The sequence below is a fragment of the Serratia sp. SCBI genome (assembly GCF_000747565.1).
Taxonomy (GTDB): domain Bacteria; phylum Pseudomonadota; class Gammaproteobacteria; order Enterobacterales; family Enterobacteriaceae; genus Serratia; species Serratia ureilytica.
Genome location: NZ_CP003424.1, coordinates 4,361,522 through 4,589,573 on the forward strand (window position 1 = coordinate 4,361,522; position 228,052 = coordinate 4,589,573).

General features: G+C 60.9%; 202 protein-coding genes, 1 tRNA gene, 1 other RNA gene, 6 pseudogenes and 1 riboswitch (2 of these 211 cut by a window edge). Of the genes and pseudogenes, 100 read left to right on the forward strand and 110 right to left on the reverse strand.

The features are described from left to right. Window positions 1–767 carry the 3' portion of a LysR family transcriptional regulator gene (locus SERRSCBI_RS20350; protein WP_042785390.1) on the forward strand. It extends 145 nt beyond the left edge of the window, so only the last 767 of its 912 coding nucleotides appear in the window; the start codon falls outside the window, past its left edge; the stop codon is at window positions 765–767. A gap of 17 nt (window positions 768–784) precedes the next feature. On the opposite strand, the gene ftsP is transcribed toward SERRSCBI_RS20350, so the two are convergent. From ftsP to parC, 3 genes are all read right to left on the reverse strand, one after another. Beyond that, window positions 785–2,200: a cell division protein FtsP gene (ftsP, locus tag SERRSCBI_RS20355; protein WP_033644615.1), complete on the reverse strand. Its 1,416-nt coding sequence runs from the start codon at window positions 2,198–2,200 to the stop codon at window positions 785–787. Between the two features lie 132 nt (window positions 2,201–2,332). Then, window positions 2,333–3,067, reverse strand: coding sequence for a 1-acylglycerol-3-phosphate O-acyltransferase (locus tag SERRSCBI_RS20360; protein WP_004937266.1), 735 nt, complete (start codon window positions 3,065–3,067; stop codon window positions 2,333–2,335). Window positions 3,068–3,313: 246 nt separating this feature from the next. Further along, entirely contained in the window at window positions 3,314–5,587 is a 2,274-nt protein-coding gene (parC, locus tag SERRSCBI_RS20365; RefSeq protein ID WP_004937261.1) for a DNA topoisomerase IV subunit A, read from the reverse strand. Between the two features lie 325 nt (window positions 5,588–5,912). On the opposite strand from parC, the gene SERRSCBI_RS20370 reads away from it, so the two are divergent. Both SERRSCBI_RS20370 and SERRSCBI_RS20375 read left to right on the forward strand, forming a co-directional pair. After that, on the forward strand, window positions 5,913–6,494 hold the full coding sequence (locus SERRSCBI_RS20370) for an NAD(P)H-dependent oxidoreductase (protein WP_042785391.1): 582 nt from the start codon (window positions 5,913–5,915) through the stop codon (window positions 6,492–6,494). 33 nt (window positions 6,495–6,527) lie between these two features. Continuing rightward, entirely contained in the window at window positions 6,528–6,836 is a 309-nt protein-coding gene (locus tag SERRSCBI_RS20375; protein ID WP_033644613.1) for a putative quinol monooxygenase, read from the forward strand. Window positions 6,837–6,844: 8 nt separating this feature from the next. Here SERRSCBI_RS20375 and SERRSCBI_RS20380 read toward each other — a convergent pair whose 3' ends face one another. The 6 genes from SERRSCBI_RS20380 to nudF all read right to left on the reverse strand — a co-directional run bounded on the left by SERRSCBI_RS20380 (window position 6,845) and on the right by nudF (window position 12,262). Then, window positions 6,845–7,741 (reverse strand): LysR substrate-binding domain-containing protein, encoded by an 897-nt coding sequence (locus SERRSCBI_RS20380; RefSeq protein WP_042785392.1) that lies wholly within the window; start codon window positions 7,739–7,741, stop codon window positions 6,845–6,847. Window positions 7,742–7,823: 82 nt separating this feature from the next. Beyond that, window positions 7,824–9,719, reverse strand: coding sequence for a DNA topoisomerase IV subunit B (parE, locus tag SERRSCBI_RS20385; protein ID WP_025304305.1), 1,896 nt, complete (start codon window positions 9,717–9,719; stop codon window positions 7,824–7,826). 46 nt (window positions 9,720–9,765) lie between these two features. Further along, window positions 9,766–10,350 (reverse strand): esterase YqiA, encoded by a 585-nt coding sequence (yqiA, locus tag SERRSCBI_RS20390; protein WP_004937252.1) that lies wholly within the window; start codon window positions 10,348–10,350, stop codon window positions 9,766–9,768. Then, window positions 10,350–11,177 carry a 3',5'-cyclic-AMP phosphodiesterase gene (gene cpdA, locus SERRSCBI_RS20395; protein WP_042785393.1) on the reverse strand — a complete coding sequence of 276 codons (828 nt, stop codon included), beginning with the start codon at window positions 11,175–11,177 and terminating at the stop codon, window positions 10,350–10,352. The genes yqiA and cpdA overlap by 1 nt, the downstream gene beginning before the upstream one ends. Window positions 11,178–11,204: 27 nt before the next feature. After that, window positions 11,205–11,630: a DUF1249 family protein gene (locus tag SERRSCBI_RS20400; protein ID WP_033651295.1), complete on the reverse strand. Its 426-nt coding sequence runs from the start codon at window positions 11,628–11,630 to the stop codon at window positions 11,205–11,207. After that, a complete protein-coding gene (gene nudF, locus SERRSCBI_RS20405; protein WP_004937242.1) occupies window positions 11,630–12,262 on the reverse strand; it encodes an ADP-ribose diphosphatase in 633 nt (210 codons plus the stop codon). Before nudF ends, SERRSCBI_RS20400 begins: the two co-directional genes overlap by 1 nt. Window positions 12,263–12,609: 347 nt before the next feature. Here nudF and hasF point away from each other — a divergent pair, with 347 nt between their 5' ends. Together hasF and dhaR are read left to right on the forward strand one after the other, a co-directional pair. After that, complete coding sequence (gene hasF, locus SERRSCBI_RS20410) at window positions 12,610–14,109, forward strand: multidrug efflux transporter outer membrane subunit HasF (protein ID WP_042785394.1); 1,500 nt, start codon at window positions 12,610–12,612, stop codon at window positions 14,107–14,109. Between the two features lie 149 nt (window positions 14,110–14,258). Beyond that, on the forward strand, window positions 14,259–16,208 hold the full coding sequence (gene dhaR / locus SERRSCBI_RS20415) for a dihydroxyacetone kinase operon transcriptional regulator DhaR (RefSeq protein ID WP_042785395.1): 1,950 nt from the start codon (window positions 14,259–14,261) through the stop codon (window positions 16,206–16,208). Here the strand turns inward: dhaR and dhaM are convergent. Genes dhaM through SERRSCBI_RS20435 form a run of 4 tightly spaced genes read right to left on the reverse strand, consistent with a single transcriptional unit; the run spans window position 16,205 to window position 20,510 of the window. Then, window positions 16,205–17,635, reverse strand: a complete 1,431-nt coding sequence (gene dhaM, locus SERRSCBI_RS20420) for a dihydroxyacetone kinase phosphoryl donor subunit DhaM (protein WP_042785396.1) — start codon at window positions 17,633–17,635, stop codon at window positions 16,205–16,207. The genes dhaR and dhaM overlap by 4 nt on opposite strands. Before the next feature lie 11 nt (window positions 17,636–17,646). Continuing rightward, window positions 17,647–18,279: a dihydroxyacetone kinase subunit DhaL gene (gene dhaL, locus SERRSCBI_RS20425; RefSeq protein WP_033644604.1), complete on the reverse strand. Its 633-nt coding sequence runs from the start codon at window positions 18,277–18,279 to the stop codon at window positions 17,647–17,649. A gap of 9 nt (window positions 18,280–18,288) precedes the next feature. Beyond that, window positions 18,289–19,359, reverse strand: coding sequence for a dihydroxyacetone kinase subunit DhaK (dhaK, locus tag SERRSCBI_RS20430; protein WP_042785397.1), 1,071 nt, complete (start codon window positions 19,357–19,359; stop codon window positions 18,289–18,291). Window positions 19,360–19,409: 50 nt separating this feature from the next. Then, a complete protein-coding gene (locus SERRSCBI_RS20435; RefSeq protein WP_042785398.1) occupies window positions 19,410–20,510 on the reverse strand; it encodes a glycerol dehydrogenase in 1,101 nt (366 codons plus the stop codon). 353 nt (window positions 20,511–20,863) lie between these two features. On the opposite strand from SERRSCBI_RS20435, the gene SERRSCBI_RS20440 reads away from it, so the two are divergent. Together SERRSCBI_RS20440 and SERRSCBI_RS20445 are read left to right on the forward strand one after the other, a co-directional pair. Next, window positions 20,864–21,532, forward strand: a complete 669-nt coding sequence (locus tag SERRSCBI_RS20440; protein ID WP_042785399.1) for a DUF1190 family protein — start codon at window positions 20,864–20,866, stop codon at window positions 21,530–21,532. 3 nt (window positions 21,533–21,535) lie between these two features. Next, window positions 21,536–22,696 (forward strand): glutathionylspermidine synthase family protein, encoded by a 1,161-nt coding sequence (locus tag SERRSCBI_RS20445; protein WP_033644600.1) that lies wholly within the window; start codon window positions 21,536–21,538, stop codon window positions 22,694–22,696. Between the two features lie 47 nt (window positions 22,697–22,743). Here SERRSCBI_RS20445 and ygiD read toward each other — a convergent pair whose 3' ends face one another. Continuing rightward, window positions 22,744–23,526 carry a 4,5-DOPA dioxygenase extradiol gene (gene ygiD, locus SERRSCBI_RS20450; RefSeq protein WP_033644599.1) on the reverse strand — a complete coding sequence of 261 codons (783 nt, stop codon included), beginning with the start codon at window positions 23,524–23,526 and terminating at the stop codon, window positions 22,744–22,746. 326 nt (window positions 23,527–23,852) lie between these two features. On the opposite strand from ygiD, the gene SERRSCBI_RS20455 reads away from it, so the two are divergent. Further along, entirely contained in the window at window positions 23,853–25,385 is a 1,533-nt protein-coding gene (locus tag SERRSCBI_RS20455) for an alkaline phosphatase (RefSeq protein ID WP_042785400.1), read from the forward strand. A 52-nt stretch (window positions 25,386–25,437) separates the two neighbouring features. On the opposite strand, the gene ribB is transcribed toward SERRSCBI_RS20455, so the two are convergent. Beyond that, window positions 25,438–26,091 carry a 3,4-dihydroxy-2-butanone-4-phosphate synthase gene (gene ribB / locus SERRSCBI_RS20460; RefSeq protein WP_033636071.1) on the reverse strand — a complete coding sequence of 218 codons (654 nt, stop codon included), beginning with the start codon at window positions 26,089–26,091 and terminating at the stop codon, window positions 25,438–25,440. 109 nt (window positions 26,092–26,200) lie between these two features. Continuing rightward, window positions 26,201–26,361: riboswitch (FMN riboswitch) on the reverse strand. 147 nt (window positions 26,362–26,508) lie between these two features. On the opposite strand from ribB, the gene SERRSCBI_RS20465 reads away from it, so the two are divergent. Beyond that, the gene (locus SERRSCBI_RS20465) at window positions 26,509–26,784 is read left to right on the forward strand and encodes an accessory factor UbiK family protein (RefSeq protein WP_004937216.1); all 276 of its coding nucleotides are present in this window, start codon (window positions 26,509–26,511) and stop codon (window positions 26,782–26,784) included. 51 nt (window positions 26,785–26,835) lie between these two features. Here the strand turns inward: SERRSCBI_RS20465 and hldE are convergent, their stop codons facing one another. The 3 genes from hldE to SERRSCBI_RS20480 all read right to left on the reverse strand — a co-directional run bounded on the left by hldE (window position 26,836) and on the right by SERRSCBI_RS20480 (window position 32,535). Then, window positions 26,836–28,266: a bifunctional D-glycero-beta-D-manno-heptose-7-phosphate kinase/D-glycero-beta-D-manno-heptose 1-phosphate adenylyltransferase HldE gene (gene hldE / locus SERRSCBI_RS20470; RefSeq protein WP_033644597.1), complete on the reverse strand. Its 1,431-nt coding sequence runs from the start codon at window positions 28,264–28,266 to the stop codon at window positions 26,836–26,838. Between the two features lie 78 nt (window positions 28,267–28,344). Continuing rightward, a complete protein-coding gene (gene glnE / locus SERRSCBI_RS20475; protein ID WP_042785401.1) occupies window positions 28,345–31,182 on the reverse strand; it encodes a bifunctional [glutamate--ammonia ligase]-adenylyl-L-tyrosine phosphorylase/[glutamate--ammonia-ligase] adenylyltransferase in 2,838 nt (945 codons plus the stop codon). Between the two features lie 45 nt (window positions 31,183–31,227). Then, window positions 31,228–32,535, reverse strand: a complete 1,308-nt coding sequence (locus tag SERRSCBI_RS20480) for an inorganic triphosphatase (protein ID WP_042785402.1) — start codon at window positions 32,533–32,535, stop codon at window positions 31,228–31,230. A gap of 277 nt (window positions 32,536–32,812) precedes the next feature. Between SERRSCBI_RS20480 and SERRSCBI_RS20485 the strand changes: the two genes are divergently transcribed. Further along, window positions 32,813–33,433, forward strand: coding sequence for a TIGR04211 family SH3 domain-containing protein (locus SERRSCBI_RS20485; RefSeq protein ID WP_033644594.1), 621 nt, complete (start codon window positions 32,813–32,815; stop codon window positions 33,431–33,433). Window positions 33,434–33,555: 122 nt separating this feature from the next. Then, window positions 33,556–34,800, forward strand: coding sequence for a multifunctional CCA addition/repair protein (locus SERRSCBI_RS20490; protein ID WP_033644593.1), 1,245 nt, complete (start codon window positions 33,556–33,558; stop codon window positions 34,798–34,800). Window positions 34,801–34,840: 40 nt separating this feature from the next. Here the strand turns inward: SERRSCBI_RS20490 and bacA are convergent, their stop codons facing one another. Together bacA and folB are read right to left on the reverse strand one after the other, a co-directional pair. Next, a complete protein-coding gene (gene bacA / locus SERRSCBI_RS20495; protein ID WP_042785403.1) occupies window positions 34,841–35,665 on the reverse strand; it encodes an undecaprenyl-diphosphate phosphatase in 825 nt (274 codons plus the stop codon). A 132-nt stretch (window positions 35,666–35,797) separates the two neighbouring features. After that, window positions 35,798–36,157, reverse strand: a complete 360-nt coding sequence (gene folB / locus SERRSCBI_RS20500) for a bifunctional dihydroneopterin aldolase/7,8-dihydroneopterin epimerase (RefSeq protein WP_015379095.1) — start codon at window positions 36,155–36,157, stop codon at window positions 35,798–35,800. 107 nt (window positions 36,158–36,264) lie between these two features. On the opposite strand from folB, the gene plsY reads away from it, so the two are divergent. Continuing rightward, window positions 36,265–36,909: a glycerol-3-phosphate 1-O-acyltransferase PlsY gene (plsY, locus tag SERRSCBI_RS20505; protein ID WP_033644590.1), complete on the forward strand. Its 645-nt coding sequence runs from the start codon at window positions 36,265–36,267 to the stop codon at window positions 36,907–36,909. A 30-nt stretch (window positions 36,910–36,939) separates the two neighbouring features. Here the strand turns inward: plsY and tsaD are convergent, their stop codons facing one another. Further along, window positions 36,940–37,953 (reverse strand): tRNA (adenosine(37)-N6)-threonylcarbamoyltransferase complex transferase subunit TsaD, encoded by a 1,014-nt coding sequence (gene tsaD / locus SERRSCBI_RS20510; RefSeq protein WP_004937199.1) that lies wholly within the window; start codon window positions 37,951–37,953, stop codon window positions 36,940–36,942. A gap of 324 nt (window positions 37,954–38,277) precedes the next feature. Here tsaD and rpsU point away from each other — a divergent pair, with 324 nt between their 5' ends. The 3 genes from rpsU (at window position 38,278) to rpoD (ending at window position 42,377) form a co-directional block, all read left to right on the forward strand. Beyond that, window positions 38,278–38,493, forward strand: coding sequence for a 30S ribosomal protein S21 (rpsU, locus tag SERRSCBI_RS24360; RefSeq protein WP_001144069.1), 216 nt, complete (start codon window positions 38,278–38,280; stop codon window positions 38,491–38,493). A 136-nt stretch (window positions 38,494–38,629) separates the two neighbouring features. After that, complete coding sequence (gene dnaG, locus SERRSCBI_RS20515) at window positions 38,630–40,378, forward strand: DNA primase (RefSeq protein ID WP_033651286.1); 1,749 nt, start codon at window positions 38,630–38,632, stop codon at window positions 40,376–40,378. A 157-nt stretch (window positions 40,379–40,535) separates the two neighbouring features. Next, on the forward strand, window positions 40,536–42,377 hold the full coding sequence (rpoD, locus tag SERRSCBI_RS20520) for an RNA polymerase sigma factor RpoD (RefSeq protein ID WP_025304326.1): 1,842 nt from the start codon (window positions 40,536–40,538) through the stop codon (window positions 42,375–42,377). Between the two features lie 56 nt (window positions 42,378–42,433). Here rpoD and SERRSCBI_RS20525 read toward each other — a convergent pair whose 3' ends face one another. Together SERRSCBI_RS20525 and mug are read right to left on the reverse strand one after the other, a co-directional pair. Next, window positions 42,434–42,901: an ester cyclase gene (locus SERRSCBI_RS20525; protein ID WP_042785405.1), complete on the reverse strand. Its 468-nt coding sequence runs from the start codon at window positions 42,899–42,901 to the stop codon at window positions 42,434–42,436. Between the two features lie 16 nt (window positions 42,902–42,917). Beyond that, complete coding sequence (gene mug, locus SERRSCBI_RS20530; protein WP_033644588.1) at window positions 42,918–43,406, reverse strand: G/U mismatch-specific DNA glycosylase; 489 nt, start codon at window positions 43,404–43,406, stop codon at window positions 42,918–42,920. Window positions 43,407–43,552: 146 nt separating this feature from the next. Here mug and SERRSCBI_RS20535 point away from each other — a divergent pair. Together SERRSCBI_RS20535 and aac(6') are read left to right on the forward strand one after the other, a co-directional pair. Continuing rightward, window positions 43,553–43,628 (forward strand) — tRNA-Ile (locus SERRSCBI_RS20535). Between the two features lie 122 nt (window positions 43,629–43,750). Continuing rightward, window positions 43,751–44,191 carry an aminoglycoside 6'-N-acetyltransferase gene (aac(6'), locus tag SERRSCBI_RS20540; protein ID WP_042785406.1) on the forward strand — a complete coding sequence of 147 codons (441 nt, stop codon included), beginning with the start codon at window positions 43,751–43,753 and terminating at the stop codon, window positions 44,189–44,191. On the opposite strand, the gene SERRSCBI_RS20545 is transcribed toward aac(6'), so the two are convergent. Further along, on the reverse strand, window positions 44,192–44,908 hold the full coding sequence (locus tag SERRSCBI_RS20545; protein WP_042785407.1) for an HPP family protein: 717 nt from the start codon (window positions 44,906–44,908) through the stop codon (window positions 44,192–44,194). It abuts the gene before it with no gap. Window positions 44,909–45,071: 163 nt separating this feature from the next. Between SERRSCBI_RS20545 and yfcF the strand changes: the two genes are divergently transcribed. Beyond that, complete coding sequence (yfcF, locus tag SERRSCBI_RS20550; protein WP_004937171.1) at window positions 45,072–45,707, forward strand: glutathione transferase; 636 nt, start codon at window positions 45,072–45,074, stop codon at window positions 45,705–45,707. Window positions 45,708–45,780: 73 nt separating this feature from the next. On the opposite strand, the gene SERRSCBI_RS20555 is transcribed toward yfcF, so the two are convergent. The 3 genes from SERRSCBI_RS20555 to SERRSCBI_RS20565 are packed head-to-tail and all read right to left on the reverse strand — an operon-like array spanning window position 45,781 to window position 49,813. Further along, window positions 45,781–47,022: an amino acid permease gene (locus SERRSCBI_RS20555; RefSeq protein WP_042785408.1), complete on the reverse strand. Its 1,242-nt coding sequence runs from the start codon at window positions 47,020–47,022 to the stop codon at window positions 45,781–45,783. A 58-nt stretch (window positions 47,023–47,080) separates the two neighbouring features. Beyond that, window positions 47,081–48,535, reverse strand: a complete 1,455-nt coding sequence (locus SERRSCBI_RS20560; protein ID WP_042785409.1) for an NAD-dependent succinate-semialdehyde dehydrogenase — start codon at window positions 48,533–48,535, stop codon at window positions 47,081–47,083. 12 nt (window positions 48,536–48,547) lie between these two features. Further along, the gene (locus tag SERRSCBI_RS20565) at window positions 48,548–49,813 is read right to left on the reverse strand and encodes a 4-aminobutyrate--2-oxoglutarate transaminase (RefSeq protein ID WP_042785410.1); all 1,266 of its coding nucleotides are present in this window, start codon (window positions 49,811–49,813) and stop codon (window positions 48,548–48,550) included. 121 nt (window positions 49,814–49,934) lie between these two features. Between SERRSCBI_RS20565 and SERRSCBI_RS20570 the strand changes: the two genes are divergently transcribed. Then, the gene (locus SERRSCBI_RS20570; protein WP_042785411.1) at window positions 49,935–51,407 is read left to right on the forward strand and encodes a PLP-dependent aminotransferase family protein; all 1,473 of its coding nucleotides are present in this window, start codon (window positions 49,935–49,937) and stop codon (window positions 51,405–51,407) included. A 22-nt stretch (window positions 51,408–51,429) separates the two neighbouring features. On the opposite strand, the gene SERRSCBI_RS20575 is transcribed toward SERRSCBI_RS20570, so the two are convergent. Then, a complete protein-coding gene (locus SERRSCBI_RS20575) occupies window positions 51,430–53,049 on the reverse strand; it encodes an ABC-F family ATP-binding cassette domain-containing protein (RefSeq protein WP_042785412.1) in 1,620 nt (539 codons plus the stop codon). Window positions 53,050–53,356: 307 nt separating this feature from the next. Here SERRSCBI_RS20575 and SERRSCBI_RS20580 point away from each other — a divergent pair, with 307 nt between their 5' ends. Further along, the gene (locus SERRSCBI_RS20580) at window positions 53,357–55,378 is read left to right on the forward strand and encodes an FAD-dependent oxidoreductase (RefSeq protein WP_042785413.1); all 2,022 of its coding nucleotides are present in this window, start codon (window positions 53,357–53,359) and stop codon (window positions 55,376–55,378) included. Between the two features lie 194 nt (window positions 55,379–55,572). Here SERRSCBI_RS20580 and rlmG read toward each other — a convergent pair whose 3' ends face one another. Next, window positions 55,573–56,712 carry a 23S rRNA (guanine(1835)-N(2))-methyltransferase RlmG gene (gene rlmG, locus SERRSCBI_RS20585; protein WP_042785414.1) on the reverse strand — a complete coding sequence of 380 codons (1,140 nt, stop codon included), beginning with the start codon at window positions 56,710–56,712 and terminating at the stop codon, window positions 55,573–55,575. Between the two features lie 230 nt (window positions 56,713–56,942). Here rlmG and SERRSCBI_RS20590 point away from each other — a divergent pair, with 230 nt between their 5' ends. From SERRSCBI_RS20590 to sstT, 7 genes are all read left to right on the forward strand, one after another. Continuing rightward, window positions 56,943–57,233 (forward strand): type II toxin-antitoxin system RelE/ParE family toxin, encoded by a 291-nt coding sequence (locus SERRSCBI_RS20590; protein ID WP_042785415.1) that lies wholly within the window; start codon window positions 56,943–56,945, stop codon window positions 57,231–57,233. Between the two features lie 14 nt (window positions 57,234–57,247). Continuing rightward, window positions 57,248–57,571, forward strand: a complete 324-nt coding sequence (locus SERRSCBI_RS20595) for a HigA family addiction module antitoxin (RefSeq protein ID WP_042785416.1) — start codon at window positions 57,248–57,250, stop codon at window positions 57,569–57,571. Further along, window positions 57,564–58,076 (forward strand): M48 family metallopeptidase, encoded by a 513-nt coding sequence (locus tag SERRSCBI_RS20600; protein WP_042785417.1) that lies wholly within the window; start codon window positions 57,564–57,566, stop codon window positions 58,074–58,076. The genes SERRSCBI_RS20595 and SERRSCBI_RS20600 overlap by 8 nt, the downstream gene beginning before the upstream one ends. A gap of 50 nt (window positions 58,077–58,126) precedes the next feature. Then, window positions 58,127–59,107, forward strand: coding sequence for a Gfo/Idh/MocA family protein (locus SERRSCBI_RS20605; RefSeq protein WP_042785418.1), 981 nt, complete (start codon window positions 58,127–58,129; stop codon window positions 59,105–59,107). 1 nt (window position 59,108) lies between these two features. After that, a complete protein-coding gene (locus tag SERRSCBI_RS20610; RefSeq protein ID WP_042785419.1) occupies window positions 59,109–59,840 on the forward strand; it encodes a glutamine amidotransferase in 732 nt (243 codons plus the stop codon). Between the two features lie 252 nt (window positions 59,841–60,092). Next, window positions 60,093–61,061: a TerC family protein gene (locus tag SERRSCBI_RS20615; RefSeq protein WP_042785420.1), complete on the forward strand. Its 969-nt coding sequence runs from the start codon at window positions 60,093–60,095 to the stop codon at window positions 61,059–61,061. A gap of 263 nt (window positions 61,062–61,324) precedes the next feature. Further along, on the forward strand, window positions 61,325–62,560 hold the full coding sequence (gene sstT, locus SERRSCBI_RS20620; protein ID WP_028128305.1) for a serine/threonine transporter SstT: 1,236 nt from the start codon (window positions 61,325–61,327) through the stop codon (window positions 62,558–62,560). A gap of 52 nt (window positions 62,561–62,612) precedes the next feature. Here the strand turns inward: sstT and SERRSCBI_RS20625 are convergent, their stop codons facing one another. Then, on the reverse strand, window positions 62,613–64,100 hold the full coding sequence (locus tag SERRSCBI_RS20625; RefSeq protein ID WP_042785422.1) for a UxaA family hydrolase: 1,488 nt from the start codon (window positions 64,098–64,100) through the stop codon (window positions 62,613–62,615). Window positions 64,101–64,120: 20 nt separating this feature from the next. Next, entirely contained in the window at window positions 64,121–65,533 is a 1,413-nt protein-coding gene (gene uxaC, locus SERRSCBI_RS20630) for a glucuronate isomerase (protein ID WP_033644528.1), read from the reverse strand. Window positions 65,534–65,817: 284 nt separating this feature from the next. Here uxaC and SERRSCBI_RS20635 point away from each other — a divergent pair, with 284 nt between their 5' ends. The 11 genes from SERRSCBI_RS20635 to SERRSCBI_RS20685 all read left to right on the forward strand — a co-directional run bounded on the left by SERRSCBI_RS20635 (window position 65,818) and on the right by SERRSCBI_RS20685 (window position 73,350). Beyond that, a complete protein-coding gene (locus tag SERRSCBI_RS20635; RefSeq protein ID WP_025304349.1) occupies window positions 65,818–67,116 on the forward strand; it encodes an MFS transporter in 1,299 nt (432 codons plus the stop codon). Between the two features lie 118 nt (window positions 67,117–67,234). Further along, on the forward strand, window positions 67,235–68,011 hold the full coding sequence (exuR, locus tag SERRSCBI_RS20640) for a transcriptional regulator ExuR (RefSeq protein ID WP_033636102.1): 777 nt from the start codon (window positions 67,235–67,237) through the stop codon (window positions 68,009–68,011). A gap of 26 nt (window positions 68,012–68,037) precedes the next feature. Continuing rightward, window positions 68,038–68,643 (forward strand): hypothetical protein, encoded by a 606-nt coding sequence (locus SERRSCBI_RS20645; protein WP_232230727.1) that lies wholly within the window; start codon window positions 68,038–68,040, stop codon window positions 68,641–68,643. A 136-nt stretch (window positions 68,644–68,779) separates the two neighbouring features. Beyond that, window positions 68,780–69,460 (forward strand): DedA family protein, encoded by a 681-nt coding sequence (locus SERRSCBI_RS20650; RefSeq protein ID WP_033644523.1) that lies wholly within the window; start codon window positions 68,780–68,782, stop codon window positions 69,458–69,460. Beyond that, a complete protein-coding gene (gene mzrA / locus SERRSCBI_RS20655) occupies window positions 69,457–69,831 on the forward strand; it encodes an EnvZ/OmpR regulon moderator MzrA (protein WP_071845111.1) in 375 nt (124 codons plus the stop codon). The genes SERRSCBI_RS20650 and mzrA overlap by 4 nt, the downstream gene beginning before the upstream one ends. 240 nt (window positions 69,832–70,071) lie before the next feature. Continuing rightward, complete coding sequence (locus SERRSCBI_RS20660) at window positions 70,072–70,443, forward strand: DUF1090 domain-containing protein (protein WP_033644521.1); 372 nt, start codon at window positions 70,072–70,074, stop codon at window positions 70,441–70,443. A gap of 164 nt (window positions 70,444–70,607) precedes the next feature. Next, window positions 70,608–70,913 (forward strand): YqjD family protein, encoded by a 306-nt coding sequence (locus tag SERRSCBI_RS20665; RefSeq protein WP_004937125.1) that lies wholly within the window; start codon window positions 70,608–70,610, stop codon window positions 70,911–70,913. Between the two features lie 2 nt (window positions 70,914–70,915). Continuing rightward, on the forward strand, window positions 70,916–71,317 hold the full coding sequence (locus SERRSCBI_RS20670; RefSeq protein ID WP_015379160.1) for a phage holin family protein: 402 nt from the start codon (window positions 70,916–70,918) through the stop codon (window positions 71,315–71,317). Further along, window positions 71,314–71,601, forward strand: a complete 288-nt coding sequence (locus SERRSCBI_RS20675) for a YqjK-like family protein (RefSeq protein WP_033644520.1) — start codon at window positions 71,314–71,316, stop codon at window positions 71,599–71,601. The genes SERRSCBI_RS20670 and SERRSCBI_RS20675 overlap by 4 nt, the downstream gene beginning before the upstream one ends. A 295-nt stretch (window positions 71,602–71,896) precedes the next feature. After that, a complete protein-coding gene (locus SERRSCBI_RS20680) occupies window positions 71,897–72,292 on the forward strand; it encodes a DoxX family protein (RefSeq protein ID WP_033644519.1) in 396 nt (131 codons plus the stop codon). A gap of 71 nt (window positions 72,293–72,363) precedes the next feature. After that, window positions 72,364–73,350 carry a glutathione S-transferase family protein gene (locus SERRSCBI_RS20685; RefSeq protein ID WP_033651262.1) on the forward strand — a complete coding sequence of 329 codons (987 nt, stop codon included), beginning with the start codon at window positions 72,364–72,366 and terminating at the stop codon, window positions 73,348–73,350. A 51-nt stretch (window positions 73,351–73,401) separates the two neighbouring features. Here the strand turns inward: SERRSCBI_RS20685 and SERRSCBI_RS20690 are convergent, their stop codons facing one another. Continuing rightward, complete coding sequence (locus tag SERRSCBI_RS20690; protein ID WP_025304355.1) at window positions 73,402–74,298, reverse strand: LysR family transcriptional regulator; 897 nt, start codon at window positions 74,296–74,298, stop codon at window positions 73,402–73,404. A gap of 107 nt (window positions 74,299–74,405) precedes the next feature. Between SERRSCBI_RS20690 and SERRSCBI_RS20695 the strand changes: the two genes are divergently transcribed. After that, entirely contained in the window at window positions 74,406–75,107 is a 702-nt protein-coding gene (locus SERRSCBI_RS20695; RefSeq protein ID WP_042785423.1) for a pirin family protein, read from the forward strand. A 57-nt stretch (window positions 75,108–75,164) separates the two neighbouring features. Here the strand turns inward: SERRSCBI_RS20695 and rnpB are convergent. Further along, window positions 75,165–75,542, reverse strand: an RNA gene (gene rnpB / locus SERRSCBI_RS23815) — RNase P RNA component class A. Between the two features lie 41 nt (window positions 75,543–75,583). Next, the gene (rsmI, locus tag SERRSCBI_RS20700; RefSeq protein WP_004937108.1) at window positions 75,584–76,447 is read right to left on the reverse strand and encodes a 16S rRNA (cytidine(1402)-2'-O)-methyltransferase; all 864 of its coding nucleotides are present in this window, start codon (window positions 76,445–76,447) and stop codon (window positions 75,584–75,586) included. Between the two features lie 62 nt (window positions 76,448–76,509). Here rsmI and SERRSCBI_RS20705 point away from each other — a divergent pair, with 62 nt between their 5' ends. From SERRSCBI_RS20705 to SERRSCBI_RS20725, 5 genes are all read left to right on the forward strand, one after another. Beyond that, a complete protein-coding gene (locus SERRSCBI_RS20705; protein ID WP_042785424.1) occupies window positions 76,510–78,549 on the forward strand; it encodes a penicillin-binding protein activator in 2,040 nt (679 codons plus the stop codon). Next, a complete protein-coding gene (locus SERRSCBI_RS20710; protein ID WP_089192279.1) occupies window positions 78,546–78,899 on the forward strand; it encodes a YraN family protein in 354 nt (117 codons plus the stop codon). The genes SERRSCBI_RS20705 and SERRSCBI_RS20710 overlap by 4 nt, the downstream gene beginning before the upstream one ends. 51 nt (window positions 78,900–78,950) lie before the next feature. Beyond that, a complete protein-coding gene (gene diaA / locus SERRSCBI_RS20715) occupies window positions 78,951–79,541 on the forward strand; it encodes a DnaA initiator-associating protein DiaA (RefSeq protein WP_004937103.1) in 591 nt (196 codons plus the stop codon). 9 nt (window positions 79,542–79,550) lie between these two features. Next, window positions 79,551–80,126 (forward strand): division/outer membrane stress-associated lipid-binding lipoprotein, encoded by a 576-nt coding sequence (gene dolP / locus SERRSCBI_RS20720; protein ID WP_021505102.1) that lies wholly within the window; start codon window positions 79,551–79,553, stop codon window positions 80,124–80,126. Window positions 80,127–80,242: 116 nt separating this feature from the next. Beyond that, entirely contained in the window at window positions 80,243–81,805 is a 1,563-nt protein-coding gene (locus SERRSCBI_RS20725) for a S10 family peptidase (protein WP_042785425.1), read from the forward strand. Window positions 81,806–81,862: 57 nt separating this feature from the next. Here the strand turns inward: SERRSCBI_RS20725 and mtgA are convergent. From mtgA to SERRSCBI_RS20745, 4 genes and pseudogenes are all read right to left on the reverse strand, one after another. After that, window positions 81,863–82,595, reverse strand: a pseudogene (gene mtgA / locus SERRSCBI_RS20730) (monofunctional biosynthetic peptidoglycan transglycosylase). Next, a complete protein-coding gene (gene elbB / locus SERRSCBI_RS20735) occupies window positions 82,592–83,245 on the reverse strand; it encodes an isoprenoid biosynthesis glyoxalase ElbB (protein WP_033644510.1) in 654 nt (217 codons plus the stop codon). The pseudogene mtgA and the gene elbB overlap by 4 nt, the downstream one beginning before the upstream one ends. 237 nt (window positions 83,246–83,482) lie before the next feature. Then, complete coding sequence (gene arcB / locus SERRSCBI_RS20740; RefSeq protein ID WP_033644509.1) at window positions 83,483–85,822, reverse strand: aerobic respiration two-component sensor histidine kinase ArcB; 2,340 nt, start codon at window positions 85,820–85,822, stop codon at window positions 83,483–83,485. Between the two features lie 92 nt (window positions 85,823–85,914). After that, window positions 85,915–86,853 (reverse strand): TIGR01212 family radical SAM protein, encoded by a 939-nt coding sequence (locus SERRSCBI_RS20745; RefSeq protein ID WP_042785426.1) that lies wholly within the window; start codon window positions 86,851–86,853, stop codon window positions 85,915–85,917. 692 nt (window positions 86,854–87,545) lie between these two features. Here SERRSCBI_RS20745 and gltB point away from each other — a divergent pair. The 3 genes from gltB to SERRSCBI_RS20760 all read left to right on the forward strand — a co-directional run bounded on the left by gltB (window position 87,546) and on the right by SERRSCBI_RS20760 (window position 94,082). Beyond that, window positions 87,546–92,006 carry a glutamate synthase large subunit gene (gltB, locus tag SERRSCBI_RS20750; RefSeq protein WP_042785427.1) on the forward strand — a complete coding sequence of 1,487 codons (4,461 nt, stop codon included), beginning with the start codon at window positions 87,546–87,548 and terminating at the stop codon, window positions 92,004–92,006. 14 nt (window positions 92,007–92,020) lie between these two features. After that, on the forward strand, window positions 92,021–93,439 hold the full coding sequence (locus SERRSCBI_RS20755) for a glutamate synthase small subunit (protein WP_042785428.1): 1,419 nt from the start codon (window positions 92,021–92,023) through the stop codon (window positions 93,437–93,439). Between the two features lie 163 nt (window positions 93,440–93,602). Further along, entirely contained in the window at window positions 93,603–94,082 is a 480-nt protein-coding gene (locus tag SERRSCBI_RS20760; protein WP_025304364.1) for a hypothetical protein, read from the forward strand. Between the two features lie 61 nt (window positions 94,083–94,143). Here the strand turns inward: SERRSCBI_RS20760 and sspB are convergent, their stop codons facing one another. From sspB to zapE, 5 genes are all read right to left on the reverse strand, one after another. Continuing rightward, complete coding sequence (gene sspB, locus SERRSCBI_RS20765; protein WP_025304365.1) at window positions 94,144–94,644, reverse strand: ClpXP protease specificity-enhancing factor; 501 nt, start codon at window positions 94,642–94,644, stop codon at window positions 94,144–94,146. A gap of 5 nt (window positions 94,645–94,649) precedes the next feature. Then, window positions 94,650–95,291, reverse strand: a complete 642-nt coding sequence (sspA, locus tag SERRSCBI_RS20770; protein WP_004937082.1) for a stringent starvation protein SspA — start codon at window positions 95,289–95,291, stop codon at window positions 94,650–94,652. 325 nt (window positions 95,292–95,616) lie between these two features. After that, entirely contained in the window at window positions 95,617–96,009 is a 393-nt protein-coding gene (gene rpsI, locus SERRSCBI_RS20775; protein ID WP_004937080.1) for a 30S ribosomal protein S9, read from the reverse strand. 15 nt (window positions 96,010–96,024) lie between these two features. After that, complete coding sequence (rplM, locus tag SERRSCBI_RS20780) at window positions 96,025–96,453, reverse strand: 50S ribosomal protein L13 (RefSeq protein WP_004937079.1); 429 nt, start codon at window positions 96,451–96,453, stop codon at window positions 96,025–96,027. Between the two features lie 274 nt (window positions 96,454–96,727). Beyond that, on the reverse strand, window positions 96,728–97,855 hold the full coding sequence (gene zapE / locus SERRSCBI_RS20785; protein ID WP_042785429.1) for a cell division protein ZapE: 1,128 nt from the start codon (window positions 97,853–97,855) through the stop codon (window positions 96,728–96,730). Window positions 97,856–98,086: 231 nt separating this feature from the next. Between zapE and zapG the strand changes: the two genes are divergently transcribed. From zapG to degS, 3 genes are all read left to right on the forward strand, one after another. Next, entirely contained in the window at window positions 98,087–98,488 is a 402-nt protein-coding gene (gene zapG / locus SERRSCBI_RS20790; RefSeq protein WP_004937074.1) for a Z-ring associated protein ZapG, read from the forward strand. Window positions 98,489–98,661: 173 nt separating this feature from the next. After that, window positions 98,662–100,032: a serine endoprotease DegQ gene (gene degQ, locus SERRSCBI_RS20795; protein WP_042785431.1), complete on the forward strand. Its 1,371-nt coding sequence runs from the start codon at window positions 98,662–98,664 to the stop codon at window positions 100,030–100,032. An 88-nt stretch (window positions 100,033–100,120) separates the two neighbouring features. Continuing rightward, window positions 100,121–101,179 carry an outer membrane-stress sensor serine endopeptidase DegS gene (gene degS / locus SERRSCBI_RS20800; protein WP_042785432.1) on the forward strand — a complete coding sequence of 353 codons (1,059 nt, stop codon included), beginning with the start codon at window positions 100,121–100,123 and terminating at the stop codon, window positions 101,177–101,179. A 70-nt stretch (window positions 101,180–101,249) separates the two neighbouring features. Here degS and murA read toward each other — a convergent pair whose 3' ends face one another. The 7 genes from murA to mlaF all read right to left on the reverse strand — a co-directional run bounded on the left by murA (window position 101,250) and on the right by mlaF (window position 106,061). Next, window positions 101,250–102,509 (reverse strand): UDP-N-acetylglucosamine 1-carboxyvinyltransferase, encoded by a 1,260-nt coding sequence (murA, locus tag SERRSCBI_RS20805; RefSeq protein ID WP_019453131.1) that lies wholly within the window; start codon window positions 102,507–102,509, stop codon window positions 101,250–101,252. Between the two features lie 55 nt (window positions 102,510–102,564). Next, window positions 102,565–102,819 carry a BolA family iron metabolism protein IbaG gene (gene ibaG, locus SERRSCBI_RS20810; protein WP_025304370.1) on the reverse strand — a complete coding sequence of 85 codons (255 nt, stop codon included), beginning with the start codon at window positions 102,817–102,819 and terminating at the stop codon, window positions 102,565–102,567. 140 nt (window positions 102,820–102,959) lie between these two features. Continuing rightward, the gene (gene mlaB, locus SERRSCBI_RS20815) at window positions 102,960–103,262 is read right to left on the reverse strand and encodes a lipid asymmetry maintenance protein MlaB (protein WP_033644499.1); all 303 of its coding nucleotides are present in this window, start codon (window positions 103,260–103,262) and stop codon (window positions 102,960–102,962) included. Further along, window positions 103,262–103,891: a phospholipid-binding protein MlaC gene (mlaC, locus tag SERRSCBI_RS20820; RefSeq protein ID WP_033644498.1), complete on the reverse strand. Its 630-nt coding sequence runs from the start codon at window positions 103,889–103,891 to the stop codon at window positions 103,262–103,264. The genes mlaB and mlaC overlap by 1 nt, the downstream gene beginning before the upstream one ends. Window positions 103,892–103,905: 14 nt before the next feature. Further along, entirely contained in the window at window positions 103,906–104,454 is a 549-nt protein-coding gene (mlaD, locus tag SERRSCBI_RS20825) for an outer membrane lipid asymmetry maintenance protein MlaD (protein ID WP_042785433.1), read from the reverse strand. Between the two features lie 4 nt (window positions 104,455–104,458). Continuing rightward, on the reverse strand, window positions 104,459–105,241 hold the full coding sequence (mlaE, locus tag SERRSCBI_RS20830) for a lipid asymmetry maintenance ABC transporter permease subunit MlaE (RefSeq protein ID WP_042785434.1): 783 nt from the start codon (window positions 105,239–105,241) through the stop codon (window positions 104,459–104,461). Window positions 105,242–105,245: 4 nt separating this feature from the next. After that, on the reverse strand, window positions 105,246–106,061 hold the full coding sequence (gene mlaF / locus SERRSCBI_RS20835) for a phospholipid ABC transporter ATP-binding protein MlaF (RefSeq protein ID WP_033644494.1): 816 nt from the start codon (window positions 106,059–106,061) through the stop codon (window positions 105,246–105,248). A gap of 301 nt (window positions 106,062–106,362) precedes the next feature. Between mlaF and SERRSCBI_RS20840 the strand changes: the two genes are divergently transcribed. From SERRSCBI_RS20840 to SERRSCBI_RS20900, 13 genes are all read left to right on the forward strand, one after another. Beyond that, window positions 106,363–107,340: a calcium/sodium antiporter gene (locus SERRSCBI_RS20840; protein WP_033644493.1), complete on the forward strand. Its 978-nt coding sequence runs from the start codon at window positions 106,363–106,365 to the stop codon at window positions 107,338–107,340. 16 nt (window positions 107,341–107,356) lie between these two features. After that, window positions 107,357–108,343 carry an arabinose-5-phosphate isomerase KdsD gene (kdsD, locus tag SERRSCBI_RS20845; protein WP_033651252.1) on the forward strand — a complete coding sequence of 329 codons (987 nt, stop codon included), beginning with the start codon at window positions 107,357–107,359 and terminating at the stop codon, window positions 108,341–108,343. A gap of 17 nt (window positions 108,344–108,360) precedes the next feature. Further along, window positions 108,361–108,915 (forward strand): 3-deoxy-manno-octulosonate-8-phosphatase KdsC, encoded by a 555-nt coding sequence (kdsC, locus tag SERRSCBI_RS20850; RefSeq protein WP_004937049.1) that lies wholly within the window; start codon window positions 108,361–108,363, stop codon window positions 108,913–108,915. Next, the gene (lptC, locus tag SERRSCBI_RS20855; protein ID WP_042785435.1) at window positions 108,912–109,490 is read left to right on the forward strand and encodes an LPS export ABC transporter periplasmic protein LptC; all 579 of its coding nucleotides are present in this window, start codon (window positions 108,912–108,914) and stop codon (window positions 109,488–109,490) included. Before kdsC ends, lptC begins: the two co-directional genes overlap by 4 nt. Next, complete coding sequence (gene lptA, locus SERRSCBI_RS20860; RefSeq protein ID WP_042785436.1) at window positions 109,459–109,995, forward strand: lipopolysaccharide ABC transporter substrate-binding protein LptA; 537 nt, start codon at window positions 109,459–109,461, stop codon at window positions 109,993–109,995. The genes lptC and lptA overlap by 32 nt, the downstream gene beginning before the upstream one ends. A 10-nt stretch (window positions 109,996–110,005) precedes the next feature. Beyond that, window positions 110,006–110,731 (forward strand): LPS export ABC transporter ATP-binding protein, encoded by a 726-nt coding sequence (gene lptB / locus SERRSCBI_RS20865; protein ID WP_042785437.1) that lies wholly within the window; start codon window positions 110,006–110,008, stop codon window positions 110,729–110,731. Window positions 110,732–110,783: 52 nt separating this feature from the next. Then, the gene (gene rpoN, locus SERRSCBI_RS20870) at window positions 110,784–112,217 is read left to right on the forward strand and encodes an RNA polymerase factor sigma-54 (RefSeq protein ID WP_004937039.1); all 1,434 of its coding nucleotides are present in this window, start codon (window positions 110,784–110,786) and stop codon (window positions 112,215–112,217) included. Between the two features lie 23 nt (window positions 112,218–112,240). Next, complete coding sequence (hpf, locus tag SERRSCBI_RS20875) at window positions 112,241–112,528, forward strand: ribosome hibernation promoting factor (RefSeq protein ID WP_004937038.1); 288 nt, start codon at window positions 112,241–112,243, stop codon at window positions 112,526–112,528. A 155-nt stretch (window positions 112,529–112,683) separates the two neighbouring features. Then, the gene (gene ptsN / locus SERRSCBI_RS20880) at window positions 112,684–113,145 is read left to right on the forward strand and encodes a PTS IIA-like nitrogen regulatory protein PtsN (RefSeq protein ID WP_016930212.1); all 462 of its coding nucleotides are present in this window, start codon (window positions 112,684–112,686) and stop codon (window positions 113,143–113,145) included. Between the two features lie 127 nt (window positions 113,146–113,272). Then, entirely contained in the window at window positions 113,273–114,127 is an 855-nt protein-coding gene (rapZ, locus tag SERRSCBI_RS20885) for an RNase adapter RapZ (protein ID WP_015379177.1), read from the forward strand. Beyond that, entirely contained in the window at window positions 114,124–114,396 is a 273-nt protein-coding gene (gene npr / locus SERRSCBI_RS20890) for a PTS phosphocarrier protein NPr (RefSeq protein ID WP_004937034.1), read from the forward strand. Before rapZ ends, npr begins: the two co-directional genes overlap by 4 nt. Window positions 114,397–114,690: 294 nt before the next feature. Further along, window positions 114,691–115,002, forward strand: a complete 312-nt coding sequence (locus tag SERRSCBI_RS20895) for a type II toxin-antitoxin system HigB family toxin (protein WP_004937033.1) — start codon at window positions 114,691–114,693, stop codon at window positions 115,000–115,002. Next, the gene (locus SERRSCBI_RS20900; protein ID WP_033644489.1) at window positions 114,999–115,421 is read left to right on the forward strand and encodes a type II toxin-antitoxin system HigA family antitoxin; all 423 of its coding nucleotides are present in this window, start codon (window positions 114,999–115,001) and stop codon (window positions 115,419–115,421) included. Before SERRSCBI_RS20895 ends, SERRSCBI_RS20900 begins: the two co-directional genes overlap by 4 nt. Before the next feature lie 4 nt (window positions 115,422–115,425). Here the strand turns inward: SERRSCBI_RS20900 and SERRSCBI_RS20905 are convergent. The 10 genes and pseudogenes from SERRSCBI_RS20905 to SERRSCBI_RS20950 form a co-directional block, all read right to left on the reverse strand. Then, window positions 115,426–117,341 (reverse strand): annotated as a pseudogene (locus tag SERRSCBI_RS20905) (transcription antiterminator). A gap of 51 nt (window positions 117,342–117,392) precedes the next feature. Beyond that, window positions 117,393–118,607 (reverse strand): lactonase family protein, encoded by a 1,215-nt coding sequence (locus tag SERRSCBI_RS20910; RefSeq protein ID WP_042785438.1) that lies wholly within the window; start codon window positions 118,605–118,607, stop codon window positions 117,393–117,395. Window positions 118,608–118,892: 285 nt separating this feature from the next. After that, entirely contained in the window at window positions 118,893–119,633 is a 741-nt protein-coding gene (locus tag SERRSCBI_RS20915; RefSeq protein WP_042785439.1) for a KDGP aldolase family protein, read from the reverse strand. Continuing rightward, window positions 119,630–120,748, reverse strand: coding sequence for a DgaE family pyridoxal phosphate-dependent ammonia lyase (locus SERRSCBI_RS20920; protein WP_042785440.1), 1,119 nt, complete (start codon window positions 120,746–120,748; stop codon window positions 119,630–119,632). Before SERRSCBI_RS20920 ends, SERRSCBI_RS20915 begins: the two co-directional genes overlap by 4 nt. Then, a complete protein-coding gene (locus tag SERRSCBI_RS20925; protein ID WP_042785442.1) occupies window positions 120,732–121,871 on the reverse strand; it encodes an amidohydrolase/deacetylase family metallohydrolase in 1,140 nt (379 codons plus the stop codon). The genes SERRSCBI_RS20920 and SERRSCBI_RS20925 overlap by 17 nt, the downstream gene beginning before the upstream one ends. A 63-nt stretch (window positions 121,872–121,934) precedes the next feature. Next, on the reverse strand, window positions 121,935–122,585 hold the full coding sequence (locus tag SERRSCBI_RS20930; protein WP_004937013.1) for a DUF4310 family protein: 651 nt from the start codon (window positions 122,583–122,585) through the stop codon (window positions 121,935–121,937). 11 nt (window positions 122,586–122,596) lie between these two features. Next, window positions 122,597–123,373: a DUF4311 domain-containing protein gene (locus SERRSCBI_RS20935; RefSeq protein WP_042785443.1), complete on the reverse strand. Its 777-nt coding sequence runs from the start codon at window positions 123,371–123,373 to the stop codon at window positions 122,597–122,599. Between the two features lie 30 nt (window positions 123,374–123,403). Continuing rightward, window positions 123,404–123,700, reverse strand: a complete 297-nt coding sequence (locus SERRSCBI_RS20940; protein ID WP_004937003.1) for a DUF4312 family protein — start codon at window positions 123,698–123,700, stop codon at window positions 123,404–123,406. Then, window positions 123,700–124,065, reverse strand: coding sequence for a glycine-rich SFCGS family protein (locus SERRSCBI_RS20945; RefSeq protein WP_004937000.1), 366 nt, complete (start codon window positions 124,063–124,065; stop codon window positions 123,700–123,702). Before SERRSCBI_RS20945 ends, SERRSCBI_RS20940 begins: the two co-directional genes overlap by 1 nt. A 36-nt stretch (window positions 124,066–124,101) precedes the next feature. Continuing rightward, a complete protein-coding gene (locus SERRSCBI_RS20950; protein WP_089192640.1) occupies window positions 124,102–124,428 on the reverse strand; it encodes a glycine dehydrogenase in 327 nt (108 codons plus the stop codon). A gap of 444 nt (window positions 124,429–124,872) precedes the next feature. On the opposite strand from SERRSCBI_RS20950, the gene rnk reads away from it, so the two are divergent. Continuing rightward, the gene (gene rnk, locus SERRSCBI_RS20955; RefSeq protein WP_004936993.1) at window positions 124,873–125,283 is read left to right on the forward strand and encodes a nucleoside diphosphate kinase regulator; all 411 of its coding nucleotides are present in this window, start codon (window positions 124,873–124,875) and stop codon (window positions 125,281–125,283) included. Window positions 125,284–125,320: 37 nt separating this feature from the next. On the opposite strand, the gene SERRSCBI_RS20960 is transcribed toward rnk, so the two are convergent. From SERRSCBI_RS20960 to SERRSCBI_RS20970, 3 genes are read right to left on the reverse strand one after another with little or no spacing between them, the layout of a single operon-like run. Next, on the reverse strand, window positions 125,321–126,109 hold the full coding sequence (locus tag SERRSCBI_RS20960; protein ID WP_033644477.1) for a sulfite exporter TauE/SafE family protein: 789 nt from the start codon (window positions 126,107–126,109) through the stop codon (window positions 125,321–125,323). Further along, window positions 126,102–126,983, reverse strand: coding sequence for a formyltransferase family protein (locus tag SERRSCBI_RS20965; protein WP_033644476.1), 882 nt, complete (start codon window positions 126,981–126,983; stop codon window positions 126,102–126,104). The genes SERRSCBI_RS20960 and SERRSCBI_RS20965 overlap by 8 nt, the downstream gene beginning before the upstream one ends. Then, window positions 126,980–128,434 (reverse strand): FAD/NAD(P)-binding protein, encoded by a 1,455-nt coding sequence (locus tag SERRSCBI_RS20970; RefSeq protein WP_033651245.1) that lies wholly within the window; start codon window positions 128,432–128,434, stop codon window positions 126,980–126,982. Before SERRSCBI_RS20970 ends, SERRSCBI_RS20965 begins: the two co-directional genes overlap by 4 nt. Window positions 128,435–128,716: 282 nt before the next feature. On the opposite strand from SERRSCBI_RS20970, the gene SERRSCBI_RS20975 reads away from it, so the two are divergent. Then, window positions 128,717–129,499, forward strand: a complete 783-nt coding sequence (locus SERRSCBI_RS20975; protein WP_033644472.1) for a helix-turn-helix domain-containing protein — start codon at window positions 128,717–128,719, stop codon at window positions 129,497–129,499. A gap of 4 nt (window positions 129,500–129,503) precedes the next feature. Here SERRSCBI_RS20975 and cybC read toward each other — a convergent pair whose 3' ends face one another. The 4 genes from cybC to SERRSCBI_RS20995 all read right to left on the reverse strand — a co-directional run bounded on the left by cybC (window position 129,504) and on the right by SERRSCBI_RS20995 (window position 132,229). Next, on the reverse strand, window positions 129,504–129,890 hold the full coding sequence (gene cybC / locus SERRSCBI_RS20980) for a cytochrome b562 (RefSeq protein ID WP_033644470.1): 387 nt from the start codon (window positions 129,888–129,890) through the stop codon (window positions 129,504–129,506). 138 nt (window positions 129,891–130,028) lie between these two features. Next, window positions 130,029–131,369: a metalloprotease PmbA gene (pmbA, locus tag SERRSCBI_RS20985; protein ID WP_042785444.1), complete on the reverse strand. Its 1,341-nt coding sequence runs from the start codon at window positions 131,367–131,369 to the stop codon at window positions 130,029–130,031. Window positions 131,370–131,544: 175 nt separating this feature from the next. Further along, window positions 131,545–131,883 (reverse strand): helix-turn-helix domain-containing protein, encoded by a 339-nt coding sequence (locus SERRSCBI_RS20990; protein WP_033651243.1) that lies wholly within the window; start codon window positions 131,881–131,883, stop codon window positions 131,545–131,547. Continuing rightward, window positions 131,867–132,229 carry a type II toxin-antitoxin system RelE/ParE family toxin gene (locus tag SERRSCBI_RS20995; protein ID WP_033651242.1) on the reverse strand — a complete coding sequence of 121 codons (363 nt, stop codon included), beginning with the start codon at window positions 132,227–132,229 and terminating at the stop codon, window positions 131,867–131,869. The genes SERRSCBI_RS20990 and SERRSCBI_RS20995 overlap by 17 nt, the downstream gene beginning before the upstream one ends. Window positions 132,230–132,419: 190 nt before the next feature. Here SERRSCBI_RS20995 and yjgA point away from each other — a divergent pair, with 190 nt between their 5' ends. Continuing rightward, a complete protein-coding gene (gene yjgA / locus SERRSCBI_RS21000) occupies window positions 132,420–132,968 on the forward strand; it encodes a ribosome biogenesis factor YjgA (RefSeq protein ID WP_004936968.1) in 549 nt (182 codons plus the stop codon). 30 nt (window positions 132,969–132,998) lie between these two features. On the opposite strand, the gene SERRSCBI_RS21005 is transcribed toward yjgA, so the two are convergent. The 5 genes from SERRSCBI_RS21005 to aaeX all read right to left on the reverse strand — a co-directional run bounded on the left by SERRSCBI_RS21005 (window position 132,999) and on the right by aaeX (window position 137,164). After that, the gene (locus SERRSCBI_RS21005) at window positions 132,999–133,298 is read right to left on the reverse strand and encodes a barstar family protein (RefSeq protein WP_033644909.1); all 300 of its coding nucleotides are present in this window, start codon (window positions 133,296–133,298) and stop codon (window positions 132,999–133,001) included. A 5-nt stretch (window positions 133,299–133,303) separates the two neighbouring features. After that, window positions 133,304–133,771 (reverse strand): ribonuclease, encoded by a 468-nt coding sequence (locus tag SERRSCBI_RS21010; protein WP_033644465.1) that lies wholly within the window; start codon window positions 133,769–133,771, stop codon window positions 133,304–133,306. Window positions 133,772–134,050: 279 nt separating this feature from the next. Further along, window positions 134,051–136,018, reverse strand: a complete 1,968-nt coding sequence (gene aaeB, locus SERRSCBI_RS21015; RefSeq protein ID WP_042785445.1) for a p-hydroxybenzoic acid efflux pump subunit AaeB — start codon at window positions 136,016–136,018, stop codon at window positions 134,051–134,053. Next, window positions 136,018–136,953, reverse strand: coding sequence for a p-hydroxybenzoic acid efflux pump subunit AaeA (gene aaeA / locus SERRSCBI_RS21020; RefSeq protein WP_033644462.1), 936 nt, complete (start codon window positions 136,951–136,953; stop codon window positions 136,018–136,020). The genes aaeB and aaeA overlap by 1 nt, the downstream gene beginning before the upstream one ends. Window positions 136,954–136,960: 7 nt before the next feature. Further along, the gene (gene aaeX, locus SERRSCBI_RS21025; RefSeq protein ID WP_004936952.1) at window positions 136,961–137,164 is read right to left on the reverse strand and encodes a p-hydroxybenzoic acid efflux pump operon protein AaeX; all 204 of its coding nucleotides are present in this window, start codon (window positions 137,162–137,164) and stop codon (window positions 136,961–136,963) included. A gap of 314 nt (window positions 137,165–137,478) precedes the next feature. On the opposite strand from aaeX, the gene aaeR reads away from it, so the two are divergent. Continuing rightward, on the forward strand, window positions 137,479–138,390 hold the full coding sequence (gene aaeR, locus SERRSCBI_RS21030) for an HTH-type transcriptional activator AaeR (RefSeq protein ID WP_004936950.1): 912 nt from the start codon (window positions 137,479–137,481) through the stop codon (window positions 138,388–138,390). Here the strand turns inward: aaeR and SERRSCBI_RS21035 are convergent. Beyond that, a complete protein-coding gene (locus SERRSCBI_RS21035; RefSeq protein ID WP_042785446.1) occupies window positions 138,381–138,725 on the reverse strand; it encodes a hypothetical protein in 345 nt (114 codons plus the stop codon). The two genes, aaeR and SERRSCBI_RS21035, sit on opposite strands and share 10 nt — an antisense overlap. Beyond that, window positions 138,722–138,997, reverse strand: coding sequence for a zinc ribbon domain-containing protein (locus SERRSCBI_RS21040; RefSeq protein WP_042785447.1), 276 nt, complete (start codon window positions 138,995–138,997; stop codon window positions 138,722–138,724). Before SERRSCBI_RS21040 ends, SERRSCBI_RS21035 begins: the two co-directional genes overlap by 4 nt. 275 nt (window positions 138,998–139,272) lie before the next feature. On the opposite strand from SERRSCBI_RS21040, the gene SERRSCBI_RS21045 reads away from it, so the two are divergent. After that, on the forward strand, window positions 139,273–140,214 hold the full coding sequence (locus SERRSCBI_RS21045; RefSeq protein ID WP_042785449.1) for a nucleoside hydrolase: 942 nt from the start codon (window positions 139,273–139,275) through the stop codon (window positions 140,212–140,214). 690 nt (window positions 140,215–140,904) lie between these two features. Next, window positions 140,905–142,584, forward strand: a complete 1,680-nt coding sequence (locus SERRSCBI_RS21050) for a PglL family O-oligosaccharyltransferase (RefSeq protein WP_042785450.1) — start codon at window positions 140,905–140,907, stop codon at window positions 142,582–142,584. Between the two features lie 60 nt (window positions 142,585–142,644). On the opposite strand, the gene SERRSCBI_RS21055 is transcribed toward SERRSCBI_RS21050, so the two are convergent. The 10 genes and pseudogenes from SERRSCBI_RS21055 to csrD form a co-directional block, all read right to left on the reverse strand. Beyond that, a complete protein-coding gene (locus SERRSCBI_RS21055; protein WP_042785797.1) occupies window positions 142,645–143,409 on the reverse strand; it encodes a CDP-diacylglycerol diphosphatase in 765 nt (254 codons plus the stop codon). A 151-nt stretch (window positions 143,410–143,560) separates the two neighbouring features. Next, a complete protein-coding gene (tldD, locus tag SERRSCBI_RS21060; protein ID WP_033644456.1) occupies window positions 143,561–145,006 on the reverse strand; it encodes a metalloprotease TldD in 1,446 nt (481 codons plus the stop codon). A 7-nt stretch (window positions 145,007–145,013) separates the two neighbouring features. Beyond that, complete coding sequence (gene nit1, locus SERRSCBI_RS21065) at window positions 145,014–145,874, reverse strand: deaminated glutathione amidase (protein ID WP_033644455.1); 861 nt, start codon at window positions 145,872–145,874, stop codon at window positions 145,014–145,016. Next, a pseudogene (gene yhdP, locus SERRSCBI_RS21070) lies at window positions 145,871–149,675 on the reverse strand (AsmA2 domain-containing protein YhdP). The gene nit1 and the pseudogene yhdP overlap by 4 nt, the downstream one beginning before the upstream one ends. 88 nt (window positions 149,676–149,763) lie before the next feature. After that, window positions 149,764–151,233, reverse strand: coding sequence for a ribonuclease G (gene rng / locus SERRSCBI_RS21075; protein ID WP_019453170.1), 1,470 nt, complete (start codon window positions 151,231–151,233; stop codon window positions 149,764–149,766). Window positions 151,234–151,271: 38 nt separating this feature from the next. After that, entirely contained in the window at window positions 151,272–151,856 is a 585-nt protein-coding gene (locus tag SERRSCBI_RS21080; RefSeq protein WP_033644452.1) for a nucleoside triphosphate pyrophosphatase, read from the reverse strand. A 10-nt stretch (window positions 151,857–151,866) separates the two neighbouring features. Beyond that, on the reverse strand, window positions 151,867–152,355 hold the full coding sequence (gene mreD, locus SERRSCBI_RS21085; RefSeq protein WP_004936918.1) for a rod shape-determining protein MreD: 489 nt from the start codon (window positions 152,353–152,355) through the stop codon (window positions 151,867–151,869). Further along, complete coding sequence (gene mreC, locus SERRSCBI_RS21090; protein WP_042785451.1) at window positions 152,352–153,377, reverse strand: rod shape-determining protein MreC; 1,026 nt, start codon at window positions 153,375–153,377, stop codon at window positions 152,352–152,354. The genes mreD and mreC overlap by 4 nt, the downstream gene beginning before the upstream one ends. 94 nt (window positions 153,378–153,471) lie before the next feature. Further along, window positions 153,472–154,514: pseudogene (gene mreB, locus SERRSCBI_RS21095) on the reverse strand (rod shape-determining protein MreB). 412 nt (window positions 154,515–154,926) lie between these two features. Beyond that, window positions 154,927–156,861, reverse strand: coding sequence for an RNase E specificity factor CsrD (csrD, locus tag SERRSCBI_RS21100; RefSeq protein ID WP_033644450.1), 1,935 nt, complete (start codon window positions 156,859–156,861; stop codon window positions 154,927–154,929). 204 nt (window positions 156,862–157,065) lie between these two features. Between csrD and SERRSCBI_RS21105 the strand changes: the two genes are divergently transcribed. The 11 genes from SERRSCBI_RS21105 to fis all read left to right on the forward strand — a co-directional run bounded on the left by SERRSCBI_RS21105 (window position 157,066) and on the right by fis (window position 166,800). After that, window positions 157,066–158,043 carry an MDR family oxidoreductase gene (locus SERRSCBI_RS21105; RefSeq protein ID WP_033644448.1) on the forward strand — a complete coding sequence of 326 codons (978 nt, stop codon included), beginning with the start codon at window positions 157,066–157,068 and terminating at the stop codon, window positions 158,041–158,043. A 154-nt stretch (window positions 158,044–158,197) separates the two neighbouring features. After that, window positions 158,198–159,199: a protein-methionine-sulfoxide reductase catalytic subunit MsrP gene (msrP, locus tag SERRSCBI_RS21110; protein WP_033651234.1), complete on the forward strand. Its 1,002-nt coding sequence runs from the start codon at window positions 158,198–158,200 to the stop codon at window positions 159,197–159,199. Next, on the forward strand, window positions 159,200–159,799 hold the full coding sequence (msrQ, locus tag SERRSCBI_RS21115; protein WP_016930241.1) for a protein-methionine-sulfoxide reductase heme-binding subunit MsrQ: 600 nt from the start codon (window positions 159,200–159,202) through the stop codon (window positions 159,797–159,799). A 287-nt stretch (window positions 159,800–160,086) separates the two neighbouring features. Continuing rightward, a complete protein-coding gene (gene aroQ, locus SERRSCBI_RS21120; protein WP_004936891.1) occupies window positions 160,087–160,539 on the forward strand; it encodes a type II 3-dehydroquinate dehydratase in 453 nt (150 codons plus the stop codon). A gap of 32 nt (window positions 160,540–160,571) precedes the next feature. Then, complete coding sequence (gene accB / locus SERRSCBI_RS21125; protein ID WP_033636178.1) at window positions 160,572–161,039, forward strand: acetyl-CoA carboxylase biotin carboxyl carrier protein; 468 nt, start codon at window positions 160,572–160,574, stop codon at window positions 161,037–161,039. Between the two features lie 12 nt (window positions 161,040–161,051). After that, the gene (accC, locus tag SERRSCBI_RS21130; protein ID WP_019453177.1) at window positions 161,052–162,401 is read left to right on the forward strand and encodes an acetyl-CoA carboxylase biotin carboxylase subunit; all 1,350 of its coding nucleotides are present in this window, start codon (window positions 161,052–161,054) and stop codon (window positions 162,399–162,401) included. 152 nt (window positions 162,402–162,553) lie between these two features. Continuing rightward, window positions 162,554–162,796, forward strand: a complete 243-nt coding sequence (locus tag SERRSCBI_RS21135; protein ID WP_025304424.1) for a YhdT family protein — start codon at window positions 162,554–162,556, stop codon at window positions 162,794–162,796. Next, window positions 162,786–164,231 (forward strand): sodium/pantothenate symporter, encoded by a 1,446-nt coding sequence (gene panF, locus SERRSCBI_RS21140; protein ID WP_042785452.1) that lies wholly within the window; start codon window positions 162,786–162,788, stop codon window positions 164,229–164,231. The genes SERRSCBI_RS21135 and panF overlap by 11 nt, the downstream gene beginning before the upstream one ends. 11 nt (window positions 164,232–164,242) lie before the next feature. Then, entirely contained in the window at window positions 164,243–165,124 is an 882-nt protein-coding gene (gene prmA / locus SERRSCBI_RS21145) for a 50S ribosomal protein L11 methyltransferase (protein WP_042785453.1), read from the forward strand. A gap of 393 nt (window positions 165,125–165,517) precedes the next feature. Beyond that, entirely contained in the window at window positions 165,518–166,522 is a 1,005-nt protein-coding gene (dusB, locus tag SERRSCBI_RS21150; RefSeq protein WP_033644443.1) for a tRNA dihydrouridine synthase DusB, read from the forward strand. Then, the gene (fis, locus tag SERRSCBI_RS21155; RefSeq protein WP_000462905.1) at window positions 166,504–166,800 is read left to right on the forward strand and encodes a DNA-binding transcriptional regulator Fis; all 297 of its coding nucleotides are present in this window, start codon (window positions 166,504–166,506) and stop codon (window positions 166,798–166,800) included. Before dusB ends, fis begins: the two co-directional genes overlap by 19 nt. Window positions 166,801–166,929: 129 nt before the next feature. Here the strand turns inward: fis and SERRSCBI_RS21160 are convergent, their stop codons facing one another. Beyond that, a complete protein-coding gene (locus SERRSCBI_RS21160) occupies window positions 166,930–167,271 on the reverse strand; it encodes a hypothetical protein (RefSeq protein ID WP_016930249.1) in 342 nt (113 codons plus the stop codon). A 247-nt stretch (window positions 167,272–167,518) separates the two neighbouring features. Between SERRSCBI_RS21160 and lpxO the strand changes: the two are divergent. The 3 genes and pseudogenes from lpxO (at window position 167,519) to SERRSCBI_RS21175 (ending at window position 170,461) form a co-directional block, all read left to right on the forward strand. Beyond that, a pseudogene (gene lpxO, locus SERRSCBI_RS21165) lies at window positions 167,519–168,425 on the forward strand (lipid A hydroxylase LpxO). 300 nt (window positions 168,426–168,725) lie between these two features. Beyond that, window positions 168,726–169,646: a kdo(2)-lipid IV(A) palmitoleoyltransferase gene (gene lpxP, locus SERRSCBI_RS21170; RefSeq protein WP_033651230.1), complete on the forward strand. Its 921-nt coding sequence runs from the start codon at window positions 168,726–168,728 to the stop codon at window positions 169,644–169,646. 119 nt (window positions 169,647–169,765) lie between these two features. After that, window positions 169,766–170,461: a CTP synthase gene (locus SERRSCBI_RS21175; protein WP_042785799.1), complete on the forward strand. Its 696-nt coding sequence runs from the start codon at window positions 169,766–169,768 to the stop codon at window positions 170,459–170,461. A gap of 57 nt (window positions 170,462–170,518) precedes the next feature. Here SERRSCBI_RS21175 and SERRSCBI_RS21180 read toward each other — a convergent pair whose 3' ends face one another. From SERRSCBI_RS21180 to SERRSCBI_RS21190, 3 genes are all read right to left on the reverse strand, one after another. Beyond that, on the reverse strand, window positions 170,519–188,293 hold the full coding sequence (locus tag SERRSCBI_RS21180) for a non-ribosomal peptide synthetase (RefSeq protein WP_049866712.1): 17,775 nt from the start codon (window positions 188,291–188,293) through the stop codon (window positions 170,519–170,521). Between the two features lie 609 nt (window positions 188,294–188,902). Beyond that, window positions 188,903–189,592, reverse strand: coding sequence for an LrgB family protein (locus SERRSCBI_RS21185; RefSeq protein WP_004936833.1), 690 nt, complete (start codon window positions 189,590–189,592; stop codon window positions 188,903–188,905). Next, window positions 189,585–190,007 carry a CidA/LrgA family protein gene (locus tag SERRSCBI_RS21190; protein WP_004936830.1) on the reverse strand — a complete coding sequence of 141 codons (423 nt, stop codon included), beginning with the start codon at window positions 190,005–190,007 and terminating at the stop codon, window positions 189,585–189,587. The genes SERRSCBI_RS21185 and SERRSCBI_RS21190 overlap by 8 nt, the downstream gene beginning before the upstream one ends. Window positions 190,008–190,146: 139 nt before the next feature. Here SERRSCBI_RS21190 and SERRSCBI_RS21195 point away from each other — a divergent pair, with 139 nt between their 5' ends. Further along, the gene (locus SERRSCBI_RS21195) at window positions 190,147–191,034 is read left to right on the forward strand and encodes a LysR family transcriptional regulator (protein WP_033651228.1); all 888 of its coding nucleotides are present in this window, start codon (window positions 190,147–190,149) and stop codon (window positions 191,032–191,034) included. A 76-nt stretch (window positions 191,035–191,110) separates the two neighbouring features. On the opposite strand, the gene SERRSCBI_RS21200 is transcribed toward SERRSCBI_RS21195, so the two are convergent. The 5 genes from SERRSCBI_RS21200 to SERRSCBI_RS21220 form a co-directional block, all read right to left on the reverse strand. Next, window positions 191,111–192,760, reverse strand: coding sequence for a Na+/H+ antiporter (locus tag SERRSCBI_RS21200; protein ID WP_004936822.1), 1,650 nt, complete (start codon window positions 192,758–192,760; stop codon window positions 191,111–191,113). A 197-nt stretch (window positions 192,761–192,957) separates the two neighbouring features. Beyond that, window positions 192,958–194,319, reverse strand: coding sequence for an NCS2 family permease (locus SERRSCBI_RS21205; RefSeq protein WP_042785454.1), 1,362 nt, complete (start codon window positions 194,317–194,319; stop codon window positions 192,958–192,960). Window positions 194,320–194,652: 333 nt separating this feature from the next. Further along, entirely contained in the window at window positions 194,653–195,060 is a 408-nt protein-coding gene (locus SERRSCBI_RS21210; RefSeq protein ID WP_015379207.1) for a VOC family protein, read from the reverse strand. Between the two features lie 47 nt (window positions 195,061–195,107). Beyond that, window positions 195,108–195,776 (reverse strand): glutathione S-transferase family protein, encoded by a 669-nt coding sequence (locus tag SERRSCBI_RS21215; RefSeq protein WP_042785455.1) that lies wholly within the window; start codon window positions 195,774–195,776, stop codon window positions 195,108–195,110. Beyond that, window positions 195,773–196,216 (reverse strand): lipocalin-like domain-containing protein, encoded by a 444-nt coding sequence (locus SERRSCBI_RS21220; protein ID WP_033644432.1) that lies wholly within the window; start codon window positions 196,214–196,216, stop codon window positions 195,773–195,775. Before SERRSCBI_RS21220 ends, SERRSCBI_RS21215 begins: the two co-directional genes overlap by 4 nt. A 196-nt stretch (window positions 196,217–196,412) precedes the next feature. Between SERRSCBI_RS21220 and SERRSCBI_RS21225 the strand changes: the two genes are divergently transcribed. The 4 genes from SERRSCBI_RS21225 (at window position 196,413) to SERRSCBI_RS21240 (ending at window position 199,231) form a co-directional block, all read left to right on the forward strand. Beyond that, a complete protein-coding gene (locus tag SERRSCBI_RS21225; RefSeq protein WP_042785456.1) occupies window positions 196,413–196,673 on the forward strand; it encodes a YdgH/BhsA/McbA-like domain containing protein in 261 nt (86 codons plus the stop codon). A gap of 150 nt (window positions 196,674–196,823) precedes the next feature. After that, entirely contained in the window at window positions 196,824–197,573 is a 750-nt protein-coding gene (locus tag SERRSCBI_RS21230) for a 3-oxoacyl-ACP reductase family protein (protein ID WP_042785457.1), read from the forward strand. Window positions 197,574–197,836: 263 nt separating this feature from the next. Beyond that, on the forward strand, window positions 197,837–198,049 hold the full coding sequence (locus SERRSCBI_RS21235) for a DUF1471 domain-containing protein (protein WP_033644427.1): 213 nt from the start codon (window positions 197,837–197,839) through the stop codon (window positions 198,047–198,049). A gap of 225 nt (window positions 198,050–198,274) precedes the next feature. Continuing rightward, on the forward strand, window positions 198,275–199,231 hold the full coding sequence (locus SERRSCBI_RS21240; RefSeq protein WP_033651224.1) for a cyclase family protein: 957 nt from the start codon (window positions 198,275–198,277) through the stop codon (window positions 199,229–199,231). A gap of 85 nt (window positions 199,232–199,316) precedes the next feature. Here SERRSCBI_RS21240 and ssb1 read toward each other — a convergent pair whose 3' ends face one another. Continuing rightward, window positions 199,317–199,847, reverse strand: coding sequence for a single-stranded DNA-binding protein SSB1 (ssb1, locus tag SERRSCBI_RS21245; protein WP_042785458.1), 531 nt, complete (start codon window positions 199,845–199,847; stop codon window positions 199,317–199,319). Between the two features lie 277 nt (window positions 199,848–200,124). On the opposite strand from ssb1, the gene uvrA reads away from it, so the two are divergent. The 3 genes from uvrA (at window position 200,125) to SERRSCBI_RS21260 (ending at window position 205,105) form a co-directional block, all read left to right on the forward strand. Further along, a complete protein-coding gene (gene uvrA / locus SERRSCBI_RS21250; RefSeq protein WP_033644422.1) occupies window positions 200,125–202,953 on the forward strand; it encodes an excinuclease ABC subunit UvrA in 2,829 nt (942 codons plus the stop codon). 328 nt (window positions 202,954–203,281) lie between these two features. Continuing rightward, window positions 203,282–204,088, forward strand: coding sequence for a MipA/OmpV family protein (locus SERRSCBI_RS21255; RefSeq protein ID WP_042785801.1), 807 nt, complete (start codon window positions 203,282–203,284; stop codon window positions 204,086–204,088). Window positions 204,089–204,307: 219 nt separating this feature from the next. Beyond that, window positions 204,308–205,105 carry a M48 family metallopeptidase gene (locus SERRSCBI_RS21260; RefSeq protein ID WP_158524121.1) on the forward strand — a complete coding sequence of 266 codons (798 nt, stop codon included), beginning with the start codon at window positions 204,308–204,310 and terminating at the stop codon, window positions 205,103–205,105. 13 nt (window positions 205,106–205,118) lie between these two features. Here the strand turns inward: SERRSCBI_RS21260 and maa are convergent, their stop codons facing one another. The 5 genes from maa to SERRSCBI_RS21285 form a co-directional block, all read right to left on the reverse strand. Beyond that, window positions 205,119–205,676, reverse strand: a complete 558-nt coding sequence (maa, locus tag SERRSCBI_RS21265) for a maltose O-acetyltransferase (RefSeq protein ID WP_042785802.1) — start codon at window positions 205,674–205,676, stop codon at window positions 205,119–205,121. A 146-nt stretch (window positions 205,677–205,822) separates the two neighbouring features. Continuing rightward, entirely contained in the window at window positions 205,823–206,176 is a 354-nt protein-coding gene (locus tag SERRSCBI_RS21270; RefSeq protein ID WP_042785460.1) for an MmcQ/YjbR family DNA-binding protein, read from the reverse strand. Window positions 206,177–206,180: 4 nt separating this feature from the next. Further along, a complete protein-coding gene (locus SERRSCBI_RS21275) occupies window positions 206,181–206,597 on the reverse strand; it encodes a secondary thiamine-phosphate synthase enzyme YjbQ (RefSeq protein WP_042785461.1) in 417 nt (138 codons plus the stop codon). 125 nt (window positions 206,598–206,722) lie between these two features. Then, window positions 206,723–207,916 (reverse strand): amino acid aminotransferase, encoded by a 1,194-nt coding sequence (locus tag SERRSCBI_RS21280; RefSeq protein ID WP_033644416.1) that lies wholly within the window; start codon window positions 207,914–207,916, stop codon window positions 206,723–206,725. A gap of 79 nt (window positions 207,917–207,995) precedes the next feature. After that, window positions 207,996–208,469 (reverse strand): Lrp/AsnC family transcriptional regulator, encoded by a 474-nt coding sequence (locus SERRSCBI_RS21285; RefSeq protein ID WP_025304444.1) that lies wholly within the window; start codon window positions 208,467–208,469, stop codon window positions 207,996–207,998. 214 nt (window positions 208,470–208,683) lie between these two features. Here SERRSCBI_RS21285 and SERRSCBI_RS21290 point away from each other — a divergent pair, with 214 nt between their 5' ends. Continuing rightward, window positions 208,684–209,451: a transporter substrate-binding domain-containing protein gene (locus SERRSCBI_RS21290; protein WP_033651220.1), complete on the forward strand. Its 768-nt coding sequence runs from the start codon at window positions 208,684–208,686 to the stop codon at window positions 209,449–209,451. 44 nt (window positions 209,452–209,495) lie between these two features. On the opposite strand, the gene alr is transcribed toward SERRSCBI_RS21290, so the two are convergent. Further along, the gene (gene alr / locus SERRSCBI_RS21295; RefSeq protein ID WP_042785462.1) at window positions 209,496–210,575 is read right to left on the reverse strand and encodes an alanine racemase; all 1,080 of its coding nucleotides are present in this window, start codon (window positions 210,573–210,575) and stop codon (window positions 209,496–209,498) included. Between the two features lie 17 nt (window positions 210,576–210,592). Next, window positions 210,593–212,017, reverse strand: a complete 1,425-nt coding sequence (gene dnaB / locus SERRSCBI_RS21300) for a replicative DNA helicase (protein ID WP_025160134.1) — start codon at window positions 212,015–212,017, stop codon at window positions 210,593–210,595. A gap of 167 nt (window positions 212,018–212,184) precedes the next feature. Here dnaB and SERRSCBI_RS21305 point away from each other — a divergent pair, with 167 nt between their 5' ends. Further along, a complete protein-coding gene (locus tag SERRSCBI_RS21305) occupies window positions 212,185–213,168 on the forward strand; it encodes a quinone oxidoreductase (protein ID WP_042785463.1) in 984 nt (327 codons plus the stop codon). Between the two features lie 299 nt (window positions 213,169–213,467). Here SERRSCBI_RS21305 and pspG read toward each other — a convergent pair whose 3' ends face one another. Together pspG and dusA are read right to left on the reverse strand one after the other, a co-directional pair. Beyond that, the gene (pspG, locus tag SERRSCBI_RS21310; protein WP_033644411.1) at window positions 213,468–213,686 is read right to left on the reverse strand and encodes an envelope stress response protein PspG; all 219 of its coding nucleotides are present in this window, start codon (window positions 213,684–213,686) and stop codon (window positions 213,468–213,470) included. Between the two features lie 157 nt (window positions 213,687–213,843). Then, window positions 213,844–214,854, reverse strand: a complete 1,011-nt coding sequence (gene dusA / locus SERRSCBI_RS21315; protein WP_042785464.1) for a tRNA dihydrouridine(20/20a) synthase DusA — start codon at window positions 214,852–214,854, stop codon at window positions 213,844–213,846. Between the two features lie 202 nt (window positions 214,855–215,056). Here dusA and SERRSCBI_RS21320 point away from each other — a divergent pair, with 202 nt between their 5' ends. Together SERRSCBI_RS21320 and SERRSCBI_RS21325 are read left to right on the forward strand one after the other, a co-directional pair. Then, complete coding sequence (locus SERRSCBI_RS21320; protein ID WP_042785465.1) at window positions 215,057–215,590, forward strand: tetratricopeptide repeat protein; 534 nt, start codon at window positions 215,057–215,059, stop codon at window positions 215,588–215,590. 18 nt (window positions 215,591–215,608) lie between these two features. Beyond that, window positions 215,609–216,153, forward strand: a pseudogene (locus tag SERRSCBI_RS21325) (RNA polymerase sigma factor). Between the two features lie 4 nt (window positions 216,154–216,157). Here SERRSCBI_RS21325 and SERRSCBI_RS21330 read toward each other — a convergent pair. Next, window positions 216,158–216,730, reverse strand: a complete 573-nt coding sequence (locus SERRSCBI_RS21330) for a sugar O-acetyltransferase (RefSeq protein ID WP_042785466.1) — start codon at window positions 216,728–216,730, stop codon at window positions 216,158–216,160. Between the two features lie 245 nt (window positions 216,731–216,975). Between SERRSCBI_RS21330 and zur the strand changes: the two genes are divergently transcribed. Further along, entirely contained in the window at window positions 216,976–217,488 is a 513-nt protein-coding gene (gene zur / locus SERRSCBI_RS21335) for a zinc uptake transcriptional repressor Zur (RefSeq protein WP_015379223.1), read from the forward strand. A gap of 102 nt (window positions 217,489–217,590) precedes the next feature. Here the strand turns inward: zur and SERRSCBI_RS21340 are convergent, their stop codons facing one another. From SERRSCBI_RS21340 to SERRSCBI_RS21355, 4 genes are all read right to left on the reverse strand, one after another. Beyond that, window positions 217,591–217,800, reverse strand: a complete 210-nt coding sequence (locus tag SERRSCBI_RS21340; RefSeq protein WP_004936743.1) for a CsbD family protein — start codon at window positions 217,798–217,800, stop codon at window positions 217,591–217,593. A 315-nt stretch (window positions 217,801–218,115) separates the two neighbouring features. Then, complete coding sequence (gene dinF, locus SERRSCBI_RS21345) at window positions 218,116–219,453, reverse strand: MATE family efflux transporter DinF (protein ID WP_033644406.1); 1,338 nt, start codon at window positions 219,451–219,453, stop codon at window positions 218,116–218,118. Between the two features lie 103 nt (window positions 219,454–219,556). Beyond that, on the reverse strand, window positions 219,557–220,165 hold the full coding sequence (lexA, locus tag SERRSCBI_RS21350) for a transcriptional repressor LexA (protein WP_025160136.1): 609 nt from the start codon (window positions 220,163–220,165) through the stop codon (window positions 219,557–219,559). Between the two features lie 102 nt (window positions 220,166–220,267). Beyond that, window positions 220,268–220,636 (reverse strand): diacylglycerol kinase, encoded by a 369-nt coding sequence (locus tag SERRSCBI_RS21355; RefSeq protein ID WP_015379225.1) that lies wholly within the window; start codon window positions 220,634–220,636, stop codon window positions 220,268–220,270. A gap of 148 nt (window positions 220,637–220,784) precedes the next feature. On the opposite strand from SERRSCBI_RS21355, the gene plsB reads away from it, so the two are divergent. Then, entirely contained in the window at window positions 220,785–223,250 is a 2,466-nt protein-coding gene (gene plsB, locus SERRSCBI_RS21360; RefSeq protein WP_033644405.1) for a glycerol-3-phosphate 1-O-acyltransferase PlsB, read from the forward strand. 66 nt (window positions 223,251–223,316) lie between these two features. Here the strand turns inward: plsB and ubiA are convergent, their stop codons facing one another. Next, window positions 223,317–224,189: a 4-hydroxybenzoate octaprenyltransferase gene (ubiA, locus tag SERRSCBI_RS21365; RefSeq protein WP_025304455.1), complete on the reverse strand. Its 873-nt coding sequence runs from the start codon at window positions 224,187–224,189 to the stop codon at window positions 223,317–223,319. Window positions 224,190–224,206: 17 nt separating this feature from the next. After that, window positions 224,207–224,722: a chorismate lyase gene (ubiC, locus tag SERRSCBI_RS21370; protein WP_033651214.1), complete on the reverse strand. Its 516-nt coding sequence runs from the start codon at window positions 224,720–224,722 to the stop codon at window positions 224,207–224,209. Between the two features lie 392 nt (window positions 224,723–225,114). Here ubiC and SERRSCBI_RS21375 point away from each other — a divergent pair, with 392 nt between their 5' ends. The 3 genes in view from SERRSCBI_RS21375 to SERRSCBI_RS21385 are tightly spaced (at most 24 nt apart) and all read left to right on the forward strand, a layout consistent with a single transcriptional unit that may run on beyond the window. Continuing rightward, a complete protein-coding gene (locus SERRSCBI_RS21375) occupies window positions 225,115–226,497 on the forward strand; it encodes an MFS transporter (RefSeq protein ID WP_033651213.1) in 1,383 nt (460 codons plus the stop codon). Between the two features lie 24 nt (window positions 226,498–226,521). Beyond that, window positions 226,522–227,523: a LacI family DNA-binding transcriptional regulator gene (locus tag SERRSCBI_RS21380; RefSeq protein WP_042785467.1), complete on the forward strand. Its 1,002-nt coding sequence runs from the start codon at window positions 226,522–226,524 to the stop codon at window positions 227,521–227,523. A 21-nt stretch (window positions 227,524–227,544) separates the two neighbouring features. After that, window positions 227,545–228,052: the 5' portion of a nucleoside hydrolase gene (locus tag SERRSCBI_RS21385; RefSeq protein ID WP_042785468.1), read on the forward strand. The gene runs 476 nt beyond the window's last position; 508 of the gene's 984 nt are visible here — the first part of the coding sequence; the start codon lies at window positions 227,545–227,547; its stop codon lies beyond the right edge, outside the window.

A 228,052-nucleotide genomic window follows, 5' to 3' on the forward strand; every position in this document is an offset into this window, starting at 1 on the left:
AAGAGCTGGAGAGCCAGCTCGGCGTGGTGCTGTTCAAACGCACCACCCGCTCCATGACGCTGACGCCGGCCGGCCGCACGCTGCTGCGCAACGTCGAGCGGCTGCTGGATCAGGCCGACAGCGCGCTGCATCAGGTGCAACAAATGGGGCGCGGCGAAGGCGGCCACATGGTGGTCGGCATGGTCGGCACCTCGGCCTGGGGCGGCTTGATTGCGGCGCTGCGGCGGTTCAGCGAGCAGAGCGTCGGCGCTACCTGGTCGTTGAATGAGCTGACGCCTAGCCAGCAAATCGCCGCGCTGCAAAAGCGGCATATCGATATCGGGGTATGGCGAGAGGCGCAGCAGCAGACGCTGCCGGGATTGAGCTGCCAACGGCTGGCGCGCGAAAGCATCGCCGTGGTGCTGCCGCTCGATCATCCGCTGGCGCAGCAGGAGAATATCCCGCTGGCGGCGCTGCAAAACGACAGCTTCATCGTGCTGCCGCCGCATGAGGCCAGCCTGGGGCTGTATCTGCACAATCTGTGTCTGCAGCAGGGATTTTTGCCGGACGTCGCTTATCAGGTCAATGAACCGCAAACCCTGCTGGCGCTGGTGGCGGAAGGCTGCGGCATTACGCTGCTGCCGGACAGCTACGGCCGCATCCCGTGGCCCGGCGTGCGGTTTTGCTCGCTGCAGCAGGCGCCCCCGGCGGATCTGTATGCGGTATACCGTACCGACAGCGTCACGCCGGTGGTGCAGGCTTTTTTGGCGATGCTGCGGGCGCCCTAAGCGGCCCGCAGAGCGGGTTACATCGTCGGCTGCACCATCAGCTGGCCGGCGGTGCCGCGATCGGCCATCTCCAGCGTCTGGCTGTAATACAGGAACGGGAAGTGTTCGGAGGTGGATTGGTTGAAATACACCAGCAGCTCGACGTCGCCATCGACCCAGACGGTATCCTTCCAGCCGCGATCTTCCGCCATCGGCTGCGCGCCGTTGACGCGTTTGATCAGGAACTGCACGCCCTGAATATGGAACGACTGCGGCGTATCCGCATGAATGTTCCAGCGTTCCCAGGTGCCTTGCTGCGCCTGTACGTCGATGCGGTTCATGTCCCAAATTGCGCCGTTGATGCCGACGCCGCCGTCGCCCAGGCGGAAATCGCGGGTGCGGCTGGCGCTGCCGTCCAACAGCTGATCCGCCAGCAGGCGCATCGGCAGGTTGTCGGTTACCAGCGGCAGCAGGCCGGTCGGGCGCAGCGTCAGCACCTGGGTGGACACCAGAATGCTCGACGGCTCGAACAGGCCGCGCAGGCGATCCATGATGCCCGCCGCTTCACCGGCGGTGATGGTCACCTCGTCGCCCTTCGACATGTCGATCAGCACTTCCCGGCGCTCGCCCGGCGCCAGCGACAGCTGCTGCACCGCAACCGGCGCAGGCAGGAAGCCCTGATCGCTGGCGATCACGTTGAACGGCCGCCCGTCGCTGAGCTGCAGGGTATAACGCCGCGCGTTGGAGGCGTTGAGCAAACGCAAACGCACCCAGCCGCGCGACACGTCGACATACGGGTTTTGCACGCCGTTGACCAACAGCGTATCGCCGACGAAGCCGCCCTGCGACGGCGCATCGTATTGCGGCGTGCCGAAGTTATCGAAGCGTTTGTCCTGAATGATCAGCGGGAAATCGTCGACGCCGTAGTGGTTGGGCAGCGGCAGCGCTTTGCTGACGGCATCCTCCACCAGCCACAGCCCGGCCAGCCCGTTGTACACGTGCGGCGCCATGCGGTTTGGCGTGTTGGCGTGGTACCAGCAGGTAGCCGCCGCCTGACGAATGGGCAGCACCGGCGACCAGTCGACGTTGGGCGACATCATGCGCGGCGCGCCGCCCATCAGCGTGCCCGGCACCTGCAAACCGCTGATGGTCATCGCCACCGGCTCCTGCAGGCGGTTGCTGTAGATCAGTTTGACGTCGTCGCCGCTGTAAACCCGCACCGTCGGCCCCAGGTACATGCCGTTGATGCCCCACACCGCCGCTTTGCGGTTATCCATAAACGCCCAGTGGGCGCGCTGCAAGGTCAGGAACAGCGGCTGACCGCGGCGAGACTCCAGCAGCGGGGGAATGGGTAATGGGGTCTGCGTTCCGCTCGCCTCAGCCCTCAGCGGCACGGCGCCCGCGCACAGCGCCAGGCCCGATGCCTGTAAAAACTGACGTCGACTGAGTGACATATTTTCTCCATGAAAAGCAATAACTAAACCGTGTGCAAAACCCAAACGCCCGCCAATCAAGATTAGCAGGCGCTCAGGCGTTAACGGCGCTGAACGCCAATTAAAAAACTCTTCTTTGAAGCCGGTAGACTCTTATTTTTTGGCGGCGTTGCGCTGGGCGACTTCGGCGTCCAATTCGGCGATTTTCGCCTCCATCAGCTCGCGGCAATGGGCCGCCAGCTCGCGCACGTTTTCTTTGCCGTATTTGCTGGTATCCACCGGCGCCAACATCTCGACGATCACATGGCCGTTATTCCAGCGATTAAGATTTATATTACCGCTGGTGGTGGATACGCAGATAGGCACAATCGGCACGCCGGCGGCGATGGCCGCGTGGAACGCGCCGGTTTTAAACGGCATCAGCCCACGGCCGCGGCTGCGGGTCCCTTCCGGGAACATCCAGATCGAAATGTCTTTCTTCTTGAACTGCTCCGCTACCTGGGCGATGGTGCCGTGCGCCTTGGCGCGATTATCACGATCTATCAGCAGATTACCGGTCAGCCAATACAGCGGGCCGAAAAACGGGATCCACACCAGACTTTTTTTACCGACCGTCACGGTGCGCGGCTGCACGATATTAGAGGCCGTCACCATGTCATAGTTATTTTGGTGGTTGGCGATATAGATGCAGTTGCCGTTGTTGGCCGCATCGGCCGGCACGCGGGTTTCAACCTTGATGCCGAACAGCGTCGACAGACGGCCGAAAAGATGGCCGAAGGTCGCCACATGGCGAGGATTACGCGGACTGAACAAGCAATAAACCGAACCGAAAATACACACCAGAATACAGAAAAGAGTGGCGAGAACGGCACGCAAAATCAATAACATAACAACCTCATTAGCACACTGCCAACGCAGTTTACTTCGCTGCGCAGATTCCTTTACTCATTATTTGCCGACCAGGCGGAAAGCACGCCTATGTCGCCTGCATTTCTCGCTATTTTCCCGCCAGGCGGCAGTACGCACAATAATTTTATGCGCAGAAATGTTAACTATTTGGAAAATAAACGCCAGCAAAAATAAATAAGGCGGCCACAGCATGCTGCGACCGCCCGTTAACGCTGGTGCCAACGCTTACTCTTCGCTGTCGCCACCCGACGCCCGCACCGGCGCATCCACTTCGACGCGATCGATGCGCTGCAGGCCGCGCGGCAGTTGGGTGCCCTTGCGGCCGCGTTCCGCACGGAACTTCTGCAGATCTTCCGGACGCAGCGTCAGCTTGCGTTTGCCGACGTGCAGCGTGACGGACGCCTGCGGCGGCAGCACGAACAGCCAGGCCAGCTTGTCTTCACCGGCGGCGGCCTGCGCCGCCGGAATGGAGACGATCTTGTTGCCCTTGCCCTTCGACAGCTGCGGCAGATCGGCGACCGGGAACATCAGCATGCGCCCGGCGGCGGTGATCGACAGCAGCATATCGTCTGCGCCGTGGATCTCCATCGGCGGCAGCGCTCTGGCGTTGTCCGGCAGCGTGATCATCACCTTGCCGGCGCGGTTGCGCGCCACCAGATCGTTAAAGGTGCAGACGAAACCGTAACCGGCGTCAGACGCCATCAGCAGCTTCTGATCGTCGGCCGCCATCAGCACCTGCTCGATGGTGGCGCCCGGCGGCGGCGTCAGCTTGCCGGTCAGCGGCTCGCCCTGCCCGCGCGCCGAAGGCAGCGTCATCGGATCGAGCGCATAGCTGCGCCCGGTAGAGTCGATAAACACCACCGGCTGATTGCTCTTGCCGCGCGCCGCGCCGCGGAAGCTGTCGCCAGCCTTGTAGCTCAACCCGGTCGGATCGATGTCATGGCCCTTGGCACTGCGCACCCAGCCCATTTCAGACAGCACGATGGTCACCGGTTCGGACGGCACGAAGTCGTGCTCGCTCATCGCCTTGGCTTCCGCGCGCTCGGTCAGCGGCGAACGGCGATCGTCGCCGTAGGTCTGCGCATCGGCTTGGATCTCTTTCTTAATCAGCGTATTCAGCTTGCGTTCGGACGCCAGCAGCGCCTGCAGCTGATCGCGCTCTTTCGCCAGTTCGTCCTGCTCGCCGCGGATCTTGACCTCTTCCAGCTTGGCCAGGTGACGCAGTTTCAGCTCGAGGATCGCTTCCGCCTGAGTATCGGAGATGCCGAAACGCTGCATCAGCACCGGCTTCGGCTCATCCTCGCTGCGGATGATGTGGATCACCTCGTCGATGTTGAGGAACGCCACCAGCAAGCCTTCGAGGATATGCAGGCGCTTGAGCACCTTCTCAAGGCGGTAGTTCAGGCGGCGACGCACCGTATCGCGACGGTAGGCCAGCCATTCGGTGAGGATCTCCACCAGCCCTTTCACCTGCGGGCGGTTGTCCAGACCGATCATGTTCATGTTGATGCGGTAGCTGCGCTCCAGATCGGTGGTGGCGAACAGGTGATTCATCACCTGCTCCAGATCGATGCGGTTGGAACGCGGCACGATCACCAGACGCGTCGGGTTCTCGTGATCGGATTCATCGCGCAGGTCTTCGACCATCGGCAGCTTCTTGGCACGCATCTGGCTGGCTATCTGCTCCAGCACCTTGGCGCCGGAAACCTGATGCGGCAAGGCGGTGATCACCGCGCTGCCATCCTCTTTCTTCCACACGGCGCGCATGCGCACCGAGCCGCGGCCGCTCTGGTAAATTTTGCGAATTTCATCACGCGGGGTGATGATCTCGGCTTCGGTCGGGAAGTCCGGCCCCTGCACGAACTCGAGCAGGTCATCGAGCGAGGCGCCCGGCTTGTCGAGCAGCGCCACCGCGGCGGCGGCGACTTCGCGCACGTTGTGCGGCGGAATGTCGGTCGCCATGCCGACCGCGATGCCGGTGGTGCCGTTCAGCAGGATGTTCGGCAGGCGCGCCGGCAGCATCTTCGGCTCTTGCAGCGTGCCGTCAAAGTTCGGGATCCAGTCGACCGTGCCCTGGCCCAGTTCGGCCAGCAAGACCTCGGCGTATTTGGACAGGCGCGATTCGGTATAACGCATCGCCGCGAACGACTTGGGATCGTCCGGCGCCCCCCAGTTCCCCTGGCCGTCCACCAGCGGATAGCGATACGAGAACGGCTGCGCCATCAGCACCATGGCTTCATAACACGCGCTATCGCCGTGCGGGTGATATTTACCCAGCACGTCGCCCACGGTGCGGGCGGACTTCTTGAATTTGGCGCTGTTGGTCAGCCCCAGTTCAGACATGGCGTAGATGATGCGGCGTTGTACCGGCTTCAAACCGTCGCCAATGTACGGCAACGCCCGATCCATGATGACGTACATGGAATAGTTCAGATAGGCGTTTTCAGTGAATGTGTGCAGCGGTAAACGCTCTACACCGTCATGAGTCAGATCACTCATTACTCAATTATCCTCAGACCGTGGCTTGGCAATCCCTTGGACGACAAAAGGCATCGCTTGTCGATTCTGCCCGCGATAGTAACCCATCTGCAGGGTGGCTGTCACAGTTGGCGCAAGGATCGCCGGCGGCGGCCGGTTGCGCGCTGCGGTTTATGCAAAATTTCGCTGCCTGGCGGCCCGTTTATTGACTGGCAGTCAACACTGTTGTGCGCTGGATCGCATTTTTACTTGCCCGCCTAACGATTACACTCGTCGCCAGCGAGCTGGTTTCCGCCTTTTCGGCGGGAAGCATGCCATATCTTAACTCTGACGGGAGCCGCGAAAGATGAGCAATATCCTGATTATCAACGCTAAAAAACAATTCGGCCATTCCAACGGCGAACTCAACCAAACCCTGAGCGACGTGGCGGAAAGCTTCCTGCGCGATCTGCAGCACGATGTGCAGGTCACCGTGGTCGACGACGGTTATGACATCGAAGCAGAGGTAAAGAAATACCTGTGGGCCGACGCGGTCATCTACCAGATGCCGGGCTGGTGGATGGGCGAACCCTGGATCCTGAAAAAATATATCGATGAAGTGTTCACCGCCGGTCACGGCAGCCTGTATGCCAGCGACGGCCGCTCTCGTTCTGACGAAAGCAAAAAATATGGCTCCGGCGGCCTGATCCAGGGCAAAAAATACCTGCTGAGCCTGACCTGGAACGCCCCGCTGGAGGCCTTCACCGATCCCGATCAGTTCTTCCACGGCGTCGGCGTCGACGGCGTTTACCTGCACTTCCACAAGGCCAACCAGTTCCTGGGAATGGAAGCGCTGCCGACCTTTATCTGCAATGACGTGATAAAACAACCGGATATCGAAGCGGACATCGCACGTTATCGCGAGCATCTGGCGAAAATTTTTGCTTAACTGACGCAGAACATACTCATCAACGAGGTAAGCATGATCACCGTAATCGCAGAAATCAAAGTGAAACCCGGCCACCGCGCCACCGTACTGCAAGCCATTGAAAAGCTGGTGCCGCTGGTGCTGGCGGAAGAGGGTTGCGGCGAATACACGCCGATGGTCGACAGCAATACCCAGGCGCCGTGGCAGAAGCGGTCGCCGGATTCGGTGTTCATGCTGGAGAAATGGGAAAGCATGGCGCATCTGGAAAAACATCTGGCCATTGAGCACATGCTCAAACACCGCGACACCCTCAAAGACAGCGTGCTGGACACCGAGATCTACATCCTGGAAAACGCCCTGTAAGCTCCGCCTTATAACGTCTGCGCGTCGATGTGCGCGCTGACGTAGTCAAGAAAACAGGTGATGCGCGCCGCCAATTGCGTATTGCGGTAATACACCGCATTAATCGGCTGGCGCACGTCCAGCGTCTCCTGCTCCAGCAACGTCACCAATTTGCCCGCTTCCCGATCGCGTCGGGTCATAAAGTCTGCCAGCTGTACGATCCCCTCGCCCCGCAGCGCCAATTGCCGCAGCGTTTCACCGCTGGACGCCGAGATCGTCGGCGTGATGGTGAAATGCGGCGCCTGGCGATAGCGCAACGGCCACTGGTTCAGCGATTCCGGCTGGGTAAAACCGAGCAGACAATGCCGGTGCAACGCCTCCACGCTCTGCGGCGTGCCGTGCTTCTGCAGATAAGCCGGGCTGGCGAGGATGCGCAACCGGCTGGCGCCCAGCGCGCGCGCATGAATGGTCGAATCGCGCAACGCGCCGATGCGAATGGCGATATCCGTGCGTTTTTCCAGCAGATCGATGATCAGATTGTCGGTGTTCAGCTCGAGCGAAATTTGCGGATAACGTTCCCTGAACCCCGCCACCAGCGGCACGATGACGTGCTCCATAAAAGGCGCAGCCGCATTGATCCGCAGTCGCCCGGCCGGCATCTGCCGGCGCACCGCCATTTGTTCTTCGGCATTTTCCACCGAACTGATGATCGTACGCGCATGGCTCAGGAAGCTTTGCCCCTCTTCGGTCAGCTCCAGGCGACGCGTAGTGCGGCGCATCAGGGTGGTATCGAGCTTCTTCTCCAGGCGACTGAGCGCGCGGCTGATGCCGGAAGTCGTCTGGCCGAGCTGATCGGCGGCGGCGGTGATGGAACCGCTGTCGACCACCGAAGTGAACGCCAGCAATTCTTCGAGCGTGATCTTCATGCATTCCGGCCCAGGTTATCGGGCGCCGCATGAACGCCCTGCGGGAAAGCCGGCCCGGCGTTTCACCGGGCCAGGGTCAGGCTCAGACCGCCAATTCGGCCATGTCGCCCTTGTCTTGCAGCCAGTTGCGGCGATCTTCCGAACGCTTCTTGGCCAACAGCATGTCCATCACCGCCAGCGTCTGATCGACATCATCTTCCGCGACCGTCAATTGCACCAGACGGCGGGTGTTCGGATCGAGGGTGGTTTCGCGCAGCTGCAGCGGGTTCATCTCGCCCAGCCCTTTAAAGCGCTGGACGTTCGGCTTGCCTTTCTTGCGCTTCAGCTGTTCCAGCACGCCGGCTTTCTCTTCTTCATCCAGCGCGTAGAACACCTCTTTACCGAGATCGATGCGGTACAGCGGCGGCATGGCCACATAAACGTGCCCGCCTTTCACCAGCGAACGGAAGTGGCGCACGAACAGCGCGCACAGCAGCGTAGCGATGTGCAGACCGTCGGAGTCCGCATCCGCCAGGATGCAGATTTTGCCGTAGCGCAACTGGCTGAGATCTTCGCTGTCCGGATCGATGCCGATCGCCACGGAAATGTCATGCACTTCCTGCGAGGCCAGCACTTCGTCCGAGGAGACTTCCCAGGTATTCAGGATCTTGCCCTTCAGCGGCATGATCGCCTGATATTCGCGATCGCGCGCCTGCTTGGCCGATCCGCCCGCCGAGTCCCCTTCCACCAGGAACAGTTCGGTCATGGCCAGATCCTGCGAGGTGCAGTCCGCCAGCTTGCCCGGCAGCGCCGGCCCGCTGGTCAGCTTCTTGCGCACCACTTTCTTGGCGGCGCGCAGACGGCGTTGGGCGCTGGAAATCGCCAGCTCGGCCAGCTGTTCCGCCGCCTGAACGTTCTGGTTCAGCCACAGGCTGAAGGCATCTTTCACCACGCCGGAAACGAAGGCCGCGCACTGACGCGAAGAGAGACGCTCTTTGGTCTGCCCGGCGAACTGCGGATCCTGCATCTTCACCGACAGCACGTAAGCGCAGCGATCCCAGATATCCTCCGCCGACAGCTTCACGCCGCGCGGCAGGATGTTGCGGAATTCGCAGAACTCGCGCATCGCGTCCAGCAGCCCCTGACGCAGGCCGTTGACATGGGTGCCGCCCTGCATGGTCGGGATCAGGTTGACGTAGCTTTCGGTCAGCAGCTCGCCGCCTTCCGGCAGCCACAGCAGCGCCCAGTCCACCGCTTCGGTATCACCGGCGAAATTGCCGACGAACGGCGCTTCCGGCAGGGTGATCAGGCCGTTAACCGCTTCCATCAGGTAGTCGGTCAGGCCGTCCTGGTAGCACCAGCGCTGCTCGGTGTTGTTCACCTTGTCGATGAAATAGATCTCGACGCCGGGGCACAGCACCGCTTTGGCTTTCAGCAGGTGAGTGAGGCGCGATACCGAGAAACGCGGGCTGTCGAAGAACTGTTCGTCCGGCCAGAAGTGCACGCTGGTGCCGGTGTTGCGTTTGCCGCAGGTGCCGGTCACCGTCAGATCTTGCACTTTGTCGCCGTTTTCGAAGGCGATGCCGTAGACGTTGCCGTCGCGGCGCACGTTGACTTCCACCCGCTTCGACAGGGCGTTAACCACCGAGATCCCAACGCCGTGCAGGCCGCCGGAGAACTGGTAGTTTTTATTCGAGAATTTACCGCCGGCGTGCAGTCGGCACAGGATCAACTCAACCGCCGGCACGCCCTCTTCCGGGTGGATGTCCACCGGCATGCCGCGGCCGTCGTCGATCACTTCCAGCGACTGATCGGCGTGCAGGATCACGTCGATACGCTTGGCGTGTCCGGCCAACGCTTCGTCGACGCTGTTATCGATCACCTCTTGGCCGAGGTGGTTTGGGCGCGTCGTGTCGGTATACATGCCGGGACGACGGCGCACTGGTTCTAGACCGCTGAGTACTTCAATGGCATCAGCGTTATAGCTGGATTGAGTCATCGTTGATTATTTTTTCGTGGTTAAAGGGAGGTGCCGGAACGGTCCGTCAGACCGCGTTTAGCCCTAAAAAATCCACAATCTGGGGGAAGTAGTGCTCGAAACCGACGAAGGCGTGGTTTCCACCCGACTCCACCGTTTGCCGACACGCGGTGTAATACGCCACTGCCTGGCCGTAATCGAGAATTTCATCGCCCGTTTGCTGCAGCAGCCAGATTAAATCCGGCGACTCCAAAGGATCGATCTGCATCACTTTCAGATCGTAAACGTGACGAGACTCTAACACATATTGCTGGCCGGTGTAGGGGTTCTCGTTGGCGCCAAGATAGTCGACCAGCAGCTCAAACGGCTTGACCGCCGGGTTGACCACCACCGCCGGCAGCGAAAAACACTGCGACAGCCAGGTGGCGTAATAGCCGCCCAGCGAGGACCCCACCAATCCGAGCGTTTGTCCGGCGCGTTCCAGCACCAGATTTTCCAGCATCTCGGCGGCCTCCGCCGGAAAGGCCGGCAGCTGCGGCACCAGCATCTCGATAGCGGGATGGTGTTCGGCCAGCCAGGCCTTGAAGGCCACCGCCTTGGCCGACTGCGGCGAGCTGTTGAAACCGTGCAGGTAGAGCAGTGTCGAAGGCATCAGTATCCATCCGAGTCCATATCGGGGCGGAAATCGTCGTTTTCCAGGCGGAACACCTGCGTCTCGACGCGGCCGTCCGGCAGCAGATCGAGGTAACGCCAGCCGGGGGAGACGTCGTCGATGGTAAAGTTAGTGCAGTGCGGCTTGAATTGCACGCAGGTGGACGGCGTCGCCAACAAGCGCCGGCCCTGCCATTCCAGATCCAGATCCTGGTGAATATGACCGCACACCACGGTATTCACCTTCGGGTAGCGCAACAGGATCGCGCCCAGCATATGCGGGTTGCGCAGGCTGTGCTGATCGAGCCAGGTGCAGCCGGAAGGCAGCGGATGGTGGTGCAGCAGCAACAGCGTGTAACGCTCGGGGTGCGCCTGCAGGCAGCGCTCCATCCACTCGAGCTGGTATTCGCTCAGCTCGCCGTGCGGTACGCCGAACACCTGGCTGTCCAACATCAGCACCTGCCAGTGATCGCCCAGCAGCACCTGCTTGGAAGGGGCGATGCCGGCGGCGGCCAACGCGTCGACCATCGCCGGTTGGAAATCGTGGTTGCCCGGCAGCCACACGCACGGGGCCGGCAGTTGCGCGATGCCGGCGGCGAAGTGGCGGTACGCCTCCTGCGAATGATCCTGCGCCAAATCTCCCGTGGCGACGATCAAATCGACATCGCGGCGCTGCGCCTGAATGGCGTCCAGCACCGCGTGATAGCTGCGATAGGTATTGATGCCGAGCAACGTCTCGTGTTCGCCGGCAAAAAGGTGGGTATCTGTTATTTGTAGAATCCTGACCGCGGCCCCACTCGCCACGGGCAGTTTAAACAGGCTTTCCAAATGGTGTCCTTTGTTATTTCAGTCTGTCTAACAAACCGGAACCGCCATCGCTCCATGCGCCAAACAGTAGCGCAGCCAATCAGCAAGAAACTGGTTAATTTGATGCTTTTCGTCGCGTTGATGCAACTTTTTATTAGGATAATCATAACGCGCTTTAAAGCGGTAGATCTGCTGACTGGAACACACTTCCGCAACCATGGCGTCATGGTATAACCGCACCGTCATCGCGGGCAGGCTCCAGTAGCTGACCGCCGGAAAGATCTGCTCGATCTCCACCAGTGACGTGTAACGCGTGGACTCAACGATGGTCAAACGATAGCTAGCGCCGTTCACCTGATAAGTCACCGTTTCGCCCGCTTCGTCGTTGCGCGGCAGCAAGCGGCGCAATTGCGCGAAGTTGGTTTCGCACAATCTCATCATTTCGGGGAAATCAGGGGTATAGCGCTGTTTCATTAGTTGGCCCACTCTTTTCTCAACGATTCATGGTGCAACGCCAGCCATTGCAATGCAATCACTGATGCGGCGTTATCGATCGCGCCCTCTTCCACCCAGCGGTAAGCCTGCTCACGGCTGACCACATGGACGCGAATATCTTCATGCTCTTCCGCCAGGCCGTGGATGCCTTCGGCGGTGCCGGCGTCCACCTCGCCGACCATGATCGACAAGCGTTCGCTGGTGCCACCGGGGCTGGCCAGATAGCTCAGCACCGGCTTGCAGCGCCCGACCACCACGCCGGCTTCTTCCTGCGCTTCGCGGCGGCATACGTCTTCGACGCTTTCGCCGGTTTCGATCATACCCGCCACCATTTCCAGCAGCCAGGGCGAATTACTGGTATCGACCGCGGCGATGCGCAGTTGTTCAATCAGCACCACTTCATCGCGCACCGGGTCGTAGGGCAGCAGCACCGCCGCATGGCCGCGCTCGAAAATTTCACGCGTGATTTCAGGACTCATTTCGCCATTGAACAAGCGATGGCGAAACCGGTATAAATTGAGTGAAAAAAAACCACGGTACAGCGTCTCGCGTGCAATAATTTCTACATCTTTTTTATCGAAGGTGACGGGTGACGGCTGCGAACGGTTCATGCGCGAATTCTCCTGCGTGAGTATGCCGATAAAATAAACGGTTTTTATGACAGAAACAGCGGGTCTCACCGCCGCCGCTTTATGTTAGGCTGTTTTTCGCCGCCGGACGCGGCGCGTTTGTGCGCTCGCGGGTAATAGCGGGAAACAATCCTGATTGTCAGCCATAATATCAGCTGCAGTCGGCCCGGGCAGTACGCCAAGGTAAATGGGCGGTCTGAAAGGTAAAAGTTACGTGAGATGGCACATTCAGCCACCTGATGCGTACCGCAGACTCTGCTAGAATCGGCAACTATTTCGTCTATCGTCAGCGCTAACATAGCAATATTGCTGCACAACAAGGAATGCAAATGAAGAAACTGCTCCCCCTTCTTATCGGACTGAGCCTGGGCGGCTTCAGTGCAATGAGCCAGGCAGAGAACCTGCTGCAGGTCTACAAACAGGCCAGGGAAAGTAACCCGGATCTGCGCAAAAGTGCTGCTGACCGCGACGCCGCATTCGAAAAGATCAATGAAGCGCGCAGCCCGCTGCTGCCGCAGCTCGGCCTGACCGCCGGTTATACCCATACCAATGGCTATCGTGACCAGCGCGATCAGAACAGCAACGCAACCAGCGGCTCGCTGGCGCTGACGCAAACTATCTTCGACATGTCGAAATGGCGCCAGCTGACGCTGCAGGAAAAGACCGCCGGCATCTCCGACGTCACCTTCCAGACCGCTGAGCAACAGCTTATTCTCAACACCGCCACCGCCTACTTCAACGTGCTGAAGGCGATCGACACGCTGTCGTATACCCAGGCGCAGAAAGACGCGGTGTACCGCACGCTGGATCAAACCACTCAGCGCTTCAACGTGGGCCTGGTGGCGATCACCGACGTGCAGAACGCCCGCTCGAACTATGACACCGTGCTGGCGGCGGAAGTCTCCGCCCGCAACGATCTGGACAACGCGCTGGAAACGCTGCGTCAGGTCACCGGCAGCTTCTACCCTGAGCTGGCCTCGCTGAACACCGATCGCTTCAGCACCCAGCGCCCGGAAGCGGTGAACAACCTGCTGAAAGAAGCGGAGGCGCGCAACCTGAGCCTGCTGTCCGCCCGCCTGAGCCAGGATCTGGCGCGCGAGCAAATCCGCGCCGCACAGACCGGCTATATGCCGACCATAGATCTCAGCGCGTCCACAGCGATTTCAAATACCAAGAACAATGGCTCGCGCAATACCACTCCTGACGCCGATATCGGTCAGAACAAAGTCGGTCTGAGCTTCAACCTGCCGCTGTACAGCGGCGGCGCGACTAACTCGCAGGTTAAACAAGCGCAGTACGGCTTTGTCGGCGCCAGCGAGCAGCTGGAAAGCGCTCACCGCAGCGTGGTGCAGACCGTGCGTTCATCGTTCAACAACGTTAACGCTTCGATCAGCAGCATCAACGCCTACAAACAGGCGGTGATCTCCGCACAGAGCTCCCTGGACGCGATGGAAGCCGGTTATCAGGTCGGTACCCGCACCATCGTCGATGTGCTGGACGCCACCACCACGCTGTATAACGCCAAACGTCAGCTGTCCGACGCGCGTTATACCTATTTGATCAACCAGCTGAACATCAAGTCGGCGCTCGGCACGCTGAACCAGAACGATCTGCTGCTGCTGAACGGCGCGTTGGGCAAGCCGGTATCAACCGCACCTGACGCCGTCGCACCACAAAACCGCGCGCAGGACGCCTATGCGGACGGTTATCAGGACAATGCGCCGATGCAACAGACTGCGGCGCCGGCACCGGCGGCCACTCGCGCATCCGCGCCGGCCGTTACCACCAGCCAACCGGCTCGCCACAGCGGCAATCCATTCCGCAACTGATGTCCGCACGCTGACAAACACGGGGTCCGGCCTGCGCCGCGCCCCGTTTTTTTGTCCCGATTTTCCCCGCTTCTGCCCGCCGCCTCACAGCCGCCGCTGCGCCAGGTGATATCATCGTCACTCTCGTTTTCGCAGTTGGATGAGGTTCGATGGACAACGATTCACGTTGGCAGCAACTGATTAACGACGGCGAACTGCCGCCGCCGCTGCGCCCGACGCCGGCGGTGTACGCCTCCTGGCTGCGTTGCCGCAGCCTGATGCAGCCCGATGTCTGGCAAGCGCCGCACCGTGCGCAGGGCGCCACCTTCGAATCGATTTGCCGCCGCAAGAACGATCTGCTGACGCTCGGCCAGGCGGCGCTGGAAGACGCCTGTGAATACATGGAGCCGCGGCGTTGCCTGCTGATGATCCTCGACGAGAGCGGCTGCATGCTGTGGCGCTGCGGCGACGCCCAAACCTGGGAGCATCTGCAGCAACTGGGATTCGCCCCCGGCGCTTACTGGGCCGAAGGACAGATAGGCACCAATGCCCCGGCGCTGGCGGCGGCGGAAGGCCACCCGGTGCGGGTGAGCGGTGAAGAACACGTGCGCCGAGCGCTGCACGGCTGGTCGTTCTGCGCCACACCGGTCTACGACAACAGCGGCCGCCAGCGCGGCTCGATCGCGCTGGGCTGCCTGCTGGCCGACTGCACCGCCGGCGATCTGTCGCTGACGCTGGCCATCGCCCGCGAAATCGGTAACTCGCTGAACGCCGACGGCCTGCTGGCGGAATCCAACCGCCATCTGAATCAGCTTTACGGCCTGCTGGATGGCGTGGACGACGGCGTCATGGCCTGGGATCACCGCGGCTACCTGCAATACATCAACCAGCGCGCCGCCGGCCTGCTGAAGCTGGACGAACAGCAGAGCCAGGGCAAGCCGCTGACGCAGCTGTTGACGCTGCCCGCGCTGCTCAAGCGCGCCATCGCCGATCGCCAACCGCTGCAACACGTCGAAGTCACCTTCGAAAGCCAGCGGCAGTTTATCGCCGCCTTGCTGACGCTCAAGCCGATTTTCGACGGCGATCGCTGCAGTTTCATCGCCCTGCTGCACCCGCTCGAACGGCTGCGCCAGTATGTCAGCAGCCAGCTGGGGCGCGTCAGCCACAGCTTCGAACAGATGCCTTCCGCCTCGCTGGAAATGCGGCGACTGATCCGTTACGGGCAGCAGGCGGCCAAAGGCCAGCATCCGATCCTGTTGCGCGGAGAAGAAGGCGTTGGCAAAGAGCTGCTCAGCCAGGCTATCCACAACGCCGGCGAACGCGCCGCCGGGCCGTATATCGCCCTCAACTGCCAACTGCTGCCGCAGGTGCAGGGGCTGCGTGAGCTGCTGGGCAGCGACGCCAGCGAAGAAGAGGCGGGCCAGCTCAGTAAATTCGAATTGGCTAACGGCGGCACGCTGTACCTGGAACAGATCGAATACCTGCCGGCGGAGATGCAGTCGGCGCTGCTGCAGGTGCTGAAAACCGGCGTGGTGATCCGCCTCAATTCCAGCCGGGTGATCCCGGTCGATGTGCGGGTGATCGCCGGCAGCGCCGCCGATCTGCCGCTGCTGGTGCAGCAAAACCGCTTCCGCCGCCAGCTGTTTTACAGCCTGCAGGCGTTCGAGATCCAAATCCCGCCGCTGCGTCAGCGGCTGAGCGATATTCCGCTGCTGGTCAAACACCATCTGCGCACGCTGGAGCAACATTTTCAGTGTCGCTTCCGGGTTGATGACGAGGTGATGGCTCAGCTGGCGCTCTATCTGTGGCCGGGCAACGATTTGGAACTGAAAGGGGTGGTGGAGCGCGCGGCGATGATATGCCACGGCCACCACATCCAGCTAGCGGACCTGCCGGCGCACCTGCTCGGCCACCCGTCGCTGCTGGAAAGCGATCCGCAGCCCGGCGCGCCGCTGTTGACGCTGACGGACATGGAGCGCCAGGCGATCCTGCGGGCGGCGACCGTCAGCCGCGGCCAACTGACGGAAATGGCGCAGTTGCTGGGCATCGGCCGCACCACGCTGTGGCGGAAGATCAAACAGCACGGGATCGACATCCGCCAGTTCAAGCTGCGCGCCTAGTGGCTGAGCTGCAACACCCCGCGCGCGGCGTCCAGCATCGCCTTCTGGCCGCTGCGGGTTTTGCTCAGGCAATCCTGCATGCCGACCACCATCGGAATGCCCATCGCCTTCGCCAGAATGGCGCTGTGCGAGAGGGCATTGCCGCCGCTCAGGCAGATGCCGAGCACCAGTCGGCGATCCAGCATCACTACCTCTGAGGGCATCAGCTCATCCATCACCAGTATTGACGGCTCTGCGAGCGCAATGGTCGGCAGCGGCTGCCCCTGCAGGTGGCACAGCGTGCGGCGCAGCATGTCGCGCACGTCCAGTTCGCGCGCCCGCATGTAGTCGTCATCCAACTCGCGGTACTCTTCGGCGATCGCCTCCAGCACCTGCCGCCAGGCCTGCTCGGCGCTGCACAACTGCTGCGCAATGCGGGTGTAAGCCGCCTGCTGCAGATCCGGATCGTCCAGCAGCATGCTATGGGCGCCGAAGATCGCCGCCTGCGGCTTGCCGATCAGCGTGCCGGTGCGCTCCGCCAGCCGGTTGAGATCGCTCAACGTGTGCTGCAGCGCCTCCCGCAGGCGTTGCTGTTCGCCCAACACCTCGTCCGCGCCGATCCGGCGCTCGGCGGCTGACGGCCAGACACTGCGGGCCTGGAACACCGGCCCGCTGGTGACGCTTTCCGCCACCGGAATGCCGTGCAGCGAATGCTGCTGCCGCTCGGAGACCGTCTCGCCGAAATGCTGCTCCGCCAGCGTTTTGAACGCCGCCAGCGCCTCGTCCGCCTGCGCGCCGTCGGCGATCAAACGGATGGTGTCGCCGTGGCGCACCTGCAGCAGCGCCAGCTGATTGAGGCTGCGCGGATCGACGCACTGCCCCTGTTTTTCCAGCACCAGCTCGGCCTTGAACGGCGCCAGCGCTTCGACCAGCCGCGCCGCCGGGCGCGCGTGCAGTCCGTGCGGGTTCTGCACCGTCCAGGTTGCGCTTTTGCCCTGCACCAGCGGCAAGGCCGCACGCTTCGCGGCCGGTGAAGCCTCGCCCAGCTGCGCTTGCTTGGCCTGCAGCGCCCCCTGCGCCTCCGCCACCACCTGCTCCAGCGAAGCGCCGGAGTTGGCGGCCACCACCGCCGCCAGCGTGCCTTCGATCAGCGGCGCGGCGCACAGCCGCACCTTGGCGGCCAACTCCGGATCCAGCAGATCGAGCGCGGTTTCGGCACTGAGCAGCGCGCTGCCCAGATCCATCAGCACCAGAATGCCATCGCCGTCGGCGACCGCTTCGATCGCCTCCATGACGTTGACCGCGTCGGTACCGATCGGGTGCTCCTCGTCATCCACGCCCGCCGCCAGCGCCAGCTTGCAGCCGTCGCCGCGCATCATCTGCCGCGCCAGTTGCTCAACGCCGCGCGCCAGCAACGCGCTGTGCGACACCACCACGATATTAATCATCTCGCCTCCTGCTAACTGCCAGCGACCTCGGCCAGCGTTTTCATCATCAGCATCACCGAAGTGGCGCCGGGATCCTGGTGGCCGATGCTGCGCTCGCCCAGGTAACTGGCCCGCCCCTTGCGCGCCTGCATGGTGATGGTGCTCTCCACCGCCCGCTCGGCGCTGTCGGCGGCGCGCTGCAGCGCCTCCGCCACGCTCAGGTTCTGCTGCGCGGACTGGCCGAGGCTTTCCACCACCGGCCACCAGGCATCGCACATGGTCTTGTCGCCCGGCTCCGCCTTGCCGCGCATCACCACGCCTTCCACCCCTTCCTGCATCATTTGATGCAGCTCCGCCAGATCCAGGCTTTGCTTGGCGTTCGCCGCCTGCGCCGCGCGGATGAAGAAGGTGCCGAACAGCGGACCGCTGGCGCCGCCTACGCTCGACAGCAGCGTCATGCCGGTGTTTTTCAGGATAAAGCCGATATCCTTGTCCGCCACCGACGGCAGCTTTTCCACCACCTTATTGAAACCGCGATTCATGTTCAGGCCGTGGTCGGCATCGCCGATCTCGGTGTCCAGTTGGGTAAGAAAATCGCGCTCCCGGCTGAACACTTCGCCGCAACGCATCAGCCAATCGACGACCTGTGGTTTGGTCAACGCCATAATTCCTCCTCAGCAACCCCAACGCAGCGCAGGCGTTTTCACCGGCGCATCCCACAAGGACAACAGTTCGTCGTCCACGTTCAACAACGTGATGGACACGCCCTGCATATCGAGCGAAGTGCAATACGCGCCCACCAGGTTGCGTTCGATGATGATGCCCGCTTCGGCGCAGCGCTCCGCCAGCCGATGGTACACGCCGTACAGCTCGGACAGCGGCGTGGCGCCCAGGTTGTTGACCAACGCGATCACCCGATCGCCGCGCGTCAGCGGCTGCTTGGTCTGCATCTCGTCGCGCCACTCGCCCTGTTGGCGATCCCAAACGCGGATCGTGCGCTGATAGTGGCCGTGGTCAATCAGCGTATGGAACATGTCATCCACCGCCGCGTTGAGCGTGGTGAACGGACGGCGCGCAATGCCCGGTTCGCCGTGAATGCCGACGCCGAACTCCATCTCATTCTCCGCCAGGGTGAACGAGGGTTTGCCGGCGGCGGGGACGGTACAGGCGCCCAGCGCGATACCGATCGAATGCCCGTGGTTGTTGATGCGATGCCCCAGCGTCACCACGCTGTCCAGATCGTCGCCGCGCGCCGCGGCGGCGCCCAGCAATTTCTCCATCAGCACGGTGTTGGCCACCCCGCGCCGCCCGGCGGTGAACAGACTGTCCTTGACCGCCACGTCGTCATCCACCAGCACCGTCGCCACCGCGACGCCGCTGTCGTGCAGCAGCTCGGTGGAGGTTTCGAAGTTGAGCACGTCGCCGGTGTAGTTCTTGATCAGCAGCAGCACCCCGGCGCCGCCGTCGATCGCCTGACCGCACTCGTACATTTTATCCGGCGTCGGCGAGGTGAAAATCTCGCCCGGACAGGCGCCGTCGAGCATCCCTTCACCGACGAAACCGCAGTGCATCGGCTCGTGGCCGCTGCCGCCGCCGGACAGGATCGCCACTTTGCCCGCTACCGGCGCGTCGGCGCGGGTGACGAACGCCGGATCCGCATGCACCAGCAACTCGGGATGAGCCTCCGCCAGCCCCTGCAACTGCTCTTCCAACACCGACTCGACCTGATTAATCAGTTTTTTCACGATGGTTTCCTCTGTAAGCCAGGGGCGCGGCGCACCGCGCCCCAACGGTATCAATGACGCAGCAGCCAGGCGGCGCCGAGCCGATCCGCCGTCAGGATCGCCGCCTGCACGCCGGCAGGGGTGACCTTGAACGGCATGTTGTGAATGGTTTCGCCGGCGGCGCAGCTGGCCTCAGCCACCGCCATCGTCTTCGTCGCCGCGTCGCCGGTAACGCCCATCTGCGCCAGCGTGATCGGCAAGCCGATGCCATGACAAAACGCCAGCACGGTTTCAATCTGCGCCATCGGGCTGTTCTGCAGCACCAGCTGCGCCAGGGTGCCGAACGCCACTTTTTCGCCGTGATACAGGTGGTGACACTCCTCCAGCACGGTGAAACCGTTGTGAATGGCGTGCGCCGCCGCCAGCCCGCTGCTCTCGAAGCCGATGCCGCTCAGATACGTATTGGCCTCAATGATGCGTTCCACCGCTTCCGTCACCACGCCGGCCTCGACCGCCAGCTTGGCCTTCACCCCTTCGGCCAGCAGCGTGTCGTAGCACAGCCGCGCCAGACTGAGCGCCGCCAGCGTCGATTTGCCGCCGGCCATGCTGGTGGCCTGAGCGTCGAAGCAGGCCTGGGCTTCGAAATAGGTGGAGAGCGCGTCGCCCATGCCGGCTACCAGCAGGCGCACCGGCGCTTTGGCGATGATGGCGCTGTCCATCACTACCATGTCCGGGTTGCGCGGGTAGATCAGGTATTCGGCGAATTCGCCCTGTTCGGTGTAGATAACCGACAGCGCGCTGGTCGGCGCATCGGTGGAGGCGATGGTGGGAATGAGCACCACCGGCAGCCGTTGGTAGTGGGCGACGGCCTTGGCGGTGTCGAGCGTCTTGCCGCCGCCGACGCCGATTACCCCGCGGCAGCCGTGGGTCTGCAGCTCGTGGCCAAGTCGGTCTATCTCTTTACGGCAGCACTCGCCGTTGAAGCGGGCCGCATGATGTTTCACGCCGTGCTGCTGCAGGCTGCCCATCAGGGTGTCTCCCGCCAACTGCATCACGAAGTCGTCGGCGATCACGAAATAATGGTCGGCGAGGGATTTGGCGTATTCGCCGACGGCGGCCAGCGCATTGGCGCCCTGAATGTATTTGCCTGGTGACTGGATGATTCTCAACATAACCGGATCCTTGTAGGGAGTTGGCGATGGTAACGTTCAGATATCAGGTGATGACGCGCCGACTTCGCCGCCGGCTTGTTGTTGTGCTTCGACTATGAGCGTCTGCCGCCCGCCTGGCGAGCCACGCGATTTTTGTTCCATTATGGAACATCATCATAGCGATAACGTTTCATGATGAAACGCCAATGCGCGTTTTTTCGCCGCGAAAGCGAACTGGCGCACACCCCAACGTATAACTGCGTAAAGAGTGGATTCTGCGGGCGTTTCAGCTTTAATTTTGACCATGTTTCCCCTATCCTTAGCGCCACTACTGGGAAAGGGCGAAAACAGCCCGCATGATGGGATTGATAACGATGAAACGGACAAAAAACATCAACCAAGAGACGTTCCGCAAATCCTGGCGCAGCTACCGTGTCGCGCCCGTGGCCTTGGCGATCAGCGCCGTCTTTATGCTGGCCGGCTGCGAGAAGAGCGATGAAACGGTCTCCCTGTATCAGAATGCCGATGACTGTTCGCGCGCCAACCCTTCGATGAGCGAGCAGTGCACCACCGCCTACAACAACGCCCTGAAAGAAGCGGCGAAAACCGCGCCGAAATACGCCACCCGCGAAGACTGCGTCGCCGAGTTCGGCGAAGCGCAGTGCACCCAGGCGCCGGCTCCGGCGCAGGCTGGCATGGCGGCGGAATCGCAAAACAGCGGCAGCTTCTGGATGCCGCTGATGGCGGGCTACATGATGGGCCGCCTGATGGGCGGTTCCGGCTTCGCGCAGCAGCCGCTGTTCACCTCCAAGAACGCCGCCAGCCCGGCGAACGGCAAGTTTGTCGACGCCAGCGGCAAGAGCTACGGCCCGGCCACCGCCGGCGGCCGCACCATGACGGTGCCGAAAACCGCCATGGCGCCGAAGCCTGCGGTCACCAACACCGTGACCCGCGGCGGTTTCGGCGAGACCGTGGCCAAGCAGACCAGCATGCAGCGCAGCAGCGCCACCTCCAACTCCGGCTCTCGCAGCATGGGCGGTTGATGCATGAAACGTATTGCCATTACCGAGCGCCCGGACTGGCGCGAAAAAGCGACCGAGTTCGGCTTCCGTTTCCACACCATGTACGGCGAGCCGTACTGGTGTGAAGACGCCTATTATCAGTTCACGCTGGCGCAGATTGAAGAGATCGAAAACGCCACCGCCGAGCTGCATCAGATGTGCCTGCAGGTGGTGGAGAAAGTGGTCGCCAGCGACGAGCTGATGGCCAAGTTCTGCATCCCGAAACACACCTGGGAATTCGTGCGCAGCTCCTGGCGCACCAACCAGCCGTCGCTGTATTCGCGTCTCGATCTGGCCTACGACGGCGTCAATCCGCCGAAGCTGCTGGAGAACAACGCCGATACGCCCACCTCACTGTATGAAGCAGCCTTCTTCCAATGGCTGTGGCTGGAAGACCAGATCAACGCCGGCAAGCTGGATCCGGAATCGGATCAGTACAACAGCCTGCAGGAGAAACTGATCGAGCGTTTCGCCGAGCTGAAAGCGCATCACGGCTTCGGCCTGTTGCACCTGGCCTGCTGCCAGGACAGCGAAGAAGATCGCGGCACGGTGCAATACCTGCAGGACTGCGCGCAGGAAGCCGGTCTGCCGACCGAGTTCCTGTTCATGGAAGAGATCGGCCTCGGCGAGAAAGGCCAGTTCACCGATCTGCAGGATCAAGTGATCGGCAACCTGTTCAAGCTCTATCCGTGGGAATTCATGCTGCGCGAGATGTTCTCCACCAAGCTGGAAGACGCCGGCGTGCGCTGGCTGGAGCCGGCCTGGAAAAGCATCATCTCCAACAAGGCGCTACTGCCGCTGCTGTGGGAAATGTTCCCGAATCACCCTAACCTGCTGCCGGCTTATTTCGCGCAAGACGATCATCCGCCGATGGATCATTACGTCACCAAACCGCTGTTCTCACGCGAAGGCGCCAATATCCAGATCGTCGAAAACGGTCAGGAAGTGGCGCGCGTCGATGGGCCGTACGGTGAAGAAGGCATGATCGTGCAGCAGTTCCATCCGCTACCGAAGTTCGAAGACAGCTACACGCTGATCGGCAGCTGGCTGGTGAACGATCAACCCTGCGGCATCGGCCTGCGCGAAGATCGCGAACTGATCACGCAGGATCTGTCGCGCTTCTATCCGCACACCATCCTCGGCTGATCGCCCCGCTGAAGGCAAAAACGCCAGTCTCTGACTGGCGTTTTTCTCTAGCCCACCTGCACCGACAGCATGCTCAGCGCTCCCATTTCGATACCGTCGATCGGCACGCTGATGGCCTCTTTTCCATCCCAGCCGCCGAGCACATACAGCAATGGCAGATAGTGTTCCGGCGTCGGGTTCGACAGCGCCGCGCCCTCATGGCGCATGAAATCCACCAGCGGGTGGTTATCGCCCCGATAACGCAGGTTATCCCGGACAAAGTTATTGAAAGACTCCGCCCACGGATAGGCGCTGGTATCGCCCTGCCATTTCACCATGCGCAGGTTGTGCACCACGTTGCCGCTGGCGACGATCATCACGCCCTCATCCCGCAGCGCCGCGAGTTTGCGGCCCAGCTCATAGTGGTAAGCCGCCGGCTGAGTGCCGTCGACGCTGAGCTGCACCACCGGGATATCGGCATTGGGATACATCTTGATCAATACGCCCCAGGTGCCGTGATCCAACCCCCACTCGCCGAGATCCGCCGTTACCGGCACCGGCGCCAGAATGTGCTGCAGCTGCGCAGCCAGCGCGGGGGAACCCGGCGCAGGGTAGCGGGTATCAAACAACGCCTGCGGGAACCCGCCGAAGTCGTGAATGGTTTTGGGTTTTTCCATCGCGGTGACCGCAGTGCCGCGGGTATACCAATGCGCAGAAACCGCCACGATCGCCTTCGGACGCGGCAATGACTCACCCAACGCACGCCATGCCTGGGTGTAGCGGTTGTCTTCCAGCACGTTCATCGGGCTACCGTGGCCAAGAAATAGTGCCGGCATACGAGAGGTGTTCATAGAGGGATCCTTAGTTCAAATTGTGCTATGGCGTTACATTACGCGCTTTGCCGCAGCAACACAGCCGGATAACCGTGATGAAGATATTCAATAAATTTGAATTAAAAATCACAAAAATGCACCGGCAGACAAAAAAGTTAAAAAATGCATGATTTTCAAATGATTAATAAAAATCATGAATACCATGGCATTACTGCCACACAGATCTAAATTGTGAATAATTTATGTATTTTTTGTTAACACAATCGATACACTCCTCCTGCCGTCGACAGGGTGTTGGCAGCCCGTCGGCGCTACGGGAATCACGTCTCACCAAGGAGGAATTCATGTTCAGACTCACACTGGCAACCCGCCTGGCGCTTTCCATGTCCTTGTTAGCCACCGGGGCGGCAGCCGCCAAAGCGACGGACAACGCGCCTCTGACGCAGCGCGAAGACCCTTACTTCCTTCAGGCGCAAGCTCAGCTGCAACAGCGACTGAAACAGACCCCAAACACCAACCGCGCCAAAAACGTCATTCTGGTGGTCGGTGACGGCATGGGGTTTTCCACCGTGACCGCCGCCCGCATTTTTGAAGGACAGCAGCGCGGCGTGGACGGCGAATCCAACGTGCTGGCCTGGGAAGCCTTCCCCTATCTGGCGGCAGCCAAAACCTATTCCGCCGACGCCCAAATCACCGACTCCGCGCCCAGCGCGGTGGCGATGACCACCGGCGTCAAAACCATCAACGATCTGATGGGTCTCAACCATACGGCCGCCCTCAACAACTGCGAGGATCAGCAAACCAAGGCCGTCACCACGCTGTGGGAGATGGCCGCAACGCTCGGCATGTCCACCGGCGCCGTGACGACCGCGACCATTACCCACGCCACGCCGGGCGCCACCTATGCCCATATCGCCAACCGCGACTGGGAGTCTGACGCCAAAATGCCGGCGGATGCCCTGGCCGCAGGCTGCCGCGACATCGCGCGCCAGCTGGTGGAAATGAAATACGGCAACGGCCTGAACGTGGCGATGGGTGGCGGGCGCGCCAACTTCCTGCCCGACAGCGTGAGCGATCCTGAATATCCCGGCAAGAAAGGCGCCAGAAAGGACGGCCGTGACCTGACGCAGGCCTGGCTGCAACGCTACGGCGAGCGCGGACAATACGTCTGGAATCAGGCCCAGTTCGACAAAATCGAACCGGGCAACGTCGACCATTTGCTGGCCCTGTTCGAGCCGTCGCACATGAACTTCGAGCACGACCGGCGGCAAGACGCAGCGGGAGAGCCTTCGCTGGCGGAAATGACCGGCAAGGCCATCGATATTTTGGCCAGGAATCCCGAAGGCTATCTGCTGCTGGTGGAAGGCGGGCGCGTCGATCACGGCAGCCATAACGGCAACGCCTACCGCACGCTGAGCGACGCGGTCGCCCTGAACGAGGCGGTGAAAACCATTGTCGGCAAGGTCAACCTGGACGAAACGCTGGTGATCGTGACCGGCGATCACAGCCACACGCTGACCATCGCCGGCTATGCCAAGCGCGGCAATCCTATCCTCGGCATTTCCATCGGCGTCGACGGTAAACCTCGGCTGGGCAGCGACGGCAAGCCCTACACCACCCTCGGTTTCGCCAACGGCCCCGGCGGCGCGATCCCGCTGACCGAGCGCCCGGCATTGACCATGGAGCAAACCACCGCGCCCGACTTTATTCAGCCGGCGCTGGTGCCGCTGAAAAGCGAGACGCACGGCGGGGAAGATCTCGGCATCTACGCCATCGGCCCCTGGGCACATCTGTTCCAGGGTACGGTTGAGGAGAACTACACCTTCCACGTGATGAATTACGCCAGCCGCATCAGCGAACGCCTGTCAGAACGGTAGATACAAAAAAGCCGCATTACGCGGCTTTTTTATCGTTGAAAGCGGCCGGCTATCAGCTGGCTTTTTTCTCGTGCGCCTGGCGGTAGGCCACCAGATCTTCGATGGTCAGCACCACCATGTCGTGCTGTTTGGCGAAGGCGATCACTTCCGGCGCATGCGCCATGCTGCCATCGTCGTTGGTCAGTTCACACAGCACGCCGGCAGGTTTGAAACCGGCCATGGAGACCAGATCGATGGTCGCTTCGGTGTGACCGCGACGGCTCAGCACGCCGCCCGGCTGCGCGCGCAGCGGGAACACGTGGCCCGGACGGTTCAGGTCGCTCGGCTTGGCGCTGTCTGCCACCGCCGCACGGATGGTGGTCAGGCGATCGGAAGCGGAAACCCCTGTGGTCACGCCCTGCGCCGCTTCGATGGTCACGGTGAAGGCGGTCTGGAACTGGCTGGAGTTGTTGGTCACCATCATCGGCAGCTCAAGCTGCTGACGACGTTCTTCGGTGATGCACAGGCACACGATGCCGCTGCCGTGGCGAATGGTCAGCGCCATCTGCTCAACGGTCATGGTTTCCGCGGCGAAGATCATGTCACCTTCGTTTTCACGGTTTTCATCATCGAGCACCATCACGCCGCGCCCGTTGCGCAGTGCGTCGATCGCGCGTTCAACGCGTTCTGTCGGCGTGCCGAAGTCTGAAAGTAGCGTCTGATTCATGGTAAAAAACCTCATTAAAAATTATGGATTACCAGAACCAGGGCGATCTTGAGGAGTAGCTAGCAATAGCTAAAAAAATAACGCAAGCGGGCGCATGCCCGGCAGATACCGTTACTCTCTCCCATCCGGACTATAACCGTCGGCCCCGGAATTACACCGGATCTGCTGACCTCTAACCGGCCTTTACAGGCTGGCTGAGCGCTCGCGGGCTTTCACCGTAGAAGGTGATTTACCGCCGGTGGGGACTTTCACCCCGCCCTGAGAATAAGCAAGATGACTATAACGCTAATGGATAGACAGGGCAATTGGCAAAAGCACAATTCGGCCACGCGCGGCGAATGCGCTTAATGGTGTTTATCCGGCGGGCAACTCGCATTACACTAAGCGGCAGCTATTAAACTCTGAAAGGGATACGCCATGATTGACCCGAAAAAAATCGAACAAATCGCACGCCAGGTTCATGAGTCCATGCCTAAAGGCGTTCGTGAATTCGGGGAAGACGTTGAGAAAAAAATCCGTCAGGTGCTGCAGTCGCAGTTGACCCGCCTGGATTTGGTTAACCGCGAAGAGTTCGACGTGCAGACTCAGGTGCTGTTGCGCACCCGCGAAAAGCTGGCGCTGTTGGAACAGCGCATGGCCGAGCTGGAAAGCAAGCTGAGCGCGGCGCCGGCCGCCAAACAGGAAGACGAATAATTCCCGCCAAGGGCGCGCACCGCGCGCCCTTGTTCTTTACGTCGCCCGGCGTTAGCCGCGCCCGTCTTTGATCGCTTTGATGATGTTGGTGGTCGACAGGCCGTCTTCAAAGTTCAGCACTTTGACATCGCCGCCGTTGGCCCACACTTCCGCACTGCCGGCAATCTCTTCCGGCTTGTAATCGCCGCCTTTGACCAGCAGATCCGGCAAGATGTCGGCGATCAAGCGCTGCGGCGTGTCCTCCTCGAACGGCACCACCCAATCCACCGCTTCCAGCGCGCCCAGCACAATCATGCGGTTCTCCAGCGCGTTGACCGGGCGTTTTTCCCCTTTCAGGCGTTTGGTCGACGCATCGCTGTTCACCGCCACGATCAGGCGATCGCCCAGCTTGCGAGCATTGGCCAGATAAGAGACGTGGCCGGCATGCAGAATGTCGAAGATGCCGTTGGTCATCACCACTTTTTCGCCGCGCTGACGCGCCTGCGCGACGGCCTGTTTCAGCTGCGCTTCGGTCATCACGCCAAAACCGGTCTCGGCGCGGCCGCGCACCGCGTTCTCCAGTTCGATCGGCGACACGGTGGAGGTACCGAGCTTGCCCACCACCACGCCGGCGGCGGCATTGGCCAGGAAACAGGACTCTTCCAGCGAGTTGCCGGCGGCCAGCGAGGCGGCCAGCACGCCGATCACGGTGTCGCCGGCGCCGGTCACATCGAACACTTCCTGCGCCTGGGTCGGCAAGTGCAGCGGCTCAACGCCCGGCTGTAGCAGCGTCATGCCGTGTTCGGAACGGGTAACCAGCAGCGCCGACAGCTCGAAATCCGCCACCAGCTTCATGCCGCGTTCCACCAGTTCCGCTTCATCCTTACAGTGGCCCACTACCGCTTCGAACTCGGACAGGTTCGGCGTCAGCAGCGTCGCGCCGCGATAGCGCTCGAAATCGGATCCTTTCGGATCGATCAGCACCGGCACCTTGGCGGCGCGCGCCAGTTGGATCATGCCCTGCACCTGGCTGAGCGCGCCCTTGGCGTAATCGGACAGCACCAGCGCGCCGATCTGCGGCAGCGCCTGCTGAATGCGCTCCAGCATCGGCTGCGGATCAACGTTGGAGAAGCCTTCTTCGAAGTCGAGACGGATCAGTTGCTGGTTGCGCGACAACACGCGCAGCTTGGTAATGGTCGGATGGGTCGGCACCGAGACGAAGTCGCAGCGCACGTTGACTTCATTCAGCTTGGCGCTCAGCGCCCGCGCCGCATCGTCGATGCCGGTCAGGCCCACCAGACGGGAAGTGGCGCCCAGCGAAGCGATGTTCATCGCCACGTTAGCCGCGCCGCCGGGACGCTCTTCGATGGTATCGACCTTGACCACCGGCACCGGGGCTTCCGGTGAAATGCGGCTGGTCGGCCCATACCAATAGCGATCCAACATGACGTCACCGACCACCAGCACACCGGCGCGGCGAAAATCAGGCAGCGTAACTTTCATCCGATAACTCCAAAAAAAGAACAAAATTTTAGTGGCGCAGATATTACCACAGACCGCCGGAATACCCGCAAAAAGGTATTAATCCAGCCATTTGGCCCAGCTGGCGCGCACCTGCTCGCGCTCGGCGGCAAACAGCCCGCTGCCGACCTTGCCGGAATGTTCCTGCAGCGCCAGGTGGTGGATCTCGTCGCGCATGGTGACATAGGCCTGGGTCAGCGCGCGCGCCTCTTCATCCGGCATGATGTCGTAATTGGCCATCAGCTCGAAGATGCGCACGTTGTCCGACCAACGCGTCAGGCGCGGTTCACCCGGCGCATAGCGTAAGACCAGATATTGGGCGATAAATTCGATGTCGGTAATGCCGCCCTCATCGGCCTTGATATCAAACAGATCGCGCTGCTTGTTGCCGAGATGGTTGCGCATCTTTTCGCGCATCTCGCGCACTTCGCGCTTCAGGGTCTGCGCATCGCGCGTTTTGCACAGGATCTCGCGCCGGATCGCGTCGAACTGCTGATGCAGCGCCGGATCGCCGTGCACGATGCGCGCGCGCACCAGGGCCTGATGCTCCCAGGTCCAGGCTTCGTTTTGCTGGTAGTCGGCGAACGCCTCGACGGTGCTGACCAGCATCCCCGCGGCGCCGGAAGGCCGCAGGCGCGCGTCCACCTCATACAGAATGCCCGAGGACGTGCGGGTGCTGAACAGATGCATCACCCGCTGCGCCAGGCGCAGGTAGAACTGGCGGCCGTCGATGCAGCGATCGCCGTCGGTCATCACCTCCGGCGGGCAATCCAACAGGAACACCAGATCGAGATCAGAACTGTACCCCAGCTCCCAGCCGCCCAGTTTGCCATAGCCGATTACCGCAAAGCCGCGCCCCTCCCGCTCCTGCAAATGGGTGGGCTGGCCGTAGCGCGCCACCATGTCGCTCCAGGCCTGTTGCACCACCGCGTCGATGATCGCCTCAGCCAGATAAGTCAGGTGATCGCTCACTTTCATCACCGGCAGCGCGCCGGCGATATCCGCAGCGGCGATGCGCAGCTGCTGCGCCTGTTTGAACTGACGCAGCGCCTCCAGCTTTTGCTCTTCGTCGTCTTCCGGCACCCGCAGCAGATACTGCCGCAGCTCGCTGCGGTAGGCGTCCAGCGCCACCGGCTGATACAGCGTGGCCGGATCCAGCAGCTCGTCCAGCAGCAGCGGGTAACGCGACAGCTGGTTGGCGACCATCGGCGACGCGGCGCACAGGCGGATCAGATGGCTGAGCGCCGCATGGTACTCCACCAACAATTCGAGGTAGGTGGTGCGGGTGACGATGCTCAGCAGCAGCTGCGCCAGCCGCACCAACGCGGTCGGCGCGTCCTGCCGCGGGCATACCTCCGCCAGCAGGCGCGGCATCAGCTGATCGAGCACGTCGCGGCCGCGCGGACCGATGGTGCGCTTGTCGACGTCGTGACGAAAATCGGCGATGGTGCGCAGCATCTGTCGACGCGCCTCTTCGTCCAGGTGCGGCGTCAGCGGCGCCAGCTCGTTCTCCTCCAGTGCGTCCTGCCACAGGCTGTGATAGTGCTGGTAATCGGGATCTTCGCCGACATCCGGGCTATCGTCGCCGATCAGGTCGTCGAACACCGCGCGCACCGCCTGCATGTGCACGTCCAGCGCCGCCATCAGCGCCGGCCAATCCGCCAACCCCATGCCGTAGGCCAACCGGGCCTGATCGAGCGACTCCTGCGGCAGCGTCTGGGTTTGCTGATCGCCGATCGCCTGCAGCAGGTTCTCCAGCCGCCGCAGGAACAGGTAGGCGGCGCTCAGCGCCCGCACCTGCTCGCTTTCCAGCAGCCCCAGCTCGCCCACCGCCTGCAGCGTCGGCAGCAGCGAACGCCCCTGCAGCGCCGGTTCACGGCCGCCGCGGATCAGCTGGAATACCTGGGTGATGAATTCGATTTCGCGAATGCCGCCGGCGCCCAGCTTGATGTTGTCCTTCAGGCCGCGCCGCCGCACTTCACGGGCGATCATGCCCTTCATGTTGCGCAGAGACTGAATGACGCTGAAATCAATGTAACGACGGAACACGAACGGCCGCAGCGTTTTACGCAGCTCCTGGCTGTAGGCGTCTTCCGCCCCGCCCATCAGGCGCGCCTTCACCATCGCATAGCGTTCCCAGTCGCGCCCCTGTTCCTGGTAGTAATCCTCCAGCGCCGCAAAGCTCATCACCAACGGGCCGCTGTCGCCGAACGGCCGCAGCCGCATGTCCACGCGATAGACAAAGCCATCGATGGTCTGTTGATCCAGCGCCTTGATCAGCCGCTGGCCGAGACGGGTGAAGAACTGGGCGTTATCCAGATCGCGCCGCCCGCCCTGGGTTTGACCATTTTCCGGGTAAGCGAAGATCAGATCGATGTCCGACGAGAAGTTCAGTTCGCCGCCGCCCAGCTTGCCCATGCCGAGGACCAGCAGCGGCTGCGGTTCGCCGTCGGCATTGCACGGCGTGCCCCACTCGCGGCAACAGGTTTGGTACAGCCAGTCGCGCGCGCTGACGATCAGCGTCTCCGCCAGCCCGCTCAGCTGCAGCAACGTTTCTTCGGTCGAACACAGCCCCTGCGCCTGCGCCCAGGCGATGCGCACCAGCGTTTCGCGGCGAAACAGACGCAGCGTGCGCATCAGTTGCGCTTCGTCGCGCACCTCTTCCAGCTCGTCCTGCAACCAGGCGGCGTAGTGTTGCCACTCGCCGGGCGCCGGCGGCTGTTCGCGCAGCGTCGCCAGCCAGGCCGGCTGGGCGAGCAGCGCGTCGCTGACGAAGTCGCTCGACGCCAGCACCCACTGCTCTTGCTCGCTAAAGGCGCAGTCCGCGCCGTGAACTTCCTGAAAACGCTGCACAACCTGCTGTGCCTGAGCCTGTAACGCGGCTGAAAGTGGCGACATAGTGTATGACCCGTTCTGCGGCCCACGGCTGGCGGGCCGGCTGGATTAACGAAGCGCGCCGTTTAACCAGAATGGCGCATGCGATAAGGCCTGTTTGCGGCTGGCTTCATACCAGCCCTGGCGGCGCTCGCTCAGCGCCGCCTGCAGCTCGCGCCAGGCGTCGATATAAGGCCCGGTCTGCTCGTCGGGGTAAGCGCCCGACAGCAGGACCAGCGCCGAAATCTGACGCGTCAGGCGCGGCAATTGTTCCTGATATTCATCTTCGTTCAGCGTACGGCTGAAGGCTTCTTTCAGCTCCGCGCCGCTGCGCCCCAGCATGATGTCGCTGAAGCGTTTGAAAGAACCGTCCAGTTTGGCCTGCCCTTTGGCGTCGATAAACGGCCGCCAAGCGCCGCGCACCAGCCATGATGTGAGCGCCAACTTACATTGCAGATAGGCCGCGCTGTAGCACAGGCTTTCCGGTTGCGCGGCTTTGTCCGCCAACAGCGGTTCGAGCTCGGTCAGGCGGGCGCGCAGATCGGCGCTGGCCTTGCGCGGCACCAGGCCGCCGAAGATCACCAGCGCCTGGCGGATGGTGCCGACCGCTTCGAGGACCGCCCCGCGCGCCTGCGCATCGCCGCGCAGCCACAGCTCCTCATGGTACTGCCAATGGTTGAGCGCCAGCTCGAAGGCGGCGATCATCCCCTGCTCCACGGTCGCCTTCGCCGCCGGCTTCAGCACCCGCAGCGGGCGCACCTCGCGCGGCGGATTGCCCTGCGCCAGGTGGTAGCCGCGCGCCGCCTTGCTCAGGCTGCCCTGACGCAGCCCGCCATGGGCCGCCAGCTCGCCGGCCAATGCCAGCAGATCGGCGGTGTTGCCTTTCAGCAGCTCCAGTTCGATCTCGCTCAGGGCTTCGCTGAGGTCACCGGCGCGCACCTCACCCTGATCCAAGCCAATCTCGATCTCGCTTTGGCCGTAAGTGACCACCCACTTTTCACGCGCAAAGTCGGTACGGAACAGCGGCTGCAACGCCTGCTGCAGCGCCGCGATATCACAATCCTGCGGCCAGATGTCGGCAGGAAACTGCGCCAGCGCCAGCTGCGGCTCGGCGATAGCGACGTTGTATTCCGGACGTTGGTGCAGGCCGGCCACCACTTTACCGGCGGTTTTGATGGTCATCTCATAACGATCGTCGAAACCGCGAATGCGCAGCCCCATGTCGTGACTGCGCAGGAAGTTATCGGCCGTTTCGAAGTAAATGTTGGTCAGTTTTTGCGGCGCGGAATGCTGATGCGGCCAGGCGGCAAGCCATTGCGGCAGAGCGGCCACCGCTTGCGGCGCGGCGATGAATTTCAGTTCAATTTCAACGGTCATAATTCTTTAACACCAATAAGTTATGCATTCACGTCTGTTTCAGCGCGGCGCGTTCGGCCGCCGCATACTGCCCAATGACGCACAGTTGCCGTTATCTTACCGCGATTCCCGGCGCCTTAACCCTGCTAACTGTAGAAAAAACCTGTTACGTTATAAAACGCCGCGCAACTCACAGAATCAGCCACAGTAAGATAGTTCTCATTCCGGTTTTGGCGTTGCGTCGTCAGACTGAACGCTCTACTATCGTTCCATAAATTCACCAAGAAACGATGAACTAATGCAGAAATTACGCCTGATTTGCCTTGCCGCGCTGAGCTTCAGCATCACTTGGGGCGCACATGCCGAAGATAAACGCTATATCTCCGATGAGTTAAGCACTTACGTCCATAGCGGCCCAGGTAATCAGTACCGTATTGTCGGCACTCTGAACGCCGGTGAAGAAGTCACCCTGCTGAGCGTCAACGACAGCACCAACTACGGCCAAATCCGCGATCCGAAAGGCCGCACCACCTGGATCCCACTCGATCAGCTCAGCCAGACGCCGAGCCTGCGCACCCGCGTGCCCGAGCTGGAACAGCAGGTGAAAACCCTGACCGACAAGCTGGCCAACATCGATAACACCTGGAACCAGCGCACGGCGGAAATGCAGGAAAAAGTCGCGGGCAGCGACAGCACCATCAGCAGCCTGCAGAAGGAAAACCAGGATCTGAAAAACCAGCTGGTGGTCGCGCAGAAGAAGGTTAACGCCGTTAACCTGCAGCTCGACGACAAACAGCGCACCATTATTCTGCAGTGGTTCATGTACGGCGGCGGCGTCGCCGGCGTCGGCTTGCTGCTGGGCCTGCTGTTGCCGCACCTGATCCCGCGCCGCAAGAACAACAATCGCTGGATGAACTGATCTCAGTATCGTTCAGTTTGAGTATGGGCGCCTGCGGGCGCCCTTTTCATTGGCGCCGACATCCCGCGGCCAATTCATGTAATCTGATAGACAGAGCCTTACACGATATTCAGGAGTCAACAGTGCAGATTTATCTGGTCGGCGGCGCCGTTCGCGACAGCCTGCTCGACATTCCGGTGGTCGATCATGATTGGGTGGTGGTGGGCGCCACGCCGGCCGAGCTGCTGGCGTTGGGCTACCAGCAGGTCGGCAAAGACTTTCCGGTATTCCTCAATCCCGACACCCACGAGGAGTACGCGCTGGCGCGCACCGAGCGCAAATCCGGCCAGGGATACACCGGTTTTACCTGCTATGCCGCGCCGGACGTCACGCTGGAGGAGGATCTGCTGCGGCGCGATCTGACCATCAACGCCATCGCCCGTTCCGCCGAGGGGGAGCTGATTGATCCTTACGGCGGCGTGGCCGATCTGCAGGCGCGCGTGCTGCGCCACGTTTCCGACGCCTTCGGCGAAGATCCGCTGCGCGTACTGCGCGTGGCGCGCTTCACCGCCCGCTTCGCCCATCTGGGTTTTCGCATCGCCGACGAAACGCTCGCCCTGATGCGCCGGATGGCGCACAGCGGTGAACTGGCCGCGCTGACCGCCGAACGCGTCTGGAAAGAAACGGAAAAGGCGCTGCAAAGCCAGAGCCCGCAGGTCTATTTTCAGGTGCTGCGCGACTGCGATGCGCTGGCGGTGCTGTTCCCGGAAATCGACGCGCTGTTCGGCGTGCCGGCTCCCGCCAAGTGGCACCCGGAAATCGACACCGGCGTGCACACGCTGATGGCGTTGGCGATCGCCGCCCGCCTCACGCCGGAGGTGGACGTGCGCTTCGCCACCCTGTGCCATGACCTCGGCAAGGGATTGACGCCAAAAGAGTTCTGGCCGCATCACCACGGCCACGGCCCGGCCGGCGTGCGGCTGGTTGAGGCGCTGTGCCAGCGGCTGCGGGTGCCCAACCCGGTGCGCGATCTGAGCAAGCTGGTGGCCGAGTACCATGATCTGATCCACACCGTGAACAAGCTGCGGCCGGAGACCCTATTGAAGCTGTTCGACGCCATCGACGTCTGGCGCAAGCCGCACCGGCTGGAGCAGATGATCCTGACCAGCGAGGCGGACGCGCGCGGCCGTACCGGCTTTGAGGAGAATCCCTATCCGCAGGGCGACTATCTGCGTCAGGCGTATCAGGTGGCGAACGCGGTATCTATTAAAGAGGTGGTGGCCAGCGGGCTGCAGGGCACCGCGATCCGCGACGAGCTCAAACGCCGCCGCCAGCAGGCGCTGGCCGAGTGGAAGCTCACCCAAACCATCATCAACGATCAGGCATAAAAAAACCCCGCGGAGCGGGGTTTTTTCTTGCCGTGAAGGCTTACAGGAACACCATGTAAACCACGGCCGCCACGATAAAGCGGTAGATAGCGAACGGCACGAACGAGATGCGTTTGATCAGCGACAGGAAGGTCTTGATCGCAACCAGCGCCACCACGAAGGCGGTGACGAAACCGACGGCGAACATCGGCAGGTCGCACCAGGTCAGGAAGTGCAGGCTCTTGTACAGATCCAGGCCGCTGGCGCCAATCATCATCGGCACAGCCAGAATGAAGGAGAACTCGGACGCCGCATAGCGGTTCACGCCCACCAGCATGCCGCCGGCGATAGTGGAACCCGAACGGGAGAAGCCCGGCCACAGCGCCAGACACTGGAAGCAGCCGATCATGAACGCCTGACGGTAAGTGATGTCATCCAGCCCTTCCGCGCTCGGCTTCTTCGGCTTCAGCCATTCCGCCGCCAGCAGCAGCAGGCCGCCGACCACCAACGCGTACATCACGTTTTTCGGCGCAAACAGCGACTTGATGAAATCATGGAAGGCCAGCCCCAGCACCACCGCCGGGATCATCGCCAACAGGATGTGCCCCAGCTTCAGCTGGCCGCTGGTTTTGCCTTCGTGCTCCACCGGCTTGCCGCCGAAATGGATGCCGATCAGACCGAACAACCGGCGCCAGAACATCACGACGACGGCCAGGATCGACCCCAGCTGGATAATGACTTCAAAGGTTTTGGCTTTGTCGCCGGTAAAGCCCAGCCACTCGCCGACGATGATCATATGCCCGGTGGAAGAAACCGGCAAAAATTCGGTTAATCCCTCGACAACCCCAAGAACAAACGCAATAAACAGTGAATGCATGTCTGCCATGTGCTTCGCTCACCCCATAAAATAACGGCTATCACATAAAAAAGCGGCAATGCTTAAAGACAATGCCGCTAAAACAATTCTCAGGATTAAGACCAGGTTAACGGTCTTTCGTTGCAAGCAGATGACATAAAATCATGCGGGACGGGTGCCGCGCTCAATGATCACGCCGACCCGATTGGCATGTGCTACAGCGCCCGGTTTGCTGACCTTAATACGGACCCAGGGGGAATTGAAGCGCTGGAGCAAAATTTCAGATATTTCCTCCGCCACGCGCTCCACCAGCGCGAACCGGTTCGACTCCACGTGTTGGATCACGGCATCGCTGACGTCGGCATAGCTCAGACAGTCATTTACGTCGTCGCTGGCGGCGGCCGGCCGGTTATCCCAGCCCATTTCGATATCGAACACCAGCTTCTGACGAATGCCCTGTTCCCACTCATAAACGCCAATGGTGGTAATTACGGTAAGCTCTTCAATAAATACGATATCCATCACGTCATTCTCTGTTTTTGGCCTTGCCGGATACCACTTCCAGCGGAATGTGCGTATTATCCATAGATGTTGCGAGTAAAACGACCATTATTAAACGGAACCGCGTTATGAGTGCTACCGCGCTTGGCATGATTATCTTCGCGTATCTGTGCGGCTCGATTTCGAGCGCGATCCTGGTTTGCCGGATCGCCAGGCTGCCGGACCCGCGTGAGCATGGCTCAGGAAATCCCGGGGCGACCAACGTCCTGCGCATCGGCGGCCGGCTGGCGGCGGCGGCGGTGCTGGTGTTCGATATTCTGAAAGGGATGTTGCCGGTCTGGCTGGCCTACAAACTCAATGTACCGCCGCTGTATCTGGGCCTGACGGCAATCGCCGCCTGTCTTGGGCACATCTATCCGGTGTTCTTCCACTTCCGCGGCGGTAAAGGCGTGGCGACGGCGTTTGGCGCCATCGCGCCTATCGGCTGGGATCTGACCGGCCTGATGACCGGCACCTGGCTGCTGACGGTGTTGCTCAGCGGCTACTCTTCGCTCGGCGCCATCGTCAGCGCGCTGATCGCCCCGTTCTACGTCTGGTGGTTCAAACCGCAGTTCACCTTCCCAGTGGCGATGCTCTCCTGCCTGATCCTGATGCGGCATCACGACAATATTCAGCGCCTGTGGCGCGGCCAGGAAGGCAAGATTTGGGGCAAGTTCCGCAAGAAGAAAAACGACGCGGATGAGGATAACGGCGACCAGCCGAAAGACGAATAACGTAAGGGCCGGATAATCCGGCCCTTTGTTTTATACCGCAGGCAGTTCCGCCAGCGGCCAGCGCGGCCGCACCGACACGCTCAGCTCCGGGTTGGCGCCGCTCTTCAGCCGCACCATGCCGGCATAGGCGATCATCGCGCCGTTGTCGGTGCAAAATTCCGGGCGGGCATAGAACACTTCCCCGCCGCGTTTCTGCATCATCTCCGCCAGTTTGGCGCGCAACGTGCGGTTGGCGCTCACGCCGCCGGCCATCACCAGGCGTTTGAAGCCGGTTTGCTCCAGCGCGCGTTTGCATTTGATCGCCAGCGTATCCACCACCGCATCCTCGAAAGCGCGGGCGATGTCGGCACGCGTCTGATCGTCGTTGCCGTTGGAGCGTATGGTGTTGGCGGCGAAGGTTTTCAGGCCGGAGAAGCTGAAGTCCAGCCCCGGACGATCGGTCATCGGCCGCGGGAAGGTGAAACGCCCCGCCGTGCCCTGCTGCGCCATCTTCGACAGCATCGGCCCGCCGGGATAATCCAGGCCGAGCAGCTTGGCGGTTTTGTCGAACGCTTCGCCGGCGGCATCGTCGATCGACTCGCCCAGCAGTTCATATTCACCAATGCCGGTGACGCTGATCAGCTGGGTGTGGCCGCCGGAGACCAGCAGCGCGACGAACGGGAACGCCGGCGGGTTATCTTCCAGCATCGGCGCCAGCAGGTGGCCTTCCATGTGGTGCACCGGCACCGCCGGCACGTTCCAGGCGAACGCCAGCGCACGCCCGACGGTAGCGCCGACCAGCAGCGCGCCTACCAGGCCCGGCCCGGCGGTATAAGCCACGCCGTCGATATCGGCCGGGGTCAGGTTGGCCTCTTTCAGCGCCGCCTGAATCAGCGGCACGGTTTTGCGCACGTGATCGCGGGAGGCCAGTTCCGGCACCACGCCGCCGTAGTCGGCGTGCAGCTTCACCTGGCTGTATAATTGGTTGGCCAACAAACCGGTTTGATCGTCATACACTGCAATTCCGGTTTCATCGCAGGACGTTTCTATACCCAGTACTCGCATTACATTTCCCATCATTCACGTGCGGCCGCCAGTCTACCACATTCCGCCGCATTTACCGCCGATGCGGCGCATCTTGTCACCGGCTTGCGCCTATGTCGATGATTCATCCAGAAAATGCCCGAGCGATTAAACACGAGCATTTTTTCTGATTAGTCTATAATCAGCGCCCGGTGCAAAATTGCGCACGTTGCGGCAGAGCGACGCGGGTTTCAATTTGCGGTGATGCTTTACAAAGCAGCATCCATTGGAGTAAAATTCCGCACCATTTTGAAAAGGCTGGCGCTTGGCCAGCAGCAAACCGAATTTTATTGAGGTGAGAGGCACATGCCGGTAATTAAAGTACGTGAAAACGAGCCATTTGACGTTGCTCTGCGTCGTTTCAAACGCTCTTGCGAAAAAGCGGGTGTTTTAGCTGAAGTTCGTCGTCGTGAGTTTTATGAAAAACCAACTACCGAACGTAAACGCGCTAAAGCTTCTGCTGTGAAACGTCACGCGAAGAAACTGGCTCGCGAAAACGCACGCCGCACTCGTCTGTATTAATTCTTCGGGGGCAACCCCACCGCGTGAATTTCTGATTTTCAAAATCGCGCAGACCGAGTAGTTGCATACGAAGGCCGTGCTTTCCGAAAGGAATGCGCGGCTTGTTCTCGTTTATAGGCTAATGAAGTAAGGGCTTATGGCTGGACGAATTCCGCGCGTATTTATCAATGACTTGCTGGCTCGCACCGACATCGTCGATTTGATCGACGCCCGCGTGAAGCTCAAGAAGCAAGGCAAGAACTACCACGCGTGCTGTCCGTTCCACCACGAAAAGACGCCTTCATTTACCGTTAATGGCGAAAAGCAGTTTTATCACTGTTTTGGGTGTGGTGCGCACGGCAACGCCGTCGACTTTTTGATGAATTACGACCGACTCGAGTTTGTCGAAACCATCGAAGAGCTGGCGACCATGCACGGGTTGGAAGTGCCTTACGAAGCGGGCACCGGGCCGACCCAGATCGAACGCCATCAGCGCCAGAGCCTATACCAACTGATGGAACAGCTCAGCGCGTTCTATCAACAGTCACTGCAGCAGTCCTCCGGGGCACCGGCGCGCAGCTATTTGCAGCAGCGCGGATTAAGTGACGACGTTATTCGCCATTTCGCCATCGGCTTCGCGCCGGCGGGATGGGACAACGCCCTGAAGCGTTTCGGCCGCGACACCGACTCGCGCCGCGCATTGAACGATGCCGGCATGCTGGTGACTAACGATCAGGGGCGTTCGTACGACCGTTTCCGCGAACGGGTGATGTTCCCCATCCGCGACAAGCGCGGGCGCGTCATCGCCTTCGGCGGCCGCGTGCTGGGCGACGGCATGCCCAAGTACCTGAACTCGCCGGAAACCGAAGTTTTCCATAAGGGCCGCCAGCTGTATGGCCTGTATGAAGCACAGCAGAATCACCCAACCCTGCAGCGGCTGCTGGTGGTGGAAGGGTATATGGACGTGGTGGCGTTGGCGCAATTCGGCATCGATTATGCCGTCGCCTCGCTCGGAACCTCGACGACGGCTGAACACATTCAGCTGCTGTTCCGCGCCACCGACAACGTCGTCTGCTGTTACGACGGCGACCGCGCCGGCCGCGAAGCGGCCTGGCGGGCGCTGGAAACCGCGCTGCCGTACCTGAACGACGGGCGCCAGCTGCGGTTCATGTTTTTGCCCGACGGCGAAGACCCGGACACCCTGGTGCGCAAGGAAGGCAAAGAAGCCTTCGAACAGCGAATGGAGCAGGCGCAACCGCTGTCCACTTTCCTGTTCGAAAGCCTGCTGCCGCAGGTGGATTTGAGCAGCCCGGACGGGCGCGCCAAGCTGAGCACGCTGGCGCTGCCGCTGATTACTCAGGTGCCGGGCGAAACGTTGCGCTTGTACCTGCGTCAGGAGCTCGGCAACAAGCTGGGGCTGCTGGACGACAGCCAGCTCGACAAGCTGATGCCCAAGCAGGCTGAAAATGCGAATCCTTATCAGGCGCCCCAGCTAAAACGCACAACCATGCGTATACTGATAGGGTTACTGGTGCAAAATCCGCAGTTGGCTACACTTATCCCTTCGCTGGAAGGGTTGGAGCAGACCAAACAGGCGGGATTGCCGCTGTTCGTCGAACTGGTGCAGACCTGTTTGGCGCAGCCGGGCCTGACAACCGGGCAATTGCTGGAGCTGTATCGCGACAACAAATTCAGCCAGCAGCTTGAAACCTTGGCGACCTGGAACCATATGATCGTTGAGGACATGGTCGAACAGACTTTTTTGGATACGTTGGCCAGCCTGTACGACTCGGTGCTCGAGCAACGGCTGGAAACGCTGATCGCGCAGGCCAGAACGCGCGGCCTGAGCCCGGAGGAACGTGAAGAAGTCCGTTCCCTCAACCAGGTTTTAGCGAAGAAAAACTGAATACCAAACGGCTTAAGTGCCGATAATTGCGAGGGCAGAGCCCTGCACAGTGCCGCCATAGTGGGCCGCGGCGATAACGAAAACGCCCCAAATGCTATTGTTGGCGGTTTCGCCGACCGACACCAACCTAAATACTCTGAAGTGTGGATACCGTCTTATGGAGCAAAACCCGCAGTCACAGCTGAAGCTACTTGTCACCCGTGGTAAGGAGCAAGGCTATCTGACCTATGCTGAGGTCAATGACCATCTGCCGGAAGATATCGTCGACTCCGATCAGATCGAAGACATCATCCAGATGATTAACGACATGGGCATCCAGGTGATGGAAGAAGCACCGGACGCCGATGACCTGCTGCTCGCCGAAAACTCGAACAGCACGGACGAAGATGCGGAAGAAGCCGCCGCACAGGTTCTGTCCAGCGTGGAATCCGAAATCGGCCGCACCACCGACCCGGTGCGCATGTACATGCGCGAAATGGGTACCGTCGAACTGCTGACACGCGAAGGCGAAATCGACATCGCCAAGCGCATCGAAGACGGCATCAACCAGGTGCAGTGCTCGGTTGCCGAATACCCGGAAGCCATCACCTACCTGCTTGAGCAGTACGATCGCGTCGAAGCGGGCGAAGCGCGCCTGTCCGATCTGATCACCGGCTTCGTCGATCCTAACGCGGAAGAGGACATCGCCCCAACCGCGACCCACATCGGTTCCGAACTGTCGAGCGAAGAGCAAGACGACGACGAAGAAGATGAGGATGCCGAAGACGACGACACCGAAGACGACAACAGCATCGATCCTGAGCTGGCGCGTCAGAAGTTCGCCGAACTGCGCGATCAGTATGAAGCGACGCGTCTGGTGATCAAAAAGAACGGCCGCAGCCACGCCAGCGCCGCGGACGAGATCCTGAAGCTGTCTGAAGTGTTCAAGCAGTTCCGCCTGGTGCCGAAACAGTTCGACTTCCTGGTCAACAGCATGCGCACCATGATGGACCGCGTTCGCACCCAGGAACGCATCATCATGAAGCTGTGCGTTGAACAGTGCAAAATGCCGAAGAAAAACTTCGTCACCCTGTTCGCCGGCAACGAAACCAGCGACTCCTGGTTCGAAGCGGCGCTGGCGATGGCCAAGCCATGGTCGGAAAAGCTGAAAGACGTGGCTGAAGACGTGCAGCGCAGCCTGCAGAAACTGCGTCAGATCGAAGAAGAAACCGGCCTGACCATCGAGCAGGTCAAAGACATCAACCGTCGCATGTCGATCGGTGAAGCGAAAGCCCGCCGCGCGAAGAAAGAGATGGTTGAGGCCAACCTGCGTCTGGTTATTTCCATCGCCAAGAAATACACCAACCGCGGCCTGCAGTTCCTGGATCTGATCCAGGAAGGCAACATCGGCCTGATGAAAGCGGTAGACAAGTTCGAATACCGCCGCGGCTACAAGTTCTCGACGTACGCCACCTGGTGGATCCGTCAGGCTATCACCCGCTCCATCGCCGACCAGGCGCGCACCATCCGTATTCCGGTGCATATGATTGAGACCATCAACAAGCTCAACCGTATTTCGCGCCAGATGCTGCAAGAGATGGGCCGCGAGCCGACGCCGGAAGAGCTGGCCGAGCGCATGCTGATGCCGGAAGACAAGATCCGCAAGGTGCTGAAGATCGCCAAAGAGCCAATCTCGATGGAAACGCCGATCGGCGACGACGAAGATTCGCATCTGGGCGACTTCATCGAGGATACCACCCTCGAGCTGCCGCTGGATTCCGCGACTTCGGAAAGCCTGCGTTCCGCCACCCACGACGTGCTGGCCGGCCTGACCGCGCGCGAAGCGAAAGTGCTGCGCATGCGTTTCGGCATCGACATGAACACCGACCACACGCTGGAAGAGGTTGGCAAGCAGTTTGACGTTACCCGTGAGCGTATTCGTCAGATCGAAGCCAAGGCGCTGCGCAAGCTGCGTCACCCAAGCCGCTCCGAAGTGCTGCGCAGCTTCCTGGACGACTAAGTCCGGCGGTTGCACTCAAAACAAAAACCCCGGCCTGCCGGGGTTTTTTTTATGCCTCAGAACATGCTGTTGCCGCTGGCGGTTTTCTCCGGCACCGGCTGCGTCACGTCCCAGTGCTCAACGATTTTTCCGGCGCTGTCGAGACGGAAGATATCGATGATCGCCGCGGTTTTACCGGCCTCGCGCCCGCTGACTTCCACATGCAAAATCACATAGTCACCGTCGACGAACGCCTGTTTTACCTCACTGTGCGAGTTGGGATAACGCGTTTTCAGCAGCTCGACAAATTGACGAAAACCCGCCACGCCGTCTTTGGCGTTGGGGTTATGCTGCTTGTACTGTTCGCCCAAAAACGGCCGCGCCGCCGCAAAATCCTTGTTGTTCAGCCCCTGCCGATAAAACTCCAGCACGTTCTGCTTGTTGCGCGCTTCCTGTGGCGAATGTTCCTGTGGCGAATGCCCCGCCTGTGCAGCGCCGGTCACCAATAACAGCGCCATCACACAGCCTTTCATTATCGATGTCATCGCATACTCCCTTATGTCATTGCAGCGCCAGGAACAGCTCGCGATAGCTGGCGGTAAGCTGCTCCAACGTGGCGCGGTTCAAGCCGCTGGGGTTGGGCAATACCCACACCTCGGTTTGCCCCAGCATCATCGCCTGCTTGCCCCAGGGCGCGTTTTTCACCCCGAAGGCGGTGGTGAACGCCTGCTTGCCTAAAATCGCCAGCGCGCGCGGCTGGTAGCGCAGGATCTTCTCTTGCAGCGCCTCACCGCCGCTGCGCAACTCGTCGCGCGACAGCTCGCTGGCCGCCACCGTCGGGCGCGCCACCAGCGCGGTAATGCCGCAGCCGTTATCCTTCAGCTGCTGCCACTGCTCCGGTGCCAACTGGCTCTCGGTAAAGCCTGCCTGATGGATCACCTTCCAGAAGCGGTTGCTGCCGTTGGCGAAAGGGTAGCCCTGATGGGCGGAAGAAAGGCCGGGGTTGATGCCGCAAAACACCACCCGCAGGCCAGGCGCCAGAAGTTCCATGAGTATCGTGAGTCCATTGCAGGGATTTACTGCGGTTATCGCAAAATCCGCCAGCAATTACAACAGGCTAGAACTGTGCAGAAAAGCAACATACGGGCGGGTAACAGTAGACCGCCGCTTAAGGATTCCCTATAATCTCGCGGCTTGGCCCCTTAGCTCAGTGGTTAGAGCAGGCGACTCATAATCGCTTGGTCGTTGGTTCAAACCCAACAGGGGCCACCAAATTTTAGCTGTTTTCACAGCCTTACAAGCCATCCTGTCCGGGATGGCTTTTTTGTTTCCCGCCGCCGTGCCACACTTCCCTCTCGGCATTCCTGATTTATTTCGACTCAAAAGGACCCTGCATGATCGTCAACTGCGACCACGACAACCTCGACGCCTGGCTGGCACTGCGCTCGGCGCTGTGGCCCACCAGCCCGTTGGAAGAACACCGCGCAGAAATGCGCGAGATATTGGCTTCGCCGCACCACACCGCGTTTATGGCGCGGGGGCTGGACGGCGCTTTCGTTGGCTTTGCCGAGATCGCGCTGCGCTACGATTACGTCAACGGCTGCGAATCGTCGCCAGTGGCGTTTTTGGAAGGGATTTACACCGTCGAACGCGCCCGCCGCCAGGGCTGGGCCGCGCGCCTGATCGCGCAGGTGCAGGAGTGGGCGAAGCAGCAGGGGTGCAGCGAGCTGGCGTCGGATACCGACATCGCCAATCTGGACTCCCAGCGCCTGCATGCGGCGCTGGGCTTTGCAGAAACGGAGCGGGTGGTGTTTTACCGCAAAACGCTGGGCTGATCAGGCGGCCTTGCTTTGCCGCTGATGCGCCAGCTGCTCGGCGCGCAGCAGGATCTCCTGCAGGTCGTCCTCGTCGATATCGAACAGATCTCCCTCCATCAGCGCCTCGTGCAGATCGGCGCGGGTGATGGCAACGGCATCGATCGGCAGATTGGCCGGCTTGGCCTCCGCCGGCGCCAGCGCGTGCGGGTAGCGTCGCCCGGCCAGGTTATTGAACAGAATGGCCAGCACCGCCAGCAGCACCGAGTTCAGCAGCACCGGGTAAAGCACAAAGTGATAGCCCATTTGGTGAATGCCGGGGCCGCCGAGGATGGCGGTCAGCGCCACCGCGCCGCCCGGCGGATGCAGGCAGCGCAGCTTGAACATCAGGCCGATGGCCACCGCCGCCGCCGCGCCGCAGGCCAGGCCCGGATCGGGGATCAGCAGACCGACGCTGACGCCCACCGTCGCCGCCAGCGCATTGCCGCCGACGATCGACCAGGGCTGCGCCAGTGGGCTGTTGGGCACGCCGAACAGCAGCACCGCCGAAGCGCCCATCGGCGCGATAAACCACAGGTTCACCTCACCCAAAATAAAGTGGCTGATCCAGCCGGCGAGCATCAGCCCCAAACCGGCGCCGACGCTGGAAATCAGCATCTCTCGCTTGCCCACCGCCAGCGGGTGCGGCCACAGGCGCGCAACTCCCACTCTTACCCGTTCTATCCACTGCGTCTTCATGTTACCCGATACGGCTCAATTCACGTGTTGGCAACAAATATATCACGTCGCGCCAGCGCCGCCGTCCGCCGCGTCATAAAAGAACTTTTAGGCTAACAGATTGATTTTTAGCCTCCCCTCAACAATGATGAATGTTCCCCCCCTTAACCCCGAGGAACCGCCGATGTCTCAACCGATCACCGAGCTTTACACCGACAGTGAATTTTTCAGCCCGTACGCCATGTCCGCCTTTGTCGTGCTGACGGAAAAAGGCATTCCGTTCACCGTGAAGCCGGTGGACCTGGCGAAAGAAGAGAACAAAGAGGCGGCCTACGCGGCGCTGTCGCTCACCCGCCGGGTGCCGACGCTGGCGATCGGCGAGTTCCAGCTCTCGGAGTCTTCGGCGATCGCCGAATACCTGGAAGACATCCACCCGGCCCACGCCGTATACCCGCGCGACGTGAAGCTGCGCGCCAAGGCGCGCGAGATCCAGGCCTGGCTGCGCAGCGATCTGCTGCCGATCCGCGCCGAGCGCTCGACCGAGGTGGTGTTCAACAACGGCAAGTTCCCGCCGCTGTCCGAAGCCGCGCAGGAGGCCGCGCGCAAGCTGATCGCCGCCGTGGAAAAACTGCTGAGCCACGGGCAGGATAATCTGTTCAGGGAGTGGTGCATCGCCGACACCGATCTGGCGCTGATGCTCAACCGGCTGGTGATGCACGGCGATCCGGTGCCGGAGCGCGTGCGCCACTATGCGCACAAGCAGTGGCAGCGCCCGTCGGTGCAGGCCTGGCTGGCATTGTCGGAAAAACGGCGCGCGTGAGAAAAAAATCGGCGGCCACGACGCCGCCGTTCTCAATGCCGAGAAACAACATCACTGCTTGAGGGAAGGCAAATCACCATCCAGAGGGCAGATAGCCTAACAATGAAGCGATGGCGTACACCGCGCTGGCCAGGTACAGCAACACAATGCTGATCTGCAGCAGCGGATGCGTGATCCAGTTACACTGCCAGCGTGGGGTTTGGTCGCCGTGTTTGCGCGCGCCGCGCAGGATCAGCATCGGCATGATCGACAGGATCACCCCGCTGAACACCCCGGCGAAGTAGAGCGCGTTGACGAACGACACCAGCCCGCTGTAGGCCAGCACGAACGGCGGCACCACCACCAGCAGCAGCACGCCGAAACGGCGCAGCGGCAGCTCGTCGTTGCCCAGCCTAAACTTGTCGAAAATATTGGTCAGAAAGCTGCCGCCCAATCCCCAGTACGAGGTCAGCATCGCGCACAGCGCAAAGATGTTGGCGGAGAAGAACGCCCACTGCCCCAGCGCCTGGCCCCAGGAAATGGTGGCCACGTCGGAGATGTCATCCAGCCCGCTGAGCGCAATCACCGACATCGGCACCGCCGCCAGCAAAATGAACGTCACCACCATGCCGACAATGATCGCCTTCGGCAGTTGCTCCGGTTTGTCGGCAAAGCCGCGCGCCATTTCCGGCACGATGTATTGCGCCGAGAAGCAGAACACCACCACGTTGAACACCGGCACCATATAGCGCCAGTCGCCGTCTAACAGGTTGCGCATCTGGGTGGTGTCTTTCAGCAGCGTCGCCGCCACCAGGGCGGTCAACATCACCACCATGCCGATGCTGATGAACTTCTCGCCGCGGCCAATCGCTTTCAAACCGAGGTACAGCACGCCGGCGGCGGGCACGAAGAACAGCAGGCTGCCCAGCGCCGGCGAGATGCCGAACAGCGATTGCAGCAGCTTGCCGCTGCCGGTCATATAGGCGGTGAGCGCCCCAACGCTGTTGACGCACACCGAAGCGAACATCAGCCAGGCGCCCAGGCCGCCGACGTAGCGCTTCGCCAGCCCGCTCAGCTGCAGATGCGCGCGGGTGCGCAGCGTGGATTCGGCAACGTACAGCATGGTGATGGTGGTCAGGCTTCCCACCAGCACCAGCCAGAACAGCAGCGGCAGAAAGCCGGCCTTGCTGGAGGCGTAGGCGATGGAGAGCACCCCGGCGCCGATGTTGGTGCCGACGATCATCGCCACCCCTTCGAGGAAACTTAACGATTTGGCGGGTGCAGGTGCTCGCACCCCGGCGGCAAGCGCCGGAGAAACAGAGATATTATCAGACATGCATCATCCTTTATCGCCCGGCGACGCTGGCCGCCGGGATGGGTTAACGTCCTGACGCTCAACAGCTCACATCGATACACAGGTATTTCAGCTCCAGATATTCTTCTATCCCGTAGCGCGATCCTTCACGCCCGAGCCCTGACTGTTTCACGCCGCCGAACGGCGCCACTTCGTTGGAAATCAGCCCGGTGTTGATGCCGACCATGCCGTACTCCAGCGCCTCCGGCACGCGCCACTGGCGCGCGGCGTTCTGCGTGAACAGGTAGGCGGCCAGGCCGAATTCGGTGTCGTTGGCCATGGCGATGGCTTCTGCCTCGTCATGGAAGCGGAACAGCGGCGCCACCGGCCCGAAGGTCTCTTCTTTGGCGAAGCGCATCTTCTGCGTCACGCCGGTCACCACCGTTGGCTGGAAGAAGGTGCCGCCCAGCGCGTGCGGCTGGCCACCGGTGGCGATCTGCGCCCCTTTGATCAGCGCGTCGTCGATATGGCTCTGCACCTTCGCCACCGCATCGCTGTCGATCAGCGGCCCCTGGGTGGTGCCTTCCTGGCTGCCGTCTCCCACTTTCAACTGCTCGACCGCCGCCACCAGTTTCTCCGCCAGCCGCTCGTAGATGCCGTCCTGCACGTAGATACGGTTGGCGCACACGCAGGTCTGGCCGCTGTTGCGGAATTTGGAGGCCATGATGCCCGCCACCGCCGCGTCCAGATTGGCGTCGTCAAACACGATGACCGGCGCATTGCCGCCCAGCTCCAGCGACAGTTTCTTGATGCTCGGCGCGCACTGCGCCATCAGGATGCGGCCGACCTCGGTCGAACCGGTAAAGCTCAGCTTGCGCACCACCGGGCTGTCGCACAGCACTCTGCCCACCTGCGCCGCTTCGCCGGTCACCACCTGCAACACGCCGGCGGGAATGCCGGCGTCCTGTGCCAGCTTGGCCAGCGCCAGCGCGGTCAGCGGCGTTTGCTCGGCCGGTTTGACGATGATGGCGCAACCGGCCGCCAGCGCCGGCGCCACCTTGCGGGTGATCATCGCCGCCGGGAAATTCCACGGGGTGATGGCCGCGCACACGCCGATCGGCTGCTTCACCACCACCAGACGCTGCGAAGCCTGCGGCGCCTGCAATACCGCGCCGTCCACCCGCTTGGCCTCTTCGGCGAACCAGGTGATGAACGACGCGGCGTACGCCACTTCACCGCGTGCTTCCGCCAGCGATTTGCCCTGCTCGGCAGTCATCAGCTGCGCCAGATCTTCCTGTGCGGCCAGCACCTTGTCGGCCCAGGCCAACAGCAGCGCGGAACGCTGCTTGGCGGTCAGCTGTTTCCAGTCGTTTTGCGCCCGCTGCGCCGCCGCGATCGCCTGCTGGGTTTCCTCTTCGCTGACCAGCGGAATGCTGGCCAGTTCGGCGCCGGTGGCCGGGTTGATCACCGCTTCGCGTTTGCCACTCAGGGCATCGCACCATTCGCCGTTGATCAGACACTGGCTGCGCAACAGCTCGGGATTATTCAATTTCATGCCGATCGCTCCTTAGTGGGCCAGCGCGCGGGACAGAATGCCCATCGCCTTGGTGAACTGATCGTCCGGGATGGTCAGCGGGTAGAGGAAGCGGATCACGTTGCCGTTCACGCCGCAGCTCAGCAGCAGCAGCCCTTCCTCCATCGCCTTCTGCTGCACCTGACGGGTGATCTCCGCCGAAGGCTTGCCGGTAACCGGATCGTTGAACTCCACCGCCACCATCGATCCCTGCGCGCGCACATCGGCGATCGCCGGGCTGGTTTTGTGCGCCTGCTGGAGCACTTCCACCAGGTGCTGACCCAAGCGCTGAGCGCGCTGGCACAGCTGCTCTTCGTCGATCACGTCCAGCACCGCGTGCGCGGCGGCCACCGCCAGCGGGTTACCGGCATAGGTGCCGCCCAGCCCGCCCGGCGCCGGCGCGTCCATCACCTCGGCGCGGCCCGCCACCGCCGACAGCGGCATGCCGCCCGCCAGGCTTTTCGCCATAGTGATCAAATCGGGCTTAACGCTGTAGTGCTCCATGGCGAACAGCTTGCCGGTACGGGCGAAGCCGGTCTGCACTTCGTCGGCGATCAGCAGGATGCCGTGCTGGTCGCACAGCGCGCGCAGCGCCTGCATGAAATCGGCCGGCGCCACGTTGAAACCGCCCTCGCCCTGCACCGGCTCCAGCACAATGGCCGCCACCTGTTTGGGATCGATATCCGCTTTAAACAGGCGATCCAGGCTGTTCATCGCGTCTTCGGTGGTCACGCCGTACAGCGCGTTCGGGTACTGGCCGTGGAACACCGAGCCGGGGAATGGGCCAAAGCCCAGTTTGTAAGGCGCCACTTTGCCGGTCAGCGCCATGGTCATATAGGTGCGGCCGTGGAAGCCGCCGCCGAAGGTGATCAAGCCCGGACGGCCAGTGTAAGCGCGGGCGATCTTCACCGCGTTTTCCACCGCTTCCGCGCCGGTGGTGAAGAAAGCGGTTTTACACGGACCGGCGATCGGCGCGCGCTGGTTGATGCGCTCCGCCAAAGAAACATAGCTTTCGTAAGGAACGATCTGATAGGCGGTGTGGGTGAAGGCCTGCAGCTGCTTTTCAATTGCGGCGATCACCTTCGGGTGACGGTGCCCGGTGTTCAGCACGGCGATCCCCGAAGCAAAGTCGATCACTTCTTTGCCTTCCACATCCCACAGCGTGGCGTTCTCTGCGCGCTCGGCGTAAAAACCACACATCACGCCCACTCCGCGCGGGGTGGCGTCCTGACGGCGTTGGTTCAATTCTGCGTTTTTCATGCTGTTCTCTCCGGTCGGTGCCAGTTACACGTTTCGTTCACATTCGTGAAACAATGCCGTTTATTTACACAGGATGTGGCCCTATAATCGAGTGCCAGTTACGAATAATTGAGGGATCCAATTGCGCTCATTGAGTGGTGATCTGTTGCTGCAGCGCCTCGGCGAACAGCCCGATGACAAGCTGCACAAGCGGCTTTACAACGCGATCCGCACCAGCATTCTCGACGGCAGCCTGCCGCCCTCCAGCCGCCTGCCCGCCTCACGCGATCTGGCGCAGGAGCTCAGCCTGTCCCGCAACACCGTGTTAACCGTTTATGAACAACTGCTGGCGGAAGGCTACGTGTCGGCGCGCGCCGGCAGCGGCACCTTCGTCGCCGACACGGTGCCGGACAGCTGCCTCTCCACCGGCGGCGCCCCGGCGGACGGCAGCGGGCAACCGCGACGCGTCGAACTGTCGGCGCGCGGCGCCACGCTGCTGCACCACGCCAGCGCCAGCCCCAAACAGTGGGGGGCGTTCATTCCCGGCGTCCCTGACGTCAACGCCTTTCCCCATCAGTTGTTCAGCAAGATCCAGGCGCGCCTCAGCCGCCGCCCGACGCCGCAGCGGCTGACCTACAGCAATCAGGGCGGCAGCCCGGAGCTGCAGCATGCGTTGGTGGAGTATTTACGGGTGGCGCGCTCGGTGCGCTGTTCGCCGGAACAGATCCTGATCACCGAGGGCATCCATCAGGCGATCGATCTGGTGACGCGCATGTTGTGCAATCCGGGGGATGACGCCTGGATCGAAGAGCCGGGCTATTGGGGGATCCGCAATATTCTGCGCATCAATGCGCTGAACATCTGCCCGCTGGCGGTGGACGAAGCCGGGCTGGTGCCGCCGGAGCAGCCGACCAACCCGCCGCGGCTGATCTTCGTCACCCCGTCGCACCAGTATCCGCTCGGCTCGGTGATGAGCCTGGCGCGCCGCCAACGGCTGCTGGCGCTGGCGCGCAACGCCGGCGCTTGGATCGTCGAGGACGACTACGACAGCGAATTCCGCTTTTCCGGCCAACCGATCCCGGCGCTGCAGGGGCTGGAAGCCGACGCGCCGGTGATTTACATCGGCACCTTCAGCAAAACACTCTACCCGGCGCTGCGCCTCGGCTATGTGGTGTTGCCGCCGCCACTGGTGCAGGCGCTGAAAACCGCCCACGCCGAGCTGTACCGCGGCGGGCACCTGCTGATCCAGAGCGCGCTGGCGGAGTTCATCCAGGCGGGGCACTACACCGCGCATATCCGCCGCATGCGGCTGCTGTACGCCCGGCGGCGCGCCTTCCTGACCGGCTTGATCGAACGGCACCTCGGCAAACAGGCGCTCAGCGAGTTCAACAGCAACGCCGGATTGCACCTGATCCTCAACCTGCCGGACGAGGCCGACGACGTGGCGATCGCCGCCGCCGCCGGCGCGCAAGGGGTGCTGGTGCGGCCGCTGTCGCGCTACTACATGCTGCCCAATCGGCGGCGCGGCCTGCTGATGGGTTTTGCCTGCGTGCCGGAAGAGCAGATGGCCGCCGCCTTCACCCAACTGCTGGCCTGCATCAACGCCCCGCACTAAGTCAGAGCGCCGCCCACCTGCCTCACCAGGCCTGAAGCCACCAGCCGTCCGCCTGTCGGTGCAGGCGGTGCGTCGGCCGCAGCGCCTGCAGGAAGTCTTCGTCGTGCGACACCACCAGCATCGCGCCGGGGAAATCCGCCAGCGCGGTTTCAATCGCCAACGACGACGCCAGATCCAGGTGGTTGGTCGGCTCGTCGAGCAACAGCAGCTGCGCCGGTTGTCGCCGCCACAGCGCGCAGGCCAACGCCGCCTTGAGCCGTTCACCGCCGCTCAGCGAGCCCAGCGGCAACGCGATGCGATCCGCGCCAAGCTGCAACTGCGCCAGCCGGGTGCGCAGCGCGCCTTCCGCCAACGGCGAATCCTGTAGCCCCAGATGCTCCATCACCGACAGGCCCGGGTCGAGCTGCGACAGGGTTTGATCGAGGTAGGCGGTCGACAGCGGACAATGACAATGGCCGGAAAGCGCCGCCAGCCGGCCGAGAATAGTCTTCAGCAAGGTGGATTTACCGCAGCCGTTGGGGCCGGTCAACGCCACGCGCATCGGGCCGTCGATACGCAGATCGAGCGGCGGCGCGCTGACGAACGGCAGCTGCAGCCGCTCGAGCACCAGCACCTGCTTGTTCGCGTTCACTTCGCTGCCCGGCAGCGCCAGCAACACCGGCTGTTCCTCTTCCACCCGCTGGTAGGCTTCGCGCACCGCCGCATCGAGGCTGTCGCGCCGATCCTGATGCTGTTTGCGCAGCGTGCCGAGGCTCTCTTTCGCCGCCGACTTGTAGGCCACCCGCTCGAAAGAGGCGATATTCAGCGTATCGACGACGCGCAGCGTTTGCGCCGAGCGCCGCTGGCTCATGTCGTGCTCTTTCTGTTGGCGGGCGCGGGTACGGCGGCGCTCCTCGCGCGCATGCTCCAGATCGGAGCGCGCCGCCTGCTGCTCCGTATCGCGCTGGCGACGGTAGTCATCATAGTTGCCGCCGTAGCTGCGCAGCGCGCCGGGCGTCAATTCGACGATGCGCTCCATGCGCGCCAGCAGCTGCCGGTCATGGCTGGCGATCAGCAACCCGCCCCGCCACTGATCCAGCTGCTGATACAGCCAGGCGCGCCCGACGCTGTCGAGGTGGTTGGTCGGTTCGTCCAGCAGCAGAAAATCCGCCTCGCCGAGCAAGGCGCCGCACAGCGCCGCGCGCATCCGCTCGCCACCGCTCAGCGAACCGGCGGATCGCAACGGATCGAAGGCCGGCAGCCCGGCGGCGGCGAAGGCGTTTTGCAGGCGATCGTGGAGATCCCATCGCCCTTCCAGACGATCGATATCGTCCGCCAGCGGCCGCCCCTGCTCGAGACGCGCCAGCGCGGCGAACGCCTCGCCATAGCCCAACAGCTGGGCCAGCGTGGTGTCCGCGGCGATCTCCGGTTGCTGTGCAACGTAAGCTACTGCGGCATGAGATTCGACGTGCCCGTTGCCCGGTTGATCCAGCCCGGCGATCAGGCGAAGCAGCTGGGTTTTGCCGACGCCGTTGCGCCCTACCAGGCCGCAGCGCTGCCGGTCGAAAGCGAGATCCAGCGGGCCGAACAGCGTTTCGCCGTCAGCAAATTGGCAGGTCAGTTGATGTAAAACGAAATAAGGGGACTGCGCTGAATGAGCCATAAGCACTCCTGAATGAGATCAAAACATCCCCACAGGGCGCGAGAGCGCACAGCGTGGGACACGATATCAACAGGTGTGGGTGTTCATTTTCGGTAATGGCTCCGCAGAGAGAAGGAATTTACAACGCGTAAAGGCTAACCGATCTTTTGTTCGTTATGCAAACAGAGTCTGAGATTCATGACATCTATCACATTCGGCGCAACGCAAATTCCCAAGCGGCGCGACAACGGCTAGATTTATCTCATCCGACCACTTGTATTCACATAATTATAACAACGGGCCCCGATTTCACCCGATGGAGAGTGCAATGAGCAATTACCCTCACCTGCTGGCGCCGCTGGATCTCGGCTTCACCACCCTGAAAAATCGGGTGCTGATGGGATCGATGCATACCGGCCTGGAAGAGCTGCCCGACGGCCCGCAGCGCCTGGCCGCGTTCTATGCCGAGCGCGCCGCCGCCGGCGTGGCGCTGATCGTCACCGGCGGCATTGCCCCGAACGAACAGGGCGTGGTGTTTCGCGGCGGTTCGATCCTCAACAGCGAGGAGCAATTGCCTCACCACCGCCCGGTGACTGAAGCCGTCCACCGGGCGGGCGGCAAAATTGCGCTGCAGATCCTGCACACCGGCCGCTACAGCTATCAACCCAAGCTGGTGGCCCCTTCCGCGCTGCAGGCGCCGATCAACCCGTTTACGCCGAGCGCGCTCAGCGCAGCGGAGATCGAGCAGACTATCGCCGACTTCGCCCGCTGCGCGGCGCTGGCGCAGCAGGCCGGCTATGACGGCGTTGAGGTGATGGGATCCGAGGGTTATCTGATCAACCAATTCTTGACGACGCGCACCAATCAGCGCGACGACCAATGGGGCGGCAGCTTCACCAACCGCATGCGCTTCGCCGTCGAAACCGTCAGGGCTGTACGCCAGGCGGTGGGCCCGGAATTCATTCTGATCTACCGGCTGTCGATGCTCGATCTGGTGGAAGACGGCTCCAGCTGGCAGGAGATCGAGCAGCTGGCGCTGGCGATCGAACAGGCGGGCGCCACGATCATCAATACCGGCATCGGCTGGCACGAAGCGCGTATTCCGACCATCGCCACCATGGTGCCGCGCGCCGGATTCAGCTGGGTGACCCGCAAGCTGATGGGCAAGGTCAGCATCCCGCTGATCACCACCAACCGTATCAACGATCCGGCGGTGGCCGAGCAGGTGCTGGCGGACGGCTGCGCCGACATGGTATCGATGGCGCGTCCGTTCCTCGCTGACGCCGCCTTTGTGCAAAAAGCCGCCGAGGGGCGCGCCGACGAGATCAATACCTGCATCGGTTGCAACCAGGCCTGCCTCGACCAGATCTTTGAAGGCAAGCTGACTTCCTGTCTGGTCAACCCGCGCGCCTGCCGTGAAACCGAAATGCCGCTGACAATGGCGGAAAAGCCGAAAAAACTGGCGGTGGTCGGCGCCGGCCCCGCCGGGCTGGCGTTTGCCACCACCGCCGCCAGCCGTGGTCATCAGGTGACGCTGTTCGACGCCGCCGAGCAGATCGGCGGCCAGTTCAACATCGCCAAGCAGATCCCCGGCAAGGAAGAATTCCATGAAACCCTGCGTTACTTCCGCCGTCAGCTGGCGCTGCGTGAAGTGACGGTCAAACTGGGCGCCAAAGTCGAGGCGGCGGATTTAAGCGAATTCGATGAGGTGATCCTCGCCTGCGGCATCGTGCCGCGCACCCCGGATATTCCCGGCATCGGGCACGCCAAGGTGCTGAGCTATCTGGATGTGCTGCGCGATAAAAAACCGGTCGGCCAGCGGGTGGCGATCATCGGCGCCGGCGGCATCGGCTTCGACACCGCCGAGTACCTTAGCCAGCACGGCGTCTCCAGCAGCCTGGATCAGACGGAATTCAACCGCGAATGGGGCATCGACGGCCGCCTTGAGCAACGCGGCGGGCTGGCGGCGCAAGGCCCGCAGGCACCATGCGCCGCCCGGCAGATCTACCTGTTGCAGCGCAAAACCAGCAAGGTGGGCGAAGGCCTGGGGAAAACCACCGGTTGGATCCACCGCGCCAGCCTGGCGATGCGCGGCGTGAAGATGCTCAATAGCGTCAGCTATCGGCTGATCGACGATGAAGGGCTGCACATCACCCGCGCCGAGCAAGACAGCTGCCTGCCGGTGGACACGGTGGTCATTTGCGCCGGGCAGGAACCGCGCCGCGAACTGCAGCAGCCGCTGCTGGCGATGGGGAAAACCGTGCATCTGATCGGCGGCGCCGACGTGGCCGCCGAGCTGGACGCCCGCCGCGCGATCGATCAGGGCACGCGGCTGGCGATGGCGCTGTAAAAAAGGGGCGCACCGCGCCCCTGATATTGATGACAAACCTCATCCCTATGCCGGGGTGGCAGAGAGCAGCGAATAGAAAACAAGGAAAATCAATTTATTGATTTTCGGCTGATAACCACAAAGGGGGAAAAACCACGCTTTTTCCCCCTTTGTCTACAGCCTGAGGGGCGCATCGCGCCCCTTGTTATTCACGCTCAGCGACGCGCGCCGGATTTCACCGCTCTCAAGATCACGAACTTCTTGTTCGAGGCCACCAGCGTGCAGTTGCCGAACAGACGTTTGAGCTTCTGATGGTAGTCGAGGTGACGGTTGCCGACGATGCGCAGTTCGCCGCCCACTTGCAGGCAGCGCTTGGCGTCGCAGAACATCTGCCAGGCGGTGTGATCGGTAATGGCGTGTTGCTGGTGGAACGGCGGGTTGCACAGCACCGCCTGCACGCTTTCGCGCTCGATGCCCGCCAGCGCGTTGTTCACCTCAAACTGGCAGCGGTCCAGCTCTTGCGGCAGGTTGTGCTCCACGTTCAGCTCGCTGGAGGCCACCGCCATGTAGGATTCATCGACGAAAGTCACCTGCGCGTCCGGATTCTGCGCCAGCGCCGTCAGGCCAATCACGCCGTTGCCGCAGCCCAGATCGACGATATGGCCATTCAGGCCGCGCGGCAGATGCTCCAGGAACAGGCGCGCGCCGATATCCAGGCTGCCGCGCGAGAAGACGTTGGCGTGGTTGTGGATCAGCCAATCGGTGCCGTCCAGCGTCCAGTTGGTGGTTTCCGCCGCCGCCGGCGGGACAATGTCCGCCGCCTGGCAGAAGATCAGGCGCGCCTTCTTCCACGCCAGGCTGGTGCGCGTCGGGCCCAGCACCTTTTCAAACAGCTGCATCGTCGAAGTATGCACGTCGCGCGCTTTGGCGCCGGCGACGATCAGCGTGTCTTCGGTCACGACGTGGCGCAGCGCGCGCAGCTGCTGTTCCAGCAGCGCCAGCGCTTTCGGCACGCGAATCAGCACCACCGCCGGCGCCGCCGGCAGCTCGGCCAGACTGTCCAACAGCGTGACCTGCTCAGGATCCAGACCGTTGAGCTTGAGGTTGTGACGCGTCGCCAGCTGGCTCATGTACGAGTCGCTGACGCTGTAAGGACGATGCGCGTGCAGCGCACAGGCCAGGGTGCCGAAGTTATCGTTGAAAATCAGCACCGGGCGGCCGCCGATATCTACGTTTTCAAGCTGTTGCAGCAGATATTCGTCCGCCGCTTCCCACGCCTGCAGTTGGGTGGATTCTTCGTGTTGGGGATAACGCTCCAGCTCAAGTTGCTGTGTTCCCAGATCGAGTTGGCTCATTGCCCCTCCTGACTGATAAAATTTGGGCTGTTTATCCCCTAAAAACGCCCGTCAGTAAAATGTTTTTTCGGATAAATTGCGTATTGCGCCGCGTATCTGAAAACCTGCGCCCCTTTTCTCCTTCAACAACATTAACCTTTCCCTCCCGAGCACCCATGCCGATGTTTTTTTAACCTGACGGGGTGTAACTTTAAATGTTACACTGCCAGTCCCTATGGAAGGGGGAAAGCATGATTAAATCTTTCCGCGATCGCTATCTGGAGCAGTTCTATCTGGAAGGCAGGCGCAGCCGTCTTATCCCCGGCGCGCTCGAGCGGCAGTTGGCCAGAAAGCTCGATATGTTAGCCGCCGCGCAGCAAGAGCGTGATTTGCATCACCCCAAGGGTAACTATTACAAGCGGCTATCCGGGCCATTTCAGGGATGGTCGAGTCTGCGCGTCAATATGCACTGGCGGCTGATGTTCCAGTGGCGGCATGATGCCGCCGAAAAAATTTACCTCGATCCTCACCAAGATACCTGAACGAGGGGGAACCTATGTTGGAAACCACGTCTCGCGAACCCACCACGGTGGGAGAAGTGCTGCAGGAAGAATATTTAACGCCGTTAGGCATCGGCCAAGAAGAACTGGCAAAGGTATTGGGCGTCACCCGCGCCACCGTCAATCGCCTGTGCAACGGGCATCGACGCATGAGCGTTGCCGAGGCCAATCTGTTTGCCGATCTGTTCGAAACGACCGCCGACTTTTGGCTAAACCTGCAGGCGGCACACGATCGCTGGGAAGCCAGACAGGCCGATGCGCAGCGTGTGCGGCTGCGGCCAATTAAAGAAATACTGGGACGCAATATCACTCATGCATGACATCGAACTCGCCTACCTGCAAGGCTACCCGGCGCATCTGCAAAGCCAGGTGCAGCAATTGATCCACCAGAACCGGCTGGGAGACGTGCTGCTGCAGCGCTATCCGCAGGTGCACGACTGCACCACCGACAAATCGCTGTATCAGTTTACCGTCGATCTGAAAAACCAGTATCTGCGCAACGCCCAGCCGCTGAGCAAGGTGGCCTACGACAGCAAGATCCACGTCATGAAGCACGCGCTGGGCCTGCACACCGCCATCTCCCGCGTGCAGGGCGGCAAGCTGAAAGCCAAGGCGGAAATTCGCGTGGCGACGGTGTTCAAGGTCGCGCCCGAACCGTTCCTGCGCATGATCGTGGTGCATGAGCTGGCGCACCTGAAAGAGAAAGATCACAACAAGGCGTTCTACAGCCTGTGTTGCCATATGGAGCCGGATTACCACCAGTTGGAGTTCGATACCCGGCTGTATCTGACGCACCTTTCGCTGTTCGGCGAGCTGTATGCATAGCGAATGAGGGCGTGATAATCTGCGGTTTTAAGCCTGGACCGGAGTTCGCCATGATTCGCTTTGCCGTCGTCGGCACCAACTGGATTACGGAACGTTTTATCGATGCCGCCCATGAAAGCGGCAAACTCAAGCTGAGCGCCGTGTATTCACGCTCCCTGGAACAGGCGCAGGCGTTTGGCGCCAACTATCAGGTCACGCAGTTTTTCGACTCGCTCGAGGCAATGGCCCAGTCCGATGCCATAGACGCGGTGTATATCGCCAGCCCCAACTCCCTGCACTGCCCGCAATCGCTGCTGTTCCTGCGCCATAAAAAGCACGTGATCTGTGAAAAACCGCTGGCCTCCAACCAGCGCGAAGCGGAACAGCTGGCGGCCTGCGCGCGGGAAAATCAGGTGGTGCTGTTCGAAGCGTTCAAAAGCGCCTATCTGCCGAATTTTCTGGCGCTGCAGCAGGCATTGCCGAAAGTCGGCCGGCTGCGCAAAGCCTTCATCAACTACTGCCAATACTCTTCGCGCTACCCGCGCTACCTGGCCGGCGAGAACCCCAACACGTTTAACCCGCAGTTCTCCAACGGCTCCATCATGGATATCGGCTACTACTGCCTGGCCAGCGCGGTGGCGCTGTTCGGCGCGCCGCAGTCGGTGCTCGCCGGCGCCACGCTGTTGGAGACCGGCGTGGACGCCCACGGCACCGTCTGCCTGAACTACGGCGATTTCGACGTCACGCTTTCCCATTCCAAGGTCAGCGACTCGGCGATCCCCAGCGAGATCCAGGGAGAGGAAGGCACGCTGATTATCGACAAGATTTCCGAGTGTCAGGGCGTGGCGCTGACGCCGCGCGGCGGCAACCGCCAGGATCTGAGCCAGCCGCAGCACATCAACACCATGCTGTATGAAGCGCTGGCCTTCGCCGAGCTGGTGGAAAATCACCGGGTGGAACATCCGGGGCTGGAGAATTCGCTGATCGTCGCCCGCCTGCTGACCGATATCCGCCGCCAGACCGGCGTCGTCTTCCCCGCCGACGGAGAATGAGATGAAACCGCTGCTCGTGATGCAAACCGGCGACGCGCCGCAGGCCATTAGTCAGGAATTGGCCAACTTTGATGGCATGTTCCTGCAACAGGGCAATATCGACGCCGAACGCGCGCACATCGTACACTTGCCCGCCGGCGAGCGGCCGTTGCCGCCGGCCGCCTATTGCGGCGTGGTCATCACCGGCTCGCCGGCGATGGTGACCGAACAGCTGCCGTGGAGCGAGGCTGCGGCCGAGTGGCTGCGCCAGGCTATGGCGATCAAACTGCCGCTGTTCGGCGTCTGCTACGGCCACCAGCTGTTGGCCTACGCGCTCGGCGGCGAAGTGGGCTACCACCCGCAGGGCATGGAGGTGGGCACGCTGGAGATCGAACTGCTGCCCGCCGCGGCCGAAGACCGGCGGCTCACCCTGCTGCCGCCGCGCTTCAAAGCCAACCTGATCCACTCGCAGAGCGTGCTGACGCCGCCCGCCGGCGCGCAGACGCTGGCGCGTTCGCAGCAGGACGCGCACCAGATCCTGCGCTATGGCGATCATGCCCTGACCACCCAGTTCCACCCGGAATTCAACGGCGCGGTGATGGGCCAGTATCTGCAGTGGCTCGGCGAGCTGCATCCCGAGCAGCAGGCCCGCTATCAGCAGCAACAACAACAGGTTAGCGACACGCCGTTCAGCCGCCTGCTGCTGCAGGGATTCGTCGTCAGCCTGGGCGCGCAAAAAGCGTTGGCCGGCTAACGCGATTCACGTTGACCGCCGACACATTTTGCATTACTTTCTGCTCTGCAAAGGGGAGTAACTTCATTGCCGGTCAATCGTCATTACGATGCGCAAGCATCCGGTTACCGGGCAACCTGATGTCAAAGGTGTAACCACCTTCATCAACGTTGTAAGTGAGACCTTGCCGGAAGGCGAGGTTTGCTTGCAGCGTTCACAGAGCGGCTGGCGTCTTCCGACGTTGGCCGTTTTTGTTTTTGAAGGATACCTCTGATGATGAATTCCGTTGGCACACCGTGGTTATGGGGCAGCTTCGCCGCCGTCATAGTCGTGATGCTCGCAATCGACCTCCTGTTGCAGGGCCGTAAAGGCGCGCACACCATGACCCTGAAGCAGGCCGCCAGTTGGTCGCTGGTGTGGGTCAGCCTCTCTCTGCTGTTCAATTTCGGTTTCTGGTACTACCTGAATGAAACCGCCGGGCGCGCCGTCGCCGATACCCAGGCGCTGGCCTTCCTGACCGGCTACCTGATCGAAAAAGCGCTGGCGGTGGATAACGTGTTCGTCTGGCTGATGCTGTTCAGCTACTTCGCCGTGCCGGCCAACCTGCAGCGGCGGGTGCTGATCTACGGCGTGTTGGGGGCGATCGTGCTGCGTACCATCATGATCTTCGCCGGCAGTTGGCTGGTCAGCCAGTTCCAGTGGCTGCTGTATCTGTTCGGCGCTTTCCTGCTGTTCACCGGTATCAAGATGGCGTTGGCGAAGGAAGACGACTCGGCAATCGGCGACAAGCCGCTGGTGAAATGGCTGCGCAGCCGCCTGCGCATGACCGACAGCCTGGAAGGCGAGCGTTTCTTCGTGCGCCGCAACGGCATCCTGTTCGCCACCCCGCTGGTGCTGGTGCTGATCCTGGTGGAACTGAGCGACGTGATTTTTGCGGTGGACAGCATCCCGGCGATTTTCGCCGTGACCACCGACCCGTTCATCGTGCTGACCTCTAACCTGTTCGCCATCATGGGCCTGCGCGCCATGTACTTCCTGCTGGCCAACGTGGCGGAACGTTTCTCGATGCTGAAATACGGCCTGTCGGTGATCCTGGTGTTTATCGGTATCAAGATGCTGATAATCGACTTCTTCCACATCCCGATCGGTATCTCGCTCGGCGTGGTGGCGGGCATCCTGACGCTCACCTTGCTGATCAACGCCTGGGTCAATCGCCGCAACGATAGCCTGGCTAAGAAATAACCATAATCTGTTATCCGGGGCGCTAGTCGCCCCGCGATTGTTTGGCAATTCCCCCAAAACGCCAAACGTTATTACGATCACACAAATGTAACCAGTATGTTATCAAGTGTTGATCCGCGCTCAGAATTTCACCCTCGCCTCTTTCCAACATCATTCGATTACTGAATACTGATTCGGCAAACACACTTAGTTACAGAATCATATAAAGCTGTCCGGCGTCGTTCCCGCCGCGGCGGCCAGATAACATCAGGAAGAGAAGCACTATGCAAAAACTACTACAAAGGATGACTCAGGGCAGCCTGGTTAAACAAATCATGGTCGGCCTGGTGGCCGGCATTCTGGTGGCGCTGGTTTCGCCGGCGGCCGCGGCGGCGGTCGGCCTGCTCGGCACCCTGTTCGTCGGCGCGCTGAAAGCGGTAGCGCCACTGCTGGTGCTGATACTGGTGATGGCCTCGATCGCCAACCATAAACAGGGGCAGAAAACCAACATTCGCCCCATCCTGTTCCTCTATCTGCTGGGCACCTTCGCTGCGGCGCTGGTGGCGGTCGTCGTCAGCTTTATCTTCCCTTCCACGCTGGCGCTGACCACCGGCGCAACCGACATCACCCCGCCAGGCGGCATCGTGGACGTGATGAAGGGCCTGTTGATGAGCGTGGTGGCCAACCCGTTCCATGCGCTGATTAACGCCAACTACATCGGCATTCTGGCGTGGGCCGTCGGGCTGGGGCTGGCGCTGCGCCACGCTTCCGAAACCACCAAGGGGCTGATCAACGACATGTCCCATGCGGTCACGCTGGTGGTGCGCGCGGTGATCCGCTGTGCGCCGCTCGGCATCTTCGGCCTGGTGGCCTCCACGCTGGCGGAAACCGGCTTCGGCGCGCTGTGGGGCTATGCGCAACTGCTGATGGTGTTAATCGGCTGCATGCTGCTGGTAGCGCTGGTGCTCAACCCGCTGATCGTGTACTGGAAGATCCGCCGCAACCCGTATCCGCTGGTGTTCGCCTGCCTGCGCGAGAGCGGCGTGACCGCCTTCTTCACCCGCAGCTCCGCCGCCAACATCCCGGTGAACATGGAGCTGTGCAAAAAGCTGAATCTGAATGAGGACACCTACTCGGTTTCCATCCCGCTGGGCGCCACCATCAACATGGCCGGCGCGGCGATCACCATCACCGTGCTGACGCTGGCGGCGGTAAACACGCTGGGCATCGCGGTGGACGTCCCGACCGCCCTGCTGCTGAGCGTGGTGGCCGCCCTGTGCGCCTGCGGCGCCTCCGGCGTGGCCGGCGGCTCGCTGCTGCTGATCCCGCTGGCGTGCAACATGTTCGGCATTCCGAATGACGTGGCGATGCAGGTGGTGGCGGTCGGCTTTATCATCGGCGTGCTGCAGGATTCGGCGGAAACCGCCCTCAACTCCTCCACCGACGTGCTGTTCACCGCCGCCGCCTGCCAGGCGGAAGACCAGCGGCTGGCGAACGAAGACCCGCTGAAGGTGCGTTAATCGCGCTTTGCTTCATAAAAAGGCGCTCCCTCGAGCGCCTTTTTTGTCAGCTTTAGAGCGTCACCCCGCTTTTAAAGATCGCCAGCTCGCGAAAGTCGTTGGTTTCATTACGCGCCGGACGCCCGTTGGCAATCTCGACAATCAGATCGATGAAGCGGCTGAGCAACGTCTCCATCGCCACGCCGTGGATCAGGCTGCCGGCGTCAAAATCGATCCAGTGCGGTTTCTTCGCCGCCAGCTCGCTGTTGGTCGCCAGCTTCACCGTCGGCACAAAGCCGCCGTACGGCGTGCCGCGCCCGGTGCTGAACAGCACCATATGACAGCCGGCGCCGGCCAGCGCGCTGGTCGCCACCGCGTCGTTGCCCGGCGCGCTGAGCAGATTCAGCCCCGGCACGCGCAGCCGCTCGCCGTATTTCAGCACGTCCACCACCTGGCTTAGCCCCGCCTTTTGGGTGCAGCCAAGCGACTTCTCCTCCAGCGTGGTGATGCCGCCGGCCTTGTTGCCCGGCGACGGATTCTCATAAATCGGCTGCTGATGGGCGATGAAATAGCGTTTGAAATCGTTGATCATGTCGACGGTTTTGTCGAAGGTTCCTCCATCGCGGCAGCGGCTCATCAGAATGCGCTCGGCGCCGAACATCTCCGGCACTTCGGTCAGCACCGTGGTGCCGCCGTTGGCGATGGCATAGTCGGAAAAGCGCCCCAGCAGCGGGTTGGCGGTAATGCCCGACAGCCCGTCCGAACCGCCGCATTCCAGGCCGAACTTCAGCTCGCTCAAGCGGCCCGGCTCGCGGCGATCGTGGCGCATCTCCCGGTACAGCTCGTGCAACAGCGCCAGCCCGGCCTCCACTTCGTCGTCCTGCTGTTGGCACACCATAAAGCGCAACCGCCGCTCGTCCCCTATCCCCAGCGTGGCGCGAAAGGCATCCACCTGATTGTTCTCGCAACCCAGCCCGATCACCAGCACTGCGCCGGCGTTGGGATGGCGCGCCAGGTTTTGCAGCATGATGCGGGTGTTGGCATGATCCTGCCCCAGCTGCGAGCAGCCGAACGGGTGGCTGAACAGATGCACGCCGTCGATCCCGTCCGCCTGTGTTTGCTGCAAAAAGCGCTGCTGGATCTGGCGAGCGATACCGTTGACGCAGCCGACGGTCGGCACGATCCACAGCTCGTTGCGGATCCCCACTTCGCCGTTGGCCCGGCGGTACAGCTGCACCTCGCGATCCGCCGCCTGCGGCGGCAGCGCCGGGAACTGCGGCTGGTAACGGTAGCTGTCCAGATCGCTCAGGTTGGTTTTGACGTTTTGCGAATGAATATGCTCCCCAGGCGCAATGGCCGCGAGCGCATGGCCGATCGACTGGCCGTATTTGATGATGTCTTCGCCCTCGGCGATCGGGCCGAGTGCAAACTTGTGCCCACGCGCCACCGGCTGCGCCAGTTTGACGACCGCGCCTTCCAGCTCAACGCGCTCTCCGGCAGCCAGATCGCGCAGCGCCACCGCCACGTTATCCTGCTCGTGAATCTTTATCGTACTTTGCATAAACCGGTCCCGGATAACGGCTACGCCAGTTCAATGGCGAAATAGTTTTTGGCGTTGTCGAAGCAGATGTTTTTCACCATCTCGCCCAGCAGCGCGATATCCGCCGGCGCTTCGCCGTCCGCCACCCAGCGGCCGATCATCTGGCAAAGGATGCGGCGGAAGTATTCATGGCGCGTATAAGACAAGAAGCTGCGGCTGTCGGTCAGCATGCCGACGAAGCGGCTCAGCAGCCCGAGCTGGGCCAGCTGCGTCATTTGGCGCTGCATGCCGTCCTTCTGATCGTTGAACCACCAACCGGAGCCGAACTGCATCTTGCCCGGCGTGCCTTCCCCCTGAAAATTGCCGATCATGGTGCCGATCACTTCGTTATCGCGCGGATTGAGGCAATAGAGAATGGTTTTCGGCAGACCGCCCTGCCGCGCCTGAGCATCCAGCAGCCGCGACAGCGGTTCCGCCAGCGGCCGGTCGTTGATCGAGTCGAAGCCGATATCCGGCCCGACGGCGGCCAACATGCGGCTGTTGTTATTGCGCAGCGCGCCGATGTGATACTGCTGCACCCAGCCGCGACGCCGGTATTCGCCGGCCAAAAACAGCAGCACCGCGCTTTTGAACTGGGCGCTCTGTTCCGGCGTCGGCAGCTCGCCGTTCAGGCGGCGCAGCAGGATCGCATCCAGCGCCGCTTCATCGGCCTCGCCGAACACCACCACGTCCAGCGCATGATCGGCCACCTTGCAGCCGTGGGCGGCAAAGTGATCCATGCGCTTGTACAGGGCGTCGCACAGCGCGCTAAAGCGGCCGATAGCGGTGTCCGCCGCCGCCTCCAGCTGCCGCAGATAGTCGTTGAAGCCGGGCGCATCGATGGTGAAAGCCTTGTCCGGCCGCCAGCTCGGCAGCACTTTGATAGCGAAACTGCGATCGTCGGCGATCGCCCGATGATGACGCAGATCGTCGATCGGATCGTCGGTGGTGCCGACCATTTTCACGTTCATTTGCTGCATGATGCCGCGCGCGCGAAACGCATCCTGCGCCAGCAGCGCATTGCCGCGCTGCCAGATTTCATCCGCCGTGGCCGGCGACAACAGCATATCCGTGATGCCGAACGGGCGGCGCAGCTCCAGATGCGTCCAGTGATAGAGCGGGTTGCCGATGGTGTGCGGCACCGTGGCGGCCCAGGCGTCGAATTTCTCGCGATCGCCCGCATCGCCGGTGCATAACCGCTCCGCCACGCCGTTGGTGCGCATCGCCCGCCATTTGTAGTGATCGCCCCGCAGCCAGATATCGTACAGGTTGCTGAAGCGTGTATTCTCCGCGATCTGCTGCGGCGGCAAATGGCAGTGGTAATCGAAAATCGGCTGCTGCGCCGCGTAGTCGTGATACAAGCGCCGGGCAAATTCGCTGTCCAGCAGGAAATCTTCGCTCAAAAACGTCGCCATCTCGGGCTCCTTACTTGCCGTGCGGCACGGGGTTCGAATCACAAAAGTTATCACACCAATTTTTACTAGCGTCCAGCAAATTTTTCCCGATGTCTGCCGTTCATCCTCTCTCCACGCCCTTTTTCGCTCAATTTACCGGCAAAAATGCCCTGTTTCATCGGCCACAGTATCACTCAGGCGAATAATTCCTTTTGTGATATCACTCAACTTTTAAACCTGTATGACAGGTTATTGTCTCGCCAGCCGCATCGACGGCCACACCTTCAAACGGGGAGACACTTCGGATGCGTAAAATTAAAGGGTTACGCTGGTACATGATCGGACTGGTGACCATCGGCACCGTGCTGGGTTACCTGACCCGCAACGCCATCGCCGTGGCGGCGCCGACGCTGGAAGATACGCTGCACATCACCACCCAACAGTATTCCTATATCGTCGCCGCCTACTCCGCGTGCTACACCGTGATGCAACCGGTGGCGGGCTACGTGCTGGACGTGCTGGGCACCAAGGTCGGCTACGCCATGTTCGCCATTCTGTGGGCGCTGTTCTGCATGGGCACCGCGTTGGCCAACAGTTGGGGCGGGCTGGCGTTGGCGCGCGGCGCGGTCGGCATGGCGGAAGCGGCGATGATCCCCGCCGGGCTGAAGGCCAGCAGCGAATGGTTTCCGGCCAAAGAACGTTCGATCGCCGTCGGCTATTTCAACGTGGGCTCGTCGATCGGCGGCATGATCGCCCCGCCGCTGGTGGTATGGGCCATCGTCGCGCACAGCTGGGAGATGGCGTTCATCATCACCGGCGTGCTGAGCCTGATCTGGGCCATATGCTGGCTGCTGTTCTACAAACACCCGAAAGATCAGAAGAAACTGAGCCAGGAGGAACGCCGTTACATCCTCGAAGGCCAGGAAGCGCAGCACCAGACCTCTAACGCCAAAAAGATGTCCGCCTGGCAGATCGTGCGCAACCGCCAGTTCTGGGGCATCGCGCTGCCGCGCTTTCTGGCGGAACCGGCGTGGGGCACCTTCAACGCCTGGATCCCGCTGTTCATGTTCAAGGCCTACGGTTTTAACCTGAAAGAGATCGCCATGTTCGCCTGGATGCCGATGCTGTTCGCCGATCTCGGCTGCATCGTCGGCGGTTATCTGCCGCCGCTGTTCCAGAAGTATTTCAAGGTCAACCTGATCGTCTCGCGCAAGCTGGTGGTGACGATGGGTGCGGTGTTGATGATCGGCCCCGGCATGATCGGCCTGTTCACCAGCCCTTACGCGGCTATCGCGCTGCTGTGCGTCGGCGGCTTCGCCCATCAGGCGCTGTCCGGCGCGTTGATCACCCTCTCTTCCGACGTGTTCGGCCGCAATGAGGTGGCGACCGCCAACGGGCTGACCGGCATGGCGGCCTGGACCGCCAGCACGCTGTTCGCCCTGGTGGTCGGCGCCCTGGCAGACACCCTCGGCTTCAGTCCGCTGTTCGCCGCGCTGTCGGTCTTCGACATTCTCGGCGCCATCGTCATCTGGACGGTGCTGCAAAACCGCCCGGCCGCCGAACCGCAGCCGGCCGCGCTGCAGCCGACCCCGGCGCGCAGCTGATCCCCCGCCCGGCCGCTGCGCCGGGCCCCTTGCTCCTCTGGCAGCGGTGCCGAATAAGTGGTATAACAAATCCGATGGCCACGCGCCCCTTCCCACCGCACCGTATAGAGCATTCACTATGGAATTCACTGAAACCAGACGCCTGTATCAGCAACTGGCCGCCGAGCTGAAGCAACGCATCGAAAGCGGCCGTTACCCGGTAGGCGACAAGCTGCCGGCCGAGCGATACATCGCCGAAGAGATGAATGTCAGCCGCACCGTGGTGCGCGAGGCGATCATCATGCTGGAAGTGGAAGGCTATGTGGACGTGCGCAAGGGATCCGGGATCCACGTGGTGTCCAACCAGCAAAAGCACCTGGTGGTGCCGGGCGACAGCATCGAGTTCGCCACCGCCGGCCCGTTTGAGCTGCTGCAGGCGCGCCAGCTGATAGAAAGCAACATCGCCGAATTCGCCGCCACCCAGGTGACCAAGCAGGATATCGTGCAACTGATGGAGATCCAGGAGCACGCCCGCAAAGAAGACCGTTTCCGCGACTCGCAGTGGGATCTGAAGTTCCACGTGCAGGTGGCGCTGGCCACCCAGAACACCGCCATGGCCACCATCGTGGAAAAAATGTGGGTGCAGCGGGTCAACAACCCTTACTGGAAGAAACTGCACGAGCATATCGACGAACGCTCGATCGCCAGCTGGTGCGACGATCACGATCAGATCCTCAAGGCGCTGATGCGCAAAGATCCTTACGCCGCCAAACTGGCCATGTGGCAGCACCTGGAGAACACCAAGCAGATGCTGTTCAACGCCACCAGCGACGACTTCGAATACAACGCCGACCGCTATCTGTTCGCCGAGAACCCGGTGGTGCACCTGGACGGCGTGAGCCACGAGCCGAAATAGCCACGGCGGTCAAAAACCGTCGGCTTATGTCAGGTAATGTAAAATCCGCTGAATCGATGCCGGAACCGCCGTTTGCCGTGTACTATTTCACCGTCGGCAACGTAGATTTCCCTGTTGCCAATCGTGCTATTTTGGTAGAGTTAGCCCACTTTTTTACCCATTGCTGCGGGGGCGGGACGCGAATAAATGCGCTGGTTGTTTGCCATGCTGATTGCTCTTTTCTGCTGGACCGGTTCGGTCTCCGGCCAACAGCTATGCGTGGCGTCATCCAAGCCCCCCCCCAGCGCGCTGAGCAGCCTGCCACTGCTGGCGGAGCCGGCGCTTTCCCCTATGATCATGTGTATCGGGCGCCGGCCGAAGCGCGCCGCAAAGCGCCCGGCAAGTTGCCGCTGCTGCTGCCCAGAGCGTACTCTTTCCCCGGTTCGCTGCTCGCGTCCTCCCTGCCGGCGCCGGTCTATACCCTGGCCGCAGAGCCGGGCTACCGAATTCGTTTCCCCCGCCAGGACACCCCGGCCCCCAACCGGCTTGCCCAGGTCGACTGGATGCTGGACGCCTCCAGGCAACAAAGTCGGCAGGCCGGCTGGAAAGAAAGCAACATGCAGTACCGTGGCACGCTGACTTACCACCTATGACCGGTGTCGCACCGCTTAGAAACCTTAAAGCAACGCCGTTTCATCGTTATCAGCATTCAGGATCGCCGCGCGCTTTCAGCCCACGCCCGCTCCGCCGCTGAGATAAAAATAAACAATGACGTTTTAGGAACACCGGATGGACATCATTAAAGAACTGATACATGCCTTATGGCAGCAGGATTTTGAAACGCTGGCGAACCCTTCGTTGGTGTGGACCCTCTACATCCTGCTGTTCATGATCCTGTTTTTGGAAAACGGCCTGCTGCCGGCCGCTTTTCTGCCGGGCGACAGCCTGCTGATCCTGGTCGGCGTGCTGATCGCCAAAGGCACCATGGGCTTCCCATTGACCATCGTTATCCTGACCGTCGCCGCCAGCCTGGGGTGCTGGGTCAGTTACATACAGGGCCGATGGCTCGGCAATACGCGAACGGTGCAAGGCTGGCTTTCGCATCTGCCGGCCCATTACCATCAGCGTGCGCATAACCTGTTCCACCGCCACGGCCTTTCCGCCCTGTTGGTCGGCCGCTTCCTGGCCTTCGTGCGCACCCTGCTGCCAACCATCGCCGGCCTGTCCGGCCTGAGCAACGCACGCTTCCAGTTCTTCAACTGGATGAGCGGCCTGCTGTGGGTCTTGATCCTGACGACGCTGGGCTTCGCCCTCGGAAAAACCCCGGTGTTCCGCAAGTATGAAGATCAGCTGATGTTCTGCCTGATGATGTTGCCGCTGGTGTTGCTGGTGGTCGGCCTGGTCGGCTCGCTGATCGTGCTGTGGCGCAAGAAACGCGCCAGCGGCCAGAACCCGGGGAAAGGGGCGTGACAGCAAAGCGCCCGCGCTGGCAATACGTCCTGATGATCGCGCTCGCCCTGCTGGCGCTGGCGACGCTGTTGGTGCCCTGCATGGTGCGCACCGAGAGCGAGCTGCGCATTCGCGCCAGCCAGCAAGGGCTGTCGCTGCCCGACGGTTTTTATGTCTACCAGCGCCTGGATGAGCGCGGTATCCGCATCAAAAGCATCACGCCGGAAGGCGATGGCTTGGTTATCCGTCTGGATTCGCCGGAGCAGCAGTTGCTGGCGCGCGAAGCGCTGCAAACCATCCTGCCTCCCGGTTACCACATCGCGCTGAGCGAATCTCCCGTGCCAACGCACTGGGTGCGCGAATTTGCGCGCTCCCCACTCAATCTGGGATAATCCCCTTCAAATGAAGGGGATTCCTTTCATTGCCGTTATCTTCATTTTCATTCGCATCATTTAGCTCAAAAAACAATCAGTCGCGCCGAATTTCGGCTGATTCTTTGGGGGCGCGCCGGTTTCATGGCTATGCTGAAGGATAACTTCAGCCGGCGATGAACGCCCTCCTCTCGCGCTGCCGCCTCCGGCAGTCAGGAAAGCGGATGCCTGTTCAGGCATCCCATGAAAAGGAACTGAGAAATGAAATTTCGCCACTCACTGTTACTGCTGCTGCCACTCTGCGCGCTGCCGACGCTGTCCTCGGCCGCTGAGGGCGGCTGCGCCGCCAAAGCGCAAAATATCCAGCAGCAAATCGACTACGCGACTCAGCACGGCAACACCCACCGCGTGGATGGGCTGAAAAAAGCGCTGAGCGAAGTGCAGACCCACTGCACCGAAGCCGGCCTGCAGGCCGAACGCCAGAAAAATATCGCAGAGAAACAGCGCAAGGTGGACGAGCGCCGGGAAGAGCTGAAAGAAGCGCAACAAACCGGCAAGCTGGACAAGGTCGCCAAGAAGCAGCAAAAGCTGGCCGAAGCGCAGGCTGAATTGAAACGCGCCCAAGCGGAATAATTTTTTTACACCAGCGGATTTATCGATGAGAGCCCCATCACACGGGATTTCTTAAGCATATGGAATTGATGTCTGGTGTTATCTGCTGGTAATCACCCCTTTGCTCCGGCGAAAAAATCCGCTATGTTAAAAGTCTGTCGAAATAAACGTTAAGGAATAATCACATGGCACATGATTCAAATGCAGAAAACTTACGCGCTGAACTGAAGTCCTTAGCCGATACGCTGGAGGAAGTGCTGAACTCCTCCACCGACAAGCCGAAAGCCGAGCTGGAGAAGCTGCGCTCGAAGGCGGAAGGCGCGCTGAAAGAGACTCGCGCTCGCCTGAGCGACGCCGGTGACAAGCTGGCCTCGCAAACCAAACAGATCGCCGGCCAGGCCGACGACTATGTGCGCGACAACCCGTGGACCGGCATCGGTATCGGCGCGGCGGTCGGCGTGGTGTTGGGCGTGCTGCTCGCGCGTCGTTAATCATGGCTGAACAACCGCAAGTGCGCGCGCAGGGCCCCGCTAAAGGGGTCCTGGATATCGGTCAGCGCATCATCACGATCCTGGTCGGCATGGTGGAAACCCGTGTCCGGCTGGCGGTAGTCGAGCTGGAAGAGGAGAAAGCCAACCTCATTCAGCTGCTGATCATGGCCGGCATGACGCTGCTGTTCACCGCCTTCGGTTTGATGAGCCTGCTGATCCTGATCTTCTGGGCCATCGATCCGGTCTATCGGCTGGTGGCGCTGGGCGCGACAACCGGCGTGCTGCTGTTCCTCGCCGTAGTCGGCACCATCTGGACGCTGGTCAAGGCCCGTCGCACCACGCTGCTGGGCGCCACGCGCAAGCAACTGGAGCTCGATCGCGCCGAACTGGAGCGAGAGCCATGAGCCGCCGCCGCTATCTGGAATGGAAAAAAGAGAGGCTGATTCGGCAGATCCAGCAACAGCGTCTGGATCTGGCCGAAAACAAGTCTCTGTGGCTGGAAAAGACCGAACGCATCGACCGCGGCTGGCAAACGGTGTTTGGCCTGCGCCGCTATCTGGTGCTCGGTTCCAGCGTCATGGCGCTGTACGGCATCCGCCACCCCAGCAAGATGATCCGCTGGTCGCGTCGTGCTTTCGGCGCCTGGAGCGCTATTCGACTGTTTAAAAAGACGTTTTCCGCCAAGTAAGCCACTTAGACTTTCCTTCAAACCTCCTGTTGCTCTGCCCGCATTTTCTCCCATGATACAACGCGTCCAACCCCGGGGCCGGGCAACCTGCTGATCGGCGGCATTTTATTAGCACGCTAAAGATTCAGATTTTTTGAAAAATTACGACAGTTTTACTTGCTAACAACCTGAGCACTTCCCGCTTAACATTCACTCCATCAATACGATACGAGCCGGACAGGGCGAATGTCCTGATATACCGCTCGTTGACATGGCTTCCGCCGAACAGGCATACAAAAACACTTTGGAGTAGATGATGAAAAAATTAGAAGATACAGGTTTGTTGGTTGCTCGTATTCTGATGCCAATCCTGTTTATCGTGGCAGGCTACGGCAAAATGGGTGACGCCTACGCCGGTACCCAACAGTACATGCAATCGATGGGCGTGCCTGGCTTCTTGCTGCCGCTGACCATCCTGCTGGAATTTGGCGGCGGTCTGGCGATCCTGTTCGGTTTCCTGACCCGCACCGTGGCACTGTTCACCGCCGGTTTCACCATCCTGACCGCGCTGCTGTTCCACACTGATTTTGCGAACGAAGTAAACCAGCTGATGTTCATGAAAAACCTGACCATCGCCGGCGGCTTCATCGTGTTGGCGGTCGCAGGCCCGGGCGGCTTCAGCATCGACCGTCTTCTGAACAAGAAATGGTAATCTAAACTGTCATTCAGGGCCCGGCATGCCGGGCCTTGTCGTTTTTTAACTCGGACACCAAGGAGATTCCCATGGGACAACTCGTCGATGGCGTTTGGCAAGACATCTGGTATGACACCAAATCTACCGGCGGCCGTTTCAAACGTTCAACCGCTCAGTTTCGCAATTGGGTGACCGCCGACGGTCAGCCGGGCGAACACGGCGTGGGCGGCTTCCAGGCCGAAGCGGGCCGTTATCACCTTTATGTTTCTCTCGCCTGCCCCTGGGCGCATCGCACGCTGCTGATGCGCAAACTGAAAGGGCTGGAGCAGATCATTCCGGTCTCGGTGGTGCACCCGCTGATGCTGGAAAACGGCTGGACCTTCGGCCAGGATTTTCCTGAAACCACCGGCGATCCGCTGTATCACGCCGACTTCTTGTACCAGATCTACCTGCGGGCCGATCCGCACTACAGCGGGCGCGTGACCGTACCGGTGCTGTGGGATAAACAGCGGCAAACCATCGTCAGCAACGAGTCCGCCGACATCATCCGCATGTTCAACAGCGCGTTTGACGGCGTCGGCGCTCGGGCAGGCGACTACTACCCGACCGCGCTGCGCGGCAAGATCGATGAGCTGAACGGTTGGATTTACGATCAAGTGAACAACGGCGTGTACAAGGCCGGTTTTGCCACCAGCCAGGAAGCCTATGACGAAGCGGTCAACGGGGTATTCAACGCGCTGGAACGCCTGGAGCAGATCCTGGGGCAGCATCGTTACCTGACCGGCGATCGGCTGACCGAAGCCGATCTGCGTCTGTGGACCACGCTGGTGCGTTTCGATCCGGTGTACGTCACCCACTTCAAGTGCGACAAACACCGCATCAGCGACTACCTCAATCTGTACGGCTTCCTGCGCGACATCTACCAGATGCCAGGCATCGCCGAGACGGTCAGCCTGCCGCACATTCGCAACCACTACTACCGCAGCCACGCCACCATCAACCCGCACGGCATCATTTCCATCGGGCCGGCGCAGGATCTGGACGAGCCGCACGGCCGCGACCAGCGCTTCGGTTAAGGCGAAAAAAATCCCCTTGCCGCCCGGCAAGGGGATCTCATCCAACCGACGTTAACGCTGCGCGAACAGGCGCGGAATCTCACGCAGGAACCAGGCTTTCGCCTCCCCCATGCTGTCGCGCCGCCAGGCCATGATGATGTCGGCTTCGCGGCTGTATTCCGGCCCGACCACGCGCAGCCGCCCGGCTTCGATATCTTTCTCCACCATCGGATACGGCATGGTCGCCACCCCCAACCCGGCCAGCAGCGCCAGGCGCTTGTCTTCAATGGTGCTCACCGTCAGGCGCTGTTGCTTGTCCAGCAGCTGTACGGTCAATACCGGGCGCTCACGGGCGGTGTCGGCCACCGCAATGCCGCGGTACTTCACGCGGGTCACTTCGGAAAGCGGCTCCGGCTCCAGGTGGATCGGGTGATCCGGCGCGGCGACATAAACGCTCATCACCTTATACAGTTTGCGGGTGTTGATCTCCGACGACGCGCGGAAATGCATGTCCGGCGCGATCACGATGTCGGCGCGCCCCTGCTCCAGCCGCTCCCAGGCGCCCGCCAGCACCTCGGTGAAAATGGACACCTGGGTGTTGGCCTTCAGCGCCAGCTTGTCAACCAGCGGGAACAGCAGACTCGGCGGCGACAGCGCTTCACTGACGATAGTCAGGTGAGTTTCCCAACCGCGCGCCAACGCTTCGGCGTCGGTAGTCAGCTTATCGGCCGCCTCCAGCAGCACCCGACCGCGTTCCAGCAACATGCGCCCCACGTTGGTGAACTTGGTGCGGTGGCCCGAACGGTCGAACAGCACCACGTCCAATTCTTCTTCCAATTTTTGCATGGTGTAGCTGAGTGCCGACGGCACCCGGCCCAATTCGTCGGCGGCCGCGGCGAAGCTGCCGCGCCGGTCGATTGCATCCATCACCCTTAGTGCCTCAAGCGTGAGCGCCCGATCTCTGGCCATCGCATCCCTCTGTCAGGAAATTTGAATATGCCGACCAGATTAACTGGCTAACAATCCGACGTCCAGATGCTTACCATTTGGATAATGAATTTAGAGAGCCGATTGCCATGATTACATGCAGAACAGCACAACAATGCGGGCAAGCTGACTTTGGTTGGCTGCAGGCTCGCTACACCTTTTCCTTTGGTCACTACTTCGATCCCAAACTGATGGGCTACGCGTCGCTGCGGGTGCTGAATCAGGAGGTGCTGGCGCCGGGCGCGTCGTTCCAGCCGCGCACCTATCCCAACGTGGATATCCTGAACCTGATCCTGCAGGGCGAGGCGGAATACCGCGACAGCGACGGCAACACCACGCGCGTTAAAGCCGGCGAAGCGTTGCTGTTGGCCACCCACCCGGGCCTGAGCTACAGCGAGCAGAACGTCAGCAGTGATACGCCGCTCACCCGCCTGCAGCTGTGGCTGGACGCCTGCCCGGAACGCAGCAACGAACGGGTGCAGCGCCTGGCGCTGCCGGCGGCGGGCAACCTGCTGTTGGCTTCGCCGGACGGCGCGCAGGGCAGCCTGCAGCTGCGTCAACAGGTCTGGATCCATCATCTCGATCTGCAGCCGGGCGAAGAACAAACGCTGACGATTAACGGGCCGCGCGCTTATCTGCAGTCGATACACGGCACCATCGCCGCCACCGGCGAGCGCCACGAGGAACAACGCCTGACCTGCGGCGACGGCGCCTTCGTGCGCGAGGAGAATCGCCTGACGATCCGCGCCGAGACGCCGCTGCGCGCGCTGCTGATTGATCTGCCGGTGTAAGCCGGCCGGAAAACGAAAAACCCCGCGCAACTGACGTTGCGCGGGGTTTTCTTTTGTCGAGGGAGTTGACCGGTAAGCCGGGTTCTGTCGTGGACAGTCATTCCTCTAGGCCAGCAATCGCTCACTGGCTCAAGCAGCCTACCCGGGTTCAGTACGGGCCGTACCATGTGAACCCCTATTTGGCCTTGCTCCGGGTGGAGTTTACCGTGCCACGAACTGTTGCCAGCCGCGCGGTGCGCTCTTACCGCACCCTTTCACCCTTACCTGATCCCGCTTGCGCGGGCCATCGGCGGTTTGCTCTCTGTTGCACTAGTCGTAGGCTTGCGCCTCCCAGGCGTTACCTGGCACCCTGCCCTATGGAGCCCGGACTTTCCTCCCCTCCATCTGTCTCCCCGAAGAGGACGGCAATGAAGCGGCGACTGTCTGGTCAACTCCGGCGCGGATAGTAGCGTCGCGGCGGCGGCAGGTCAACCGCTTTACGGCTGTTGTTGCTCCAGCGCGTGCTTATACAGCGCATTTTTCTTCACGCCGTGGATTTCCGCCGCCAGCGCCGCCGCCTTTTTCAACGGCAACTCTTTTTGCAGCAGCGCCAGCGTGCGCAGCGCCTCAAGCGGCAGCGCATCCTCCTGCGCCTTGTGGCCTTCGACGATCAGCACCATCTCGCCGCGGCGGCGCACTTCATCTTCCTGCACCCACGCCAGCAGCTCGCCCACCGGCGCGCCGTGGATAGATTCCCAGGTTTTGGTCAGCTCGCGCGCCAGCACGACATAACGCTGCGGGCCCCAAACGGTGACCATGTCCTGCAGACTTTCCAACAGGCGGTGAGTGGATTCGTAGAAAATCAGCGTGCGCGGTTCCTCCGCCAGCGCCATCAGCGTATCCTTGCGCCCCTTGGTTTTCGCCGGCAGAAAACCTTCGTAGCAGAAACGGTCGGAAGCGACGCCCGCGGCGCACAGCGCGGTAGTGGCGGCGCAGGCGCCCGGCAGCGGCACCACGCGAATGCCGGCCTCGCGGCAGCGGCGCACCAGGTGATAACCGGGATCGTTGATCAGCGGCGTGCCGGCGTCGGACACCAGCGCGATGCTCTGGCCTTCCTGCAGTTTCGCCAGCAGCTGATCGGCCTTTTGCTGTTCGTTGTGATCGTGCAGCGCGAACAGACGCGCGTTGATCGCGAAGTGTTGCAGCAGCAATCCGGTATGGCGCGTGTCTTCCGCCGCGATCAGATCAACGCTTTTCAGTACCTCTAACGCGCGGTGGGTAATATCGCCCAGATTGCCGATTGGGGTGGGCACCACATACAGCGTTGATGCAGAAATGACTGATTGTTGGTGTTGATTCATTGTTTCATCCGGGTTGCCGATTTAATATTGAGCATCTTGAAAAAAACATCACTGGATACAGTATGCTTTCCTCAACATTCGTTCGTACCAAAGCAGGGCGTTCCAAGCCTGTCCGACTTACCGCAGTCATCGCGGCCGCCCTTTTCCTGGCAGGCTGTCCGAGTCGGGCCCCGCAAACGCCGCCCGCCAATATACAGGACGAAGCGAGCGCCAGCTCCGATTACTACCTGCAGCAGTTGCAGCAAAGCAGCGATGATAACAAGGCTGACTGGCAATTACTTGCTATTCGCGCCTTGCTGCGTGAAGGAAAACTGCCGCAGGCCGGCGACCAGTTGAATCAGCTGCCGAAAAACCTCAGCGGCGCACAGCAGACCGAACGCCAGTTGCTGGCCGCCGAACTGCAGATCGCCAACAAGAGCTACGTCAGCGCCCGCAGTACGCTGGGCCACCTGGACAGCGGTACGCTGTCGCCGAATCAGAAGGTGCGCTACTACCAGGCGCAGATCGCCGCCAACCAGGGCAAAGCATCGCTGCCGCTGATCCGCGCCTATATCGCTCAGGAGCCGTTGCTGACCGGCAAGGCGCACCAGGACAATCTGGATCAAACCTGGCAGGCCCTGCTGCAGCTGACGCCGCAGGAGATGAACAGCCTGGTGATCAACGCCGACGAGAACGTGCTGCAAGGCTGGCTGGATCTGCTGCGCGTCTATCAGGACAACAAGCAGGATCCCGATCTGCTGAAGGCCGGCATCAAAGACTGGCAGAACCGTTATCCGAAGAACCCGGCGGCCAAAACGCTGCCGGCTCGCCTGAATCAGGTGCTGAACTTCACCCAGGCCTCCACCTCGAAAATCGCCCTGCTGCTGCCGTTGAACGGCCAGGCGAAAGTGTTCGCCGACGCCATCCAACAAGGGTTCGAAGCGGCGAAAAACGGCGGTTCCATGCCGGCGCCGCAGCCTCAAGCCGCGCAACCGGCCGGCGCGCCGGCCCAAACGGCGCCGGCCGATCAGGCCGCTGCCGGTGATATCAACGCCAACGGCGCGGTCAGCCCTTCGGCGCAAGAGAGCCAGCCGGCCGTGACCGCCGCGCAACCCGCTGCGCCGTCCAGCGCGCCGATAACGCCGCTGCAGGCCGCTAATGCGCAGGTCAAAGTGTACGACACCACCAGCCAGCCGCTGGCCGCCTTGCTGAGCCAGGCGCAGCAGGATGGCGCCACTCTGGTGGTCGGGCCGCTGCTGAAAGAGAACGTCGATCAGTTGTCCGCCAGCACCACCACGCTGAACGTGCTGGCGCTCAACCAGCCCGAAACGCCGAAGGACAATCTGAACATCTGTTACTTCGCCCTGTCGCCGGAAGATGAAGCGCGCGACGCCGCCCGCCATATCTGGGAACAACAGAAACGTCAACCGCTGCTGCTGGTGCCGCGCGGCGCCTTCGGCGATCGCGTCGCCAAGGCCTTTAACCAGGAATGGCAGAAGCAAGGCGGGCAAACCGTGCTGCGTCAGGACATCGGCTCCGCCGGTGAACTGCGCCAGATGGTGAACAGCGGCGGCATCCGCATGACCGGCACGCCGATGTCGAGCGCCCCGGCGCCGCAGAGCGTGACCATCGCCGGGCTGACCATTCCGGCGCCGCCGAGCGACGTGCCCGCCGCTACCGGCGGCAGCGTCGACGCGGTGTATATCGTCGCTACCCAGTCCCAACTGACGCTGATCAAACCGATGATCGACATGGCCACCAGCTCGCGCGGCAAACCGGCGATGTACGCCAGCTCGCGCAGCTACCAGGCCGGCGCCGGCCCGGACTTCCGTCTGGAAATGGAAGGTCTGCAGTTCAGCGATATTCCTCTGCTGGCGGGCTCAAACCCTCAGCTGTTGCAGCAGGCCAGCGCGCGTTTCCGCAACGATTACTCGCTGGTGCGCCTGTATGCGATGGGGATGGATGCCTGGACATTGGCCAACCACTTTGCTGAAATGCGCCAGCTGCCGGGCTTCCAGGTTTCCGGCACCACCGGCACGCTGAGCGCGTCGCCGAACTGCGTGATCAACCGCAAGCTGCCTTGGCTGCAATATCGTCAGGGTACGGTCGTGCCGGTCTCTTGAACCCACGCGCCGCCGGGGCGGGCTATGAGTTACTGGCCCGCCGTCATCTGGAACGCGCCGGGCTCACCTTCTGCGCCGCCAACGTTGCGGTGCGCGGCGGCGAGCTCGACCTCATCATGCGCGACGGCGCCACCTGGGTGTTCGTCGAAGTGCGCTACCGCCGCAACGACGCCTTCGGCGGCGCGGCCGCCAGCGTTACCTCTCGCAAACAACAGCGGTTGCTGCACGCCGCCGCCGTCTGGCTGGCGGGGCGCGGCGCCAGTTTTGACACATCATCTTGCCGTTTTGATGTTTTGGCCATTACCGGTAGCCAGTTAGAATGGATACCCAACGCCTTCAATGCGGATTAATTGGGGTTTTGCGGCGCAGACCGGCCCTTTGACTTAGTGGATTAATACAACGTGCTGGATAGAATTAAAGTCTGTTTTACCGAAAGCATCCAAACCCAGATCGCGGCGGCGGAAGCGTTGCCTGACGCCATTTCCCGCGCTGCGATGACGCTGGTTCAATCCTTACTCAACGGCAACAAAATCCTGTGCTGCGGCAACGGCACCTCGGCGGCCAACGCGCAGCACTTCGCCGCCAGCATGATCAACCGTTTTGAAACCGAGCGCCCCAGCCTGCCGGCCATCGCCCTCAACGCCGACAACGTGGTGCTGACGGCGATCAGCAACGATCGCCTGCACGACGAAGTGTACGCCAAACAGGTGCGCGCGCTCGGGCACACCGGCGACGTGCTGCTGGCGATTTCCACCCGTGGCAACAGCCGTGATATTGTGAAAGCGGTCGAAGCGGCCGTGACCCGCGATATGACCATCGTCGCGCTCACCGGCTACGACGGCGGCGAGCTGGCCGGGTTGCTCGGCCAACAGGATGTCGAGATCCGCATCCCGTCGCACCGCAGTTCGCGCATTCAGGAAATGCATATGCTGACCGTAAACTGCCTGTGCGACCTGATAGACAATACGTTATTCCCCCACCAGGACGATTAAGGAACTGAGATGAAGCTAAAAGCCACATTTGCAGTGCTGTCCAGCGCCCTGCTGTTACAAGGCTGTATCGCCGGCGTCGTCGTCGGCAGTGCGGCCGTCGCCACCAAAACCGCCACCGACCCGCGTAGCGTAGGGACCCAGGTGGATGACGGCACGCTGGAAGCCAGGGTAGAAAGCGCCCTGAGCAAAGACCAGCAGTTGAAGAAAGAGGCCCGGGTGGTCGCCACCGCCTATCAGGGCAAGGTGCTGTTGACCGGCCAGTCGCCTAACGCCGATCTCACCGCGCGCGCCAAGCAGATCGCCATGGGCGTGGAAGGCACCACCGAAGTGTATAACGAAATTCGCCAGGGCACGCCGGTCAGCCTGAGCACCGCGTCCTCCGACACCTGGATCACCACCAAAGTGCGTTCGCAGCTGTTGACCAGCGATACGGTGAAATCGTCCAACGTGAAAGTCACCACCGAAAACGGCGAAGTGTTCTTGCTGGGCCTGGTCACTCAGCAGGAAGGGCAGTCGGCGGCGCAGATCGCCAGCCAGGTCAGCGGCGTGAAGCACGTCACCACCGCCTTTACCTATGTGAAATGATCCTTCAGGCAAGGGGGCTTCCCCTTGCCGCTTTTCTGTACGCTTCCCGCTGTTTTACCCTGGTTTAATGAGCCGCGTTTAAAGTAATCTCTCACTTCATTACGGATAAAATTCAAATGGACAGAATTTTAATCGGTTTTCTCACTGCCGTTTCTTTATTCACCGCCGGAGTTTCCGCCGCCAATCCCACTCAGGATACGCCCCGCGCCGAACATGCCCCGCCCCCGATGACCGGTCAAACCGTTGCTACTGAAGGCGCGATCACGGTCGACCAGGTAAAAATCAATTATCAGGCGCAAACCGGGGTGCTGGAATTGAGTAAAGAGGATCCGGAAGATCCCGTGACCGGCATGTTCTATGTTGCGTATTTCAAAAAGAATGAGAATAAGAACGAAAGCAGGCCGATTACCTTTATCTACAACGGCGGGCCGGGCTCCGCCTCGCTGTGGCTGCATATGGGGGCGCTGGGGCCTAAACGGGTTATCGCTACTCAGCCAGAGAAAACACAGCTGGCGCCTTACCAACTCACCGATAACCAATACAGTCTGCTCAACGTCAGCGATCTGGTGTTTATCGATGCCCCCGGAACGGGTTACAGCCGCTTTTCCAGCAGTGCCGCCAGCCAGCCGGAGAGAGCGCAGCAAAAAGCACAGAGTGCCAGCAGCGTCTATGGCGTCAACGGTGATGCTCAGGCTTTTTCTCAATTTATCGTTCAGTTTTTAACGCATTACCAACGCTGGAACTCACCTAAATATTTATTGGGTGAAAGCTACGGCACTACCCGCTCGGTGGTATTGGCCGAGACGCTAAAAAATCAGAATATCGATCTTAACGGTATTATCCTGATGTCGCAGTTTCTGAACTACGACAATAACGTCGACGATCCCAATCAAAACCCCGGCGTCGATCAACCTTACTATCTGGCGCTCCCAACCTACGCAGCCAGCGCATGGTACCACCAGCGGCTGCCGGGCAAACACCAGAGCCTGAAAACCCTGTTAGACCAGGCCGAGCAGTTTGCGCTGGGGACTTATGCCCCAGCCTTGCTGCAAGGTACCAATCTGCCTGAAAAAGATCGCCAAACGCTCGCCGAGCAGCTTTACCAATTTACCGGCATTCCGGCCGATTATTGGCTCAAGGCCAATTTGCGCCTGAGTGGACCGGTCTTCGCCAAGCAACTGTTGCGCAGCCAAGACGAGACCATTGGCAGAATCGATACCCGCTATCGTGGGCCGTCGCTGGATAATATCGCTGAAACGTCCAACTACGATCCCAACGTCAGTGCAATTACTTCCGCCTACGTCGCGCAATTCCACGATTATCTTGGCAAAACGCTGCATTTTAGCGCCGACCAAAACTATCGCGCATTTTCCAATGAGGTCTATGACTGGAACATGTCCAGCAACAGCCGGGACAGATCATTTAACGTGTTGCCGAACCTGTCGCGAGTGATGAAAATGACTCCGACAATGAGAGTGATGGTGATTGGCGGGGTTTACGACCTGGCCACCCCTTACTTCGTCGCCAAATATGAGATGAGCCATCTGCCCGTGTCGCCCAAATTACGCGACAATATCCGTTTCTATTGGTATGACACCGGGCATATGCCGTACGTGGATGAACTATCGCTTAAAAAGATGCACGCGGATTTAACTGCATTTATCAGCGAAAAGCCCTGATGCGGCATTAGCCACCGAAGAGAGGGATACCTTGCCCGAAAGCAGGGTATCGCTTGGTTAATCCAGCTTGTTCTCTTTCAGGAAACCTTCCCCACCCAACTGGCGCATCTGGCGCATAATCCACTGCTGTCGCTGCGCCACATAACCGGACGGCGCATCGGCCCTGAAGCGATGCGGATTCGGCAATACCGCTGCCAGCAGCGCCGCTTCGGCCGCGGTCAGGCGCTTGGCCGGCTTATGGAAAAAGCGCTGTGAAGCCTCTTCCACGCCGAACACCCCGTCGCCGAACTCCACGATGTTCAGATACACCGTCAGAATACGCCGCTTGGTCCACACCAGCTCGATGCCCGACGTCAGCCCGGCCTCCAATCCTTTGCGCAGCCAGCTGCGGCCATCCCACAAAAAACAGGTTCTTGGCGGTCTGCTGCGACAGCGTGGACGCGCCGCGAATGCGCGTCGGGCGCTTCTCGTTGTGGCTGAGCGCCTTTTCAATGGCCGCCACATCGAAGCCCCAATGGTCTGGAAACTTCTGATCTTCCGCCGCCATCACCGCCAGCGCCATCTGCGGCGAAATGTCGTCCATCGACACCCAGTCCGAATGAGCGACGTAGCCGAAGTCGCCGCTCAGCCAGGCGCCGACCTGCCGCTCCACCATCACGGCGGAAAACGGCACCGGCAGGAAGGCGAAGGCCACAATGCCCAACACCCACAGGCCGATAATCGCGATGACGCCGCGTTTCAGCCAATACCACGGACGCAGCCGCCGCCATCCGCCGACCGATTTACTCATTCAGCCAGTTCCAGCACCCGCGCCACCAGTTTATCGATGCCGACGGCCGCCTGCGCGATCGACGGCGCCAGCATATAGGCTGGCGTGGTCACGATCTTGTGCTCGCTGTCCACCACGATGTCGTCCACCGGGCAAATCACCGGCTCGCCGCCCATGGCGTCAATCACTTCTCCCAGGTCGGGATCGTTGCCAATGGTCAGCCGCGCTTGTTGATCGAGCAGCTTCGGCAACAGCGCCGGTGCGATGCACATCAGGCCAATTGGTTTGTTGGCCTTATGCATCTCGCGCGTCAGACGCGCCAACGCTTCATCGACCCAACATTCCGCGCCGGCCTCGGCGAAATTGCTGAGATTCTTGGCGGCGCCAAAGCCGCCGGGCACAATCAGCGCATCCAGCTGCGCGGCCTCGGCCAGCGCCAACGGCTGCACTGCGCCGCGGGCAATGCGCGCCGATTCAATCAGGACGTTGCGCGATTCCGCCATCTCCTCACCAGATAAGTGATTAATAACATGGCGTTGCGGTTTATCAGGCGCAAAACACACCGCCTGCGCGCCGGCACGGTCCAGCGCCAGCAGCGTCAGCACCGCTTCGTGGATCTCCGTACCGTCATAAACGCCGCTGCCGCTGAGGACTACACCCACCTTTTTCATCACTCTTACTCCTGTCGCTGCTGTCAACTGGTTCGTGCTCGGAGTTGACAAACACTAATCTACATCACACATTTTAATGAATCTTCTAACAAGAGCGCTTACATTTGCTATGTTGTTGGCTGTATGATGTTTAGGAATTCGCTACAACCTGCTCGACCAGAACACTGAAACCAATACGCAGGTTCACAATTTCCCTGGTGTTGGCGCAATATTCGCGCACCCCGGCTCACGTCGGGGTCATTTTTTTTCAGCGTTCTCTACCCAAGCCCGCAGTACCTGCACGTCGTTGCGCCACTCTTGCTTCAGCTCATCTACCCAGTCCTGCACGTTATCCCACCAGGCCGGCAGCGTCGGCGTTTGAATCTGTTGCGCCAACTGCTGCAGGTGACGCAGGCCGACCGAACCGGCGGCGCCCTTGATCTTGTGCCCTTCCTCGGTGATGCCTTTCTGATCGCGCGCCGTCATATTGGAATCCAGCACCGCCAGATAACCCGGCATCATCTGTTCGAACATCTCCAGACTTTGATGGATCAACTGCGGGCCAACCAGGTCCATGTACTGCTCCAGCATCGCGGTATCGAGTAACGACTCATTAATCTGCATCGCCTTGTGCTCCGTTTTCTTAGAAGTGTGAGAAGGTTGATGATCCCAATAGTGTTTGATGACCTTGGTCAGCGCCGGCACCGACAGCGGCTTGCTCAGCACATCGTCCATGCCCGCCTCGAGATACTCTTTTTTGTCTTTCAGCACGTTGGCGGTCAGGGCCACCAACGGCGGCAGCGCCTGCCCGGCGTAACGCTCGCGCAGCGCCCGGGCGATATCCAGCCCGGTCATGTCCGGCAGTTGGATGTCCAGCAGCACCAGATCGAACTCGTCCGGATCGAACATCGCCAGCGCGTCGTGGCCGTTCATCGCCACCTCGACGCTGTTGCCCAGCTTCTCCAGCACCGAGCGCGCCACTATCACGTTCAGTTCGATATCTTCCACCAGCAGAATGTGCAGCGCCGGCAACGGCAGCTCCTCTTCCTCCGGCGCCGCGCTGACGGCTTCCTGCACCGCCGGCGCCTTGATGGTCAAAGTGAAGCAAGAACCGTGCCCTTGTTCGCTGCGCACGGTAATGTCGCCGCCCATGCTCTGCGCCAGCCGTTTGGAGACCGCCAGCCCGATGCCGGTGCCGGTGGCCGGACGGCCGCCGCGCTGATCTTTCACCTGATAATACATGGCGAAGATCTTGTCCTGCTCGTCCTGCGGGATGCCCATGCCCGAGTCTTCCACTTCGAACACCAGCTTCTCCTGCGCCTCGCGCCGCACGCGCACCACAATTTGCCCCTGCTGGGTAAATTTCACCGCGTTGCCGATCAGATTCCACAAGATCTGCCGCAGGCGCGTGCCGTCGGTCACGATCTGCTGCGGCAGCGGCGTCTGCGGCTCCATGATGAACTGCAGCCCTTTCGGCTGCGCCAGCAGGCCCGAGAGGTTCTCCAGATCCGCCAGGAAACCGGTGAAGTCCACCGGCTGGTTGTCGAGCTGCACCTTGCGCCGCTCGAGCTTGTCCATTTCGATAATGTCGTTGAAGATATTGCCGAGGGTGATGGCGCTGACGTGAATGGTCTTCAGGTATTTCAGTTGCTCGTCGTTCAGCTCGGTATCAAGCAAAATGCGGCTCAGGCCGACGATGCCGTTAAGCGGCGTACGCAGCTCGTGGCTGATCGTGGAGATAAAGGTGGTCTTCTCCCTGCTGGCGTTCTCCAGCGCGTCCTGGTAGCGCTTACGCTCGGTAATATCGCGGCCGAAGCCCATCAGCCCGTGGCGTTTGCCCACCCGGTCGTAAAACGGAACCTTGCGCAGCTCGAAACAGGCTTTGCGGCCGTCGGGATACACCAGCCACTGTTCGTAGGTCAGCGAGACGTTATGGCGGAACACCTTCTCGTCGGTCTCAATGACCTTTTCGGCGATCTCCTGGCCGTAGACGTCGAACGGCGTCAGGCCGATCAGCTGCTTCTCGCTTTTGCCGGTCAGCAGTTCCATCGCGCGGTTACAGCCGGAAAACTCTTTGTCTTCGTTGCGGTAGTAGACCAAATCCGGCGAGGCATCGAGGAAGGAACGCAGCAGCGCCGATTGCTGGCCCAGCTCAATCTGCGCCTGCTCGCGCTGCTCCATCTCTTCCGTCAGCTTTTCCATCACCTGCAGGCGCTCTTCTTCCGCTTTGATACGGTCGGCGATCTCCTGATTCAGCTGGCTGATATTGTCTTTGAGCTGCTGATTAAGCTCCAGATCGCGGTGGCGCATCTCTTCCAGCTTGTCCACCAGCCGCGCCAGCCGTTGGCGCGACTCTTCCAGCTGTTCCACCACCACCGAGAGAAAGTAGACCGCCCACGGGGTGATCAACAGACCGAAGAAGATTGAACGCACCACGTCGATGCTTTCCACTTCGCCGCGCAGCAGCATGGTCACCGCCATCTGCACCACCATCGCCAGCACCACCAGCGCCGAGGCCAGCAGCAGCGAGAAGCGCACCAACCCCAGTTTCACCATTAAATCAACGTAGTACTGGGCCAACACCCGGATTTGCTTCATAGCGGCTCCCATCAGACACAATCTTTTGAATCATACCGTAAAACCGCGATGAGATAAGGCGGCAAACGCCGAAGTGTGGCAAAGATTGCACTTCAGAGCGGCATTCCGGGACGGTAGCGCCGCTTTTCATCCAGCGCGCTGCCCTGCCCGCCGTATTGCTGCAGATAAGCGCCGACCGCCTGCATGCCGCTCCAGCGGTTTTCGCACCACAGCGGCGCCAGCAGCGTCGGCCGACGGGCGCTGGCGGAAAGACGGTGGTACACCACCTCGCCCGGCGTATGGCGGATCATCTCCCCGGCGCTGGCGGCGTAAGCTTCCAGCGCCAGTTCGGGCAACCTCCCGGCATGCCACGCCCGCACCAGGGTACTGCCGGTGACGACGTGCAGCGGATGCAGTTTGATGCCATCCACGCCGGTCTCCGTCACCCGCTGCAGCGTGAGCAGATGATCGCGCTGAGTTTCTCCCGGCAGCCCGACGATCAGATGGCAGCACACCTTCAGCCCGCGCTGCCGGGCCAGTCGCGCAGTCTGCTGATAACAGCGAAAATCATGGCCGCGGTTGATGCGCTTCAGCGTTTTATCGTGCGCCGTCTGCAGCCCCAGCTCCAGCCACACTTCATAGCCTTGCTCGCGGTATCCCGTCAGCAGATCCAGCGCGGCGGGCGGCACGCAGTCCGGCCGGGTGCCGACGCACAGACCGACCATGGCGCTCTGCGCCAACGCCTGCCGATACATCGTCTCCAGCCGTTCAACCTCCGCATAGGTGCTGGTATAGGCCTGGAAATAGGCCAGATAGCGCCGTGCCCGATCGGCCCGCGCGGCCTGCTGCGCCAGCTGTTCGGCAATGCTTTGGCGTTGCATCGCTTCATCGGCGAACGAGGCGACATTGCAGAACGTACAGCCGCCGCGCCCCAACGTGCCGTCGCGGTTAGGGCAGCTGAATCCGCCGTGCAGCGTGAGTTTATGGATCTTTTCGCCATAGCGGCGCTGGAGATCCGCGCCAAACATATTGACTAATTGCGGCAACTGCATAATCTTGGTGGTTCTCTGTGTTCAAAGCCGCGATGCTAATAAGAAACGGTTTTTCCCGCGATGACAGAGATCAACGCTTTCCCCGCAAGGCGCCATCAGGCATAACTATTCACCATAAACGCAAATCAATTCACTCTAATTCTGATGAATTATTCTAATCGTCACGCAACCGTTAACGGCAATATGACAACACGGTGAAAAATAGTCATAAACATCAGCTAAGCAATATCTTATAGAATAAAATTCTGACATTACCCCCCCGCACTAGCATGGTGCAGAGATTAAGGGGTTGCACTACAGTGAGACAGCTCACACTTCTGCAGGGATCGGCGTTGCCCCACGATAGTGCAAAAATGCATTAAATTACTTATTTATCAAATAAATAAACATCATTAATTCGATAAGAATCTATCTTAAGCCCACATTTGACCTGCGAATTCTTTCTCGCTAAGTTGGAAGTCCGCTGGAAGCTTTCTGGACGGGCAAACGTCTCGTCATATTTATGCAGTAATTGAAGACTCCCTCTTAAAACAAGTCCTATACCACTTGTGAGACCGTCACGAGAGGCCATTGATGGAGGGCGGAAAAGCAGATTGGCGGGGTTAACTTGCTGATTGGACTTCTGCCTGAAATTGGGAAGCCCCCTCGCAGTAGGTTGTGAGAGTCACGCAGAGCCTGGGGAGGTTCACGATATGTTGTACGATAAATCCCAAGAGAGGGACAACTGTGGTTTCGGCCTGATCGCCCATATAGAAGGCGAACCTAGCCACAAGGTGGTGCGCACCGCCATTCACGCGCTGGCCCGCATGCAGCACCGCGGCGCGATCCTCGCCGACGGCAAGACCGGCGACGGCTGCGGCCTGTTGCTGCAAAAACCCGATCGCTTCTTCCGCATGGTGGCGGAAGAGCGCGGCTGGCGTTTGGCCAAGAACTACGCCGTCGGCATGATGTTCCTCAGCCAGAATGAAGAGGAAGCGCGCCTCAGCCGCCGCATCGTGGAAGAAGAGCTGCAAAACGAAACGCTGTCGATCGTCGGCTGGCGCGAAGTGCCGACCAACCCCGACGTGCTGGGTGAAATCGCCCTATATTCCCTGCCGCGCATCGAGCAAATCTTCGTTAACGCCCCGGCCGGCTGGCGCCCGCGTGATATGGAGCGCCGCCTGTTCGTGGCGCGTCGCCGCATCGAGAAACGCGTGCAGGACGACAGTTTCTACGTCTGCAGCTTCTCTAACCTGGTGACGATCTATAAAGGCCTGTGCATGCCTGCGGATCTGCCGCGCTTCTATCTCGATCTGGCGGACCTGCGCCTGGAGTCGGCCATTTGCCTGTTCCACCAGCGCTTCTCCACCAACACCGTGCCGCGCTGGCCGCTGGCGCAGCCGTTCCGCTACCTGGCGCACAACGGCGAAATCAACACCATCACCGGCAACCGCCAGTGGGCGCGTGCCCGTACCTATAAATTCCAAACGCCGCTGATCCCGGATCTGCAGGCCGCCGCGCCGTTCGTCAACGAAACCGGCTCCGACTCCAGTTCGCTGGACAACATGCTGGAGCTGCTGCTGGCGGGCGGGATGGATCTCATCCGCGCCATGCGCCTGCTGGTGCCGCCGGCCTGGCAGAACAACCCGGACATGGACGGCGATCTGCGCGCCTTCTTCGACTTCAACTCGATGCACATGGAGCCGTGGGACGGCCCGGCCGGCATCGTGATGTCCGACGGCCGCTACGCCGCCTGTAACCTCGATCGCAACGGCCTGCGCCCGGCGCGCTACGTGATCACCAAAGACAAGCTGATTACCTGCGCCTCCGAAGTCGGCATCTGGGATTACCAGCCGGATGAAGTGGTGGAAAAAGGCCGCGTCGGCCCCGGCGAGCTGATGGTGATCGACACCCGCAGCGGCCGCATCCTGCACTCGGCGGAAACCGACAACGATCTGAAAAGCCGCCACCCGTATAAAGAGTGGATGGAGAAAAACGTCAAACGCCTGGTGCCGTTCGAAGATCTGCCGGACGATCAGGTCGGCAGCCGCGAGCTCGACGACGCGCAGCTCGAAACCTATCAGAAACAGTTCGGCTACAGCAGTGAAGAGCTGGATCAGGTGATCCGCGTGCTGGGCGAAATTGGCCAGGAAGCCACCGGTTCGATGGGCGACGATACCCCGTTCGCCGTGCTCTCCAGCCGGCCGCGCATCGTTTACGACTATTTCCGCCAGCAGTTCGCGCAGGTCACCAATCCGCCGATCGATCCGCTGCGTGAAGCGCACGTCATGTCGCTGGCCACCAGCATCGGCCGTGAAATGAACGTGTTCTGCGAAGCCGAAGGCCAGGCGCACCGCCTGAGCTTCAAATCGCCGATCCTGCTGTACTCCGATTTCAAACAGCTCACCACGCTGGAAGGCGAATACTATCGCGCCGAGACCCTCGATCTGACCTTCGATCCGCAGCAGCAGGATCTGGAGCAGACCATTCGCGCCCTGTGCGACGAAGCGGAACGTAAGGTGCGCGAAGGCGCGGTGCTGTTGGTGCTGTCCGACCGCGCCATCGCGCCCGGCCGCCTGCCGGTGCCTGCTCCGATGGCAGTCGGCGCCGTGCAAACCCGCCTGGTGGAAAAAAGCCTGCGCTGCGACGCCAACCTGATCGTTGAAACCGCCAGCGCCCGCGATCCGCACCACTTCGCCGTACTGCTCGGCTTCGGCGCGACCGCCATCTATCCGTACCTGGCCTATGAAACCCTGGCCAAGCTGGTGGACAGCCAGGCGATCGACAAGAAATACCGCGACGTGATGCTGAACTACCGCAACGGCATCAATAAAGGTCTGTACAAGATCATGTCCAAGATGGGCATTTCGACCATCGCCTCTTACCGCTGCTCCAAGCTGTTCGAAGCGGTCGGCCTGCACCGCGATCTGGCGGATCTGTGCTTCCAGGGCGTGGTCAGCCGCATCGGCGGCGCCAGCTTCAGCGATTTCCAGCAGGATCTGCAGAACCTTTCCAAGCGCGCCTGGCTGAAACGCAAACCGCTGGAGCAAGGCGGCCTGCTGAAATTCGTGCACGGCGGCGAATACCACGCCTACAACCCGGACGTGGTGAACTCGCTGCAAAAAGCGGTACACAGCGGCGAGTACAGCGACTATCAGGCTTACGCCAAGCTGGTGAACGAGCGGCCGGTCGCCATGCTGCGCGATCTGCTGGCCATCACGCCGAAAGGCGAACCGATCCCGGTCGATCAGGTCGAACCGGCGGAATCGCTGTTCAAACGCTTCGACACGGCGGCGATGTCGATCGGCGCGCTGAGCCCGGAAGCGCACGAATCGCTGGCGATCGCCATGAACGGCCTCGGCGGCTTCTCCAACTCCGGCGAAGGCGGCGAAGATCCGGCGCGCTACCGCACCAACAAGGTGTCGCGCATCAAACAGGTGGCCTCCGGCCGCTTCGGCGTAACGCCGGCCTACCTGGTGAACGCCGACGTGATCCAGATTAAGGTGGCGCAAGGCGCCAAGCCGGGCGAAGGCGGCCAGCTGCCGGGCGACAAAGTCACCCCGTACATCGCCAGACTGCGTTACTCGGTGCCGGGCGTGACGCTGATCTCCCCACCGCCGCACCACGACATCTACTCGATCGAGGATCTGGCGCAGCTGATCTTCGATCTGAAGCAGGTCAACCCGAAGGCGGTGATCTCGGTGAAACTGGTGTCCGAGCCGGGCGTCGGCACCATCGCCACCGGCGTGGCGAAAGCCTATGCCGATCTGATCACCATCGCCGGTTACGACGGCGGCACCGGCGCCAGCCCGCTGTCCTCGGTGAAATATGCCGGCTGCCCATGGGAACTGGGCCTGGTGGAAACCCAGCAGGCGCTGGTGGCCAACGGTCTGCGCCACAAGATCCGCCTGCAGGTGGACGGCGGCCTGAAAACCGGCGTGGACATCGTCAAAGCGGCGATCCTGGGCGCGGAAAGCTTCGGCTTCGGCACCGGGCCGATGGTGGCGCTGGGCTGCAAATACCTGCGCATCTGCCACCTCAACAACTGCGCGACCGGCGTCGCGACGCAGGACGACAAGCTGCGCCGCGATCACTACCACGGCCTGCCGGAACGCGTGACGAATTACTTCCAGTTTATCGCGCGTGAAACCCGCGAGATCATGGCGCAACTGGGCGTGAGCCAGTTGGTGGATCTGATCGGCCGCACCGAGTTCCTGACCGAGCTGGACGGCATTTCCGCCAAGCAGAACAAGCTGGATCTGTCGCCGCTGCTGAAAACCGCCACGCCGCATCCGGGCAAAGCGGTGTACTGCACCGAAAGCAGCAACCCGGCGTTCGACAAGGGCCTGCTGAACAAAGAGCTGCTGGCGCAGGCGCAGCCGCATATCGAAGCGAAACAGGGTAAAACCTTCTACTTCGACATTCGCAACACTGACCGCTCCGTGGGCGCCATGCTGTCCGGCGCTATCGCCAACGTGCACGGCGATCAGGGCATGGCGGCCGATCCGATCAAGGCGCACTTCTCCGGCACCGCCGGGCAGAGCTTCGGCGTCTGGAACGCCGGCGGCGTCGAGCTGACCCTGACCGGCGACGCCAACGACTATGTCGGCAAAGGCATGGCCGGCGGCAGCATCGCGGTGCGTCCGCCGATCGGCTCCGCCTTCCGCAGCCATGAAGCCAGCATCGTCGGCAACACCTGCCTGTACGGCGCCACCGGCGGCAAGCTGTTCGCCGCCGGCCGCGCGGGCGAGCGTTTCGCGGTGCGCAACTCCGGCGCCATCACCGTGGTGGAAGGCATCGGCGACAACGGCTGCGAATACATGACCGGCGGCATCGTCTGCGTGCTGGGTAAAACCGGCATCAACTTCGGCGCCGGCATGACCGGCGGCTTCGCCTACGTGCTGGACGAAGACGGCGAGTTTCGCAAGCGCGTGAACCCGGAGCTGGTGGAAGTGCTGGATGTCGATCAGTTGGCGATCCATGAGGAGCATCTGCGCGGCCTGATCACCGAACACGTGCAGGCGACCGGCTCTTCCCGCGCGGAAGAGATCCTGGCCAACTGGCCGGAGTGGGCGCCGAAGTTCGCCCTGGTCAAACCGAAGTCCAGCGATGTCAAAGCGCTGTTGGGTCACCGTAGCCGTTCCGCAGCCGAGCTGCGGGTGCAGGCGCAGTAAGAGGTAGGTCATTAATGAGCCAGAACGTTTATCAATTTATCGACCTGCAGCGTGTTGATCCGCCTAAGAAACCGCTGAAGATCCGCAAAATCGAGTTCGTCGAGATCTACGAACCGTTTTCGGAAACCCAGGCCAAAGCCCAGGCGGACCGCTGTCTGTCCTGCGGCAACCCGTATTGCGAGTGGAAGTGCCCGGTGCACAACTACATCCCGAACTGGCTGAAGCTGGCCAACGAAGGCCGCATCATGGAAGCGGCGGACCTGGCGCATCAGACCAACAGCCTGCCGGAGGTGTGCGGCCGCGTATGCCCGCAGGATCGCCTGTGCGAGGGGTCTTGCACCCTGAACGACGAGTTCGGCGCGGTCACCATCGGCAATATCGAGCGTTACATCAGCGATAAGGCCATCGAAATGGGCTGGAAGCCGGACATGTCGCACGTGCAGCCGACCGGCAAGCGCGTGGCGATCGTCGGTGCCGGCCCTGCCGGGCTGGCCTGCGCTGACGTGCTGACCCGCAACGGCGTCAAAGCGGTGGTGTATGATCGTCATCCTGAGATCGGCGGTCTGCTGACCTTCGGCATCCCGGCCTTCAAGCTGGAAAAGGAAGTGATGGTCAAACGCCGCGGCATCTTCAGCGAGATGGGCATTGAGTTCCAGCTGAATACCGAAGTGGGCAAAGACGTCAGCATGGAGACTTTGCTGAGCGAGTACGATGCGGTGTTCCTCGGCGTCGGCACCTATCAATCGATGCGTGGCGGGCTGGAGAATGAGGATGCGCAGGGCGTGTACGACGCGCTGCCGTTCCTGATCGCCAACACCAAGCAGTTGATGGGGTATGAAACCGAGCAGCACGAGCCTTATGTCAGCATGGAAGGCAAACGGGTGGTGGTGCTGGGCGGCGGCGATACCGCCATGGACTGCGTGCGCACCTCGGTGCGTCAGGGCGCGACGCAGGTCACCTGCGCCTACCGCCGCGACGAGGCCAACATGCCGGGCTCCAAGCGCGAAGTGAAGAACGCCCGGGAAGAAGGGGTGGACTTCCAGTTCAACCTGCAGCCGCTGAGCATCGAACTGAACAGCGCCGGCCGCGTGGCCGGGGTGAAAATGGTGCGCACTCAGTTGGGTGCGCCGGATGCCAACGGCCGCCAGACGGCGGAGCAGGTGCCGGGTTCCGAGCACGTGATCGACGCCGACGCGGTGGTGATGGCGTTCGGCTTCCGCCCACACCGCATGGACTGGCTGGCGGCGCACGACGTGCAGCTCGATAAACAGGGCCGCATCGTGGCGCCGGAAGGCAGCGACAACGCATTCCAGACCAGCAACCCGAAAATCTTCGCCGGTGGCGACGCGGTGCGTGGCTCCGACCTGGTGGTGACGGCGATCGCCGAAGGCCGCAAAGCGGCAGACGGCATCATGAACTACCTGGAAGTGTAAACCTTCCGTACCGCCAAAGGCCCGGCACATTGCCGGGCCTTTGTTTTAACCGGCCACGCTTTGTAACAACCTCCCCCTCCTCACTGCCTCAACGCGCTATAGTATTGAGTTAGCACCATTGCAGGGCGCGGCTGCGCCTGACACCGAGATAAGGATAGCGAACATGAAATGCTCCATTTCCCTGTTGGCCGGCGCACTACTGGCCGTCAGTTTCAGCGCCTCAGCCCTGGCGCTGGATTCGCAGGAGGTCGGTTACAATATCGAAGCGCGCGGCGCGCGGCCGGTCGTGGCGCAGTTGGGCAAGGCCGGGCAGTTCAGCGCCGTGGAAAACAGTATCCGGTTGGGGGACGACAACTGGATTGCCCTGGCGCCCAAGCTGGCCGGCGGCGGCAATGCCGGATTTACCGCCGGCATTAAATCTGCCCTCTCCGCCGCCCTGATCTACAACCCGGCGGCGGTATTGCAGGCGCTCAACAAAGGCAACGATCTGCCGCTCAATGACATCTGCACCGCGCCGCCGGAAGTGCAAGGCGACACCGCCATCACCAGCTTCCGTGAGCGTGCAGCCCACGCGCTGTCCACCGTGCGCGTAGGCGATCTCAGCGCGCCGCGCGATGCCTGCATTGCCGCCTTGAAAGGCTGATCCGCTTCGTCCGGGCAAAAAAAGCACCCCACGGGGTGCTTTTTCGTTTGTTCACGCGGGCTTATTTCACCACACGCAGCGCCGGTCGGCCACCGCGTGGCGGCTGCGGCGGTTCGTCGTCCGGGCCGTCATCTTCCGCGGTATCCGGGCGATCGCCGTCGATCACCGACATCAACGTTTCCGAAGGGATCGTCTCATTGTCCAAACCTTCGAACACGCCTTCGCTTTCATCGTAGGCGGCTTCCGGTTCAAACATCGTGCCGGCGCCGTTCTCACGCGCATAAATCGCCAGCACGGCGGCCATCGGCACCGAAACCTGGCGCGGCACGCCGCCGAAGCGCGCGTTGAACTGCACGTCTTCGTTGCCCAACGCCAGGTTGCCTACCGCGCGCGGCGCGATATTCAACACGATCTGGCCATCGCGCGCGAACTCCATCGGCACCTGAACATCAGGGCGAGTCACGTCGACCACCAGGTGCGGCGTCAGCTGGTTATCCAGCAGCCAGTCGTAGAACGCCCGCAGCAGATACGGGCGACGCGGCGTCATCTGAGACATGTCCATCGCGCTTAGCCCCGGGTTTGCAGGCGCATTTCACGCTCGGCTTCGGTCAGGGAAGCCAGGAAAGCGTCGCGTTCGAAGACGCGGGTCATGTAGCCTTTCAACTCTTTGGAGCCGGCGCCGCTCAACTCGATGCCCAGCTGCGGCAGACGCCACAACAGCGGTGCCAGGTAGCAATCCACCAGGCTGAACTCTTCGCTCATGAAATACGGCGCCTGGCCGAAAATAGGCGCGATCGCCAGCAGCTCTTCACGCAGCTGGCGGCGGGCGGATTCTGCTTCCTGACCGCTGCTCTTCTCGATCTTGTCCATCAGCGAGTACCAGTTCTTCTCGATGCGCAGCATCATCAGACGGCTCTCACCACGGGCAACCGGGTAAACCGGCATCAGCGGCGGGTGCGGGAAGCGCTCATCCAGGTATTCCATGATGATGCGGGATTCATACAGGGTCAGTTCGCGATCGACCAGCGTAGGCACCGTCTGGTAAGGGTTGAGGTCAATCAGATCTTGCGGCAGGTTATCCATTTCGACCTGCTCGATCTCGACGCTGACACCTTTCTCCGCCAGTACGATGCGTACTTGATGGCTAAAAATGTCGGTCGGGCCAGAGAACAGCGTCATTACCGAACGTTTGTTGGCAGCGACAGCCATGAAAACCTCCAAGTTATCTAGAAAATACTGCGAATAGCCAACTGACAGGCTGCTATCCTGAATAATCTTGCCGCAGGCCGGCAGCACGCAGCGCGACCCGAACCCATAAAAAACCGGCCCAGGAGGTCAACTGCACGGCGAACAGGCGCAAAAGTGGGTGATAGTTTACCAGATTTTGCTTGTTTTGTGGGGGCGCTGCGGCGAATTCATGTTGAATTGTCTGATATGCCACAGATTTTAGTCGGGGAAGGCGGATTTCAGGCATAAAAAAACCCGGTGAAGCACCGGGTTTTTTGCGTAAATCGCACTGCCGAAGCAGCGGAAATTAACGCTTGGAGAACTGCGGACGACGACGTGCTTTACGCAGACCGACTTTCTTACGTTCAACCTGACGAGCGTCACGGGTGACGAAGCCAGCTTTACGCAGTTCAGAACGCAGAGTCTCATCGTACTCCATCAGTGCACGGGTGATACCGTGACGGATGGCGCCAGCTTGACCGGAGATACCACCACCTTTAACGGTGATGTACAGATCCAGTTTGCCAACCATGTCGACCAGTTCCAGCGGCTGACGAACTACCATGCGGGCAGTTTCGCGACCGAAGTACTGTTCCAGGCTGCGCTGGTTGATAACGATGTTACCGTTGCCCGGCTTGATGAAGACGCGAGCGGCGGAGCTTTTGCGGCGACCAGTGCCGTAGTATTGATTTTCAGCCATTGCCATTAATCCCGATTAAATGTCCAGAACTTGCGGTTGCTGTGCCGCGTGATTGTGCTCGGTGCCCGCGTAAACTTTCAGTTTACGGAACATAGCACGACCCAGCGGGCCCTTTGGCAGCATGCCTTTAACCGCGATTTCAATCACGCGCTCAGGACGGCGGGCAATCATCTCTTCAAAGGTCGCTTGCTTGATACCACCGATGTGGCCGGTGTGGTGGTAGTACACTTTGTCTGTACGCTTGTTGCCGGTTACAGCAACTTTGTCAGCGTTCAGAACGATGATGTAATCACCGGTATCCACGTGCGGGGTGTATTCCGCTTTATGCTTGCCGCGCAGGCGACGAGCCAGTTCAGTAGCGAGACGGCCTAAAGTTTTACCATCTGCATCAACAACATACCAGTCGCGTTTTACGGTTTCTGGTTTAGCTGTAAAAGTTTTCATTAGAAAGCTTACCCAATAATTAGTTACACGTTGGTGAACACCCAAACGCTCGAAAACAGTTGAGGCTCACACGACCATACAAGTCCAGCAAACCTACCCCTTCGAATAGCCATTGCCGGCACTATAAAGTTTTTGGGAAAAAAACTTTGTTGTAACGTGGGGTCGCAAGATTATAGAGAAGTCGCTCACAAAGATCGAACGGTTTTTGAATGGAAAATAAATTTATCGCCGGCGGCGGACAACCGGCGATACGGCGGCGGCAAGCCCGGCAGACTCAGGGCAAATGCGGCAGCTTGAGGTACTCTTCGCTCTGCATTTCCTGCAGGCGCGACAGGCAGCGCTGGAATTCAAATTTCAGCTGCACCCCCTGATAGATCTCGAACATCGACGCTTCGGCGCCGATCACCAGCTTGATGTGCCGCTCGTAGAATTCGTCCACCAACGCCAGGAAACGGCGCGCGGTATTCTCTTTCAGCGGCCCCATCACCCGCACATTATACAGGATCACGCTGTGATACAGCCGCGACAGCGCGATGTAGTCCAGTTGGCTGCGCGCCTCTTCACACAGCGTGTGGAAATCCACCGCCAGCACGCCGTCCACCGAACGGATAGCCTGCAGCGGCCGATGGTTGATCTGCAGCACCGGCGCGTCCTCCCCCGCCTTGCCCGCCAGCTTGACGAACATCCGATCCAGCGTCTCGCGCGTCTGGTCGCTCAGCGGCGTCAGGTAGAGGTGCGCCTGGGTCAGGGTACGCAGACGATAGTCGATGCCGGCGTCGACGTTCATCACGTCGCAGTACTCGTTGATCAGATCGATGGCCGGCAGGAAACGCGCCCGCTGCAGACCGTTGCGGTACAGATCGTCCGGCGGGATGTTCGACGTGGCCACCAGCGTGATGCCGCGCGCGAACAGCGCCTGCAGCAGCGTGGCCAGCAGCATGGCGTCGGTGATGTCGGACACGAAGAATTCGTCGAAACACAGCACGTCGGTCTCGGCCTTAAAGCCGTCGGCGACGATTTCCAACGGGTTTTCCCGCCCCTGCAACTCGGTCAGCTCTTCATGCACCCGCAGCATGAAGCGGTGAAAGTGCAGACGCATTTTGCGATCGCCCGGCAAACTGTGGAAGAACATATCCATCAACCAGGTTTTGCCGCGCCCGACGCCGCCCCACATATACAGCCCCTGCACCGGGCGCTGCGGTGCCGTGTCGCCGCCCTTGCCCAGCAAGCGGCTGAGCTTACCGCACAGCCCGCCGGCAGGCGCGCTCGCCGCCGGCTTTTGCAACAGAGCCTGATAAATGCGATCCAGTTGAGTGACGGCCCGGCGTTGAACCTCATCGGCCTGATATTCCCCCGCATCCAGCGCCTGCTGGTAGCGAGATAACGGTGATAGTGCCTGCATCTGTTCGATGTTCCCTAAGAACGCTTAGAAATTATTTAGCCAACGTTGGCGGCAAGTTGATGCCGATTCGCACCGTTATCGCCACAAATGCCCGCTGCGGGCGCCGCTGAAAACCCTGTAAAAATTAGGTGGAAGCGCATCAGGATTCCACTCGGACAAGGTTAACGGTTATAGTGGATATTATTAAGTGAAAAATCCCTGCGGAACAACGAAGTCAAAATAGGAGTCATCATGACCTGGGAGTATGCGCTGATTGGTTTGGTCGTCGGTATCGTGATTGGTGCGGTGGCGATGCGTTTTGGCAACCGTAAATTACGTCAACAACAAGTCCTGCAGAACGAGTTGGACAAGAGCAAAACCGAGCTGGAAGAGTACCGTCAGGAGCTGGTCGGCCACTTTGCCCGCAGCGCCGAGCTGCTGGACAACATGGCGCGCGATTATCGTCAGCTGTATCAGCACATGGCGAAAAGCTCGAACAACCTGCTGCCGGATCTGCCGATGCAGGAAAATCCGTTCCGCTATCGCCTGACCGAAGCGGAAGCAGACAACGATCAAGCGCCGGTGGAAATGCCGCGCGACTATTCGGAAGGCGCCTCCGGCCTGCTGCGCGGGCAAAGCGCGCGCCGCGACTGACCCCCTTCGCCCGCGGGGCCACCCGCGGGCTTCCTCCGTTTACCGTCTTGACCTTCCCTCGCATTACCTTTACTGAACTTTGCACGCAAATTCACGGTCTTACCCTTCACTATGACAAGGTGATTGCCTTATCATCAAATTTTCATCGGCAGGTATTGAGAGAGTTATAATCAATGAAGAAAAAGTCTTTAATTCTTAGTGCATTGGCAATGAGCCTCGGCCTGACGCTCAGCTCCGTACAGGTGGCCAACGCGGCCCTGCCCGTCGCCGTTCAGGGGCAGCCGCTGCCGAGCCTGGCGCCGATGCTGGAAAAAGTCTTGCCCGCCGTAGTGAGCGTGCATGTCGCCGGCACTCAGGTGCAGCGTCAACAACTGCCGGAAGAGTTCAGACGCTTCTTCGGCCCTAACTTCCCCGGCCAGCAGCAAAGCTCCCGTCCGTTTGAAGGGCTGGGTTCCGGCGTGATCATCGACGCCGCCAAAGGCTATGTGCTGACCAACAACCACGTCATCAACAATGCCGATAAAATCCGCGTGCAGTTGAACGACGGTCGCGAGCTGGACGCCAAGCTGGTCGGCCGCGATGAGCAATCCGACATCGCCCTGCTGCAGCTCAGCGACACCAAAAACCTGACCGCCATCAAGATGGCCGATTCCGATCAGCTGCGCGTCGGCGACTTTGCCGTCGCGGTCGGCAACCCGTTTGGCCTGGGCCAAACCGCCACTTCCGGCATTATCTCGGCGCTGGGCCGCTCCGGCCTGAATCTGGAAGGGCTGGAAAACTTCATTCAGACCGACGCCTCCATCAACCGCGGCAACTCCGGCGGCGCACTGGTTAACCTGAACGGCGAGCTGATCGGCATCAATACCGCCATTCTGGCGCCGAGCGGCGGCAACGTCGGCATCGGTTTCGCCATTCCGAGCAATATGGCGCAGAACCTGAGCCAGCAGCTGATTGAATTCGGCGAAGTGAAACGCGGCCTGCTGGGCATCAAGGGCAGCGAAATGACCCCGGATATGGCCAAAGCCTTCAACACCGACGCGCAGCGCGGCGCCTTCGTCAGCGAAGTGCTGCCGAAATCCGCCGCCGCCAAGGCGGGCATCAAGGCCGGGGATATCCTGGTCTCCGTCGACGGTAAACCGGTGAGCAGCTTCGCCGAACTGCGCGCCAAAGTCGGCACCACCGCGCCGGGCAAAACCCTCAAGGTGGGCCTGCTGCGCGATGGCAAACCGCAGGAAGTCTCGGTCACGCTGGACAACAGCGAGAGCGCCTCGACCAACGCCGAAACGCTGTCGCCGGCGCTGCAGGGGGTTTCCCTCAGCAATGCCGCGTTGCCGAACGGCGACAAGGGCGTGAAGGTGGAGAACGTGGATAAAGGGTCAACGGCGGCGCAGATCGGCCTGCAGAAAGGCGACGTGATCATCGGCGTCAACCGTCAGCGCGTGGACAACATCACCACGCTGCGTAAAGTGCTGGAGGCCAAGCCACCGGTGATGGCGCTCAATATCGTGCGCGGCAACGAAACCATTTATCTGCTGCTGCGTTAATTTGTGCAAAAACCGGGCTCGGTGACATACTGCGCCCGGTTAACTCATGCTATCCTCCGAACATCGTTCACCACACCACGAAAACTCCATGTTTGCTAAGCTCTTGCGTTCTGTCGTTATCGGTCTCATCGTTGCCGGCCTGCTGTTGGCCGCACTGCCCATGCTGCGTTCTTCCAACGGCCTGTTTGCAGACAAACCTGAGAGCACCAGCGACGAAACGCCAGTGAGCTACAACAAAGCGGTGCGCCGCGCCGCGCCCGCCGTGGTGAACATTTACAACCGCAACCTGAACGGCGCCGCCAACGTGCTGTCGCTCGGTTCCGGCGTGATCATGAATGAACGCGGCTATATCATCACCAACCGCCACGTGATCAAAGACGCTCAGCAGATCACCGTGGTGTTGCAGGATGGCCGCCGCTACGAAGCGCTGTTGGTCGGCTCGGACGGCCTGACCGATTTGGCGGTGCTGAAGATCGATCCCGGCAATTTGCCGGTGATCCCGACCAATAAAAATCGCGTTGCCCATGTCGGCGACGTGGTGCTGGCGATCGGCAACCCCTATAACCTGGGGCAGACCGTCACACAGGGCATCCTCAGCGCCACCGGCCGCATCAGTATGAGCACCACCGGCCGACAGACGTTCCTGCAGACCGACGCCTCCATCAACCGCGGCAACTCCGGCGGCGCGCTGGTCAACTCGCTGGGCGAGCTGATCGGCATAAACACCCTGACCTATGACAAAATTACCGACGGCGAAACGCCGGAGGGCCTCGGCTTCGCCATTCCGATCGAACTGGCCACCAAAATCATGGACAAGCTGATCCGCGACGGCCGCGTCATCCGCGGCTATTTCGGCATTCAGGGCAAAGAGATCATTCCGCTGCGCTCGTCCAATTCCGGCATCGATCGCCTTCAAGGCATCATCGTGACCGAGATTACGCCAAACGGCCCGGCGAGCAACGCCGGCTTCCAGATCAACGACATCATCATCAACGTGGATAACAAACCGGCGGTGTCCGTGCTGGAGACCATGGATCAGGTGGCGGAGATCAGACCGGGCACCGAGATACCGGTTATCGTGCTCCGTGACGGCAAGCGCATTACGTTGAAAATGACGGTGGGTGAATTCCCGGAAGACAGCAATTAAAAAAGGCCGGCATTGATAGCCGGCCCTTTGATTTTCATCCTGCCGACGCAGCCGCGCCGGCGTTAATGCCTTACTCGCCTTTCACACGCTCGATGTTCGCACCCAGCGCGCGCAGCTTGTCTTCAATACGCTCATAGCCGCGATCAATATGGTAGATGCGATCGACGACGGTCACGCCGTCGGCGATGCAGCCGGCGATCACCAGGCTGGCGGAAGCGCGCAGATCGGTCGCCATCACCTGAGCACCGGACAGCTGTTCAACGCCATGGCAGATCACGGTGTTGCTCTCGATTTCCGCGTGCGCCCCCATGCGGATCAATTCCGGCACGTGCATGAAGCGGTTTTCGAAGATGGTCTCGGTGATAACGCCGGTGCCTTCCGCCACCAGGTTCAACAGGCTGAACTGGGCCTGCATGTCGGTCGGGAAGCCCGGGTGCGGCGCGGTGCGCACGGTGACCGCTTTCGGGCGCTTGCCGTGCATGTCCAGGCTGATCCAGTCTTCGCCCACTTCGATATCGGCACCGGCTTCACGCAGTTTGGCCAGCACCGCATCCAGCGTATCCGGACGGGTGTTACGGCACATCACTTTGCCGCCGGAAACCGCGGCGGCGATCAGGAAGGTACCGGTCTCGATACGGTCAGGCAGCACGCGATACACGCCGCCGCCCAGACGCTCGACGCCCTCGATGGTGATCTTGTCGCTGCCTGCGCCGCTGATCTTCGCGCCCAGCGTATTGAGGAAGTTGGCGGTATCGACAATTTCCGGCTCACGCGCGGCGTTCTCGATAACGGTCGTGCCGGTCGCCAGGGTCGCGGCGCTCATGATGGTCACGGTCGCGCCCACGCTCACCTTGTCCATCACGATGTGCGCGCCTTTCAGACGGCCATCGACGGACGCCTTGACGTAACCTTCTTCCAGCTTGATCTCGGCCCCCAACTGCTCCAGGCCGGTGATGTGCAGATCGACCGGACGCGCGCCGATCGCGCAGCCGCCCGGCAGGGAAACCTGACCGCGGCCGAAACGTGCCACCAGCGGCCCCAGCGCCCAGATGGAAGCGCGCATGGTTTTCACCAGATCGTAAGGCGCGCAAAACTCGTTCACGCCGCTGGCGTCCACGAAGACCGAACCGTTGCGCTCAATCTTGGTGCCCAACTGGCTGAGCAGTTTAATGGTGGTATCGATGTCCTTCAGCTTGGGGACATTCTGCAGCTCGACCGGTTCTTCCGCCAACAGGGCGGCGAACAGGATCGGCAGGGCGGCGTTTTTGGCCCCGGAAATAGACACTTCACCGCTCAGGCGGGTCCGACCCTGCACACGAAATTTATCCATCTGACTACTCTCTGTTATCTAATCTGAAGCTGCCCGCCCGGCAGGGCAAACAGCCTTAAAATCCGTTGAGTTTGCGGTCTCGCTGCCACTCTTCAGGGGTGTACGCCTTGATAGACAAGGCATGAATGCGGTTGTCCGCAATGTATTCCATCAGCGGTGCGTAAACCGTCTGCTGTTTTTTGACGCGGCTCATGCCGGCGAACAGTTCGCCGACCACGATCGCTTGAAAATGGCTGCCGTCGCCCGTCACGTGCGCTTCATCCAGTGCCAATGCCTGCATCAGCACGTCTTTAATCTCGTTGGTTTCCATAGTATCCAGTTCTGCCGCTAAAGGATCATAAACAGCCTAGTATCTTAGTGGAATACGATGTTTTCTTAAACTAAAGAAAAAGCCCCTGCATAACAGGGGCTTTGTATCGTTTAACCACGCAAAGGCGGTGTAAAACGCCGCTAACCGGCGGTATCGACAGGCATTATCGCCTGCAGGTTGTAGAGCGCGATCAGCGTTTTCAGACGCTCGGTGACGCCGAAAATTTTTAGCGCGACGCCACGTTGGCGCTGCTCTTCCTGCAGATGCAGCAACAGCGCCAGCCCGGAGGAGTCCACGCGCTGCAGTTGCGCCACGTCGATCGCGGTTTTATCCGCCATCAGCGCGTCGCGCTGCCGCCACAACGGCAGCAGCGTTTCACGGTCCAGTTCACCGCGCAGGATCAGCGTCTGCTGCTCTGATTCGAAGCTGAGCGCTGCCGACATCAGTTTTTCTTGTCCAGCGAGATTGGCTGCGCGGCAGCGGCCTGCAGCTGTTTGGTCAGGCCGTCGATGCCCTGAGTACGCAGCGTAGACGCCCACTCGTTTTGCTTGGTGGTGATCATGCTGACGCCTTCGGCGATCATGTCATACGCCTGCCAGTAGCCGGTTTTGCTGTTCTTGCGCCATTGGAAATCCAGACGCACCGGCGGGCGGCCGCCGTTGTCGATGATGGTGACGCGAATGGCCACGATGTCGGCGTTGCCCAGCGGCTGTTCAGGCGCGATCTGGTAAGTCTGGCCGTGGTACATCGCCAGCGCCTGGCCGTAAGCCTGCTCCAAGTAAGCCTGGAAAGCGGTGAAGTAAGCTTCGCGCTGCGCAGGCGTCGCATCTTTGTAGTAACGGCCCAGCACCAGCGCGCCGGCGTATTTCACCTGCACGAACGGCATCAGTTCCTGATGCACGATGGAGCGCAGGTAGTTCGGGTCCTGCTTGATCTTCGGCTGTTCGTTCTTCAAACGGCTGAAGGTCTTCTGCGCCGCGTCTTGCATCATGCTGTAAGGATTGGTTTGGTCGGCTGCGCTCGCCAGCGGCGCAACCACCAGCAGAGCCACCATCAGTAAACGTTTAAACATGCAGGTATCCTCTCTTAATGATTTGGAACAGCGGGTTGCGGTGCAGCGCCGGCAGCCGGCTCAGCGGCCGCGTCTCCCGGTTTGGCGCTGTCCTGACCGCCGCTTTTATACAGGAACTGGCCGATCAGATCTTCCAGAACCATGGCTGATTTAGTGTCCTGGATGGTGCCGCCATCTTTCAGAATGGTGGTGCCCATATCAGGATCTTCGAAGCCCACGTTAAGCGCCAGATATTGCTCGCCCAGCAGGCCGGAGGTGCGGATCGCCAGCGAGCTGGTATCCGGGATTTCGTCGTACTTTTTCTGGATATCGAGCGCCACGCGCGGCGTGTAGGTTTTCGGATCGAGTTCGATGTCCGCCACGCGGCCGATCACCACGCCGCCGATCTTCACCGGCGAACGCGGTTTCAGGCCGCCGATATTGTCGAACGTCGCGTAAACGCGGTAGGTCGGCTCGCTGCCGAGCGATTTAAGGTTCGCCACCTGCAGGCAGATAAACACGATGGCGCACAGCGCGATCAGCATGAATGCCCCAACCCAGATTTCACTCTTCTTCGTTTGCATCGAATCAATTCCCAAACATCAGTGCGGTCAGCACGAAATCCAATCCCAACACCGCCAGTGACGAATGCACCACGGTACGCGTCGTCGCCCGGCTAATCCCTTCAGAGGTAGGCACGGCGTCATACCCGTTGAAAATGGCAATCCAGGTTACGGTAATGGCGAACACCACGCTCTTGAGCAGGCAGTTAAGCAGATCTTTTTTCCACTCTACGGCGCCTTGCATCGCCGACCAGAAGAAGCCGCTGTCGATGCCCTTCCAATCCACGCCGACCACCGAGCCGCCCCAAATGCCGATCGCCACGAAGATGATGGTCAGCAGCGGCATGCTGATCATCCCCGCCCAGAAACGCGGCGCCACGATGCGCCGCAGCGGATCGACCGCCATCATTTCCAGGCTGGAGATCTGTTCCGTCGCCTTCATCAGGCCGATTTCCGCCGTGAGCGCGGAACCGGCGCGGCCGGCGAACAGCAGCGCCGTCACCACCGGCCCCAGCTCGCGCAGCAGCGACAGCGCCACCATCATGCCGAGGCTGGCTTCAGCGCTGTAGGTGGTAAGCACGATATACCCCTGCAGGCCCAGCACCATGCCGATAAACAGCCCGGAAACCATGATGATCAGCAGCGACTGCACGCCGACGCTGTAAAGCTGTTTCAACAACAGCGGCCACTGCTTGCCGGGTTCCGGCCGGCCAATCAATGCGTTGAACAGCATCAACCCGGCGCGGCCGAAGCTGGCGCTGGTGTTGATGCCACTGCGCCCCAGAGACGCTAACGCTCTTAATAACATGAGCTTATTTACTCCCTAAGCCTAGCAGTTCAGTCTGATAATCCCCGGCCGGATAGCGGAACGGCACCGGTCCATCCGCTATACCATCCAGGAACTGGCGCACGCGCGCATCAGGATTGTTCTGCAATTGCTGCGTGGTGCCTTCGGCAATCACCCGGTGATCGGCCACGATATAGGCGTAGTCGGCGATGCTCAGCACCTCCGGCACGTCGTGCGACACCACGATGCAGGTAATGCCCAGCGCATGGTTCAACTCGTCGATCAGCTTGACCAGCACCCCCATGGTGATCGGATCCTGGCCGACGAAAGGTTCGTCGAACATGATCATTTCCGGATCCAGCGCGATCGCGCGCGCCAACGCCGCCCGGCGCGCCATGCCGCCGGAGAGTTCATTGGGCATCAGCTGCGCCGCGCCGCGCAGCCCGACCGCTTCCAGCTTCATCAGCACCGTGCTGCGCAGCAGGGGCTCAGGCAGGTTGCTGTGCTCACGCAACGGGTAGGCCACGTTTTCGAATACGGTCAAATCGGTGAACAGCGCGCCCGACTGGAACAGCATGCTCATCTTTTTGCGCGCGTCGTACAACTGACGGCGGGACAATGCGGGAATGTTGTCGCCGTCAAACCAAATCTCCCCGCGGTCCGGCGTCAGCTGACCGCCGATCAGACGCAGCAGCGTGGTTTTGCCGATGCCCGACGGCCCCATGATCGCCGTGATCTTACCGCGAGGCACCGTCAGGTTGATGTCTTCAAATATCCGCCGGTCGCCGCGCGAGAAGCTCATGTCGCGCACTTCGACCAAATTATCTGCCTTTTGGAGCATGTTAATGGACCCTTTACGACTCATCTTTTGCTGAATCTACCCGTGATGTTAAAGCAATGGGCGCAATCCGTCTCATCTTTACAAAAACTTACTGCCATTTCGCAACCAATGATGCCATTGGTTTTACTTTTCCGCGCCACCCGGTCAAAATTGGCGCCATAACGAAAAAAACGAAAGTGTTCAACAATTAGCCGGGAAAAACCGTTGCTGCGCTCAAGCGCACGCACCGGAGGGCAAGCAATACCGCCGCATTGACGGCTTTAACCAACGAACCGGGATAATACCCGACAAAGGACCCTGCATGTTTCTCGCAATAGCATTATTAATCGTTGGTTTATTTCTACTGGTGTATGGTGCAGACCGCTTAGTTTATGGTGCTGCCGTGATTTCCCGTTCGCTTGGCGTGCCGCCGTTGATCATCGGCATGACCATCGTCGGCATCGGCACTTCACTGCCGGAGCTGATCGTGTCCACCACCGCCGCGCTGAACGGGCAGATAGATATGGCCGTTGGCAACGTATTAGGTTCCAACATCACCAACATTTTATTGATCCTGGGCGTCGCAGCGCTGATTCACCCGCTGGCTGCACGATCGGAAATACTGCGGCGCGAACTGCCGCTGATGTTAGCGGTCACAGTATTGTGCGGTTTCGTGTTGATGGACGGCACCCTGAGCAGGCTGGACGGCGTGCTGCTGCTGACCGCCGCCGCCGGTTTCATCCTGCTGATGCTGAAAATCGCCCGGCTGGCGCAGCGCGAGGGCAGCGACAGCCTGACCATGGAGCAGATCGCTGAACTGCCGCAGGACAGCAGCAATACCGTAGCGGTGCTGTGGCTGGTGCTGGCGTTTATCATTCTGCCGCTCTCTTCCAGAATGGTGGTCGATAACGCGACGGTGATCGCGCACTATTTCGGCCTGAGCGAACTGGTGGTCGGCTTGACCATTATCGCCATCGGCACCAGCCTGCCCGAGCTGGCCACGTCCATCGCCGGAGCATTAAAGGGCGAAGATGATATGGCGATTGGCAATATCATCGGCTCCAATATTTTCAACACGGTGATCGTGCTGGGCGTCCCCGCCCTGCTGTCGCCGGGCAGCGTGGACGCCGCCGCCTTCCAGCGCGATTACTGGGTGATGCTGGCGGCCAGCGTGCTGCTGAGCGTGCTGTGCATCGGCCGCAAACACCGCATCGGCCACCTGGCCGGCGCGCTGTTATTATGCGGCTTTATTGCGTATCTTGCGGTGCTGTTCTTTAACCCTTTCAGTACTTTCGGCTAAACCGACGGGAATGAGTATGTCGAACATTGAGTTGCAACCGGGCTTCGATTTTCAACAGGCCGGCAAAGAAGTGCTTCAGATAGAGCGTGACGGGCTGGCTCAGCTCGACAGCTACATCAACGCAGACTTCACCCGCGCCTGCGAAACGATCGCCACCTGCGGCGGAAAAGTGGTGGTGATGGGCATGGGTAAATCCGGCCATATCGGCTGCAAGATCGCCGCGACCTTCGCCAGCACCGGCACCCCCTCATTCTTCGTGCACCCGGCGGAAGCCAGCCATGGCGATTTGGGCATGGTCACTGCGCAGGATATCGTGCTCGCCATCTCCAACTCCGGTGAGTCCAGCGAGATCCTGGCGCTGATCCCGGTGTTGAAACGGCAGCGGATCACCCTCATCTGCATGACCAACAATCCGGAAAGTTCGATGGGCAAGGCGGCGGACATCCACCTGTGTATCAAGGTGCCGCAGGAAGCCTGCCCGCTGGGGCTGGCGCCGACCACCAGCACCACCGCCACGCTGGTGATGGGCGATGCGCTGGCCGTCGCGCTGCTGAAGGCGCGCGGTTTCACGCCGGAAGATTTCGCGCTGTCGCATCCGGGCGGCGCACTCGGCCGCAAGCTGCTGCTGCGGGTTAGCGATATCATGCACAGCGGCGACGAAATGCCCCACGTCAGCGCCGACGCCTCATTGCGCGACGCGCTGCTGGAAATCACCCGCAAAAATCTGGGTCTGACGGTGATCTGCGACGATCTGATGAAAATCGCCGGCATCTTTACCGATGGCGACCTGCGCCGGGTGTTCGATATGGGCATCAACCTGCACGAAGCCAAGATCGCCGATGTCATGACGCCGGGCGGCGTGCGGGTGCGTCCCAACCTCCTGGCGGTCGATGCGCTGAATCTGATGCAGCAACGCCACATCACCGCGCTGCTGGTTGCCGATGGCGACCAGTTGCTGGGTGTGGTACATATGCATGACATGCTGCGCGCCGGCGTCGTTTAATTAAGGAATAGAACGGAATGGGTATGGTAGAAACCTGCTACGGGCCGGTAGAACAAGAGGTTATGGCGCGTGCCGGGAACATCCGCCTGTTGATTTGCGATGTTGACGGCGTACTGTCAGACGGCCTGATCTTCATGGGCAACAACGGTGAAGAATTGAAGGCGTTCAACGTGCGCGACGGTTACGGCATCCGCTGTCTGAAAACCTCCGACATCGAGGTGGCGATCATTACCGGTCGCTCCGCCAGGCTGCTGGAAGACCGCGCGCAAACGCTCGGCATCACCCATCTGTATCAGGGGCAATCCGATAAGCTTTTGGCCTTCCGCGAACTGTTGGATAAACTGTCGTTAACGGCGGATCAGGTCGCCTATATCGGCGATGACCTGATCGACTGGCCGGTGATGGCGCAGGTGGGCCTGGCGGTCGCGGTCGCAGACGCTCATCCGCTGCTGACGCCGCGAGCCCACTACGTCACCCGCATTGCCGGCGGCCGCGGCGCGGTGCGCGAACTGTGCGACATCATTCTTTTGGCTCAAAATAAGCTGGAGGACGCCAAAGGGCTGTCGATATGAGTAAAACCAAACTTTGGATCACCATCCTGTTGACGGTGATCGTTCTGGCGCTGATCGGCTGGAACATGACGGACTTCAGCGACGATACGGCTCCTGGCCCGGCTAACGCTCAGGATCCGACCTACCAGAGCCAGCACACGGTCACCGTGGTGTACAATCCGGCCGGTAAACTGAATTATAAGCTGGTGGCGGAAGACGCGAAGTATTACACCGCCGGCGAGCTGAGCTGGTTCACCCAGCCGGTGATGACGCTGTTCGACGAGAATGCGGTGGCCACCTGGTCAGTTCGCGCCGATCGCGCCAAACTGACGAAAGACCGGATGCTGTATCTGTATGGCCACGTCGAGGTAAACAGCCTGACCACCACCTCGCAGCTGGAAAAAATTAAGACGGACAACGCTCAGGTAAACCTGGTCACCCAGGACGTCACCTCCGATGACGAAGTCACGCTTTACGGGACCAATTTTACCTCTAACGGCATGAAAATGCGTGGGAACCTGCGGACCAAAACCGCTGAGCTGATTGATAAGGTTAAGACCAACTATGAAATCCAGAACCAAAAACCAACTCCGTAATCTGTTGATCGGCAGCTTAGTTTTGGCCGCCAGCGCCCCTGCTCTGGCGCTGAAATCCGACTCCAGCCAGCCGGTCAGCATCGACTCGCTCAAGCAGTCGTTGGATATGCAAAGCAACGTCAGCACCTTTACTGACAACGTGGTGATCAAACAGGGCACCATCGATATCCGCGCTGACAAGGTGGTGGTCACCCGTCCGGGCGGAGATCAGAATAAGACCTATATTGAAGCGTTCGGCAACCCGGTAACCTTCTACCAGATGCAGGACAGCGGCAAGCCGGTCAAAGGCCACGCGCAGAAAGTGCGTTACGACGTGGCGACCCAGCTGGTGACCCTGACGGGCAACGCCTATCTGGAGCAGCTCGACAGCAACGTGAAAGGCGATCGCATCACCTATCTGGTGCAACAGCAGCAAATGCAGGCGTTTAGCGACAAAGGCAAACGCGTGACAACGGTTCTGGTACCGTCGCAGTTGCAAGACAAAAACGGGACAAAAAAAGAGTAACTAATCACTTATGGCAACACTCATCGCAGAAAACCTGGCGAAAGCCTACAAGGGCCGTAAAGTTGTCGAAGACGTCAGCCTGAAAGTGAAATCCGGCGAGATCGTCGGCCTGCTCGGCCCGAACGGCGCCGGTAAAACCACCACCTTCTACATGGTGGTCGGCATCGTGCCGCGCGACGCCGGGCGCATCGTGATCGACGAGGAAGACATCAGCCTGTTGCCGCTGCACGCCCGTGCGCGCCGCGGCATCGGTTACCTGCCGCAGGAAGCGTCGATCTTCCGCCGCCTGAGCGTGTACGACAACCTGATGGCGGTGTTGGAGATCCGTCCCGATCTCACCAGCGAACAGCGCGAAGACCGCGCCAAAGAGCTGATGGAAGAGTTCCATATCTCCCATCTGCGCAACAGCCTCGGCCAGGCGCTGTCCGGCGGTGAACGCCGCCGCGTCGAAATCGCCCGCGCGCTGGCGGCCAACCCGAAATTCATTCTGCTGGACGAACCCTTCGCCGGGGTGGATCCGATTTCCGTTATCGATATCAAGAAAATCATCGAGCACCTGCGTGACAGCGGCCTGGGCGTGCTGATCACCGACCACAACGTGCGCGAGACGCTGGACGTATGTGAACGCGCCTACATCGTCAGCCAGGGCAAACTGATTGCCCACGGCACGCCGGATGCTATTCTGGCCGACGAGCAGGTTAAACGCGTTTATCTGGGCGAAGAGTTCCGCCTCTAAGCGCCGGCGCGTCCTGCGGGACGACACCGTTAACGGAAGTAGACAGAAAACTATGAAGCAAGGTTTGCAACTCAGGCTCAGCCAACAGCTGGCCATGACACCTCAGCTCCAGCAGGCGATCCGCCTGCTGCAGTTGTCCACGCTTGAGCTTCAGCAAGAGATCCAGCTGGCGCTGGAGAGCAATCCGCTGCTTGAACAGACCGATCTGCACGACGAAATCGACGCCAAAGAAACCCAGGAGACCGAGGGGCTCGATACCCGCGAGGCCTTGGAGCAGAAAGACATGCCGGAAGAGCTGCCTCTGGACGCCACCTGGGATGAAATCTATACCGCGGGCACGCCGTCCGGCACCGGCACCGACTACAGCGACGACGAGCTGCCGGTCTATCAGGGCGAGACCACCCAAACGCTGCAGGATTATCTTATGTGGCAGGTGGATCTGACGCCGTTTTCCGATACCGACGCCGCCATCGCCACTTCCATCGTCGACGCGGTGGATGACACCGGCTATCTCACCGTCCCGCTGGAAGACATTCTGGAAAGCCTGGGCGACGAGAACGTGACCCTCGAGGAAGTCGAGGCGGTGCTGAAGCGCGTGCAGCGTTTTGATCCGATCGGCGTCGCCGCGCGCGATCTGCGCGATTGCCTGCTGGTGCAGCTCTCCCAATACGCCAAAGATACGCCTTATCTGGCCGAAGCGCGGCTGATCATCAGCGAGCATCTGGATCTGTTGGCCAACCACGACTTTCGCAGCCTGATGCGATCAACCCGGCTAAAAGAAGATACACTGAAAGAAGCGATGCTGCTGATTCAGTCGCTCGATCCGCGCCCGGGGCAGTCGATCAATACCGGCGAATCGGAATACGTCATTCCGGACGTGCTGGTGCGCAAGACGCAGAACAAATGGACGGTCGAGCTCAACGGCGACAGCGTGCCGCGTTTGAAGATCAATCAGCAGTACGCCGCGCTGGGCAACAGCGCCCGCAGCGAAGCCGACGGCCAGTTCATCCGCAGCAACCTGCAGGAAGCCAAGTGGCTGATTAAAAGCCTGGAGAGCCGCAACGAGACGTTGCTGAAGGTCACCCGCTGCATCGTCGATCAGCAGCAGGCGTTCTTCGAGCAAGGCGAAGAGTTTATGAAACCCATGGTGCTGGCGGATATCGCCCAGGCCGTGGAGATGCATGAATCGACGATCTCGCGCGTCACCACGCAGAAGTTTCTGCACAGCCCGCGCGGCATTTTCGAATTGAAATATTTCTTCTCCAGCCACGTGAATACCGACAGCGGCGGCGAAGCCTCCTCGACGGCGATCCGCGCGTTGGTGAAGAAATTGATTGCGGCGGAAAACCCCGCCAAACCGCTCAGCGATAGCAAGCTGGCCACCCTGCTCGCCGATCAGGGGATCATCGTGGCCCGGCGCACCGTCGCCAAGTACCGAGAGTCTTTGTCCATCCCGCCGTCGAACCAGCGCAAACAGTTGGTTTGACCTCTATTGAGAAGGAAGACACTATGCAGCTCAACATTACCGGACACCACATCGAAATCACCGATCCGTTGCGCGAGTTCGTGAACAACAAGTTCGCCAAACTCGAACAGTATTTTGATCGCATCAATCAGGTGTATGTTGTATTAAGTGTGGAAAAAGTGCAGCAAATTGCGGAAGCAACGGTGCACGTGAATGGAGGCGAGTTGCACGCCACCTCGGAAGACGAGAATATGTATGCCGCAATTGATACGCTGATCGACAAATTGGCACGTCAATTGAACAAACATAAAGACAAATTGAAGCAACACTGACACCCTGACCCATTCCGTGAGGCGGCATCCATCGCCGCCTCTCCCTTCGGCGCGTGACCCGCATGGGTGACGCGCCGAACGGTAATCAGGGTCAAAACCGACGAAAAACCGCCTTGCCGGGTTCGCCCGGCGGCGCGGTTTTAAGTGAAGATGAGATGAACAACGAATATATGCAATTAAGCTCGGTGTTAAACATCGAGTGCACCAAAAGCTCGGTACACTGCACCAGCAAGAAGCGGGCTTTGGAAATTATCAGCGAACTGGCCGCCAAACAGCTCAATCTGCCTTCGCAGGTGGTGTTTGACGCGGTTCTCACCCGGGAGCGCATGGGCAGCACCGGTATCGGCAACGGTATCGCCATTCCCCACGGCAAACTGGAAGAGGACACACTGCGGGCCGTTGGCGTGTTTATCCGTCTCGACCAACCCATCGCTTTCGACGCTATCGACAATCAGCCGGTCGATCTGCTGTTTGCGCTGCTGGTGCCTGCCGATCAGTGCAAAACCCATTTGCATACGCTGTCGCTGGTCGCCAAACGCCTGGCAGACAAAACCGTATGCCGCCGCCTGCGCGCCGCGCAGAGCGACGAAGAACTTTACCAAATCATCACCGAGTGATGCCCGGCCGGCGTGACTTCCAGCCCGGATAACGATACTGTTTTACGATGATGGATCCGGCTGCGGCCGGAATAACAAAGTTTAACGGTGGCGATGAACGCCGCCGCGATGCCAGGGGAGTTGCCACATGGTGCTGATGATTGTCAGCGGCCGTTCCGGTTCCGGAAAATCCGTCGCCTTGCGGGCGCTGGAAGACATGGGTTTTTACTGCGTTGACAACCTGCCGGTGGTTCTGCTGCCGCAGCTCGCCAATACGCTGGCGGAACGCAATATCTCCGCGGCGGTCAGCATCGACGTGCGCAACATGCCGGAATCGCCGGAAGTGTTCGAATACGCGATGACTCAGCTGCCGGACAGCTTCTCGCCGCAGCTGCTGTTCCTCGACGCCGATCGCAACACGCTGATCCGCCGTTACAGCGACACCCGCCGCCTGCACCCGCTCTCCAGCAAAAACCTGTCGCTGGAAAGCGCGATCGACGAAGAGAGCGATCTGCTCGAACCGCTGCGCTCGCGGGCTGACCTGATTATCGACACCTCGGAAATGTCGGTGCACGAACTGGCCGAAATGCTGCGCACCCGCCTGCTCGGCAAGCGCGAGCGCGAACTGACGATGGTGTTCGAATCCTTCGGCTTCAAGCACGGCATTCCGATCGACGCCGACTACGTGTTCGACGTGCGCTTCCTGCCTAACCCGCACTGGGATCCGAAGCTGCGGCCGATGACCGGTCTGGACAAGCCGGTAGCGTCGTTCCTCGATCGCCATACCGAAGTGCATAACTTCATTTACCAGACCCGCAGCTATCTGGAACAGTGGCTGCCGATGCTGGAAACCAACAATCGCAGCTACCTGACGGTCGCCATCGGCTGTACCGGCGGCAAACACCGTTCGGTGTACGTGGCGGAACAGCTGGCCGATTACTTCCGCTCGCGCGGCAAGAACGTGCAATCGCGCCACCGCACGCTGGAAAAGCGCAAACAATGACGGTCAAACAGACGGTTGAAATCAAAAACAAGCTGGGCATGCACGCGCGCCCGGCGATGAAACTGTTCGAACTGGTGCAAAGCTTCGACGCCGAAGTGATGCTGCGCAACGAAAGCGGCACCGAAGCCGAAGCCAGCAGCGTCATCGCGCTGCTGATGCTGGACTCCGCCCAGGGTCGGCACATCGAAGTCGAAGCGACCGGCCCCGATGAAGTCAACGCGCTGGCGGCGGTGGTCGAGCTGTTCAACTCCGGGTTTGATGAAGATTAGTCGCTGAGACTCTTCCCATGCGTCGCCTCGGCGCATGTGTTGCCTCCGCCCCTCCCATAGTGTAGCCCTCCCGTTTCTCATTTTGCGAATCCGCTTCCAGAATCAGCCGTAACCGCCTGTAAATTCACGTCATGGATTTACCCCCACCACGGTAATCGCAATAGTGTGTAACGCAAAAACAGACAACAGGCGGATGTTTCCCCACGCTTTGCTTGCGGGACAACAGAAAGTTTACAATTTGTGAACCTCACCGGCAGTCGCTATAATGTTCACCGGGTAGGAATCGAAGGAACGATGCATATCATTTCCAGGGAACCGTTCAATAACGCAACGAAGCAATATCCCAATGAAGCCACTGCTCTCGAGGCCATTTATAAAGCGTTGCGACGGGGCGAGTTCCGCACGCCGGACGAGTTAAAAGCGCTTTTTCCTTCGCTCGATCGTATGAAGTACAAAGAGAAATGGTGGGTCATTGACGTCGGCGGCAACCACCTGCGGATCTTGTTCTTTGCCAGCTTCGAGACACAGAAAGTCTTCATAAAGCATATCGTTAGCCACGCCGAATACGACAAGCTGATGCAGCACTATCGAAGGAGTTCGTCATGATTACAGATGCCATTAAGGCGGCCGATGCGCTACTGCGCGCCGTACCCTTATTGCAGGGCAGCCACGCTCAGCAAGACTACCGAGAAGCGCTCGAATTGGTGGAATATCTGCTGGAAAACGATGAACGCCATCCGCTGATTGACATGTTGGCAAAAAAAATCGCCGAATATGAAGACAACAGCGCCGAATTTACCGCATTCAACCAGCGTATCGCCCAACTCCCACAGGGGGTGGCCGCGCTTCGCGTATTGATGGAACAGCACCAACTCAGCCAAAGTGATTTTGAACATGAGATCGGCAAAAAGTCGTTGGTCAACCAAATCCTGAACGGCAAAAGATCGCTGACCATTCCGCACATTATGGCGCTGGCCAAACGCTTCAATCTGCCCCCAGCCCTATTCCTGCCGGAAGCGGATTAGCCCCTCAACTCCGGCTCAGGCAGTCCAGCGCCACCGCTTTGAAGCTGTCGAAGCTGTCGCTGCCCAGCAGGCGGCTCATTGAGCGTTCACGCACGAAGGTGACGAACAGCTCATAGATCGCCATCGCCTCTTCATAGTCGCTCTTGCTGATCGCCAGCAGGAAAATCACGTGCGCGACTTCGCCTTCGCCCCAGGCGACGCCCTGCGGCGCCAGTAGCGTCACCACCACGGTCTTTTTCGCCAGCAGCCCCAGCGAGTGCGGCAGCGCGATGCCTTCGCCCAGCAGCGTGGAGACGATCGCCTCGCGTTCGACCACCGACGGATAAAAGTCCGCGCCGACATACCCTTCCCGCTCCAGCTGGCCGCACACCCGGCTGAACAGTTCCGCCTGCGTCAGCGGCTCGTTGAGCACCATGAAATGCTCGGCGTCGAAGAACTTCTCCAGCATGTACGGCCTGGTGCGATCCACCAGCACCAGTTTGCCCAGTTGCTCCAGCTGATAATCGGTCGGGAACGGCGACATCACCACTACCGGCTTGTTCTTTTCGCCGATGCGGGCGTTGGAAATCACGAAGTCTTCGTCGATGTGCGCGAGCATCTCGTAATCGCGCAGCGAGACGATGCGCGTCATCACCAGCTGCGGATACTTGCGCGCAATCTGCGCCTGGATCATCCGCACCGTCGAGTTGCCGGTGTCGCACACCAGCATCACCTGCGGGTGGCGTTCATAACCGATGTTGTAATGTCGCTCCAGCCCCACGCCGATGTGCAGCACCAGATAACCGATTTCGTTCTCGCTCAGCGTATAAGGCGTGTACTTGCCCCAGCTGGAGACCGCCGCCAGCGTCACGTCGTAAGCCATCGGATAGTGCTGCTTGATGTTGGCCAACAGCGGATTGGGGATGTTGATCTGGTATTTCACCCGCGTAATCATGGTCTTGATATGGGTAAGCAGATCGGCCCGCAGCTGCTCGTCGCCCTGCAGGTTGTAGTTATAGTGTGCGTTGATGTAGGAAAGAATGTAGTCCACCAGCGCTTCTTCATCGTCGGCGTTGATTTCGGTCGGCTGCACGTCCTGCACGCGCCGCGCGGCGATATTGACCCGCAGATAGGCCTCTTCGGCCATCGAGATCTCTTTGCCGGAAGCCGCACGCAGCTCCGCCGCCAGGCGGGTCGACACCTGGCGCACCGCCTCGTCGCCGTCCTCCACCTCGAAGTCCGACAGCGGATAGCCATCGTTGATGCGCCGCAGCGCCACCGCGCAGTAGAAAATCAGGTACTGTTCGCCCTCGTCGGTCAGGCGAATGGCGTATTGCGACAGCAGCGGGTGCAATAATCCGGCGAACGCCGCCACCTGCGGCTGCAGCAGGATCTCGTTGTTGAGCAGCGGGTTCTCGGCGTCGGCCAGCTGCAGCTGGAACAGCAGGTCGGTCAGGCAGGCGCGGATCGCCATCTCCGCGCCGAACAGCTTCATGCCGTAACGCGGCTTGGTTTCGATCGTTAATTGATAGTGCGCCAGACGCTCTCTCACCTCAGCCATGTCGTTTTGCAGCGTGCCGCGGCTGACGAACCACTCGTCAGCCAAATCCTCCAGTTTGAGGGAGAAGGCTGAGGTCAAAAAACGCACCAGAGATAATGCACCCGCTCCTGCGCGCTGCGCGGGGTGGCGTGTTTGCGGCGCTCCTGATGCTGCAGGGCGCTGAACAGCGCGGCATTATCGACCTGCAAACGATAGCCGGCCCCGCGGCTATGCACGAAGCGCGCGCCGTATTTGTCCAGGATCTCGTTCAGCGCGGTGATATCCGCCCGCACCGTGCGGGTAGACACGGCGAAACGCTTCGCCAGCTCATCCTGCGGCAAAGTCTCGGTTTGCAAAGCATCGAACAAGTAAGCCAAACGCGGGTAAGGAAATCGCACCATTCTGTGTCCGTCAATCAGGCGGTCCGCCCGGTGAACCGGGCGGGCCGCGGGTTACTTCGGCGGCGGCAGGAACGCCATTTGCGAGGGGCTGCCGATCGGCAGATAGCCGCCCACAAAGCTGAGTTTGCCGTCCGTCGGGTTGACGCTGAAGCGGGTGACGTTATCGCTGCGCTGGTTCAACGCATACAGATAGCGGCCATCCGGGCTCAGCGCCAGCGAACGCGGATAATCGCCACGCGTCCAGGTTTCCGCCACCGGTTTCAACTCACCGCCAGCGCCCACGCTGAACTGGGCAATGCTGTTATGCAGCCGGTTGGCGACGTACAGCGTGTCGCCGTTCTTGCTGAGCGCCAGCCCCGAAGCGAAGCTGGTGCCCTGATAGTCGGCGGGCAGCGCGGAAACCGCATGCAGTTGTTTCAGAGTACCTTTTTGGCGATCAAAACGGTAGCTGGTCAACGTCGAGGCCTCTTCGTTCACCAGCAGCACGGTTTCGCCGTCCGGATGGAACACAAAGTGACGCGGCCCCGCGCCGGCGGAAGAGGCGGCGATCCACGGCGGATCGTTCGGCGTCAGCCGGCCGCTCGCCGCGTCAAAGCGCCATTGATAGATGCGATCCAATCCCAGATCGGTGGAGAACACGAACTTGCCGCTCGGATCGCTGGCGATCATATGGGCATGCGGGCCGTTGTGATCGCTGACGGCGAAGCTGCCGTCCACCGCGGCCGCCGGTTTGGCCGCGCCCGCCGGGCCCTGTTGCTGCTGCAGCGAGCTGGCGGCGCCCAGGCTGCCGTCCGCTTCAATCGGGAAGACCGCCACGCTGCCGCTGACGTAGTTCGCCACCAGCAGATGCCGCCCGTCCGGCGTCGGGGTGAGATACACCGGCCCTGCCCCCTGCGAATCCACCTGGTTGAGCTGCGTCAGTGCGCCATCGGCCGGATTGATCCGGTAGGCGGTGATGCCGCCGTGCTTGCCGCCGTTGAAATCGGCCACTTCGCTGGCGACATACAGCGTTTTGCCGCCGACGCCCAGCGTCAGCTGCGCCGGATTCGGCACGTTGCTGACCAGCGTAACCTGGCTCAACGCGCCGCTGGCCGGATCGACCCGCACTCGGTAAACGCCTTCGCCGTTGGGATTGTAGGTGCCGATATAGGCAAAATGAGATGACGTGGAGTTCATTGCATCCTCAGCATGCAGCGCCGGGCCGGTCACGGCCAGCAGCGCCAGGAACAACGCGGTGCGTCGGGTTGGAGCCTGCCAGTTTCGCATAGTAGTCCTCAGTATATACCCGTCATCTTTCAAGCCGCAGCGTTGTTGGCTGCGCAGTTACTCGGCCCATCCATGGGCCTCACCCCTTCGGGGCCGCTGCAAGCAGCGTTTAAATCTGCTCCCGGCAGATTTTTCACCCCAGTCACTTACTTAAGTAAGCTCCTGGGGCTCCTGCGCTTGCCGCCTAGCTGCAACTTGAAAGCTATAGGCTATAGGTAACGGCGCGGCATGCCGCGCCACGGGAAAACCTTCGCCTCCCAGCGTTTACCTCATCCCATTACGCGTTCAGCCCACCAGCTTTTTGGTCATCGCCAGCAGGGCTTTCACGTCCTGCGGACGCGTATCGCCGCTGGTGGCGTCGATGATCGAGCTGTAGATATGCGGGATCACGCGTTTCACGCCGGCCGCCAGCGCGATCTCGACGATCGACTCAAAGTTCTCCAGATCGATACCGCCGGTCGGCTCCAGCATGAAGTCATGCTCGGCGCAGGCCTTGGCTACGTACTGGTACTCGTCCTTGCACTTCAGGCCACCCATCGGGAAATACTTGATGGAGCTGCCGCCCATGTCTTTCAGCAGGGCGATGGCGGTTTCCACCGGCACGATGCCATCCGGCGCCGCGGCGCTCAATGGGCCGGTAGAGATCTTCACCCAACCGACGCGGCCGGTCGGCGACACCAGGCCGTTGACCACGCTGTCGTTCTGGCCCAGCAGCGCGCGGCTGACGCCGACGCCGGTGAACACCTGGTTAACGTGCTGCGGCTGCACCTGCTGAGCGATCAGGCTGACCATCGCCGACTGCTTCGGATCGCCGGCACCCAGGCCGACCGAGAGCGCGTTTTCAATCAGGCGCGCATAGCGCAGCATGTCGGTCACCGCGCTGTCGACGTCCGGGTAGTTCTTGGAGAGCACGCCCACCAGCACATGGCCTTCCGCCGCGGCGTAGATGTCCTGCGCGTTGGCTTTGGAGCCGGCCAACACGTTCAGGCAGACGCGGTCGCGATAGTAGTTAGGCTGCAGCTTCATGCTTGTTTCTCCGTAAACAGATTTTTGATACAGGTAAAGACGGTCATCAGTTGCCGCTCGTCGACGCTGCGCACGTCGACCTCAATCTTGCCCTCGTTGGCCTTGTAGCCGCGGAAGTAGATGGCGATATCGCCGGTTTTCAGCGCCTGGACGATGTCATAAGTCGACCGCCCCAGCACCGCTTCGTCAAAGGCGATCTCGGCGCGGGCGATATCGCGGCCGGCGCTGTCCCAGACGGTCCTGGCGCTGACGCCGGTCAGGGTGTTGAGGCTGTCGAGGAACGGCGTCATCCGCTCCACCATCTGTTGCCCGGTGGTTTTCTCAAGCGTCAGATAGCTTTCAATCGCTTGGGTCAGGCCGAGGATGCCCTCTTTGCCGACCTTCATCGCCCGGCCGATGCCGCCGGATTGCAACTTCACCCACTCGACGTACTGTTTCTTGCCGATCACGAGACCGCTGGTCGGCCCCTCGATAGCTTTGGCGCCGCTGTAAATCACCAGATCGGCCCCCATCTGGTAATAACACATCAGATCTTCTTCCGCCGCGGCGTCGACGATCAGCGGCAGGTTATGCTTGCGCGCCACCACCGCCGCCTGTTCGACGGACAGAATGCTTTTCTGCACGCAGTGGTGCGATTTGACGTACAGGATCGCCGCAGTCTGCGGCGTGATGCAGGCTTCAATCTGCTCCGGCGAACATTCGTTGGCGTACCCCGCCTCCACCACCTTGCCACCGCCCAGCGCCACCATGGTATCCACCGGCGCGCCGAAGTTGACGTTGTGACCGCGCGGCAGCACGATCTCGCGCGGCACGGCGATCGGCGCCGAATGCAGGTTCACCAGCAGATTGGCGTTATCTTTAACGATCACCGCCGCCACCGACTGGGCGATGCCCGCCGAGGCGCAGGAGACGATCACCGCATCTTCCACGTTGAGCAGATCGGCGATGTAGGCGCCGGTCTTGTTGACCAGATCCTTGATTTCGAAATAGTGGTTCAGGCCGTAATCAACGGCGTCGATCACGTCCTGGCGCGGCGTGGAAACGCCGAGAATGGTCATGCGGCCGGAGGTGTTGATCACCTGCTTCAAACCGTATTTTTCATAAATCGAAGACATGGCTTGCCTCCCCTTGTTCGGTTAATAGGATTTCCCCGGCCACCACCGCGGCCAGCGGCACCAGCAGCCGTTCGCCCTCGGCGGTTTGCCCTTCGGCGTCGGCGAATACCTGCGGTTCGCAGCGCAGCTCAAACAGCGTGAAATCGGCGTCATAGCCCGGCTCCAGCCGCCCTTTGCCGCTCAGTTGCAGTGCCGACGCGGCGTTCTCCGTCACGCAGGCGATCACCTGCGGCAGCGTCAGGCCGACGCTGAAGAATTTGGACATCACCGTCGCCAGGCTGTGCACCGGCCCGTTCATGCGGTTGCGGCAGTAAATATCGGAGCTGATGGTGTGCGGCAAAATGCCCAGTTTGATCGCCTGGCGCGCCACCTCGAAGCTGAAGCTGGCGGTGCCGTGCCCTACGTCGAGCAATACGCCGCGCCGCAGCGCGCGCTGGATAGACTCGCGCAGCGTGCCCGCCGGCGTCAGAATGCGGTTCGGTTTGCCGTTGTAGCAGTGGGTGATAATGTCGCCACGGGTCAACAAATCGGCGATATCGTCCAGATCCGGCGGGTTATTACCGATATGCACCATCAGCGGCAGCTGGCGGTTTTCCTGCTGGATCTCTTTGGCCAACACCAGCGGCCGGGTGCCGTTCTTGCCCACCACGCTGCTGCTCATGCGCGCCTTGATGCCGATGATAAAGCCGGGGTGGTTGGCGATGGCCTGGCCGGCCTCGCGCTTGTCGATGTCCGTCAACTCCGCCAGCTCGTTCTGCCGCAGCAGGCCGATGCGCGATATATTGAGGAAGGCGAAAACGTTGGTTTTGGCGCTGCGCGTCAGCTGATAAAAGGCGTCGATATCGTCGGCACCGGCGCTGCCGGCATCGACCACGCTGGTGACGCCGCTGGCGACGCCGACCCGATCCGGCTCGTCATGGTAGATCGGCGATTCGGGATAGCAGTGCACGTGCGCATCGATCCAACCGGCGCTCAGGCGGCAGTTGCCCGCCAGATCCAGCTGGCGAACGGCGCTGACGTCCGCCGCCAACCGCCCCACCGAGGCTATTTTGCCGTCTTTCACCGCCAGATCGATCAGCGTATCGTCCGCCAGTCTGGCGCCTCTGATTACTAAGTCATACATACCGCATTGCTCCTGTTAGCCCGGGCGCCGCCGCAGTTTCGGGCGGCGCCTGGCGCAGGCCTCTTAAGAAATGGCTACCGGGAAGATCGCCCCCAGGATCATCGCGCCGAGGATCGCTCCGCCGGTGATCGGTTTGCCCCAGATATAGAACAGCAGCGCGCCGAGCAGCGAACCGATGCCGATCGGGATCGAGGCGGTCATCGCCGACAGGATGATCAACGGCCCGAGGAAGCGGCCCGAGGAGTTGCCCGCGCCCATCATCACGTCTGCCCCGTAGGTGGAGTTGCTCTGATTGATGGTGAATTTGCGCGCCAGAATGATCACATAACCGATCGCCAGGCCGATGATCAGGCCGGTAGCCAGCGAAGCGGCGAAGTTGGCGACCGGGAACACGATGCCGGCCCCCAAAAGCAGCGCCGGTACGCCCAGCCCGACGCCGGTCTGGATCGCGCCGCCAATGTCGAGGATGCCTACCAGCGAACCTTCGATGATGCGCGCGAACAGGAAGCTGGCGCCGAACGCCGCCACCGCGCCGTACACGCCGGTATCCATCCCCGCCCGCAGCATGGAGACGAAGGCCACTTCGTTAAAGGCACCGATGCCGTACAGGTAGTACATGTGCGTCCCGGCGAACACGCCGGAGGACAGCAGGCCAACAAAAATCGGGAATGACCAGTCGGCGTACCAGAAGCCTTTTTGGGTTTGCTCTTCCATCATCCCGCTCCTTATTTACCGCTCAGGGTGTTGTGAATGGCGTCCAGCCAGCCCGGCACGCCGAGGCTGAAGGACTCGAGAACTTTCATGTCGAAGCCGCGGAAGAAGCCGCTCAGCACGAACAGCAGCACGATCACCGCCATCATGATCTTGGTGATTTTGTTCCAGCCGCTCTCTTCCACGCCTTTGCCGATCAGAATGCCCAGCACCAGGCCCGGTACGGCGTTGCCCATGATCAGCTGCGCCAGGCCGCCGAAAATGGTGCCCCAGAAGCCGGAACGGCGTCCGGCGTCGATCGCCGCCAGCCAGAAGATCACCGGCATCACGGTGTTCACCAGCAGGTTGGCCGCCGGCACCAGCACCTTGATCGCGGTGACCTGCAGCGCGGCAGGCACGGCGGAAGCGGTGGTATTGAGGAAGGCCACCACCAGCATGCCGATGATGCCGCAGGCGATGGCCATTTTTTTCGGATCGTGCAGCGTTTGCGCCAGATTGCGGTTCTTGACCATCAGGGCCGCCGCGCCCCAGTGCGGGATGATGCGGTGATCGACGTCCTGCGTGAAGGAGCCCGCCGCCACGGAAGACGCCCAGGCGTTGAAGAAGAAGCCCAGACCGAATGAGAAGTGGGAAGCCGGATCGCCCTCGCAGGAGTTCAGCTCGCCCAGGGTGCGAAACGCCCCCATGCCCTGTGTTGTCGGCGCGTGGAACATGCGTGCGGCGCCGGCCCCTACGCCGCCCCCCACCAGCCCACCGATAATAATCGATTTAAATAAGATGATTAAAAACATCAGTATACCCTTTCATTTATGCTAACGTTTTTATTTCGTGACGAAGACAACCTTCTCGGTATTGATAATGGTTACGTTCACGGTTATTTCCAGAGAAACGGCATAGCTCTTTCTTTCACGCGGCAAAAAGAAGAAAAGAAATTTCTCTTTTGTTATTTTCTCTTCCGCTTTCACCACGCTGACGTCCTGCGGCTCGATGCGCAGCAGAATATTGTTGGTGGACTTTAATACCGCGCCCTGCACATTAGCCAAGGCGGAAGCAAAAGCTTTCGCTTTGCTGTCGCCTTTACCCTCCACCTTTACCGATGTGGTATATTGCTCTTTCATTATGGGTTGCCATGTTTTTTGACGTAGGCTTCCACCAGTTTCTGGCCCAGCTCTTCTTTATCCATAAAGCCGAACCCCAGCACGTTGCAGCCTTCGTTAATTGCCGTCACGCCCTCTTCCACCGAACGCATGCCGTATTTGGCTTTGTAGCCGTATTTGGTTTGCGCGGTAATCGCGCCGGCGCCGCCGCTGCCGCAAAAAGAGATGCCCAGCTGCGCGTTTTCCGCTTTCATGACGTCGCCCAGCTTCATATCCGCCGCCACGCCGGGGATAACCACCGCTTTTCCGCCTGCGTTTTCAACGCCCTGGCCGACTTTTTGCCCTTTTCCCAAACGATCGCCGATCACTACGGTAATTTGACCCATGGTATATTCTCCTGATTGAAATCGATGCGTTAACCGCTATGCGTTATTATCTTTCGCCACTTCGAAGTGCACTGAAAGCAAATAGGCTTCTTCGATAGGCAATGTGCCAAACTGATCCACCACGCGCTCCGCCATTTGCATGGACTCGGCGGAAATTTCGTCGAACAGTGATTTATCCACCTCCGGCAACGGCTCACCGGTTATTGAGCGCAGCACCATGGCGCGAATATGCGATTCCAGCATCTGTTGCTGCACCGCATTGGTATAAATATTCTCAGCATTCAGCATCGCGGTAATATCCGCCAGCACCCGAGCGGTGATCTCACCGGCTTCGCTGATATCGGATTGTTCAATTTCTTTTATCGAAGCAGATCCATCATTCACTTTTCAGTACCCCTAGATCCCACATTAATCAGTAAGCCGTAAAGCGCATCACCTGAATAACCCGCTTTCTGTGATGTCTTTACCCTACCCCCGGTAAGATTTTCTGTGGAGACCGGTTTTTTCCAGTTCGAAGTGGAAATCGAATGACGCGCGGAGATCCATTTCGCAAAACGGCGTTAAGGCGAAAAAGTAAATGAGATAACAATTACATAACCCGGCTAACGGTTTTTTTTGCCTCGATTGACGATAAAAGCCTTCGTGATCGGGATCTCTTTCTTTTCTCGCCCCAACCGCCTACTATCAATGGGACAAATCGACATTACCCACACCCCCGCTCCTCTGGCGCGGGGGTGTTGCTTTGTGTTGTTTTTCCGAATTTATGGGTGCACAGACTGGCGCCCTTTGATTTGACTGGAGAGTGGAATGACCAAACCCATCATTACTATTAATGAGCTGGATGCGGAACGCCTGGATGCGCTATTGGAACAACCGGCCTTTGCCAACACCGACGTCGCCGCCGCGCTGAACGACGAGTTGGATCGCGCGGAAATCCTGCCGCCGGAGAAAATGCCGGCCAACGTGGTGACCATGAACAGCCGCGTGCGTTTTCGCGATCTGCACACCGATGAAGAGCACGTGCGCACGCTGGTTTACCCGGCCTCGCTGAAAGACAGCCACGATCAGCTGTCGGTGATGGCGCCGCTGGGCGCAGCGCTGCTCGGCATGCACGTCGGCAAGCAGATCTCCTGGCAATTGCCGAACGGTGAAGAAGCGCGGATTGAAGTGCTGGAATTGCTGTACCAGCCGGAAGCGGCGGGCGAATACCACCGTTAAGCGGTTCTCAGGGCGGCATCCGGCCGCCCTTTCTGTTTCAGAGGCAGATAGCGATCAGCACGGCGATCAGCAGCAGCACGTAGATTTTGGCATGCAGCGCATCGCTCACCTTCGGCAAACAGCGCCTGGCAAACACGATCCCCGCAATCCCCGCCACCACCAGCAGCCCCAGAATGTTCAGATTGACGTAGCCCAGATACTGCGGCCCGCTCATCTCGCGCCATCCCAACACGATATACATCAGCGCCCCGATCACCGCCACCGGGATCGACAGCGGGTTGGCGGCGCTGACGCAATACTTCATGTCATAGCCATGGCGGCGCAGCAGCGGCACGGTCATCACGCTGCCGCCCACCCCCAGCAGCGTGGCGATGCCGCCGATCAGCGGCCCGCCGCCCCACAGCGTGGCAGGGGAAAGTTCAGCGCGCGCCGGTTTGGTCAGGAACCCCCGGCGGAACAGACAGTCAGCGATGGTCACCGCCATATAGGCCACGAACAGCACGCGGATCACACCGTCCGCCAGCAGCGAGGAGGCAAACGCGCCCAGCGCCGCGCCGATGCCGATGAAAAAGATCAGCGGCACGATGGTTTCCCGCAGCAGGTTGCCGCTGCGCCAGTTGGTCAGGGTGGCGTACCCCGCGTTGAGGATCATCACCGCCGTCGAGGTCGCCACCGCAATATGCATCGCCTGGCCGGGCTGCTCGCCTGAGGCGGAGATCAAATGGTAAACGAAAGGCACCACCACAAAGCCGCCGCCGAAGCCGAACAGAATGGTGGTGATGCCGGTCAGAAAACCGGCACCCAGAACGATTAACATTTCAATCATGGCCGTGCGCCCGCACGAAGTCGTCGAACCCGGCGCAGAACTGCCCCGCCAGCGGGTGGAAACGATCGCCGACGAACAGCCCCAGATACTGCTCGCGCACGGCGTCGTGATCCACCAGCTCAATGCCCGCCTGTTCCGCCTGCGCCAGCGTCTGCGCATCCGGGAAGCCCCAATAGCGCGAATCGCCCTGCTTTTCCGCCGCTATCGCTTCGCTCCGTTCCGCCCGCATCAGCTGGCGCGCCAGGAAGGTGCCGCTCTGCACGCCCAGCAACATCATGTTTTCCAGGAACGACAGGTCGTGGCGCAGCTCGGCGGGCAGGCGGGCGAGCACCGGGCCGGCATCCCAATGTTCGTCCATTTCATGCAGCGTCACCGCACAGTCCTTGTCACCGTTCATCATCGCGCGGAACAGCGTCATCACCCCGCGATAGCGCGGCAAGTCACCCGGATGCAGGTTCCACAGCAGCTTGCCGCGCCGGCTGAAGGCGCGCACATAGTCGGCGGAAAATTTCTGATAACAGCGCAAAGAAATCACCCCGTCCATATGACCCAGGCTGCTGATAAACGCGGCGTCATTGATGTCGAGAACGCGATGCGCTTTGACCCCGGCGGCGGCCAGGAACAGAGCCGGCGGCTGATAGGCGCCCTCACAGGCGGCGGCGTTGCGGCCAACGAACGGGAACACGAAATCGTTCAGCACCTCGCGCTCATACAGCCCCAGGCGGCGAACCGCCGGCTCCTGGGCGCGGCCGCCGCTTTTCGCCAGAGGGAAATACACCGTAAAAGCACACTCGCCTTTCAGGGCGGCGATCAGATCCTGACACACCAGCCAGGAGAAAATGTCGTTGCCGACAAAGAGCGCTACGTTTTTCATGCTTCAGCCTTCTTTGCGTTGAAAATAGGGTTGTTAAACACGATTTTGCTGATATCTCGCGTGATGGATTCCATCGCCGAGGTGTAAAAAAGGTCGCCCTTGGCGGGCGCGCCGAGCGAGTAGAGATGCTGCTCGCGGCCGCGGCGATCGGCGATTTTCAGCGTGTGCGGGTTGCACTTCACGCCGCCGAACAGGTTCTCCTGCACCACCCCGTCTTGCAGCAGTTGATGGCTCAGACGGTTGGGCGGCAGTTGATAAGAAGGCGTGGTGCAGTTGAACAGATACTGCGCATGCACCCGCGTCTCATGGCAACGAAGGATAAATCCGTCCGCCCCCTTGCTGATATCCGCCAGGCCACCGCAGGCGCGCAGGCGTTGGCTCTCCAACGCCGCCACGATCTTGTAGGCGTTCTTGATCGGCATGGCGTGCCGATTGCGCATCCAGGAGGAGTTGTAAAAGCGCATGAAGATCTGCCGGTTGTTGGCATCCATTTTGACCCAGGCGGCGCACACCGTCGGATGGATCGCCGCCAGGTAGCTGCAGATGTGCTCACGGGCAAAGCGCGCCCGGTCGAGGCTGTCCGCCAGATCGCGGTAGCAATCGCGCCTTTCCCCCAGCGCCGAGAGCACCGTCAATCGTTCCGGCCCCGGATAGTGACGCGCCAGCGCGGCGTTGATCGCATGCACCAACTGATGCGCATCAATAAAATCGTTACCGGCGACAAAGCGCCGCAGCCCCTCAACAAACGCCTCCGGCGGCGGACGCATCAACGCCGGTTGCACGCTGGGGAACAGGCCCGAACGCGACAGGGCGCAGATATCGGTGGCCCCCAGGCGCTCCATCAGTTCAACGATGGCGTCGATCGCCGTCAGGCTGCAGCCGATCACGCCGATGGTTGAGTAAGGGTTGATCGGCGGCAGATCCCGGTGGGCCTGATAAGCGATCACCCCGTCCACCGGATAGAGACATTCCGGCGGGTTATGCCCAGAACATAGCACCAGCGCATTCATCTGTTCGGCGGCGCCGCAGGCGGTGGTCAGCCGATAGCCTGCCTCGTGCGGCGCAATGGCATTCACTTCGGCGGTCACGAAATTCAGCGCCACGTTGCTGTCCGCCGCCATATACATCGTCATGTCGCGAATAAAATCGAGATATTCCCGATACAGCCAACGCGGCGGATAACGATCATGGCAAAACTGCGGGAAATGCATGGCGATCCAATCGACGAAGTGCGCATCGTCGAAAATATCCGCCGACATATTTTCCGGCGTCATATTTAATATATGGCTGTCAAAATCGCTGCTGTATGCCATACCGCCCTTGAAGCCCTGCTTGTCGAACACCGTCAGGGAAAGCGGCCTTTTGCAATGATTAACCGACTTATTTTTTATAAAGTTATACGCAAAAGAGATGCCCGCGGCTCCGCCGCCAATCACACCGAACTTATACATGAAATATCACCTTATAGTCATTGAACTGCGCTAAGAACTATTGCTTCAGGTGTTGGAATAAAATGACGATTTATTCCTTATTAACTTCTTGTATTGCGAGAACGAAAACCTTCTTCTCACCCCGGTGTGAAAACTTGCGCGGGCTTTATGGCCGATAAAATAACGGCGCCCCGGACAAGCGTTATTTTTCTGCCCCGATAGTAGGGCGACCGTCGCTGGCTTGCTTTATATGAAAGGCCAACTATCATTGCGTTTCGGCCAACCTGCCGCCAAAGGGGACACATGCGCAACGTCCGCATTGATGACATCGACCACGTAGCGCGCGCGGTGATCGCCATCGGCACCGATTATCCGCCGGGGCATTTGCTGCCGATGCACAGCCACCGGCGCGCGCAGTTGCTGTACGGCGCCACCGGCGTCATGCACGTTTTCACACAGCAAGGCAATTGGATCGTCCCGCCGCAGCACGCGGTGTGGCTGCCGCCGCAGATGCCGCACGCGGTGAGGATGGTCGGCGTCACTACCCGCAGTCTGTACCTCGAACCGGGCGCGTTGCCCGCCGAACAGCCTCAGGTTTGCCAGGTGGTTAGCGTCACCCCGCTGATGCGCCAACTGTTGATGGCGGCGGTGGACATGCCGCTGGAGTATGAGCGGGAGGGACGCGACGGGGCGCTGGCGACGTTGCTGCTGCACGAACTGGCCCGGCTGCAACCCTTGCCGTTGCACATCCCGCTGCCCGCCGATCCTCGGCTGGGCGAGCTGTGCCGCGCCTTTTTGCAGCACCCCGACGCCCACGACTCCGCGCAGCAATGGGCCCCTCGTCTGTACATGAGCATTCGCACCTTCAGCCGCTTCTTTCGCGCGCAGACCGGCCTGCCTTTTTCGCAATGGCGTCAGCGCGCCTGCGTGGTGCTGGCGTTGGCGCTACTGGCCGAAGGGCGCAGCGTGACGCAGGTGGCCATGGAGATGGGATATGACAGCAGCGCGGCGTTTTCAACCATGTTTCGCCGCGTGCTGGGGCAGGCGCCCTCCTCCTATCTGACGGAAGACGGGCGCGACGGTTGAAGGGTTAGCGGAATTTCTTGTGGTTGGCGTCGCGGGTCTGCTTGAAGCCCTGCGCCAGCTGCTTGGCTTCGGCGACTTTGCCCTGATTGGCCAGCGCCAGCGCCTGATCGATCTGGCCGATCAGGGTATCCAACCCGCTGCGGAAATCTTTCATCTCCGGGCTGTCGGCGGCTTTGCTCTCCAGTTTCGGCGGAGTGCCCTGCTTGGCATCCTGCGCGGCGGCGCGCATGTTCTGCAGGCTCTGTTTGAGGGTGGCGGCGGAGTCGGTATTCAGCACCGTTTTGTAGTTTTCCGCCAGGGTGTCCATATCGTCGCCCAGATCGGCGGCGGCCGCCAGCGAACTGGCCGCCAGCAGCGTCAACGCCGCCAGCGCTTTCAGGGTATTCTGCATGTTTGCTCACCTTCCAGTTATTGTTTTAGTTAACCCACCGCTACCATAGGCAAGGCCGGGCAAAATCGAAACCGGAGATTTGTAAGCAAGGTTGAGACGGGATAACGCGCGGCCGGCGGGCGCCGACCGCACAGAGGATCACTGGCCGGCGATCTTCATTTCCGGCAGCAGCACCGAACCGCACTGGATATTGCTGCGGGTTTCGATATCGCTGCCGACGCTGACGATGTTGCGCAGCATGTCTTTCAGGTTGCCGGCGATGGTGATCTCGCTGACCGGGTACTGGATCTCGCCATTTTCCACCCAAAAACCGGCGGCGCCGCGAGAATAATCGCCGGTGACGCCGCTGACGCCCTGGCCCATCAATTCGGTGACCACCAGGCCGGTGCCAAGCTGTTTCAGCATGCCGGCGAAGTCTGCGCCCTGCCCGGCAATGCGCCAGTTATGGATGCCGCCGGCATGGCCGGTGCTGTGCAGGCCCAGCTTGCGCGCCGAGTAGCTGGTCATCAGCCAGGTTTGCAGCACGCCATCCTTGACGATATCGCGCCGTTGGGTGCGCACGCCCTCGCTGTCGAACGGCGTTGACGCCAGCCCTTTCAGCAGATGGGGATGTTCCTCGACGGTCAGCCACGACGGCAGGATCTGCTTGCCGAGCGCGTCCAGCAGGAAAGTGGATTTGCGGTAGACGCTGCTGCCGCTGATGGCCCCCACCAGATGGCCGAACAGCCCGGTGGCCACTTCGGAGGCGAACAGCACCGGCGCCTTCATGGTCGACAGTTTACGCGGCGCGAGACGCGCCAGCGTGCGGCGGGCGCACTCCTGCCCCACCCACTCGGGGCTGTGCAGATCGCCCATCGCACGGCCGATGGTGTAAGCGTAATCCCGCTCCATGTCACCGTCCTGCTCCGCAATGACGCAGCTGGACAGCGAGTGACGGCTGGAACAGTAGCTTTGCAGCATGCCGTGGCTGTTGCCGAACACCTTGATGCCGTAGTGGCTGTTGAAGCTGCCGCCTTCGGTGTTGGTAATGCGTTTGTCCGCCGCCAGCGAAGCCTGCTCGGCGCGCGCCGCCAGCTCGATGCCGCGCTCGGCGTCCAGCTCGGTCGGGTGGAACAGATCGAGATCCGGCGCCTCAAACGCCAACAAATCTTTCTCCGCCGGGCCGGCGCAGGGATCTTCAGAGGTGTAACGCGCGATGTCCAGCGCCGCCTGTACGGTGCGGGCGATGGCATCCGGGCTGAGATCGGTGGAAGAGGCGCTGCCTTTGCGCTGACGGTGATACACGGTGATGCCCAGCGCGCCATCGCTATTGAACTCGACGTTTTCCACCTCGCCGAAGCGGGTGCTGACGCTGATGCCGGTCGATTTGGTGACCGCGACTTCCGCCGCGTCGGAACCGGCGCGTGCCAGCTCCAGAGCCTGAGAAACGGCCTGTTCCAGCGCCTTGCGCTGTTCTGCAACTTGAGTGACTACTTTCATCAATCTGCCATAATTAATCAGAAAATCGTTGAGAAAAGTGCCGGAGCGGCGTAGTTGTGCACGCGGGGCGGCGCGCAAAAATCCTGAGATCTCTGCCGTTGAGTCTAACAGGAACCGCGTTGAATTTCGCATAAAGCCGAACGGTAAGGCCGGGATAAAATACAAAACTCGCGCGTCACTCGACGATAAGTTTTACCGACTTGCCGATATTCGCCATCATGTTGACCAACGCATCCAACGTAAATTTCTCGGTTTTCTGGTTCACCACGTCGGACACGCGTGGCCGGGAAGTGTGCAGATAACGCGCCGCCTCTTCCTGGCGATAGCCTTCTTCCTCAATCCACGCGCTGATCTCTCCCATCAGCTGTTTTTTTAGTGCGATAAGCTGCGCAATCTCCGCATTGGACTGTGCTTGCAATTGCCGAGCCTCATCGGCGGAAAACCCCAAATCCGCAAACACATTGCCGCCTGCTGGCGTAATGTGGCGCGAACCGGTATCAATCGGCTTGGTCATGACCTTTACTCCGCTCATTAATGACCGCGTCATAACGCGCTTTGATTATCTGAATATCGTGGCGGCTGGTTTTCTCCGCCTTCTTTTGAAAGCTGTGCAGAACGTAGATCGCTTCGCTAAACTTTGCCACATAGACCACCCTGAACGCTCCGCCGATGGCATATAAACGGATTTCGATAACGCCACTTCCACAACTGGTCATCGTTTTCCAATTACCGGGCTCCAAACCTCTTTGCACTTTACTCAGTTCAAATCCTGCCGCTTTTCGCGCATCTATTGGAAAGGCCAACAAATCCTCTAACGATGAACCGCGCCAATCAATGGCTTTCTCGATGCCATCATCCATGAATACCACCTCCTTTTGTATAAAATTTTATACAAATATGATGATAAAAACAACAGCATGAATTCAGAGGACAGGAACCTAGACATGATAATGCCCCAGCGCGGCAGCTATACTCAGTTTGCTCAGGGCACGCAATTGGCGGGTTGCCGGACAACCTGTTAGGATTAGCCTCTTTTTAACGGAGCCTACCATGAACAAACAGCCTGAAGACTGGCTCGACGATGTCCCGGAGAATGAAAACGAGGACGATGACGAGATTATCTGGGTCAGTAAAAGTGAAATTAAACGTGATGCCGAAGCGCTGAAAGACCTGGGGGCCGAAATGGTCGATCTGGGCAAAAACGCGCTGGATCGCATTCCGTTGGACGAAGATTTGCGCGCCGCCATCGAGCTGGCGCAGAAGATCAAGAAAGAAGGCCGTCGCCGTCAGCTGCAGCTGATCGGCAAGATGCTGCGCGCCCGCGATATCGAGCCGATCCAGACCGCGCTCGACAAGCTGAAAAACCGCCACAACCAACAGGTTTCGCTGTTCCATAAGCTGGAAGCGCTGCGCGACCGCCTGGTGGAAGAAGGCGATGACGTCATTCCGTCGATCCTGGATCTGTATCCGGCCGCCGATCGTCAACAGCTGCGTTCACTGGTGCGCAATGCGCAGAAAGAGAAGGCCGCCAACAAGCCGCCTAAGGCTTACCGCCAGATCTTCCAATACCTGCGCGAGCTGGCCGAAGCGGCTGACTAAACGCCGCCGCCATCCCGGGATGAACCCGTTTCATCCCCGGTGATGCGCCGGTTCGCCGCTGCTTTCGCGGATATTGAAACGCAGGCTGCCTTCCAGCTCTTCTTCCGCTTCTTCAAACAGCAGAATGATCGCGCCAAAACGACGTTTACTGCGGGCATTGAGGTGGGTGAACTCGATTTCCACCGGCAGACCGATATCGCCGGTCACCACGTCCCACAGCGCGTCGAGGTTGGCGCCAAACCCCTCGTCCAGCGCAAACTTATGCGCGAAATCGCGGTAGAAGGCCGGCACATCCTGGATCTGCTCAAAATCAAACTCTACTTTTGCCATCAAACTCACTCCACACGAATGAAGTTTTTGTAATGGTCACGCGAGACGAAGATCAGACCGTCGCTCGAATACAGCAGGCGATCGGCGCCGCGCCGGCCACACTGGTAATTGATGTCCGCTTCACGCCAGACCCGGCCGCCGGCGCTCGGCAGTTGCCCTTCACGGTTAGAAAATCGATCGCCGCCAATCGCCTTGCCCGGCAATACCGAACAGAGGTTGCCTGAGCGCGGGTCCCAGCCCTGCTCGCGCGCCTGCTTCTTGGTGATGTAATAATCCGGCAGCCGCTGATGCTGCTGCAGGTAACTCACCACCGTTTGCTGCTGCGTGAGCCGATCGATGCTCTGTTGCTGCCCCGCCGGCGCTTGCACCACCGCCGCATTGCCGCCGATCGCACGGTGCTCGTTGCCGCGCAACGCGCTGAAGACGGCGATGACCACGGCGATGACAATCGCCAACAGAATCCGCTTGTTCATGACATTCCCTGAAATTATGCCGCCGGAGGCGCCGCAGCTCCCCCAGGCTAGTTAGGTATATAGTCGAGCTGGATGAAACTAAGATGACCGACACATTGCGTTTTCGCGGCAGTGAGGGTTTCATCCATTCATGTCAATGATGCCACTTTCCAGCCGTTCTGGCACTCGGAGTCTCTCTGAAAACGAGCCGCCTGCTCTGAGACGGCCCGCCGAACAACGACTGCTTACAGTATAGTCAGGGAAGGCGCCGCACAGCGCGGCGCAACAGGAGGGAACGCATCAATCGATCAAGGCGTGGCGGTAGCGGTGCAACATGTCGGCCAGGCGTTTCACCGGCCCGGTGACGCTGAGCGGCGCCTGATTGTCGACCAGCTTCTGCTGGTACTCGTTCATTTCGCCCAGCAAGCGATCGTAGTAATAGGCGCGCTTGACGTCGTTCTTGGCGGAGACCACCCGATCGGCGGTGCTGCGGATCTGGCGGTGGAAGGCCGACAGCTCTTCGCTGGCCGGAATTTCCGCTCGCTGCATGCGCTGGTGGGCGATGATCAGGTTCAGCGCCAGACGATACTTGGCGATGTCGTTCGGGAACATCATCAGCAGCTGATTAAGCTGCTGATACAGCGCAGGCAGGTGGTTTTGCCGACGGCGCGCCGCCTTGGTGGTCAGCGCCGACACCGCGCTGCTGACGAACTGGTTGAGCAACGTGCGGCCGGTGCGTTCGCGCGAATTATCGCGGATCAGCAGCAGCACCATCAGCCCGACGCAGCTGCCGAGGAACTGGCCCAGCGCCCCGTCGAGAAACTGGGTCACGTTGAACTCCATCGGGTTGCTCAGCACCAGAATGTTGATGGTCCCCGCCAACAGCCCCAGCGAACCGAGCCGCCGCTTCTGCACCTCGATGCCGATGAAAAACGCCAGCAGGCCAAGGCTGAGACACAGCAGCAAAATGCTCTGCTGGGTCGCCGGCAGGATCACCATGAAGAACAGAGAACCGACCGGGATTGCCGCCAGCATGCCCAGCACGAAATCCATCGCCACCATGCGCGGCGCCGGGGTGCGCATCGCCAGCGAGGTGATCACCGCAATGATCACCATAAAACCGCTGCCGGACGTCCAGCCGGTCCACAGCCACAGCAGGCAGCCGAAGGCCGTCGCCACAAAGGTGCGCAGGCCGTTGATCATCGCGTGATGCCCTTCCGCCGAGGTCGGCTTGACCACGGTTTCGTTGCTCAAGACGCCCTCTTCCACCGCGCTGATGCTGCAGTTGGTGTGCACGCCTTTCGACAGCAGCAGGTAGCGCGTCGCCGCGCCGACCCAGCCGGTGATGGTCGGCAGCGTTTCCTCGGAGCGATGCGTGGTCAGCACCTGACGCAACAGCTTTATGCGCTTGTGGATCTCCTGCGGGGTCTCCGCCGGAACCATCAGCTGTTCCCGCAAACTTTCTTTCAGCGCCTGCGGGTGATTCAACAAGATCAGATAGGTTTCACAGGCCTGGGTGATCAGCGTCAGCGACAGGGTATGCAGCGCTTTCACCCGTCGGTTGACCTTCTGCCAGCGCGAGGATTCCATCATCAGGTTGTTGCGCATGCCGTCCAGCGCCGTGGTGCTCTTCACCAGATTGCTCCAGGCGCGGTCGATGTCCTCTTTATCGGCATGGCTGATGCACATCTGCATCAGGCGGTATTGATCCACCAGCAGCTTATCCACCGCCCGATCGATGTCCTGCTTGATCGAACGCGGCGAAAACAGCAGATCGGCCAACACGGCGCTGACGATCCCCAGCACGATCTCGCTGCAACGCTCGATGGCGAACTGCGGCGCTTCCAGCAGGTGGGCCTCGCTGGTGGCGACCGTCACGATGATGATCAGCGCGGTATAGCCGGCCAGCCCCCAGGCGTAGGAGTTCTCCACCTTGATAAGCGAAGAGAGCCAGGTGCAGAAACCGGCCCACATGCAGCACAGCATCAGCATCACTACCGGCGCGCGGGCGGTGGTGATGATGATGAGCAGGCCGACGAAGCAGCCGATAAAGGTGCCGATGATGCGCAGCCAGCCGCGATGACGAATGGCGCCGGAGAAAGGTTCACCGCCGGCGGCAAAGGCTGGGCCGGCGGCGACGATGGCGGCGGTCATCGCCGACCAGCGCGGGGTTTCCAGATTGAGATGGAAGCCGACGAACAGCGCAAACACAATCGCGAAGCTGAGTTTGAAGGCAAATCTCAGCCGGATAAAGGTTGGGCTGCTCATTAGCCGAACTCACGCAGCCGGTGCATCAGGCGCACAAAAGGCGAGCCGCTGTCGGCATTGCGATCGTTCTTGCCGACGATCACCACGGTGGCGGTGGTGCCGGCCGGGTACGGATGCTGTTGGTCCTTGGCGTCCAGCAGGATCTTCACCGGCACGCGCTGCGCCAGGCGCACCCACTCCAGGTTGCTGTCGATCGAAGCCAACCCTTTGTTGTTCACCGTGCTGCTGCTGTTGTTCACCGCCGCCGCCACGCTATCGACGGTGCCGTGCATGATGCGGTTGCTGCCGAGCGGGGTAATCTCCGCGCGATCGCCCTTATTCAGGCCGTTCAGCTTGGTCTCTTCCAGGTACGCCAGGATGTAGAAGGAATCTTTCTTCACCAGCGCCACCGCGACCGACCCGCGGGTGATGTATTCACCGGCGTGTACGTTGAGGTTGGTGATCCAGCCATCGGCCGGGGCGCGCACCGTGGTGCGCTCCAGATCCAACTGCGCCAGCTCGCGAGCCGCAATGGCCTTCGCCAGCTGGTGCTGCACGGTCTGCAGCGAGTTGTTCGACTGGTCAATCTCTTCCTGCGACATCGCCTGCACGCCCAACTTCACGCGGCGGCCGGCCTCACGCCGTTTTTCCGCCGCCAGCGTCTGATAGTAGGCGACGTCGGCGCCGGCTTCCGCCAAGGCCTGCTCATAACGCGGCCGATCGACCACGAACAGCACCTGGCCTTTCTTGACCAGTTGGTTGTCCACTACCGGCACGTCGGTCAGCAGGCCGCTGACGTCCGGCGCGATCGCCACCACGTCAGCGGTGAACTTGGCGTCACGCGTCCACGGCGACTCGGTGTAGAACACCCAGGCCTTGAATACCGCGGCAATGCCCAGCAGCACAAGAATCAAAGTGATCGCGATTCGGGTTATTTTTATCGAAAAATTTTTCACAGCGACCTCAAACAAAAAGACACGAAATCAGATAAAACAAGCAGCAATACAGCGCGGTATTAAACAGCGCCGGATGCCAGACAAAATCGTAAATCCCCGTCGGCTGCAGCAGGCGGCGCAAGAGAAAAAACAGCGCCAGCGACACCAGCAGCTCGAAAAACACCGGCGGAAACGACAGTCCGAAGATGACCATAACCGGAAGCAAACTCATCACTTTTTCCTTATTGTTCACTGCGCCGGGGAAAGACAGGTCTCGCCATTCACATTCTCTTTACATTTTAGCGTGCGCGCGCCACAAATCTTGACCAGGCAGCTTGTCCAGGTCACGAACCCGAAAAAAGGTTAAACTTTGGGGCAGACATCCACGACAGGGATTGCGAGGGTGCCGGAGGAGCGGCAGGATGACGTCGCCGCTCGCTCTCGCACGTTGGTGAGGTCTATTCACCCGACCACGTTATATTAGCCTGCTTACTATCAAGGCATCAACAATCTGTGATCTAAATCACTTTTAAGCCAGAGTGAATAATGGAAAGATTAAAACGCATGTCGGTATTCGCCAAAGTGGTTGAGTTCGGGTCGTTTACCGCGGCCGCGCGTCAACTCGACATGAGCGTTTCATCGATCAGCCAAACCGTCTCGAAACTGGAAAATGAGCTGCAGGTCAAGCTGTTGAACCGCAGCACGCGCAGCATCGGCCTGACCGAGGCCGGCAAGATTTACTATCAGGGCTGCCGACGCATGCTGCAGGAAGTCAGCGAAGTGCATGAGCAGCTGTACGCGTTTAACAATACGCCCGCCGGCACGCTGCGCATCGGCAGCTCGTCCACCATGGCGCAAAACGTGCTGGCGAACATGACCGCCGAGATGATGAAAGAGTATCCGGGCCTGACGGTCAACCTGGTGACCGGCATACCGGCGCCGGATCTCATCACCGACGGGCTGGATCTGGTGATCCGCACCGGCGCGCTGCAAGACTCGAGTCTGTTCTCGCGCCGCCTGGGGCAGATGCCGATGGTGGTGTGCGCCGCCAAAAGCTACCTGAGCCAGCACGGCACGCCGCAGAAGCCGAGCGACATGGTCAACTTTTCCTGGCTGGAGTACAGCGTGCGGCCCGACAGCGAATTCGAACTGATGTCGCCGGAAGGCATCACCACGCGCATTTCCCCGCAGGGGCGCTTCGTCACCAACGACTCCTCCACCATGATCCGTTGGCTGAAAAACGGCGCCGGCATCGCCTACGCCCCGCTGATGTGGGTGATCGAAGAGATCAAACGCGGCGAGATCGAGATCCTGTTCAAAAGCTACCATTCTGATCCGCGGCCGATCTACGCGCTCTATACCGAGAAGGACAAACTGCCGCTGAAGGTACAGGTGTGCATCAACTATTTAACCGACTATTTCGAACGCGTAGCGGCGGTCTATCAGGGCTATCGCTGAGCAGCGCTTAAATAGCGGCGCGCCAGCGCGGCCAGCAGCATCAGCGCCAACATGCCGATGCCCCACAGCAGCCAGACGGCGTAGCCCGCCCAGGCCAGCAACAGAGGAAAATAGCTCGCCAGCCCGCTGCCCAGCTGTTTCAGCCACGGCAGCCAGGCGTCCAACACCGTCTGCGGCACCAGGCTCAGCGCACCGTTCACCGGCAACGTTGCGTTCCCGGCCGCCTCCGCCAACGTCGGCAGCCAGGTCAGCAGGCCGGATACGCCCCAGGCCAGCAACGTCCACAGCGCCATGGCGCCGAGCAGCAGCGCGACCGTCCAGCCGCCCCGATTCACGGCACACCGCCGCCGCACTGCGGACAAAAGCGGCTGCCCGGCGGCAACGGCGCGGCGCACTGTCCGCAGGTGGCGCTCACCGCGGCAAACGGCTGGCCGCAGCGGTGACAATAACGCGCGCCCGGCTTATTCACGGCCTGGCATTCCTGGCACTGCGGCCCCTGTTCGCCATGCTGGCTATAGCGGTTGCCATGGTGGCCACCGCCGTGGCCCGCGCGCCGATGACCGCCGTTAATACCGCCTTGCCCCAACAACCTTTTCAGTAAGCTCATCCCGCCTCTCCTCTGTGCATTAACGCTGAAGCTCACTGTAAACCCTGGAGTAAACTCCAGGGTAAAGCCCGGCGGTGAGGATTTACGTTTCATTACATCGTAATAATGGCAAGGCTTTGATGCCGTTAACAAAAGCATCATCGGCATTATCCCACGCCGCTGCGCTGCGTTATGCTGCGGGCACCTCTCCCTGCATCAGGAATAACCATGAAAAAAATCATACTGGACTGTGACCCGGGGCATGACGACGCCATCGCCCTGCATCAGGAATAACCATGAAAAAAATCATACTGGACTGTGACCCGGGGCATGACGACGCCATCGCCCTGCTGCTAGCCTGGGGCAATCCGCAGATCGACCTGCTGGCGGTCACCACCGTGGTGGGTAACCAAACGCTGGACAAAGTGACGCGCAACGCCCTGGCGGTGGCGCGCATCGCCAACATCACCGGCGTGCCCTTCGCCGCCGGCTGCCCGCGCCCGCTGGTGCGCGATATCGAAGTGGCGCCCGACATTCACGGCGACTCCGGGCTCGATGGCCCGGTGCTGCCGGAACCCAACCTGCAGCTGGACTCGCGCCACGCGGTTGACCTGATCATTGAGACCGTGATGGCTCACCCGCCCGGCAGCGTGACGCTGGTGCCGACCGGCGGCCTGACCAATATCGCCATGGCGGTGCGTAAAGAGCCGCGCATTGCCGAGCGGGTCAAAGAAGTGGTGCTGATGGGCGGCGGCTATCATGTGGGCAACTGGAGCGCGGTGGCGGAGTTCAATATCAAAATCGATCCCGAGGCGGCGCACATCGTGTTCAATGAAAAATGGCCGCTGACCATGGTCGGGCTGGATCTCACCCACCAGGCGCTGGCCACGCCGGCAGTCTGCGAACGTATCGCCGCCCTCGGCACCCGGCCGGCCACCTTCGTCGGCGAACTGCTGGCATTCTTTGGCCGTATGTACCAACAGGCGCAGGGCTTCAGCGCCCCGCCGGTGCACGATCCTTGCGCAGTGGCCTATGTGATCGATCCGAGCGTTATGTCGGTGCGCAAAGTGCCGGTGGATATCGAGCTGACCGGCACCCTGACGTTGGGCATGACGGTCGCGGACTTCCGCGCGCCGCCGCCGCCGGACTGCCACACCCAGGTCGCGGTCAAACTGGATCAGGATAAATTCTGGGATCTGGTGGTGGATGCGCTGGAGCGGATCGGCGACGTGGAGTAAGCGCACAAGAGACGAGATTAACGCGCTTGGGCAGGCGCGTTAGTCCGTATTCTGCCGCGGCAACGGGAGGCTCAAGTCATAACCGCTTTTATTTCCAATGCAGCAGAACAATCCTAATAATAAATTATTTCATGAAAATTTAAAAAAATAGATAAAGACAGGAAGAATCTTAATAAAATTAAAGCCATGAAAATCACATTGAATTTAAAAACCAGCAATGGGAAACGATGAAGTAAATCTCCGCCCTCACGCCGCCACTGACGGCATCAATTAAACAAGCAGATACCTCTTTTATTCTTAACACTGCCTGCCAATATAGACCATTGCCGGGATGCCCCTCGATATCCACACACGCGACAACCACAGACAAAACATTGATTTAAATTAATAAAAATAATATTAAGATTAAAAATTGACTGAATCACAATAGATTTGAGAAAATAGCGCGTCTGTTTTTGCAAACAACAAAAATGCCTTTTGCGAGTGAAAAATACGGCTTAACCTTTCTTTGGGCAAACAGCCTCGCGCATTCTCAGGGCAAACATTATTTATCGCTTTACCATAAAGACGGTTTAAATTTCCCGTGAGACATTTTCGATTTCAACATTACACGCATTTCAACACCAGGATAAAGGATAGGGAATAAAAACATGCATTTAATAAACGCTATCAGGCCTTGGCAGGTTAACCATGGCCGATAAATCTCCCGCTAACGCAGCGACCATCGCCGTGCTGCCCCTGCTGCTGATCTGGATGGCGGCGGTCCTGCCGATTTATTACCCCAACATGGGCGGCGACGGTCTGGCGCTGCCGCAAAACATTCTGGCCTGGGGCGTCATGGCGCTCACTACGCTGATCGTGACGTTTACCGTTTGCCTGGGTCGCATCCGCCTTTCGCTCACGCCCACCGCGCGCCTGTTGCTGCTCGGCATCGCCGTGCTGGCGCTGCCGTTGCTGTATACCCGCCCCGAATGGCGCGAAGACGCCCTGTGGCGCTGCGCCGGTTTGCTCGGCGGTTGGTTGTTCTATGTCGCCTGCCTGCAGCTGCGCGTCACCGCACGGCAGCGCGAGCTGCTGCTGTTCGGCCTGTTGTTTGCCGTCGGCATTCAGGCGTTGTTGGCGGCTTTACAGCTGTTCGCCCCCGCGCTGGCCTGGGTATCCCCTAACGGCGGCCGGGTCTACGGCGTCTTTCAGCAGCCGAACGTGCTGGGCAGCTTTATCGCCACCGGGCTGGCTTTGGCGCTCTGGCTGCTGCTGGCTCCCTTCTCTGCGCCGACACGGCGGCAAATCCCGCTGCTCGCGCTGCTGGCCGCTTTCTCCGCCCTGCTGGTGCTGATCCAGTCGCGCGCCGCCTGGTTGGGGGCCGCATTGGCGGCGGCGCTGCTGCTGTGGCGCTTTGCCCGCCAACGCCCGGCCGCAAGCCGCTGGGCCGGCGGCGCGCTGCTGCTGGGCGCCGCGATCGGTCTGACGGTGCTGTTCACCGGTTTTGGTCTGGATGGCCGCGCTGGCCTGATCGGACGGGAGCTTTCCAACAGCGCGCGCCTGACCATGCTGCACGACGTCGGCGCCATGATCCTGGCCAAGCCGCTGCTGGGCTGGGGCTACGGCGGCTTTGAATACAGCTTCGCGCACTTCCGCCTGCAGACAATGCCCTGGAGAGAAGTGCTGGAAGTCGCCGGGCATCCGCACAATGAAATCCTGCTGTGGTGGGTCGAGGGCGGCCTGACGGCGCTGGCGGGTATCGCTATCGTCCTTGCCGCCGGCGTACGGCTGCTGAAAAGCGCCTGGCAACGGGATCGAGAACAGCAGAACGGTGCGCGCGTCGGCCTGTTCCTGGTGCTGCTGCCGATGCTGATACACACTCAGCTGGAATACCCTTTCTATCTGTCTGCGCCGCACTGGCTGGCGTTTCTGCTGCTGCTGGCGCTGCTGGACGGCCAAACCGGCGAGCCCCGCCCGCTGCCGTTCGCCAAAGCCCTGAGCCTGCCGGTGGCGCTTGCAGCGCTCGGCGTGCTGGTGATGGCGGCCTTCGCCTGGCAAGGGCGCATGGCGCTCACTCAGTCGGAGCGCACTATGCTGGCCAACATCGACAGCATCGAGCAGATGCCGCCGCCGGCCGCCTGGATCTACCGGGAGCGCAAAGCCTTCGATGAGCAATCTCACGCGCTGCTGGTCTATAACCAAACGCGCGATGATGCCCTGTTGACCGGCTATCGGCAGTGGGCCAATGCCTATCTGCAGCGCCGCATCGACGCCAACGTCTACGCCACGCTGATCATGATCTTGCGCTATCAGGGGGATCAGGCACAAGCCGATGCTCGCCAGCGGGAAGCCGCTTTTCTGTTTGCTCGGGATGCGCGGTTCAGGTAGGGACAACGAGGTGAGAGCGATGCTTCGCCGCTCTCACCTGCGTCATTTTATGTCGCAAAATTAACGCGGCAAAATCGCGCACTCTTTATCCAGCAGCGATTCTACCGAAGCGCGGTTGCCGACGTCCCAGCCGCGCTTCGAGGCCAGCAAAATAAACCCCCGTTGGCCGCCAAACGTGGTGGGCACTAACGCCACGCCATATTCCGCCAGCTGCGGCGGCGACAGATGGAAATAATCTGCCAGATCCTTAATCGGGTAAACGCCCATCGCGGTTGGCTGCATCACGCGGCGCGCGTAGTAGGTGTGGCGCAACAGCTTATCCGGCAAGGGCCGCCATTGTTCCTGTATGTAGGGACGTTCCGCCTGCAATTGGCGCCGCACGTCCTCACGCAGACAGGTCAGGTGAATGTGCAATTGGTTTTGGCTGCGGCCATATGCGGAGTTGATCGCCATGCCCAACATATCATCCGGCACCGGCCCGCCATATTCGGCGGCCAGCCGATAACGCATCAGCCAGGCATAGCCAAAATAGTCCGTCCGTTCCCCGGCCAGCAACTGCGGGCTTTCAATGCCGGAGAGCGGCGCCGTCGGAACCAGAATAAAATGATAGGGGTAACGCGGGTTTTGCAGCACGCTGAAGCCCAGGGCCTTCCCCTGCGGCATATAAATCTGCTCACAGGGCGCCGGATCGCGCTTTTGCTGATAATTGGCCATGCAAAGCTTATCGACTACGCCCCACAGCGCATCGGAGCGGGCGCAGCCCGTCAGGGACAGGACGCCCAGCGCCAGCAGCCAACGCCGGGCGGGTATAGCCAGACGCGTCATCATCGTATTGCTCTGTTTTTTCGCCACGTCAATTTTATTCCATTATATCGTGCAGGCTACGGCGTCCTGCCGCGCTTAGCGTTACGAATGCGAGAAAGGCAGCAAAATGGAGCATGATTGAGGGGCCAACGCGTGGCCCCTGGAGGAAAAATTACGCCGTGCCGCCGACGGTGAGCGTGTCCAGTTTCAGCGTCGGTTGGCCGACGCCCACCGGCACGCTCTGGCCTTCTTTGCCGCACACGCCCACGCCTTTATCGAGCGCCAGATCGTTGCCGACCATCGAGATCTGCTGCATCGCCTCGATGCCGGAGCCGATCAGCGTCGCCCCCTTCACCGGTTTAGTGATGCGGCCCTTCTCGATCAGATAGGCTTCGGTGGTAGAGAACACGAACTTGCCGGAGGTGATATCCACCTGGCCGCCGCCAAAGTTCGGCGCGTACAGGCCGTATTCAACGCTGGCGATGATCTCTTCCGGCGTCGATTTACCCGCCAGCATGTAGGTGTTGGTCATGCGCGGCATCGGCAGATGCGCGTAGGACTCGCGGCGGCCGTTGCCGGTCGGCGCGACGCCCATCAGGCGCGCGTTGAGCTTGTCCTGCATGTAGCCTTTCAGCACGCCGTTTTCGATCAGCACGTTGTACTGGCCCGGCACGCCTTCGTCGTCGATCGCCAGCGAACCGCGGCGCCCTTGCAGGGTGCCGTCGTCCACCACGGTACACAGCTCAGACGCCACCAGCTCGCCCATATGGCCGCTGAACACCGAGGTGCCGCGCCGGTTGAAGTCGCCTTCCAGGCCATGGCCCACCGCTTCGTGCAGCAGCACGCCCGGCCAGCCGGCGCCCAACACCACCGGCATATTGCCGGCCGGCGCCGCTACCGCGCCGAGGTTGACCAGCGCCATGCGCACCGCTTCTTTGGCGTAGGCATCGGCACGCACGTCGCCGTCGACGGTTTCCAGGAAGTAGTCATAGCCGAAACGGCCGCCGCCGCCGCTGGAGCCGCGCTCACGCTTGCCGTCCTGCTCCACCAACACGCTGACGGAAAGGCGCACCAGCGGGCGAACGTCCGCCGCCAGCGTGCCGTCGGTGGCGGCCACCAACACCTGCTCGTAAACGCCGGTGATGCTGGCGTTCACTTCCTGCACCCGCGCATCGGCGGCGCGCGCCACCTTGTCGACGCGGTGCAACAGGGCGATTTTCTCTTCGCGCGGCAGGCTTTGCAGCGGATCGAGCAGCGGGTACAGCGCTCGATAACCGATTTCGCCCAGGGTATGCGCCCGCCCGTCGCCCTGCTCGCGCACGATGCTGCGCGCCGCCTGGGCACTCTGCTGCAGCGCATTCAGAGTGATCTGATCGGCATAGGCGAACCCGGTCTTCTCACCGCTGACGGCGCGCACGCCGACGCCTTGGTCGATATTGTAAGAGCCATCCTTGATGATGCCGTCCTCGATCACCCAGGCTTCGTGATAGCTGGACTGAAAATAGAGATCGGCGTAGTCGATACGGCGTTCTGCCAGTTGACCCAGTACCGAGTACAGGTCTTGATGACTCAGCTTGTTGGTAGCGAGTAACTGCTCACTGACAAACGTCAGACTCATAATGGTTTCACTCTTGATTGGAGGATAACTTGTCAGACGGCGCCGTCAGCGACGTCTGGAATCGGTTGTGCTGCAGCACCGGCATCTGCGCACGAATATTTTTCAGGCTTGCGGCGTCCACGCGCACCTTCAGTGCCGCCACGGCGTCCGGGTTCTCGGCAAGTACCTTGCCCCAGCCGTCGACGGCCAGCGTGTGGCCCCAGGTGCGACGGGTCGGCCCGTGGCGCCCCACCTGGGCCGGCGCCAGGATCATGCACTGGTTCTCGATCGCTCGGGCGCGCAGCAGGATTTCCCAATGCGCCTCGCCGGTTACCCGCGTAAAGGCCGCCGGCACCGAAATCAGTTCGGCGCCCTGCGCCCGCAGCGCCTGGAACAGCGCGGGGAAGCGCAGATCGTAGCATATGGTCATGCCCAAACGCCCGACCGGCGTATCCACCACCGTCAGGTGCTGCCCATGCTGGTAGGTATCCGACTCGCGGTAATGGCCGTGCGCGTCGTTGATGTCCACATCGAACATGTGCAGCTTGTCGTAGCGGGCGCGGATCTCGCCCTGCTCGTCGAACAACAGGCTGCTGGTGGTGATAAGCTCCGGGTTCTCACGGCTGACGAGCGGCATCGAGCCCACCAGCAACCACACGCCATAGCGGCGCGCCAGTTCGCGCACCGCATTCTGCAGCGGGCCATCGCCCTGTTTTTCCGCCTGTTGGCGGTAGGCTGCGGAGTTGGCGAACAGCAGCGCGTTCTCCGGCGTCATGACCAGTTTTACCCCGGCATTGAGCTGCTTAATCTGCTGTTCAATCTGGGCCAGGTTATCGCGCACCTGATCGCCACTGCACAACTGCAACAACGCAACGTTAGCATTCCTCATGACGCCTTATCCTCCTTTGACTTACGCTGTACCTCATTGATCTTCGGCTGGTCGAGATCGCCGCCGATATGGTAGCGAATCAGCGAAATCTTGCTCCACAGCGGCCCCAGCACCTGCGAGGCGGCAAACACCGCCGCGCCGACGATCGGGTTAACGACAAACGCCGTGGCCACGCCGACGGTCGCTGAAATCGCCGGCGCCACCACCGCTTCCATATCGATGCGGCGGCGCGCCAAATCGATCTGGCCGCTCATAGCGATATCCGCCGCCAAGCCGTCGATCAATAGATTATCAGTATGCATTATGCCATCTTTCAGCCAGGCGGTACTGCGGATGGAATCAAAGTAGAAGCCTTTGCCGAAGGTATCGCTGAAGTCGAACTGCAGCTTGCGCAGCAAGGCGTCGAAGCTGACCAGCCGCAGCAGCTGACCGGCGCGGCCGCCGCCCATGCTGTCGATCTCGCCCTTGCCCATTTTGACCTGCAACGCGCCGCTCAGCGTATCGACCCGCGGCTGCCACGGCGTGCCATGCCAGTACAGATCGAAATCCACGTCGTAAGGCGCCCCTTTGAGCGGAATGGTGATGCCGAAGAAGGCGGCGGTTTCATCAATCTTGCCGCCGAGCAGCTTGCCTTTCAGCGAGCTGCGCTCTTCCTGCGCGTTTTGTTTCCACAGGCCGGTGGCGGTCATGCGCCCTTGGCCGGTATCAACCAGGCCGTGATCCAGCGTCAGAGTATCGCCCCGATTAGTCAGATCCGCCTCGACCTTGCCGAGGTTCTGCCCCAGCACCCAACACGACTTGCAGCGCAACATCAGCGAAGGCCAGTCGCGGAAGGAAACTTTTTCGGTCGACGGCGGTGGCGTGCCCGCCGCGTTTTTCGTCTCTGCGAACTGCGGGTTGTAATACAGATAATTGATATCGGCGCGCCACGGCCCGCGATCGGCCACCCGCAGGCTACCGTCCACTTCGTCGCTCTTGGCGCTCACGAGGGTAGCGCCAAGCTGTTTCTCGGCCGACAGCGTCAGCTTATGCCAGGCCTGGCCGCCCAACAGCAACTGCGGCGTGGTCAGCGCCACGGTGGTGGGGAAGCTGAAACCTCCCACCTGGCCGCTGCCGCCGCCCTGTTTCAGCGCCGGCGCGAGCAGCGCCAGCCACTGCTCACCGTCCAACGCCGGCAGATTCAGCGTCATCGACTTGCCGGCCGGCAGCGGCGGCGTGCCGCCCCCGTTGGTTTGCCAAGCGGCGCGCGCCAGATTCACCTGTTTTTTTATCGAAGTTCCATTCACTGTTGAAACGGTTCTGTTTGCCCGCGCTACCGGTCAACATGAAGCCGTTCAAACCGCCTTTGACCTTGACGTTCACCGGCAGCGCCTCTCCTGGCGCCTTGTCCAGCGGCGAAGGTAAGTGACTGCTCACTTTCTTCAAATCCGCGTCGAGACCGATATCGTAGCTGGCCGAACCTTGGTGCGGCAGCGTGATGGCCACCTGGCTCTGCCAGGGCGCGCTGCCGCTGAGCGCATCGGCGGCCTCTTTCGGCAGGCCGGGGAACTTGCCCGGCTGCCAGTCTCCTTTCAGACCAACGTTGACCTTGTAGTCACGCTCGCCTTCCTGCGTAGTGAAGTTGACCGCCACCGGTTGCCCGAACCAGTTGGCCGACAGGGTGTCGCTCTCCAGATTGCCGTTGTTGAAACGGAATTTGCCGCTGAGCTTCTGCAGCTCGCTTTCCAGCGGTTTTATCAGCAACGAATTATTGTTCAGCGCCACTTCACCGGTGGCTTTGACCTGCTCGCCGTCCAGCGGGATATCCAGATGTAAGCGCCCACTGACATCGCCGCCAATTTGCAGCTGCTCCAGCGCCGCCCCCAGCGAATCGTGCAACGGCGTCTGCATAAAGTAGTCATGCACATCGCTGCCCGCGCCTGCGACTTCGGCGTCGATCAGCAATCGCTCTTTCAGGTAATCCGGGATCACCGCGCTGATATTTTTACCCGCCACCTTGCCCAACCGGGTTTGCGGCGCATGCATCCACAGCCCCTCGTTGGCGAAATCGAGATCGATCGCCAAATCGGTCAGCGCCGGCCAGCCCGGTTGGAACTGGAAGGTGGCATGGCGCAGCGGTACGAAGACTTCGAACTGTCCTTCGTTTTTGCGATACGGGAAGTGCTGCGGATCGCCGGAATAAATCAGCGTGGCGTTATCTACCTGGCCGCCCTGAATGGCGCCGCTCAGGTAGTCCACCAAATGCTTGCCCATCAACGGTTCCGGGAAATAGCGCCAGGCGTCGGCGCCGTCATACAGGCGGATGCCCGCCAGGATGTTCAGCCACGGATCGCCCTTGGCCGGCTGCTGATAACGGAAATCGCCGTTGACCCACAGCGACTTCGCCTTGACGTCCAGCCCCTGGCTCGCCAGTTCCCAGCCCTGATCGTTGTAACGCCAGGTCAGCGCGCCACGCGCGCTGCTGATTTCAAGCGGCGCGCGGAACATGTCGCCGTAAGGCAGAGTGCTGTCGGTGAGCCCCAGCGTCAGGCGGCCGTTCTCCACCCCGCCGCTCAACGCCCCGGAGAAGTGGTTAACGCCCGGCAGCAGTTCCCAACGCTGCCAGCTGACATCGCGCCACAGCGCCTGGAAACGGCTCTTTTCCGGCTGCTTGAGCGGAATGTCCAGCGCCAGCGCTTCCAATTGCCCCTGCGGCTGCAGATCGTTCCAGCGGTCGAGCACGTCCGGGCTGAGGAAGGAGAAGGTCGGCAACAGCGCCGACAGACGCTCCAGCTGAATATCAGTCGCGCGCACACGCAGTTCTTCATTCTGCGCCGGCCCCATGAATTCAGTGTTTTCCGGCAGCCACAGCGCGGAAAGCCCGCCCTGCGGCCAGGCCTGGCCGTCGGTGCTCAACCGCAGTTGCGGCACGTCGAGCTGCCAACCGGTGCCCTGGCGGCGCAGCGACAGCGCCAGATTATCCACGTCCAGCCGGTGCTGCGCGGCGCCGGTGTCCCAGTTGGCCGCCCCCTGCTTGAGCAACGCATTGCCGCCGGCGATCTGGCCGTTCTGCACCTGCAGCCAGGCCGCCAGGCTGAAGTCGGCGCTTTCCAGCCCGGTGTTGGCGCGCAGCCAGCGGGTAAACCAGGGTTTCATGTCGATGTTATCGGCCTGCAGGTAGACCGTGCCGGTATCCAGCAGGCCCTGATTATCGCGCAGGTCCATGCGCAGCTGCACCACGCCGTGTTGGCCGTTCAGCGTCGACAGGCTGATCTGCCCCTCGGCGCGGTGGCGATCGCGGCCGTTGAGCCAGGTCAGTTGGGGAATGTCAAATTCGGCGCGCGCGCCGGCGGGCGTCAGGAACGAGATACGGCTGTCGCGCAGATCGAAATGATCGAGCTGGCGCAGCATCAGATCGCTGATTTTGCCCGGCTCAAGGCCTTCGCCCTGCTGGTCGCCGCCCAGCGTGGCGTTCAAGTCGAGGCGGAATTGGTAGAAGGTCAGATCGCGGAACTGCCAGCGCCAGTGCAGCAGCGACTGCCACACGTCCAACGCCAGCGTCACGCGCTCGATATGCACATCGCTTTTGGGCAGCGTAGCGCTCAGGTTGCGCATTTCAAGCTGCGGGCCGAACGTTTCCCAGCTGCCCTGCACGAAATCCATCCGCACGGGCACGCCGGACAGCTTCTCCACCTGCGCCAGCAGTTGGGGGCGGTAGTCGTTCAGCTTCGGCAGCATCAGGCGCAGCCCGCTGATCAGCAGCGCCACAATCACAATTAGGGTGGCGCCTGTTGCTAACAGAATCCCAGGCAGTCGCCTCACGCAGTTCTCCTTGCTCCGCTGCCTGGCAACGGGAATATCTATGCACTGACGGGCCCGGCGTGCCGGGCCCCTACCGATGTCGGGCGGGCTACATCATGACGACGTCGAACTGCTCCTGGCTGTACAACGGTTCGATCTGCACCTTCACCTGTTTGCCGACGAAGATCTCCACTTCGGCCAGCGCGTGCGACTCTTCGCTCTTCAGCGCTTCGCCGACCGCCGCGGAGGCGTACACCAGGAAGCGATCGGAATCGTAGGCGTGATGCACGCGCACAATTTCGCGCAGGATCTCGTAGCACACGGTTTCCACCGTTTTCACGGTGCCGCGCCCATTGCAAGTAGGACAATCGTGACAGAGCACATGTTCAATGCTTTCACGCGTTCGTTTACGCGTCATTTCAACTAAGCCTAGCTGAGAGAAGCCGTTGATCGTGGTTTTTACCCGATCTTTACTCAACGCCTGCTCCAGCGAGTGCAGCACCCGGCGGCGATGCTCTTCGTTGTTCATATCGATGAAGTCGATAATGATGATGCCGCCCAGGTTGCGCAGCCGCAGCTGGCGGGCAATGGCCTGCGTCGCCTCGATGTTGGTATTGAAGATGGTTTCATCGAGGTTGCGGTGGCCGACGAAGGCGCCGGTGTTGATGTCGACGGTGGTCATCGCCTCGGTCTGATCGATGATCAGATAGCCGCCGGACTTCAGCTCCACCTTGCGCTCCAGCGCGCGCTGGATCTCGTTTTCCACATCGTACAGATCGAAAATCGGTTGGCTGCCGGTATACAGCTCCAGCTTGCGGGTGATGTCCGGGATATACTCGCCGGTAAACTCCACCAGCAGATCGTGCGTCAACCGCGAATCGACGCGAATGCGATCCAGCGCCGCGCCGGCGAAGTCGCGCAGGATGCGCTGCGCCAGCGCCAGCTCGCCGTACAGCTTGTATTTGGTCTGGTTGCGCTTCTTGCGCTCCATCACCTTGGTCCACAGGCGTTTGAGGAACGCCGCGTCCTGCGCCAGCTCCTCCTCGCCGATGCCCTCCGCCGCGGTGCGGATGATAAAACCGCCCAGCTCGTCGCAGTGCGGCGCAACGATGGACTTCAGGCGTTCACGCTCGGCTTCGCTTTCAATACGCTGCGACACACCGACGTGCGCCGCGCCCGGCATGAAGACCAGATAGCGCGAAGGCAGCGTAATGTCGGTAGTCAGACGCGCGCCCTTGGTGCCGAGCGGATCTTTCACCACCTGCACCATCAGGTCTTGCCCCTGGCGCACCAGCTCGGCGATGTCGCGCACGTGGAAGTTTTTCCGCTCGTCGCCGGCGACGCATTCGGTATGCGGCATGATGTCGGAGGCGTGCAGGAAGGCGGCCTTGTCCAGGCCGATGTCGACGAACGCCGCCTGCATCCCCGGCAGGACGCGGCTGACGCGCCCTTTATAGATATTGCCGACGATGCCGCGTTTTGATTCGCGTTCGATATGAATCTCTTGCAGAATGCCGCCATCGATATAGGCGACCCGCGTTTCAGACGGTGTGATATTAACCAGTAGCTCAGCTGTCATGCCTTCTCCTCAGAGCCGGTCGATAATGGCAGCGCCCATCAACCGGTTCTTACATCACGTAATGCGACAAAATTACTGAGCAGCTCATGTGTTTCGACCAGTGGCAGACCGACCACCGCGTGATAACTCCCGGTTATCGTTCTGACGAAACAACCACCCTTTCCTTGAATGCCGTAGGCGCCCGCTTTATCCATCGGTTCGCCCGTAGCAATATAGTCGCGGATATCCTGTTGCGACAGGCTGCGGAACGTCACGTCGGTCACCACCAGCTGGCAACGCACGTCTTGGCGATCGGCGATCGCCACCGCCGTCATCACCTGATGCTGTTTGCCCGACAGGGCCGCCAGCATCTGTGCCGCATGGGCTTCGTCGCGCGGCTTCTCCAGCACCCGGCCGTTGAGCACCACGATGGTGTCGGCGCCCAGCACCGGCCGATCTTCCTGCGCCAGCGCCACGCCCGCTTTGGCCTTGTCCTGCGCCAGGCGGCGCACATAGGCTTCTGCGGCTTCGCCTTCCCGGCGCTGCTCTTCGGTATGCGTCAACAGGATGTCGAACGATACGCCCAGCAGGGTCAGCAGTTCACGTCGACGTGGGGAGCCGGAGGCCAGATAAAGCGAAGTCATTGAGATACCCTTACTGTACGGCGAACTGACGGCGGATTTTGCGCATCAACAGGAATAACCACGGCCACAAAATGCCGTTTACCACACTACTCCAGAACACCTCTGGGCGGAAAGAGACGTTGATCACTAAAAACTCAGCCCAGAACACCACCACGTCCATCGACAGCGACAGCAGCACGACGATCAGCGCCTGTTGCCACAGCGCCATATTGCGGAACAGTTGGAATTTGAACGCCACCAGGTAGGCGATGATGCCCAGCGCCAGCGCGCGCACGCCCAGCGTGGAGCCGAGGATCAGATCCATGATCAACCCCAGCACGAAACCGGTGCCGACGTTGACGCGGTGCGGCAAGGCCATCACCCAGTAAATGAGGATCAGCACCAGCCACGAAGGCCGGAACATGTAGATCTGTTCCGGCCACGGCATGATTTGCAGCACCAACGCCACCAGGAACGACAGCCAGATGATCCAGCGCCCGTGGCTGCGGTAACTGTTCATTGCACCACTCCCGCCGCGGCAGGCTGGGCTGGAGGCTGGGCAGACGCCGGAGCGACGGTTTGCGGCGCCACGCCGGTGGCCGGCGCCGGCAGCTGCGGCCCGACCGAACCGGCAGGCGGCAGCACCTGCGGCATCATCTGCATCAGGCGCTCATTGGCCACGCGGTGAACTTCGTCCGGCGGCAACGGCATGTCGCCGTTGCGATCGGCGCCCCACAGCAGCAGCAGGTAGCGCAAGCGCTGCAGACCGGCGGTCGGCCGCGCCTGAATCACGGTGTAAGCGCGTTGATTGTCGACCTTGACCGAAGAGACTACCGCCACCGGATACCCTTCCGGGAAACGGCCGCCGAGGCCGGAGGTCACCAGCACGTCGCCAACGCGGATATCGGTATTGTTCGGCAGGTGTTCCAGCTGCAGATCGTCGGCGCAGCCGCTGCCTGCGGCGATCACCCGAATATCGTTGCGCAGCACCTGAATCGGCAACGCGTGCGAGGCATCGCAGATCAGCAGCACGCGGCTGGTCACCTTCGCCACCGCCACGACCTGGCCAACTACGCCCTTGTCGCTGATCACCGGCTGGCCTTCATAGACGCCGTTGTCCGACCCTTTGTCGATAACGACCTGGTCGCTGTACGGATCGGAACCGGTGGAGATCACCTGGGTGACCATCTTGTGTTCGTCCTGGCGCAGCGGGGAACCCAGCAGCTCGCGCAAGCGGGCGTTTTCCTGCTTGAATTGGCCAAGAAGAAGAATATCGCTGTTTTTCAGCAGCAGTTCCTGCCGCAGAGCTCGGTTTTCCAGCTCCAGCTGTTGGCGGGTGGCCAGCGTTTCCGACACGCTGTCCAAAACTTTACGCGGCCCGTTGGCCAGAAAATAGAAAGGGCTGACTGCGGTGTCCATGTAGTTACGTATCTTCACGAACGTGCCGACCCGGCTGTCGGCAACGATCAGGCCAATGGCCGCGATCACCGCCAAAAAAAGTCGCAGTTGCAGGGAAGGCCCCCTGCTAAAAATCGGCTTCATAAATTATGCGAGTTCCTCGACAACAGAAAGAGGAACCGTACCCGATTTTCGCTGTGCGCATTCATCCGATACGATTCCTCCTTCCAGGGGCTGACTATTCTTCGCTGAACAAATCGCCGCCGTGCATGTCGATCATTTCCAACGCTTTGCCGCCGCCGCGCGCCACGCAGGTCAGCGGATCTTCCGCCACCACGACCGGGATGCCGGTTTCTTCCATCAGCAGGCGATCGAGGTTGCGCAGCAACGCGCCGCCGCCGGTCAAGACCATGCCGCGTTCGGAAATGTCGGAGGCCAATTCTGGCGGGCACTGCTCCAGCGCAACCATCACCGCGCTGACGATGCCGGTCAGCGGCTCTTGCAGGGCTTCGAGGATTTCATTGGAGTTCAGGGTAAAGCCGCGCGGTACGCCTTCAGCCAGGTTACGGCCGCGCACTTCGATTTCGCGCACTTCGTCGCCCGGATAGGCAGAACCGATTTCGTGCTTGATGCGCTCTGCGGTGGCTTCGCCGATCAGCGAGCCATAGTTGCGGCGCACATAATTGATGATGGCTTCATCGAAACGGTCACCGCCGATGCGCACGGAAGAGGAGTACACCACGCCGTTCAGCGAGATCACCGCCACTTCAGTGGTACCGCCACCGATATCCACCACCATGGAGCCGGTCGCTTCGGAAACCGGCAAACCTGCACCGATCGCCGCCGCCATCGGCTCTTCAATCAGGAACACTTCACGCGCGCCGGCCCCTTGGGCGGACTCGCGGATAGCGCGGCGTTCAACCTGGGTTGCGCCGACCGGCACACAGACCAGCACGCGCGGGCTTGGGCGCATAAAGCTGTTGCTGTGAACCTGTTTGATAAAGTGCTGCAGCATTTTTTCGGTCACGAAGAAGTCGGCGATCACGCCGTCTTTCATCGGGCGAATAGCCGCGATGTTGCCGGGGTGCGGCCCAGCATCTGTTTGGCGTCATGACCGACGGCCGCTACGCTCTTTGGGGAGCCGGCACGATCCTGGCGAATGGCAACCACCGAAGGTTCATTCAGTACGATGCCTTGCCCTTTAACATAAATCAGGGTATTGGCGGTACCCAAGTCGATGGACAAGTCGTTGGAAAACATGCCACGAAATTTCTTAAACATAACGAAAGGATAATCCTGCAAGCTGGGGGCGGAAAATAAAATCCGCCTACTTTACCAACCACACGAAGCAGCGACAAGGCGCAAAAACGTTCTACTTCGGTGAAAAATAGTCTGTATTGTTTCTGCTCGAATGCACGGAAATTGGATGAGGCCTGAATTCCCTGAACAAAGGCTCAGTTTACCACCCTGTCAACGCACGAAACGGCGTAACACAGCTCATAAAATCTAACATATTCCCTGATTGCCGCCGGTGGTAAGCACCTACCAACGTCAACCAGATAAAGGCAGACAAGAGCCTATCTCAAATAGGCGTTGTTGTCGCAGGCAGTTTGGAAAAAACTCCAAAAAGACGGTAACGAGGCCCAGATGGGTCCGGTCCTCATTCTACGTCAATTTTTGTCCGTCAATCAGCTTAAACACGATAACGACGTGAATATTTTTTACGCCCCACGTCGATCGGTTCCGGCGACGCGAAAAAGTCGCCCTGCCCGCCATGGATCCCACGCTCTTTCAGCGTCTGCCATTCGTTGCGCGTACGTACGCTGGCAGCGAACACCTGAGCGCGCGTGCCCGCGCAGGCGCCGGTCAGGCTCTGCACGAACAGCTGATTTTCGTCCCGCTTATCGATACTCCGCACCAACCCCGGGTGGAGCTTGACGATCTCCACCTGCAACGACTTGATATAGGACGTACTGACCACGGTTAACCCCGCTTTGGACACCGCCAGGCGGCAACCCAGCCCTGACAGCAACCTCAGCACCGGACGCAAACGGTCGATATGTTGACACACATCTGCCTCCGCAAGTTCAATCAGAATTCGTCGACGCTGACTTTTTTCGCACTGCAACAGCGTATCGCGCAGCCAGCGCTGGAAAGAACGCTGCAAAATCGAGTCCACGCACAGCGGGAACGCCAGCGTTTCTTCAGGCCACTGCGCCAGCAACGGGATGATGCGGCTCACCTGTTGGCGATCGTAACTCTCCGCCAACCCCAATTGCTCCACCAGCGGCATATATTCCGCCGGCAGCAATTCCTGGGCGCCGTCATAAATTCGGCTCATGATCTCACGGTGGTGCACCTCGCCTTCCACGGTCACCGCCGGTTTCTGATACAGCCGCGGGCCGCCGCGCGCCAGCACCTGTTCCAGCAGCGTGCGCCACTTGACGCTGCCGCGCCCCTTTTCCGGCACCTGGCTGTCGTACACGTACCAACCGTTTTCGCCCTGCAGCGTGGCGTGCCGCGTCGCCTGCTCCGCGTAATCGATCACCTGCTCCGTGGTCTGGCCGCTGCGATACGCCACGATGCCGATGTGCAGGAAGGCCTCACGGTCGATCATCGCCGTGGAAGGCAAGGCATCGATGGCGTTGACCAGCTGTGAGGCGATGCCGTCGGCCTCCTTCAGCGTGCGATGCGGCAGCAAGACGGTAAAATCGCTGTGAAAATAGCGCGCCAGCAGCGCCGACGGATAGCGCATCACGAAGGTAGACAGCAGATTGACCAGCGAATACATCAGCTCCTGCACCGCCACGCTGCCGTGCGTGTCGCGCAGGGTCTCGAAATCGGGCAGCCGCACCATCATCACGATGCCGTGCGAGCCTTCCTCTTCCAGCTGAGTGGTCAATTGGTTATCGAAGAACAGGCGATTGTTCAGCCCGGTTTTGGCGTCCTGCGCCGCGAAGGCGCGGATCAGCGTATCGACCCGGCTGCGCTCCTCCCGGGCTTCCGCCAGATCGGCCAGCAGGCGGTCGAGCGCCCCGCTGACGTTGGCCGGCCATTCGCGCACGTCGCCCTGCATGACGTTTTCGCGCTCGCCGTTCAGAATGCGCCGCGCGCGGCGCTCCAGACGATCCTCGCCGTCGGCCTGTTCACGCAGCCAGCGCAGGCTGAACAGCAAAATCACCACCATAACGACGATCGACAGCGTGACGGCGGCCGTGGATTGCAACGTGCGCACATCGCTGGCGAAGGGATCGAGGTAGGTGATTTGCAGCGTACTGCCCGGGTGCTGCAACAGCGGCCGCGAGACCTGACGATAGCCGTTCAGCGCATCCCAAGGCTCTTTTTTCGCCGTCGGCAATTTATAGTCGAGGAGCTTGCTGGCGCCGGCCTCTACGCGGATCGACACAATGCCGAGCGGGCGCATGACAATCGGCAACCATTTCTCCTGATCGCGCGGCGACTCGCGCAACATGGCTTGATCGAGAGACGTGACCAGCGAATCAAAGCGACGCTCCTGGCGATCCTGGGTAACGTAAAAGAAGCTGTATGAGCATCCCATCAGCATCAAAAACATCGCCAGCGCGACCAACAGAGTGATCAATGCAGAGAGTTTGGTGGTAAATCGCATCCCTGTGCCTTGTCCGCTATGGTTAAGTGAGTGTTCACCCTTTAGCTAAAAGGGGCCGTCCAACCCTAACAAGCCTTGCTGAGGAATTAAACCTGCAAGCGCCGTTTTTGTCCTTTATCAGGACTTGGGCCGCTTATTATGCATATAGTCAAATAAATGTGATTCAGCCATTGATAGAAAAGTGTAAACGAGAGGAAGAGTGACATGCGTGCACTGTTATTGGAACAACAAGACGACCAAACTCTGGCTCATATCAAAGATATCGGCAGCGATCGGTTGCCGGAAGGCGATGTTACCGTCGACATCAACTGGTCCAGCCTGAACTACAAGGATGCGCTGGCGATCACCGGGAAAGGCAAGATCGTGCGTCATTTCCCGATGGTGCCGGGCATCGACTTCGCCGGCACCGTGCGCCACAGCGGTGACGCTCGCTTTAAAGAGGGGCAAAGCGTGGTGCTCACCGGTTGGGGCGTGGGTGAACACCACTGGGGCGGCCTGGCCGAGCAGGCCCGCGTCTCCGGCGAGTGGCTGGTGCCGCTGCCGAACGGCCTGGATGAGCGCAAAGCGATGATCATCGGCACCGCCGGCTTTACCGCCATGCTGTGCGTGATGGCGCTGGAGGAAGGCGGGGTACACCCGGACGACGGCGATATCCTGGTTACCGGCGCCAGCGGCGGCGTGGGCAGCACCGCCATCGCCCTGCTGGCGGCGCTGGGGTACCGGGTGACCGCCATCAGCGGCCGCGACAGCAATACCGACTACCTGAAAGCGCTCGGCGCCAAAGAGGTGATGTCGCGCGATGGCTATATCGACACGCCGCGTCCGCTGGAGAAACAGCTGTGGGCCGGCGCGGTGGACACCGTCGGCGACAAACTGCTGGCCCGGGTGCTGGCGCAGATGAACTATAACGGCACCGTCGCCGCCTGCGGCCTGGCCGGCGGCTATCAGTTGCCGACCACCGTGATGCCGTTCATTCTGCGCAATGTGCGCCTGCAAGGGGTGGATTCGGTGCATACGCCGCTGCATCGCCGCCAAACCGCCTGGGAACGGCTGGCCGGCATTCTGCCGGACAGTTTCTATCAGCAAGCCACGCACGAAATCACCCTCGAACAGGCGCCGGCCACCGCCGCCGCGCTGCTGAACAACCAAATCACCGGCCGCACTCTGGTGAAAATCCGCTGACGGACTCCCCCGGCGACGGGGGCTCACCGGCGTCTGCGAAATTTCATATTTTCCCGCGTTCCCTCGCTTCCGGCCGGCTTTAGCGCCATGCTTATTTCATGGAGCCCTGTTAACCGCTTGCGGGCGGCGGGCATCAGTCGCGGAGAACATAAGCATGAACAAACACCCCAAATTGACCGAGGCCGACGTCACGCCGGAGAGCGTATTCCATCAGCGGCGCAAAGTGCTGCAGGCGCTCGGCATCACCGCCGCCACGCTGGCGCTGCCTACCGGCGCACAGGCGGACCTGCTGTCGTGGTTCAAAGGCAACGATCGTCCCAAAGCGCCGCCGGGCAAAGCGCTGGAATTCAGCAAACCGGCCGCCTGGCAGGCGCAACTGGCGATGACGCCGGAAGACAAGGTCACCGGCTACAACAACTTCTATGAGTTCGGCCTCGACAAGGCCGATCCGGCCGCCAACGCCGGCGGGCTGAAGACCGAAGGCTGGAAAGTGCGCATCGACGGCGAAGTGGCAAAGCCGATAACGCTGGATATCGACGATCTGATGAAGCGTTTCCCGCTGGAGCAGCGCATTTATCGCATGCGCTGCGTCGAGGCCTGGTCGATGGTGGTGCCATGGATCGGTTTCGAGCTGGGCAAGCTTCTCAAGCTGGCCGAGCCGAACGGCAACGCGCGCTACGTGGCCTTCCAGACGCTGTACGATCCGGAACAGATGCCCGGCCAGAAAGATCGCTTTATCGGCGGCGGCCTGAAATATCCCTACGTCGAAGGGCTGCGGCTGGACGAGGCGATGCATCCGCTGGCGCTGCTGACCGTCGGCGTGTACGGCAAAACCCTGCCGCCGCAAAACGGCGCGCCGCTGCGGTTGATTACGCCGTGGAAATACGGCTTCAAAGGCATCAAGTCGATCGTGCATATCCGTTTGGTACGCGATCAGCCGCCGACCACCTGGAACCAATCTGCGCCGAACGAGTACGGTTTTTACGCCAACGTGAATCCGCACGTCGATCATCCGCGCTGGTCGCAGGCCACCGAGCGTTTCATCGGCGCCGGCGGCATACTCGACGTCAAACGCCAACCGACTCTGCTGTTTAACGGCTATGCCGATCAGGTGGCGTCGCTGTATCACGGCATGGACCTGCGGGAGAATTTCTAAGTGCGCCTGACGCCTGTTCATATCAAATGGCTGAAAGCCGCCCTGCATCTGGCGGCGTTTTTGCCCTTTCTCTGGCTGGTGTTGGCGGTGGATCAGGGCTGGTTCAGCGCCGATCCGTCCAAGGACATTCAGCATTTTACCGGCAGGATGACGCTGAAACTGCTGCTGGCCACGCTGGCTATCGCCCCGCTGGCGCGCTACGCCCGGCAACCGCTGCTGATCCGCTGCCGCCGCCTGGTCGGGCTGTGGTGCTTTGCCTGGGGCACGTTGCACCTGATAAGCTACTCCACGCTGGAACTGGGGCTGAGCAATCTCGGCCTGCTGGGCAGCGAGCTGGTGAATCGCCCGTATCTGACGCTCGGCATCCTCACCTGGCTGATCCTGCTGGCGCTGGCGGCCACCTCGACGCTGTGGGCGATGCGCAAACTGGGCGCCAAATGGCAAACGTTGCACAACTTCGTCTATCTGGCGGCGATCCTCGCGCCCATCCACTATCTGTGGTCGGTCAAAACGTTTTCACCCCAGCCGTTCATTTACGCGCTGTTGGCGGTGGCGCTGTTGGGCCTGCGTTACAAGAAATTCCGCGCCTGGTGGCGCTGAATCGCGCGGCGGCGCGTGGGATTGCCGCTGAAAAACGCGCGCCGCCGGCGGGAACTTTTTTTGTGTTCCAGCGCTCATATTCCTGTCACGGCTCCCCGAGTTCGTCGATTTGGGGTTGAATATCTTCGCTGATAAGACCAGTATTTAGCTGCGAATTGCTACGATATCGTTATAATGCCCGACCTTGTTTCTGTTCTCAGGGTGAATTTGCCCCTTAACAGGTGACAAATCGGTAACATCGGGTTATTTTCTACGATGATGGTTTTATTGCCGGAGATACCAGCACAATGGCGGATAAGTTTCACATTTTGCTTCTGAACGGCCCCAATCTCAATCTGCTGGGGACGCGTGAGCCGGAGAAGTACGGCAGCACGACGCTGACAGAGATTGTTAACGGATTGGAAAACCAGGCATCCGCATTGGATATTACCCTGAGCCATCTGCAGTCCAACGCCGAGCATCAGCTGATCGATCGCATCCATCAGGCGCGCGGCAATACCGATTTCATTCTGATAAATCCGGCGGCGTTCACGCATACCAGCGTGGCGCTGCGCGATGCGTTGCTGGCGGTGCAGATCCCGTTCATCGAGATCCACCTGTCCAACGTGCACGCCCGCGAACCTTTCCGCCATCACTCTTATCTCTCAGACGTAGCGGTAGGCGTGATTTGCGGCCTCGGCGCGGATGGCTACGCTTTCGCTTTACAGGCAGCGGTTAACCGTCTGTCGAAAACCCACTAATTGCTCCACAAAAAGAGTACGGAATCACACTCATGGATATTCGTAAAATCAAGAAACTGATCGAACTGGTTGAAGAATCAGGCATTTCTGAACTGGAAATCTCTGAAGGCGAAGAATCGGTTCGCATCAGCCGTGCCGCACCGGCGCAGGCTTATCCCGTCATGCAGCAGGCCTACGCGATGCCGGCACAGCAGCAGCCAGCCCTGGCTAACGCCGTTGCCACCGCGCCTGCGGCAGAAACCCCTGCAGCACCGGCGGCCGTGAGTGGCCACGTCGTTCGTTCCCCAATGGTAGGCACCTTCTACCGCACCCCAAGCCCGGACGCGAAAGCCTTCGTGGAAGTGGGCCAGAAAGTGAACGCCGGCGATACCCTGTGCATCGTTGAAGCCATGAAAATGATGAACCAGATCGAAGCGGACAAGTCCGGCGTCGTGAAAGCCATCCTGGTGGAAAACGGCCAGCCGGTCGAATATGACGAGCCGCTGGTCGTCATCGAATAACGAGGCGCCCCCATGCTTGATAAAATTGTTATCGCCAACCGCGGCGAGATCGCGCTTCGCATCCTGCGTGCCTGTAAAGAACTGGGCATCAAGACCGTTGCGGTTCACTCCGCGGCCGACCGCGATCTGAAACACGTTCTGCTGGCCGACGAGACCGTCTGCATCGGTCCTGCGCCATCGGTAAAAAGCTACCTGAACATCCCGGCCATCATCTCGGCGGCGGAAATCACCGGCGCCGTGGCGATCCACCCGGGCTACGGCTTCCTGTCGGAGAACGCCGACTTCGCCGAGCAGGTTGAACGCTCCGGCTTCATCTTCATCGGCCCGAGAGCCGAAACCATCCGCCTGATGGGCGACAAGGTTTCCGCGATCAACGCCATGAAAAAAGCCGGCGTGCCCTGCGTACCGGGCTCCGACGGCCCGCTGACCGACGACATGGATAAAAACCGTGCCTTCGCCAAGCGCATCGGTTATCCGGTGATCATCAAGGCCTCCGGCGGCGGCGGCGGTCGCGGCATGCGCGTCGTGCGCAGCGACAAAGACCTTGAGCAGTCCATCAACATGACGAAAGCGGAAGCCAAAGCGGCTTTCAACAACGACATGGTGTATATGGAAAAATACCTGGAGAATCCGCGCCACATCGAGATTCAGGTATTGGCCGACGGCCAGGGCAACGCCATCTATCTGGCCGAGCGCGACTGCTCCATGCAGCGCCGCCACCAGAAAGTGGTCGAAGAAGCGCCGGCGCCGGGCATCACCAGCGAAATGCGCCGCTACATCGGCGAGCGCTGCTCGAAAGCCTGTGTGGAAATCGGCTACCGCGGTGCGGGCACCTTCGAGTTCCTGTATGAAAACGGCGAGTTCTATTTCATCGAAATGAACACCCGTATTCAGGTAGAACACCCGGTTACCGAAATGATCACCGGCGTGGATCTGATCAAAGAGCAGCTGCGCATCGCTGCCGGTCAGCCGCTGTCGATCAAACAGGAAGAAGTGAAGATCCACGGCCACGCGGTAGAATGCCGCATCAACGCCGAAGATCCGAACACCTTCCTGCCGAGCCCGGGCAAGATCACCCGCTTCCACGCGCCAGGCGGTTTCGGCGTGCGTTGGGAATCTCATATCTACGCCGGTTATACCGTACCGCCGTACTATGACTCCATGATCGGCAAACTGATCACCTTCGGCGAAAACCGTGACGTGGCGATTGCCCGCATGAAGAACGCCCTGGCTGAACTGATCATCGATGGCATCAAAACCAACGTTGAGCTGCAGCAGAAGATCATGAACGACGAAAACTTCCAGCACGGTGGCACCAACATCCACTATCTGGAGAAGAAGCTGGGTCTGCAGGAAACCTAAGGCAGCCACGCAGCATCGTCTGACGAAAGGCCGGTTAATCACCGGCCTTTTTCTTTGGCGCTGCCGCCAGTAACGGCTTGGCAAAACGCCGTCATGCCGTAAAATTCCCTACCTTTGATGAATCCATCACCGTAAACCTATGGGAGACACGGATGGACAAACGCTTTATTCAGGCGCACCGCGAAGCGCGCTGGGCGCTGGGGCTGACGCTGCTCTACCTGCTGGCCTGGGGGCTGGCGGCCTACCTGCCGGACAGCGCCATCGGCGTCACCGGCCTGCCGCACTGGTTCGAAATGGCCTGCCTGCTGGTCCCGCTGCTGTTCACCGGCCTGTGCTGGCTGATGGTGCGCACGGTGTTCCGCGACATTTCGCTGGAGGACAGCGATGCAAACTGAAGTGATCCTGCCGCTGGTCGCCTACCTGTTGCTGGTGTTCGGCCTGTCGGTGTATGCCTACAGCCGCCGCCAGAGCGGGAATTTCCTCAGCGAATACTTTCTCGGCAACCGCTCGATGGGCGGCTTTGTGCTGGCGATGACCCTGACCGCCACCTACATCAGCGCCAGTTCGTTTATAGGCGGCCCCGGCGCCGCCTATAAATACGGCCTGGGCTGGGTGCTGCTGGCGATGATCCAACTGCCGGCGGTGTGGCTGTCGCTCGGCGTGCTGGGCAAGAAATTCGCCATCCTGGCGCGGCGCTACAACGCCATCACCCTCAATGACATGCTGTATGGCCGCTACCAGAGCCGCCTGCTGGTGTGGCTGGCCAGCCTCAGTCTGCTGGTGGCGTTCCTCGGCGCCATGACGGTGCAGTTTATCGGTGGCGCCCGCCTGCTGGAGACCGCCGCCGGCATTCCCTACGACACCGGCCTGCTGATCTTCGGCATCAGCATCGCGCTGTACACCGCCTTCGGCGGCTTCCGCGCCAGCGTGCTGAACGACGCCATGCAGGGGCTGGTGATGCTGCTTGGCACCGTGCTGCTGCTGGTGGCGGTGATCCATGCCGCCGGCGGACTGGACAGCGCAGTAAGCAAGCTGCAGCAGATCGATCCGGCGCTGGTGTCGCCGCAGGGCGGCGATCAGATCCTCAGCCTGCCGTTTATGGCGTCATTCTGGATCCTGGTGTGCTTTGGGGTGATCGGCCTGCCCCACACCGCCGTGCGCTGCATCTCCTACAAGGACAGCAAGGCGGTGCATCGCGGCATTCTGCTCGGCACCGTAGTGGTGGCGGTGCTGATGTTCGGCATGCACCTGGCCGGCGCGCTCGGCCGCGCGGTATTGCCCGATCTCAAGATCCCCGATCAGGTGATCCCAACGCTGATGATCACCGTGCTGCCGCCGTACGCCGCCGGGATCTTTTTGGCGGCGCCGATGGCGGCGATCATGTCGACCATCAACGCCCAACTGCTGCAATCCTCCGCCACCATCATCAAGGATCTCTACCTGGGCGTGCGGCCGCAGCAGATCCACAACGAGCGATTGATCAAGCGCTTCTCCAGCCTGACCACGCTGATCCTCGGTCTGCTGGTGCTGCTGGCGGCCTGGCGGCCGCCTGAGATGATCATCTGGCTCAATCTGCTGGCTTTCGGCGGGCTGGAGGCGGTCTTCCTGTGGCCGCTGGTGCTGGGCCTGTATTGGGAACGCGCCAATGCACAGGGAGCGCTTAGCTCAATGGTGTCGGGTGCGGTATGCTATACGCTATTGGCCAGCTTCAACCTGCAACCGGCGGGGCTGCACCCTATCGTGCCTTCGCTGTTGCTCAGCCTGTTGGCGTTTTATCTCGGTAACGTCGTCGGCGAAAAGCGCCGGGCGGCGTCATCATTACCCTCTTGAAGAGAATTGCTATGCCTTGGATCCAACTCAAACTGAACACCACCGGCAGCCAGGCGGAAGACCTGAGCGACGCGCTGGTGGAAAGCGGCGCCGTGTCGGTGACCTTCCAGGACACCCACGACAATCCGGTGTTCGAACCCTTGCCGGGTGAAACCCTGCTGTGGGGCGACACCGATGTGATCGGCCTGTACGACGCCGAAACCGATATGGCCGAGGTGGTGGCGATGCTGGAACAGCACCCGCTGCTGGGCGCCGGTTTCCGCCACAAGATAGAACAGCTGGAAGACAAGGACTGGGAGCGCGAGTGGATGGACAACTTCCATCCGATGCGCTTCGGCGAGCGCTTGTGGATCTGCCCGAGCTGGCGTGACGTGCCCGATCCCGACGCGGTCAACGTGATGCTCGATCCGGGCCTGGCGTTTGGCACCGGCACCCACCCGACCACCGCGCTGTGCCTGCAGTGGCTGGACGGCCTCGATCTGGCCGGCAAAACCGTTATCGACTTCGGTTGCGGCTCCGGCATCCTGGCGATCGCCGCGCTGAAGCTGGGTGCGGCGCGCGCTATCGGCATCGACATCGATCCCCAGGCCATTCAGGCCAGCCGCGACAACGCGCAGCGTAACGGCGTTTCAGAGCGTCTGGAGCTGTATCTGCCGAAAGACCAGCCTGCCTACCTGCTGGCGGACGTGGTGGTCGCCAACATCCTCGCCGGCCCGCTGCGCGAGCTGGCGCCGCTGATCGGCTGTCTGCCGAAGGCCGGTGGCCATCTGGGGCTGTCCGGCGTGCTGGCCAGCCAGGCGAGCAGCGTAGCGGAAGCCTACGCAGAGAAGTTCACGCTCGACCCGGTCGCCGAGCGCGAAGAGTGGTGCCGCATTACCGGCCGCCGCAAGTAAGCGTCACGGTATAGTGCCCCTCTCGTCCACCGGCCCTGCGCCGGTGGATTTTTTTGTCCGGCGATCGGCCCTCGGGCGGCACAAAATTTTATGCAATTTTTCGCCGCTCAACGACGGATCGCCCTGAGAATGCGCCTTCCAGGCAGGCTATCCCGGCAAAAATAGCGGGCGAATGCAGATAATATCCTGCGCAAAGGCGAATATTTTGCCGCACACAAAATAAGCACTTTTCGTCAACTTATTGTAAAATATATATAATATTTTTATGAATCGCCGCGTAGCGTATTTTTCGTCCTAATATCGGGCCAATTGGTTAAAGTTTGGCCTTTCATCTCGACGCAAAAATGCGTAATATACGCGCCCTTGCGGACACAGTATGGTCACTCTTTGTCTATGCGCATTGGACACCACCAGCTTACTAATTGCCTGATTGCGGCCCCGATGGCCGGTATTACAGATCGCCCGTTCAGAACCCTCTGTCATGCAATGGGTGCTGGGATGGCTGTATCCGAAATGCTCTCCTCCAACCCGGAGGTGTGGCGGACGGATAAGTCGCGTCTGCGTATGGTGCATAGCGATGAACCTGGGATCCGCTCCGTGCAAATTGCCGGATGCGATCCTGATGATATGGCCGCCGCCGCGCGTATCAACGTGGCCAGCGGCGCGCAGATCATCGACATCAACATGGGATGCCCGGCCAAAAAAGTGAACCGGAAGCTTGCCGGGTCCGCTTTGTTGCAGTACCCGGATCTGGTTAAACGGATCCTCCACGCGGTGGTCGACGCGGTGGATGTGCCGGTAACGCTGAAGATTCGCACCGGCTGGGCGCCAGAGCACCGTAACTGTGTAGAGATTGCCCAACTGGCCGAAGACTGTGGTATTCAGGCCCTGACGATTCACGGCCGAACCCGCGCCTGTCTGTTTAACGGCAACGCGGAATACGACAGCATTCGGGCAGTTAAGCAGAGTGTTTCCATTCCGATTATCGCGAATGGGGATATTACTGACCCGCATAAAGCCAGAGCAGTGCTCGACTACACCGGGGCCGATGCCCTGATGATAGGCCGCGCTGCTCAGGGGAGACCCTGGATCTTCCGGGAAATCCAGCATTATCTGGACACTGGGGAGTTGCTGCCGCCGATGCCGCTTGGCGAGGTGAAGCGCTTGTTGATTGGGCACATTCGGGAATTGCACGGCTTTTATGGCCAAGGCAAGGGATTCCGGATTGCTCGTAAGCACGTGTCCTGGTATCTCCAGGAACACGCTCCGAATGACCAGTTTCGGCGCACATTCAACGCCATAGAGGATGCCAGCGAACAGCTGGAGGCGTTGGAGGCATATTTCGAAAATCTTAGCGTAAAAAAAGAGCTGACAGAACTATGTTCGAACAACGCGTAAATTCTGACGTACTGACCGTTTCTACCGTTAACTCACAAGATCAGGTGACTCAAAAGCCTCTGCGTGACTCGGTTAAACAAGCACTGAAGAACTATTTTGCTCAACTGAACGGTCAAGACGTAAATGACCTGTATGAGCTGGTACTGGCTGAAGTTGAACAGCCACTGTTGGACATGGTGATGCAATACACCCGTGGCAACCAAACCCGCGCAGCCCTGATGATGGGCATCAACCGCGGCACGCTGCGTAAGAAGCTGAAAAAATACGGCATGAACTGATACTAGTCAGTTAACGTGTTGAAAAGGCGCTTTATCTCATTTGATAAGCGCCTTTTTCTTTGGGGCACGCCCGGTTTGCAGGCAATAAAAAAGGCCGCAACGCGGCCCTTGGGGTAAAAAGCGGAGACCTTACTCGGTCGCTTTGTTTTTGAGGCTTTCCGCCCCTTGCTTGGTCTTGTCCCAAGCCTTCTCCGTACCCTGTTTGGTGGAGTGCCAGGCTTTTTGCGAGCCTTCGCTCACTTTACTGCCAACGCTATCGCTCTTGCCTTCGGCGGCGTGCTTGGCTTTCAGCTTCAGCTCTTCACCCTTGTCCTGAGACTGGTGCAGCTTTTCTTTGGCGGTATCCGCCCCTTTATGCGCCTCAGCGACAACCTCGTTGCTGGCGTGAGCGGCGGTGTCGGTCGCGGTTTCAGCAGCGAACACCGGGGAAGCGAGCAGCAGTGCAGACAAGGCAATGATTGATTTCTTCATAAGTCCCTCTTTTCTCAGATACGTGCCATTCGTCATGAAACAAGATGGCATGAAACGCCCCTTGAACGATTTAAGAATAGGACTAAAACCAAAAAATCGATATAAAATTTTATTACAAACAGTTTTATTGATTTTTTATGCCACTAAGCAGCATGAGCGGGGAAAGCGCACGAAAAAGTTAAATTTTTCCTGTCACAAAACTATAATTTGTACGAATTTTTAACAAGCACTAACAGGGATGGATTCTATGGTTGCCGCGATCATTATCGGCATTTTTATCATCAGCTTCCTCTACGCACACTCCCGCGGCAAAGAGAAACAAAAGCTTACCCGTCAGCTGTTCGATCACTCCACGTTTATGGGGCCGATCAACATGTTTATGACCGGTTTCTCCCGTTTGCCCGCCAAACAGCCCTATTTCGACGAAAAAGGCTTCCCGGAGCTGCAGACGCTGACCGACAACTGGCAGACGATCCGCGAAGAAGCGGTGCGCCTGCAGGATCACATCAAAAAGGCGCAGTCGCACAACGATGCCGGTTTCAACACCTTCTTCAAACGCGGCTGGAAACGTTTCTATCTGAAATGGTACAGCGACAGTCACCCTTCGGCGCAGACGCTGTGTCCAAAAAACCGTCGAGCTGCTCAACCGCATCCCGTCGGTCAAGGCGGCGATGTTCGCCGAGCTGCCGCCCGGCAGCCACCTGGGTAAACACCGCGATCCTTACGCCGGCTCGGTGCGCTATCACCTGGGGCTGATGACGCCCAACGACGATCGCTGCTTCATCGAAGTAGACGGCGAGCAGCACAGCTGGCGCGACGGCGAGGCGGTGATCTTCGATGAGACCTACGTGCACTGGGCGCAGAACGCCACCGATCAGACGCGCATCATTCTGTTTTGCGACGTCGAGCGGCCGATGAAATGGCGCTGGGCGCAGGCAGTCAACCACTGGGTCGGCGCTACGCTGATGTCGGCGGCCAGTTCGCCGAACGACGATCAGGACCGCACCGGCGGCATCAACCGCATCTTCAAATACGTCAACGCGGTGCGCGATGCCGGCCAACGCCTGAAAGCGCGCAACCGCCGCGGTTACTACCTGCTGAAATGGCTGGTGATCGCCGCGATCTTCGCCGCGATTATCATTCCCAGCCTGTAAAACGCGCCAATCCTCAACTCAGGGGCAACGCGAATGAGAATATTCGCATGCCCCTCTTCCGCCACACCCCGTACCCTGTGTTAGCATAAGCATTCCTAGAGCCGCCTCCGCTGGCCAACAGCTATCCCTCCGAAGCCTGATAGCAGCGCAAACCGCCCTTCGAATGTAAATGTTTAGTCAATTATGGAATTCCGACTAAACCCTGGCCGTACCCGGGTGTCTGAGTAGTCGTATCGCTATCGAGTGGAACCTTTATGCGTTACAGCTTGCTGCCCCTTTTAACGTATAAAACGAGTTTCTATGAAATCAGCCAAAGCATTTCAACTGGCCTTGCTGCACCCGCGCTACTGGCTAACCTGGTTCGGCCTCGCTCTGCTGTTCCTGCTGGTACAGCTCCCCTATCCGCTGCTCTACCGTCTGGGGGTGTGGATGGGACGCACCTCGATGCGTTTTCTCAAGCGCCGCGTCACCATCACCCGTCGCAACCTCGAGCTGTGCTTCCCCGAGATGGACGAAGCGCAGCGCGAGCGCAAAGTGGTGGGCAATTTCGAATCCCTCGGCATGGGCCTGCTGGAAACCGGCATGGCCTGGTTCTGGTCAGATAAACGCGTCAAGCGCTGGTTCAACGTCTCCGGCATCAACCACCTCAAAATGGCGCAGCGCGACGATCGCGGCGTGCTGGTGATCGGCGTGCATTTTATGTCGCTGGAGCTGGGCGGCCGGGCGATGGGCCTGTGTCAGCCGATGATGGCGATGTACCGTCCGCATAACAACAAGGCGATGGAATGGGCGCAGACCAAAGGCCGCATGCGTTCCAACAAGGCGATGATCGATCGCAAGGATTTGCGCGGCATGGTGCATGCGCTCAAGCGCGGCGAGGCGGTGTGGTTCGCGCCGGATCAGGACTACGGCCCGCGCGGCAGCGTATTCGCGCCGCTGTTCGCCGTCGATAAGGCCGCCACCACCAGCGGCACCTTCATGCTGGCGCGCATGGCCAACCCGGCGCTGGTGCCGGTGGTACTGATCCGCCGCGAAGGCGGCCGCGGCTACGACCTGCTGATCCAACCGGCTCTGGAAGACTATCCGCTCAGCGATGAACAGGCAGCGGCGGCTTACATGAACAAAGTGATCGAGAAAGAGATCATGCGGGCGCCGGAGCAATACATGTGGCTGCACCGCCGTTTCAAAACCCGACCGGCTGGCGCGCCCTCGCTGTACTGACCCTCTTTTTTTCAGCCCGGCCAACGCCGGGCTTTTTTGTGCGCCGCGTTTAAAAAATCTGCGGCTCGGGATCCCGCTTTCCTGTAATCTCCTTTTTTACCCGCACAGGAAAGGAAATGATGAAAGCTCAAGTCCGCATTGCTCTGGTCGGTGATTACAACCCGCAAGCCGTGGCTCACCAGGCTATCCCCGTGGCACTCCAGCTCACCGCCGCCCACCTCGACATCGACGTTCAGCCCCAGTGGCTCCCGACCGAAACCCTGACCTCCCCCGACGCGCTGCAAGATTTCGACGCCATCTGGGTGGTGCCGGGCAGCCCGTATCGTCACGACGACGGCGCCTTTATGGCGATCCGTCATGCGCGGGAAAACGACGTGCCGTTCCTCGGCTCCTGCGGCGGTTTTCAATACGCCATCGTCGAATACGCCCGCAATGTGATGGGCTGGCACGACGCCGGTCATGCGGAAACCGACAGCGGTGGCCGGCTGGTGATCGCCCCATTGAGCTGCTCGCTGGTGGAAAAAACCGGCGACATCGTTTTTCAGCCTGACACCCGCGTCGCGCAGGCCTACGGCAGCCTGAACGCCCATGAAGGCTACCACTGCAACTTCGGCGTGAATCCGGACTTCGTCGCCGATCTGCAGCGCTTCCCGCTGATCATCAGCGGCCACGATGCCGAAGGCGACGTGCGCGCCATCGAACTGCCGGGCCGGCGTTTTTACGCCGCCACGCTGTTCCAGTCGGAACGCGCCGCGCTGCGCGGCGAGCTTTCACCGCTGGTGGTGGAACTCGTCAAAGCCGCCGCCAACGGGTAAAGCGCGATGAACCAAAAAAAAGCCCTCTTGCGAGGGCTTCACATATAAATAACGCGGTCAGTGCCGGATGAGCGCATTCAGCACGGCGCTGATGCGCTTTCCTAACCCGCGCCGGTTCGCGGCTTCCGACATCATGGTGACATGATCGCCATCGACCAAATTAACCGTTACCGCCGACGCCGGCAAATGCCCCTCCCAGCCGAGTGCCGAGCCGTCACGGCGGTTGTAACCCGCCGGCTTGATGCGCTGCCAGTAGGCTTCCAGATCGTCGTTCAGCAAGCCGGGCATCTCCTCCACCGCTTTAAACAGGTGCAGATTAAGGCCGAGCGGCCGGATGACGCTGGCGCCGACCAGGGTCGCATAGTGATAACGCTTGTGCCATAACGCGGCTTCCTTCAGCGGATCGTCGAGGAAAGTGCTGATGCCCTGGCCGTGCAGCACGGCCAGCGCCTCCTCCACCGACAGCGACTGCAGGCGAGCGAACAGCGCAGTCTCCAGCGTCGGATGTTCCACCTCCAGCCAACTGAGGAACAGCTGCGTCGCATCGCGCATCGCCTGCTGCGGCCGCATGGTGTCGAGCAGGCCCACCAGCGCCACCTCTTCCCCCTCCGCCTGCAGCCGTTCCGCCACCATGTAGGTCAAGATCCCGCCCGAAGAGTAACCGAACAGGTGGTAAGGCCCGCTGGCTTGCGTCTGTCGGATGACACCGGCAACGATCTCCGCCATCGTCTCCATCGTTGCCGGCGGCGCGTCGGTCATCGCTGGCCACGGCACGGCATAAATCGGGAACTCCGCATCGATCTCTTTGGCTATCTCATAAACATAGGAGTGATCGCCATAACCGGTCGGCATGAAGAAGACCGGCAGGCGCTGGCCGCTGCGGCGAGCCGGCAATGCCTTGAGCGGTTTTTCGCCCATGCGCTGCTCGACATGCGCCGCCAGATCCGCCAACACCGGGTGATCAAAGATCGCCTGTACCTGCAGTGCAATTCCCCACTGCTGCGCCAGACTCGCCTGGCGTACCGCCAACAGCGAGTGGCCGCCCAGTTCGAAGAAGTTGTCGTGCCTGCCAATCTGCGGCAGCCCCAGCAGCTCCGCCCACACCTGCGCCAACAGCGTTTCAGTATCGCCGCGCGGCGCTTCGTAGACTTCGCCAGCGGCGGCGGCCATCTCCGGCGCCGGCAGAGCCCGCCGGTCAATCTTGCCGTTTGGCGTCAGCGGCATCGCCGCCAGCCAGACAAAGGCCGCAGGCAGCATATAGTCCGGCAGCTGCGCCGCCAGGTGCTGGCGCAATTCACCGGCCAACCCGTCGCTCGCCACGTCCTCACGCACGCTGATCCAGGCGATCAACCGCGTATCCACACCGACGCAGTGGGCATCGACCACCGCTTCGTTCACCGCAGGGTGCGCCGCCAGGCGCGCCTCGATCTCTCCCATCTCGATGCGGAAGCCGCGAATTTTCACCTGACGATCGTTGCGTCGCTGATACTCGAGATTGCCGTCCGCCCGATAGCGCACCAGGTCGCCGGTGCGATACATTCGCCCACCCGGATTGAACGGATCGTTCAGGAAGCGCTCTGCGGTCAGTTCCGGCCGGTTGAGGTACCCCAGCGCCACGCCGACACCGCCGATATACAGTTCGCCGGTAACGCCCAGCGGCGCCGGTCGGCCGCGCGCATCCAGTACATAGGCGCAGGTGTTGCCGATCGGTTTGCCAATCGGCAAGCGCGTTGCGCCTTGCACATCGACGATCGTCGCCGTCGTCGCGAAGGTGGTCGCCTCCGTCGGGCCATAGGCGTGGATCACCTGTACCGGCCCCGCTTCCTGCAGCAGACGTTCGAAGGCGCGCGGTTCCTCTTTTTCCCCGCCGCAGATCAGATAGCGCAGCTGAGCCAGCGTCGCGCCCATGCTGTACACATACTGATTGAACAACGCGGTCGTCAGGAACAACGTCGTCACGCGATGTTGCGTCAATGCGGCGCTCAAACGCGCTGCATCCATCACGGTTTCCGCCGGGATCACCACCAGTTCGCCGCCGTTCAACAGCGCCGCCCACACCTCCATCGTCGCGGCGTCGAAGGCCGGGTTAGCGGCATAAGCCACCCGTTCGGTCGCATCGAACGCCGCATAACGGTTGTTGATCACCAACCGAGTGATGCCCTGGTGCGGCGTCATCACGCCTTTCGGCAGCCCTGTGGAGCCGGACGTGTACATAATGTACGCCACCTCACCGCTCGATAGCGCCAGCGCCGGGTCGTTCTCGTCACCGCCTGGGACCTCCGGCCGCAGCAGCGGCAAGGTATCCCCATCCATCGCTTCACCGACGATAAGGCGCACGTCGCTGTCCTCCAGGATCCACTGCTGACGTGCCGCCGGCAGTTGCGGGTCGATAGGTACATACACCGCGCCGGCTTTGAAGATCGCCAGTTGCGTCGCCACCAGATCGATGCTGCGCGTCAGACGCGTCGCCACGCGCTCGCCCGGTTGAATGCCGTGAGCGATCAGAGCATGCGCCAACCGATTAGCCTGGGCGTTCAACGCCGCATAGCCGATCCGACGGTCGCCTTGCACGATCGCGACAGCCTGCGGCGCACGCTGCGCCTGGCGTTCAAACAGCTGATGCACGCAAAGCTCTGCCGGATAAGGCGCCGTCGTCTGATTCCATTCCTCCAGCAGCAACCGGCGCTCAGACGGCGGCAGGATCTCCAGCTCGCTCGCCGGCAGGGTCGGCTGACTTTCCAACGCCTGCGCCAATGAGGCCAACGCCTGTTGCATATAGCCGCAGATCCTCGCCGCCGGCACCGGTTCGCTGACCTGCGCCGTCAGCCCCAGAGAGTCGCCGCCATCTTCCACCGACAGGACGAACGGATAGTTGGTGCGCTCCTGCGCGCTCAATAGCGTCATACCTTCCGGCAACACCAGCTCGCTGCCGTTGTTATGGCGATAGTTGAGCAACGCGCTGAACAGCGGCATCCCCGCCGCCACGCCGCTGCAGCGCTGTGCCAGCGCCAGCGGCGCGTGCTCATGATGCAGCAACCCGCTCAGCCGCGCGTGGGTCTGGCGCGCCGCCGTCGCCACATCGTCATCGCCGATGTCGAGGCGCAGCGGCAACGTATTGATAAACAGCCCCATCGCGCGCTCGGCGCCTTCCCCCGCCTGCATCCGCCCCAGCAGCACTGTGCCGAACACCACGCGGTCGTCGCCGCTGGTGCGGGCCAAGACCTGCGCCCAGGCCAAATGGCACAGGCTGGCCAGGCTCACGCCCAGCCGTTTGGCCTGATGCCGCAGACGTTCGTTCAGTGCCTTGTCGATGGGCTGGTGCGCCGTGGTGACGCCCTTGCCGTCGCCGCGCACGTTGCCGAGCCCGAACGGCAGCACCGGCTCTTCGATGTCCGCCAGCATGGTGCGGAAGAAGGTTTCATGCTCTTGCGCGCTGACGCTCAAACGCGCCTGCGCCACCGCATTGCGGAACGGTGGTGCGGCCCTCAGCTCAGCACCTTTGCCGGCGAGGATCGCGGCGATCTCTTCCTCGATCAATGCCGCCGTGGAATGGTCCCCCACCAGATGGTGCCATTGCTGCAGCATCCACCAGCCGCCATCGCTATCTTGCGCCACCACCACGTTCAGCAACGGTGCACGGCTAAGATCCAGGCGCGCATGCTGCGGATCGAAGCGTGCCAGCAGTTGCTCGCCAATCGCCCCCTGCGCCGGATCGAGCGTCAGCTCAGTCCACGGCAGCGCGGCGGCGCGCCAAACGACCTGTACCGGCTCGCGGATCGCCTCACTGATGAACGCCGTGCGCAGAATATCGTGACGATCGATCACCTGTTGCATCGCAGTCCGCCAACGATCCAGACGCTCGCGGTTCTCAAAGCGCAGCAGCGTTGACAACAGGTACGGATCGCCCCGCTCCGCCAACAGGTGGTGGAACAGAATCCCCTCCTGCAACGGCGACAGCGCATAGATATCCTGCACGTTGGCCACGCCGCCCGGCACGCGCGCCACGATGCTGTCGATCTCAACCTGGTCCAGCGAAGCCAGTGGCAACAGCTCAGGCGTAATGCGCTCGCTATCCGGCCGCAGCAGGTTCTCAGGGATCTCGATTTCGCAGCGCGCCTCCAGCGCCTCCGCCAGCGAGGCCAACGTCGGAGCGGTAAACAGCGTCTGCACGTTCGCCGTCAGGCCGCAGCGACGCAGCTCTGCGATCAGTTTCACAGCCAGCAGCGAATGCCCGCCCAGCTCGAAGAAATTGTCGTGTCGGCCGACATTCGGCAGACCGAGCAATTCGCCCCAGATCGCCGCCAACAGGGTTTCCGTCTCTCCCAGAGGCGCTTCATAACCCACGCGCGCAAAGTCGTCGGCCTGCGGCGCCGGCAGCGCGTGGCGATCCACTTTGCCATTCGGGGTCAACGGCAAGTCGGCTAGCATCAGACAGGCCGCCGGCACCATGTAGTCCGGCAGCTGCGCCGCCAAATGCCGCCGCAGCTCGTCTGTCAGCTCGCGGCCCTCGGCCTCGGCTTGCGGAACGATCCAGGCGATCAATGCAGGATGCGCGCCACGCACGTCTACCACCGCTTCGCGCACCGCCGGGTGCGTTTCCAGCAGGACTTCAATCTCGCTGCACTCGATGCGGAAGCCGCGGATCTTCACCTGCTGATCGTTGCGCCCGCAGTAATCGAGGTTGCCGTCCGACAGATAGCGCGCCAAATCGCCGGTGCGATACATGCGGCCCCCCTCGTTGAACGGATCCGCCAGGAAACGCTCGGCCGTGAGATCTTCGCGATTCAGGTACCCCAGCGCCACGCCCACGCCGCCGATATACAGCTCGCCAATCGCGCCCAGCGGCACCGGCTGACGGTGTTCGTCCAGCAGATACACCCGCGTATTGCCGATCGGCCGACCAATCGGCAGACGGTGCCGCCCCGCCGCCACGGTAATGTGCGCCGAGGTGGCGGCAGTGGTGGCTTCCGTCGGGCCGTAGCCATTGATCAGCTGCACCCGGCCGCCCTCCCTCAGCACCCGGGTATAGGCATGAGGATCCGCCGCTTCGCCGCCGCTGATCAAGTATTTCAGCCCCGCCAACGTCGCGGGGATGCTGTGCGCATGCTGATTGAACAGCGAGGTCGGCAGCACCAGCACCGTAATCGCCTGGCGCGTCAGCAAATCGGCGAACGCCGAGGCGTCCAGCAAGACCGCCGGCGGCACCACCACCAGCGCGGCACCGTTCAGCAAAGCACCCCACACTTCCATCGTCGCCGGATCGAACGCCGGGTTGATGGCGAAAGCGATGCGATCCGAGTCGCTGAACTCCGCATAACCGTTATTGATCACCAGTCGGTTGATCCCCTGATGCGGCACCATCACGCCTTTCGGCTTACCGGTTGAGCCGGAGGTGTACATGATGTAGGCCAGATCCAGACTGTCGCTCGCCAATATCGGCGCGCCGGACGGCAGATCCGCGTCGTCGCTGTGAGGCAGACGGGCGACACCGACGCCGATCTGCGCGTCGTCCTCGCCGCCGTTCAGCAGCAGCACCGCGCCGCTGTCGGCGATGATCCAGTTTTGCCGGCCGGCCGGCAGCAGCGGATCAACCGGCACATAGGCCGCGCCGGCTTTTAGGATCGCCAATTGGGCGATCACCAGGGCGGCGCAGCGCTCAAACCGGACCGCCACCCGCTGGCCGGGCTCCACGCCCGCCTTAATCAGGCGCCAGGCCAGCCGATTGGCGCGCTCCGCCAACTGCTCATAGCGGATAAGCTGCTCGCCATCGATCAACGCCGTCGCCTGCGGCGTGCGCCGCGCCTGCTCGTCGAACAGCTGATGCACGCACGCCTGCGCCGGATACGCCCGTTCGGTGCGGTTCCACTCGTGCAGCAGCAGCTGGCGTTCGGCCGCAGGCAACAGATCGACGCGCGCCGCCGGCTGGTCAAGATCCGCCGCCATCGCTCGCAGCGCCTGCTGCAGATACGCGCCGTAGCGCGCCGCCGTGTCGCGATCGAACAAGGCGCTGGCGTAATTCAACGAGCCGACAATGCCGCTGCCGCTTTCCGCCAACTCAAGCGTCATGTCGAATTTCGCGACGTCATAGTTCAGCCCCGCATCCGTCGTTTGCAGGCCCGGCAATGCGATATCGCGCACCGAGCCGTCCTGCCAGGCCAGCATCACCTGGAACAGCGGCGTCGCGTCCAGCTGGCGCGGCGGATTGACCACCTCCACCACCTGTTCAAACGGCAAATCGCCGTTTTCCCGCGCCGCCAATACCGTCTCGCGCACGCGTTCGAGCAAGATTTTCAGCGTCGGCTCACCGCGCAGATCGACATGCATCGCCAGCGTGCTAACGAAGAAGCCGGCCAGCGGTTCGATTTCCAGCCTGCTGCGGTTGGCCTCCGGGGTGCCAATCACCACCTGCGGTTGGCCGGCCATGCGGGACAACACCAAACTCCAGGCGGCCAGCACCGTCATGAACAGCGTGCCGCCGTATTGGCGGCTCAACCGCCGCAGCGCGTCGGTGAGCGCCGCGTCGATAACCAGAGGCACCTCGCCGCCGGCGAACGACTGCATCGCCGGACGTGGCCGATCGGTCGGCAGCGTCAGCAGCGCCGGCACATCGCCCAGCGTCTGGCGCCAGAACGCCGCCTGCTCGGCCAACCGTTCCTGCGTCAGCCACTGGCGCTGCCAAACGGCATAATCGACATAGTGCACCGCCAGCGGCGGCAGCGGAGACGGTTCACCGCGTTGGAAGGCACCATACAGTACGCTCAACTCCCGCATCAGAATCCCGGTAGACCAGCCGTCGGAAACGATATGGTGGCAGGTCAGAAGGAACAGATGCCGCCGCTCGCTCACTTGCAGCAAGCAGGCCCGCACCAGCGGCCCCCGTTCCAGATCGAACGGCGCTTTCATCGCCGTTTCGGCCAACGCGTGCAAACGTTGCTCCGCATGACGCTCGCCGCGCAAGTCGTGATGTGCCAGCGGCATGGCCGCCTCCGGCAAGATCCGCACCTGAGGTTGCCCATCCTGGCAAACAAACACGCTGCGCAAGGCTTCGTGGCGGGCATACAGCGCGTCGAGGCTGCGTTGGAACGCCGGCGCATCCAGGTCGCCGTCAAGGCGCAACGCCAGCGGGATATGGTAAGTCTCGCCGATCCCACCCATTTGGCTCAGGAACCACAGCCGCTGCTGGGCAAACGACAACGGCAATGCGTCGTGACGTGGGGTCGGCACGATGGCCGTCGGCTGCGCCGCCCCCTCCCGTTCCAGCCACTGCGCCAACGCCTGCAACACCGGCGCGGCGAACAGCGCCGACAGCGGCAGCCGCCAGCCGGCCTGCTGCACCCGATTGGCCAACTGTACCGCCAACAGCGAATGTCCGCCCAGGGCGAAGAAATCATCATGACGCCCGACGCGTTCAACATTCAGCAACTGACGCCAGATGGACGCCAGCAGGCGTTCTCGTTCATTGGCCGGCGCTTCATAAACGGCGCGCGCGGCGGCCCCCAGCTCAGGCGCCAGCAGCGCGCGTTTGTCCAGTTTGCCGTTGGTGGTCAGCGGCAACGCGTCCAGCCACACAAAGGCCGTCGGCACCATATAGTCCGGCAGGCGGCCGGCCAGATGCTGGCGCAGCCGCAGCGCCAGCGTTTCCCGATCTCCCCCTTCGCCCGGCACCGCCCAGGCCACCAAACGTTTGTCGCCGCCGTTGTCCTGCCAGGCGTCAACCGTCACGCTGCGGACCTCAGGATGCTCCAGCAGCGCCGCCTCCACCTCACCGCACTCAATGCGGAAACCGCGAATTTTCACCTGCTGGTCGTTGCGCCCCAGATACTCCAGCTCACCGTTCGGCAGATAGCGCGCCAGATCGCCGGCACGATACATCCGTTCTCCCGCCACGAAAGGATCGTCGAGGAAACGTTGCGCATTCAGCTCCGGCCGATTCAGATAGCCGCGCGCCACGCCCAGCCCGCCGACATACAGCTCACCCACTGCGCCCTGCGCCACCGGCTGACCGTGTTCGTCAAGCAGATACAGGCGCAGATCCGGGATGCGGCGGCCGATCGGGCTGCCGCTGCCGGTGATGTCCGCCGGAGACATTTCCCGGTAGGTGACGTGCACCGTCGTTTCCGTTATGCCGTACATATTGATTAACCGCGGCGCGTCCGGCCGATTACGGGCATACCACGGCGCCAGATCGGCCGGATTCAGCATTTCGCCGCCGAAGACGATGTAGCGCAGCCGATGCGGCGTGTCGTCCTGAGCCTGAATGAACGCTTTAAAGGCGCTTGGCGTCTGATTCAGCACTGTCACGCCCTGGTGACAAACCAGCTGATAGAACGCGGGGGCGGAGCGCGCCGTTTCCTGCGGCACGATCACCAACCGGCCGCCGTGGCGCCACGCGCCCCAGATTTCCCATACCGAGAAATCGAAGGCGAACGAGTGGAACAGACACCAGACATCCCCGGCGTCAAAGCCGAACCCGGCGTCGGTCGCGGTAAACAGGCGCTCAACCTGACGGTGTTCCACCATCACGCCTTTCGGCTTACCGGTCGATCCGGAGGTATAGATCACATAGGCCAGATTGGCCGCCGTCAGCCCCGCAACCTGCGGATTGGCGGCCTCAGCACCCCAGTCCTCCTCGAGCGCCATCGTCGGCACATCGGCCCCGCTCAGCGCCGAGCGCCCTGCGGCGTCGGCCAGCAGCAACACCGGCTGGGCATCGTGTAAAATGTACTCCAAACGTTCGCCGGTATAAGCCGGATCGAGCGGCACATAGGCGCCGCCCGCTTTCAGGATCGCCAGCAATCCGACCAGCATCGGCGTGCCGCGCTCCGCACACAGCGCCACCAGACGATCGGGCCCGACGCCGCGCGCGATCAACACCTGCGCCAACGCGTTGGCTCGTTCATTGAGCGCCCGATAGCTGAGGCGTTCTTCTCCGCACACCGCGGCGATCGCCTCTGGCGTGCGCAGCGCCAGCCGCTCCAAGTGATGGTGCGGGCAGAGATCCGCCTGCGGTTCGTCCGGTGTCCGGTTCCAGCCATGCAACAACCGCTGTCGTTCGTTCTGCGGCAACAGCGCAAGCTGCGAAACCGGCTGCGGCGCCGCCAACGCGATGCTTTGCAACACCTGACGCAGATAGATCCCGTAGCGCTCGGCGGTTTCACGATCGAACAGCGCCGTGGCGTAATACAGCGAACCGGCGATCTCTTCGCCGATCTCGGTCAGATCCAGCGTCATGTCATATTTCGCCGCGGCATAGCCGGCATCGATCGCTTCCGCCTGCAGCCCCGGCAGGCCGATGTCGTGCACCGAACCGTCCTGCCAGCTCAGCATCACCTGGAACAGCGGAGTATGGCCGCGATGACGCGGCGGGTTCACCTGTTCAACCACCTGCTCGAAAGGCAGATCGCCATGATCGCGCGCCGCCAGCAGCGTATCGCGCACGCGCAGCGCCAACGTCGGCAAATCCGGATCGTCGGACAGATCGATGCGCAGCGCCAGGGTGCTGACGAAGAAGCCGATCATCGGTTCCGTTTCCAGCCGGCGGCGGTTGGCCTCCGGCGTGCCGATCACCAGATCGCGCTGCCCCGACAAGCGGGACAGCACGACGCTCCACGCCGTCAGCAGCGTGATGAACAGCGTGCACCCCTGACGCAGGCTGAATTGCCTCAGCGCCGCGGTCAGCTCGGCATCGAGCGAGATCGCCACCCGATCCCCGGCGAATGACTGCACCGCCGGGCGCGGGCGGTCGGTCGGCAGCGTCAACAGCGCCGGCGCATCGCCCAGCGTCTGGCGCCAATAATCGGCCTGCTTCGACAACCGCGCCGGCTGCAGCCATTGCCGCTGCCAGTGGGCGTAATCCGCGTACTGCAACGCCAGCGGCGGCAGCGGCGACGGTTCGTCGCGACACAACGCGCCGTACAGCGCGCCCAGCTCCCGCAGCAGGATGCCGTTCGACCAGCCATCGGAAATGATGTGGTGGCAGGTCAGCGCGAACAGCTGTTCATCGTCGCTCAGCCGGATGAGGCAGGTGCGCAGCAGCGGGCCGCCGGCCAGATCGAAGGGCGCCGCGACCTCTTCCCGCATCAACGCGGCGGCGCGCGCCTGCGCATCCGCGACGCCGCGCAGATCGTGGATCGTCAGCGGCAAACCGGCGACCGGCAAAATGAGCGCCTGCGGCTGGCCGTCGCGGCTGATGAAAACAGTGCGCAACGCGTCGTGGCGCGCATAAAGCGCGTCGAGGCTGCTCTGCCAGGCGGCCAGATTCAGCGGTCCACGCAACCGCAGCGCCAGCGGCATGTGGTAAATTTCGCTCATGCCGTCCAGCTGGGTCAGGAACCACAGGCGCTGCTGAGCGAACGACAGCGGTAAGGCCGCATCGCGCGGCGCAGGCAGAATCGGCGGCAGGCTTTCCGCCTGCGTGATCTGGCGCGCCAGCGCCTGCAGAACCGGGTTGGCGAACAGCGCCTGCAGCGACAGCGGCAACCCGCTTTGCTGCAGGCGGTTAGCCAAACGCACCGCCAACAACGAATGGCCACCCAGGGCGAAGAAGCTGTCGTTGCGGCCAACCTGAACCACGCCCAGCAGTTCTTCCCACAGCACCGCCAGACGCTGCTCAACGTCCCCCTGCGGCGCCTCGTAAGCTTCACGACGATAGGCCTCGCCCGACGGGTCGGGCAATGCGCGGCGATCGAGCTTGCCGTTTGGCGACAGGGGCAGCCTCTCCAGCAGCACGCAGGCGGCCGGTACCATGTAATCCGGCAGTTTGTCGGCCAGATGCCGACGCAGCGTCTCCGCCAGCGACGCCTCCTCGGCGCCCTGCTGCGGCACCACCCAGGCGATCAGGCGTTTTTCACCGCCGTCGCCGCCGCGCGCATCCACCACGGCTTCGCGCACCTGAGGATGCGCGGCCAGCGCCGCCTCTATCTCGCCGCATTCGATACGGAAACCGCGGATCTTCACCTGCTGATCGTTGCGGCCCAGATACTCGATATTGCCGTCCGGCAGGTAGCGAGCCACGTCGCCGGTGCGGTACATGCGGCCGCCGTGACCGGCATCGAACGGATCGGCCAGGAAGCGCTCCGCCGTCAGTTCAGGCCGGTTGAAATAGCCGCGCGCTACCTGGATGCCGCCGATATACAGCTCGCCAACCGCCCCCAGCGGCACCGGCTGCCCTTGTTCATCAAGCAAATAGATCCGCGTATTGGCCACCGGCCGCCCAATGGGCACCGACACCAGCCCGGGTTGGCGGGTGCAGTGCCATGCGGTCACGTCCACCGCCGCTTCGGTCGGACCATAGAGGTTATGCAACTCGACATGCGGCATCTGACGGTAGAACTCCGCCACCAGCGAGGCGGGCAGCGCCTCGCCGCTGCACATGACGCGCGCCACCTGCCCACAGCGGCGGCTCGCGCCTCCATACAGCAGAAAGCTTTGCAGCATCGACGGCACAAAGTGCAGCGTTGTCACGCCATACTGTTCAATGGCGCGGCTCAGGTACTCCGGATCCTTGTGGCCTTCCGGGCGCGCCATCGCCAGACGTGCGCCATACATCAACGGCCAGAAGAATTCCCACACCGAGACGTCGAAGCCGAACGGCGTTTTCTGCAGCACCGTATCCGCCGGCGTCAATCCATAAGCCTCCTGCATCCAGATCAGGCGGTTAACGATGCCGCGATGCTCATTCATCGCGCCTTTCGGTTTTCCGGTCGAGCCGGAGGTATAAATCACGTAGGCCAAATGATTGGGCTGCGCGCGCGGCGCCGGGTTATCGGCTTTCAGATCGTCCGGCAACGGTTCTTCCAGCGCCAGTAGCGGCACCGCGTGTTCGCCCAGCGCCGCGCGGCCGGCGGCGTCCGCCAGCAGCAGCACCGGATCGGCGTCCTGCAGGATATATTGCAGACGTTCGCCCGGATAAGCCGGATCCAGCGGTACATAGGCGCCGCCGGCCTTGAGGATACCGAACAATGCCGCCACCATCGCCAGACTGCGCTCGGCGCATACCGCCACGCGGCAATCCGGCCCGACGCCGCGCTGTATCAGCGCGTGCGCCAGGCGATTGGCCTGCGCATTCAGTTGGGCGTAGCTCAGTTCGGCGTCGCCGCAGACCAGCGCCACGGCGTCCGGCGTGCGGCGCACCTGCGCTTCAAACAACGCATGCAGGCAGACATCCTGCGGGTAAGGCTGCGCCGTTGCGTTCCAGCCGTTGATCAGCAAAGCGTACTCGTCGTCCGGCAAAATCGACAGTTCACGCACCGGCATTTCTGGCGTGTGTTCCAGCGCATTCACCAGAGCGGTCAATGCCTGTTGCATATAGCGGCACACCCGCGCGGCTTCGATAGGCTCGATGACCTGCGCCGTCAACGCCAGCGAGTCCATGCCGTCGTCCACCGACAGCACGAACGGATAGTTGGTGCGTTCGTCCGCGCCGATCAGACTGACCCCTTCCGGCAGCGCCAATTCTTCCCCGTCGTTGTGACGGTAGTTCAGCAGCGCACTGAACAGCGGTGCGCCGCTGTTCACGCCGCTGCAGCGCTGCGCCAACGCCAGCGAGGCGTGCTCATGCGCCAGCAAGCCGCTCAGGCGCGCATGCGCCTGCCGCACCGACGCCTCAACGCTGCGCCCGTCCATATCCAGCCGCAGCGGCAGCGTATTGATGAATAGCCCCAGAGCCCGGTCGGCGCCTTCGCCCGACTCCATGCGGCCCAGCAGCACCGTGCCGAACACCACGGCATCACGCCCACTGGTGCGCGCCAGCACCTGCGCCCAGGCCAGATGGCACAGGCTGGCCAGGCTGACGCCCAATCGCTTCGCCTGTCGACGCAGGCCAGCATTCAGCGCAGGCGCCAACGCCAGACGGCCGGTATTGGCGCACTGTCCGTCGCCGTGTACGTTGCCGAGCCCGAACGGCAGCACCGGTTCGTCGATATCCGCCAGCATGCCGCAGAAGAAACGCTCATGTTCCTGTTCGCTGAGCCCCAAACGCGCTTGCGCCACCGCATTGCGGAACGGCTGCGCGCAGGCCAGCGTATCGCCGCGTCCGGCCAGAATGGCGTTAACTTCTTCTCCCATCATCGCCAGCGTCGAGTGGTCGCCAATCAGGTGGTGCCACTGCTGCAAGACGTACCAGCTGCCGTCGCTCTCTTCGGCGATAACGTAATACAGCAGCGGCGCACGCGTCAGATCCTGCCGGATCCGCCGGGGATCGAAACGCGCTTCCAGCTGACGGCCGATCGGCCCCTCGGCCGGATCCAGCGCCAGCTCGATCACCGCTAAACGCGCCCGACGCCAGACAACCTGTACCGGCTCGGACAACCCCGCGCCGACAAAAGCCGTGCGCAAAATGTCATGACGATCCACCACCTGCTGCATCGCCGCCAGCCAGCGATCGAAACGCGCCCGGCTGTCGAAACGCAGCAATGCCGATAACAGGTAGGGATCGCCCTCTTCCGCCAGCATATGGTGGAACAAGATGCCTTCCTGCAACGGGGAGAGGGCGTAGATATCCTGTACGTTGTCGATGCCGCCCTCCACGCCGTCGACGATCTGATCGATCTCCGCCTGAGTCAGATCGGCCAGCGGCAACATCTGCGGCGTGATTGCGCGGCAACCCGGCGCAATCCGATTTTCCGGCACCTTAATCCGCTGCTGCGACACCAGCGTTTGCGCCAGAGCCGACAGCGTTGGCGTGGAGAACAGCGCCTGAACGCTCGCCGACAGCCCGACCTGGCGCAGCTGCGCCATCAGCTTCACCGCCAGCAGCGAATGACCGCCCAACTCGAAGAAGTTGTCATGACGCCCCACGCGTTCAACGCTCAGCAACCCCTGCCAGATCTGAGCCAGCAGCGTTTCGGTTTCCCCCTGCGGCTCGACATAGTTTTCACGCATGGCGGCATCCGGTGCCGGCAGCGCGCGCCGATCCAGTTTGCCGTTCGGCGACAGTGGCAACGCCTCCAGCCACACAAAGGCCGTCGGCACCATATAATCCGGCAGCGCTGCAGCGAGCGCCCGGCGCAGCGTCTGCGCCAGCGCCTCGCGTTCCGCTTCCGGCTGCGGCACGACCCAGGCCACCAGACGTTTGTCGCCTTCGCCATCAGTGAGCGCATCCACCACCGCGTCGCGCACGGCGGCATGCATAGCCAGCTGCGATTCGATTTCACCGCATTCAATGCGGAAGCCGCGAATTTTTACCTGCAGATCGTTGCGGCCCAGATACTCCAGGCTGCCGTCCGGCATATAGCGCGCCAGATCGCCGGTGCGGTACATGCGGCCACCCGGCGCGAAAGGATCGGCCAGGAAACGCTCCGCCGTCAGCGCCGGCAGGTTCAGGTAGCCGCGCGCCACCTGCGCGCCGCCGATATACAGCTCACCCACGGCGCCCAGCGGCACCGGCTGGCCATATTCATCCAGCAAGTACACCCGGCCGTTGGCGATAGGCCGGCCGATTGACGGCATCGCCGCACCGACCGCCGGCTCGCCCGACGTCGCTACCACGGTCGTCTCCGTCGGCCCATAGTTATTCACAATGGTTACGCCAGGCGGCGCCTGCAGCGGCCAGCGGCGAATACTGTCGCCGCCGATCAGCAGCATCCGCAGATCGGCTGGCATTTCGCCCATCAGTGCGATCTCAGCCAGCGGCGTCACCATAAACCCGACCTGCACACCGCTGCCGCGCCACCATTGCAGCAGCGCTTCGCCATTGCCCGCCGCCTCTGCCGGCGGCAGCAGCAGCGTCGCCCCCTGCGTCAACGTCGGCCAGATTTCCCAAACACTGGCGTCAAAACCCAACCCCGCCATGCTGGTCGTTCGCTCGCCAGCCTGCAAACCGGTCGCTTCGCAGTGCCACATGATCAGGTTGATCAGGTGCGCCTGCTCCACCATTACCCCTTTCGGTTTGCCGGTCGAGCCTGAGGTGTAAACCACATACGCCAGGCTGCCTGGCTGCGCGCGCGGCGGCAGGTCGTGATCCTGCTCTGGCAGTGCGTCTTCCAGCGCCAACAACGGCGCTGCCACCGCCCCCAGCGCGGCGCGGCCGATACTATCCGCCAACAGCAGCGCCGGCGCGCAGTCCTGCACGATATAGTGCAGACGCTCAGCGGGATAAGCCGGATCCAGCGGCACATAGGCTCCGCCGGCTTTCAGGATCGCCAGCAGTGCGACGATCATCTCCGGGCTGCGCACGGCGCAGACCGCTACGCGGCTTTCCGGCCCTACGCCGCGTGCCGTCAGGTAATGCGCCAGCCGGTTGGCGCGCGCGTTCAATTCCGCATAGCTCAGCGACATCTCCCCCTGAGACAGCGCCGGCGCCGTTGGTGTACGCCGCACCTGCGCTTCAAACAGGGCCGACACGCTCGACGCCGGCGGGAAAGCCCGGCGGGTGCGGTTGAGCTGGTTGAGCAATAGTTCTCGCTCCGCCTGGTTCAGTAAACGTTCGCCGCGCACCGGCGCATTCGGCGCCGCGGCGGCCTGCCGGAGCAGCAACAGCAGATGCTGCGCGGCACGCAGCATTTGCTCGTCCCCCACCACGGCGCTGTCGTACACCCAACGGAAAGCGCCGTTGCTTTCATTGATTTGCAGCACCGCCCGGGCACCGGAGCGTTTAACCGCCGCTGCGCCCTCCTGGGTTTCGTCGAACCCCGGCGCGGTGTCGCGACCCAATAGCGCCACAACGGTTGACCAGGCGCGCGAACGCGTGTCCAGGCCGAGCAATGCCGGATGGTAGGCCCGGCGCGCGCGCGCCTGCTGCCATTCGCGTCGCATCTGCGCCTGCGCCTCGGCGAAGCCCTGCATCGGATTCAGCGAGATCTGCAGCGGCAGTGTCCAGACCTGGCCCAGTTCGCCGATGACGTCGTCCGTCGCGTTCAGCCAGCCAAGTTGGAAATCACTTTCGCCGCCCATCAATCCCAGATACAACGCCAGCCCGGTCAACACCGCGTCAACCTCGATCTTGCCCGCGTGTTGCCAGGCCGTAGCCTGCCATACCGGCTGGGCTTCGCGCTGCCAGGCTACCGGGAACGCCGCCGGGGCAAACTGCGCCAATCGCGGTTGCCAGAAGGCCGCATGGAGCCCGCCGGCCGCCTGCATCTCCTCCAGCCGTTTCGCCTGCGAAGGGCCAAGCAATGGCAACCGCTCGCCCACCGCCAGGCCGCGCAGCTGCGCCAGCGCTTCCCCCGGCGCCAGCTCGCCCTCGGCGGTGAACCAGCTCCCGATCCGCACCGTCCCTTCCGCCGTGGCGATATTCCAGCCCGCATCGTCGACGCTGAGCAGCGTACCGGGCGCCGCATCGCCGGCGTCATGCAGCATTTCCAGGCGTCCAACGCCCAGCGCCCGGTCGGCCAGCAGGATTTTCAACGCGCAATCGCCCGACGGATGGTCGAGTGACGTCGCGAGGCGCACCAGTTCAGCGGCAGGACGATCCCAGCGGATGAAGCCGGCTGCCGGCGGCAGTCGGCGAAGATCGTAGAAACTGCCGCTGACGTCCGTTTCAGGCTGCGCATGAAGCTGTTGCATCACCTGAGCGATGCTGCCCTCAGGCTGCTCACATAGGCTCCGCAGAATAAACTGGAAACGCCGCTGTAAACTCTCAAGCTGGCTTAATGAATGGGCATGCGGCGCATCGGCAAACATGACGTCCAACTCCTGCGCCTGCTGATCTTCGTAAAACAGAATTTGCATATCGCTGACGGCGATGTTGCCGCCGTAATACCAGCGTGTCTTACATCCCAAAAACGGATCGCCATGATCAAAGGAAACGATATTAATGGCGGGGCCAAACCAGGATGAGCTCATGGTGCTGCGATCGCGACGAATGTCTTCACCACGATATAATTGCCGGCGAATCACTTTGGCTATTTCCGCCGCGACCTGTTGTGCGAAATCAGCCAGATGACTTTCAGGGTTAATGGTTAAAATCAGTGGCACCACATTCGCGGTCATGCCAATACTGTTTCGCTCTCGCGTACCGGTCACCGGCAGGCTGAAATTCAACAAGGTCTGACCAGTAATACTGTGGAAACATAACGCGACGGCCGTCGCCAATATATGAGCGCGATGCACGCCGGCTTTTTCCGCCCCCCGATCAATCGCCGCTATCTCATTTATTTTTAATGTGTGACTGCTGATTTGCATGGACGAATAAGGGACGAGTTTCTCCTGACGCGTCAGGCTATGAGGCGCGGCGAGCGTATAACCCTGCCAGAACTGTTTATCGGTAGTGAAGCGGGAAGAATCGCGGTACTGCAAGTCGTGTTCATAAAGCCGGGTAAAACTGCAATTGCTGAATTCAGGAATGTTTTTTTTCTCAGCTAATGCGTTGTAATACAGCGCGATACGACGCATGAACTCTTCGGCGCTGCGGCCATCCACCAACATATGGTGAAAACGTCGGTAGAGGATATAGTTGCCCGGTGCCAACGTCAGTAAGGCAAAACCGAACAGGTCCTGATCCAGCGCGGAGATCACACGATCGGCATCTTGCCGCATCCAGCGCTGCGCCGCCAGCTCAGGGTATTCCTGGCTGCTGAAGTCATGCACGGAAAGCGGATCATGACTGCGCACCGCACGGTATTGATAAAGCTCGCCGTCTTGTTCGGTGAAATGGGCCTGCATCGCCGGCGTTTCTTCAATGATCGCGTCTATCGCCTGGCGCAGCAGGGCTATCTGCAACGGCCCTTGTATTGTGCCGTATCCCCACATATTGAACGGCAAGCCTTCAGACATGCTGGCGCTCAGCCAAAGCTCGCGCTGAGCGGTGGTAATTTCATGCAGCTCAACTTTCTCCGTTGCGGCCTGAGACCCTGCACGGAATTCCCCACTCTTCACATCAGTTTGTTTGTTCATAATATTCTCTAGCACGTTTTCATTACGTTAATGAAAGGGACCGTCCGGATTTAGGCAAAACCTGGCCGCCCGACAGTTCAAGTCAGAATAAAAAAACCGTAGAAAAGCTGGGTCTCCCCCAACTAAGAAAGGATAAAATGGCTAATCCAGAGGTCCCCCCTGTGCCTCAATTTGCTGAGCTGTGAAGTATAGGAGAGGATATTTTTTTTGGCGAAACGTGCGAAAGGGAATAAATGACCATTTTATTTCCCCGATATTACTCAGGGATGACGAGGGTATTGAACTTGTATTAACCTGAGATGATTAGAGAATAATTAATATTTTTTGTATTATTCATCGATGTTAATATGCAGCAATTCTTACGATAAGAGCCTCTCCATATCAATAAGTTATACTTTATTGTTTGAAAAGCAATAATTAATAATTTAATTAATTCATTGTCATCGAAATTTATGCCCGGTTTTATCGGCAGCGGCTCTATCGCTTTTTGTTATAACAATGGGAAAAATTATGCTGAAAAAATTTTGCGTTTTTTCGTGCGCAAATCAACGGCACCGTTCCCAACCGCAGACAATGTCAATGGGGCGGCAGAGCCCGCCCCAAGAGGTCTTACCACATCAGCCGGCCGATCAATGGCGCGGCCACGACCGTGATGATGCCGGCCAGCATCATCACCAAACTCGACACCACGCCCTCCTGCGGCCCCAGCTCATAGGCGCGGGCAGTGCCGGCGCCGTGCGACGAGGCGCCAAATCCGGCGCCCTTCGCCAGACGGCTGCGCACCGCCAGCCGCAAAAACAAAATATCCCCCACCGCCATGCCGAACACCCCGGTGATCACCACGAACAGCGCCACCAGATCCGGCTGCCCGCCCATCTGTTTGGCGGCCTCCAGCGCGAACGGCGTGGTGATCGACCGCACCGCCAGGCTGCGCTGCACCTCTTCCGGCAGCGTCAACAGGCGCGCCAGCCACACCGAGCTGTACACCGCCACCAGCACCGCGGTCGTTACCCCGGCGGTCAGCGACAGCCAGTGGCGACGGATGATATGCAGATTCTCGTACACCGGCACCGCGAAGGCGATGGTCGCCGGCCCCAGCAGCCACAGCAGCCAGTGGGTTTCACCGATGTAGTCCTGATAGGAGATATGGGTGACCACCAGCAGCAGCACCAGAATCATCGGCGTCAGCACCAGCGGCATCAGCAGCAACGTGCGGCGGCGGCGATAGAGTTTCTTGTTGGCGAAATACAGCGCCAGCGTCGCCAGAAAACAGGCCAGGCTAAGGATAAAATCATTCATGGCGCTGCTTCCGCCGCTGCAGCCAAATCTCCAGCCGATACACCCTGTCCACCACCAGCCCGGTGGCGCCCAGCGTCAGCATGGTGCTGACTGCGATCACCAGAAAGATCTTCCAGCCCTCGACCATCAGCAGCTGGGCATAGTTGACCACCGCCACCACCGCCGGCACGAAAAACAGCAGCATTTCCGCCAGCAGCCAGCGGGAACCGGCCTTGACCCAGCTGAGCGGCAGAATGCGCAGCAGGATCAGCGCCAGCAGCATCAGCATGCCGACGATATTGGCGGGGAGCGGCAGGTGGAATTGTTGCACCAGGCGATCGGCGATCAGGAACAGCGCCGCATACAACGCCACCTGAATCGGCACCTGCAAACGGGTCAGCAGGGAGGGGGCAACGCGGCGTAACGCCAGAGACATGAAAGATGACCTCAAACAATAATTGACGGCCTACAGTATACGCAGCCGGGAAACCACGCCTGAAATGAATTAAAATTATCGACATCATGCCGTCCGGGAATAGTTTCCCGCCGGTAGCGTCCCCAAGGAGAACCCTAACGTGGATGTCCGCACCCTGCGCTACTTCGTTGAAGTGGTGCGCCAGCAAAGCTTCACCCGCGCGGCGGAAAAACTGTTCGTCACCCAGCCCACCATCAGCAAAATGCTGCGGCATCTGGAGGAGGAGCTGGAATGCACGCTGCTGATCCGCGAAGGCCGCAAGCTGCGCCTGACCGACAGCGGCCAGGCGGTGTATCAGCGCGGCCTGACGATCCTCGACGAATTCCGCCAGTTGGAGGCGGAGCTGGAAGACATCAGCTCGGTGAAAAAGGGCGTGTTACGGCTGGGCATTCCGCCGATGGTCGGCAGGCAGATCGCCGATCTGATCCGCCGCTTTCGTCAGACCTACCCCGGCATCGAATTAAAAATTTCCGAGCTGGGCGGGCTGTCGGTCGAACAGGCGGTGATGTCCGGCGAACTGGATCTGGCGATGACGGTGTTGCCCTTCGACTCGGAGCAGCCGCTGACCTTTCTGCCGCTGCTGGGCCACCCGATGTGCGTGGTGGCGCCGCGCACGCCGCAGTGGCTCAACCGCACCAGCATCAATATCGCCGAATTGGCCGACAGCCCGATCCTGATTTATAACGAAGACTTTGCGCTGTACAAGATGCTGATGAAGGCGTTTCGCCTGGCCGGTTTTGAACCGCAAATCGCGGTGCGCAGCGGCCAATGGGACTTCCTCGCCTCGATGGTGCAGGCCGGCGTGGGCATCGCCATGCTGCCGGAGCCGGTTTGCCGCTGGCTGGATAAGGAAAACCTGGTCTGGCTGCCGCTGGAACCGCGCATGGAATGGAAAATCGGCCTGATCTGGCGCCAGGGCAGCTATTTGTCGCACAGCGCGCAGGCCTGGATCGCCTGCTGCCGCGACTACTGGCCGCCGGTCAAGTAGCCAAAAAACAAGGGCCGCACAGGCGGCCCTTCAGGATGGGGATAACGAGGAAAAACGTTTATTCCTCCCTCTGCGTTTACCCCTCGCGCTCGATCAACAGCGCTTCGAGCAAATCGAGATCGTGCAGCAGTTTTTGCAGCGTCTCGTTGCTGATTTTCTGCGTGGCGCGCAGGTGGTACAGCTCGCCGCGCTCGGCGCGCAGCGCCGTCAGGCGGAAACGCCGCTCGAGGTTTTCCATCGCCAGCGCATTCTCGATATCGTCTTTCGACGCGATACGCCGCCGCAGCATGCCCGTCACCCGCGAGCTGACCTCTTTCAACACCTGCGGATCGAGGTTCTCTTCGGTATCGGCGACCAGGCGCTCTTCCATTTTATTCACGCTCTCGATCGCCACCTCGGCCGCCATGGCGATCGCCATGCGCTCTTCCTGCTTGCTGGCGCTCTTGTCGGTCACCTGCACGCCGCGCAACAGCAGCGGCAACGCCAGCACGCCGACAATCAACGACAGCAGGATCACCCCGGCGGCGATAAACACCAGCTGATAGCGCGCCGGGAAGGCGGTGCCGTCGCTCAGCAACAGCGGTATCGACAGCACGCCGGCCAGGGTAATCGCCCCGCGCACCCCGGCGAACGACGCCACCCACAGCTCACGCGTGCTGTAATCGCCGAACTGCAGCGGACGCTTTTTCATAAAGCGGTTGCTGGCCTTCTTCATCACCCACAGCCAGGTGAAACGCAGCACCAGCAGCGCGGCGTAGATGGTGGCCACGTCGGCGAACAGATACCAGGTCTGGATGGTCGGATCCAGTTCCGCCTGCAGGATGGAGGTTTCAAGAATGCCCGGCAGCTGCAGGCCCAGCATGATGAACACCATGCCGTTGAACACGAATTCCAGCATCGCCCACACGCTGTTGGCGCGCAGGCGCATCGCCAGCGGCGCGTTGCGGATCACGCCGGATTGGCTGATGGTCATCCCCGCCGCCACCGCCGCCAGGATGCCGGAAACGCCGATATGTTCGGCGATCAGGTAGGACGCGAACGGCAGCAGCAGCAGGAACACGATCTGGGTCGCCGGATCGTCGCCGCTCCAGCGGCTCATCACCCGCAGCGATTTACTGTAAGTCCAGGTGACCGCCACGCCGGCCAACAGGCCGCCGATCGCCACTTTGAGGAATTCAAGGGTCGCGCCGCCCACGGTGAACACCATCGTGCCCATCGCCACCGCGATGGCGAACTTGAGCGACACCAGGCCAGACGCGTCATTCATCAGCGCCTCGCCCTCGAGCACGCCCATGATCGGCTTGGGAATCCGCCCTTTGCCGACGATGCCGGACAGCGCCACGGCATCGGTCGGCGACAGCACCGCCGCCAGCGCGAAGGCCGCCACCAGCGGAATGCCCGGCACCATGGCGTAGATCAGATAACCGACGCCGACCACGGTGATCAGCACCAGCACCAGCGCCAGGCCGAGAATTTCACGCCCGTGATGCAGGAACTCGCGCGTCGGCGTTTTCCAGCCGTCGGCGAACAGCAGCGGCGGGATGAACAGCACCAGGAACAGTTCGGGATCAAAATCGACGTGCAGCCCGAAATGCGGCCAGGCCAACAGGGCCCCGATGGCGATTTGCATCAGCGGCAGCGGCACCTGGAACGGCAACATGCGCGTCACCACCCCGGACAGGGAGACCACCAGGATCAAAATGAGGATTGTAAAAAAGATTTCCATGCTTTCCTTAGACTCTACGATTCAGACGACATCGGCTCAGGGCCTGCGTTGGTCCCGATAGTAGATCACTTTTTTTACAGCCGTTAAAGCTTGTTGTGCCTTTCAAAACGCGGTGCAGAGCAGAAGAAGACTTATCTTAAGAAGGGAATTGCCGTCACAGGCTCCCCCGCCCGATGGGCGAGGGAAACCCAAGAGGCTTAAATCGCCCAGCCGCCGGCGTAGAACGCCACCAGCGCCACGGCGATCAGCACGGTGCCGATGTTCAGCTTGCGCCATTCGCCGGAGAAGATGCGGCCGATGACCAGCGAGCTGAAGCCCAGCATGATGCCGGTGACGATGTTGCAGGTCAGCACGATGAACACGGCGCACAGCAGGCCGGCCATCGCGTCGACGAAGTCGTTGAAGTCCAGCTTGGTGACGTTGCTCAGCATCAACAGGCCGACGTACATCAGCGCCGGCGCGGTGGCGTAGACCGGCACCAGATAGGCCAGCGGCGACAGGAACAGGATCAGCAGGAACAGAACGCCGACCACGGTGGCGGTCAGGCCGGTCTTGCCGCCCGCGGCGGTGCCGGCGGCGGACTCGATGTAGACCGCGGCGGGCGCGGCGCCCACCAGCCCGGAGAAGATGCTGCTCAGGGAATCCGAGGTCAGCGCCTTGCCGCCGTTGATGATCTGGCCGTCTTTGTCCAGCAGGTTGGCCTGCCCGGCTACCGCGCGGATGGTGCCGGTGGCGTCGAACACCGCGGTCATCACCAGCGCCAGCACGCTCGGCAACACCACCGGCTGCAATGCGCCCATGATATCCAGGCTGAAGATCAACGATTTGCCGTCAGCGTCCGCCAGGCTCGGCATGGCGAACAGCCCCTGATATTTCACCGCCGGGTCGAAGATCAGGCCGATGATGGAAATGACGATGATCACCAGCAGAATGCCGCCGGGCACGCGCAGTTTCTCCAGGCCGAAGATCACCGCCAGGCCGACCAGCGTCATGACGACCGGGAAAGAGGTGAACGCGCCGAGCGCCACCGGCAAGCCATCCAGCGGGTTCTTCACCACCAGGCCGACGCCGTTGGCGGCGATCAGCAGCAGGAACAGCCCGATGCCGATGCCGGTGCCGTGCGCCACGCCCATCGGCAGGTTGCGCAGGATCCAGGCGCGGATGCCGGTGACCGAGATGACGGTAAACAGCACGCCCATCAGGAACACCGCGCCCAGCGCCACCGGAATGCTGATATGTTGGCCGAGCACCAGGCTGAAAGCGGTAAAGGCGGTCAACGAGATCGCACAGCCGATGGCCATCGGCAGGTTAGCCCACAGCCCCATCAGCAGCGAGCCCAGACCGGCCACCAGACAGGTGGAAACGAACACCGCCGCCGGCGGGAAGCCCGCTTTGCCCAGCATGCTCGGCACCACGATCACCGAGTACACCATCGCCAGGAAGGTGGTCAGCCCCGCCACCACCTCCTGACGCACGCTGCTGCCGCGCGCGGAAATTTTAAAATAGCCATCAAGCCCGCCGGTTGGTTTTGCGGCGTGGTTCGCTTGAGAGTTCGACATAGGTTACTTCCCCTGTGTTTCATGAATCGGCCCGTCGCAGCAGGCCTGTAATCTCGCCCGCGCCTGATCGCCACGTAATCGTTTACGTCACGTTCCGCTTCCTTGCCCTTCCGTCGCACCGCCAACGGCGATGCGCACCAAGGCAAACGTTTAACTCGCAGCGCGCGGTACGGGTGATTTATGGTGGTTTATTCAAGGCAAACGATTATCCTGCCTTCCCTAGCGTCTAATCAACTAAAGATCGCGGCAATTTATGCAGAAAGCGGCGGGAAGGGCTTCTGCGCGAAAAGACGGGGCGATCCGGCGCCCCTGCCAGCCTGTTTCACGGCGATCTTATTGCGCCTGCACCGCTGCGGGATCCATATACATCAATTCCCAGATATGGCCGTCCAGGTCCTGAAATCCGTGGCCGTACATCACGCCATAGTCCCGCGGCGGATGATAGGTATTGCCGCCGCCGGCGATCGCCTTGCGCACCAGTTCGTCCACCGCCGCCCGGCTGGGTTGCGACAGGCACACCAACACTTCGGTGGCCTGTTTGGCGTCGCCGATCGGGTTCGGGGTAAACATCCTGAATTTGTCGTGAGTCAGCAGCATCACGTAAATCGTGTCGCTGACCACCATGCAGGCGGCGGTATCGTCGGTAAATTGCGGGTTGAAACTGAAGCCGAGCTGGGTGAAAAACGCCATAGAGGCGGGCAGATCGCGTACGGGCAGATTTACGAAGATTTGCGTAGCCATGGGCTACCTCCGATGAAGAATGACCCCATCGAGTATAGCCCATCCGCTTAACTCAGCAGGTCGTAAGGGCCGCCCTGTTCCAGCGCCCGCTGGTAAGCGGGCCGGGCGTGGATGCGCTGCAGGAAGCCGCGCAGTTTCGGGCAATTGTCCAACGCGCCGCGCGCCGCCATCGCCTCGAGCGGAAAGCTCATCTGTATGTCCGCCGCGCTGAAATCGTTGCCGACGAACCAGCTGCCCTTGTTCAGGTGCTGTTCGAGATACTCGCAGTGCGGCGCGATCTGTTTGTCGAGGTATTCGCGCTGTACGCCCTTGCCGATCGCGCCCGCCACCGGCCGCAGCAGCCAGGGGATCGGCGGCTGGCCGAGACGGCTGAACACCAGCTTCATCACCAACAGCGGCATCAGCGATCCCTCAGCGTAGTGCAACCAGTAGCGGTATTGCTGGCGCGCGTGGAAGTCCGTCGGCATAAACATGCCCTGTGCGTCGTAGGCTTCCTGCAAGTATTCGACAATGGCGCCGGATTCCGCCAGCGTCAGATCGCCATCGACGATCACCGGCGATTTGCCCAGCGGATGGATCTTTTTCAGCGCCGGCGGCGCCAGCAGAGTGTGCGGATCGCGCTCGTAACGTTGCACCTGATAGGGCACGCCCAGCTCTTCCAAAAACCACAGAATGCGCTGCGACCGCGAGTGATTGAGATGATGAACAATGATCATGATGACGCTCCTGTCCGCTGCCACACCAGTTCGCCGATCTGCACGCCGTTGCCGAGCTGCAGCGGCACCGTGCGCAACGTCAGCCGATCGGCGTTAAAGGCGTAAAAGCGCACCTGACGGCTGCCTATCCAATTGGGGAACGAGCAGCCTTCAACCTGATGCACCACCCGTTGCTCGCTTTCTTCCACCTGATAACGGCCGAAATAGCAAATCATATTGATGAAGGCGGCATGGATCTCCCGCTCGGATCCCTGCGCCAAATCGTCGGCGACGAAACGCGGCCGCACGGCGCTGTATAGCTGCGCCGCCATCGTGCCGTTGGCCTCATAGTGGATGCGCCCCAACACCTGCTCGCCCAGCGGGTAATTCAGCTCGCCGTTCTGGTTTTTGAACGCCGACGACACCAACGCCCAACTGCCGATAAACGCGTTTACCGTCATGACGCTTCTCCGATTAAGGATCGTCTGTAAAGGGTAGTGGCAATTTTTGCCGCACGCCAACGGCCGAAAAACCATCAATTTATTTGACAGAGATACTCAAAACTCTCCGATTTTTTTATTCACACCCGGTGCACTAGTATTTAACACATCGAGAGACAACGCGCTCTCACCTAATAAATACTCTGAGGAACACATCATGAAAAACGTCAAAATTTTTGCTACCGCTGCACTGCTGGCTACCGCTTCTTTCGCGACCTTCGCCGCTGACCTGCCAACCAGCCAGCCAGCCGCAGACGCGCAGAAAATCGGCGTAGTCACCGTGAGCGGCGCCGCCAACCTGAGCGCGCTGGAAAGCGAACTGGCCAGCAAGGCCGCCGCGTCGGGCGCCAGTTCCTACCGCATCGTCGCCGCCGGCGGCCAAAACAAACTGTACGGCACCGCAGAAATCTTCAACTGATCGTCGAACAGCCAACCGACGGAAGAAAGAAGCCCCGCAAGGGGCTTTTCTCGTTTCAGGCGGCCAGAGCTCTTTGTGGACAGTGATCGCCATTCATTTCACCCATACTGAATGACAGCGCAATACCCTCACCCACTTTGGAGAAATAGCATGACGACAGCACAACCTCTGCAAGGCAAAGTCGCATTCGTTCAGGGCGGCTCCCGCGGCATCGGCGCCGCCATCGTGAAACGGTTGGCGAACGAAGGCGCCGCCGTCGCCTTTACCTACGCCGCCTCGGCCGATCGCGCCGAAGCGGTGGCGAGCGCCGTGACCGCCGCCGGCGGCAAAGCCCTCGCCATCAAGGCCGACAGCGCCGATGCAGCGGCGCTGCAGCAGGCGGTTCGCCAGGCGGTGAGCCACTTCGGCAACCTGGATATTCTGGTGAACAACGCCGGGGTATTTACATTGGGCGGCACCGAGGAACTGGCGCTGGACGACCTGGATCGCATGCTGGCGGTCAACGTGCGCAGCGTATTCGTCGCCAGCCAGGAGGCAGTGCGCCACATGAACGACGGCGGCCGTATCATCCACATCGGCAGCACCAACGCCGAGCGCGTGCCGTTCGGCGGCGCGGCGGTGTATGCGATGAGCAAATCGGCGCTGGTCGGGTTGACCAAGGGTATGGCGCGCGATCTCGGCCCACGCGGCATCACCGTCAATAACGTGCAGCCCGGCCCGGTGGACACCGAAATGAACCCGGACGCCGGCGAGTTCGCCGATCAGCTCAAGCAGTTGATGGCGATCGGCCGCTACGGCAAAGATGAAGAGATCGCCGGTTTTGTCGCCTACCTGGCGGGCCCGCAGGCGGGTTATATCACCGGCGCCAGCCTGAGCATCGACGGCGGCTTCTCGGCGTAACATCCAAGCCCCGCGAGGGGCTTTTTATTGGCTTGCCGCAGTATGCAAGCCTGACGACGTCGATGCACGCTTGTTTCCCCTGCCCACGCTTTACGCCGCCAATCCCGCGTGAAAGACAACAATCGAATCAGTTTATGTACAAAAACGGAATAGTTTATTGACGATTCTGTTATTTATTCACCTCACTGCCCCCTTTATCCTTCGCTCCATCGTGTCGTACCGGACACCCTTATTTTTCGAATTGTCGAACACAGGATAAAGATATGAAAACCATGACCACCGTTATTTCACTCGCTCTGTTTTCCACGCTGTCGTTTAACGCTGCAGCAGAGAGCGTTACCGCAACCGGCAGTACGCTGGATTCCACCGAAGCCCTCATCGCTAAAAAAGCGCAAGAGGCCGGCGCAAGCGGCTACAAAATCACCAGCGCCTATATGGGTAATTTCGTCACCATGAGTGCTGAGCTGAAAAAATAATATCAATGACGCCGCTCGCCCGGCGTTATTTATTTCCGCATAAGGAAGTCATCGTCGGGTGGTTATTCACCACGCCTTGTTATAAGGCATTACGCTAATACACCCCGCGCACCCAAAAATGAGCTTCTTTCTCCACCGGTTATTATTCGGCGGCCTGATGTCGCCATGTCCGGACGGCTCATTTTCATTCACCCTGCAATACGTTTTTATAAGGATGAGTCACTGATGAAATCATTGTATCGCCTCTCCCTCTTGCTGCCTTTGCTTGCCACAGTGCCTGCACACGCCGCAGAGTCCGCCGCTCAGCCGTCAGACTGGTATCCTTCCGTTTACGGTGCAAAAGACGAAATCGGCGCCGCCAACCTGCTCACGCCAGAAGGGGTATTACAGTCCGTGCAGTTGGTAAAACAAGGCAAGACATTGTCATTGGCGGTGCCCGTCGATAAAGATTTCCCGGCGTTCCGCCACCGCAGCTTCCGCTTATATAATATTCAGCCTGGTCAGCAGGACGGTAAAACGCTTGGCCCAAATAAATTCACCTTTAATGATGAATTGGTGAATGCCTGGACCGGCGTCGGCACTCAGTTGAATGGCATTGGCCATATCGGCATCGACAATGTTTATTATAACGGCAATAAGGCGGCGGATTTCGTCACCGTAGATGGCGTGAAAAAATTGGGCGTGGAAAAAGTGCCGCCCATGGTCACACGTGGCGTCGTACTCGATATGACGGCTTATTATAATAAAGCGATCGTTCCGGGCGGCACCGAATTTTCCGTTGCGGATATTCAAGCGGTGCTTAAAAAGCAGGGCATCAGTTTACGCAAAGGCGACGTTGTCTTGTTCAACACCGGCTGGCTGGAGCTGATTGGCAAAGACAATAAAAAGTTCCTGGAAGTTGAACCGGGTATCGGCATGGAAGCGGCGAAATGGTTGGCTGACCAAGGCATCGTGGCCTTCGGCGGTGATACCTGGGCTTCCGAAGTATACCCTAACCCGAAAAATGACGAAGAGTTCCCGGTCAACCAATACCTGCTGGCCAAACGCGGCGTCTATAACCTGGAACTGATCGACAGCCGCCCACTGGTGCGCACGAAAACCTGGGAATTCCTGTTCGTACTGGGGCAACCGCTGTATGTCGGTTCAACCCAGGTCAACATCAACCCGGTAGCAATTTACTGATTGGCAACACCGCCGCAGAAAATCAGCGGCTAACGAACACAAAAAACCCCGCCTGAGCGGGGTTTTTTTAGCGCTGTTACCAGGCTTAGAACGGAATATCGTCGTCGAAATCCATTGGCGGTTCGTTGCTGGTCGCCGGAGCGCTGTTCTGCGCCGGACGAGACTGCTGCTGGCTGCCGCTGAACTGGTTGCCGCCCTGTGGCTGTTGAGGCTGGCCCCAACCGCCCTGGCCGCCGGCAGATTGACCGGCCGGTGCGCCGCCGCCCTGACGGCCGCCCAGCATCTGCATGGTGCCGCCGACGTTAACCACGATCTCGGTGGTGTAGCGATCCTGGCCGCTCTGATCCTGCCATTTACGGGTCTGCAGGGAGCCTTCGATATAGACCTGAGAGCCTTTGCGCAGGTATTCGCCCGCCACTTCAGCCAGTTTGCCGAACAGCACGACGCGGTGCCACTCGGTCTTCTCTTTCTGTTCGCCGGTCGCTTTGTCACGCCAGCTTTCGGAGGTCGCCAGGGTAATGTTGGCCACTGCGCCGCCGTTCGGCATGTAACGGACTTCTGGATCCTGACCCAGATTCCCGACCAGAATTACTTTGTTTACGCCTCTGCTGGCCATGAGCACTTCTCCCGATGATTGATTTCTACACAGTATAAACGCGTCAGTTTACCACGCTGAGTACGAAACCACACCCGTGTTGATAAGTGCGAATTGCATTCCAGAATTGTCTTTCCAATCGACCTTATTGCATTCGCATACTGGATATCCATTCAGGTTTTTTTGTGTCATAATTATGCGTTTCGACCTGGCTGTGCCGGTTTTTTGCGAGATCCATCACAAAATCCCCCGCAAAAATCGCGACAGGCGCGGTGTATCATCAAGACGGGAAGTGTAAATGGACAATATCGAAGTTCGTGGTGCTCGAACCCATAATCTGAAAAACATCAACCTGATCATCCCGCGTGACAAACTGATCGTCGTCACCGGCCTGTCCGGTTCCGGCAAGTCTTCGCTAGCTTTCGATACGCTGTATGCCGAAGGGCAGCGGCGCTATGTCGAATCACTCTCCGCCTATGCGCGCCAGTTCCTGTCGCTGATGGAAAAACCGGACGTCGACCATATTGAAGGTCTGTCGCCGGCGATCTCCATCGAGCAGAAATCCACCTCGCACAACCCGCGATCCACGGTCGGCACCATCACCGAGATCCACGACTACCTGCGTCTGCTGTTCGCCCGCGTCGGCGAGCCGCGCTGCCCGGATCACCATGTGCCGCTGGCGGCGCAAACCGTCAGCCAGATGGTCGACAACGTGCTGAGCCAGCCGGAAGGCAAGCGCCTGATGCTGCTGGCGCCAGTGGTGAAAGATCGCAAGGGCGAACACACCAAAACGCTGGAAAACCTGGCCGCTCAGGGCTATATCCGCGCGCGCATCGACGGTGAAGTGTGCGATCTGTCCGATCCGCCGAAGCTGGAGCTGCAGAAAAAACACACCATCGAAGTGGTGGTCGACCGTTTCAAGGTGCGCGACGACATGGCGCAGCGCCTGGCCGAATCGTTCGAAACCGCGCTGGAGCTCTCGGGCGGCACCGCGGTGGTGGCGGACATGGACGACGAAAAAGCGGACGAGCTGCTGTTCTCCGCCAACTTCGCCTGCCCGATCTGCGGCTACAGCATGCGCGAACTGGAACCGCGCCTGTTTTCCTTCAACAACCCGGCCGGCGCCTGCCCGACCTGCGACGGCCTGGGCGTGCAACAGTTCTTCGATCCGGATCGCGTGGTGCAAAACCCCGAGCTGTCGCTGGCCGGCGGCGCAATCCGCGGCTGGGATCGCCGCAACTTCTATTACTTCCAGATGCTGCGCTCGCTGGCGGAGCACTATGAGTTCGACGTCGAAGCGCCGTTCAACACCTTGAGCGCCAACGTGCAGAAGGCGGTGCTGAGCGGCTCCGGCAAAGAGTCGATCGAATTCAAATACATCAACGATCGCGGTGACACCACCGTGCGCCGCCACCCGTTCGAAGGCGTGTTGCACAACATGGAGCGCCGCTATAAAGAGACCGAATCCAGCGCGGTGCGCGAAGAGCTGGCGAAGTTCATCAGCAACCGCCCTTGCGCCTCGTGCCACGGCACCCGCCTGCGTGAAGAAGCGCGCAATGTGTTCGTCGAAGACACCACGCTGCCGGAGATCTCCGATCTGAGCATCGGCCATGCGATGACGTTCTTCCAGAACATGAAGCTCAGCGGCCAGCGCGCCAAGATCGCCGAGAAAGTGCTGAAAGAGATCGGCGATCGCCTGAAGTTCCTGGTGAACGTCGGCCTGAACTACCTGTCGCTGTCCCGTTCGGCGGAAACGCTCTCCGGCGGCGAAGCGCAGCGTATCCGCTTGGCCAGCCAGATCGGCGCCGGTTTGGTGGGCGTGATGTACGTGCTGGATGAGCCGTCGATCGGCCTGCACCAGCGCGACAACGAGCGCCTGCTGGAAACGCTGATCCACCTGCGCAACCTCGGCAACACGGTGATCGTGGTGGAGCATGACGAAGACGCCATCCGCGCCGCCGACCACGTGATCGACATCGGCCCCGGCGCCGGCGTGCACGGCGGCCAGGTGGTGGCGGAAGGCACCGTCGATGACATCATGGCGCAGCCGGAATCGCTGACCGGCCAGTTCCTCAGCGGCAAACGCGAGATCGCCATCCCGGCGCAGCGCGTGCAGGCCGATCCGACCAAGGTGCTGAAGCTGAGCGGCGCGCGCGGCAACAACCTGAAGGACGTGACGCTGACGCTGCCGGTCGGTCTGTTTACCTGCATCACCGGCGTGTCCGGCTCCGGCAAGTCGACGCTGATCAACGATACGCTGTTCCCGATCGCCCAGCGCCAGCTTAACGGCGCCACCATCGCCGAGCCCGCGCCATTCCGCGAAGTGACCGGCCTGGAACATTTCGACAAGGTGATCGATATCGATCAGAGCCCGATCGGCCGCACGCCGCGCTCCAACCCGGCCACTTACACCGGCATCTTCACCCCGGTGCGCGAGCTGTTCGCCGGCGTGCCGGAGTCGCGCAGCCGCGGCTATACGCCGGGCCGCTTCAGCTTCAACGTCAAGGGCGGGCGCTGTGAAGCCTGCCAGGGCGACGGGGTGATCAAGGTCGAGATGCACTTCCTGCCGGACATCTACGTCCCGTGCGACCAGTGCAAAGGCAAACGCTATAATCGCGAAACGCTGGAAGTGAAGTACAAAGGCAAGAGCATCCACGAAGTGCTGGAGATGACCATCGAAGAAGCGCGCGATTTCTTCGACGCGGTGCCGGCGCTGGCGCGCAAGCTGCAAACCCTGATGGATGTCGGCCTGTCCTACATCCGCCTCGGCCAGTCGGCCACCACGCTCTCCGGCGGTGAGGCGCAGCGCGTCAAGCTGGCGCGCGAGCTGTCGAAACGCGGCACCGGCCAGACGCTGTATATTCTCGACGAGCCGACCACCGGTCTGCACTTCGCCGATATCCAACAGCTGTTGGCGGTGCTGCATCAGCTGCGCGATCAGGGCAATACCATCGTGGTCATCGAGCATAACCTGGACGTGATCAAAACCGCCGACTGGATCGTCGATCTGGGGCCGGAAGGCGGCAGCGGCGGCGGCGAGATCCTGGTCGCCGGCACGCCGGAAACGGTCGCCGAGTGTGAAAAATCGCACACCGCGCGCTTCCTGAAACCGCTGTTGGAAAAATAACGGCGGATGATACGCTCAACGAGGCGCCCTATTCCGCCTCGTTGAGCAATCAACCTATCCCTCTGCGAGAAACATTAAATACCCTTCGCTGCATCATTCCTTTAAAAACAGGCGCTTTGAACCCAGCCAATAATAAACTCGCCCCATCATGCCATTTGTTTGGCTTTTGTTTATTCCCCATGCGTTTCACTATTGCGGTGAAATAACGCCAATGGCGCGCCGTCGCCTGTCGATTAATCAATATAAACATGGCGTTTATCAATAAGCCGTCATTTAAACGTGGGCCTGCGGGCCGTTTATTCAATGGGATGATATAAAGGTGTTTAACGTGGATAATAAACTGGGTACCTCTGCCGCCGCCCTGCTCTTTCTTTTTCCCCTCGCCGGTCAGGCGCAGGACGGCGAAGCGTCTTTAACGCTCGCCGGCGGCCTCGCCGTCGCTCCCGCCTATGAAGGCTCGTCTTTTTACAGCATTGAACCGCTGTATCAGGTGAATGCCGGCTATCAAAACGCCAGTTGGGGAGAATTCAGCGCGGGCAGCGAAGGGGCGCGCTGGCAATTCCCCATCGCCGGGCCCGTAGGCATCGCGTTATTGCTCAACTATGACGCCGGCCGTGACGAGGAAATCAAAACCTTGCGCGGGCGCAACACCCGGCTCAAAGGCATGGGCAAACTGGGCGGCGCGCTGGAAGCCGGCGCTGAGCTGAGCTACCAACTCGCCCCCTTCCGCGCCTATGTCAAAGGGATGCAGGCGACGCGCAAACGCAGCTACGGCGGGGAAGAACTGGGCCACACCGCCTATGTGGAAAGCGGACTGACCGGGCAATATCCGCTCAGCGAACAGCTGACGCTTATCGGCAATCTCTCCACCACCTGGGCCAACAGCGGCTATCAGCGCGGCTATTTCGGCGTGACGTCGCAGCAGGCGCAGCACAGCGCCTTCAGCGCGTATCGGCCGGGCAGCGGCTTCAAGGACGCGACGCTCACCGCCGCGCTCAACTACCAATGGCGACCGAACGTGGCCTTCCAGGCCGGGGTCGGCGTAACGCGCCTGCTGGGCGACGCGGCCGACAGCCCCATCGTTGAGAAAACCACCTCGGGCATGGCCTTCACCAGCGCCAGCTACAGTTTTTGACGTTTTTGCCTAAGTCTGTGCAGGAAGGGATAAACGCCATGATTAAAAAACGAACTACAGTTTAGCTGAGTGTTAGGTAAACGGATGGATAATTAAACATTCATTATTTACCTGACAATGTCAGGCGTGGCTTTCCCGTATTAAGGATATTTTATGTGTCAACATCATGCGACGGAATGTCGTAATTTCACCGCACTTCGCCACCGCTGGGAAATGCCCATGATCTGGCTATCGGCGATAATTACCTTGTTCGGTTTTTTATTTGGCATCGCCGCCGTCGTGGTAAATACGGATGGAACTGCACTTGGGTTGGGAGACGACGCCAAGGAAACATTGGATACCCTCAGCCTGCTCGCGTTATTACCGCTGATCCCGATCGCTTTCTATATTTACCGTTTCTATCTCGCCGCACAGGCGAAATCCAACGCCTTGCGCATCGGGCCGGCGCAATTTCCGGAACTGTTCGCGCTGTATCAGGATATCGGCCGTCGGCTGGAACTCAAGACGCTGCCCAAGCTTTATCTGACCAACGGCAACGGCGTGGTCAACGCCTTCGCGCTGGAATGCAACCGCCGCCAGCGCTACGTGGTGATCCATGCTGAAATCGCCATGCTGATGCCCACCGCGCCGGAGATCGTGGAGTTCGTGCTGGCCCATGAATTGGCCCATCACAAGCTGCGGCACGTGTCGCTGTGGCGTCTGGCGATCGGCGTTGTGCCGCAGTCGCTGGTGCTGCCCGGCCTGGCGACCACTCGCGCGCAGGAGTATTCCGCCGATCGCGTGGCGCTCGCGGTGTGCCCGAACTACGCCAACACGGTGCGGCTGCTGGCCGTCGGCCCCTGGATGCAGCACGGCGTGAATCCGCAGGCCTGGCTGGAGCAGTGCGAAGAAGAGAACAAGGAGCTGTTTGTTCGCATCAGCAATCTGCTGTCAGACCATGCGGTGATGGTCAAACGCTTCAAGGCGCTCAAAGACATCGAGATGCACGGCTTCGAGCGCCATGGCAGCATGTTTTAATCCGCCCGAGGGCTTACAGCGTTTTCAGCACGCGCGCCGGGTTGCCGCCCACCACGCAGTTGGCCGGCACGTCTTTGGTCACCACCGCGCCGGAGGCCACGACCGCATTATCGCCGATGGTCACGCCCGGATTGATCACCGCGCGCCCGCCGATCCACACGTTGTCGCCAATCTTGACCGGCTTGCCGAACTCCGCGCCGCCGGCGCGGGTCTCGGCGTCCAGCGGATGGGTGGCGGTGTAGATATGCACGCCCGGCGCCAGCAGGCAGTTGTCGCCGATGTGCACCTCGCACACGTCGAGGATCACGCAGTCGAAATTGGCGTAGAAGTTCTTGCCGAGATAGATGTTATAGCCGTAGTCGCAGCGGAACGTCGGTTCGATGGCGCCGCCTTGATAGCCGCCCAGCAGCTCGTCCAGCCACTGTTTGCGCAGCTCGCCCTCTTCCGGCGATGAGTGGTTGTAGCGATGCGTTATCTGGCGCGCGCGCCGACGCTCGCTGCGCAGCAGTTCATCGCCGGCGTCGTACAGTTCCCCGGCGATCATCTTGCGCTTTTCTTCGCTCATGGCCATGTCGGCCTCCTTCATCAGCGTTTCTTGAATGCCCAAGCGTAGCCGCTTTAGCCCGGCAATAAAAAGGGAACGTTCCCAATTTAAAGCCGCGATCACAGTTTAACGCGAGAAAGCAGGAGAAAACGGGCGGCGCCGCCGCCCGGCAATCAGGCGCGCAGTTCCTGGCGCACGTGTTCGGGGAGGCCTTCCACCACCAGCTGATAGGAGCTGTCGATCAACGCATAAAACTGCGAGTTCGGCAGGTTGCCGTCGAGAAATACCGTATTCCAGTGCGCCTTGTTCAGGCCGTCGCAGGCGACGATCTCAGGGTGGTGTTCGCGCAGGCTTTCCGCCAGCTCCGGGCTGGACTTGACCGCCAGCGCCGGCCGCCCTTCCACTTCGCACACCATGGCGAACATCACGTCGCCCACCTTGATCTGGCTGGCCTGCCACTGGTTCTGGTCGCTTTGCTCCGCGCCCGGCTTCGCCATGCAGTACTCCAGCAATGCGCTGTTATTCATTGGGTTATTCCCCCTGTAATGTGGCCACAATACGGCGTGCTCCGCCGTGGATGCGGTGCTCCCCCAGCCAGATGCCCTGCCATGTGCCCAACATCAGCCGCCCGTGCCTGATGGGCAGCGTCAAGGAAGCGCCCAGCAGCGAGGATTTGATGTGCGCCGGCATGTCGTCCGGCCCTTCGTAGTCATGTTGATAGGGGGCGTTTTCCGGCACCTGACGCAGAAAATGCTGCTCCATATCGGCTCGCACCGTGGGATCGCAGTTCTCGTTGAGCGTCAGCGAGGCCGAGGTATGCTGCAGCAACAGATGCAGCAGGCCGGTTTGCAGGCGGTGTAAGTGGGTTAACTGGTTGGTGATCTCGTCGGTAACCAGATGAAAGCCACGCGCTTTTGCGCTGAGGATTAGCGTTTGCTGATGCCACATGAGTGAGCGCCCCTCAATCAGTATATTCTCTCTCCGGTTTGCGGCAACTTCGGCGGCGCGCCGGCAATAAAAAAGGAGCAATATCGCTATCGCTCCCGATGAACGTCCGTTCAGACTAACAGGCGTTACTGCACCGCAGCAAACGCCTCGGCTACCTGACGCACGTTGTCGTGGTTCAGGCCGGCCACGCACATGCGGCCGCTGTGGATCAGGTAGACGCCGAACTCTTCGCGCAGGCGATCGACCTGCGCCGCGCTGAAGCCGGTGTAGCTGAACATGCCGCGCTGCGCCAGCAGGTAATCGAAGTTGCGCTGCGGCAGCGCGCTCTTCAGGGTGTCCACCAACGCGTGGCGCATTTCGAGAATGCGGGTACGCATGCTTTCCACTTCATTGAGCCACTGGGTTTTCAGCTCAGCGTCGTTCAGCACTTTGGCCACCAGCTGCGCGCCGAAGTTCGGCGGGCTCGAGTAGTTGCGGCGCACGGTCGCCTTCAGCTGGCCCAGCACGCGCCCGGCCGCTTCTTCGCTTTCGCACACCACCGACAGGCCGCCGACGCGCTCGCCGTACAGTGAGAAGATCTTCGAGAACGAGTTGCTCACCAGGCACGGCAAGCCGGCCGCCGCAATGGCGCGAATGGCGTAGACGTCCTGCTCCATACCGCCGCCGAAGCCCTGATAGGCGATGTCGAGGAACGGAATGATCTCACGATCGGCGATCACCTTGATCACTTCGTCCCACTGGGCGGGGGTCAGGTCTGAGCCGGTCGGGTTGTGACAGCACGGATGCAGCAGCGCGATGCTGTGCTTCGGCAGCTGTTTCAGCGCAGCCAGCATGGCGTCGAACTTCACGCCCAGGCTTTCGCCGTCAAAATACGGATAGGTATTCACCTTGAAACCGGCGCCGCTGAAGATGGCGACGTGGTTTTCCCAGGTGGGATCGCTGACCCACACCTGCGAATTCGGGAAGTAGCTTTTCAGGAAGTCGGCGCCCACTTTCAGCGCGCCGGAACCGCCGACGGTCTGAATGGTGGCGATGCGCCCCTGCTGCAGCATCGGGTGCTGCTCGCCGAACAGCAAATGCTGGATGGCGGTGCGGTAGGATTGCAGCCCTTCCATCGGCAGGTATACCGAGGCGCCGTGCTCGACGCTGTTCAACTGCGCTTGCGCCGCGGCGACCGCACGCATCTGCGGAATAACGCCCTGCGCATCGTAGTACAGGCCAATGCTCAGGTTCACCTTGTGCGCGCGCGGGTCTTGTTTGAATTTTTCCATCAGCGACAGAATGGGATCGCCGGCATAGGCGTCAACGTTCTGGAACACGTTTTTTTCTCCTGGTTTATTTATTGTGGTTTGGGCACAGCGTTACGCTCCTAATATAGACGGAAAAGCGTATTCGGTTTCAGCTTTCTCGCGTCACCGGCAACAAACCGTTTTCCTTGATGCGATTGAGCACCACCGCCGTTTTGATATGCGCCACGCTTTTGTGCGGCGACAGCGTCTGGCTGATGAACTCGCTCAGCGCCGGCAGGTCCGCCACCGCCACTTTCAGCAGGTAATCGGCGTCGCCGGTGGTCTTGTAAGCGTCCAGGATCGCGTCCACGTCCTCCAGCATCTGATGAAAGCTGTCGATCTGCTCCTGAGCGTGCGTGATCAGGCTGACTTCAATCAGCCCCACCAGCCCCAGGCCGACCGCCTCCGGCGCCAGCCGCGCGTGGTAGCCGCGGATCAGCTGCGCCTGCTCCAGGCTGATGCGCCGCCGTGAACACTGGGAAGCGGAAAGCCCCACCAGTTCGCTCAGCTCCTGATTGGTCAAACGGCCGTTGGCCTGTAACAGCGTCAGGATTTTCATATCAAAATCGTCAATGTTGTACATAGCCACCTGTAAACTGTGTTAATAAATGTTGACGTTACAGCCTACCAGTTTTTTACCGTTGCCGACGTCACACCCTGGCGCTTAAATCGCGTACAGCAGCAACGCCCGGCGTTTTCGCCGGTAAGCGGCATAAAAAACGGCTAACTCATGCAGGCAAACGACAATTAACGGCGAAGTAACGCATAAAACCACGAATGTATAAAAAGGACGCCAGATGAAAAAGTTACTCCCTCTCGCGCTGCTGCTCGCCGCCGGCAGCGCCGGCGCGCAATCCCACCTGGACAAAGTGCTGCAGCAAAAGACCCTGGAGGTCTGCACCACCGGCGACTACAAGCCCTACACCTTCCTCAAGGAAGATGGCAGCTATGAAGGCATCGATATCGACATGGCTGAATCGCTGGCGAAGAGCCTGGGCGCCAAGGTGAAGTGGGTGAAAACCAGCTGGAAAACCCTGACGCCGGACTTCGCCTCCGGCAAGTGCGACATCGCCATGGGCGGCATCTCCGTCACGCTGGAGCGACAAAAACAGGTGTTCTTCGCCGACAAGCTGGATACCGACGGCAAAATTCCGCTGGTGCGCTGCACCGACGTGAAGAAATACCGCACGATAGAACAGATCAACAAACCGTCGGTGCGTCTGCTGGAACCGGCGGGCGGCACCAACGAAGCCTTCGTGCACGCCTATCTGCCAAAAGCCAAGCTGACGCTGACGCACGACAACATGAGCATTTTCCAGCAGCTGGTGGATCGCAAGGCGGACGTGATGATCACCGACGCCTCCGAGGCGCTGTACCAGCAGAAGCGCTATCCGAAGCTGTGCGCGGTGAATCCGACCAAACCGATGCAGTACGGCGAAAAGGCTTACATGCTGCCGCGCGACGATCTGAGCTGGAAACTGTATGTGGATCAGTGGCTGCACCTGGCCAAGGCGACCGGCGAGTATCAGAAGGTTATCGACAAGTGGTTGGCGGTAAAGAAGTAACCCGCTGAGAAACGGGGCCGACGCGCGTCGGCCCCTGCGGCGTATCAGTCGCCAATGTATTCCATCGCCACGCGCTGCGTGAGCTTGGTGATCAGTTCATAAGCGCTGATGCCGGTACAGGCGGCGATGCGCTCGACCGGCAACGCCGGCCCCCACAGCACCGCTTCATCCCCCACCTTATCGGCGGCGTCCGGCCCGAGATCGACCGAAATCATGTCCATCGACACCCGGCCGACGATCGGCACTTCGCGGCCGTTGATCAGGATCGGCGTGCCGGTCGGCGCGCTGCGCGGGTAGCCGTCGCCGTACCCCATCGCCACCACGCCAAGGCGAGTATCGCGCGGGCTGATCCAGGTGCCGCCATAGCCCACCGCTTCACCAGCCTTGTGCTCGCGCACCGCGATCAGGCTGGATTTCAGCGTCATCGCCGGCTGCAGACCATGCTCGGCGCCGCTGCCGTTATCCAGCGGCGACACGCCGTACAGAATGATGCCGGGACGCACCCACTCGTTGTGGGCGTCCGGCCACAGCAGCGTGCCGCCGGAAGCGGCGACCGAGCGCTGGCCCGGTTTGCCGCGCGCGAACTGCTCAAAGCAGGCGATCTGTTTCAGGGTGGCGTCGGACTCCGGCTCGTCGGCGCGGCTGAAGTGGCTCATGATATTGACCGGCTGCGCCACGTTGCGGCAGGCGCACAGACGCTGATAAAACGCCTCCGCCTGTTCGGGACGCACCCCCAGCCGATGCATGCCGGTATCGAGCTTCATCCACACCGGCACCGGGCGCGCCAGCTCGGCCTGTTCCAGCGCCTCGAGCTGTTCGATGCTGTGCACCGCGGTTTCGATGTTGTTCGCCACCAGCACCGGCAGGTCTTCGGCGCTGAAGAAGCCTTCCAGCAGCAGGATCGGCTTGACGATGCCGCCGGAGCGCAGCATCAGCGCCTCGCCGATGCGCGCTACGCCGTAGCAGTCGGCGTCTTGCAGGGTGTGTGCTGTTTCCAGCAGGCCATGTCCATAAGCGTTTGCTTTCACAACGGCAATCAGGCGGCTTTGCGGCGCCTGGCGGCGCACCTGTTGCAGATTATGTCGCAGAGCGCGGCGGTCGATTACAGCGGTTGCCGCTTTCATTTCAGTTCCTTAGCTGATTATTCGTCATCGTATTGTGGCCCCGCGTAGTTATCGAAACGCGACCACTGGCCGTTAAAGGTAAGGCGCACGGTGCCAATTGGGCCGTTACGCTGCTTACCGATAATAATTTCCGCGATCCCTTTCAGATCGCTGTTCTCGTGATACACCTCATCACGATAGATGAACATAATCAGGTCGGCGTCCTGCTCGATGGAGCCGGATTCACGCAGGTCGGAGTTGACCGGGCGTTTGTCGGCGCGCTGCTCCAGGCTTCGGTTCAGCTGCGACAGCGCCACCACCGGCACCTGCAGCTCTTTCGCCAGCGCCTTCAGCGAGCGCGAAATCTCGGCGATCTCCAGCGTACGGTTGTCGGACAAGGCCGGCACGCGCATCAGCTGTAGGTAGTCGATCATGATCAGGCTAAGCCCATCGTGCTCGCGGAAAATGCGCCGCGCGCGCGAGCGCACCTCGGTCGGCGTCAGGCCGGAGGAGTCGTCGATGTACATGTTGCGCTTCTCCAGCAAGATGCCCATGGTGCTGGAAATGCGCGCCCAGTCCTCGTCGTCGAGCTGGCCGGTACGGATGCGCGTCTGATCCACGCGCGACAGTGACGCCAGCATACGCATCATGATCTGCTCGCCGGGCATCTCCAGGCTGAAGATCAGCACCGGTTTCTCCTGGGTCATCGCGGCGTTCTCGCACAGGTTCATGGCGAAGGTGGTTTTCCCCATCGATGGACGGGCGGCGACGATGATCAGATCGGACTTTTGCATGCCCGCGGTTTTCTTGTTGAGGTCCTGATAGCCGGTATCGACCCCGGTCACGCCGTCATGCGGCTGCTGATACAGCTGTTCGATGCGCGAGACGGTGTCTTCCAGGATGCGTTCGATGCCCTTCGGGCCCTCGTCTTTGCTGGCGCGGTTCTCGGCGATTTGGAATACGCGGGATTCCGCCAGATCGAGCAGGTCTTCGCTGCTGCGCCCCTGCGGATCGTAGCCGGCGTCGGCGATTTCGTTAGCCACCGAGATCATTTCGCGCACCACCGCGCGCTCGCGTACGATGTCGGCGTAGGCGCCGATGTTGGCGGCGCTCGGGGTGTTTTTCGACAGCTCGGCCAGGTAGGCGAAGCCCCCCACCGAGTCCAGTTCGCCCTTCTGTTCGAGCGATTCGGACAGGGTGATGAGGTCGATAGGCTTGCTCATCTCCAGCAGACGCTGCATCTCGGTAAAGATCAGGCGATGCGGGCGGCTGAAGAAGTCGTTGGCGACCACGCGTTCCGCCACGTTGTCCCAACGCTCGTTATCCAGCATCAAACCGCCCAACACCGACTGCTCGGCCTCCAGCGAGTGCGGCGGCATCTTCAGCCCTTCCATCTGACGATCTCTGGAACGCTCTCTGGTTTCGTCCGCGTTTGTTTTGTTGGTTGGTTTTTTTCCTGCCATGAAACGTAGTCTTTATCCGGTTGCGAATGAAGGATCCTGACGCGAGAGTATACGTGATTTTTGCGTCATAACCGATGCAAAAAAGGTATTGAATCCCGCACGGGCGAACTGGATCTCCGATACTAAAAAGAATAGGGTGAAATCAGACACTCCAACGAGGTAACCCTATGGCCAAGCGCATTCAATTCTCCGCCGTCGGCGGACCGGAAGTCTTGCAATACGTTGATTTTACACCGCTCGATCCGGCTGCCGGTGAAGTGCAGATCGAGAACAAGGCGATCGGCATCAACTACATCGACACCTATGTGCGCAGCGGGCTGTACGCGCCGGCCAGCCTGCCGAGCGGCCTCGGCACCGAAGCGGCCGGCGTGGTGGTCAAGGTCGGCGCCGGGGTCAGCGCGATCAAACCGGGCGACCGGGTGGTGTATGCGCAGTCGTCGCTCGGCGCCTACAGCGAGATCCACAACCTGCCGGAAGAGAAAGTGGCGCTGCTGCCGCACAACCTGAGCTTTGAGCAAGGCGCCGCTTCTTTCCTGAAAGGGCTGACGGTGCACTATCTGCTGCGCCAGACCCACGAAGTGCAGCCGGGTGAAGTATTTTTGTTCCATGCCGCCGCCGGCGGCGTCGGGCTGATCGCCTGTCAGTGGGCCAAAGCGCTGGGCGCGCGCCTGATCGGCAGCGTCGGTTCCGACGAGAAGGCGGCGCTGGCGAAGCAGGCCGGCGCCTGGGCCACCATCAACTACCATAAAGAGGATATCGCCCAGCGGGTGGCCGAGCTGACGCACGGCGAGAAGGTCGGCGTGGTGTACGATTCGGTGGGGCAAAGCACCTGGCAGGCCTCGCTCAACAGCCTGAAGCGGCGCGGCCTGATGGTCAGCTTCGGCAACGCGTCCGGCCCGGTGACCGGCGTCGATCTGGCGCTGCTGAATCAGAAGGGCTCGCTGTACGTCACCCGCCCTTCCCTCAACGGCTACATCACCAACCGCGCCGAGCTGCAGTACGCCAGCAACGAGCTGTTCTCGCTGATCGGCAGCGGCGCCATTCGGGTGGAGGTGAGAGACGAGCAGAAATTCGCGCTGGCCGACGCCCAGCGTGCGCACCAGGTGCTGGAAAGCCGCAGCACCAGCGGTTCCAGCCTGCTGATCCCCTGATCGCGGCCAAAGAAAAGGGCTCCTTGCGGAGCCCTTTCTGTTACTGCGTTTTGTAGGGGTAGAGCAGAGTCCGCCAGAGACAGGGGTTGCTTTAGCAACACGAATTTTAGGTGTCTCTCACGGTGATGAAATCGGTCGCATCACTGCATCGACCCACATCCTAACAGCCCCGTCCGGCAAAAAACACGCTTTATGTGCCACATCGCCGGGGAAAACTGCCAAGCTGTGATCGCTGCCGCATTCGCGGTGCGGGAAATTGTGCAAGTTTCAGTGTGACTGTCTGATTATTCAGCAAAAAATCAGTAACGCCGGATCTGGGGTTTCTGCATTGAACGGTAAATCCATACCCCAACCACCGCCAAAATCAGCCACGGCAGCAGCTTAATGACCACTGCGAACAGCCCGCCCAACAGCATGAATGCCGCCGCCACCAACAGCGCAGCGAAGATCCCCAGCAGCGAGATGCCGGTCACCATCAGCATCACCACAAAACCAATGAGAAAGAAGATTTCCAACATGATTGCTCCTTTGCAATACAACGTATCTGCAGAGTGGATTACAAGAAGCGTGCCAGAACGGCGGATGGGCTAACCCATTGAAAACAGAGGACAGGCATCCGGTAACGCACCGAACGCCTGGCGAAAAACACTAACTGTTGGTCAAATTTTTTGTGGATTACGCCATTTCGACGCGCGGCTGACGCACCAGCGCCAGCGCCTGCTCCACCACCCGCGCATCGGCGCCCGGCTTGTGGGCGTTCTCGCTCAGATGGCGACGCCACTGGCGCGCGCCCGGCACGCCCTGGAACAGACCGAGAATATGGCGAGTAATGTGGCCAAGATAGGTGCCGTTAGACAGCTCGCGCTCGATATACGGATACAGCGCTTCGACGATCGCCACGCTGTCCGGCACCGCGGTCTGCGCGCCGAACAGTTCGCTGTCGACCCGCGCCAGGATACCCGGATTCTGATACGCCTCGCGCCCCATCATCACGCCGTCCAAGTGCTGCAGGTGCTGCCGCGCCTCTTCCAGCGTTTTCACCCCGCCGTTAATGGCGATGGTCAACGCCGGGAAATCCCGCTTCAACTGATAGACGCGCGGATAGTCCAGCGGCGGCACTTCGCGGTTTTCTTTCGGGCTGAGGCCGGAGAGCCAGGCCTTGCGCGCGTGGATGGTGAACATGTCGCACTCGCCGCGCCCGGCGACGGTCTGGATAAAGTCACACAGGAAGGCGTAGCTGTCCTGATCGTCGATGCCGATGCGGGTCTTCACCGTCACCGGGATCGACACCACGTCGCGCATCGCCTTGATGCAATCGGCGACCAGCGCCGCCTGGCCCATCAGACAGGCGCCGAACATGCCGTTTTGCACCCGATCGGACGGGCAGCCGACGTTGAGGTTAATCTCATCGTAACCGCGCTGCTCCGCCAGCTTGGCGCAATGCGCCAGCGCGGCCGGATCGCTGCCGCCCAGCTGCAGCGCCACCGGATGCTCTTCTTCGCTGTAGGCCAGATAGTCGCCCTTGCCGTGGATGATCGCGCCGGTGGTCACCATCTCGGTGTACAGCAGCGTTTCCTTGGTCAGCAGGCGGTGGAAGTAACGGCAATGACGATCGGTCCAGTCGAGCATCGGCGCGATGGAGAAACGATTGGCGGCGTAGGTTGGGGCGTGGTTGTCTTTCGTCATGCTGAGTTACTGGCTACCTGAGTCTGTCTGGGTTCAACGAACGGCACGCGGCCGCAAACGGCTATTATAACGACAATCGGCGCCGTTGGGAAAACCCGCTTGCCGCCGGCAAAAATAAGCGGAGACAAGGCGAATAAACCCGCTCGTTCAGGTGTTATCTCATTACGGGCGCGCACGGCGCCTCTGCCTTGAGGACATAACCATGAACAGCTTCATTAAACGCCTGCTGGCATCGGCCATTGCCGGCTGCCTGCTGTTGTCCGGCGCGGCGCTGGCGATGGGCGGCGACGGCAGCGGCCAAACCCCGCCAACCTGTCCGAAAGGCCAGGTCTACGACAGCAAAACTCAGACTTGCATGGTAGATAAAAGCGGCAAGGTCGACGACGCCGACCGCACTAACTACGCCTATGCACTGGCGAAAAGCGGCCGTTATCAGGAAGCGCTCGATATGCTCAATACGTTGAAAAATCCCAACACCGCCGTTGCGCTGAACTATCGTGGCTACGCCACGCGCAAACTTGGCCGCACCGATGAAGGGATCGGCTATTATTTAAAATCAGTAGCCCTCGATCCGAAATACCCCAAAGTGCGCGAGTACCTGGGGGAAGCCTATATGCTGAAAGGCCGGCCCGATCTGGCTCGCCAACAGCTGCAGGTGATCCAGTCGCTGTGCGGCACCGGGTGCGAGGAGTACCGCGATTTGGCGGCGGCCATCGACCGCCACCCGGAATCGTGATCCGACGCGCCTGCGGAGGTGACTATCAGCGGCGATGCGATACGCGATGAACTCGGCCACTATCTCTCCCGCCTGTGGCGCTATGCGCTGGTGCTTTCGCACCGGCGGGATGTCGCCGACGATCTGGTGCAGGCCACCTGCCTGCGTGCGCTGGAGCGCGCCGCGCAATTCACCCCGGTTCACACCTGGATCGCTGGCTGTTTTCCATCTTGCACTCCATTTGGCTCAATGAAGTTCGCGCCCAACATCTTCGCCAGGGGCAAGGCTGCATGGCGGCGGAAGAGCTGGGCGATGCGGACAACGGCGAACAGCCGGTCTGGCTCCATGAAGTGATGCGGCGCGTCAGCCGGCTGCCGACGGCCCAGCGCAACGCGCTGTTTCTGGTGTATGTCGAAGGGCTGTCTTACCGGGAGGCCGCAAAAGTGCTGGCGGTGCCGATCGGCACCGTCATGAGCCGTTTGGCGGCCGCACGTCTGGCATTGGCCGATGACCGCCCGTTGGCAAACGACGGCCCGCACCGCAAAGAGCGCCATCCCGCCCCCTTGCCTCCTGCTCGTCGATAACGCCCTATTCCAACGAGCGGATAACCCGGCATGGCTGCCCCAGCGCCAGCACGTTGGCCGGGATGTCGCCGGTAACGATACTGCCCGCGCCGATGGTGGTGCCGTCGCCGATGGTCACTCCCGGCAGGATCACTACGTTGCCGCCGATCCAGACGTTGTTGCCGATGGACACCGGCTGCGCCGAGGTGCGGAAAGGGAAATCCGGATCGCCGGTGAAGCGCTCTGCGGCCTTCAGCGGGTGGCTCGGCGTATAGATTTGCACGTTGGGGCCGATCAGCGTGTTGTCGCCGATGGTGATGGTATTGCAGTCGAGGAACACCGCGTTGACGTTGATAAAACAGTTTTTACCGATGCGGACATGCTGCCCGTAGTCGCACCAGAATGGCGTTTCAATCCAGCTCGCTTCCCCCCAGGCGCCGAACAGCTCGCCGAGCAGGCGGTTTTTCTCGTCCGCCTGATGCGAGTCCAGCGCCCCCAGGCTTTTGATCAACGCCCTCGCCCGATGGTACATCCCGATCAGTTCTTCATCGCGGCTGTTGTACTCCAGGCCGCTTAACAGCTTCTCTCTTTCCGTCATCACACAGGGCTCCTGCTCATCACGCGGGTGAAAGGCGTTATACCGCGCTCGCCCCCCGCTCTCCAGCGCTAAAAACGGCAACGTTGATTTGCCACCCGACGGCGGGGAAAAGTTGTGACGCATCTCTCTTTTAGCGCGTTCGACGCGCCTTTCCCTGCGCTATCATCAGGGGAAAAGGGGGCAACCCTCGGCGATTCGCCGTAATCATGGTAAAATCGGCTTTTTTACGTACCGGGATATTTGCGATGAACTCAACCACCCAGGAAAAGCTGCTGGCGCAGGCTGAACGCCTCTGCCAGCAACGCAATGTGCGATTGACGCCGCAACGGCTGGAAGTGCTGCGTCTGATGACTCAGCAACCCGGTGCAATCAGCGCATATGACCTGCTCGATCTGCTGCGCGTCGCCGAACCGCAGGCCAAGCCGCCGACGGTATACCGCGCGCTGGATTTTCTGCTGGAGCAAGGGTTTATCCATAGAGTGGAATCGGCCAACAGCTACGTGCTGTGCCACCATTTCGAACAGCCGATGCATACGTCCGCGCTGTTTATATGCGACCGCTGCGGCCAGGTGACCGAACGCACCACCGAAGGCGTGGAGGAAACGCTGCAGAAGCTGGCGCAGGAAGCCGGATTTGCACTGCGGCACAGCGTGGTGGAAGCGCACGGTCTGTGCGCCGGTTGCGTTGAAGTTGAAGCTTGTGACAGCAAGCATGACTGCGCCGAACACGATCACAGCATCGCCATCAAGAAGAAGTAAGACGAAGTCAGGTACTTCCCTGTACCTGCGGCCGGGGCGCCAGAGGATGGAGCGACGCCGGCCTGCGCTGTTGCCGGCCGCCGTCAGTGGCGGCCCTGCGTGTTACCAGCGGTGTTTGGTGTGATCTTCCCAGGCCTTCACCTCTTTTTCGGCCGCCTCTTTCTGGTAACCGTAGCGCTCCTGAATTTTGCCGACCAGCTGTTCGCGTTTCCCTTCGATGACCGTCAGATCGTCATCGGTCAGCTTGCCCCATTTCTCTTTCACTTTGCCTTTCAGCTGCTTCCAGTTACCGTCGGCTTGATCTTTATTCATAGTCTCTCCGTTAACCTGTGGTGAATCAGTGATCCCTGTTGCCGGCCGGGGTTAACCAGAAATTTTTCTGGCCGATGCTTCCTTCACCTTAAGAAGCACCGCTCCCCTTCATTTACCAGCCACATGATTCATTCTAGTTAAACATGGAAATAAAAAAGCCAAAACACAGAATAAAAAACCATTAACAAACAAAATAAAAACAAAAGACGCTAACAAACAACGAACTAACGCGAACAGATCAAGGCTGAAAACATGTAAGCAAACATGATCAAAATCATAAGAAAAGCTAACCATTAACCCAACAAAACGTCCGGTTTAATGTGCAGTAAACCAGCTGCCGCGCACCTGGTGACGGTGCCAAATCCAGCCCAATGCCACGCCACGCAACGTCAGAAACACCGCCAGCGCCAGCCAGAGCCCGTGGTTGCCAAGCAGCGGCACACTGAACAGCGTCAGACCGTACCCTGCCGCGGCCACCGCCATGCTGTTACGCATCTCAGCGCCGCGCGTGGCGCCGATAAACATGCCATCCAGCAAATAGCACCACACCCCGACCAGCGGCAAAATGACCTGCCACGGTAAATAGTGGGCGGCCAACGCGCGCAGCTCCGGTAGGGAGGTCAACGCCGCCACGATCTGCTGGCCGGTAACGGCATACGCTAGGCCGAAGGCCAACGCGACCAGCCCCGCCTGCCTGCAGGCCGCGTGCCACACCTTACGCAGTTGGCTGCCGTCCCGGGCGCCGTAGGCGTGGCCGGAATGGGCCTCCACCGCATAAGCGAAGCCGTCGAGCGCATAGGCGGTAAACGTCAGCAGGTTCATCAACACCGCGTTAACCGCCACCACATCGCTCCCCAGGCGAGCGCCGAAAATGGTCAACGACGCAAAGCACAGCTGCAGCAGCAATGAACGCAACATGATGTCGCGATTGAGCGCCAGCAGGCGACGCAGATCGCCACGCCAGGCCTGACGCAACATCGCCAGGGTAATACCACGCAGACGCATCACCCGCCACGCCAGCCACAGGCCGAGCAATAGCGTGGCATATTCGGCGATGGCGGTGGCCGCCGCCGCCCCTCGCACGTTCCAACCCAGGCCCATCACCAGCCAAATATCCAGCACGATGTTCAGCAGGTTGCCGACGATCAGCAGGATCACCGGCGCACGCACGTACTGCACGCCGAGCAGCCAGCCCAGCAGCACCAGGTTGGCCAGCGCCGCTGGCGCACTCAACCAGCGGATCTCAAGAAAACGCCGCGCCTGCTCCAGCACCTCGCCATCGCCGCCGACGATCCGCAGCGCCAGTTCAATAAGCGGGTAGCGCAACAGGACGATCGCCCCCCCGGCCAACAACGCCAGCAGCAGCGGTTGCATAAAGGCGCGCGCCAGCGCCTGCGGGTTCTTCGCTCCCAGCGCCTGCGCCGCGAGGCCGGTGGTGCTCATGCGCAGGAACAGCAGCAGCATGAACAGGAAGCTGGTCGCCACCGCGCCGATCGCCACGCCTCCCAAATAGATCGGGCTGTCGAGGTGGCCGATCACCGCGGTGTCCACCAGCCCGAGCAGCGGCACGGTGATATTGGAGAAAATCATCGGCAGGGCGAGGCGCCACAGGGCTTTATCGGTGTCGCTGGTGAAGGCGGAAATCAGGCGCATGATGGGATGTTCCTGTGACAGAGTGACGAATGGCGAAGTCAGAAACAAAAACGCCCCAAAACAGGGGCGATTGATACAGGGAGCGGCGGTGATGGCGCGGCGATTAAATCCAGTCGCCGTTGCGGATCACGCCGACCGCCAGCCCTTCGATCGTGAAATTCTGCTGGCGCAGATCGACCACGATCGGTTGGAATTCGTTGTTTTCCGGCAGCAGTTCAACCACGTTGCCGTGCTTTTTCAAGCGTTTGACCGTCACTTCGTCTTCGATGCGCGCGACCACGACCTGGCCGTTGCGCACGTCTTGCGTTTTGTGCACCGCCAGCAGATCGCCGTCCAGAATGCCGATGTCGCGCATCGACATGCCGTTCACCCGCAACAGGAAATCGGCGCTCGGTTTGAACAGGGATGGATCCACCTGGTAGTGCCCTTCGATGTGCTGCTGCGCCAGCAGCGGCTCGCCGGCGGCGACGCGGCCGATCAGCGGCAGCCCTTCTTCTTCTTCCATCAGCAGGCGGATACCGCGCGACGCGCCGGAGACGATTTCGATCACGCCTTTGCGTGCCAGCGCCTTCAGGTGCTCTTCGGCGGCGTTAGGCGAACGGAACCCCAGACGCATCGCGATCTCGGCACGCGTCGGCGGCATGCCCGTTTGCGAAATATGATCGCGAATCAGATCGTAGACCTCTTGCTGTCTGGTAGTTAGTGCTTTCATTCCGCCCCCTGTTTGTTTATACAGTCTTGCTGTGAGTATATACAGGTAAGCGCGGATTGGGAACCGAAGAATAAATAAAAATCAGTCAGTAGGCGCTTTGCGTCAGCCGAAATGCTGCCACAAGACCGTGCCCCAAACGAACAGCGCGAGTACGATCGCCAGCGACACCGCCGCCGATCCCATGTCCTTGGCCCGCCCGGACAGCTCATGGTGTTCGCTGCCGATGCGATCCACCACCGCCTCGATCGCGCTGTTCAGGATCTCGACGATCATCACCAGCGCCACCGATCCGATCAATAAAATGCGCGCTATCGCACCCACGTCCAGCCAGACAGCCAGTATGATAGCCAGGAGGGTCACCACCAGTTCCTGGCGGAACGCCGCCTCGTGTTGCCAGGCGGCGGAAAGCCCTTTATAAGAATAGCCGGCGGCCTTGATGATGCGGGTCAATCCGGTTGCTTGGTTTGCCATGTTTTCGTGCCTTTCTCAGAGGTCGGTCATAATAAAAAGAGTCTAGAACAGTCCGCGCTGACGGCTCTCGGTTTTCGAACACCACAGATCTGCTACCCGGTTTCTGGTATGCTTGCGGCGCATTGCTAACAAGAGGCTTCACGTTGTTATGTCAGGTTGGCGTAAAATTTATTATAAAATATTGAATTTACCACTTAAATTGTTGGTAAGAAGTAAGGTCATCCCTTCAGATCCGGTTACCGAGTTAGGGTTGGATCCCTCACGGCCGATTTTGTATGTTTTACCTTACAATTCCAAGGCGGATTTGCTGACGCTGCGCACCCAGTGCCTGGCGCAGGATCTGCCCGATCCGCTCAACGCGCTGGAGATCGACGGCACCGTGCTGCCGAGCTACGTGTTCATTCACGACGGCCCGCGCGTGTTCCGCTACTACACCCCGAAAGAAGAGTCGGTAAAGCTGTTCCACGATTACCTGGATCTGCATCGCAGCAATCCGGATCTCGACATTCAGATGCTGCCGGTTTCGGTCATGTTCGGCCGCTCGCCGGGCCGCGAAGGCCACGGCACGCCGCACCTGCGTCTGTTGAACGGCGTGCAAAAATTCTTCGCCGTGCTGTGGCTCGGCCGCGACAGCTTCGTGCGCTTCTCCAACACCGTTTCGCTGCGCCGCATGGCTACCGAACACGGCACGGATAAAACCATCGCGCAGAAACTGGCGCGCGTGGCGCGCATGCACTTCTCGCGTCAGCGCCTGGCCGCAGTAGGCCCAAGCCTGCCGGCTCGTCAGGATCTGTTCAACAAGCTGTTGGCGTCCAAAGCGATCGAAAAAGCGGTCGAGGACGAAGCGCGCAGCAAGAAGATCTCGCACGAGAAAGCCCAGCAGAACGCCATCGCATTGATGGAAGAGATCGCCGCCGACTTCTCCTACGAAACCGTGCGTCTGTCCGATCGCGTGCTGAGCTGGACCTGGAACCGGCTGTATCAGGGCATCAACGTCACCAACGCCGAGCGCGTGCGCCAGCTGGCGCAGGACGGCCACGAGATCGTCTACGTGCCCTGCCACCGCAGCCACATGGACTATCTGCTGCTGTCCTACGTGCTGTATCACCAGGGCCTGGTGCCGCCGCACATCGCTGCGGGCATCAACCTCAACTTCTGGCCGGCCGGCCCGATCTTCCGTCGTCTGGGCGCGTTCTTCATCCGCCGCACCTTCAAGGGCAACAAGCTTTACTCGACGGTGTTCCGCGAATACCTCGGCGAGCTGTTCACCCGCGGTTACTCGGTGGAATACTTCGTGGAAGGCGGCCGTTCCCGCACCGGGCGTCTGCTGGAACCGAAAACCGGCACCCTGTCGATGACCATCCAGGCGATGCTGCGCGGCGGCGCCCGTCCGATCACGCTGGTGCCTATCTACATCGGCTACGAGCATGTGATGGAAGTGGGCACCTACGCCAAAGAGCTGCGCGGCGCCACCAAGGAAAAAGAGAGCCTGCTGCAGATGCTGCGCGGCCTGCGCAAACTGCGCAATCTGGGCCAGGGTTACGTCAACTTCGGCGAACCGCTGCCGTTGACCGCTTACCTCAACCAGCACGTGCCGCAGTGGCGCGAGTCGATCGATCCGATCGAGGCTCAGCGCCCAAGCTGGTTGACGCCGACGGTCAACGATCTCGCCGGCCAGATCATGGTGCGCATCAACAATGCCGCCGCGGCCAACGCCATGAACCTGTGTTCCACCGCGCTGCTGGCCTCCCGCCAGCGTTCGCTGACCCGCGAACAATTGCTCGAGCAGCTCGAGTGCTACCTGCAGCTGATGCGCAACGCGCCTTACGCGCATGACGTCACCGTACCGACGCAGACGCCGGACGAGCTGCTGGATCACGCGCTGAACATGAACAAGTTCGAGGTGGAAAAGGACAACATCGGCGACATCATCATTCTGCCGCGCGAGCAGGCGGTGCTGATGACCTATTACCGCAACAACATCCACCACCTGCTGGTGTTGCCGTCGCTGATCGCCAGCATCGTCATGCATCATCGCCGGGTATCGCGCGCCGAACTGCTGCGCCAGATTGGCATGATTTACCCGATGCTGAAAGCCGAGCTGTTCCTGCATAACGACAAGGAGCAGCTGCCGGACGTACTGCGGCCGATGATCGACGAGCTGATCCGCCAACAGCTGATCTGCGACAAAGGCGACGAGCTGGTGCTGAACCCGGCGCGCATTCGCCCGCTGCAGCTGCTGGCCGCCGGGGTGCGCGAAACCCTGCAACGCTACGCCATCACTATGTCGATCCTCAGCGCCAACCCGAGCATCAACCGCGGCGCGCTGGAGAAAGAGAGCCGCATCATGGCGCAGCGTCTGTCGGTGCTGCACGGCATCAACGCGCCGGAGTTCTTCGACAAGGCGGTATTCTCCACCCTGGTGGCGACGCTGCGCGAAGAAGGCTACATCAACGACAGCGGCGATGCGATCCGCGAGCACACCCTCGAGGTGTACAACATGCTGAGCGATCTGATCACGCCGGAAATCAAGCTGACCATCGAAAGCGTCAACATGCCGGAAGAGACCAACGCTCTGCCGCAAACCGATGCGCAAGAAGAGAAAGACGAGTGATTTCACCCGGCGCGGAAACACAAAAGGCACCCCTTGGGGTGCCTTTTTTCTTGCTGCAGGAAACCGTTACGCCGGCAGATAGCTGAGCGCGATGCCGATAAACACCACCAGCCCAACATAATTGTTCTGCAGGAAGGCCTTGAAACAGGCCTCGCGCTCGCGCCCGGCGATCTGCTTCTGCTGGTGAATGAACAGCGCGCCCGCCAGCAACAGCGACCAGTAAAACGCGCCGCCGAGCTGCGCCAGATAACCGACCCACACCAGCAACAACAGCGTCGCGAACTGCAACAGCCCGACGATCAGCTTGTCATAACGCCCGAACAGGATGGCGGTGGACTTGATGCCTATTTTCAGATCATCGTCGCGATCGACCATCGCATACAGCGTGTCATAGGCCACCGTCCAGCAGATGTTCGCCAGCAGCAGCAGCCAGCAGCTGAGCGGCAGCGATTCGCTGACCGCCGCATAGCCCATCGGAATGCCCCAGCCGAACGCGGCGCCCAGCACGAACTGCGGCAGGTTGGTCACCCGCTTCATAAAAGGATACACCCAGGCCAGCGCCAGCGCCGCCAGCGACAGCCAGATGGTCATCGCATTCAGCGTCAACACCAGGCAGAACGAGATCAGCACCAGCACCACGAACAGCACCTTGGCCTCTTTCGCGCTCACCCGGCCGCTCGGCATCGGCCGCCCGGCAGTGCGCTTTACGTAGCCGTCCACCGCGCGATCGGCGTAATCATTCACCACGCAGCCGGCGGCGCGCATCAGGAACACGCCGAGCACGAACACCACCAGAATCGACAGCGGCGGCACGCCTTTCCCGGCCAGCCACAGCGCCCACAGCGTCGGCCACAACAGCAACAGCGTGCCGATCGGTTTATCAATGCGCATCAAATGGCTGTAAGCCCGCCATTTACTTTGAGTCACGCTTCCCTCCAACGTCTTGCTCTCCTCTCTTATGCGGGAACCGCTGAATACAGCGGCGAAGCCGGTAAAAACAGTTCGGTCAGCAGCAGCGGCTTGCCCGCCAGCCGCAGCCGTGAACGACGCGCCCACAGCGCGTCCTGCCGGCCGATATGGATATAGTCGCGGGTCAGATCGCCGCTGCTGAACAGATAGCGCCCGAGCGGCAGCGTCCCCAGATCCACCAACGCCTGATCGGGGCCGGTCAGCGTATGTTCCGGGATCACCGTGCGCCCCAGCAGCCAGGGCTGGTCGTCGCCCAGCAGCACCACTTCGCGCAGCCAGTAGCGCGGGCTGTCGGGCAGGTGGTTCGCCTCGTCGCCCAGCGCCTCGCGCGTGACGAAGCATTCGCGCTGCGGTTCAACGCGCACCTGGGCGCAATGGCGTTCAAATCGGCGGGTCATGGAGCCTAACTCCATCAGCCAGTCGCTGACGGCGGCGGGCGCCGGAGGATCCTGTTCGGATAACCACTCCAGCGGCGGCAGGATGGAATCCCTGATGCCAGACATTGCTTTACTCCTCGCCTGAACCGCAGCCGGTACGGCGCGCCAGACGATACAAACTGTTAACAGGCCCCCATTGTAGCGCAGAAATGCGAAAGCGGCAGGCTGATTCGTGGCGAAAACGGCAGGCCTATCGGCCGGAAAAACCGGGGTTCTGTCATCTTTTTGCCATCCGCATTCTCTATCTTCATTTCCCGGCGCGCTGACGATTCTGTGATCGCCCGCAAAGTTTCAGCTTCCTCGCGTTGTGTTATCTACGCGCGTAGATACCCTGATACGGCAGCGTTGAATCGCCATGCGTCCGACATGATTTGTCGGCACACCTTTGTTGCCGGCACCAGGGAAACCATCTTTAACCGCGCCCCTCCAGGCGCAGAACAAAAGAGGATAGCACTGCCATGAGCGAAACAACGCTTGCCCCTTCACAGACCGCCGACGCCGCGCTGGCGGCCGATGAACGCCTGGCGACCAAAGAGGGGCGCAGCCAATTTTGGCGCGCCACCTTCTCCTGCTGGCTCGGCACCGCCATGGAATACGTCGACTTCGCGCTGTACGGCCTGGCGGCCGGCATGGTGTTCGGCGACGTGTTCTTCCCGGAAGCCACGCCGCTGGTGGCGCTGCTGGCCAGTTTCGCCACCTACTCCGTCGGCTTCGTCGCGCGGCCGATCGGCGCGCTGGTGTTCGGCTGGATCGGCGACCGCAAAGGCCGCCGCGTGGTGCTGATCACCACCGTGGCGCTGATGGGCCTCTCCACCACGCTGATCGGCCTGATCCCGTCCTATGCGCAAATCGGCGTCTGGGCGCCCGCCTGCCTGGTGATCCTGCGCTTCGCGCAGGGGTTCGGCGCCGGTGCGGAGCTGTCCGGCGGCGCGGTGATGCTGGCGGAATACGCGCCGGCCAAGCGGCGCGGGCTGGTGGCGTCGATCATCGCCATCGGCTCCAACAGCGGCACCCTGCTGGCGTCGCTGGTATGGCTGCTGGTGCTGCAGCTGGACAAGGAAGATCTGATGAGCTGGGGCTGGCGCATTCCGTTCCTCGCCAGCATTCTGATCGCCGGGGTGGCGCTGTACCTGCGCCGTCACGTGCGGGAAACGCCGGTGTTCGAACGCGAGCTGCAGCAAAACCACCAGCGCATGCTGGACGCCGCCCAGGCCGCGCCGGATACGCGCAGCTACCTGCAACGTACCAAAGCGTTCTGGGTGATGCTCGGCCTGCGCATCGGCGAAAACGGCCCTTCCTACCTGTGCCAGGGCTTTATCGTCGGCTATGTCGCCAAGGTGCTGATGGTCGATAAATCGGTGCCGGCGTTGGCGGTGTTGATCGCCTCGCTGTGCGGGTTCCTAGTGATCCCGCTGGCCGGCTGGCTGTCCGATCGCTTCGGCCGCCGCATTACCTACCGCTGGTTCTGCCTGCTGCTGGTGCTGTACGCCTTCCCGGCGTTCTGGCTGCTCGACAGCCGTGAACCGGCTATCGTCATCTCGGTGATCGTGGTCGGCATGTGCATCGCGTCGCTGGGGATCTTCGGCGTTCAGGCGGCCTACGGCGTCGAACTGTTCGGCGTGAAGAATCGCTACTCCAAGATGGCGTTCGCCAAAGAGCTCGGTTCGATCCTCTCGGGCGGCACCGCGCCGCTGATCGCCACCGCGCTGCTGTCCGGTTTCGGTCACTGGTGGCCTGTCGCCTGCTATTTTGTTGTAATGGCGGCCATCGGCTTAATCACCACCTTCTTTGCTCCCGAAACCCGCGGCCGCGATCTCAACCTGCCGCAGGACGCCGCGTAGCGAGAAGGCGAACAGGATCCCAATTTGGATAATCACTCCGCGCGACGCGTTACCCGCGCCGACGTGGCCCGCGTAGCGGGCACCTCCGTCGCCGTGGTCAGCTATGTGATCAACAACGGCCCGCGCCCGGTGGCGGAAGCCACCCGGCTGCGCGTGCTGGCGGCGATCGAGCAGACCGGCTACCGGCCGAACGACATCGCGCGGGCATTGGCCTCCGGCAGCACGCAAACCTACGGGCTGGTGGTGCCGGATATTTCCAACCCGTTCTTCGCCACGCTGGCGCGGGCGCTGCAGCAGGAGGCCTTTAGCCGCGGCCGCGTGCTGCTGCTGGGCGACGCCGGCGATGACCGGCAGCGCGAGTATGAGCTGATCAATAACCTGCTGCGTCGCCAGGTCGACGGCCTGCTGTACACCAGCGTCGATCGCCATCCGTGGTTCGATCTGATCCGCGCCTCCGGCACGCCCTGCGTAATGATAGACACCATCGACAGCCAGGCCGGCGTCTGCGCCATCCGCGTCGACGAGCGCGACGCCGCCTGCCAGGCGACCCGCCATCTGCTGCAGCACGGCTATCGCGACATCGGCATTTTTATCGGTCCGCTAACCATGCTCAACGCGCAGGATCGCCTGAACGGTTGGCGCGATGCGCTGCTGGAGGCGGGAATTGCGCCGCGCGACGAGTGGATTTTCGAGGCGCCTTACACCCGCCAGGGCGGCTACCAGGCCACCCAGCGCATGGTGCAAGGCCCGCGCCCGCGCGCCGTTTTCACCTCCAACGAGCAGCAGGCGCTCGGCTGCCTGTCGGCGCTGGCGGAGCATGGGTTGCGCGCGCCGGACGATCTGGCGCTGATCTGTTTTAACGGCACGCAGCAATCCGAATTCAGCGTGCCGCCGCTCAGCGCGGTCGAGCAGCCGATCGACGCCATGGCCAAGCGGGCCATCGCCATGCTGGCCGCCGGCGCCGCGCCCGCCGAGCTGCATGAATTCGCTTTTCAACTGCGCATCCGCCGCTCGTGCGGCTGTTAGCGGTTTTTCAGGACACCTTCTATGCGTTTGATCATTGATTGCGATCCCGGCAACGGCGTTCCCGGTGCCAACGTCGACGACGGCCTGGCGCTGGCCCTGGCGCTGGCGGCCAAACCGCAGCTGCAGCTGGAACTGATCAGCATCGTGGCCGGCAACACCCCGCGCGAAGTGGGCTTCGCCGTCGCCAGCGAGCTGCTGGCGCAAAGCGGCTACCAGGTGCCGGTCGCCCTCGGCGCGGCGCGCGCCCTGAGCGAGCCGCCGGAGCCATGGCGCGCGCATCTGGACAGGCCGCTCGCCGATCCCAAGCTGGCGGCGCTGTGGCGCGACTTGCCCGCGCCCTCACTCGCCAACGCGCCCGCACCGGACGCCGCCATCGCCATCGGCGAGCTGATCTGCCGCCATCCCGGCGAGATAACGCTGGCGGCGATCGGCCCGCTGACCAACGTTGCGCACGCCATGCAGCTGTACCCGCAGATGGCGCAGGCGGTGAAAGAGATCGTGATCATGGGCGGCGTGTTCAACGTCGAGG

What these genes read in the sequence shown, in the direction of transcription:
- ftsP (WP_033644615.1), bottom strand. Translation starts at nt 2,200, where the DNA reads ATGTCACTCAGTCGACGTCAGTTTTTACAGGCATCGGGCCTGGCGCTG.
- SERRSCBI_RS20360 (WP_004937266.1), bottom strand. Translation starts at nt 3,067, where the DNA reads ATGTTATTGATTTTGCGTGCCGTTCTCGCCACTCTTTTCTGTATTCTG.
- parC (WP_004937261.1), bottom strand. Translation starts at nt 5,587, where the DNA reads ATGAGTGATCTGACTCATGACGGTGTAGAGCGTTTACCGCTGCACACA.
- SERRSCBI_RS20370 (WP_042785391.1), top strand. Translation starts at nt 5,913, where the DNA reads ATGAGCAATATCCTGATTATCAACGCTAAAAAACAATTCGGCCATTCC.
- SERRSCBI_RS20375 (WP_033644613.1), top strand. Translation starts at nt 6,528, where the DNA reads ATGATCACCGTAATCGCAGAAATCAAAGTGAAACCCGGCCACCGCGCC.
- SERRSCBI_RS20380 (WP_042785392.1), bottom strand. Translation starts at nt 7,741, where the DNA reads ATGAAGATCACGCTCGAAGAATTGCTGGCGTTCACTTCGGTGGTCGAC.
- parE (WP_025304305.1), bottom strand. Translation starts at nt 9,719, where the DNA reads ATGACTCAATCCAGCTATAACGCTGATGCCATTGAAGTACTCAGCGGT.
- yqiA (WP_004937252.1), bottom strand. Translation starts at nt 10,350, where the DNA reads ATGCCTTCGACACTGCTCTACCTGCACGGTTTCAACAGCTCGCCGCAG.
- SERRSCBI_RS20400 (WP_033651295.1), bottom strand. Translation starts at nt 11,630, where the DNA reads ATGAAACAGCGCTATACCCCTGATTTCCCCGAAATGATGAGATTGTGC.
- nudF (WP_004937242.1), bottom strand. Translation starts at nt 12,262, where the DNA reads ATGAACCGTTCGCAGCCGTCACCCGTCACCTTCGATAAAAAAGATGTA.
- hasF (WP_042785394.1), top strand. Translation starts at nt 12,610, where the DNA reads ATGAAGAAACTGCTCCCCCTTCTTATCGGACTGAGCCTGGGCGGCTTC.
- dhaR (WP_042785395.1), top strand. Translation starts at nt 14,259, where the DNA reads ATGGACAACGATTCACGTTGGCAGCAACTGATTAACGACGGCGAACTG.
- dhaM (WP_042785396.1), bottom strand. Translation starts at nt 17,635, where the DNA reads ATGATTAATATCGTGGTGGTGTCGCACAGCGCGTTGCTGGCGCGCGGC.
- dhaL (WP_033644604.1), bottom strand. Translation starts at nt 18,279, where the DNA reads ATGGCGTTGACCAAACCACAGGTCGTCGATTGGCTGATGCGTTGCGGC.
- SERRSCBI_RS20435 (WP_042785398.1), bottom strand. Translation starts at nt 20,510, where the DNA reads ATGTTGAGAATCATCCAGTCACCAGGCAAATACATTCAGGGCGCCAAT.
- SERRSCBI_RS20440 (WP_042785399.1), top strand. Translation starts at nt 20,864, where the DNA reads ATGAAACGGACAAAAAACATCAACCAAGAGACGTTCCGCAAATCCTGG.
- SERRSCBI_RS20445 (WP_033644600.1), top strand. Translation starts at nt 21,536, where the DNA reads ATGAAACGTATTGCCATTACCGAGCGCCCGGACTGGCGCGAAAAAGCG.
- ygiD (WP_033644599.1), bottom strand. Translation starts at nt 23,526, where the DNA reads ATGAACACCTCTCGTATGCCGGCACTATTTCTTGGCCACGGTAGCCCG.
- SERRSCBI_RS20455 (WP_042785400.1), top strand. Translation starts at nt 23,853, where the DNA reads ATGTTCAGACTCACACTGGCAACCCGCCTGGCGCTTTCCATGTCCTTG.
- ribB (WP_033636071.1), bottom strand. Translation starts at nt 26,091, where the DNA reads ATGAATCAGACGCTACTTTCAGACTTCGGCACGCCGACAGAACGCGTT.
- SERRSCBI_RS20465 (WP_004937216.1), top strand. Translation starts at nt 26,509, where the DNA reads ATGATTGACCCGAAAAAAATCGAACAAATCGCACGCCAGGTTCATGAG.
- hldE (WP_033644597.1), bottom strand. Translation starts at nt 28,266, where the DNA reads ATGAAAGTTACGCTGCCTGATTTTCGCCGCGCCGGTGTGCTGGTGGTC.
- glnE (WP_042785401.1), bottom strand. Translation starts at nt 31,182, where the DNA reads ATGTCGCCACTTTCAGCCGCGTTACAGGCTCAGGCACAGCAGGTTGTG.
- SERRSCBI_RS20480 (WP_042785402.1), bottom strand. Translation starts at nt 32,535, where the DNA reads ATGACCGTTGAAATTGAACTGAAATTCATCGCCGCGCCGCAAGCGGTG.
- SERRSCBI_RS20485 (WP_033644594.1), top strand. Translation starts at nt 32,813, where the DNA reads ATGCAGAAATTACGCCTGATTTGCCTTGCCGCGCTGAGCTTCAGCATC.
- bacA (WP_042785403.1), bottom strand. Translation starts at nt 35,665, where the DNA reads ATGGCAGACATGCATTCACTGTTTATTGCGTTTGTTCTTGGGGTTGTC.
- folB (WP_015379095.1), bottom strand. Translation starts at nt 36,157, where the DNA reads ATGGATATCGTATTTATTGAAGAGCTTACCGTAATTACCACCATTGGC.
- plsY (WP_033644590.1), top strand. Translation starts at nt 36,265, where the DNA reads ATGAGTGCTACCGCGCTTGGCATGATTATCTTCGCGTATCTGTGCGGC.
- tsaD (WP_004937199.1), bottom strand. Translation starts at nt 37,953, where the DNA reads ATGCGAGTACTGGGTATAGAAACGTCCTGCGATGAAACCGGAATTGCA.
- rpsU (WP_001144069.1), top strand. Translation starts at nt 38,278, where the DNA reads ATGCCGGTAATTAAAGTACGTGAAAACGAGCCATTTGACGTTGCTCTG.
- dnaG (WP_033651286.1), top strand. Translation starts at nt 38,630, where the DNA reads ATGGCTGGACGAATTCCGCGCGTATTTATCAATGACTTGCTGGCTCGC.
- rpoD (WP_025304326.1), top strand. Translation starts at nt 40,536, where the DNA reads ATGGAGCAAAACCCGCAGTCACAGCTGAAGCTACTTGTCACCCGTGGT.
- SERRSCBI_RS20525 (WP_042785405.1), bottom strand. Translation starts at nt 42,901, where the DNA reads ATGACATCGATAATGAAAGGCTGTGTGATGGCGCTGTTATTGGTGACC.
- mug (WP_033644588.1), bottom strand. Translation starts at nt 43,406, where the DNA reads ATGGAACTTCTGGCGCCTGGCCTGCGGGTGGTGTTTTGCGGCATCAAC.
- SERRSCBI_RS20545 (WP_042785407.1), bottom strand. Translation starts at nt 44,908, where the DNA reads ATGAAGACGCAGTGGATAGAACGGGTAAGAGTGGGAGTTGCGCGCCTG.
- yfcF (WP_004937171.1), top strand. Translation starts at nt 45,072, where the DNA reads ATGTCTCAACCGATCACCGAGCTTTACACCGACAGTGAATTTTTCAGC.
- SERRSCBI_RS20555 (WP_042785408.1), bottom strand. Translation starts at nt 47,022, where the DNA reads ATGTCTGATAATATCTCTGTTTCTCCGGCGCTTGCCGCCGGGGTGCGA.
- SERRSCBI_RS20560 (WP_042785409.1), bottom strand. Translation starts at nt 48,535, where the DNA reads ATGAAATTGAATAATCCCGAGCTGTTGCGCAGCCAGTGTCTGATCAAC.
- SERRSCBI_RS20565 (WP_042785410.1), bottom strand. Translation starts at nt 49,813, where the DNA reads ATGAAAAACGCAGAATTGAACCAACGCCGTCAGGACGCCACCCCGCGC.
- SERRSCBI_RS20575 (WP_042785412.1), bottom strand. Translation starts at nt 53,049, where the DNA reads ATGGCTCATTCAGCGCAGTCCCCTTATTTCGTTTTACATCAACTGACC.
- SERRSCBI_RS20580 (WP_042785413.1), top strand. Translation starts at nt 53,357, where the DNA reads ATGAGCAATTACCCTCACCTGCTGGCGCCGCTGGATCTCGGCTTCACC.
- rlmG (WP_042785414.1), bottom strand. Translation starts at nt 56,712, where the DNA reads ATGAGCCAACTCGATCTGGGAACACAGCAACTTGAGCTGGAGCGTTAT.
- SERRSCBI_RS20590 (WP_042785415.1), top strand. Translation starts at nt 56,943, where the DNA reads ATGATTAAATCTTTCCGCGATCGCTATCTGGAGCAGTTCTATCTGGAA.
- SERRSCBI_RS20595 (WP_042785416.1), top strand. Translation starts at nt 57,248, where the DNA reads ATGTTGGAAACCACGTCTCGCGAACCCACCACGGTGGGAGAAGTGCTG.
- SERRSCBI_RS20600 (WP_042785417.1), top strand. Translation starts at nt 57,564, where the DNA reads ATGCATGACATCGAACTCGCCTACCTGCAAGGCTACCCGGCGCATCTG.
- SERRSCBI_RS20605 (WP_042785418.1), top strand. Translation starts at nt 58,127, where the DNA reads ATGATTCGCTTTGCCGTCGTCGGCACCAACTGGATTACGGAACGTTTT.
- SERRSCBI_RS20610 (WP_042785419.1), top strand. Translation starts at nt 59,109, where the DNA reads ATGAAACCGCTGCTCGTGATGCAAACCGGCGACGCGCCGCAGGCCATT.
- SERRSCBI_RS20615 (WP_042785420.1), top strand. Translation starts at nt 60,093, where the DNA reads ATGATGAATTCCGTTGGCACACCGTGGTTATGGGGCAGCTTCGCCGCC.
- sstT (WP_028128305.1), top strand. Translation starts at nt 61,325, where the DNA reads ATGCAAAAACTACTACAAAGGATGACTCAGGGCAGCCTGGTTAAACAA.
- SERRSCBI_RS20625 (WP_042785422.1), bottom strand. Translation starts at nt 64,100, where the DNA reads ATGCAAAGTACGATAAAGATTCACGAGCAGGATAACGTGGCGGTGGCG.
- uxaC (WP_033644528.1), bottom strand. Translation starts at nt 65,533, where the DNA reads ATGGCGACGTTTTTGAGCGAAGATTTCCTGCTGGACAGCGAATTTGCC.
- SERRSCBI_RS20635 (WP_025304349.1), top strand. Translation starts at nt 65,818, where the DNA reads ATGCGTAAAATTAAAGGGTTACGCTGGTACATGATCGGACTGGTGACC.
- exuR (WP_033636102.1), top strand. Translation starts at nt 67,235, where the DNA reads ATGGAATTCACTGAAACCAGACGCCTGTATCAGCAACTGGCCGCCGAG.
- SERRSCBI_RS20645 (WP_232230727.1), top strand. Translation starts at nt 68,038, where the DNA reads ATGTCAGGTAATGTAAAATCCGCTGAATCGATGCCGGAACCGCCGTTT.
- SERRSCBI_RS20650 (WP_033644523.1), top strand. Translation starts at nt 68,780, where the DNA reads ATGGACATCATTAAAGAACTGATACATGCCTTATGGCAGCAGGATTTT.
- SERRSCBI_RS20660 (WP_033644521.1), top strand. Translation starts at nt 70,072, where the DNA reads ATGAAATTTCGCCACTCACTGTTACTGCTGCTGCCACTCTGCGCGCTG.
- SERRSCBI_RS20665 (WP_004937125.1), top strand. Translation starts at nt 70,608, where the DNA reads ATGGCACATGATTCAAATGCAGAAAACTTACGCGCTGAACTGAAGTCC.
- SERRSCBI_RS20670 (WP_015379160.1), top strand. Translation starts at nt 70,916, where the DNA reads ATGGCTGAACAACCGCAAGTGCGCGCGCAGGGCCCCGCTAAAGGGGTC.
- SERRSCBI_RS20675 (WP_033644520.1), top strand. Translation starts at nt 71,314, where the DNA reads ATGAGCCGCCGCCGCTATCTGGAATGGAAAAAAGAGAGGCTGATTCGG.
- SERRSCBI_RS20680 (WP_033644519.1), top strand. Translation starts at nt 71,897, where the DNA reads ATGAAAAAATTAGAAGATACAGGTTTGTTGGTTGCTCGTATTCTGATG.
- SERRSCBI_RS20685 (WP_033651262.1), top strand. Translation starts at nt 72,364, where the DNA reads ATGGGACAACTCGTCGATGGCGTTTGGCAAGACATCTGGTATGACACC.
- SERRSCBI_RS20690 (WP_025304355.1), bottom strand. Translation starts at nt 74,298, where the DNA reads ATGGCCAGAGATCGGGCGCTCACGCTTGAGGCACTAAGGGTGATGGAT.
- SERRSCBI_RS20695 (WP_042785423.1), top strand. Translation starts at nt 74,406, where the DNA reads ATGATTACATGCAGAACAGCACAACAATGCGGGCAAGCTGACTTTGGT.
- rsmI (WP_004937108.1), bottom strand. Translation starts at nt 76,447, where the DNA reads ATGAATCAACACCAACAATCAGTCATTTCTGCATCAACGCTGTATGTG.
- SERRSCBI_RS20705 (WP_042785424.1), top strand. Translation starts at nt 76,510, where the DNA reads ATGCTTTCCTCAACATTCGTTCGTACCAAAGCAGGGCGTTCCAAGCCT.
- dolP (WP_021505102.1), top strand. Translation starts at nt 79,551, where the DNA reads ATGAAGCTAAAAGCCACATTTGCAGTGCTGTCCAGCGCCCTGCTGTTA.
- SERRSCBI_RS20725 (WP_042785425.1), top strand. Translation starts at nt 80,243, where the DNA reads ATGGACAGAATTTTAATCGGTTTTCTCACTGCCGTTTCTTTATTCACC.
- elbB (WP_033644510.1), bottom strand. Translation starts at nt 83,245, where the DNA reads ATGAAAAAGGTGGGTGTAGTCCTCAGCGGCAGCGGCGTTTATGACGGT.
- arcB (WP_033644509.1), bottom strand. Translation starts at nt 85,822, where the DNA reads ATGAAGCAAATCCGGGTGTTGGCCCAGTACTACGTTGATTTAATGGTG.
- SERRSCBI_RS20745 (WP_042785426.1), bottom strand. Translation starts at nt 86,853, where the DNA reads ATGCAGTTGCCGCAATTAGTCAATATGTTTGGCGCGGATCTCCAGCGC.
- gltB (WP_042785427.1), top strand. Translation starts at nt 87,546, where the DNA reads ATGTTGTACGATAAATCCCAAGAGAGGGACAACTGTGGTTTCGGCCTG.
- SERRSCBI_RS20755 (WP_042785428.1), top strand. Translation starts at nt 92,021, where the DNA reads ATGAGCCAGAACGTTTATCAATTTATCGACCTGCAGCGTGTTGATCCG.
- SERRSCBI_RS20760 (WP_025304364.1), top strand. Translation starts at nt 93,603, where the DNA reads ATGAAATGCTCCATTTCCCTGTTGGCCGGCGCACTACTGGCCGTCAGT.
- sspB (WP_025304365.1), bottom strand. Translation starts at nt 94,644, where the DNA reads ATGGACATGTCTCAGATGACGCCGCGTCGCCCGTATCTGCTGCGGGCG.
- sspA (WP_004937082.1), bottom strand. Translation starts at nt 95,291, where the DNA reads ATGGCTGTCGCTGCCAACAAACGTTCGGTAATGACGCTGTTCTCTGGC.
- rpsI (WP_004937080.1), bottom strand. Translation starts at nt 96,009, where the DNA reads ATGGCTGAAAATCAATACTACGGCACTGGTCGCCGCAAAAGCTCCGCC.
- rplM (WP_004937079.1), bottom strand. Translation starts at nt 96,453, where the DNA reads ATGAAAACTTTTACAGCTAAACCAGAAACCGTAAAACGCGACTGGTAT.
- zapE (WP_042785429.1), bottom strand. Translation starts at nt 97,855, where the DNA reads ATGCAGGCACTATCACCGTTATCTCGCTACCAGCAGGCGCTGGATGCG.
- zapG (WP_004937074.1), top strand. Translation starts at nt 98,087, where the DNA reads ATGACCTGGGAGTATGCGCTGATTGGTTTGGTCGTCGGTATCGTGATT.
- degQ (WP_042785431.1), top strand. Translation starts at nt 98,662, where the DNA reads ATGAAGAAAAAGTCTTTAATTCTTAGTGCATTGGCAATGAGCCTCGGC.
- degS (WP_042785432.1), top strand. Translation starts at nt 100,121, where the DNA reads ATGTTTGCTAAGCTCTTGCGTTCTGTCGTTATCGGTCTCATCGTTGCC.
- murA (WP_019453131.1), bottom strand. Translation starts at nt 102,509, where the DNA reads ATGGATAAATTTCGTGTGCAGGGTCGGACCCGCCTGAGCGGTGAAGTG.
- ibaG (WP_025304370.1), bottom strand. Translation starts at nt 102,819, where the DNA reads ATGGAAACCAACGAGATTAAAGACGTGCTGATGCAGGCATTGGCACTG.
- mlaB (WP_033644499.1), bottom strand. Translation starts at nt 103,262, where the DNA reads ATGTCGGCAGCGCTCAGCTTCGAATCAGAGCAGCAGACGCTGATCCTG.
- mlaC (WP_033644498.1), bottom strand. Translation starts at nt 103,891, where the DNA reads ATGTTTAAACGTTTACTGATGGTGGCTCTGCTGGTGGTTGCGCCGCTG.
- mlaD (WP_042785433.1), bottom strand. Translation starts at nt 104,454, where the DNA reads ATGCAAACGAAGAAGAGTGAAATCTGGGTTGGGGCATTCATGCTGATC.
- mlaE (WP_042785434.1), bottom strand. Translation starts at nt 105,241, where the DNA reads ATGTTATTAAGAGCGTTAGCGTCTCTGGGGCGCAGTGGCATCAACACC.
- mlaF (WP_033644494.1), bottom strand. Translation starts at nt 106,061, where the DNA reads ATGCTCCAAAAGGCAGATAATTTGGTCGAAGTGCGCGACATGAGCTTC.
- SERRSCBI_RS20840 (WP_033644493.1), top strand. Translation starts at nt 106,363, where the DNA reads ATGTTTCTCGCAATAGCATTATTAATCGTTGGTTTATTTCTACTGGTG.
- kdsD (WP_033651252.1), top strand. Translation starts at nt 107,357, where the DNA reads ATGTCGAACATTGAGTTGCAACCGGGCTTCGATTTTCAACAGGCCGGC.
- kdsC (WP_004937049.1), top strand. Translation starts at nt 108,361, where the DNA reads ATGGGTATGGTAGAAACCTGCTACGGGCCGGTAGAACAAGAGGTTATG.
- lptC (WP_042785435.1), top strand. Translation starts at nt 108,912, where the DNA reads ATGAGTAAAACCAAACTTTGGATCACCATCCTGTTGACGGTGATCGTT.
- lptA (WP_042785436.1), top strand. Translation starts at nt 109,459, where the DNA reads ATGAAATCCAGAACCAAAAACCAACTCCGTAATCTGTTGATCGGCAGC.
- lptB (WP_042785437.1), top strand. Translation starts at nt 110,006, where the DNA reads ATGGCAACACTCATCGCAGAAAACCTGGCGAAAGCCTACAAGGGCCGT.
- rpoN (WP_004937039.1), top strand. Translation starts at nt 110,784, where the DNA reads ATGAAGCAAGGTTTGCAACTCAGGCTCAGCCAACAGCTGGCCATGACA.
- hpf (WP_004937038.1), top strand. Translation starts at nt 112,241, where the DNA reads ATGCAGCTCAACATTACCGGACACCACATCGAAATCACCGATCCGTTG.
- ptsN (WP_016930212.1), top strand. Translation starts at nt 112,684, where the DNA reads ATGAACAACGAATATATGCAATTAAGCTCGGTGTTAAACATCGAGTGC.
- rapZ (WP_015379177.1), top strand. Translation starts at nt 113,273, where the DNA reads ATGGTGCTGATGATTGTCAGCGGCCGTTCCGGTTCCGGAAAATCCGTC.
- npr (WP_004937034.1), top strand. Translation starts at nt 114,124, where the DNA reads ATGACGGTCAAACAGACGGTTGAAATCAAAAACAAGCTGGGCATGCAC.
- SERRSCBI_RS20895 (WP_004937033.1), top strand. Translation starts at nt 114,691, where the DNA reads ATGCATATCATTTCCAGGGAACCGTTCAATAACGCAACGAAGCAATAT.
- SERRSCBI_RS20900 (WP_033644489.1), top strand. Translation starts at nt 114,999, where the DNA reads ATGATTACAGATGCCATTAAGGCGGCCGATGCGCTACTGCGCGCCGTA.
- SERRSCBI_RS20910 (WP_042785438.1), bottom strand. Translation starts at nt 118,607, where the DNA reads ATGCGAAACTGGCAGGCTCCAACCCGACGCACCGCGTTGTTCCTGGCG.
- SERRSCBI_RS20915 (WP_042785439.1), bottom strand. Translation starts at nt 119,633, where the DNA reads ATGAAGCTGCAGCCTAACTACTATCGCGACCGCGTCTGCCTGAACGTG.
- SERRSCBI_RS20920 (WP_042785440.1), bottom strand. Translation starts at nt 120,748, where the DNA reads ATGTCTTCGATTTATGAAAAATACGGTTTGAAGCAGGTGATCAACACC.
- SERRSCBI_RS20925 (WP_042785442.1), bottom strand. Translation starts at nt 121,871, where the DNA reads ATGTATGACTTAGTAATCAGAGGCGCCAGACTGGCGGACGATACGCTG.
- SERRSCBI_RS20930 (WP_004937013.1), bottom strand. Translation starts at nt 122,585, where the DNA reads ATGGAAGAGCAAACCCAAAAAGGCTTCTGGTACGCCGACTGGTCATTC.
- SERRSCBI_RS20935 (WP_042785443.1), bottom strand. Translation starts at nt 123,373, where the DNA reads ATGTTTTTAATCATCTTATTTAAATCGATTATTATCGGTGGGCTGGTG.
- SERRSCBI_RS20940 (WP_004937003.1), bottom strand. Translation starts at nt 123,700, where the DNA reads ATGAAAGAGCAATATACCACATCGGTAAAGGTGGAGGGTAAAGGCGAC.
- SERRSCBI_RS20945 (WP_004937000.1), bottom strand. Translation starts at nt 124,065, where the DNA reads ATGGGTCAAATTACCGTAGTGATCGGCGATCGTTTGGGAAAAGGGCAA.
- rnk (WP_004936993.1), top strand. Translation starts at nt 124,873, where the DNA reads ATGACCAAACCCATCATTACTATTAATGAGCTGGATGCGGAACGCCTG.
- SERRSCBI_RS20960 (WP_033644477.1), bottom strand. Translation starts at nt 126,109, where the DNA reads ATGATTGAAATGTTAATCGTTCTGGGTGCCGGTTTTCTGACCGGCATC.
- SERRSCBI_RS20965 (WP_033644476.1), bottom strand. Translation starts at nt 126,983, where the DNA reads ATGAAAAACGTAGCGCTCTTTGTCGGCAACGACATTTTCTCCTGGCTG.
- SERRSCBI_RS20970 (WP_033651245.1), bottom strand. Translation starts at nt 128,434, where the DNA reads ATGTATAAGTTCGGTGTGATTGGCGGCGGAGCCGCGGGCATCTCTTTT.
- SERRSCBI_RS20975 (WP_033644472.1), top strand. Translation starts at nt 128,717, where the DNA reads ATGCGCAACGTCCGCATTGATGACATCGACCACGTAGCGCGCGCGGTG.
- cybC (WP_033644470.1), bottom strand. Translation starts at nt 129,890, where the DNA reads ATGCAGAATACCCTGAAAGCGCTGGCGGCGTTGACGCTGCTGGCGGCC.
- pmbA (WP_042785444.1), bottom strand. Translation starts at nt 131,369, where the DNA reads ATGAAAGTAGTCACTCAAGTTGCAGAACAGCGCAAGGCGCTGGAACAG.
- SERRSCBI_RS20990 (WP_033651243.1), bottom strand. Translation starts at nt 131,883, where the DNA reads ATGACCAAGCCGATTGATACCGGTTCGCGCCACATTACGCCAGCAGGC.
- SERRSCBI_RS20995 (WP_033651242.1), bottom strand. Translation starts at nt 132,229, where the DNA reads ATGGATGATGGCATCGAGAAAGCCATTGATTGGCGCGGTTCATCGTTA.
- yjgA (WP_004936968.1), top strand. Translation starts at nt 132,420, where the DNA reads ATGAACAAACAGCCTGAAGACTGGCTCGACGATGTCCCGGAGAATGAA.
- SERRSCBI_RS21005 (WP_033644909.1), bottom strand. Translation starts at nt 133,298, where the DNA reads ATGGCAAAAGTAGAGTTTGATTTTGAGCAGATCCAGGATGTGCCGGCC.
- SERRSCBI_RS21010 (WP_033644465.1), bottom strand. Translation starts at nt 133,771, where the DNA reads ATGAACAAGCGGATTCTGTTGGCGATTGTCATCGCCGTGGTCATCGCC.
- aaeB (WP_042785445.1), bottom strand. Translation starts at nt 136,018, where the DNA reads ATGAGCAGCCCAACCTTTATCCGGCTGAGATTTGCCTTCAAACTCAGC.
- aaeX (WP_004936952.1), bottom strand. Translation starts at nt 137,164, where the DNA reads ATGAGTTTGCTTCCGGTTATGGTCATCTTCGGACTGTCGTTTCCGCCG.
- aaeR (WP_004936950.1), top strand. Translation starts at nt 137,479, where the DNA reads ATGGAAAGATTAAAACGCATGTCGGTATTCGCCAAAGTGGTTGAGTTC.
- SERRSCBI_RS21040 (WP_042785447.1), bottom strand. Translation starts at nt 138,997, where the DNA reads ATGAGCTTACTGAAAAGGTTGTTGGGGCAAGGCGGTATTAACGGCGGT.
- SERRSCBI_RS21045 (WP_042785449.1), top strand. Translation starts at nt 139,273, where the DNA reads ATGAAAAAAATCATACTGGACTGTGACCCGGGGCATGACGACGCCATC.
- SERRSCBI_RS21050 (WP_042785450.1), top strand. Translation starts at nt 140,905, where the DNA reads ATGGCCGATAAATCTCCCGCTAACGCAGCGACCATCGCCGTGCTGCCC.
- SERRSCBI_RS21055 (WP_042785797.1), bottom strand. Translation starts at nt 143,409, where the DNA reads ATGACGCGTCTGGCTATACCCGCCCGGCGTTGGCTGCTGGCGCTGGGC.
- tldD (WP_033644456.1), bottom strand. Translation starts at nt 145,006, where the DNA reads ATGAGTCTGACGTTTGTCAGTGAGCAGTTACTCGCTACCAACAAGCTG.
- nit1 (WP_033644455.1), bottom strand. Translation starts at nt 145,874, where the DNA reads ATGAGGAATGCTAACGTTGCGTTGTTGCAGTTGTGCAGTGGCGATCAG.
- rng (WP_019453170.1), bottom strand. Translation starts at nt 151,233, where the DNA reads ATGACAGCTGAGCTACTGGTTAATATCACACCGTCTGAAACGCGGGTC.
- SERRSCBI_RS21080 (WP_033644452.1), bottom strand. Translation starts at nt 151,856, where the DNA reads ATGACTTCGCTTTATCTGGCCTCCGGCTCCCCACGTCGACGTGAACTG.
- mreD (WP_004936918.1), bottom strand. Translation starts at nt 152,355, where the DNA reads ATGAACAGTTACCGCAGCCACGGGCGCTGGATCATCTGGCTGTCGTTC.
- mreC (WP_042785451.1), bottom strand. Translation starts at nt 153,377, where the DNA reads ATGAAGCCGATTTTTAGCAGGGGGCCTTCCCTGCAACTGCGACTTTTT.
- csrD (WP_033644450.1), bottom strand. Translation starts at nt 156,861, where the DNA reads ATGCGATTTACCACCAAACTCTCTGCATTGATCACTCTGTTGGTCGCG.
- SERRSCBI_RS21105 (WP_033644448.1), top strand. Translation starts at nt 157,066, where the DNA reads ATGCGTGCACTGTTATTGGAACAACAAGACGACCAAACTCTGGCTCAT.
- msrP (WP_033651234.1), top strand. Translation starts at nt 158,198, where the DNA reads ATGAACAAACACCCCAAATTGACCGAGGCCGACGTCACGCCGGAGAGC.
- aroQ (WP_004936891.1), top strand. Translation starts at nt 160,087, where the DNA reads ATGGCGGATAAGTTTCACATTTTGCTTCTGAACGGCCCCAATCTCAAT.
- accB (WP_033636178.1), top strand. Translation starts at nt 160,572, where the DNA reads ATGGATATTCGTAAAATCAAGAAACTGATCGAACTGGTTGAAGAATCA.
- accC (WP_019453177.1), top strand. Translation starts at nt 161,052, where the DNA reads ATGCTTGATAAAATTGTTATCGCCAACCGCGGCGAGATCGCGCTTCGC.
- SERRSCBI_RS21135 (WP_025304424.1), top strand. Translation starts at nt 162,554, where the DNA reads ATGGACAAACGCTTTATTCAGGCGCACCGCGAAGCGCGCTGGGCGCTG.
- panF (WP_042785452.1), top strand. Translation starts at nt 162,786, where the DNA reads ATGCAAACTGAAGTGATCCTGCCGCTGGTCGCCTACCTGTTGCTGGTG.
- prmA (WP_042785453.1), top strand. Translation starts at nt 164,243, where the DNA reads ATGCCTTGGATCCAACTCAAACTGAACACCACCGGCAGCCAGGCGGAA.
- dusB (WP_033644443.1), top strand. Translation starts at nt 165,518, where the DNA reads ATGCGCATTGGACACCACCAGCTTACTAATTGCCTGATTGCGGCCCCG.
- fis (WP_000462905.1), top strand. Translation starts at nt 166,504, where the DNA reads ATGTTCGAACAACGCGTAAATTCTGACGTACTGACCGTTTCTACCGTT.
- SERRSCBI_RS21160 (WP_016930249.1), bottom strand. Translation starts at nt 167,271, where the DNA reads ATGAAGAAATCAATCATTGCCTTGTCTGCACTGCTGCTCGCTTCCCCG.
- lpxP (WP_033651230.1), top strand. Translation starts at nt 168,726, where the DNA reads ATGAAATCAGCCAAAGCATTTCAACTGGCCTTGCTGCACCCGCGCTAC.
- SERRSCBI_RS21175 (WP_042785799.1), top strand. Translation starts at nt 169,766, where the DNA reads ATGAAAGCTCAAGTCCGCATTGCTCTGGTCGGTGATTACAACCCGCAA.
- SERRSCBI_RS21180 (WP_049866712.1), bottom strand. Translation starts at nt 188,293, where the DNA reads ATGAACAAACAAACTGATGTGAAGAGTGGGGAATTCCGTGCAGGGTCT.
- SERRSCBI_RS21185 (WP_004936833.1), bottom strand. Translation starts at nt 189,592, where the DNA reads ATGAATGATTTTATCCTTAGCCTGGCCTGTTTTCTGGCGACGCTGGCG.
- SERRSCBI_RS21190 (WP_004936830.1), bottom strand. Translation starts at nt 190,007, where the DNA reads ATGTCTCTGGCGTTACGCCGCGTTGCCCCCTCCCTGCTGACCCGTTTG.
- SERRSCBI_RS21200 (WP_004936822.1), bottom strand. Translation starts at nt 192,760, where the DNA reads ATGGAAATCTTTTTTACAATCCTCATTTTGATCCTGGTGGTCTCCCTG.
- SERRSCBI_RS21205 (WP_042785454.1), bottom strand. Translation starts at nt 194,319, where the DNA reads ATGTCGAACTCTCAAGCGAACCACGCCGCAAAACCAACCGGCGGGCTT.
- SERRSCBI_RS21210 (WP_015379207.1), bottom strand. Translation starts at nt 195,060, where the DNA reads ATGGCTACGCAAATCTTCGTAAATCTGCCCGTACGCGATCTGCCCGCC.
- SERRSCBI_RS21215 (WP_042785455.1), bottom strand. Translation starts at nt 195,776, where the DNA reads ATGATCATTGTTCATCATCTCAATCACTCGCGGTCGCAGCGCATTCTG.
- SERRSCBI_RS21220 (WP_033644432.1), bottom strand. Translation starts at nt 196,216, where the DNA reads ATGACGGTAAACGCGTTTATCGGCAGTTGGGCGTTGGTGTCGTCGGCG.
- SERRSCBI_RS21225 (WP_042785456.1), top strand. Translation starts at nt 196,413, where the DNA reads ATGAAAAACGTCAAAATTTTTGCTACCGCTGCACTGCTGGCTACCGCT.
- SERRSCBI_RS21230 (WP_042785457.1), top strand. Translation starts at nt 196,824, where the DNA reads ATGACGACAGCACAACCTCTGCAAGGCAAAGTCGCATTCGTTCAGGGC.
- SERRSCBI_RS21235 (WP_033644427.1), top strand. Translation starts at nt 197,837, where the DNA reads ATGAAAACCATGACCACCGTTATTTCACTCGCTCTGTTTTCCACGCTG.
- SERRSCBI_RS21240 (WP_033651224.1), top strand. Translation starts at nt 198,275, where the DNA reads ATGAAATCATTGTATCGCCTCTCCCTCTTGCTGCCTTTGCTTGCCACA.
- ssb1 (WP_042785458.1), bottom strand. Translation starts at nt 199,847, where the DNA reads ATGGCCAGCAGAGGCGTAAACAAAGTAATTCTGGTCGGGAATCTGGGT.
- uvrA (WP_033644422.1), top strand. Translation starts at nt 200,125, where the DNA reads ATGGACAATATCGAAGTTCGTGGTGCTCGAACCCATAATCTGAAAAAC.
- SERRSCBI_RS21260 (WP_158524121.1), top strand. Translation starts at nt 204,308, where the DNA reads ATGATCTGGCTATCGGCGATAATTACCTTGTTCGGTTTTTTATTTGGC.
- maa (WP_042785802.1), bottom strand. Translation starts at nt 205,676, where the DNA reads ATGGCCATGAGCGAAGAAAAGCGCAAGATGATCGCCGGGGAACTGTAC.
- SERRSCBI_RS21270 (WP_042785460.1), bottom strand. Translation starts at nt 206,176, where the DNA reads ATGAATAACAGCGCATTGCTGGAGTACTGCATGGCGAAGCCGGGCGCG.
- SERRSCBI_RS21275 (WP_042785461.1), bottom strand. Translation starts at nt 206,597, where the DNA reads ATGTGGCATCAGCAAACGCTAATCCTCAGCGCAAAAGCGCGTGGCTTT.
- SERRSCBI_RS21285 (WP_025304444.1), bottom strand. Translation starts at nt 208,469, where the DNA reads ATGTACAACATTGACGATTTTGATATGAAAATCCTGACGCTGTTACAG.
- SERRSCBI_RS21290 (WP_033651220.1), top strand. Translation starts at nt 208,684, where the DNA reads ATGAAAAAGTTACTCCCTCTCGCGCTGCTGCTCGCCGCCGGCAGCGCC.
- alr (WP_042785462.1), bottom strand. Translation starts at nt 210,575, where the DNA reads ATGAAAGCGGCAACCGCTGTAATCGACCGCCGCGCTCTGCGACATAAT.
- dnaB (WP_025160134.1), bottom strand. Translation starts at nt 212,017, where the DNA reads ATGGCAGGAAAAAAACCAACCAACAAAACAAACGCGGACGAAACCAGA.
- SERRSCBI_RS21305 (WP_042785463.1), top strand. Translation starts at nt 212,185, where the DNA reads ATGGCCAAGCGCATTCAATTCTCCGCCGTCGGCGGACCGGAAGTCTTG.
- pspG (WP_033644411.1), bottom strand. Translation starts at nt 213,686, where the DNA reads ATGTTGGAAATCTTCTTTCTCATTGGTTTTGTGGTGATGCTGATGGTG.
- dusA (WP_042785464.1), bottom strand. Translation starts at nt 214,854, where the DNA reads ATGACGAAAGACAACCACGCCCCAACCTACGCCGCCAATCGTTTCTCC.
- SERRSCBI_RS21320 (WP_042785465.1), top strand. Translation starts at nt 215,057, where the DNA reads ATGAACAGCTTCATTAAACGCCTGCTGGCATCGGCCATTGCCGGCTGC.
- SERRSCBI_RS21330 (WP_042785466.1), bottom strand. Translation starts at nt 216,730, where the DNA reads ATGACGGAAAGAGAGAAGCTGTTAAGCGGCCTGGAGTACAACAGCCGC.
- zur (WP_015379223.1), top strand. Translation starts at nt 216,976, where the DNA reads ATGAACTCAACCACCCAGGAAAAGCTGCTGGCGCAGGCTGAACGCCTC.
- SERRSCBI_RS21340 (WP_004936743.1), bottom strand. Translation starts at nt 217,800, where the DNA reads ATGAATAAAGATCAAGCCGACGGTAACTGGAAGCAGCTGAAAGGCAAA.
- dinF (WP_033644406.1), bottom strand. Translation starts at nt 219,453, where the DNA reads ATGCGCCTGATTTCCGCCTTCACCAGCGACACCGATAAAGCCCTGTGG.
- lexA (WP_025160136.1), bottom strand. Translation starts at nt 220,165, where the DNA reads ATGAAAGCACTAACTACCAGACAGCAAGAGGTCTACGATCTGATTCGC.
- SERRSCBI_RS21355 (WP_015379225.1), bottom strand. Translation starts at nt 220,636, where the DNA reads ATGGCAAACCAAGCAACCGGATTGACCCGCATCATCAAGGCCGCCGGC.
- plsB (WP_033644405.1), top strand. Translation starts at nt 220,785, where the DNA reads ATGTCAGGTTGGCGTAAAATTTATTATAAAATATTGAATTTACCACTT.
- ubiC (WP_033651214.1), bottom strand. Translation starts at nt 224,722, where the DNA reads ATGTCTGGCATCAGGGATTCCATCCTGCCGCCGCTGGAGTGGTTATCC.
- SERRSCBI_RS21375 (WP_033651213.1), top strand. Translation starts at nt 225,115, where the DNA reads ATGAGCGAAACAACGCTTGCCCCTTCACAGACCGCCGACGCCGCGCTG.